This is a genomic window from Desulforhopalus vacuolatus, from assembly GCF_016918505.1.
Lineage (GTDB): Bacteria > Desulfobacterota > Desulfobulbia > Desulfobulbales > Desulfocapsaceae > Desulforhopalus > Desulforhopalus vacuolatus.
The window spans coordinates 173,015-403,700 of sequence record NZ_JAFFPZ010000001.1; the positions used below are offsets into that span (position 1 = coordinate 173,015).

Annotated in this window: 183 protein-coding genes, 4 tRNA genes and 1 riboswitch (2 of these 188 cut by a window edge); of the genes, 89 read left to right on the forward strand and 98 right to left on the reverse strand. The window is 50.3% G+C overall.

Annotated elements, in window-relative coordinates:
• Positions 1-2,321, forward strand: partial view of a DEAD/DEAH box helicase gene (locus JWG39_RS00690; RefSeq protein ID WP_240191910.1) — the 3' portion only. Its footprint begins 1,861 nt before the window's first position; only the last 2,321 of its 4,182 coding nucleotides appear in the window; the start codon falls outside the window, past its left edge; its stop codon occupies positions 2,319-2,321.
• 256 nt (positions 2,322-2,577) lie between these two features.
• Here JWG39_RS00690 and JWG39_RS00695 read toward each other — a convergent pair whose 3' ends face one another.
• The 3 genes from JWG39_RS00695 to JWG39_RS00705 form a co-directional block, all read right to left on the reverse strand.
• A complete protein-coding gene (locus JWG39_RS00695) occupies positions 2,578-3,465 on the reverse strand; it encodes a DMT family transporter (RefSeq protein ID WP_205217420.1) in 888 nt (295 codons plus the stop codon).
• Positions 3,466-3,497: 32 nt separating this feature from the next.
• Positions 3,498-5,093 (reverse strand): uroporphyrinogen-III C-methyltransferase, encoded by a 1,596-nt coding sequence (cobA, locus tag JWG39_RS00700; RefSeq protein ID WP_275888932.1) that lies wholly within the window; start codon positions 5,091-5,093, stop codon positions 3,498-3,500.
• A 271-nt stretch (positions 5,094-5,364) separates the two neighbouring features.
• A complete protein-coding gene (locus tag JWG39_RS00705) occupies positions 5,365-6,042 on the reverse strand; it encodes an adenylate kinase (RefSeq protein ID WP_205217421.1) in 678 nt (225 codons plus the stop codon).
• A gap of 278 nt (positions 6,043-6,320) precedes the next feature.
• On the opposite strand from JWG39_RS00705, the gene JWG39_RS00710 reads away from it, so the two are divergent.
• The 6 genes from JWG39_RS00710 (at position 6,321) to JWG39_RS00735 (ending at position 10,953) form a co-directional block, all read left to right on the forward strand.
• Positions 6,321-7,628 carry a homoserine dehydrogenase gene (locus JWG39_RS00710; RefSeq protein WP_205217422.1) on the forward strand — a complete coding sequence of 436 codons (1,308 nt, stop codon included), beginning with the start codon at positions 6,321-6,323 and terminating at the stop codon, positions 7,626-7,628.
• A gap of 1 nt (position 7,629) precedes the next feature.
• Entirely contained in the window at positions 7,630-8,859 is a 1,230-nt protein-coding gene (locus tag JWG39_RS00715) for a cofactor-independent phosphoglycerate mutase (RefSeq protein WP_205217423.1), read from the forward strand.
• 64 nt (positions 8,860-8,923) lie between these two features.
• The gene (locus JWG39_RS00720; protein ID WP_205217424.1) at positions 8,924-9,364 is read left to right on the forward strand and encodes an acyl-CoA thioesterase; all 441 of its coding nucleotides are present in this window, start codon (positions 8,924-8,926) and stop codon (positions 9,362-9,364) included.
• Positions 9,365-9,438: 74 nt separating this feature from the next.
• Positions 9,439-9,515, forward strand: a tRNA-Met gene (locus JWG39_RS00725).
• 894 nt (positions 9,516-10,409) lie between these two features.
• Positions 10,410-10,486: transfer RNA gene (locus JWG39_RS00730), tRNA-Met, on the forward strand.
• Positions 10,487-10,794: 308 nt separating this feature from the next.
• Positions 10,795-10,953 (forward strand): hypothetical protein, encoded by a 159-nt coding sequence (locus JWG39_RS00735; RefSeq protein WP_205217425.1) that lies wholly within the window; start codon positions 10,795-10,797, stop codon positions 10,951-10,953.
• Positions 10,954-11,969: 1,016 nt separating this feature from the next.
• Here JWG39_RS00735 and JWG39_RS00740 read toward each other — a convergent pair.
• The 3 genes from JWG39_RS00740 to JWG39_RS00750 all read right to left on the reverse strand — a co-directional run bounded on the left by JWG39_RS00740 (position 11,970) and on the right by JWG39_RS00750 (position 13,962).
• Positions 11,970-12,494 carry a TIR domain-containing protein gene (locus JWG39_RS00740; protein WP_205217426.1) on the reverse strand — a complete coding sequence of 175 codons (525 nt, stop codon included), beginning with the start codon at positions 12,492-12,494 and terminating at the stop codon, positions 11,970-11,972.
• Entirely contained in the window at positions 12,487-12,948 is a 462-nt protein-coding gene (locus tag JWG39_RS00745) for a DUF4231 domain-containing protein (protein WP_205217427.1), read from the reverse strand. Before JWG39_RS00745 ends, JWG39_RS00740 begins: the two co-directional genes overlap by 8 nt.
• Before the next feature lie 114 nt (positions 12,949-13,062).
• On the reverse strand, positions 13,063-13,962 hold the full coding sequence (locus JWG39_RS00750) for a toll/interleukin-1 receptor domain-containing protein (RefSeq protein WP_205217428.1): 900 nt from the start codon (positions 13,960-13,962) through the stop codon (positions 13,063-13,065).
• A 180-nt stretch (positions 13,963-14,142) separates the two neighbouring features.
• On the opposite strand from JWG39_RS00750, the gene JWG39_RS00755 reads away from it, so the two are divergent.
• Positions 14,143-14,379, forward strand: coding sequence for a hypothetical protein (locus JWG39_RS00755; RefSeq protein WP_205217429.1), 237 nt, complete (start codon positions 14,143-14,145; stop codon positions 14,377-14,379).
• Between the two features lie 658 nt (positions 14,380-15,037).
• Here the strand turns inward: JWG39_RS00755 and JWG39_RS00760 are convergent.
• The 4 genes from JWG39_RS00760 to JWG39_RS00775 all read right to left on the reverse strand — a co-directional run bounded on the left by JWG39_RS00760 (position 15,038) and on the right by JWG39_RS00775 (position 18,536).
• Complete coding sequence (locus JWG39_RS00760) at positions 15,038-15,349, reverse strand: hypothetical protein (RefSeq protein ID WP_205217430.1); 312 nt, start codon at positions 15,347-15,349, stop codon at positions 15,038-15,040.
• A gap of 307 nt (positions 15,350-15,656) precedes the next feature.
• A complete protein-coding gene (locus JWG39_RS00765) occupies positions 15,657-16,541 on the reverse strand; it encodes an HNH endonuclease (RefSeq protein ID WP_205217431.1) in 885 nt (294 codons plus the stop codon).
• On the reverse strand, positions 16,538-17,251 hold the full coding sequence (locus JWG39_RS00770; protein WP_205217432.1) for an OmpA family protein: 714 nt from the start codon (positions 17,249-17,251) through the stop codon (positions 16,538-16,540). Before JWG39_RS00770 ends, JWG39_RS00765 begins: the two co-directional genes overlap by 4 nt.
• The gene (locus tag JWG39_RS00775) at positions 17,244-18,536 is read right to left on the reverse strand and encodes a MotA/TolQ/ExbB proton channel family protein (RefSeq protein ID WP_205217433.1); all 1,293 of its coding nucleotides are present in this window, start codon (positions 18,534-18,536) and stop codon (positions 17,244-17,246) included. The genes JWG39_RS00770 and JWG39_RS00775 overlap by 8 nt, the downstream gene beginning before the upstream one ends.
• Before the next feature lie 404 nt (positions 18,537-18,940).
• Here JWG39_RS00775 and JWG39_RS16385 point away from each other — a divergent pair, with 404 nt between their 5' ends.
• Both JWG39_RS16385 and JWG39_RS16390 read left to right on the forward strand, forming a co-directional pair.
• A complete protein-coding gene (locus JWG39_RS16385) occupies positions 18,941-19,267 on the forward strand; it encodes a site-specific integrase (RefSeq protein ID WP_240191911.1) in 327 nt (108 codons plus the stop codon).
• Positions 19,268-19,349: 82 nt separating this feature from the next.
• Positions 19,350-19,454, forward strand: coding sequence for a hypothetical protein (locus JWG39_RS16390; RefSeq protein ID WP_240191912.1), 105 nt, complete (start codon positions 19,350-19,352; stop codon positions 19,452-19,454).
• A 4-nt stretch (positions 19,455-19,458) separates the two neighbouring features.
• On the opposite strand, the gene JWG39_RS00785 is transcribed toward JWG39_RS16390, so the two are convergent.
• The 5 genes from JWG39_RS00785 to JWG39_RS00805 form a co-directional block, all read right to left on the reverse strand.
• Positions 19,459-20,379: a replication initiation protein gene (locus JWG39_RS00785; protein ID WP_205217434.1), complete on the reverse strand. Its 921-nt coding sequence runs from the start codon at positions 20,377-20,379 to the stop codon at positions 19,459-19,461.
• Between the two features lie 1,428 nt (positions 20,380-21,807).
• Positions 21,808-22,182 (reverse strand): hypothetical protein, encoded by a 375-nt coding sequence (locus JWG39_RS00790; protein WP_205217435.1) that lies wholly within the window; start codon positions 22,180-22,182, stop codon positions 21,808-21,810.
• Between the two features lie 42 nt (positions 22,183-22,224).
• Positions 22,225-23,310 carry a hydrogenase formation protein HypD gene (gene hypD / locus JWG39_RS00795; RefSeq protein ID WP_338032161.1) on the reverse strand — a complete coding sequence of 362 codons (1,086 nt, stop codon included), beginning with the start codon at positions 23,308-23,310 and terminating at the stop codon, positions 22,225-22,227.
• Between the two features lie 85 nt (positions 23,311-23,395).
• The gene (gene galE / locus JWG39_RS00800) at positions 23,396-24,427 is read right to left on the reverse strand and encodes a UDP-glucose 4-epimerase GalE (protein WP_205217437.1); all 1,032 of its coding nucleotides are present in this window, start codon (positions 24,425-24,427) and stop codon (positions 23,396-23,398) included.
• Between the two features lie 96 nt (positions 24,428-24,523).
• Positions 24,524-26,479, reverse strand: a complete 1,956-nt coding sequence (locus JWG39_RS00805) for a helix-hairpin-helix domain-containing protein (RefSeq protein ID WP_205217438.1) — start codon at positions 26,477-26,479, stop codon at positions 24,524-24,526.
• Positions 26,480-26,597: 118 nt separating this feature from the next.
• On the opposite strand from JWG39_RS00805, the gene ltaE reads away from it, so the two are divergent.
• Positions 26,598-27,629 (forward strand): low-specificity L-threonine aldolase, encoded by a 1,032-nt coding sequence (gene ltaE, locus JWG39_RS00810; RefSeq protein ID WP_205217439.1) that lies wholly within the window; start codon positions 26,598-26,600, stop codon positions 27,627-27,629.
• Between the two features lie 55 nt (positions 27,630-27,684).
• On the opposite strand, the gene JWG39_RS00815 is transcribed toward ltaE, so the two are convergent.
• Positions 27,685-29,523: an ABC-F family ATP-binding cassette domain-containing protein gene (locus tag JWG39_RS00815; RefSeq protein WP_205217440.1), complete on the reverse strand. Its 1,839-nt coding sequence runs from the start codon at positions 29,521-29,523 to the stop codon at positions 27,685-27,687.
• Positions 29,524-30,095: 572 nt separating this feature from the next.
• Here JWG39_RS00815 and JWG39_RS00820 point away from each other — a divergent pair.
• The 3 genes from JWG39_RS00820 (at position 30,096) to JWG39_RS00830 (ending at position 31,859) form a co-directional block, all read left to right on the forward strand.
• A complete protein-coding gene (locus JWG39_RS00820; RefSeq protein WP_205217441.1) occupies positions 30,096-31,076 on the forward strand; it encodes a M23 family metallopeptidase in 981 nt (326 codons plus the stop codon).
• 263 nt (positions 31,077-31,339) lie between these two features.
• On the forward strand, positions 31,340-31,582 hold the full coding sequence (locus JWG39_RS00825; RefSeq protein WP_205217442.1) for a hypothetical protein: 243 nt from the start codon (positions 31,340-31,342) through the stop codon (positions 31,580-31,582).
• 31 nt (positions 31,583-31,613) lie between these two features.
• Positions 31,614-31,859: a hypothetical protein gene (locus tag JWG39_RS00830; RefSeq protein WP_205217443.1), complete on the forward strand. Its 246-nt coding sequence runs from the start codon at positions 31,614-31,616 to the stop codon at positions 31,857-31,859.
• Positions 31,860-32,155: 296 nt separating this feature from the next.
• On the opposite strand, the gene polA is transcribed toward JWG39_RS00830, so the two are convergent.
• From polA to JWG39_RS00850, 4 genes are all read right to left on the reverse strand, one after another.
• Entirely contained in the window at positions 32,156-34,810 is a 2,655-nt protein-coding gene (polA, locus tag JWG39_RS00835) for a DNA polymerase I (RefSeq protein ID WP_205217444.1), read from the reverse strand.
• An 87-nt stretch (positions 34,811-34,897) separates the two neighbouring features.
• On the reverse strand, positions 34,898-36,949 hold the full coding sequence (pbpC, locus tag JWG39_RS00840) for a penicillin-binding protein 1C (RefSeq protein ID WP_205217445.1): 2,052 nt from the start codon (positions 36,947-36,949) through the stop codon (positions 34,898-34,900).
• An 18-nt stretch (positions 36,950-36,967) separates the two neighbouring features.
• A complete protein-coding gene (locus JWG39_RS00845) occupies positions 36,968-42,184 on the reverse strand; it encodes an alpha-2-macroglobulin family protein (protein ID WP_205217446.1) in 5,217 nt (1,738 codons plus the stop codon).
• A 536-nt stretch (positions 42,185-42,720) separates the two neighbouring features.
• The gene (locus JWG39_RS00850) at positions 42,721-43,350 is read right to left on the reverse strand and encodes an HPF/RaiA family ribosome-associated protein (protein WP_240191913.1); all 630 of its coding nucleotides are present in this window, start codon (positions 43,348-43,350) and stop codon (positions 42,721-42,723) included.
• A gap of 198 nt (positions 43,351-43,548) precedes the next feature.
• Here JWG39_RS00850 and hemH point away from each other — a divergent pair, with 198 nt between their 5' ends.
• Positions 43,549-44,511: a ferrochelatase gene (hemH, locus tag JWG39_RS00855; protein WP_205217447.1), complete on the forward strand. Its 963-nt coding sequence runs from the start codon at positions 43,549-43,551 to the stop codon at positions 44,509-44,511.
• A gap of 23 nt (positions 44,512-44,534) precedes the next feature.
• On the opposite strand, the gene rodA is transcribed toward hemH, so the two are convergent.
• The 5 genes from rodA to JWG39_RS00880 form a co-directional block, all read right to left on the reverse strand.
• Positions 44,535-45,659, reverse strand: a complete 1,125-nt coding sequence (rodA, locus tag JWG39_RS00860; RefSeq protein ID WP_205217448.1) for a rod shape-determining protein RodA — start codon at positions 45,657-45,659, stop codon at positions 44,535-44,537.
• 8 nt (positions 45,660-45,667) lie between these two features.
• Positions 45,668-47,563: a penicillin-binding protein 2 gene (mrdA, locus tag JWG39_RS00865; RefSeq protein ID WP_205217449.1), complete on the reverse strand. Its 1,896-nt coding sequence runs from the start codon at positions 47,561-47,563 to the stop codon at positions 45,668-45,670.
• 63 nt (positions 47,564-47,626) lie between these two features.
• Positions 47,627-48,175: a hypothetical protein gene (locus tag JWG39_RS00870; RefSeq protein ID WP_205217450.1), complete on the reverse strand. Its 549-nt coding sequence runs from the start codon at positions 48,173-48,175 to the stop codon at positions 47,627-47,629.
• 8 nt (positions 48,176-48,183) lie between these two features.
• The gene (mreC, locus tag JWG39_RS00875; RefSeq protein ID WP_205217451.1) at positions 48,184-48,984 is read right to left on the reverse strand and encodes a rod shape-determining protein MreC; all 801 of its coding nucleotides are present in this window, start codon (positions 48,982-48,984) and stop codon (positions 48,184-48,186) included.
• A gap of 134 nt (positions 48,985-49,118) precedes the next feature.
• Positions 49,119-50,156 carry a rod shape-determining protein gene (locus tag JWG39_RS00880; RefSeq protein ID WP_205217452.1) on the reverse strand — a complete coding sequence of 346 codons (1,038 nt, stop codon included), beginning with the start codon at positions 50,154-50,156 and terminating at the stop codon, positions 49,119-49,121.
• A gap of 236 nt (positions 50,157-50,392) precedes the next feature.
• Here JWG39_RS00880 and JWG39_RS00885 point away from each other — a divergent pair.
• Positions 50,393-50,468: transfer RNA gene (locus tag JWG39_RS00885), tRNA-Ala, on the forward strand.
• 186 nt (positions 50,469-50,654) lie between these two features.
• Here JWG39_RS00885 and JWG39_RS00890 read toward each other — a convergent pair.
• On the reverse strand, positions 50,655-50,972 hold the full coding sequence (locus JWG39_RS00890; RefSeq protein ID WP_205217453.1) for a TusE/DsrC/DsvC family sulfur relay protein: 318 nt from the start codon (positions 50,970-50,972) through the stop codon (positions 50,655-50,657).
• 307 nt (positions 50,973-51,279) lie between these two features.
• Between JWG39_RS00890 and JWG39_RS00895 the strand changes: the two genes are divergently transcribed.
• Positions 51,280-53,178 carry a SurA N-terminal domain-containing protein gene (locus tag JWG39_RS00895; protein WP_205217454.1) on the forward strand — a complete coding sequence of 633 codons (1,899 nt, stop codon included), beginning with the start codon at positions 51,280-51,282 and terminating at the stop codon, positions 53,176-53,178.
• 355 nt (positions 53,179-53,533) lie between these two features.
• Here the strand turns inward: JWG39_RS00895 and JWG39_RS00900 are convergent, their stop codons facing one another.
• A complete protein-coding gene (locus JWG39_RS00900) occupies positions 53,534-54,442 on the reverse strand; it encodes an ABC transporter substrate-binding protein (protein WP_205217455.1) in 909 nt (302 codons plus the stop codon).
• Positions 54,443-54,662: 220 nt separating this feature from the next.
• Here JWG39_RS00900 and dtd point away from each other — a divergent pair, with 220 nt between their 5' ends.
• Together dtd and JWG39_RS00910 are read left to right on the forward strand one after the other, a co-directional pair.
• Positions 54,663-55,112 carry a D-aminoacyl-tRNA deacylase gene (gene dtd / locus JWG39_RS00905; RefSeq protein WP_205217456.1) on the forward strand — a complete coding sequence of 150 codons (450 nt, stop codon included), beginning with the start codon at positions 54,663-54,665 and terminating at the stop codon, positions 55,110-55,112.
• Positions 55,113-55,172: 60 nt separating this feature from the next.
• Positions 55,173-58,094: an insulinase family protein gene (locus JWG39_RS00910; RefSeq protein WP_205217457.1), complete on the forward strand. Its 2,922-nt coding sequence runs from the start codon at positions 55,173-55,175 to the stop codon at positions 58,092-58,094.
• 125 nt (positions 58,095-58,219) lie between these two features.
• Here the strand turns inward: JWG39_RS00910 and JWG39_RS00915 are convergent, their stop codons facing one another.
• The gene (locus tag JWG39_RS00915) at positions 58,220-59,227 is read right to left on the reverse strand and encodes a transporter substrate-binding domain-containing protein (protein WP_205217458.1); all 1,008 of its coding nucleotides are present in this window, start codon (positions 59,225-59,227) and stop codon (positions 58,220-58,222) included.
• Between the two features lie 151 nt (positions 59,228-59,378).
• Here JWG39_RS00915 and rsmB point away from each other — a divergent pair, with 151 nt between their 5' ends.
• From rsmB to JWG39_RS00935, 4 genes are all read left to right on the forward strand, one after another.
• Entirely contained in the window at positions 59,379-60,716 is a 1,338-nt protein-coding gene (rsmB, locus tag JWG39_RS00920; RefSeq protein WP_205217459.1) for a 16S rRNA (cytosine(967)-C(5))-methyltransferase RsmB, read from the forward strand.
• Positions 60,717-61,519: 803 nt separating this feature from the next.
• Positions 61,520-62,107: a DUF6657 family protein gene (locus JWG39_RS00925; protein ID WP_205217460.1), complete on the forward strand. Its 588-nt coding sequence runs from the start codon at positions 61,520-61,522 to the stop codon at positions 62,105-62,107.
• Between the two features lie 41 nt (positions 62,108-62,148).
• The gene (locus JWG39_RS00930; protein WP_205217461.1) at positions 62,149-63,243 is read left to right on the forward strand and encodes a M24 family metallopeptidase; all 1,095 of its coding nucleotides are present in this window, start codon (positions 62,149-62,151) and stop codon (positions 63,241-63,243) included.
• An 11-nt stretch (positions 63,244-63,254) separates the two neighbouring features.
• A complete protein-coding gene (locus JWG39_RS00935) occupies positions 63,255-63,593 on the forward strand; it encodes a hypothetical protein (RefSeq protein WP_205217462.1) in 339 nt (112 codons plus the stop codon).
• 21 nt (positions 63,594-63,614) lie between these two features.
• Here the strand turns inward: JWG39_RS00935 and JWG39_RS00940 are convergent, their stop codons facing one another.
• A complete protein-coding gene (locus JWG39_RS00940; protein WP_205217463.1) occupies positions 63,615-63,890 on the reverse strand; it encodes a hypothetical protein in 276 nt (91 codons plus the stop codon).
• A gap of 95 nt (positions 63,891-63,985) precedes the next feature.
• Positions 63,986-65,014 carry a DnaJ C-terminal domain-containing protein gene (locus JWG39_RS00945; RefSeq protein WP_205217464.1) on the reverse strand — a complete coding sequence of 343 codons (1,029 nt, stop codon included), beginning with the start codon at positions 65,012-65,014 and terminating at the stop codon, positions 63,986-63,988.
• A 454-nt stretch (positions 65,015-65,468) separates the two neighbouring features.
• Between JWG39_RS00945 and JWG39_RS00950 the strand changes: the two genes are divergently transcribed.
• The 3 genes from JWG39_RS00950 (at position 65,469) to JWG39_RS00960 (ending at position 68,241) form a co-directional block, all read left to right on the forward strand.
• Positions 65,469-66,374: a LysR substrate-binding domain-containing protein gene (locus JWG39_RS00950; RefSeq protein WP_205217465.1), complete on the forward strand. Its 906-nt coding sequence runs from the start codon at positions 65,469-65,471 to the stop codon at positions 66,372-66,374.
• Positions 66,375-66,510: 136 nt separating this feature from the next.
• On the forward strand, positions 66,511-67,188 hold the full coding sequence (locus JWG39_RS00955) for a metal-dependent hydrolase (RefSeq protein ID WP_205217466.1): 678 nt from the start codon (positions 66,511-66,513) through the stop codon (positions 67,186-67,188).
• Positions 67,189-67,197: 9 nt separating this feature from the next.
• On the forward strand, positions 67,198-68,241 hold the full coding sequence (locus JWG39_RS00960) for a DMT family transporter (protein ID WP_205217467.1): 1,044 nt from the start codon (positions 67,198-67,200) through the stop codon (positions 68,239-68,241).
• Between the two features lie 455 nt (positions 68,242-68,696).
• Here the strand turns inward: JWG39_RS00960 and lon are convergent, their stop codons facing one another.
• Both lon and eno read right to left on the reverse strand, forming a co-directional pair.
• Positions 68,697-71,051, reverse strand: a complete 2,355-nt coding sequence (gene lon, locus JWG39_RS00965) for an endopeptidase La (RefSeq protein ID WP_205217468.1) — start codon at positions 71,049-71,051, stop codon at positions 68,697-68,699.
• A 705-nt stretch (positions 71,052-71,756) separates the two neighbouring features.
• Positions 71,757-73,028, reverse strand: a complete 1,272-nt coding sequence (gene eno / locus JWG39_RS00970) for a phosphopyruvate hydratase (RefSeq protein ID WP_205217469.1) — start codon at positions 73,026-73,028, stop codon at positions 71,757-71,759.
• Between the two features lie 649 nt (positions 73,029-73,677).
• On the opposite strand from eno, the gene sufB reads away from it, so the two are divergent.
• From sufB to JWG39_RS01005, 7 genes are all read left to right on the forward strand, one after another.
• The gene (gene sufB, locus JWG39_RS00975; RefSeq protein ID WP_205217470.1) at positions 73,678-75,123 is read left to right on the forward strand and encodes a Fe-S cluster assembly protein SufB; all 1,446 of its coding nucleotides are present in this window, start codon (positions 73,678-73,680) and stop codon (positions 75,121-75,123) included.
• Positions 75,124-75,168: 45 nt separating this feature from the next.
• Positions 75,169-75,927 (forward strand): Fe-S cluster assembly ATPase SufC, encoded by a 759-nt coding sequence (sufC, locus tag JWG39_RS00980; RefSeq protein WP_369130552.1) that lies wholly within the window; start codon positions 75,169-75,171, stop codon positions 75,925-75,927.
• Complete coding sequence (gene sufD / locus JWG39_RS00985) at positions 75,924-77,267, forward strand: Fe-S cluster assembly protein SufD (RefSeq protein WP_205217472.1); 1,344 nt, start codon at positions 75,924-75,926, stop codon at positions 77,265-77,267. The genes sufC and sufD overlap by 4 nt, the downstream gene beginning before the upstream one ends.
• A 276-nt stretch (positions 77,268-77,543) precedes the next feature.
• Positions 77,544-78,764, forward strand: a complete 1,221-nt coding sequence (locus JWG39_RS00990; protein ID WP_205217473.1) for an aminotransferase class V-fold PLP-dependent enzyme — start codon at positions 77,544-77,546, stop codon at positions 78,762-78,764.
• A 57-nt stretch (positions 78,765-78,821) separates the two neighbouring features.
• On the forward strand, positions 78,822-79,256 hold the full coding sequence (locus JWG39_RS00995) for a SufE family protein (RefSeq protein WP_205217474.1): 435 nt from the start codon (positions 78,822-78,824) through the stop codon (positions 79,254-79,256).
• Between the two features lie 120 nt (positions 79,257-79,376).
• A complete protein-coding gene (locus tag JWG39_RS01000) occupies positions 79,377-79,721 on the forward strand; it encodes a hypothetical protein (protein WP_205217475.1) in 345 nt (114 codons plus the stop codon).
• Positions 79,722-79,849: 128 nt separating this feature from the next.
• Positions 79,850-82,447: a cation-translocating P-type ATPase gene (locus JWG39_RS01005; protein WP_205217476.1), complete on the forward strand. Its 2,598-nt coding sequence runs from the start codon at positions 79,850-79,852 to the stop codon at positions 82,445-82,447.
• A gap of 266 nt (positions 82,448-82,713) precedes the next feature.
• Here JWG39_RS01005 and JWG39_RS01010 read toward each other — a convergent pair.
• The 13 genes from JWG39_RS01010 to hemL form a co-directional block, all read right to left on the reverse strand.
• Positions 82,714-82,798 (reverse strand) — tRNA-Leu (locus JWG39_RS01010).
• Between the two features lie 13 nt (positions 82,799-82,811).
• The gene (gene secG, locus JWG39_RS01015; RefSeq protein ID WP_205217477.1) at positions 82,812-83,261 is read right to left on the reverse strand and encodes a preprotein translocase subunit SecG; all 450 of its coding nucleotides are present in this window, start codon (positions 83,259-83,261) and stop codon (positions 82,812-82,814) included.
• A 65-nt stretch (positions 83,262-83,326) separates the two neighbouring features.
• A complete protein-coding gene (gene tpiA / locus JWG39_RS01020; RefSeq protein WP_205217478.1) occupies positions 83,327-84,088 on the reverse strand; it encodes a triose-phosphate isomerase in 762 nt (253 codons plus the stop codon).
• A gap of 59 nt (positions 84,089-84,147) precedes the next feature.
• Complete coding sequence (locus JWG39_RS01025; RefSeq protein WP_205217479.1) at positions 84,148-85,323, reverse strand: phosphoglycerate kinase; 1,176 nt, start codon at positions 85,321-85,323, stop codon at positions 84,148-84,150.
• Between the two features lie 22 nt (positions 85,324-85,345).
• The gene (locus JWG39_RS01030; protein WP_205217480.1) at positions 85,346-85,792 is read right to left on the reverse strand and encodes a GNAT family N-acetyltransferase; all 447 of its coding nucleotides are present in this window, start codon (positions 85,790-85,792) and stop codon (positions 85,346-85,348) included.
• Positions 85,792-87,009, reverse strand: a complete 1,218-nt coding sequence (locus JWG39_RS01035) for a type I glyceraldehyde-3-phosphate dehydrogenase (protein WP_205217481.1) — start codon at positions 87,007-87,009, stop codon at positions 85,792-85,794. Before JWG39_RS01035 ends, JWG39_RS01030 begins: the two co-directional genes overlap by 1 nt.
• Before the next feature lie 208 nt (positions 87,010-87,217).
• The gene (rimO, locus tag JWG39_RS01040; protein ID WP_205217482.1) at positions 87,218-88,555 is read right to left on the reverse strand and encodes a 30S ribosomal protein S12 methylthiotransferase RimO; all 1,338 of its coding nucleotides are present in this window, start codon (positions 88,553-88,555) and stop codon (positions 87,218-87,220) included.
• Positions 88,555-89,274, reverse strand: a complete 720-nt coding sequence (locus tag JWG39_RS01045; protein WP_205217483.1) for a phosphorylase family protein — start codon at positions 89,272-89,274, stop codon at positions 88,555-88,557. The genes rimO and JWG39_RS01045 overlap by 1 nt, the downstream gene beginning before the upstream one ends.
• A 159-nt stretch (positions 89,275-89,433) precedes the next feature.
• A complete protein-coding gene (atpE, locus tag JWG39_RS01050) occupies positions 89,434-89,682 on the reverse strand; it encodes an ATP synthase F0 subunit C (RefSeq protein WP_205217484.1) in 249 nt (82 codons plus the stop codon).
• A 105-nt stretch (positions 89,683-89,787) separates the two neighbouring features.
• Positions 89,788-90,510 (reverse strand): F0F1 ATP synthase subunit A, encoded by a 723-nt coding sequence (atpB, locus tag JWG39_RS01055; protein WP_205217485.1) that lies wholly within the window; start codon positions 90,508-90,510, stop codon positions 89,788-89,790.
• Complete coding sequence (locus JWG39_RS01060) at positions 90,510-90,950, reverse strand: ATP synthase subunit I (protein ID WP_205217486.1); 441 nt, start codon at positions 90,948-90,950, stop codon at positions 90,510-90,512. Before JWG39_RS01060 ends, atpB begins: the two co-directional genes overlap by 1 nt.
• Positions 90,940-91,209: an AtpZ/AtpI family protein gene (locus tag JWG39_RS01065; protein ID WP_205217487.1), complete on the reverse strand. Its 270-nt coding sequence runs from the start codon at positions 91,207-91,209 to the stop codon at positions 90,940-90,942. Before JWG39_RS01065 ends, JWG39_RS01060 begins: the two co-directional genes overlap by 11 nt.
• A 98-nt stretch (positions 91,210-91,307) precedes the next feature.
• On the reverse strand, positions 91,308-92,600 hold the full coding sequence (hemL, locus tag JWG39_RS01070; protein WP_205217488.1) for a glutamate-1-semialdehyde 2,1-aminomutase: 1,293 nt from the start codon (positions 92,598-92,600) through the stop codon (positions 91,308-91,310).
• Positions 92,601-92,911: 311 nt separating this feature from the next.
• Between hemL and trxA the strand changes: the two genes are divergently transcribed.
• The 6 genes from trxA to JWG39_RS01100 all read left to right on the forward strand — a co-directional run bounded on the left by trxA (position 92,912) and on the right by JWG39_RS01100 (position 102,032).
• Entirely contained in the window at positions 92,912-93,238 is a 327-nt protein-coding gene (gene trxA, locus JWG39_RS01075; RefSeq protein ID WP_205217489.1) for a thioredoxin, read from the forward strand.
• A 243-nt stretch (positions 93,239-93,481) separates the two neighbouring features.
• The gene (gene trxB / locus JWG39_RS01080; protein ID WP_205217490.1) at positions 93,482-94,414 is read left to right on the forward strand and encodes a thioredoxin-disulfide reductase; all 933 of its coding nucleotides are present in this window, start codon (positions 93,482-93,484) and stop codon (positions 94,412-94,414) included.
• 5 nt (positions 94,415-94,419) lie between these two features.
• Positions 94,420-95,250, forward strand: a complete 831-nt coding sequence (locus tag JWG39_RS01085; RefSeq protein WP_205217491.1) for an outer membrane protein assembly factor BamD — start codon at positions 94,420-94,422, stop codon at positions 95,248-95,250.
• A gap of 244 nt (positions 95,251-95,494) precedes the next feature.
• On the forward strand, positions 95,495-98,062 hold the full coding sequence (secD, locus tag JWG39_RS01090) for a protein translocase subunit SecD (RefSeq protein ID WP_205217492.1): 2,568 nt from the start codon (positions 95,495-95,497) through the stop codon (positions 98,060-98,062).
• Positions 98,062-98,691 (forward strand): HAD family hydrolase, encoded by a 630-nt coding sequence (locus JWG39_RS01095; protein ID WP_205217493.1) that lies wholly within the window; start codon positions 98,062-98,064, stop codon positions 98,689-98,691. The genes secD and JWG39_RS01095 overlap by 1 nt, the downstream gene beginning before the upstream one ends.
• Positions 98,692-99,527: 836 nt before the next feature.
• Positions 99,528-102,032, forward strand: a complete 2,505-nt coding sequence (locus tag JWG39_RS01100; protein WP_205217494.1) for a ubiquitin-conjugating enzyme E2 — start codon at positions 99,528-99,530, stop codon at positions 102,030-102,032.
• A 656-nt stretch (positions 102,033-102,688) separates the two neighbouring features.
• On the opposite strand, the gene JWG39_RS01105 is transcribed toward JWG39_RS01100, so the two are convergent.
• The gene (locus JWG39_RS01105; protein ID WP_205217495.1) at positions 102,689-103,669 is read right to left on the reverse strand and encodes a KpsF/GutQ family sugar-phosphate isomerase; all 981 of its coding nucleotides are present in this window, start codon (positions 103,667-103,669) and stop codon (positions 102,689-102,691) included.
• A 383-nt stretch (positions 103,670-104,052) separates the two neighbouring features.
• On the opposite strand from JWG39_RS01105, the gene metK reads away from it, so the two are divergent.
• A complete protein-coding gene (gene metK, locus JWG39_RS01110) occupies positions 104,053-105,219 on the forward strand; it encodes a methionine adenosyltransferase (protein WP_369130554.1) in 1,167 nt (388 codons plus the stop codon).
• 101 nt (positions 105,220-105,320) lie between these two features.
• Here metK and JWG39_RS01115 read toward each other — a convergent pair whose 3' ends face one another.
• The 9 genes from JWG39_RS01115 to JWG39_RS01155 all read right to left on the reverse strand — a co-directional run bounded on the left by JWG39_RS01115 (position 105,321) and on the right by JWG39_RS01155 (position 114,891).
• Entirely contained in the window at positions 105,321-106,076 is a 756-nt protein-coding gene (locus tag JWG39_RS01115) for a biotin--[acetyl-CoA-carboxylase] ligase (protein WP_205217497.1), read from the reverse strand.
• A gap of 84 nt (positions 106,077-106,160) precedes the next feature.
• Positions 106,161-106,412 (reverse strand): dissimilatory sulfite reductase D family protein, encoded by a 252-nt coding sequence (locus JWG39_RS01120; RefSeq protein WP_205217498.1) that lies wholly within the window; start codon positions 106,410-106,412, stop codon positions 106,161-106,163.
• A gap of 76 nt (positions 106,413-106,488) precedes the next feature.
• Positions 106,489-107,616, reverse strand: a complete 1,128-nt coding sequence (dsrB, locus tag JWG39_RS01125) for a dissimilatory-type sulfite reductase subunit beta (protein WP_205217499.1) — start codon at positions 107,614-107,616, stop codon at positions 106,489-106,491.
• 73 nt (positions 107,617-107,689) lie between these two features.
• Entirely contained in the window at positions 107,690-108,970 is a 1,281-nt protein-coding gene (gene dsrA / locus JWG39_RS01130; RefSeq protein ID WP_205217500.1) for a dissimilatory-type sulfite reductase subunit alpha, read from the reverse strand.
• Positions 108,971-109,175: 205 nt separating this feature from the next.
• Positions 109,176-110,777 (reverse strand): glucose-6-phosphate isomerase, encoded by a 1,602-nt coding sequence (locus JWG39_RS01135; RefSeq protein ID WP_205217501.1) that lies wholly within the window; start codon positions 110,775-110,777, stop codon positions 109,176-109,178.
• Between the two features lie 116 nt (positions 110,778-110,893).
• Positions 110,894-111,574 carry a ribulose-phosphate 3-epimerase gene (rpe, locus tag JWG39_RS01140; RefSeq protein ID WP_205217502.1) on the reverse strand — a complete coding sequence of 227 codons (681 nt, stop codon included), beginning with the start codon at positions 111,572-111,574 and terminating at the stop codon, positions 110,894-110,896.
• A 57-nt stretch (positions 111,575-111,631) separates the two neighbouring features.
• Positions 111,632-112,738, reverse strand: coding sequence for a DNA-processing protein DprA (gene dprA / locus JWG39_RS01145; RefSeq protein WP_205217503.1), 1,107 nt, complete (start codon positions 112,736-112,738; stop codon positions 111,632-111,634).
• Between the two features lie 14 nt (positions 112,739-112,752).
• Positions 112,753-114,717: a DNA primase gene (gene dnaG, locus JWG39_RS01150; RefSeq protein WP_205217504.1), complete on the reverse strand. Its 1,965-nt coding sequence runs from the start codon at positions 114,715-114,717 to the stop codon at positions 112,753-112,755.
• Between the two features lie 9 nt (positions 114,718-114,726).
• Positions 114,727-114,891 carry a hypothetical protein gene (locus JWG39_RS01155; RefSeq protein ID WP_205217505.1) on the reverse strand — a complete coding sequence of 55 codons (165 nt, stop codon included), beginning with the start codon at positions 114,889-114,891 and terminating at the stop codon, positions 114,727-114,729.
• A gap of 96 nt (positions 114,892-114,987) precedes the next feature.
• Between JWG39_RS01155 and JWG39_RS01160 the strand changes: the two genes are divergently transcribed.
• Complete coding sequence (locus tag JWG39_RS01160; protein WP_205217506.1) at positions 114,988-116,685, forward strand: ABC1 kinase family protein; 1,698 nt, start codon at positions 114,988-114,990, stop codon at positions 116,683-116,685.
• Positions 116,686-116,770: 85 nt separating this feature from the next.
• On the opposite strand, the gene JWG39_RS01165 is transcribed toward JWG39_RS01160, so the two are convergent.
• From JWG39_RS01165 to JWG39_RS01195, 8 genes are all read right to left on the reverse strand, one after another.
• The gene (locus JWG39_RS01165; RefSeq protein WP_205217507.1) at positions 116,771-117,451 is read right to left on the reverse strand and encodes a triose-phosphate isomerase; all 681 of its coding nucleotides are present in this window, start codon (positions 117,449-117,451) and stop codon (positions 116,771-116,773) included.
• 74 nt (positions 117,452-117,525) lie between these two features.
• Positions 117,526-117,822: a DUF167 domain-containing protein gene (locus JWG39_RS01170; protein WP_205217508.1), complete on the reverse strand. Its 297-nt coding sequence runs from the start codon at positions 117,820-117,822 to the stop codon at positions 117,526-117,528.
• Positions 117,822-117,956, reverse strand: coding sequence for a hypothetical protein (locus tag JWG39_RS16660; protein ID WP_275888934.1), 135 nt, complete (start codon positions 117,954-117,956; stop codon positions 117,822-117,824). The genes JWG39_RS01170 and JWG39_RS16660 overlap by 1 nt, the downstream gene beginning before the upstream one ends.
• Positions 117,957-118,146: 190 nt before the next feature.
• The gene (locus JWG39_RS01175; protein WP_205217509.1) at positions 118,147-118,452 is read right to left on the reverse strand and encodes a YggT family protein; all 306 of its coding nucleotides are present in this window, start codon (positions 118,450-118,452) and stop codon (positions 118,147-118,149) included.
• Between the two features lie 16 nt (positions 118,453-118,468).
• On the reverse strand, positions 118,469-120,403 hold the full coding sequence (gene metG / locus JWG39_RS01180) for a methionine--tRNA ligase (protein ID WP_205217510.1): 1,935 nt from the start codon (positions 120,401-120,403) through the stop codon (positions 118,469-118,471).
• Positions 120,403-121,383 carry a PSP1 domain-containing protein gene (locus tag JWG39_RS01185; protein WP_205217511.1) on the reverse strand — a complete coding sequence of 327 codons (981 nt, stop codon included), beginning with the start codon at positions 121,381-121,383 and terminating at the stop codon, positions 120,403-120,405. Before JWG39_RS01185 ends, metG begins: the two co-directional genes overlap by 1 nt.
• 46 nt (positions 121,384-121,429) lie before the next feature.
• Positions 121,430-122,425, reverse strand: coding sequence for a DNA polymerase III subunit delta' (gene holB, locus JWG39_RS01190; RefSeq protein WP_205217512.1), 996 nt, complete (start codon positions 122,423-122,425; stop codon positions 121,430-121,432).
• Complete coding sequence (locus tag JWG39_RS01195; RefSeq protein ID WP_205217513.1) at positions 122,425-123,453, reverse strand: 3'-5' exoribonuclease YhaM family protein; 1,029 nt, start codon at positions 123,451-123,453, stop codon at positions 122,425-122,427. The genes holB and JWG39_RS01195 overlap by 1 nt, the downstream gene beginning before the upstream one ends.
• Positions 123,454-123,836: 383 nt before the next feature.
• Here JWG39_RS01195 and JWG39_RS01200 point away from each other — a divergent pair, with 383 nt between their 5' ends.
• Together JWG39_RS01200 and JWG39_RS01205 are read left to right on the forward strand one after the other, a co-directional pair.
• Positions 123,837-124,397, forward strand: a complete 561-nt coding sequence (locus JWG39_RS01200; RefSeq protein ID WP_205217514.1) for a glycine cleavage system transcriptional repressor — start codon at positions 123,837-123,839, stop codon at positions 124,395-124,397.
• A 29-nt stretch (positions 124,398-124,426) separates the two neighbouring features.
• A complete protein-coding gene (locus JWG39_RS01205; RefSeq protein WP_240191914.1) occupies positions 124,427-125,809 on the forward strand; it encodes a PFL family protein in 1,383 nt (460 codons plus the stop codon).
• 415 nt (positions 125,810-126,224) lie between these two features.
• Here JWG39_RS01205 and JWG39_RS01210 read toward each other — a convergent pair whose 3' ends face one another.
• From JWG39_RS01210 to htpG, 4 genes are all read right to left on the reverse strand, one after another.
• On the reverse strand, positions 126,225-126,842 hold the full coding sequence (locus JWG39_RS01210) for a DedA family protein (RefSeq protein WP_205217515.1): 618 nt from the start codon (positions 126,840-126,842) through the stop codon (positions 126,225-126,227).
• Between the two features lie 104 nt (positions 126,843-126,946).
• The gene (locus JWG39_RS01215; protein WP_240191915.1) at positions 126,947-127,591 is read right to left on the reverse strand and encodes a protein-L-isoaspartate(D-aspartate) O-methyltransferase; all 645 of its coding nucleotides are present in this window, start codon (positions 127,589-127,591) and stop codon (positions 126,947-126,949) included.
• 14 nt (positions 127,592-127,605) lie between these two features.
• Positions 127,606-127,989 carry a hypothetical protein gene (locus tag JWG39_RS01220; RefSeq protein WP_205217516.1) on the reverse strand — a complete coding sequence of 128 codons (384 nt, stop codon included), beginning with the start codon at positions 127,987-127,989 and terminating at the stop codon, positions 127,606-127,608.
• A gap of 160 nt (positions 127,990-128,149) precedes the next feature.
• Complete coding sequence (htpG, locus tag JWG39_RS01225; RefSeq protein ID WP_205217517.1) at positions 128,150-130,015, reverse strand: molecular chaperone HtpG; 1,866 nt, start codon at positions 130,013-130,015, stop codon at positions 128,150-128,152.
• Positions 130,016-130,509: 494 nt separating this feature from the next.
• On the opposite strand from htpG, the gene hemG reads away from it, so the two are divergent.
• Positions 130,510-131,895 carry a protoporphyrinogen oxidase gene (hemG, locus tag JWG39_RS01230; RefSeq protein ID WP_205217518.1) on the forward strand — a complete coding sequence of 462 codons (1,386 nt, stop codon included), beginning with the start codon at positions 130,510-130,512 and terminating at the stop codon, positions 131,893-131,895.
• Between the two features lie 139 nt (positions 131,896-132,034).
• On the opposite strand, the gene dnaA is transcribed toward hemG, so the two are convergent.
• Positions 132,035-133,363 (reverse strand): chromosomal replication initiator protein DnaA, encoded by a 1,329-nt coding sequence (gene dnaA, locus JWG39_RS01235; protein ID WP_205217519.1) that lies wholly within the window; start codon positions 133,361-133,363, stop codon positions 132,035-132,037.
• 1,052 nt (positions 133,364-134,415) lie between these two features.
• Positions 134,416-135,192: a ComF family protein gene (locus JWG39_RS01240; RefSeq protein ID WP_205217520.1), complete on the reverse strand. Its 777-nt coding sequence runs from the start codon at positions 135,190-135,192 to the stop codon at positions 134,416-134,418.
• 425 nt (positions 135,193-135,617) lie between these two features.
• Here JWG39_RS01240 and bamA point away from each other — a divergent pair, with 425 nt between their 5' ends.
• From bamA to JWG39_RS01265, 5 genes are all read left to right on the forward strand, one after another.
• Complete coding sequence (bamA, locus tag JWG39_RS01245) at positions 135,618-138,284, forward strand: outer membrane protein assembly factor BamA (protein ID WP_240191916.1); 2,667 nt, start codon at positions 135,618-135,620, stop codon at positions 138,282-138,284.
• A 67-nt stretch (positions 138,285-138,351) separates the two neighbouring features.
• On the forward strand, positions 138,352-141,885 hold the full coding sequence (gene mfd / locus JWG39_RS01250; protein ID WP_205217521.1) for a transcription-repair coupling factor: 3,534 nt from the start codon (positions 138,352-138,354) through the stop codon (positions 141,883-141,885).
• The gene (locus JWG39_RS01255; protein WP_205217522.1) at positions 141,882-142,577 is read left to right on the forward strand and encodes an HAD family hydrolase; all 696 of its coding nucleotides are present in this window, start codon (positions 141,882-141,884) and stop codon (positions 142,575-142,577) included. Before mfd ends, JWG39_RS01255 begins: the two co-directional genes overlap by 4 nt.
• 149 nt (positions 142,578-142,726) lie before the next feature.
• The gene (locus JWG39_RS01260; RefSeq protein ID WP_205217523.1) at positions 142,727-143,191 is read left to right on the forward strand and encodes an RT0821/Lpp0805 family surface protein; all 465 of its coding nucleotides are present in this window, start codon (positions 142,727-142,729) and stop codon (positions 143,189-143,191) included.
• Positions 143,173-144,159: a DMT family transporter gene (locus JWG39_RS01265; RefSeq protein ID WP_240191917.1), complete on the forward strand. Its 987-nt coding sequence runs from the start codon at positions 143,173-143,175 to the stop codon at positions 144,157-144,159. The genes JWG39_RS01260 and JWG39_RS01265 overlap by 19 nt, the downstream gene beginning before the upstream one ends.
• 33 nt (positions 144,160-144,192) lie before the next feature.
• On the opposite strand, the gene JWG39_RS01270 is transcribed toward JWG39_RS01265, so the two are convergent.
• Positions 144,193-144,639 carry an Lrp/AsnC family transcriptional regulator gene (locus JWG39_RS01270; protein WP_338032162.1) on the reverse strand — a complete coding sequence of 149 codons (447 nt, stop codon included), beginning with the start codon at positions 144,637-144,639 and terminating at the stop codon, positions 144,193-144,195.
• A gap of 785 nt (positions 144,640-145,424) precedes the next feature.
• Entirely contained in the window at positions 145,425-147,155 is a 1,731-nt protein-coding gene (locus JWG39_RS01275; RefSeq protein WP_205217525.1) for a potassium channel family protein, read from the reverse strand.
• A 152-nt stretch (positions 147,156-147,307) separates the two neighbouring features.
• On the opposite strand from JWG39_RS01275, the gene JWG39_RS01280 reads away from it, so the two are divergent.
• The 5 genes from JWG39_RS01280 (at position 147,308) to JWG39_RS01300 (ending at position 154,737) form a co-directional block, all read left to right on the forward strand.
• Positions 147,308-148,015 carry a hypothetical protein gene (locus JWG39_RS01280; RefSeq protein WP_205217526.1) on the forward strand — a complete coding sequence of 236 codons (708 nt, stop codon included), beginning with the start codon at positions 147,308-147,310 and terminating at the stop codon, positions 148,013-148,015.
• Positions 148,016-148,125: 110 nt separating this feature from the next.
• Positions 148,126-148,599 carry a GtrA family protein gene (locus JWG39_RS01285; protein WP_205217527.1) on the forward strand — a complete coding sequence of 158 codons (474 nt, stop codon included), beginning with the start codon at positions 148,126-148,128 and terminating at the stop codon, positions 148,597-148,599.
• A gap of 294 nt (positions 148,600-148,893) precedes the next feature.
• Positions 148,894-150,378, forward strand: a complete 1,485-nt coding sequence (locus JWG39_RS01290; protein WP_205217528.1) for an efflux transporter outer membrane subunit — start codon at positions 148,894-148,896, stop codon at positions 150,376-150,378.
• A 7-nt stretch (positions 150,379-150,385) separates the two neighbouring features.
• On the forward strand, positions 150,386-151,615 hold the full coding sequence (locus tag JWG39_RS01295) for an efflux RND transporter periplasmic adaptor subunit (RefSeq protein WP_205217529.1): 1,230 nt from the start codon (positions 150,386-150,388) through the stop codon (positions 151,613-151,615).
• The gene (locus tag JWG39_RS01300; RefSeq protein ID WP_338032163.1) at positions 151,612-154,737 is read left to right on the forward strand and encodes an efflux RND transporter permease subunit; all 3,126 of its coding nucleotides are present in this window, start codon (positions 151,612-151,614) and stop codon (positions 154,735-154,737) included. Before JWG39_RS01295 ends, JWG39_RS01300 begins: the two co-directional genes overlap by 4 nt.
• A 394-nt stretch (positions 154,738-155,131) precedes the next feature.
• Here JWG39_RS01300 and JWG39_RS01305 read toward each other — a convergent pair whose 3' ends face one another.
• Together JWG39_RS01305 and JWG39_RS01310 are read right to left on the reverse strand one after the other, a co-directional pair.
• Positions 155,132-156,442: a histone deacetylase family protein gene (locus JWG39_RS01305; protein ID WP_205217608.1), complete on the reverse strand. Its 1,311-nt coding sequence runs from the start codon at positions 156,440-156,442 to the stop codon at positions 155,132-155,134.
• Positions 156,443-156,512: 70 nt separating this feature from the next.
• On the reverse strand, positions 156,513-158,162 hold the full coding sequence (locus JWG39_RS01310) for a hydantoinase/oxoprolinase family protein (protein WP_205217530.1): 1,650 nt from the start codon (positions 158,160-158,162) through the stop codon (positions 156,513-156,515).
• Between the two features lie 177 nt (positions 158,163-158,339).
• On the opposite strand from JWG39_RS01310, the gene def reads away from it, so the two are divergent.
• From def to JWG39_RS16665, 13 genes are all read left to right on the forward strand, one after another.
• On the forward strand, positions 158,340-158,858 hold the full coding sequence (gene def, locus JWG39_RS01315; RefSeq protein WP_205217531.1) for a peptide deformylase: 519 nt from the start codon (positions 158,340-158,342) through the stop codon (positions 158,856-158,858).
• Positions 158,851-159,810, forward strand: coding sequence for a methionyl-tRNA formyltransferase (fmt, locus tag JWG39_RS01320; protein WP_205217532.1), 960 nt, complete (start codon positions 158,851-158,853; stop codon positions 159,808-159,810). The genes def and fmt overlap by 8 nt, the downstream gene beginning before the upstream one ends.
• The gene (locus JWG39_RS01325) at positions 159,807-160,274 is read left to right on the forward strand and encodes a phosphatidylglycerophosphatase A family protein (protein WP_205217533.1); all 468 of its coding nucleotides are present in this window, start codon (positions 159,807-159,809) and stop codon (positions 160,272-160,274) included. Before fmt ends, JWG39_RS01325 begins: the two co-directional genes overlap by 4 nt.
• 175 nt (positions 160,275-160,449) lie before the next feature.
• Positions 160,450-160,722 (forward strand): Lrp/AsnC family transcriptional regulator, encoded by a 273-nt coding sequence (locus JWG39_RS01330; protein ID WP_205217534.1) that lies wholly within the window; start codon positions 160,450-160,452, stop codon positions 160,720-160,722.
• Between the two features lie 75 nt (positions 160,723-160,797).
• A complete protein-coding gene (locus tag JWG39_RS01335; protein ID WP_205217535.1) occupies positions 160,798-161,064 on the forward strand; it encodes a hypothetical protein in 267 nt (88 codons plus the stop codon).
• A 616-nt stretch (positions 161,065-161,680) separates the two neighbouring features.
• On the forward strand, positions 161,681-163,882 hold the full coding sequence (locus tag JWG39_RS01340) for an ATP-binding protein (RefSeq protein WP_205217536.1): 2,202 nt from the start codon (positions 161,681-161,683) through the stop codon (positions 163,880-163,882).
• A gap of 692 nt (positions 163,883-164,574) precedes the next feature.
• Positions 164,575-167,580, forward strand: coding sequence for a chemotaxis protein CheB (locus JWG39_RS01345; protein ID WP_240191919.1), 3,006 nt, complete (start codon positions 164,575-164,577; stop codon positions 167,578-167,580).
• A gap of 14 nt (positions 167,581-167,594) precedes the next feature.
• Positions 167,595-169,106 (forward strand): ATP-binding response regulator, encoded by a 1,512-nt coding sequence (locus JWG39_RS01350; RefSeq protein ID WP_205217537.1) that lies wholly within the window; start codon positions 167,595-167,597, stop codon positions 169,104-169,106.
• 34 nt (positions 169,107-169,140) lie between these two features.
• Complete coding sequence (locus JWG39_RS01355) at positions 169,141-169,365, forward strand: hypothetical protein (RefSeq protein WP_338032164.1); 225 nt, start codon at positions 169,141-169,143, stop codon at positions 169,363-169,365.
• 419 nt (positions 169,366-169,784) lie between these two features.
• Positions 169,785-172,130 (forward strand): PAS domain-containing hybrid sensor histidine kinase/response regulator, encoded by a 2,346-nt coding sequence (locus tag JWG39_RS01360; RefSeq protein WP_205217538.1) that lies wholly within the window; start codon positions 169,785-169,787, stop codon positions 172,128-172,130.
• Between the two features lie 186 nt (positions 172,131-172,316).
• Positions 172,317-173,534, forward strand: a complete 1,218-nt coding sequence (locus JWG39_RS01365; RefSeq protein ID WP_205217539.1) for an MFS transporter — start codon at positions 172,317-172,319, stop codon at positions 173,532-173,534.
• 165 nt (positions 173,535-173,699) lie between these two features.
• Positions 173,700-175,058 (forward strand): DUF1254 domain-containing protein, encoded by a 1,359-nt coding sequence (locus tag JWG39_RS01370; protein WP_369130555.1) that lies wholly within the window; start codon positions 173,700-173,702, stop codon positions 175,056-175,058.
• Positions 175,059-175,249: 191 nt separating this feature from the next.
• Positions 175,250-175,372: a hypothetical protein gene (locus JWG39_RS16665; protein ID WP_275888935.1), complete on the forward strand. Its 123-nt coding sequence runs from the start codon at positions 175,250-175,252 to the stop codon at positions 175,370-175,372.
• Between the two features lie 400 nt (positions 175,373-175,772).
• On the opposite strand, the gene JWG39_RS01375 is transcribed toward JWG39_RS16665, so the two are convergent.
• The 7 genes from JWG39_RS01375 to JWG39_RS01405 all read right to left on the reverse strand — a co-directional run bounded on the left by JWG39_RS01375 (position 175,773) and on the right by JWG39_RS01405 (position 182,572).
• Positions 175,773-176,504: a DUF6515 family protein gene (locus JWG39_RS01375; protein WP_205217541.1), complete on the reverse strand. Its 732-nt coding sequence runs from the start codon at positions 176,502-176,504 to the stop codon at positions 175,773-175,775.
• A 119-nt stretch (positions 176,505-176,623) separates the two neighbouring features.
• Positions 176,624-176,899 carry a hypothetical protein gene (locus JWG39_RS01380; RefSeq protein WP_205217542.1) on the reverse strand — a complete coding sequence of 92 codons (276 nt, stop codon included), beginning with the start codon at positions 176,897-176,899 and terminating at the stop codon, positions 176,624-176,626.
• A gap of 391 nt (positions 176,900-177,290) precedes the next feature.
• Positions 177,291-177,443, reverse strand: a complete 153-nt coding sequence (locus JWG39_RS01385; protein WP_205217543.1) for a hypothetical protein — start codon at positions 177,441-177,443, stop codon at positions 177,291-177,293.
• A gap of 123 nt (positions 177,444-177,566) precedes the next feature.
• Complete coding sequence (locus JWG39_RS01390; protein WP_205217544.1) at positions 177,567-178,517, reverse strand: ABC transporter substrate-binding protein; 951 nt, start codon at positions 178,515-178,517, stop codon at positions 177,567-177,569.
• A 31-nt stretch (positions 178,518-178,548) separates the two neighbouring features.
• Positions 178,549-180,033, reverse strand: coding sequence for an aldehyde dehydrogenase family protein (locus JWG39_RS01395; protein ID WP_240191921.1), 1,485 nt, complete (start codon positions 180,031-180,033; stop codon positions 178,549-178,551).
• Complete coding sequence (betA, locus tag JWG39_RS01400; protein WP_205217546.1) at positions 180,026-181,687, reverse strand: choline dehydrogenase; 1,662 nt, start codon at positions 181,685-181,687, stop codon at positions 180,026-180,028. The genes JWG39_RS01395 and betA overlap by 8 nt, the downstream gene beginning before the upstream one ends.
• 111 nt (positions 181,688-181,798) lie before the next feature.
• Positions 181,799-182,572 (reverse strand): FadR/GntR family transcriptional regulator, encoded by a 774-nt coding sequence (locus tag JWG39_RS01405; RefSeq protein WP_205217547.1) that lies wholly within the window; start codon positions 182,570-182,572, stop codon positions 181,799-181,801.
• A 523-nt stretch (positions 182,573-183,095) separates the two neighbouring features.
• On the opposite strand from JWG39_RS01405, the gene JWG39_RS01410 reads away from it, so the two are divergent.
• The 12 genes from JWG39_RS01410 to JWG39_RS01465 all read left to right on the forward strand — a co-directional run bounded on the left by JWG39_RS01410 (position 183,096) and on the right by JWG39_RS01465 (position 200,062).
• A complete protein-coding gene (locus tag JWG39_RS01410; RefSeq protein WP_205217548.1) occupies positions 183,096-183,554 on the forward strand; it encodes a lysozyme inhibitor LprI family protein in 459 nt (152 codons plus the stop codon).
• Between the two features lie 403 nt (positions 183,555-183,957).
• Positions 183,958-185,178 (forward strand): chromate efflux transporter, encoded by a 1,221-nt coding sequence (chrA, locus tag JWG39_RS01415; RefSeq protein ID WP_205217549.1) that lies wholly within the window; start codon positions 183,958-183,960, stop codon positions 185,176-185,178.
• 84 nt (positions 185,179-185,262) lie between these two features.
• Entirely contained in the window at positions 185,263-185,574 is a 312-nt protein-coding gene (locus tag JWG39_RS01420; protein WP_205217550.1) for a cupin domain-containing protein, read from the forward strand.
• A 103-nt stretch (positions 185,575-185,677) separates the two neighbouring features.
• A complete protein-coding gene (locus tag JWG39_RS01425; protein ID WP_205217551.1) occupies positions 185,678-186,475 on the forward strand; it encodes a DODA-type extradiol aromatic ring-opening family dioxygenase in 798 nt (265 codons plus the stop codon).
• Between the two features lie 74 nt (positions 186,476-186,549).
• The gene (locus JWG39_RS01430) at positions 186,550-190,677 is read left to right on the forward strand and encodes a hypothetical protein (RefSeq protein ID WP_205217552.1); all 4,128 of its coding nucleotides are present in this window, start codon (positions 186,550-186,552) and stop codon (positions 190,675-190,677) included.
• Positions 190,678-190,818: 141 nt separating this feature from the next.
• Positions 190,819-190,922: riboswitch (TPP riboswitch) on the forward strand.
• A 76-nt stretch (positions 190,923-190,998) separates the two neighbouring features.
• Positions 190,999-191,307 (forward strand): MTH1187 family thiamine-binding protein, encoded by a 309-nt coding sequence (locus tag JWG39_RS01435; protein WP_205217553.1) that lies wholly within the window; start codon positions 190,999-191,001, stop codon positions 191,305-191,307.
• Positions 191,300-192,361, forward strand: coding sequence for an AIR synthase family protein (locus JWG39_RS01440; RefSeq protein ID WP_205217554.1), 1,062 nt, complete (start codon positions 191,300-191,302; stop codon positions 192,359-192,361). The genes JWG39_RS01435 and JWG39_RS01440 overlap by 8 nt, the downstream gene beginning before the upstream one ends.
• A gap of 496 nt (positions 192,362-192,857) precedes the next feature.
• Positions 192,858-194,081, forward strand: coding sequence for a glucose-1-phosphate adenylyltransferase (glgC, locus tag JWG39_RS01445; RefSeq protein ID WP_205217555.1), 1,224 nt, complete (start codon positions 192,858-192,860; stop codon positions 194,079-194,081).
• Between the two features lie 86 nt (positions 194,082-194,167).
• Entirely contained in the window at positions 194,168-194,926 is a 759-nt protein-coding gene (locus JWG39_RS01450) for a NifB/NifX family molybdenum-iron cluster-binding protein (protein WP_205217556.1), read from the forward strand.
• Positions 194,926-195,429, forward strand: a complete 504-nt coding sequence (locus JWG39_RS01455) for a hypothetical protein (RefSeq protein WP_205217557.1) — start codon at positions 194,926-194,928, stop codon at positions 195,427-195,429. Before JWG39_RS01450 ends, JWG39_RS01455 begins: the two co-directional genes overlap by 1 nt.
• Before the next feature lie 414 nt (positions 195,430-195,843).
• Entirely contained in the window at positions 195,844-196,806 is a 963-nt protein-coding gene (locus JWG39_RS01460) for a glucokinase (protein WP_205217558.1), read from the forward strand.
• Between the two features lie 424 nt (positions 196,807-197,230).
• Positions 197,231-200,062 (forward strand): cache domain-containing protein, encoded by a 2,832-nt coding sequence (locus JWG39_RS01465; RefSeq protein WP_205217559.1) that lies wholly within the window; start codon positions 197,231-197,233, stop codon positions 200,060-200,062.
• Positions 200,063-200,616: 554 nt separating this feature from the next.
• Here JWG39_RS01465 and cydB read toward each other — a convergent pair.
• From cydB to JWG39_RS01490, 5 genes are all read right to left on the reverse strand, one after another.
• Positions 200,617-201,765 carry a cytochrome d ubiquinol oxidase subunit II gene (gene cydB, locus JWG39_RS01470; RefSeq protein WP_205217560.1) on the reverse strand — a complete coding sequence of 383 codons (1,149 nt, stop codon included), beginning with the start codon at positions 201,763-201,765 and terminating at the stop codon, positions 200,617-200,619.
• Position 201,766: 1 nt separating this feature from the next.
• Positions 201,767-203,296 carry a cytochrome ubiquinol oxidase subunit I gene (locus JWG39_RS01475; RefSeq protein ID WP_240191922.1) on the reverse strand — a complete coding sequence of 510 codons (1,530 nt, stop codon included), beginning with the start codon at positions 203,294-203,296 and terminating at the stop codon, positions 201,767-201,769.
• A gap of 31 nt (positions 203,297-203,327) precedes the next feature.
• Positions 203,328-203,567, reverse strand: coding sequence for a DUF4492 domain-containing protein (locus JWG39_RS01480; RefSeq protein WP_205217561.1), 240 nt, complete (start codon positions 203,565-203,567; stop codon positions 203,328-203,330).
• Positions 203,568-203,889: 322 nt separating this feature from the next.
• Positions 203,890-204,753 carry a protease HtpX gene (gene htpX, locus JWG39_RS01485; RefSeq protein WP_205217562.1) on the reverse strand — a complete coding sequence of 288 codons (864 nt, stop codon included), beginning with the start codon at positions 204,751-204,753 and terminating at the stop codon, positions 203,890-203,892.
• Between the two features lie 58 nt (positions 204,754-204,811).
• Entirely contained in the window at positions 204,812-205,213 is a 402-nt protein-coding gene (locus JWG39_RS01490) for a GatB/YqeY domain-containing protein (protein ID WP_205217563.1), read from the reverse strand.
• A gap of 83 nt (positions 205,214-205,296) precedes the next feature.
• On the opposite strand from JWG39_RS01490, the gene JWG39_RS01495 reads away from it, so the two are divergent.
• Both JWG39_RS01495 and JWG39_RS01500 read left to right on the forward strand, forming a co-directional pair.
• Positions 205,297-205,689 carry a DnaJ family domain-containing protein gene (locus JWG39_RS01495; protein ID WP_205217564.1) on the forward strand — a complete coding sequence of 131 codons (393 nt, stop codon included), beginning with the start codon at positions 205,297-205,299 and terminating at the stop codon, positions 205,687-205,689.
• Positions 205,682-206,437 carry an SIR2 family NAD-dependent protein deacylase gene (locus tag JWG39_RS01500; RefSeq protein WP_205217565.1) on the forward strand — a complete coding sequence of 252 codons (756 nt, stop codon included), beginning with the start codon at positions 205,682-205,684 and terminating at the stop codon, positions 206,435-206,437. Before JWG39_RS01495 ends, JWG39_RS01500 begins: the two co-directional genes overlap by 8 nt.
• A 349-nt stretch (positions 206,438-206,786) precedes the next feature.
• Here JWG39_RS01500 and yedF read toward each other — a convergent pair whose 3' ends face one another.
• Both yedF and selD read right to left on the reverse strand, forming a co-directional pair.
• Positions 206,787-207,392: a sulfurtransferase-like selenium metabolism protein YedF gene (gene yedF / locus JWG39_RS01505; RefSeq protein WP_205217566.1), complete on the reverse strand. Its 606-nt coding sequence runs from the start codon at positions 207,390-207,392 to the stop codon at positions 206,787-206,789.
• A gap of 292 nt (positions 207,393-207,684) precedes the next feature.
• Positions 207,685-208,722 (reverse strand): selenide, water dikinase SelD, encoded by a 1,038-nt coding sequence (gene selD / locus JWG39_RS01510; protein ID WP_205217567.1) that lies wholly within the window; start codon positions 208,720-208,722, stop codon positions 207,685-207,687.
• Between the two features lie 396 nt (positions 208,723-209,118).
• Between selD and JWG39_RS01515 the strand changes: the two genes are divergently transcribed.
• A complete protein-coding gene (locus tag JWG39_RS01515) occupies positions 209,119-209,298 on the forward strand; it encodes a rubredoxin (protein ID WP_205217568.1) in 180 nt (59 codons plus the stop codon).
• Positions 209,299-209,791: 493 nt separating this feature from the next.
• Here the strand turns inward: JWG39_RS01515 and JWG39_RS01520 are convergent, their stop codons facing one another.
• Positions 209,792-210,016 (reverse strand): hypothetical protein, encoded by a 225-nt coding sequence (locus JWG39_RS01520; RefSeq protein WP_205217569.1) that lies wholly within the window; start codon positions 210,014-210,016, stop codon positions 209,792-209,794.
• Positions 210,017-210,401: 385 nt separating this feature from the next.
• Between JWG39_RS01520 and JWG39_RS16395 the strand changes: the two genes are divergently transcribed.
• Complete coding sequence (locus JWG39_RS16395) at positions 210,402-210,605, forward strand: SlyX family protein (RefSeq protein ID WP_205217570.1); 204 nt, start codon at positions 210,402-210,404, stop codon at positions 210,603-210,605.
• 27 nt (positions 210,606-210,632) lie between these two features.
• On the opposite strand, the gene JWG39_RS01530 is transcribed toward JWG39_RS16395, so the two are convergent.
• Entirely contained in the window at positions 210,633-212,936 is a 2,304-nt protein-coding gene (locus JWG39_RS01530) for an ATP-dependent helicase (RefSeq protein WP_205217571.1), read from the reverse strand.
• 122 nt (positions 212,937-213,058) lie between these two features.
• On the opposite strand from JWG39_RS01530, the gene JWG39_RS01535 reads away from it, so the two are divergent.
• Together JWG39_RS01535 and JWG39_RS01540 are read left to right on the forward strand one after the other, a co-directional pair.
• The gene (locus tag JWG39_RS01535; protein WP_205217572.1) at positions 213,059-213,556 is read left to right on the forward strand and encodes a hypothetical protein; all 498 of its coding nucleotides are present in this window, start codon (positions 213,059-213,061) and stop codon (positions 213,554-213,556) included.
• Complete coding sequence (locus JWG39_RS01540; protein WP_205217573.1) at positions 213,534-214,814, forward strand: hypothetical protein; 1,281 nt, start codon at positions 213,534-213,536, stop codon at positions 214,812-214,814. Before JWG39_RS01535 ends, JWG39_RS01540 begins: the two co-directional genes overlap by 23 nt.
• A 34-nt stretch (positions 214,815-214,848) precedes the next feature.
• Here JWG39_RS01540 and lpdA read toward each other — a convergent pair whose 3' ends face one another.
• Both lpdA and JWG39_RS01550 read right to left on the reverse strand, forming a co-directional pair.
• On the reverse strand, positions 214,849-216,252 hold the full coding sequence (gene lpdA / locus JWG39_RS01545; RefSeq protein WP_205217574.1) for a dihydrolipoyl dehydrogenase: 1,404 nt from the start codon (positions 216,250-216,252) through the stop codon (positions 214,849-214,851).
• A gap of 373 nt (positions 216,253-216,625) precedes the next feature.
• Entirely contained in the window at positions 216,626-217,147 is a 522-nt protein-coding gene (locus tag JWG39_RS01550) for a nitroreductase family protein (protein WP_205217575.1), read from the reverse strand.
• 246 nt (positions 217,148-217,393) lie between these two features.
• On the opposite strand from JWG39_RS01550, the gene rsgA reads away from it, so the two are divergent.
• The gene (gene rsgA, locus JWG39_RS01555; protein WP_205217576.1) at positions 217,394-218,302 is read left to right on the forward strand and encodes a ribosome small subunit-dependent GTPase A; all 909 of its coding nucleotides are present in this window, start codon (positions 217,394-217,396) and stop codon (positions 218,300-218,302) included.
• 146 nt (positions 218,303-218,448) lie between these two features.
• On the opposite strand, the gene gcvPB is transcribed toward rsgA, so the two are convergent.
• From gcvPB to JWG39_RS01575, 4 genes are all read right to left on the reverse strand, one after another.
• Entirely contained in the window at positions 218,449-219,924 is a 1,476-nt protein-coding gene (gene gcvPB / locus JWG39_RS01560) for an aminomethyl-transferring glycine dehydrogenase subunit GcvPB (RefSeq protein ID WP_205217577.1), read from the reverse strand.
• Entirely contained in the window at positions 219,921-221,255 is a 1,335-nt protein-coding gene (gene gcvPA, locus JWG39_RS01565) for an aminomethyl-transferring glycine dehydrogenase subunit GcvPA (RefSeq protein ID WP_205217578.1), read from the reverse strand. The genes gcvPB and gcvPA overlap by 4 nt, the downstream gene beginning before the upstream one ends.
• 131 nt (positions 221,256-221,386) lie before the next feature.
• Positions 221,387-221,827, reverse strand: coding sequence for a glycine cleavage system protein GcvH (gcvH, locus tag JWG39_RS01570; RefSeq protein WP_205217579.1), 441 nt, complete (start codon positions 221,825-221,827; stop codon positions 221,387-221,389).
• Positions 221,828-221,876: 49 nt separating this feature from the next.
• Complete coding sequence (locus JWG39_RS01575; RefSeq protein WP_205217580.1) at positions 221,877-223,154, reverse strand: aminomethyl transferase family protein; 1,278 nt, start codon at positions 223,152-223,154, stop codon at positions 221,877-221,879.
• A gap of 769 nt (positions 223,155-223,923) precedes the next feature.
• Here JWG39_RS01575 and ald point away from each other — a divergent pair.
• From ald to JWG39_RS01590, 3 genes are all read left to right on the forward strand, one after another.
• A complete protein-coding gene (gene ald, locus JWG39_RS01580) occupies positions 223,924-225,036 on the forward strand; it encodes an alanine dehydrogenase (RefSeq protein WP_205217581.1) in 1,113 nt (370 codons plus the stop codon).
• A gap of 372 nt (positions 225,037-225,408) precedes the next feature.
• Positions 225,409-226,782 carry an alanine/glycine:cation symporter family protein gene (locus JWG39_RS01585; protein WP_205217582.1) on the forward strand — a complete coding sequence of 458 codons (1,374 nt, stop codon included), beginning with the start codon at positions 225,409-225,411 and terminating at the stop codon, positions 226,780-226,782.
• Between the two features lie 14 nt (positions 226,783-226,796).
• Positions 226,797-226,961, forward strand: coding sequence for a hypothetical protein (locus tag JWG39_RS01590; protein WP_205217583.1), 165 nt, complete (start codon positions 226,797-226,799; stop codon positions 226,959-226,961).
• Positions 226,962-227,327: 366 nt separating this feature from the next.
• On the opposite strand, the gene JWG39_RS01595 is transcribed toward JWG39_RS01590, so the two are convergent.
• The 3 genes in view from JWG39_RS01595 to JWG39_RS01605 are tightly spaced (at most 6 nt apart) and all read right to left on the reverse strand, a layout consistent with a single transcriptional unit that may run on beyond the window.
• Positions 227,328-227,966 (reverse strand): response regulator, encoded by a 639-nt coding sequence (locus JWG39_RS01595; protein ID WP_205217584.1) that lies wholly within the window; start codon positions 227,964-227,966, stop codon positions 227,328-227,330.
• A gap of 6 nt (positions 227,967-227,972) precedes the next feature.
• Complete coding sequence (locus JWG39_RS01600; protein WP_205217585.1) at positions 227,973-230,543, reverse strand: response regulator; 2,571 nt, start codon at positions 230,541-230,543, stop codon at positions 227,973-227,975.
• A protein-coding gene (locus JWG39_RS01605; RefSeq protein ID WP_205217586.1) for an ABC transporter substrate-binding protein crosses the window boundary here: on the reverse strand, positions 230,540-230,686 show its 3' end. The gene runs 1,476 nt beyond the window's last position; only the last 147 of its 1,623 coding nucleotides appear in the window; its start codon lies off the right edge, out of view; it ends in the stop codon at positions 230,540-230,542. The genes JWG39_RS01600 and JWG39_RS01605 overlap by 4 nt, the downstream gene beginning before the upstream one ends.

Here is a 230,686-nt window from a genome sequence, read left to right on the forward strand (position 1 = left end):
TCAAAGTTATCCGCATAAATGAAAAACACCGTAAAATTGCACAGATAACTGGTACTGAAGGAATTACCGTACCCCAGGCGGCCAGTGAAGAGGTGCTCACTGCCATCGGCAACATTTCCTCCTTCATGACAGTCCACTCTGCCATCGCTGCCGACCGCAGCCGGCAGACCGGCGTCACCTTTGTGGATGCCGACCCCACCATCTATATCCACCTTGTGCCCTACGGCACCGGCTTTCGGCTGGAGATGTTCGTTAAACCCTTCGCCGACGGCGGCCATTATCTCAAACCCGGTCAGGGGGTGGAGAATATCATGGCGGAAGTGGGAGGTACACGCCTGCAGACCCGCCGCGACCTTGCCAGGGAAGAGCTGAACGCCCGTGAAGTTGAGGAAATGTGTCCAGTGCTCGACCTCGCGGTCGACATGGAACAGGAGAATGAGCGCGAGTGGCATCTTAACGATCCCGACGATTGTCTGCAGGCCCTGATGGAGTTGCAGTCGATCCGTGACAAGGTGATCATTGAGTGGCCGGAGGGCGAACGCCTCTCCATCAGCCAGCAGGTGGGAGCGGATAATCTCAACCTGAAGATCCGCACCAACCGACAGAACTGGTTTGCCATGAGCGGTGTAATTGAGGTAGATCAGGGGAGAGTAATCGAGCTGAAAGACCTGCTCAGCCGTATGAAACCCGGCGGCAGTCGCTTTGTGGAGATCGGTGACGGGCAGTTTGTCGCTCTCACCCAGGAGTTTCGCAAACGCCTCGAAGATCTCTCTCTTTTCTCCGAGAAGAGCGACAACAACGAGCTGATGATACATCCTCTCGCGGCACTCCAATTGGAAAAACTCACGGAACGCTCCCATACCGAAGTGGATGCAGGCTGGAAGGAACAGCTGCGGCGCATCGCCGATGCCCGTAACTTCGCCCCCGTGGTACCCTCCACGCTGCGTGCCGAACTGCGCCAATATCAACGCGAGGGTTTTGAATGGCTGGCGCGGCTGGCACACTGGGGCGTGGGCGGCTGCCTCGCCGATGACATGGGTCTCGGAAAAACCATACAGTCCCTCGCCGTGATTCTGGAAATGGCGTGCAAGGGACCCTCTCTTGTTATCGCGCCAACCTCCGTCTCCACCAACTGGCAGACCGAGGTCGAGCGCTTCGCCCCGACCATCAACATCGTCTCTCTCGGCCCCAAAGATCGTAAAAAGGACGTGGAAAACCTCACTAAATTCGATCTGCTCATCACCACCTACACACTGCTGCAGCAGGAGAGCGAACTCCTTTCCCAGGTGCAATGGCAGGCGGTTATTCTTGATGAGGCTCAGGCAATTAAAAACTCGGCCACCAAGCGCAGTCAGGCCGCAATGGGCCTGCAGGCAAAATTCAAACTGATTACCACCGGTACGCCGATTGAGAATCATCTCGGCGAGCTGTGGAATCTCTTTCACTTCATCAACCCCGGCCTGCTTGGTTCGCTGTCACACTTCAACGAGCACTTCGCCGTTCCCATTGAGCGCTACGGCGACCGCGAAGCACGGCTGCGGCTGAAAAGCCTCATCCGTCCCTTCATGCTGCGCCGCATCAAATCGGAGGTTCTGGAAGAACTGCCCTCCCGCACTGAGGTTACGCTGAATGTCGATATGTCACCGGAAGAGACCAACTTCTACGAAGCCCTGCGGCAGAACGCCATCGACATACTGGAGAGTAACCGCGAGAAGAAAGGCCGTCATCTGCAGATCCTCACCGAGATCATGCGCCTGCGTCAGGCCTGCTGCAACCCCCGCCTGATCGATGCGGACAGTTCTATTGAGAGCTCCAAACTGAAGGTTTTTGCCGAAGTTGTCGGGGAGTTGCTGGAGAGCAATCACAAGGCGCTCATCTTCAGTCAATTTATCGGCCACCTCAGTATCATCCGCAAGTATCTTGATGAGAAGAAGATCCACTATCAATATCTCGATGGGGCGACGCCCACGCGTCAGCGCAAGATTCGCGTCGATGCCTTCCAGGCGGGCGAGGGAGATCTTTTTCTCATCAGCCTCAAGGCAGGCGGACTGGGCCTCAATCTCACCGCTGCGGACTATGTCATCCACATGGACCCGTGGTGGAATCCAGCCATTGAGGACCAGGCGTCGGACCGCGCCTACCGTATCGGCCAGACCCGGCCGGTAACGATCTACCGCCTCGTCTGCCGCAACTCCATTGAAGAGAAAATCATCAAACTCCATCGAGAGAAACGTGATCTTGCAAGCAGTCTGCTTGAGGGAACGGATATGAGTGCGAAAATGAGCTCCGACGATCTGCTGGAACTTATCAAGGGAAGATAAAAAGGAAGGCTGCAGGAAACAAAATTCTTTGAAAAATGAGAGCGTGCCATCAAGGTCCAGGGACCAGCGGGAGCATTTGAAGGAAAACCTGCGGTTTTGAAATGAATCGCCTTTGTATAACGGGGCCGTCTACACAGAGGTCCCGCGACACAGGATTATTTTTTGTTTGATTTATGGGTACCTTGAAACTCGTTCAAAACCCCCGCTGGTCCTGCAGAAGAAAGTTTTCACCTGAAGCGAAGAAGATACCCGAAAATCAATGCTTCATGAATCTTTGCAGGACAAGCCCCGCGAGGACAAACCCCAGCCCCACGATGGTGGCTGGATAAATCTTTTCTCCCAGAACAACGGAAATCAGCACCAGCGAAAGCACCGGGGCCAGGAAGATGAGGTTGGCGATACGGGCGGTGCTCTGCGTCAGCCGCAAAGCCGTCAACCAGAACACAAAAGGAATTCCCATCTCGAAAAATCCCAGCCACACCCCGCCCGCAAAACCCTGCAGGGTAAACTTTGTCCACAGCCGTTCACCATGGGTGAGCCCCATATAGAGCGCCAGCACAGGCAGGGCGCAGAGAAAATTGGCAAAGAGCCCGGCCACCGCCTCCCTTTTATCGCGAGTGTTGAGAATCCAGTAAAGCGCCCAGATAACACTGGAGAGAAGAAGCAGGCAAACTCCGGAAAGGCTGTCAAACTGTAGACTCCACGGCCGTCCCTTCGTCCCGATTATCAACACTCCGAAATAGGAGACGGCAATGGCCAGCCATTCTCCCCGCGTTACCCGTTGCCCGAGCAGAGGAATGGAGAGCAGAGTAAGGGCAATGCCCCAGGTGTAGTTAATGGGCATGGCCTGCTGCGCTGGCAGCAGATCATACCCCATGAAGAGGAAAAGATAGAAGAGACAGGGATTGAGCAGACCACAGAAGAAAGAAAACAGCCACTCCCGGCGGGTAAAACGCAACAGGAGTGGCACTTTTTTCTGCACACAGAGGACAACAAAGAGAAAGGCAGTGGCCACCAGTGCCGAGTAGAAAACCAGCGACTGAGAATCCGTCCAGCGCAGACTCAGTTTGATCGCCGAAGCCACTGAAGACCAGAGGAAAATAGTGCCGAGTCCGTAGAGATATGCTTTCTTCTGGTTTTTCATGAAAATCGTGCCCTCCGGCGAGGCAGGGGAAATCAATCAGGGTCTATGCAGCTGTCAACAATCGCTTCAACCAGTCCGTCAATGGTGTGCTCTTTCGCCTCCACGTCAACGGGAAGCCCGTTATCGCGCAAGGTTTTTCCTGTCACCGGGCCGATGGCCGCCAGCTTCACCCCTTTAAGGAGTTGAAAAAGCTCCTCGCGTCCCTCTTCACCAAACATGGATATGAAGTTTTTAACCGTGGAAGAGCTGGTAAAGGTAAGGATATCAAGCTCACCGGCACGCAGTTTTTCGCGCACCATGTCCACGCAGTCGCCCTCCGGAAAGTTCTGATACACCGGCACGACACTCACCTGTGCCCCGGCACCGCGCAGGGTCTCCGGCAGAAGCTCATAACCGACCTTCGCCCGCGGGATAAGGATATTTCGTCCTTCCACCCCGAGATCAAGCAGGCTCTCCGCCAGGCCCTCTCCCGTAAAGGTGTTGGGAATAAGGTCAGCGTTGATACCATAATTGAAGAGCAGATCGGCAGTTGCCCTGCCGACACAGGCAATATCCGGCCCTTTCAAATCTCGGGCGTCCATTCCTTTTTTGTGCAGGCGGTCGAAAAAATATTTCACCCCGTTGATAGAGGTAAAAAGGATCCAGTGATACTCTTTGAGGCGCTCCAGCTCACCGTCAATCTCATCATAATTTTCCAGCGGCTGGATGTTAATAGTAGAACACTCAAAACACTCCGCCCCCTGCTCTTCAAGCCCGGCTACAAGAGTGCTGGCCTGCTGGCGGGTACGGGTGACAAGGATTCTGCGTCCGAAAAGCGGCCGTTTCTCATACCAGTCCAATTTCTCCCGCAGTGAAACAACCTCTCCCACCACGATCAGCGCTGGAGCCTTGATCCCGGCATCGACAACAATTCCAGCAATGGTGTCAAGTGTGCCGACCACTGAGCGCTGACGCGGAGTGGAAGCCCAGCGCACCACCGCCACCGGAGTCTTGGGAGAGCGTCCGTATTTCAACAGTTTCTCGACGATATTCGGCAGGTTTTTAATCCCCATATACACTACCAGTGTACCTGCTCCGGTGGAAAGTTTCTCCCAGTCGATATTGGATTCTGTCTTGGTGGGGTCTTCATGACCGGTAAGAAAGGCCACCGTTGCAGTATAACCACGGTGGGTGATGGGAATTCCGGCATAGGTGGCAGCAGCGGTGGCGGAGGTTACTCCGGGAATCACTTCAAAAGCCATCCCCTGATCGGCCATTACCTCAAGCTCTTCACCACCACGACCGAAGATAAAGGGATCACCGCCCTTCAGCCGCACAACCTTTTTCCCTTCCTTGACAAGTTTGACCAGGATGTCGTTGATTTCTTCCTGTGTGTGGTTGTGCCTCGCACCACCCTTCTTGCCGACGTAATACAGTTCGGCATCTACAGGAGCAAGCTGCAGCAGTTTGGGGTTGGCAAGATAGTCATAGACCACTGCGTCCGCCTTCTCCAGCAGGGATTTCCCCCGAACGGTGATGAGGCCCGGATCACCGGGTCCCGCCCCTACCAGATAAACTTTTCCGCTTTTCTTCATCGATTTGTCTTCGTTTGATTCGTTAATGCGGTAGACAATTTCACCATCCATCATCCACCGCCCCGCGCCGCCAAAAACGCTGTATGGCGACAAAAAAGAGAAAGGGCTCTCTTACAGTAAGAAAGCCCTTTCCATAGATAGTACTGAAGGGAACCTTGAATAATCAGTCTTTCGCCATCTTCTTCGTTACAGTAAAAAATTTATCCTCAGAGGTACGCGCCAGACTCCGATATCCAGGTTACAGGCGGTAAATTTCATCCTGTGCCTCGAAGGAACGAATGCAGGCTGTTTCAAGGTATCCTTCGATCTCGTCAGAGAAGATGTATTACAGCTCGGCCATAATATCAGCGGTCACTTCGTCGATCGACTTGGAACCTTCCACAGAGATTACCTTCACATCGGTGCCTTTGAAATAATTGACAGCTGCCATGGTACCGGTGTCGGTATCATAGTAGATATCATGGCGCTTGTTGATAGCGGCATCGTCCTGATCGTCGGGGCGTGTTTTCAGCTCTCCGCCGCAGACACGGCAGACCAGTTTACCGTCTTTCTCTACCGGTTTGATGGCGTCGAAAGCAATGTGATTGGGATGGTTGTTATCGTTTACACAGAGACGTCGTCCGGTGATCCGTATTTTGGCAACTTCGCGGTCAAGGACAATCTCAATAACATAATCGAGAGCCAGGCCTTCTTTCTGCAGAGTATCGGCCAGAGTGGCAGCCTGAGCGCGGGAGCGCGGGAAGCCGTCGAGTATCCAGCCGCTTTTGCAGTCATCTTTCTGCAGCCGTGCAACCATCATGGGAATGGTAATGTCATCGGGTACCAGATCGCCCTTGTCAATATATACCTTGGCTTTTTTACCCAGCTCCGTACCACCGCCGATGTGCTCACGGAAAATAGCGCCGGATTCAATGTGCGGGATATCGAATTTTTTATGCAGAATCGCACCCTGGGTCCCTTTACCGCTGCCATTTGGCCCGAAAATGAGAATGTTTTTGCCCATGAAGATCTCCTCTGTTTAAGTTATCATATATCGCACCACCGGCAGGAATCTCCCGGCCGTACGGGTTTCTCATCACGCTGATTATTACTATGCAGATAAAGCGTTTTCAATATAGACGAAAAACTGGTGCCGGGCCATAAAAATATCTTGTCCCAATTTTTGACATCTGTTTGGAAAGAGAGTAAATTCAGTGTTTTTCAGGCTTCTCGCAGAAGTGGATTTCATCCATTCTGTACTACAAGCCAGCCCTGCTCCTTAATTTTACCATTTCACAAACCATGAAAGACATTCGTATCGGGATTATCGGATTTGGAACCGTCGGCCAGGGACTCGGCCACGCCATACTGCAACAGCAGAAACGTCTCGCCAGTAAAACCGGCATCAATTATATACTGCGCATGATTGCCGACACTGCGGGCAAACCTCTGCCACCGGAGTTTGCCGACGTCACCCTGACCACCGATGCAAAGGAGGTCATCAACGCCCCTGATATAGATATCGTGGTCGAGCTTATCGGCGGCATGGAACCGGCCAGGAGTTTTCTGCTCGCCGCCATCGCCAGTGGTAAACATGTGGTCACCGCCAACAAAGCGCTGCTCTCGGTACACGGCGTGGAGATCTTCCAGGCAGCTGCAGAGAAGAACGTCGAGGCAGGCTTTGAAGCCAGCGTCGGCGGAGGAATCCCGGTAATCAAAGCTCTACGGGAGGGATTAATCGCCAACCGCATTAACCGTATCGAAGGTATTCTGAACGGCACCGCGAACTTCATTCTCTCCAAGATGACTGAAGAGGGCCTTCCCTTCGCCCAGGTGCTCAAAGAGGCACAGGAGCTCGGTTTTGCCGAGGCTGATCCCACGTACGACGTAGAAGGAATTGACACCGCCCACAAACTCGCCATCCTGATGAATATCGCCTACGGCCAGCGTGTTCAGCTTGACGACGTTACAGTAGAAGGCATCAGCAAAATTGAACCGATAGACATCAAATTTGCCCGAGATTTCGGCTACCGCATCAAGCTGCTCGCTATCACCCATAACCACGGCGACAGCGTTGAGGCCCGGGTCCATCCCACCATGGTGCCGGAGAACCACATGCTGGCCAATATCAGCGGGGCCTTCAATGGCGTTCTCATCAACGGTGACACCGTGGGTGACGTACTGCTTTACGGTCAGGGCGCAGGCATGATGCCCACCGGAAGTGCGGTAGCAGCCGACGTCGTCGATATCGGACGCAATATTGCCAACAACTGCGTAAACCGCGTCCCGCCTCTCGGCTGGCTGCCAGAGAACCTCACCGAACCTTCCATCACCCCCATGGAATCACTGATCTGCCCGTGGTATCTGCGGGTAACCGTCAATGATGAACCGGGTGTTCTCGCCACCATCACCGGCATTTTCGCTCAACAGAAAATTTCCATCCGTTCCATGAAACAGCACGACCGCGGCGAAAATGAGCCTGTCTATGTCGTCTTCCGCACTCATCCGGCCGAAGAATCGGCGGTGAAGCAGGCAATCGCTGAAATCAATACGCTGGAAGTCTGTGCCGGTCCCACCCGCAGCATCCGAATTCTACAGGCAGGAGATTAAGATGAAATACCTGATCCTCGTCGGTGACGGCATGGGGGACTACCCCTGCGAAGAACTGAACGGCGGGACTCCCCTCTCTGCAGCGAAGACTCCCTGTATAGATGACCTTTGCCGCAAGGGAAGTCTCTTCTTCAACCACACCGTCCCTGAGGGTTTCCCCCCCGGCAGCGATGTGGCCAACATGTCGTTGATGGGTTGCTCCCCTGCGAAATATTTCACCGGCCGGGCTCCACTTGAAGCTGCTGCGATGGGCATCAGCCTGCAACCGAATGAGTACGCCTTCCGCTGCAACACAGTGACCCTGGACTTTAACGGTGAGGAAGTAATCATGCGCGACTTTAGCGCTGATCACATCTCCAGCGAAGAGGCCCGTGAACTGATCGCCGGACTGGAGGAGAACTGCAGTACCGAACACTTCCATTTTAAACCGGGCGTCAGTTACCGCAATCTCGTACTCTTTTCCGGGAAACACCCGGGCTTTGCCACCACCCCGCCCCACGACCATATCGGCAAAGACATTGCCGAATACTGGAACGCATATCGAAAAAACGACGAGTGGCGGGAGCTGCTTGACAGCGTCAAAGCATATCTCTCCAACCACCCCGTCAACCGCAAACGGATTGCCGACGGGAAAAATCCCGCTAATATGATCTGGCTGTGGGGCGAAGGGAAAAAGCCCGGCATGCCGTCCCTCAGTAAACGTTTCAACATCACCGGCACCATGGTCTCAGCAGTGGATCTGCTCAAGGGACTCGGCATCCTCGGCGGTCTCAGCACTCCAGAGATTAAAGGAGCCACCGGCTATATCGATACGAACTACGCGGGCAAAGCTGCCGCAGCAATAGATGCCTTGAAAACCCAGGATTTCGTTTTTGTACACCTTGAAGCTCCCGATGAAGCGGGTCATGAGGGTTCGGCAAAGGTGAAAGTGCAGGCAATTGAGGATTTCGACAGCAGGATTGTTGAACCGATTCTGGCCGATCTGCGCCAGCGTGGCGAAGAGTTTCGCGTGGTTGTCACCATGGATCACTTCACACCAGTTGCCCTGCGGACTCACGTCTCCAACCCCGTACCGACCCTCCTCTATGACTCACGGGAGAAGGAACCAGGATGCGGTTTCACCTTCTCTGAAGCAGAGTGTACCCGAGCAAAAGAGACGACGGGAACCACCGACCTGATCAGCAGCGACGAACTGGTTGAACTTCTTTTTGAAAGGGCTCCTGAAGCCTGAATTCTCCAGCCATCCCTTCTCTCCGTATCAGCGGGGAGAAGGGAAAAGCTAAGACGCACACACCATGCCACAATCACAAACCTCCCCTCATACCCTTTCCATTCGCATCATCTACGCAGATACCGACGCCGCCGGTGTGGTCTATCACGCCAACTACCTGCGTTACTTTGAGAGCGGGCGCACCGAGTTCATGCGCGACCGAATCTGCTCGGGCGGTGAGTTCGCACAGTATGGCATCGTCCTCGTGGTCACCGAAAGCTGGATGCGCTATAAAGCCCCCGCCTTCTACGATGACCTCATCATTGTGGAAACTCTCCTCACATTCATCTCGCGGGTGAAATGCCGATTCAGTTACCGGGTCCTTCGTGATGAAGGGGAACGCAGGAAACTTCTGGTGAAGGGCTGCACTGACCTCGCCCCGGTCACTAAAGATGGCCGCCTCACGAGGATTCCCGCCGATTTGATCAACAGAATGACCCCCCTTCTCCAGGAAGAATCCTCCTGAAAGCAACCAAAACAAATAAAACAAACAAAACCTGTTGACAGGAATTCTTAAAGTTGTATATTATCACTTCTCAGCGCGGGGTGGAGCAGCATGGTAGCTCGTCGGGCTCATAACCCGAAGGTCGGAGGTTCAAATCCTTCCCCCGCAACCAGAACTATTCAAGGTCTTGCATCTTCATTGCTGCAAGGCCTTTTTTTATATTTCTTCGTTCTTCCTCCGCCCCATACTTCCTTTCCGTAAAAGATAAAATTCAGAGATTTATTTCCTATTTCCATTCATGGTTACAAACGACAAAAGGAACCACGAATGGACACGAATAAACACGAATTGAACACGCTGGGCCATGGATTACTGGAAAAACCATAAGAGAATACTCTTGTGGTTGAATTCGGTCTGTTGCCTGCTTTGAGGTAATTGATGTTTTCCGTGTCCTTCCGTGTTTTCCGTGGTAGCCAATTTTATTCATAATAATCCTGGTGCACTGTACGGCTTAACTTCGGCTACAAACGTTTTCGTTTAATGCGTTGTCCCTGTTCGTGAAAATTCGTGTCTATTCGTGGTTACAAACTGCAAAAGGAACTACGAATGTACACGGATAAATACGAATTATTATCCCATTTACATTTTGTATTAACCAGAGAATGCGAGTAAAGATAGAACAACAGCAATTCTCTGTTTAATTTTAAAATATTTTTTAAAGTTTTTTGCCTTTATTCGCATGTTTAGAGCTTTCCTTTGGCAAAAAGTTTTTCGCTGTTCCGTCTTTTGCTTTTCCCTGTCTCCCGTCTCCTTTCTCCTGTTTCCCGTCCCCCTGCCTTTACATTCGCCAATAGAAAGTGAAAATGGCATTAAGTAAGGTCATAACTTAATAGGAATGGTATTACTCATTTGTAATCGCCAAAAAAGATGCCTACGCAGTTGCGTTCTCTGGTCAATACAAAATGTAAATGGCATGACAGCATAATGTCTTTTCTGTAAATTTCGTTCTCTCCTGATTACTATAATTTGACAGGAACTCTTAAAGTTGTATAGTGTCATTTCTTAGCGCGGGGTGGAGCAGTCTGGTAGCTCGTCGGGCTCATAACCCGAAGGTCGGAGGTTCAAATCCTTCCCCCGCAACCAGAACTATTCAAGGTCTTACAGCTTCATTGCTGTAAGGCCTTTTTTTTATTTTTCCCCTCTTTTCCCGTCTCCTGCCTCCTGCTTCCCTTTTCCATCCTTCCCGTTTTAATTTCGAGAAACTCTTTGTTCTTATACCAATCACATTTTTTACTGACCAGAGAACCCGATTGCGTGGACATCTTTTTTGGCGATTACGAATGGATAAACAGGATGTAAAATTGATCGCAATGGTGATAACGATGGCATTACATCATCACTGGTGAAAAATCGGCACAACAGTGATTCCAGCAATGGTGTAGAGACAAGGCATGCCTTGTCTACACGGTAACGGTAAACGTAACGATAACGGTGCAACCGTAACCGAATACGGAACACAGATACCCCGCGAAACATACACGCCACATTGTCACCACGGGGTGATAACGGTGACCTTACACATCACTGGTGAAAAATCGGTACAACAGTGATTCCGGCAATGATGTAGAGACAAGGCATGCCTTGTCTACACGGTGACGGTAAACGTAACGATAACGGTGGAATGACTTGTAACGCATGGAATAAACTGGTAGCAATTCCCGGAATTATTAAGAGCAGATGCAACCGAGATTGGGCCTCCTTAAACGGAGGCATAATTTAATAGGAATGGTATAACGCAGGCCGGGTCTCTGCCGGGCAGGCAAAAAAAATGGGGACTCAAGAAATTTCCTGAGTCCCTGTCTTCCACAACTGCATGTCTGTGCTTTTCATTATATCATATTGAAATAAGGGTACCTTGCTAACTCGATGATCGTTAAGGCTCGCAAGGCTATACTTAAAAGATTTGTCAGTCCTTCAACCTGGTCATTTCTTTTGACAAAAACAGGGTCTAACAAGAGCGGAACTCCCTTGAGACGATGAAATCTTCTTTCGATTGTCTACTCGTCGCGCTATGTGAGCACGGCGTTTCCAAAGCTCAACTGGTCAGGAGATTCGTTTGTGACGTACGCTTTCCAACCCAATGTTTTCTCCAATTCACTGATTGCATCCTCCCATCTTTCCACGGATGTAATCTGGTATCAGACCTGTGTGACTTTTTCCTTTTTACGGTTCTCACTGCTGCGACCTCGTCCTCTATATCGAACGAGTACGTTTGCTTCACGCTCAGAATGATAGCGAAGCAATCCCTGGACTTTATATTGTGTCAATATGGCTTCAGCTTTTTCTTCCATCTCACTTCGCCCTTAGATTTATAATGATTTTTTGAAGCGAAAAGTATCCTGACACATAGGGCAACAAAAGGTAACGAGATGGTTGAATCAAATTGCTGAACGGCAGCCGAACATTTTTGTTCATTGGCGTATCTTGCATAAAAACAGCTGAATGATTGGAGCCGGATGAGTCGAGAGATTCACGTCCGGTTTTGAGAGAGCCTGAAGGGGAAGTTCCTTTGGGCTACTCACCTGGGAGGGGCGGTCAGTGATGGCTGTGACTATCCCGATAAGCTTTAATTGTTTCTTTTCATTAATGAACTCGAATTATTTATCAAATTTGCAGATTTTGAATTAGCTACTTCAATATAACTTTTGACCTGTTGTATATTTTGGGTAAACTCATTCCAATTAACCCAAACCGCATATCCAGAAACGATATTGTCATGTAGCCTATCTGGTACTGTATATTTTGAATCTGAATTTAACAGATTTGTAGGCAGATTCACCCCAATTAAGCCATGTTGTTTTTCAAGCGTATCTTTTATTTCCCAATCAACAAATTTCCTATATGGAGTTTCTGCTCCACACAAAACAATAGTACATGAACTACCTGTTATGTGATTCTCACTTATTCTGCGTATTACATAGTCAGTGTTAGTGCTATCAACAGCTCTATCAACTGAATTGTCTGAAATAACATCGTATGTATTAGAGAAAGCATTGACAAAGTTATTATAAAATTCTCGATCACCGTCATGGTGATAACTAACAAAAACTTTTCTTTTAATTGTGGGTCCTAACAGTAAGCCATTAGCCATTTTGATTACCTTTCTTTAGAATCAAATCCACTTTATCAATTACTGTTTTCGTGTACTGTGACCATGCACTATTTTCTTTTGATATTAAACTCTCAACTCTTTGTACAAACAGACTGAATGGTTCAGACTCATTATATGGCTCAGAGTTTGTTAAGAATAAATACTTCTCATGCTTAAGAGACTCACAGGTTGTTCGATACTCTGTCCAATTTTCTTGAAATTGATTTAAACCAATAAATGATGAAATTAGTGCTATCAATGCGCCTAAAGAACCGATAACTAAAGTTACTGGAAATGGTTCTTTTGCAAAACCTGCTATCAGTGGTATAGCTGCCGCGGAAAAAATTTCTATTCCTCTTAGCCATTTGAAGCAATTTTGCGCTTTTTGGCTTTTCAAATCATACCAATCAATTTGGTTGTCTACTCTCGATGATATGTATTCTTCTTCATTCATCTACAATGTCCTTTGCATGCTTAACGTGAAGTTCTGCGAGAGCCGCGCTGTTTGCGGCTTCCGCAGAAACGTTTTGTTGTGTAATTTTTAAATCAATATCCTACTTCAGTAGCTTTACATTGGAGTTGCTACTATTTCCATAAGTTTTTTAGTTTCATCAGCATTGGGTTTCCTTGAAGTGGCTCTCAAATAATCCCTGATATTTTTCAGATAGCCACTAACATTTACAAGCTGATCCTTGCCATTATCTTCACCCAATTTCCTGCATCTTATTTCAACATGATACTCTGCCCCGCAAGACTCATCACGAATTGTACCGACCGTTGATTTTGGTAAAGAATCATCTATAACTATTTTAATATCTTTCCCCTCACCAAAATCGAACAAGGCTTCAGATATTATCATTCTTCCCAGCCAATCTAATCCAGTATCTGTAAATTGTTTTTGCCTTGAGGTAAGAACCTCATTACAAATCACATCGACCTCAACTAAAATTGTCATCCTCAACGCACTGACAGAATTAACAATGGTAAATCTAAGGGTGAAAAAACCATTAATATCACCCCAATCTACAGCCCAATCAGTAAAATCGTCTTCGTCCGTAAAGCGACTCTGATTGGGATTACTTACTTTTCCAATTGCATTCATTATCGCTGATAAGCCCAAATCAAAGTCAGACCGAAGATCAGCATACATTTTATCTCGTAAAAATAATGGGATTTCGCAATCTTCTAACAATACAGGTAGCACAACAACCCTTTTTTCTTCTAATTCTCGAATAAGACCAGAACTCAATTCTTTTTTACACCATTCTGATCCAACAGATGCTTTAGATAATACTACTAGAAGTGCGTCAGATTGAGTTATAGCGTCTTGAATCTTTTGAATTATAGAATCTCCAACTGATAGCTCCCATGTGTCAACCCAGACTTGGGCATTTCTTTTTACCATGTTAGCAGCAAGTAAATTGACTTTTGCTGCATCTTTATGAGAGTAGCTAATGAATATTGTCATAAGTGATCTTCTTGGAAATTTTTCATTTAGTCATACACAACATCGAAGCTGACCGGGCGGCCGCCAATCAGCGATCCATTTGATTCCCACCGAATCGGCCGCTCCGGTCCAGCGTTTAGTTGTGTGCCGGGCACGGCACACGTTCTTAAGGGTGAGTTCATCATAGTAACTCGGACTATAATGAGCAAGTCCCTGACCCAGCCTGATGGAGGCGAGCCAGAGCGAAGCGGAGACCACGACACGAAGTGGAGAGAGACCGAAGGGAACGGTAACGGTGTAGCGTTATGGCAACGGTTATCCGGTAACGGTGGCTTGAAGGAAACAACCCGGCTACGGCAGGGTAACGCAAATGTACGGGGCGACGTACAGAAATCGAGTCAGGCGAATCTGATTGGGACCATGGCGCAGATAGCGTAGACTTCGACACAGTCTTAAGTCCTCTATCCATCTTTAAGGATCAGGTGCGTGGTCGGCACAGTATGGAAAGACATGTATTCACCCCCGGAGATCCGTTGTGTCTCATTGATGTGATGAGTGAGCAAACCGCAAGGTGCGCTTATCGTACAACGGAAGTCAGCAGAGGGCATAGTAGGCCAGTAAACGAGCTCGGTGAATAGAAAAAACCGGGAGGTGGCAGACTGGATGAAGGCCCGAACGGTGGCCCCAGCCGAATGGTGGGGATAAATGAAAAGAGAGATGGAGGTACGTACTTATGATCATAGCGCAGCAGTCAGCTGAAATGGGCATAGCGTCGTATTTAACCGATCCCTCGAAACAGTGGAAGAATCCGCGAACCCGTGTCCGGGAGCTGAAGAAACGGGGTATTTATCATAAGTCAGCGGTCAGTACGGGAAATACCCGTAAAGGATCTTGGCGAATGAGCAGAGTCAAGTGGGTAATAATCGCATTACCGAATGCCTATTTCCGAAGAACTCTTGGTCTTTTTCTCCCAAGTATACAACTGCTGTCTTGATCAGCCGAACCGCCTTCTTAGTACGCGATCCGGATACTTGGCGGTGTGGGAGGACGGTCAGTGATGGCCGTTCCTATCCCGATAGGCGATTTACGACCTTCCCTAATCCGCCACGCTCCACGGATTCAATGGATTTTTTCCGCCACCTGCGCCGTATGAGTTTCCACCTCCAGCGCCATAGCTTCTACCTCCGCCAGCTCCATAACTCCTACCCCCGCCAGCACCGTAACTTCTACCACCGCCTGCACCATAGGATTTTGATCCGCCAGCCCCATAAGGATTTGTTTCTACTCCACCATAGGAGGAACCAGGTTGTGGTTTCTCATAGACCTTCCATCCATGCTGATAACCTTCAGCATTGGCATTTATACTTATCAATGCCGATACAGCAATAACTAAAGCTATTTTTTTCATAATACTTTCTCCACATCCATTTTAAAAATAAGTAATACCATTCCTATGAAGTTATGCCCTTTTTTTACATCCTGTTTATCCTTTCGTCATCGCCAAAAAAGATTTCCACGCAGTCGTGTTCTCTGATCAATACAAAATGTAAATGGTATAAGGCGCTCTGGATGTATTGAACGTCCAACTCCACTATTAACCCGCCCCCAAGACTTCAACCGATGAAGGTTGAACGAAGACGGGATTATCAATAACTAAACACAGATTTTTCAAAGCCCGGCATGCTTGGGGGCGATGTTTGATCTGTTGGACAATTTCATGCGACAGATAATATTCCTTGCTCTATTCTTAGTTTAGTAATGGTATTGATTTGATTTTTAAATTGTGAATTTCTAAGCATATGACTATGCCTAGGTTGTTTTGAATGACAATCTACGCAAAGAACTTGTAAATTAAACCTTTCATTATTTGCAGGATTTCCATCTTTATGGTGCAAATGAAGAATACCAGGGGTATTACTACAGTCAACATTGCAAATTTGGCATACAAAATTATTTGCTTTTCTATATTTTAATGATATTTCTTTTTGATTAGGTGAATATGTTTGAGTTTTTCGAACTTCTTCAACTCTTTTAATTGTTTTAGGGATAAAGGTGTTATTTTTTTTGAAATATTCCTTTAGCGAAAATGGAGATTTGTAGATGCCTTTTTGTTTTAATATTTGTATGCAATTTTGACATAATTGCATTTTTACAACACCTTTTTTAACTGAATATGTTGTAAGGTCATGAACTTCAAATAAGCCATCACTTCTTTGGGTTGTAAGGAAACGATGTTCTCTCCCAATATCTCTCATTGACTGCATTGTTCCACAATTACATAGGTGAAATCTATAGTCACTTGTGTTGTTATAAAAATTAACTTTTGCTTTTTGATCTCTAATGTAAGCGCAAACTTTTCTGCCTTTATATTCTAATAAACCCTCTGCTGTACCAGCAAACTCAAACTTTCTGGCTGGAATAGCAATACTTTTTAAATCATCATCAATTTTGATTTCAGCAGGGTCAGGATATGTATGTATAATTTTTTCTATTCTTTCATGTGTAAAAGAGACTTTAGGAAGTAATGGTATTTTACTAACTCCCATCGCAACTAATAATTGATTTATTTCAGTGCATTTTTGGTAGTCGGGTAATTTCACATCTTCTCCATATGTTCTATAATCTCAACGACTTTCTTTTCTGCATTTGTTTTAGTTCTAAATTCCACTCTTCTTGATTTTAGTCTATCTTCTAAACCTTCACTTGTAAAAATAGGGCGACTTGATGAAAGGCCATTAGCTGTTAAATATTTTTTTGACCACATTAAAACTTCTGGTTCTTGAATTAGACCCATGCAATATTGAAGTACTGAACGAGTTCTATTTTGAGATAATTTCATATTATTAAAATAAGCTTCCATTTCAAGAGAACTATCATTCCATTCTGATGAGGTATGTCCTTCAATTCTTATTTCTTCAATGTTCGCGTTGTATTTTTCTGATGAGATAATACGAATATACCGAGGAAAGAAATCATTTAAAATTGTTTCAAACTTGATTGAAAGCTGAGAGCTTCCTATTGCAAATAAGACTTCTGGTTCTTCAAACCTGATAGATAGTGTCTCTTTTTCAATAACAGCCTTCCAACTTGGTAGATCCTCTTTAAATTCCTCCCAAAGCTCAAGATAGAGGTCTATTTGTAGTTCCTGATACGCAACGGCAACTTTTTTTACATTAAGTTGGTTTTGTTGAACATTGTGCATATAGCTAATGGCTATAAATAAAAAAATTATCATTAGAACGGACATCAAATCTGATATTGATACCCACTCATTTTCAGAATCTTTTTGAAAATCATAGCCCTTAAACATCAATTTTCTCTGCTAACTTGACAATTTCTTTGAGTCTTATTGTTAGTGGTTGGTAGTCTTCTACGAACTTGGCAGATAATGACGCCAAGCTCCCTGCAAGAGAATTCAATGCTTTTGAAAGTTCTTCCTCTAGTCCTTTATCTATACTTTCTATTGAATCTTGAATCGATTCAGTATGTTTCTCACTTGCTGTTTTAATGTCAGCCATTGCTTTATTAATAAATTCAGTAACAAGCTCACTATTAGATTCAAATTTGTCTGTTATTTTAATAACAGTTCCCTCAAGTTTTGCGGAGAGATTGTCCATTTGTTTGGTTATAGCAGGTATAACAGCTTTTGCTTCTTCGCCAATGTCTTTAATTGATGAAATTCCAAATTTTAATGTTTCATTTTGATATTTTAGGTTTTCAATATGTTCTGATATATCATCTGTTGAGACTGCGAGGGTGCTAATTGAAGCATCTATACTTTCAAGACTATTGTCTATTAATGAGATTTTTTCTGATGATTTACCCAGTATCTCAACTGTTTGGCTCATGTGACCCAAGAGTGTGTTGGTTTTATTTTCAGCTTCGTCAATATATGTTTTGTAATTTTCTTGCCATTCCGTAAGCTGAATCATTGCAGTGCTTAATTCTTTGAAAGATTCACTTACAAGTTCATTGAGCAATACATTAAATTGGGAAATTACATCTTCAAGCGCTTTCACAATTGCATCCGTGCTTGACTCTGCAATTTTGTCAGCGAATTCTTTCAGAGATATATTTATATCTTTACGAGAATCTATTATTTCTTGCCTGATAAGTTTAAGTTGAGATATTAGAGAGTATTCTTCGTCAGAACGAAAACATGACACAATGGATTTTTCGATTTCTTTTGATGATTTTTCAAGATTATTAATTCCTGAGACAATTAGTTTTAGTAATTCTATAGGATTATCTTGTTGAACTTCACTTTGAGAATCTCCTTTAACACTTTTCGCTTCAAATGTGAATTTAAGAATTATTGAAACAACCATGCCTGCTATTGATGTTGTAAATGCTGTTTTTAACCCTTCTAATAACTTTGGAATACTATCACTTATATTTGCAACATCAAATTCTCTTAACCCTAGATATATACCAACAAATGTGCCTAAAATACCTAAAGAAATAGCAGCTCCAGGTAGAAATTTAACAATTTTATTGTCATTATTTTTAGCTAAGCGAAAATATAAACCAAATACTAAAATTAATGAAATAAGGCTTAGGACTAAATATGTTATTATTGCTGTAATATTTATCAAATTGATTGCCTAATTATTTTATTTATCATGTCCAACGGGGCTTTCAATAAGCTTCTAGGAAGCTGTCGTATTTAGACCATTTTTACCATATTGACGTTATTTACAAATAATCAATACTCGCAATATCAACGACATGCGTGTGCTCGATTTTCTAAAAATGCCTCAACATAAGAAGGAAAACTTATTATCCGACAGACTCCTAGAATTGTGATTAAAATGATTTTTATTTTAATTGCAACCGAAGGCTGCTTGATTGCGTGGTTAAGTGGAAAAAGTCCATAATATCACCCTCTATATGCCTTTTTTTCCACTACATTTTGTATTAAAGATGAAAAACGGAAAATCATGTCCAATTATTGCTTTTATCTTTCATTTTTTCCATACAATCTGAGTGTATCACTGTCATGATGGAAAACAAGTCAAAATTCACTCCAAACCCTCAGCTTAAACTGATGGATCAAGTGCGTGAAACCTTGAGATACTCTCATTACGCACGCTCAACAGAAAAAACATATTGCCAGTGGCTTTTACGATATAGCTATTTTTATGGAAAAAAACGCCACCCCAAAGATATGGGAGAACGAGAAATTGAGAGATTTTTGTCCCATTTGGCTTCTGCTCAGCATGTCGCTGCATCTACCCAGAGGCAAAACTTAAATGCATTGGTTTTTCTCCATCGTGACGTTCTACAGGCCCCTTTAGATCAGTCCATTGCCCCAAGTTCGCGCTAAACGTAAGCGTCATTCCCCTACTGTATTAACTAAAGAAGAAATACAGAGGATTTTTGCCCAACTGAAGGGAACCCATCTCTTAATGGCCAGGTTAATTTATGGGTCAGGTATACGCATCATGGAGTGCATTCGCCTTCGAAGACAAGACATCGATTTTGGGCAGCCCTGCTTTCGGTTTAAGGTATAATCGCTTATGTGTCCCCCTGAACGGTATCAATAAGTTCTATTTTTCCATTTTTCAGCATGACGGTCAGAGTGCCGATTGGAATTGATCGTCCCTTATATTCAAGGACACTGGGGCCAACCTCGAAATGTTCACCTGCAATCGATACAATATCGCCCGGCCGGATAAAATTTCGTTTAGGCGGGTTCTGCTGTTGCCCATGAGATTGGAGACTCTTAAACGTGGGTTGCCAGCGTTTATTTTTTGAAATTTTCACAGATAGAGAAGTAACCTTTCGGCCTGTTTTTAAGGCTTTATAAGAAAAATTTATATCAGTGTATTTGGCTAAATTCTTCTTGGCTTTTTCTAAAATGAATCGTCGGAAGTCACTGAAATTTTTATACCCAACTCCATTTGTTGGAATATCCAACGACCACTTCAGCTTTTCAAGATCGAGCTCAACAGGCTGTTTCATAAACGTCCTTGATCGCAGTATTTCATACATTCTAACGGAGTGAGTACTTGGCAATGATAAGACGCATTGCAGATTATAAAGCGTGAAGTGTCCCCGGCTCAAAAGTTCAAGGAGTTGTTCCCTCATACCTGGGGAAAGGATGAAATCAACACACTGTTCGTTCCGTAGAATTTCGTATTCAGCTACAAAGCCAAACCCATGGATGCTATTTTCCCTGTCCAGGCGAATACGCTTAATCCGTAAAGATTCGCAAACGGCTTCGATTTTTTTACAAGTATCGGTGAAGCCCTTTGTGGCGGTCATGATCTCTGACCACTTTATTCGGTACTTTTGATTTAAGTCGTCAGTAAATCCAATTTTTGAGAGGATGGTTAGCAAAATCCGTTGCTCTTGCAGGCCGTGCTTGTACTGACCGTCGATCAAGGCATTGCTTTTTCTAACCTTCTCTAGTGTTTTTTCAATGATTTGTTCCATAAAAGAGTAAATACCATTTAAGATATCTCATGTCAATCTCTCTCATTTCGTCGAAGATTTCTCTCATTTCGTCGAAGATTCCTCTCATTTCGTCGAAGATTCCTCTCATTTCGTCAAAGATTCCTCCCATCTCGTCGAAGATTCCTCTCATTTCGTCAAAGATTTCTCTCATCTCGTCGAAGATTTCTCTCAATAGATTTTTAAACCCTTATAGACAAAGGGTTTGCGAACTTTTTCCGAAGATTTCTCTCATTTCGCCGAAGATTTCTCTCATTTCGTCGAAGATCTCTCTCATTTCGCCGAAGATCTCTCTCAATAGATTTTTCAAACCCTTACAGGCAAAGGGTTTGCCGTCCGTCTAAGTAGTTAAGTAGTTAAGTATTAAAAAAAACGCGCGCGCGTGTACGCGTTGGTTATTGTGATTTCAAGGCACCTGAGCAGTTTTAAGGATGAAGAATAGGAATTTATTTAAAAGCTTCTGAGAAGGAAAAGCGTTTTAAACGCCCTGTATTTGATATTTAAACTCTGCCAGTCCCCTTATCATCAATCCCTCCTCAAAAACTGCTCAGGCATCAAAATTGGCCCATTCTCGGCCAATTTTGATGCTCCCAGTTGAAGCGTTGCAAGAATTCGCAGGAAACAGGCAATAATACCATTCCTATTAAGTTGTGATCTTACTCAATGCCATTTTCACTTTCTATTGGCGAATGTAAAGGCAGGGGAATGGAAAACAGGAGAAAGGAGACGGGAGACAGGGAAAAGCAAAAGACGAAACAGCGAAAAACTTTTTGCCAACGAATAATACCATTTACATTTTATATTGACCATATAACGCGACCATCACCATTGGTGAAAAATCGGCACGGCGATGGTTTCCCGCAATGTTGTTCTGTAGACAAGGCATGCCTTGTCTCTACATCATTGCTGGAATCACTGTTGTGGCGATTTTTCACCAATGATGTGTAATGCCACCGTTATCATCCCGTGGTGACAATATGGCGTGTATATTTCGCGGGTATCGGTGTTCCGTATTCGGTTACGGTTGCACCGTTATTGTTACGTTTACCGGTACCGTGTAGACAAGGCATGCCTTGTCTCTACAACACCATTGCTGGAATCACTGTTGTGCCGATTTTTCACCAATGATGATGTAATGCCACCGTTATCACCATTGCGATCAATTTTACATCCTGTTTATCCATTCGTGATCACCCAACAAAATGTCCACGCAGCCGCATTCTTTGGTCAATACAAAATGTGATTTTTATCAGGTTACGGGATGGCGTCTGCATAACGCAGGCCGGGGCTCTGCCGGGCAGGCAAAAAAAGAGGGACTCAAGAAATTTCCTGAGTCCCCGTCTTTCACAACTGCATGTCCGTACTTTTCCTTATATCATATTGAAATAAGGGGTCTTTTTCTCCGCTGCTTTATCTAACTTTTGTATTCGTCGGCATCAGCGGGTTGCAGTTGTGCAGCCGAACCTCACCCTGCCAGATGCCTCCCGGAGTGCGCTCCTGGAAGATGCAGGTGTTTGATTCCGCATCATAATTTTCCACCCAGAGGTTGTTCCCCTTCCATGTCATCCCAATATTATACATCCCTTCAGGCACAGTGACTTCCATCACCCCGCCGTAATTACGTGCAAGAATATTTTCAAATTTAAAAAAGTAGGCTGCCCAGCCCGCCATGAGGATAATTATAGCCACACTGACAGCACTTTTCCAGTGGTCCATGCGGGCCAGAAGAGCAAAGAGAAGAAGGGCAGCAATAATGATAGTAAACCAGTAAATGTAGGTAACCATGGGAAAGCCTCCATGAAGTTGAAGGGGAGAAAAGCTGCAGTCTCAGGGGGACTGCAGCTCGTATTTGAAATAAGAGTGACAGATCCCCTCATCAGAAATCATACACGGTCCCACCGGACTCTCAGGGGTACAGCCCATGCCGAAAAAAGGGCAGTCGGTCGGAATACTGCGCCCGGAGATGATCTCATTACACCGACATTTGCTGTTTTCGTGCCCCTCGGTAAAGTGAACGTTGAAACGGCGGGTGGCATCGAAAAGGGCCAGCTCATCGCGGATAACAAAGCCGCTGCGGGCGATGGTGCCGAGCCCGCGCCAGTCTGTTTCGACGGCACAGAAAACCTCGGAGACAATGCACAGGGCAGCGTTCGTTTCCCGGGGGGACCAGGAGAAGGCTGAGTCATCACTTACCTCTGCCGTTCCCGCTTTCACCTGACGCACGAGGAAAAGAAGACCCTCAAGTACATCCTCAAGGGTAAATCCAGCGATACAGCAGGGAAGATTGTATTTTCTGGCGAGATTACTGTAGGCGTCGGTATCGGAAACAACGTTGTTGTTATCAGAGCAGAGCAATCCTTCGATATGCAGCGTCTCGTTTTCCATGAGACGGCCGATGGTGGGAGGCAGCAGGCGAATGGAGGGAATGACACAGAAATTTTCCAGCCCGCTCTCGGCGGCGTAGAGAATCGTTTCGGCGACATTAGGGGCAGTGGCCTCAAATCCGGCAGCCACATAGACCACTGTGCTGTCCGGCTCATGCCGGGCAATATCCAGCGCTTCCTGCGGGGTGTTGATCAGCTCCACACGTGCGCCTTTTTCACAGATGGAGGCCAGAGACTCTTTACTGCCCCGAACCTGAAGCAAATCTTCACAAACCGCCGTTATCACACCAGGCTGGCTGGCCACCTTGACAAAGGCGTCGATGTGGCCGGCTGGCATGACACAGACACTGCATCCCGGGCCTGCTACCAGCTCAAGACTGGCGGGGAGTTTTGCGCGCACATAGTTTTTCAGCAGGGTGCGGTTCTGGTTACCACACGCTAACATCAGGCGAATCGGCCTGTCAACGAGAGCATAAATTTCTTTCAGCAGTTCTTCAGATCTATCCAAAACAGGTTCCATTTTTCGCATTGATGGGAGAGTTTTCGCTTCTCAGAGAGAAAAATTGAAGATCCTCTCATCTGATTCGGGTACAAGAAAACGTTCTGTCAGTCATTCAATCCTGTTTGCCATATCCTTCCGGATTCTGCTGCTGCCAGCGCCAGGAGTCTTCACACATATCTCTGAGGTTATACTGCGCCTGCCAACCCAGCTCTCGGGCAGCTTTGCCCGGATCGGCGTAGCAGGACGCGATATCGCCTGCCCGTCTTGGAGCAATTTTATAAGAGATCTCCCTGCCACAGGCCTCACTGAAGGTCTTCACCATATCGAGCACAGAGTAGCCCTTCCCGGTCCCGAGGTTGCAAACATAACATCCTGGATTGTCGGTAAATTTCTTGAGCGCAGCGACATGACCGAGGGCGAGATCCACCACATGGATAAAGTCGCGTACGCCACTGCCGTCCGGGGTGTCATAGTCGTCCCCAAAAACCGAGAGTTGTTTCAATCGGCCAATGGCCACCTGAGTGATATACGGCATGAGATTATTCGGAATGCCATTGGGATCCTCACCGATGCGACCGCTTTTGTGTGCTCCGACCGGGTTGAAGTAACGCAGCAGCAACACGTTCCATTCTGGTCGGGCAAACTGCATGTCCGTGAGGATCTGCTCAATCATCAACTTGGTCCAGCCATAGGGATTCGTGCAGGCGGAGGTGGAACACTCTTCGCTGATCGGCAGACTGGCGGGTTCACCGTAAACCGTCGCCGAGGAGCTGAAGATGAGATTGCGCACACCATACTGCTCCATTACCTCCACGAGGTTGATGGTCCCTGTGATATTGTTATGGTAGTAGAGCAGCGGTTTCTCCACCGATTCCCCCACCGCCTTTTTACCCGCAAAATGAATAACAGCATCAAAGGGAGTATCGATATTCTGCTCAAAGACATCTTCCAGCCCCGTTCGGTCGAGGATATCTACTTTGTGGAAATTGACCCTGCCACCACCGAGTTCTTCCACCCGGCGAATCGCTTCGAGGCTTGAGTTGGAAAGATTGTCGAGAATTGTAACTCTGTCACTGCGAGAAAGCAGTTCAACGCAGGTGTGACTGCCGATATATCCGGCACCGCCGGTAACTAATACGTGCATGATGTGCTCCTGCAGGGGTTTACTGCTGTTGCAGATAAAATTTTTATCATAACATAACTTTATTTGATTTCCATGAAAAATGGCGACTTCTGTCTGTCAGCCGATCATGGCAAGATACTCCGCTTCGCTGATGATCTGCACACCAAGATGCTTTTTTGCTCTGCTGAGTTTTGCAGAGCCCACCTTTTCACCGCAGACGAGGAAATCAGTACTGCCGCTCACACTGCTGCCCACCCTGGCACCAAGGGCCTTCGCCTGCTTCTTCATATCGTCACGTTTGCCATGCGCCATGCTGCCGGTGAAGACGAAGGTCTTTCCAGCGATGGGACTGGCCCCGCCCTGCTCTGCTTCATTTTCCGCTGGCAGCGGCGTGGGAATGAGGGTGAAGCCGAGGGCACGCAGCTGGTCGAACTCCCTGCGGATTGAGGACAGCCCGTCCACCAGTTCCCCGCCGATCTTCTCTGAGAAGCCCTTGATTCCCTTGATCTGCTCAATCTTCAGGGAAAAGATCTTTTCCAGCGGGTAGACGGCAAACAGTTTTTCACAGTTACCCGCGCCCATGCGGCGGACACCGAAGGCAGCGAGAAAACGCCAGTCTTCTATCGGCTCGCGCAGGCTGCGCTGCAGCTGAGCAACGATGTTCTCCGCCTGTTTTGGCCCGAAGCCGAATTTTTGCAAATCCCCCTCACTGAGGGCATATATTTCACCGAGGGTACGCACCCCGCCGTTATAGATCTTGTGCAGAGCGGAGGGACCGAACCCGTCGATATTGCCGAGGGTTTTGAAAAAATGCTCCATGCTGTTGACGATCTGCGCCGGGCAGTGAAGCTGGTTGGGACACACCAGCCAGTCTCCTTCCCAGATCAGTTTCCCGTTGCAGCTCGGACAGTTCTGCGGAATCTGTACCTCGCCCGGTTCAAGTATTTCTTCGATTTTGGGAATGACTTCACCGCTGCGGGAAAGACGAATGAGGGCACCGGGGCCAATCTTCAGATCACGTACCATAGCGTAGTGGTGAGCAGTGGCACGGCGGATGAACGCGCCGCACAGCCGGGTTGGCGGAAACTCCGCCACCGGGTTGACGCGGCCGGAACGGGAAGTCTGCGGCACCACGGCGATGAGCCGCACCTCTACGGTTTCGGTATTCTGTTTCCAGGCAATCTGCCAGCGGTGGTGGTGGCGGGTATCTCCCATGCGTCTCTTGATTTCTTCGTCCACAATCTCCAGCACCACGCCGTCGGTAGTATACTCCAGCAGATGCCAGATACGCTCGACAATGGCGGTGAAGTCGGCAGAGAGTTCAGCCCAGGGACCGAGCCAGTCCGGCAGAAGGGAGAAGGGATAAAAGACAGCCTTGCCCTCGCGCAGAGTCTCCTCCACAAGAGGATCCAGCTCCTTTTCTTTAATCAGGGCAGCCTGCACATTGCGGGAGTTTTCAAAGGTGCCGGCCAGCTTCATGGTAAACCATTTTTGGTCGACAACAATCTCCCCCGGCCCAAGGCCGCGTAGACCGCCTTCGGCCACCTGCAGGCCACGCTCCATGGCGCGGGTTATATCGGTACCGCGGCGACCGTCTCCCCGGGTGTAGAGGCGGGTACCATCATCCCAGGCAGCAAACCCGTCCAGCTTGGGGGTAACACGGAACTGCAGCTCGGAGAAATTTTTCCGACTCTCGTGCGCCGCTTTTTCTATGCGATTTATCCAGCGCTGAATGGTGGAAAAATTGTAGGCCTTATCGGTGGACAACATCCGCTCGGGCAATTCCACTGTTTTGGCGGCGGCCTCCGGCTCCACTGCGCCGAGAAAAGGGTGGTCAGGATGACGGCGACGCAGTTCGTTGAGAAAGCTGAAGTCGTATTTACCATCGGAGATGACCGGTTCACCGCTGCGGTAGAGGAAGTTGGCGAGTTGCAGGAAATCAAGCAGCTCACTGTCGGAAAGCTCCTTCGGCTGGCGCTCTCCTTCGACGATGGCAAAAAAGGTGGCGGAAGTGAGATCCCCCGCATACATATCAACGATTTCCTGCTGTTCAGGGCTGAGTAAGAGGGGCATATTTTTTTCTGTAAGGGGAAAATTTTGAAATTTTTTGTTTCTTTTCTGAAGTGGTCAGACTACTTTTTTCGACTCGATAACTCAAGATACCAATACGCAAATTCTCAGGAAAACAGGTATGAATTCACAGGATAAAATAATTGATCTGCGCAGTGACACCGTGACAAAACCGGGCGAGGCCATGCGCCGCGTAATGGCCACTGCACCAGTAGGTGATGATGTGTATGGCGACGATCCCACCGTCAACCGACTGGAGGCAATGACCGCAGAGCTGCTCGGTTTTGAAGCGTCGGCCTTTGCCACGAGTGGCACCCAGGCCAACCTCATCGGCATCCTCGCGCACTGTCAGCGCGGAGACGAATATATTGTTGGACAAACGGCACATACCTTCGCGCACGAAGCAGGCGGCGCGGCGGTGTTCGGCTCGGTGCAACCGCAGCCCATTGAATTTGAGCTGGACAGCACCCTCGATCTGAACAAGGTGGCTGCTAAAATCAAACCGGACGATTTCCACTTCGCCCGCACGCGGCTTTTCTGTCTCGAAAACACACACAACGGTCAGGCACTGCCCCGCCCCTATCTCACCGATGCGGGCAATTTTGCGCGGGCACACGGCTTGAAATTCCATCTTGACGGCGCCCGTCTGATAAATGCAGCGGTGGCACAGGGAGTAGAGGCCGCCGAGTTAACGCGGCCCTTCGACTCCTCCACGCTCTGCCTCTCCAAGGGGCTGGGCGCGCCGGTGGGCTCTCTGCTCTGCGGTGACCGGGAGTTCATCCATGAGGCAAAAAAATGGCGCAAGATGGCTGGCGGAGGAATGCGCCAGGCGGGGATTCTCGCTGCAGCGGGAATCTACGCCCTCGAAAACAACATTGACCGACTGGCAGAGGACCACGCTCTCGCCGAAAAGCTGGCCGGGCACCTGAAAAAATTCGCAGCGAAGAATTTTCAGGTGGGTGAAGCGCAGACCAACATGGTCTTTGTGCAGATGGATGGACAGCGTTCACTGGAACTGGCAGACTTTCTCGGTAAACATGGCGTGCTGGTCAATCCTGGTGCGGAGTTTCGTCTCGTTACCCACCTTGATGTTACGGCAGCGGACATTGACTACTTCGTACAGCTTCTTGAGGAATTTTTCCAGGCTGATTAAAAAATTTCTGATCTGTGAAGAGTGCGGCCTGCAGACCGCCCTCTTTATTACAGCATCACTCTTCGAGTTTTCCTTCCAGCTCTTCCCAGCGACCGTAGAGACGATCTATCTCACTCTTCGCCTCTTCCACCTCCTGCCAGCAGGTGTCGATCCGGAGTGCATTGCCCGCCACCTCGGGGGAGGACATTTTCGACTCCAACTCCTGTACCCGCACCTCGGCCTCGGCAATTTTCTCTTCCAGTCCGTCATATTCCCGCTGATCAAGGTAGGAAAGCTTCACCTTTTTCGGGGCGGATTCAGCCTGTGCGGCAGGTTTCTTCTCTGACCGTTTCTCCAGTGCCTTCTCTTCCTGCTCAAAGTTTTGCATCTCCACCAGCCACTGTTCGTAGTCGGCATAAAAGCGCACGCAACCGCGGCCGTCAAAACCGAGTACCCGGTCGCAGACACTGTCCAGCAGATAACGGTCATGGGTAACGAGAACGAGAGCGCCGGGGAACTCATTCAGACTGTTTTCGAGTACGTCGAGGGAAGGAATATCGAGGTCATTGGTCGGCTCATCCAACAGTAGAATATCTGCGGGGCGCAGCATCAGTCCGGCAATAAGAATCCGCGCCTGTTCCCCCCCGGAGAGCTGCCCCACAGGCGTTTCAAGTTGTTCCGGACGGAAGAGAAAACGCTTTGCCCAGCTCACCACGTGCAGAGATCGACCGTTGAAAACCACCGAGTCGCCGTCAGGGGCGAGAGCGCGGCGCAGACTCTCCTCCGGATTGAGGCCTTCCCGCCGCTGGTCGAAATGGACGATCTGCACCTTGTCGGCAATGCGGAGGGTGCCACTGTCGGCGGTAACTTCGCCGCCTTCCTCCCCACCGGCGAGAATCTTCATCAGGGTTGATTTCCCGCAGCCATTACGGCCAAGCAGGCCGAGACGGCTGCCCGGGGCGAGCACAAGGTTCAACCCGGAGAAAAGCTGCCGTCCGTCCCAGCCCTTGCCAACGCCGGTAAGCTCCATCAGTTTTTTCGTCTTGCGGCCGGTAGCGGTAAAGTCGATCTTCACATTACCGAGGGCGCGGTTGCGTGCCTTAACGCTGGCGAGATCATCCTGCAGGGTATAGGCATCATCGATGCGGGATTTCGCCTTGGTCGCCCGCGCTTTCGGCCCGCGCCGCAGCCACTCATTCTCCCGCCGCGACTTATTTGCCAGACGGGTTTCCTCGGCCATCTGACCGCTGAGAAAATCCTTCTGAATATCAAGAAAATCGGAGTAGTTACCGTCCACCTGCAGGCTTCCTTCAGGATACACTGCAGAGATTTCAATGATGCGGCCAGCACAGTTTTCGAGGAAACGCCGATCATGGCTGACGACGAGAAAGGCCTGGTCGCGCTGGAGTCCAGCGAGCATTTTTTCCAGCCAGAGGATACCTTCAATGTCAAGATGGTTGGTCGGCTCATCCATTATCAGAACATCGGGATTGTTGAGCATGGAACGGCAGATCGACAGTCGCTTGCGCCAGCCGCCGGAGAGTTCTCCTGCCTTCGCCTCGGTATCCGGGAAGTCGGCGCGGCTGAGCAGCGAGTGGATACGGGTAAATTTCTCCGTCTCTTCGAGCGGTTCATCGCTGAGAGCGGCGTAAAGATTTTCCACCACCGAAGCCTCGTCGTCAAAGTTATCACTCTGGGCGAGATAGCTGAGGCGGCAGAATTTTGCGGTAAGAATTTCGCCGCTGTCATAATCCTCATGCCCGCTGAGGATACGCAGGAGGGTCGATTTCCCGCTGCCGTTGGGACCAATGACGCCGATACGGTCCCCCGAATTGACGGTGAGAGAGAGGGATATAAAAAGTTTCTGTGCGCCGTATGATTTGGCGAGATTCTTACAGGTAACGAGATTTGTCATAATAAAAATGTTAGGAGAAGTCGTAACTATTTCAGAGGGTTGTTCTACAGAGACAGCACAAGAATACATATTTTCTGCAGAATTTTAGTTTAATATAACATACTTTCAGCCGATGCATATCGGGCGGTTTTTCAAGGGAAATGGCTTGAAAAATTTTCTGTCCACTGGTACTTATAGCAGGTTACATTATAATGATAGCTGCCTTTTTCACGATTTCGATTAATTCTTCAGGGTTTATATAGTCTTAAATCTAATAGTAAATTATTATCTACTATAGAAAATTATACGTTTCTATAAATCCTTAAAGATCTTCGATAAAACCGAAGTTTAAAAGATTCTCCACGTATGTACTCGATAGACTCTACCGAGCTACAATATCCATGGCTGCTGTAGTACAACAGTTTACACGAATTACAGGGATTGCAGATTCCTTTTGCTTTCAATTTTCATTATGCATGTTTTATGTATAAATACAACCGTTTAAGATAGTATTCTTTGAGTAAAAGTATCCTTATAGCGTTCTATTATATACTACATTTTACTATATTACAAATAAATCTATACAATACTACATGGCAGACGATCAATTCCATATTATTTCCGATATAAAACAGGATGCGAAGAATCCTCCCCCGTTCAATAGAAAAAAGCTCAGGCTTTTTGCCATCTATTCTTCAAGCCTGGTACTTGTTCTCCTTACGGTCTCTGTTCTCGCTATCTATTCTATCACTACCATCAATAAAAAAACTGCCAGCCTTGATACGTCCACTGCAGAAATTGACGCAGCCCGCTCCTCTGAAACAGCCCCTGACGATTTTGTCGCTGCTCAAAAAGCTGATCGGGAGATCCTCCGTCTGCGCCAGAAAATTGCTGCCTTCGAAAATGCAAAAAATCCGGTTGACAGCGAACTGCTGAAAGAAAAAGAGGCGATTGTACAAAACACTATTGATGAACTCGCCGAGCGCAATGCCATGCTGGACGAACTCTTTCAATCGATGGGAATTCTTACTCCGCGTCACAAAAAGGTTTTCAATGATAAAGACACTGACAGTGGTGGCCCTTTCATTGAGCTGCCCGGCGGTGACGTAAATGCGGAAGACCTTCTTGACCGGGTGGATGCCAACCTGAAAAGGATTAATTTCATCCCTGTGGGCAGACCGGTCACCGGGGTGGTCACCTCCCGCTTCGGTGCCCGTCGTGACCCCATCAACGGTCGCCGCTCTTTCCATGGAGGAATGGATTTTCGCGGCTGTCGCGGGGAGCCCATCCATGCTACTGCCGACGGTGTTGTCCTCCGCGCCTTTCGCAACGGTGGCTACGGCAAATATATCGAACTGGATCACGGCAACGGCTTTCGCACCGCCTACGGCCATATGAGCCGCATTAAGGTACACTCCGGACAACAGGTCAAAAAGGGAGACGTTATCGGTCTCGTCGGCAACACCGGCCGATCTACCGGACCGCATCTTCACTATGAAGTCAAGCGCAGCGGCAAACCGGTGAATCCGAAAAGATTTCTTTCAGTTTCGACACTCATACAATCAAAGAGATAACCTCATAAGGGTACCTTGAATAACCAGTCTTTCGTCCATCTTCTTCGTTACAGTCAAAAAAATATCTTCGGAGGTACGTGCTGGACTCCGATATCAAAGTTATACCGGTGATGAACGGTAAGCCGGTATAAGTACCTGCGGTAAATTTCCTCCTGTACCTCGAATATGAACGAAATACAAGGTTCTTCAAGGAACCCGTAACAAGATTTGCAAAAGCAGACAACAACGAACCCTGCAACTCAAACTATCAGAAGCAGGAAAACGTGGCCAGTGAATCAATTCCATCTCTCATGAACAAGACGATGAGTATCACCGGTTATATCACTGTCGCCTCTTTCAACTGCTGCGGTAGATGGAAGGCACTATCATCGCCGGTTCGCTCAGCGCACGCAGGGGGTTGTACGTCTCCGTTGAACCGAACCACTATTCAGGGCGAGATTCACGTCTTCGCTAAAGGGTTTGAACTGATTGCAGAACCGCAGCAGTTTCTCCCGATGATGATATAAAACTGGCTCCGGAGGAGCAAATAGAGCAGGAATGAAACAGAAAGCAAAGCCCTCACTGGTAAATCTTATTCAGTGTCCCAAATGTGGAAATAGCGAAAAGTTTTTTGAAGTTGTCGACAATATTGTGGAAACAACCTGGTATACACAAAACAAAGATGGAAGCTTTATCCTTGAAGAGAGTAATTTTCGGCACCTCGGGCCCCCCCGACTCTTCTGCGCAGTGTGCGAGGAAGATCTCACCGCCTGGCATCAGCGTTTCTCAGAAATGATTTTCTGAACATGCGATCTTTCTGACATGAAAAAAGCTGTTCCTCATGGGAGCAGCTTTTTGTCGTTATCATTCAACTCTCTTCGTAAAATTAAACAGGGCTTTACTGTTGTTATATCTTTATTCTTCGCGTTCTTCGTGTCCTTCGCGGTAAAAATTGCTTTTCCGCTGTTTGCTTTTCCCTTTCTCCTGCCTCCTTTCTCCCTTTTTGTCTTTGTCTTTTTTCGCCTGTTTATCCATTCGTAATCGCCAAAAAAGATGTCTACGCAGTTGCGTTCTCTGGTCAATACAAAATGTAAATGGTATTATTTGTTGAGATTTTTTCCCTCCTCGAAGTTGACCACCAGGGGCACATCGAGCTTCAGCGCCTCCTCCATGGCCAGTTTAAAAATCGGCTTTGCCCGCGCAACCTCCTCCTTCGGAAGCTCAAAAACCAGCTCATCGTGAATTTGCAGCAGCATCCGTGCACTCAGCGTGTTCTCTTTGATACCTCTGTCACAGCCAATCATCGCCAGTTTAATAATATCCGCCGCCGTGCCCTGGATTGGAGTGTTGATCGCCATCCGCTCAGCGAACTCCCGCTGATTACGATTCTTCGCCTGCAGGTCCGGCAGCGCCCGTCTGCGCCCGAGGCGAGTCGTGACATAACCATCCTTCGCTGCCTGTTCCACCACCTCGTGCATAAAATGCTGCACACCGCTATAGAGGGCAAAGTAGCGGTCGATAAAACGCTGGGCATCGCGACGGGGAATGTCGAGCTGGGCAGAAAGCCCAAAGGCACTCATGCCGTACACAATACCGAAATTAATCGACTTTGCCACTCTCCGCATCTCCGAGTTAACCAGCAGGCTGTTCACACCAAAGATCTCGGCAGCCGTACGACTGTGGATATCTTCCCCGTCACGAAAGGCCTTGAGCAGCGCCTCGTCCTGCGAATAGTCCGCCAGTACCCGCAGGTCGATCTGCGAATAGTCCGCTGAAAGAAAGACATTTCCCTTCTCCGCCACGAGGGCCTGTCGGATGCGGCCGCCTTCTTCCGAGCGGATGGGGATGTTCTGCAGGTTGGGATCGGTAGAGGAAAGTCTGCCGGTAGCGGTGACCGCCTGGTTGAAACTGGTGTGTATTCGACCATCCTCCTCCTGCTGGGCCGCCAGCCCCTCCACATAAGTGGAGAGCAATTTGGCAAAACTGCGGTATTCGAGGATTTTCTCCGGCAGAGGGTGACTCTTCGCCAGTTTGGCCAGCACCTTCACATCGGTGGAGTAGCCGGTCCTGGTCTTGCGCCCGTGGGGTAATCCCAGTTCATCGAAAAGAAGTGTCCCGAGCTGCTTCGGTGAGCCAATGTTAAACTCGTGACCGGCAATGGCATAGACCTGGGTCTCAAGCTCCACCAGCCGTGCAGAGAACTCCTTCTTCAGTTCGTCGAGCACGCTGGTATCGAGGGCTATTCCGGCAATCTCCATGCCTGCGAGAACAGGCAGCACCGGCATCTCCACCGTCCAGAAGATCTTCTCCAGCTTCTTCTCTGCGAGCCGGGGAACCAGCCACTGCCAGAGAGTCAGCGTGCCGTAGACATCCTCGCAGCTGTAGTTCCCCGCTGCCTCTACCGGGACATAGGCGAAACACCCCTCCCGCTTGTCTTTGCCGGTCACCTCATCAAAGGAGGTCATCCTGATGCCGAAGTTCACGCAGAGATCGTCGAGCTTCAAGGACCGTCCCGCCTCACAGAGATGAGCAGCGACAAGGGTATCGGCCAGTTTGCCGCCAGGGGTGAGACCGGCAGTCTTCAGCACGGTGTAGTCATACTTGAGGTTGTGCGCCACCTTCAGCGTCTCACCTTCGAACCACGGGCGCAGGAAATCGAGCACCACCTGCTCTTGAAGCTGTCCGGGCTGGAGGGAACCGTCATCGTTGATATGACCAACCGGAATATAGTATGCCGCCTCCAGGGAAGTGCAGAGAGATATTCCCACCAGTTTTGCGCGGCGGGCGTTAAGAGAGGTGGTCTCGGTATCGAAGACAATCTGCTCAGCAGCATCAAGTTCTTTGCGCAGGGCTTCGAGTTCCGCCATTCCGTGGATAAGATGAAACTTCTCTGTGCCCAGCTTCTCGGAGCGGTCAACCCCGTTGAGCAGTGAGTTAAACTCCAGCTCGGTATAGATCTCAGCGAGTTCGGCGGCATTCTCCCCGCCGATCTTGCAGGCCGTCGCCTGTTCATCCAGCTCCACATCAAATTTCAGCGTAATGAGTTGCCGGGAGAGGAACGCCTGCTCTCGGTTGTCGATGATCTTCTCCTTCATCTTCGACTTCTTCATCTCTGTCACATGTTCATACAGCCCTTCGAAAGAACCGTATTCGCGGATCAGCTTCACAGCCGTTTTCGGGCCCACACCGGGGACACCGGGAATGTTGTCGGCACTGTCACCCACCAGTGAGAAGTAGTCGAGCAGCTGGTCGATCTTCACCCCATACTTCTCCTCAACTTCGGGCACTCCCAGTTCCGCGTCTTTCATCGGGTCGAACATGGTGACGCCGTTGCCAACCAGCTGCAGCAGATCCTTGTCACCGGAGACGATCACCACCTTGTGCCCCTCACGGGCAAACCGGCGGGAGAGAGTGGCAATAATGTCATCCGCCTCCACGCCCTGCTGTTCAATGAGGGTGAGCCCGGAGGCTGGAACAAAGCGTTTGATCCACGGCAGCTGCTCCCGCAGGTCTTCAGGCATCGGCGGGCGGTTGGCCTTGTAGGCGTCATATATCTCGTGGCGAAAGGTCGGTCCTTTGGCGTCAAAGGCAATGCCCAGCCGCTCTGGAGTACGCTCCCTCTGCAGACGATGCACCATGTTGACAAAACCGAGCACGGCGTTGGTGGCCAGCCCTTTGCTGTTGGTGAGCGGGGCTATGGCATGGAAGGCGCGATAAATGTAAGCGGAGCCGTCGACGAGATAGATTTCAGACATGGAGACCTCTTTTTCAAGTTATGGGACCTTATGGATAAGCCTGCCACTATAGCCGTTTCAAAGAGATTTTGCCGGAGTGATTACAGCTTACTGCGTTTCGATTTTGAAGCGGACTGCCACTTGATCTCCCTCGCTGTCGATCACCACCGCCTCGCTCCAGCCGATGCCATCACTGTTGCAGCGCACGCTGGATCGACCTGGTGTGACCGGCAGCGGACGGCCATTACAGAGCCAGTGCAGCGGTGGTGTGCCGCCCTGTGCCTTGAGGGTAATCTTCTGCCCGGGCAGCAGCGGCAGCACACTGCCGTCCGGCGGAAAGAGAATCTTCAGCGGAACGGTACTGCGGGAGGTACTGATTCCCGGCCGATCAAAGCGCTTCAGAGCGGCAGGAAGCTGGACGTGGCGCACCTGCAGTGCACCCGGGGGAGCGGGGAGAGCAGCCCGTGGTGAGTGTGGCGGCAGGGAGGCGAAGACATTGAAGAGCAGTGGAACAGCGAGGCTGCTGCCCGTGCCACTGCGGCCAAAACTGCCGTCCGGCCGCCCCACCCACACGCCAGCAGTATAGTACCGGTTGTACCCCACCGCCCAGGCGTCACGAAAGCCGTAGGATGTACCAGTTTTGAAGCGCACATCGCGGCTGCCCTGTTGCCCGGGAGGAAAGGGCATATCTTTCAGAATATCGTCCACATACCAGGCTGCAAGGGGCGAGAGAAGCCGGGGATTTTCGCCAGAGGGCTTTTCCGGAATGACATCTTCCAGCCAGCGCAGGGGGCGAATGCGGCCGCCGTCGGCAAGGTCAGCATAGAGTGTCACCAGCTCTTCAAGGGTGGCTCCGCCTCCGCCGAGAGCAAGAGGCAGATTGGCCTCGCCCTGGAAACGCAGGAGGACACCCGCCTTTGCCAGCCGGGCAACAAAGCGCAGCGGTCCAATGCGCCGCAGTACTGCCACCGCCGGAACGTTGAGAGAACGCTGCAGGGCCTCGCGTACGCTGATCTCACCGTGAAAGCGGCCGTCAAAATTACGTGGCCGGTAGAGACCGAAGCGGCAGGGGCTGTCATCAATCCAGCTCTCCGGATGGAGCAGACCCCGCTCAAAGGCAATACCGTAGATAAAGGGCTTGAGGGTGGATCCGGGGGAGCGCACCGCGCGGGTAAGGTCAAGCTGACTGTCGGTAAAAAAATTACCGGAGCCGAGATAACCGATCACCCTGCGGCTGTCATTCTCCACCACCAGTACAGCGAACGTTAACCCTGGTTCCAGCTCGTGCGAGACACGGAAGGCAAGGGAGTGGAGATGACGCTCGGTAGGACCATCGAGGGTAGTACGCACAAAACGTTGTTGTGGGAAGGCCGTATGCAGACGAAGAGCGAGCTGCGGAGCGAGAAAGGGCATGGGAAAACGCCTGGTCGGGACCGGCACGGCAGCCGCCACGGCGCTCTCCTCGGCACTCAGTAAGCCAACCTCGTTCAGTCGCTGCAGGATGCGATCCCTCGCCTCCTTCGCCCGCTCGGGAAAGCGGTCCGGACGACGGCTTTCCGGCGACTGCGGCAGGGCAATGAGCAACGCGGCCTCCGAGGGGGTAAGATATTGAGGGCTTTTGTTGAAATAGAGACGGGTCGCAGCTTCAATGCCTTCGATATTGCCGCCGTAGGGGGCGAGACTGAGATAAAGGGTGAGAATTTCTTCCCTGCCCAGCTGTTGCTCAAGGCGCAGGGCCTCCACCATCTCCACCACTTTACTGGCGACGGTGCGCGGCCGGGGATGAAGCAGACGGACGGTCTGCATGGTTATGGTGGAGGCCCCGGAGATGACCCGTCCATTTGTGACAAGCTGGCCGACGGCACGCAACAGAGCCATGCCGTCCACCCCGGGATGGCGGTAAAAACGGCTGTCCTCACAGGCAAGCAGAAAGTGGAGAAAACGGGGGTCGAGATGTTGTAAATCTGTCTTCAACCGCCAGCGGCCATCGGCCGTGGTGAAGATCCGCAGTGACTCTCCGTCGCTGGACACCACCTGCGCTGACCACTCCGGTTCCTCCAACTGCGGATTGGGAGAAAAGATAAAGACTGCCGTCCCCGCAGCGCAGGCAAGCACACAAAAAAGAAGGAGGCGCAGGATTTTCCCGCACCTCCATTTCATTCTTTCCACCATCAACATTTACCGGCTGATGGTGAGATGTCCGCTGGTCCCGCGACCGCGTTTTTCCGGATCATACATCATTTCCGCCTCCAGGGCGGGCATGGTGTATGATCCCGGTGTAACGACCCGCAGCAGGTGTGCCGTACGGAAGGACGAGGATGGATTGTTCCGCGTCTCCCAGGCGGTGATAAAACGGTCATCCATACCGTCACTGTAAAGCACCGGCCGGTTCAACTGTTCTCCGAATACGGGAAGATCCTCATCTCCCGGCTCAATCAGCCGGTCGTACTCGAGACCGGCGGGCAGCAGACTGATCAGCAGGGCCTGGCCGGGAATCTGCACATGCTCCTGCACCTCCAGCACGACAACCACCATCTCTCCCTGCTTCATGCTGCGGGGATCCAGGGCTGTCCCGTCGGGATGATACCAGTGACGGCTGACACGGAGACCGCTGTCACTGGCGGCCAGCGGTTTCATCAGCGTGCCCTGCCTGCTGAAGGTAAGCCAGACATCACCTTTCCCCATGTTTTTAATTGTGAGGGGGGCCTTCATTTCAGTAGCGGTACGGGTCAGACGCAGAGTCTTTCCGGCCTGCAGCTGTTTATCCACCCTGATGAGGAACTCCCTCTGTTCACGCAGGGTCGTTACCGCCATCACCATGGCGGCCTGCTCCTGAGTGGACAACCAGTGGCGGCTCTGCCGGGCCTGAGTAAGTTGAGCCCAGAGCTCTCCGGTGGGAATCTGTCCGCCGCTGAATTCCCCGATCAGGCAGATAACACCGGAGAGATCTCGCAGGTAGCTGCCGTAAAAGTCATCAATACTGTCATTTACCGCAAAAGACCGGACAGAAAGCGGGCTCGTTATTTTCTCTACCGCTTCCGTAAAAGCCAGGGAACTGCGATTCAGCTCCCCGACGAGATTGAGTGCCGCGCCAAGCTGCGCGAGGTGGTAACCGCTTAATTTCGTATGGAGGTTATCGTAGAGATAACGCAGGTTCTCGATCTGTCCCCGACCGTTCTCCGCCAGCACCAGATGAGCAGAGGTAAAAAAGCCGGCGTTCTCTTTCGAGAGGCTGTTCTGGACCTCAGACTCAAGCCAGGAAAGCCCGCGGTTGAAGAAGAAATCCGGCACGGTATATCCCTTCGCCCGGGCGCGGGTAAGAAAGTCCATGACGTAGCAGGAGAGCCAGTATTCGGAAGAGCCGTAGTTGTTCCACAGGGCAAAACTGCCGTCGAAACGCTGCATTTCAAGAATCTTGTCGATGGCGTGGGCAACACGGGAGTGCAGGTCGGTATATTCACCACCGGAGAAGGCCTCCAGCTCCTTGAGATACAGCAGCGGCAGGGCTCGGCTGGTGAGCTGTTCAAGACAGCCGTAGGGGTAGCGGTCGAGCTGATCAAGCAGACCCTTTACATCAATGGCGGTCTGGCTGTTGATATCCACGGCAAGAGAGGCTCCTTCCGGATAGAACGTGTTGAGACTGTCCATCGGTACGGTAAAGACCCTGCCTGGCGCGAGCCGCAGATATTTGCGGTTGAGTACCGGCAGCTCTGCACCGCGTACGAAGATCGGGCGGCGGCTGCTCACCGCGTAATTGCCCGGACCCCGCACACTGCATTCCACTTCTCCCCTGCCGAGAGCGACAGCGGTAAGGCCCAGAAGCACGGTGCGCCGCTCACCCTTTTTCAGGATAAAACTTTCTTCGCCTGCGTCGTCGAGACGCACAGCACCTTCAGCACGGCCAGTTACCTGATACGTCCCCTCTTTCCCGGTAACATTCTGCACCAGCACGGTGACAAAGGAATGGTCGTCGCGGGCAAGGAACCGGGGCAGCGAGGCGGAAAGCACCACGGGGTCGTTGACCTGTATCTCCGCAGCAGCGGCACCGAGTTTCTCCGCCGACCAGCCCACCACCATCAGGCGCAGGCGGCCGTTGTAATCAGGCAGGTTGAGCGGTATTACTGCACGACCGTCCGCCCCCACTTCCACAATACCGGAGAAGAGGGAAACAACCCTGATATTGGATTCGGGAGCTCCGCGGCGGCCTGTGTCACTCCCCGCGCCCTGATGGAGCTTCGCTTCGCGGCCTCCGCTGGCGGAGATAAGCTGTCCATAGAAATCTCGAATGTCAACGGCAAGACGGCGGCGGCCGAAGAACCATGCGCGTGGATCAGGCGATGTGAAATTCGTCAGCTGCAGCACGCCCTCATCAACGGCAGCGAGGGTGAGAAAAACCTTTCCGGTTGCCCCCCGCACATCCACCGGCACCTCAAGTACCCGACGCGGTCGAACTGACTGCGGAGCGTGGATGGTCATGTCAAGGGTGCGGTCAGCGGTATCAACACCAAGCCAGACAACCCCCACCGCACGGGCTGCCCCTTTTTCAGCGGTACTGCCGGGACGATAAACCGTCACAATGGCCCAGGTCCCCGCACCCCACTCCTTTTCTACGGGAATGGAGATGCTGCGCTGCAGGGTCTCCATCTTAAAGTTACGTACCGAGCGAACCTCTTCCCCGGCAAGCACCAGACTGGCCTCACCTTTCCACGGAGAGCTGATCTGCAATTCAGCACTTGTGCCGGGAAGAAAAGTATCTTTGTCAAGACTCAGCTCGACACGGTCCGGCCCGCGGCCGTTGCCTTCAACTTCATGTCCGGCATAAAAACGGTAGTTTGTCAGCAGGTTATACTTTTCATCAAAGAGTTCCAGACGATGCCAGCCCTCCCCGACATGGTTTTGCAGCTGAACCTGCCCCACAGTATCAGGCTGAAGCTCTCCGCCATCGAGTTCCACGTCGTCTACCAGCTCTTCCCACTGCCAGTAACCATTGTTGCGGTACCACTGCCAGTCATGGTCTTCCCGGACAAGACGCCAGACACAACCTTTTTTTTGCAGCGGGAGACCTTTGGCGTCGAGCAGCTGCACGGTAAAGGCCGTCTGAGAATCCTTCTGCACATTTCCCGTAGTTTCCGGGCGAATACCGGCATACATCGGTGCGACAAGAACCGGTACCGTGCCGCAGGCGGAGATGCTCCGCCCGTCCACATCGGTGACTGAGGCCGTAATTTCACCCTGCAGCGGCTGACTGGTGGTGATATCCGTCTTCACAGGGATGAGCAGCCCTCCCTTGTCGTCGGTGATCATATCTTCGAAAGAGAAACGGGCAGGTTTGAAACTGTCGCCAAAGAAAAATTCCTTATACTCTCCAAAGGGATAATGCGCGACACCGAGACGCATCTCCGCGTTCACCACCAGTCCGCTCCCGGGGGCTCCGAAAAGATAATCCGCCTGCAGTTTCACCTCACCGGGGACACCATCAAGAAGAGGTGACTGAATGGCGAGTTTCACCTCGAGACGGGGTGGAACAAAGGATTTAACTTCGAAAGAGGTTGAGGCAAGGGGAATGCTTTTTTCATCCGCGTAGAGTCGCACCTTCCACGTACCGCTGCGGGCTCCTGTGGAGAGTTTCAGCGGCTGCACCCAGGCACCGGAGGCATCGGGCCGAACGACTTTTTCCACCAGTGTATTATCATCCGGACCAGAGAGTTTCAGGGTAAGTGGCAGAGAGGATTCCAGCGCCCTGCCCTGACGGTCGCGCAACAGGGTAACGCTGTGGACAGTCTCTCCCGGACGATAAATTCCACGGTCAGTATAACTCCAGCCGTCGATCGGCCCGGAGGGCAGGCGGCCGGAGACGCCACGGTCACTGAGATCAAAGGCGGGGGTACTGAGCTGTAAAAAGGAGAAGCCATGGCTGCCACCGGTTCCGGCGGTCATCAGTGAGGGTTGGTCTCCCCCTTTACCGCGCAGCAGTCCGGGAGCGAAGCGGGCAATTCCGAAGACGTCGGTCAAAACGGTGGCAAGTGGTGCGTTATTCCGGCTGTAGAGCGTAATTTTCTCTCCCGCGAGAGGTCTGGACGAGGCGAGACTGCGTGCGGAAACGGTAAGACCGCCTTCGCCGGTATAACTGGTCAGACCGATATCACTGACCACCAGCCACTGTGTACTCCGCAGACTGCTGTCATAACGGTTATCCTTCCCTTCCCGGGAGGCAATCATGATGTAGACTCCCGGGACATCGGTAATTCCCGGAGGCAGACGTACCGCATTGAGTTCCACTTTGTTGGTATTGCCAGCGAGATCCACCGTTCCTTTCCAGATAAGGCTGCCGGAATTGTCCCTCAATCTGTCTTCCCACCAGCTCTGCAGATTATCGCCAAAGTGTTTATTGAGAAATTCTCCCTGCAGACTGCGTTCATGAATACGATAAATGGAAAGCTCGGCGGAGTCCACATTCACCGAATAGAGCGCCGCAGAACCTTTTGTTCCCGGAGCCTCCGGCAAGACATAGTTTTTTCGGTTAAACCAGAGTTGCGGGGTGCGGTCAGTCACCTTTATGTCAGCCTTCTGCAGGTTTTTTACCACGTGTCCCCTCGTCTTCATTCCGGGGAGCACGTCCACCCGGTAACTGGTGCCCCAGGAGGCCCCGCGCAGGCAGAGGGTGGCCCCGGAGACACTGAATACCGTCTTCCACGAGGGTGAAGTCCGAACATATTGTTCATAATCAACCACACTCGGCGGCAGCAGGGTATCGCTGAAGGTCATGCAGAGGGCGGGAGTACGGCCCTTCACGTCCGCCTCGGCAGAGGTGATCGCCACCTGTTCCGAACGCTTCTTTATATCGAGGGCCGTGCTGCTTAAATCACTCAATCTCTTCTGCAGGTCACTGCTCCCTGGACACGCCTGTGCCGCAGCCAGCCCCTGATCCAGCGAGGTGAGAAGAGCTGGAATCCACTTTTCATTCTGCATGGCCCGGGAACCAAGGGCTGTTCCCATCAGCACAAGGTTTTCCGTCTGCTGTCGACAGGTGACACTGTTCATGTCGGAGAGGGAGGCGAGCATGGCAAACTCTGAGGCCTCCCGGTGGGAAGCATCTTCCTCAGCAAGACGGGCAAGGGCATTCCAGCAGTGAAATCCGGGCTTTGCAAGCCCGGCGGCCACCTTATGATAGAGATTGCTCGCGAAGCGGTATTTCTTCTCATGCATGAAAAGATCAGCAGTGAAGAGAAGTCTCGCCGCTGTTTCAGCACTGACAGCCTGGGCAGGCTGGAAGATCTTTGCTCCCCGCTGGATTGCATCATCCTGCAGCTGCGTAAGATCAGAGGCCCCGGCAAAGGATGTGCTGAGGAGAAGGAGAAGAGAAATGAGGAGGGATTGAAAGAGTGCTGGTTTCATGATTTTCTCACCTTGGGAGGAGGGAGGGGAAACAGTGTACAGGGAGACGTTCCACGTTCAAAATCTTCAGGATAACAGTATTATAAATTTTTATATATTTTACACAAAAAAAGGAGACGGGGAAAACAAAAGACGGAAAGGACGGGAAAAAGGAGACGGGAGACAGGAGACAGGAAACAGGGAAAGCCAAAAAACAAAGACTGGACGGCCAACGAAACACACGAAACACACGAGAGTTTCTTTATATAAAAAGCCCTTTTTCGCTGTTCCGTCTTTCACAAGGATACTTTGAAACAATCTCCTCCCACAACAAACGTCATCAAGTTTTGTTGCCCTGCTTTTTCCTGTCTCCCGTCTCCTGCCTCCTTTCTCCCTTTTTATCTTTTTCCATAACTTTTTGAGAAGGTACAAAAAAGGCCCCGGAGGATATCCGGGGCCTGTATATAAACTTTTAGGGTACCTTGAATAATCGCCCATCTCCTGAGCCTCGAATATGAACAAAATACAAACTGTTTCAAGATACCCTTATAATAAAATCATTCGGCAAGGCGTACCCAGGAAGCCTGAGGTCCCTTATCTCCTGTGGATTCGCCGAAGAGAACGCTGTCGCCTTTGCGAAGGGTATCCATTGCAACATTTTTCAGTGCATTTTTATGAAAGTAAATTTCCCGGTCATCCGGAGTAACAATAAAACCGTAAGACTCAACGGGAGAAAGCTTCTTAATCATCCCTGTACTGTCACCACCCGCTTCCGCAGACTGCTTCTTCACGGTCCGTTTCTTGCGCTGCATCTCCTTGAGATTGAGAGTAAGGACATCAAACGATTCCGTCAAAGCCGCGCGAACATTCTCCGCACTCCGGGTTACAACCACGGTATCTCCAGGAACGCCAGCCACAAGTTTTACCTTGAAATCATTTTCAACATGACCAGTGGCCTCAATGGTGACACGAAGGTGAAGAACGTCGGGATAGTGACGAAGGAGTTTCTCCTTCTCATTTTCAATTCTGTCCTGCCAGCCCTGGCGCATCTCAACATTACGAGCTTCAACTTTTAGTTCCATAATTTCTCCATCTCTAAATTCGACGGTGACACCGCCTTTCCTGCGCTGAATGGCGCATTCTTCAGCAGAGAAATGAAACGGCTGGAATCGTTGTGCCGTTTCCATCTTCTGCTCATACCTATCATTATAGGAGATAGTCAGGCAGAGGCAAGCCTGATCAATGTTTTGTGCTTCGAAATAGACAGAGAAGTCTGTTTTTATTAGCTTTTTATGGTAAAGCTCGCTTTTCACACGGAGTCGCGATATAATTTATTGGTTTTTATTTTTGCCCCTCTTTTTACATCCTTTTACCATCCCGACACTATGACAAAATCCAGAGGCGTGATCCTGCTCAACATGGGCGGACCGAACAGCCTGAAGGCCGTTCGACCCTTTCTCTACAACCTCTTTTCCGACCGGGAGATCATCCCGCTCGGCCCTCCCTTTCTGCAGAAATTCATCGCCTGGATGATTGCCCGCAAACGGGCGCCGATTTCACAGGAGACGTATCGTAAAATTGGCGGCGCCTCTCCCCTGGAAAGGATCACGCGTGCCCAGGCAAAGGCTCTGGAGAAAAATCTCTGTCAGGAAGGGGAAGACTGGCATGTCAGCATTGCCATGCGCTACTGGCCCCCTTATGCCGATGAGGCTCTGGACGAAATGCTGGCAAACAAGGTGGAGGATATTACCGCCGTCAGCCTCTATCCGCACTATACAAAGGCAACTACCGGTTCCTCACTTAACCATCTCCGGGCTGCGATGACGCGGCGGAAAATTAACATCCCGCTGCGGGTGGTGGAGAGCTGGCCGGAAGAACCCGGCTATATTTACACGCTTGCGGAGGGAATCAAAAAGACACTGGTTGAGATGAAGGAGAAGACCAGCGAAGAAATTACTGTGGTCTACAGTGCCCACAGTTTGCCTGTCTCCTTTATTCAGGAGGGTGACCCGTATGTGGAACATCTGAAGCAAACTATTGCGGAGGTAGAGAAACAAACGGAAGTGACGGGAATACTTTGCTTTCAGTCCCGCAGCGGCCCGGTGGAGTGGCTGGCCCCCTCCACCCCGGAGACTGTCAACCGCCTGGCGGCAGAGGGCTGCAAAGCGATGGTGATGGTACCGATCAGCTTCGTTTCAGACCATGTGGAAACACTCTACGAAATTGACATGCTCTACCGCAGTCAGGCAGAGGACCTCGGTATGGTCTTTGCGTCCACCCCGTCACTCAACACCGACGCGCGTTTTATTGATGCACTGGCATCACTGGTAAAAAAAGCCCCCCTGTAATCTTCCTGGCGGGGACTCCGGACTCAGTGATTTTTACCCGTCATCGGGTTAAAACGGCGCATGCGCACGTTCATCAGAATAGCCAGTCCCATCATGGTGGTAATCAGGGAGGAGCCACCGTAAGAGACCAGCGGCAAGGGGATCCCCACCACCGGCAGGAAACCCATGATCATAAAGAGGTTGATAACCGCCTGCCAGAAAATCAGCGTTACCACTCCGAAGGCGAGCAGAGTACCGAAGCGGTCTTTCGACGTCATCCCCACATAGAGTCCCCAGAACAACATCCCAAAATAAATCAGCAGGAAGATGAGACAGCCGATAAAACCCCACTCTTCCGCCAATATGGAGCAGGCAAAGTCAGTATGGCGCTCGGGAAGGAAGTGCAGATGCCCCTGCGTCCCCTTGAGATAGCCGTTACCGGTCAGGCCACCGCTGCCCACTGCAATTTTGGACTGCAGGATCTGGTACCCCTGATTGGCAAGATCGTGTTCGGGATTGAGAAAAGTCTCCACCCGTTTCTTCTGATAGGGTTTGAGCAGATGGAACCATGCGAAAATTCCCGCGCCGGAACCCAGGCTGAGAAGGATGACATAGGCCGACCATCGCAACTTCACAAACATGGTCATGGAGGCGAAGATAATAATCAGCATCAGAGAGGTGCCGAGGTCCGGCTGGATGAGGATGAGAATGAAGGGAACCATCATCAGCCCCAGCGGTGGCAGGATATCGAGAAAAGAATACCCCCCGCTTACCTCTTTTCGCGCGTAGTAGCTCGCGAGGGTAATCACTATCATCAGCTTGGCTGGCTCTGAGGGTTGAAAATTAAAGAGCCCGAGGTTGATCCAGCGCTGCGCCCCCCCCGCAGTGGCACCAATGGCATCGGCGATCAGCAGGAAAGCAATAATAAAGAAGTAGAACGGGTAGTTGAGAACATGCAGCAGTTTGTAGTCAAAACTGATGATGACAAAAAAGAGGAGAAAACAGCCAGCCATGATAATACTCTGTTTCATCCACGGAGCAAGGCTATAGCCCGGTGAGGGCATGGAGGCGCTGTAAAGATTAAACAGTGCCATGCCGCAGACCAACACGATGAGCAACATCAGGATTACATCAAAATGTTCCAGCAGTCTTCTGTCTATTCGGTACATGATGCCTCTTATTCTTGATCGGAGAGCGTGCCTTCTTTCAGGCGTTTGGCAAAATAATGTTTGAGTACGGCCCGGGCTACCGGGCCGGCTCCGGAACCACCGTGGAGGCCATGCTCCACCAGTACCGTAACCGAAATTTCCGGGTTGTCGGCGGGCGCATAGCAGGTAAACCAGCCGTGGTCACGATATTTGTAGGGAATCTCATCATCCCGCAAACCGCGGTACTGCGCTATTTTTACCACCTGAGCAGTTCCCGTTTTTCCGGCGAACCGCATACCGTTGATACTTAACCCACGGGCTGTTCCCCGCTTGCCCTGAATAACCTCCTCCATTCCTTGACGAATCAAACGGAAAAAGTGACGAAAGCCTTTGATCTCAGACTTCAGTTCCGGCTTGAACTGCTCAACCACCTTCCCCTCTGGGTCAATAACCTTCTCCACCAGCTGCGGACGGTAGAGCTTCCCCCCGTTGGCGATGGTGGCGGTCATGTTGGCGATCTGCAATGGCGTCACCAGATTGAACCCCTGACCAATGGCCACGGAGAGGGTTTCACCCTCCTGCCATTTTCGTTTTTTCACTTTTTGTTTCCACTCTTTGGTCGGTACAAGGCCAGACTTCTCATACTCCATTTCAATACCGGTCTGCTGGCCAAGACCAAGTTTTTTGGCATATTTAGCGAGACTGTCCACCCCAACCCTCTGTCCAACCTGATAGAAAAAAACATCGCAGGACTGTCCCAGCGCCTGACACAGGTTAACCATGCCATGGCCGCTGTGTTTCCAACAGCGATAGGTACGATTCCCAAACCGGTAATACCCGGGGCAGAAGAGGGATGTGTTTTCATTGACAGCCCCCCGGGCAAGACCTGTAAGCGCGGTAACCATTTTGTAAACGGAACCAGGGGGATACATCCCCTGTACAACCTTGTTCATCAGCGGTTTATGCTCATTATCCATGAGCGCCTTCCATTTCTTGTGAGAGATCCCGCCGACAAAGTCTGCAATATGGATAGTCGGTGTGGAAACCGCTGCCAGCACACGACCGGTATTGACTTCAAGTACAACTACGGCACCGGATTTCTCCCCGGCAAGCATATAATTTTCGGCGATCTGCTGCAGATCAACATCAATGGTCAGCTGCAGATCCCGTCCCGGCATCGGCTCAAGTCCGTCAAACATCTGCTGCTCAAAGCCACGTGCGTTGACCTCCGTGTAACGCCTGCCCTTTTCACCACGCAGATCTGCCTCACGCAGCCGTTCAAGACCGCTCTTGCCAATCAGATCACCGCCGCTGTAAATGGAGCGATCCGCGTTCTCCAGTTGCTTTTTGGAGATAGAACCGAGATAGCCGATGATATTGGCGGCAAGGTCGCCGTAGGGATAGACTCGCACCGGCTGTACCTCAATACGCACGCCGGAGAACTCACGGTTATTGTATTCCAGATAGGCAAGAGTCTGCCAGTCGACATCCTCTTTCAGAGTGACTGGCAGATAAAGGGGAGTATCACTGGCATCACGCACCCGGCCCCAGAGTTCTTCCTCAGTCATCCCGAGAACAGGGCCGATTTTCTTCAGAGTACCGTCAATATCCCGTGAATCTTCCCGAACAAGTACGACATTGAAAGATGGACGGTTGGTGACAATCTCCCTCCCCTTGCGATCGAGGATATGTCCGCGCGGAGGAGCCACCGTGCTGATACGGATACGGTTGTTGTAGGCACGCCGTTTATACTCATCCCCTTTGGTAACCTGCAGGAAGTATAAACGCAGAAGAATGACAACCAGAAAGAAAACTATAATTACCCCGACCCCGATAAGACGCTTCTGCAGGATATTGAGAGAGGCGTCATCATGTTCTTCGAACTGACCCCGCTTTACTGCAGGAAGTTTAAGTGAAAATTTCATGGAGAGTAAGAGAAAAAGTTATACGGAGGGGAATAAGCAGACAGAACAGAAAAAAAGAAAATCCTACATTCGGCGCATCGGTCGGCGTGGGCGCCGGGTGGAACGCGACGCCCGTGCTCTCATACTGTGTTTCTGCACATAAACATAAATATTATTATAGAAAGCAAAAAACGGTATTGCAATAATCATCAGCAGGACACTCTCCTCAAGGGTTCGGGTGAGTTCCCAGTCGGGAATCATCAGCCATCCGGTGAAAATGTCAAGCAGATGTAAAATAAAACGTGCTGCCAGCCAGGCAACCCCGAGCAAAGGAATCTGGAAGGTGGCTTCTTTTACCTGATTGCCTGAGGCAACAAGCTTGAGAATAGTGAAAACAAGCAGGCAGATCAGTGGATAAAAGCCGAGGCTCACCCCTGTCTCTACATCCATAATCCAGCTCAGGATGAACACCAGAGAAAGACCCGGAAGCCAGGCAAAACGATAGGAGATGAAGACCAGCAGGATAAAGAGGAAATCAGGCCGGCCAAACCATGACGGCAAATTCTGCATCACCGCCGTCTGAAAAACAATATTGATAATACCGAGAAGGGCAAAAACAATAATATTCCACATGCCTCTGTCTATTTCATGGGGGCGCGGTTCATCTCATCGATGATTTTTTTGCGGTTCGTACGATCGATGAAAACATATTCGAGTTTTTGGAAATCCACCTCGGGGGTTACCTCAATTTCCTGAAACATGCCGCGTTCCCGGTTATGAATTTCAGCAACTGTTCCCACAACCATCCCGGTGGGAAAGAGCCCGCCAATACCGGCGGTGACCACATAGTCACCGACAGCGACGTCGGCATTTTTCAGTACATAGTTGAGAACATATCCTCTGGAACCGGCACCGCGCAGAATACCCCGGGTACGGTTTTTCTGGATGATGGCGTCAATGGCAGAGGTGGGGGCATTGGCGAGAAGAACCTTGGAGTAATCATCACCCACCTGGATGATCTGGCCAACAACACCCTCGGGAACAAAGACCGTCATCCCCTCTTCAATGTCATCGTTACGACCACGGTCAACGATAATGGTTTTGTACCAGAAAGAGGGTTCCTTGCCCACGACCCGGGCGGAAAGAGGATCAATGCTCAACCCTTTCTTGAAGTTGAGCAGGGCTTCAAAGGTACGGGCTTCAAGATAGGATTCGCGGTATTTCTGCAGCTCGGTAAGATAGGTGTCACCCCGTTTCAGCAGGCGTTTGTTTTCCTCCTGCAGACTCCAGTTGGTGATGTAATTATTCTTGAATTCGGCGAATTTGTCAACCACATGCACCACACCACTCTGCATGCAGCCGATAAAATCAAGGGTCAGCCGATGAGTCGCACCAAACCTGCCGCCGAGCATCGAGCTCAGCAACAGAAGTGCAACTGTCAACAGAACTCCGAAGAGCAACCAGACCCGGACGCTGACAAGAAGGGAGCGTTTCTGTGTCCGGGAGCTTCGTTTTGGATTACGTTTCACTGCAGATTACATTCCGGATTCGGGTTGAAAAAACCGCCGAAAACCCATTAATCAATGGCGATTTCACGAAGAATATCGAAGTTGTCCAGGGCGTAGCCGCAACCTGTAACCACTGATGAGAGGGGATCATCAGCAATGATAATCGGCATACCGGTCTCTTCGGCAAGACGTTTATCGAAATTTTTCAGCAACGCGCCGCCACCCGTAAGGACGATACCATTATCGACGATGTCGGCGGCCAGTTCCGGCGGGGTTACTTCCAGTGCAACTCGGACAGCTTCAACAATCACATCCACCTGTTCGCTGATAGCAGCCTGGATCTCACCAGAGGAAATCTGCAGAGTCATAGGTATACCTGTCCCGAGGTTGCGTCCCTTGATGTCCATGGTTTCAAAAGGCTCTTCCGGCATGACGTTACCGATGGTTATCTTGATCAACTCGGAGGTACGCTCACCAATGGCCAGATTATGCTGGCGTTTGACATACTGCAGAAGAGCCTCATCCATTTTGTCACCGGCCACCCGCACTGATTTGGCATAGACAATACCTTTCAGGGAAATGATTGCCACCTCAGTAGTGCCACCACCGATATCAATAATCATTGATGCTGTCGGTTCAGTAATCGGCAACCCCGCGCCGATGGCCGCAGCCATAGGTTCTTCGATAAGATAAACTTCACGGGCTCCAGCAGATATGGCGGACTCTTTTACCGCCCGTTTTTCCACCTGGGTAATACCTGAAGGAACAGAGATGATAATACGGGGATGGACGAAAGTACGGCGGTTGTGTGCTTTTTTGATGAAGTAACGAAGCATGGCCTCAGTGACATCAAAGTCGGCAATAACACCATCCCGCATGGGACGAATGGCCTGAATGTTGCCGGGGGTTTTTCCAAGCATCATCTTTGCTTCCTGTCCGACGGCCAGGACTTTGCTCATTCGCCCATCCTGACGGATAGCCACCACAGAGGGTTCACGAAGCACAATTCCCTTTCCCTTGACATAAACAACGGTATTCGCAGTTCCCAGGTCAATAGCGAGGTCGTTGGAAAACCAGCCAAACAATGATTGTAATGGTGAAAACATGAAAAGAGATCCTCTTTAGAGCACTCTGATGTTAGAAAGGGGCCATCACGGGTAAATTTTCACACAGTATTTCTCCACGGGCAATATCCGCATATGTGAAACGAAAAATAATACCAGTTCAATCCGAGATTAGCAAGATAGTATCCCCGGGCCTTTCCAGAAACTGTTTTTTTGTTGACACGATCCGGAAAGGCTGGTAATGATATCTTCTCTTTTGAACGAATAATTGTTTGGAAGGGGCTGTAGCTCAGCTGGGAGAGCGCTTGACTGGCAGTCAAGAGGTCGTCGGTTCGATCCCGATCAGCTCCACCATTTATATAAAGACGTTACGGAAATATTCCGTAACGTCTTTTTTTTTGTACTGCACCTTTCTGTCAGCTTCGTCCTTTTTCTCTCCGGAAGTGATACTCTCGGGGAGAGAGCAGGGGCAAAAAAAAATGGGGGTTGAACCTTTCGGTTCAACCCCCATCGCATTACTGCATAATCGCGTCTGAAAAATTAGACACAACCAGTAGGTTTAGGCAGACCAGCCATTTTACATGCTCCCTTGCCAGGTCCAGAGGGGAACAGTTCATAGATACGTTTGAGCGGGAATCCGGTGGTTTTGGAAAGAATACGTACCATCGGTGCAATACCGTTTTTCTTGTAGTATTCCTGAAGAGCATCGATCACTTTTTTGTGTTCGTCAGTCAACTCGGGAATTCCCTCTACACTCTGAACATATTGAACCCAGTCCTGATTAAAATCATCACCTTTGAGCAGGAATCCATCTTCATCAACTTCAAAGCTGCTTGCGTTGTGTTCAATTGTCGGCATTGTAACCTCCTAGATTTTTTTGGTTAACTGCATCCGGCTACGTCCAAAACAGTATTGGAAAGAAACCATAGCACATTCGGCTCACCAATAAATGGCAAATCATTTACTAATGAAGATTTGTACTCCCCCTGATCTATTTTTTCAACAAATATTTAAACTTCCCATAACCTTCCCTCCCCCTCCGCCGTAAATTCCTGTTTTCCCTTGCGAAGGAAGCACATACAGAGTAAATCGAACGGGTTATCATGTGAAAGCAGGGGAGAAGATCCCCCCCCAACTCTTCAACATTTCAGAAGTGGAACGCGCCATGCTGCAGGCTATTCGAAACAAAAAGAACTCTACTGTTATTCAAATTATAGTTGGGATTATTGTCCTCGTTTTCGTCTTCTGGGGATTCGGTGCCGATCTTCTCTCCGGTAACCGAACACCGCTCACGATTAATGGTCAGGGTATTTCTATAATAGAATATAATAAGGCGTACAACAAGGCTGCCGATCTCCTCAGTCAAAAATTTTCGGGTAATATGCCCAAAAATTTTGCAGAACAAGTCAATCTCAAGGGACAGGTGGCCAATCAGCTTATCCGCGATACTCTGCTTCGTCAGGGTGCACAGCAGATGGGAATTGTCGTAAGCAACGAGGAACTCCGCAAAGCCGTTGAATCTCAGCCAGCTTTCCTCGTGGGTGGAGTGTTTGACATGAAACGATATAAGAAGGTTCTTGCCGCCAACCGGATGACTCCCACCGTTTTTGAGAAAAAAATGCGCGTTGACCATTTGTCACTTCTGGTGGTAAACGCCATTCAGAATTTTGCCACCATCAACAGCCAGTGGGAACTCCAGAACCTCTACAGCCAGTACAATGAGAAGATTGCCGTACAGTTCGTCTCTTTTACCCCTGCGGATTTCATCGACAAAGTAACCGTCAGTGAGAAGCAGCTTGCTGCCTGGTATAAGAAGAATCAGGACAACTACAAATCCGCTCCCGAATCCAGATTTCGTTACGCAACCTTCCTCTACAGCGATGTCGCGGATCAGGTCAATATCGATGATGGGCAGGCAAAGAAATACTACGAGGATTACACAAAAGAGTTCACCGTACCTGAGACGCGCTCCATCGCCACCATTCAGTTTTCTTTTAACGGCAGTGAAAGTGAAGCCCAGCTGGCAGAGAAGCTGAAAAAGGCTGAAGAAGTGCGTTCCATGGCGGCCGAAGAAGGAGCGAATTTCGCAGCCCTCGCAAAACAGTATTCCGACAATCCCTCTGCGGAACAAGGCGGCAGGCTCGGTTCGGTGAGCAGGGGACAGATTCCCTTCCTTGACAGCACCGTCTTTGGATTACAGCAGAATGAAGTGAGCCCGGTGGTGAAAACGCCTTCCTCCTATAACATCTTTGTGGTTCATGATATCAAACCGGGCAGAGTGCTGCCCTTCGCTGACGTGAAGGAGCAGATCATCTCCCGGCTCCAGCAGAAAGAAGCACAGTCCCTCGCCTTCCAGCTTGCCAACGAGACCTACGAAGGAATCCTGGCCACCGGCAGCCTGGACAGGTATGCGGATAAAAATTCCTCGGCCAATTTTAAAAAGAGCGAATTTATCACCCGCGACACCGCACCTGCTGACATCACTGAGGATCCGGCCTTTCTGCAAAAGAGTTTTGATCTCGGCAGGGGGGAACTCAGTTCTCTGGTAAAGGGTGATACTGGCTATGCCATCTTTTATGTGGAAGATGTGAAGGCTCCGGAAATTCCCGCCCTTACCACTGTCCGCAACCTTGTGGAAGAGGACTGGCGGAAGGAAAAAGCTGAAGAACTTGCCAAAACAGCTGCCGAAGAGCTGCTCACTGCAGGCCGCAAAGAGGGCCTTGACAAAGCGGCACAGGCAAAAGGTCTCAAGATTGAAGAGTCAGGCCTGATGGGGCGCGATCCGAAGCACAACGACAACATCTTCCCCGCTGCTCTTTTGTCAGACTGTTTCACGCTCTCCCTTTCCGAACCACTGCCGTCCGCCCCGGTGAGAGACATTGCGACTGGTAAATGGTACGATTTCCAGCTCACCCGGCGGGACCGGCCCGCCATGCCGGAAGACGCACCGGAGATCGAGCTGTATAAATCGAGCCTGCTCAGTGTCAAACAGCAGCGCATTTTCGACGCGTGGTTGAATAATATGTGGCAGACTGCCGACATCAGACAGAACAGCGAACTCTAGAAAAAAGCGCTTCACAGCAGAGTACTTGAATACCCGGTATACAATAAGAAGAGGCCGTCCGGAATTCCCGGACGGCCTCTTCCTGCTTCGGCGTTTTACCGGTGGAATCCACCCTGCCCCGCACGGCGGAGCTGGAGACGTTTTTTACTGACCACAGAACGCGACTGCGTGGACATCTTTTTTTAAGATTTTTTACCTTTATTCGTATATTTAGAGCTTTCCTTTGGCAAAAAGTTTTTCGCTGTTCCGTCTTTTGCTTTTCCCTGTCTCCTGTCTCCTGTCTCCTGTCTCCTGTCTCCCGTCTCCCTTTTTCCATCCCTGTCTTTGAATCCGCCAATACAAAATGTAAACGGTATTACTTCACAGGTTCCGCATCGGGAGTAAAAAGCCGAATACCCGCCAGGGTGAAATTACTGATGAGTTCCTGTCCCTTTGGAGAAGAGATCCATTGCACAAATTCCATGGCAAGAGCATTGTGCACTCCAGGGAATTTGCTTGAATTGACCGGCACGAGCCCCCAGGAACGCTCAAGAAGCGCATCTCCCTCACAGAGTACTTCAAGGTCAAGCGGTGGCTCCTGACCGTAGCGAAATCTCACATACGTATCACGATCGGATAGAGTGCAGGCCTGTTTTTCTTCCGCAAAGGAGAGCGTTTCAGCCATCCCCCGGCCGACAGTGCGATACCATGCCTCGGCATCTTCAGGTGCCACATAGTCAACCTTTTTCAGTTTCCCTTTCTCAATAAACTGAGTCTTACGCTCAACCAGTTTCACGCTGGACTCCTTCCACAGCATCTGCTCCCTTATATGGGTTCCACTGTTATCCCCGCAGGAGGCAAAGGTGGAATGTTTTTCAGCAATCTTCGCCAGCGCCTCAGTGACACTCTGTATTCCCTTGATTCCTGCCGGATCATTCTTCGGACCGACGATGATATAGTCGCTGTGCATGACCGGATAACGCATGGTTCCAAAATTCTCCAGAACCAGTCTTTTCTCCCCGGTCTTATCCTGGGAAAAGATGATATCTGTCCTGCCGTCTCTGCAGTCCTGCAGTACCGCCGCGTCATCTTTGACAGACAACTTTACTACAATTCCGCTGTCCGCCTTGAATTTCGGCAGCAGTTCATCAAAGAGCCCCGAGGCCTCGACGTCAGTGGTGGTTGTCATTTTGAGGACCTTTTCCTTTACTGCTCCGCCCGCAAAAACGGAACCGGCGGTGAAAACGGCCATCGCGGCCAGCACAGCTGCTCCCTGCTTCCACATGATGCTTCCTCCAATATTTTTTTCGGGGTGTGAAAAAAAAGAGGGAACCCCGAAATTCCCATACCATACATATTTTCTCTGAAGAGAGGAATCATTGGAATTTTCTTCTGATTCAGGTAAAGGGTCTTATGGAAGGGAGAGAATTCATTCAAACACCTTCCATAAGGTATTATAACAAAGCAACTGCTTATTATCCCTAACAAAATATCAGGAAAATTTTATGAAAGCAGTCATTCAACGGGTCGAACGGGCAGCGGTTCGTATCAACGACAGAGAGGTGGGAGCTATTGGCAGGGGAATCCTCCTGCTGCTCGGAATTCACGGCACAGACGGAGAGCGGGAACTGCAATGGCTTACGGAGAAGTCTTTGAATTTACGTATTTTTGAGGATGAGAAGAAAAAAATGAATCTCTCCCTTAAAGACATTGCAGGGGAAATGCTTATAGTCTCCCAATTCACGCTTTACGGCGACTGCCGTAAAGGGCGGCGGCCGGGGTTTTCCGCGGCCGCGATGCCTTCCCATGCAGAACCGCTTTATGAAAGATTTATTGAGGAGATCAGGCATGCAGGAATCTCCACAGCCTGTGGCGTATTTGGCGCCAATATGAAGGTTGAGCTGATCAATGACGGCCCGGTCACCCTTCTTCTTGACACCGGGCACCTTGAATAATCGATTTTTTGTTATCTCTTATTCTTCCAACCATCCCATATCCCACTTACAGGAGCAATTATGACCGTTTCCACCGCCGTCGGCAGCAGCTGCGCGGGTTTCACCCTGAAAGAATTTCGCCACATTGATGAGATTGATTCCGATGTTTATCTCTTCACCCACGACCTCCTCGGCTGTCCGCTGCTGGCGATTAAAAACGACGACAATAACAAGACCTTCACCACCGCCTTCAACACTATCCCTACCGACTCCACCGGTGTCGCTCATATCCTTGAACACTCCGTTTTGATGGGCAGCGAAAAATATCCCGTGAAAGATGTCTTCGGTGAAATTAACAAGGGCAGCACCACCACTTTTCTCAACGCCATGACCGGGAGTGACGTCACCTTCTACCCCTTCGCCACCCGCAATCTGAAAGAGTATTTCAATATCATGGATGTCTACTGTGACGTCGTCTTCCATCCACTCCTCGCTCCCACCACCTTTGAGCAGGAGGGATGGCACTACCACGCGGAGAAAGGACAGCCTCTGCAATTTCAGGGTGTAGTCTATAATGAAATGAAGGGTGCCTTCTCCGACCCCATCCGCCACCTTTTCTTTAATATATACAAGAATCTCATGCCCGGCTCCACCTGGGCCCACGAATCCGGTGGTGATCCTCGCTGTATTCCAGATCTTACCTACGAGGATTTTGTCGCCTTCCACAAGCGCCACTATCACCCCTCCAACAGCATCTTTTTCCTTTATGGAAACGCCCCCCTTGAAGAAGAACTTACTTTCCTGCAGGACCGTTTCCTTTCTCATTTTAAAGAGAAGCAGGAACCTGCAAAAATAGAAGAGGGAACGCTGATCAACAAACCCGTCACCGTGGAAGCCGGTTATGCCGTCGACGGTACTGATCTCTCCAGTAAAACCTTCCTCGCCGTGGGAACCAGTGTCGGCTCTATTCTCGACCGTACAGAAAACATGGCCTTCCAGGTAATCGCCAATATTCTGTACAATTCCGATGCCTCACCATTGAAAAATGCCATTATTGAAAGCGGTGTCTGCAAAGACTTCGGTGGTCTTTTTCTCGCCACCGACTGCATCCATACCCTGATGGTTACCTACCTCGTCGGCAGTGAAGCAGAGCATCGGGAAACGTTCATCAAGCTCTACGATGAGACCCTGCGCAGGATTACTGAAGAGAAACTCGACCGCGAGCTGGTGACTGCCGAGCTGAACAAATTTGAATTCGGCTTCCGTGAGGAAGCTTCCAACGCCCAACGCGGCCTGGGACTGATCAACAAGGCGCTCAACGGCCTTAAATACGGCGGCGAACCTCTGGATTTTCTTGAAAGCGAAAACATCCTTGCCGAATTGCGGCGCAAGGCACTTGAAGAGGGATATTTTGAAGAGCTTATCCGTCGCCACCTGCTTGACAACCCCGCTACGGTAACCGTTGTCCTCAAGCCGGATCCGAAAAAACTGCAGGAGGACAATACCACCGAACAAGACTGGCTGGAGAAGAGCAACAAAGAGGCCGATACAGCCGAGAAGGAGCGACGTCTCGCCCGCACCGCCGAACTCACCGCTCTGCAGCTTGAACCCAACAGCGCCGAGACTCTTGCCCTGCTGCCCGCTCTCAGTCTGGCTGACATGCCTCAAAAGGTGAAGTACCACAGCGTTCTGCCCACCGAAATGTTTGGTCAGGAGGTACTGGTCAGCCAGCTGCCGACCAACCACATCAGTTATATTAACGCCGGTTTCAACACCTCAGCCTTGAACGCGGAGCAGTTGAAATATCTCAACCTCTTCGCCACCATCGCCTGCGAGATCGGTACGGAACGACTCGGCTTTCAGAAGTTTGCCAAAGAACTGGCAACCACCACCGGAGCCTTTGACCACAGCTTTTCCTGCTACGGAAAGAGAGGTGAAAAAGAGATGCTGCCAGTGCTCTGGTTCCATCTCAAGGCCCTGCCCCTCTACCTTGAACCGGCGGTAACACTGATGGCAGAAGTCTTCTCCTCGCTCTCCCTTGCCGACCGCGCCCGCATCCGTGACATTGTCAGCCGGGAGTTCACCTGGACGGAGCACTCGGTGCAGAGCGAGGGCTACAGTATTGCCACTTCGCGTATTTTCTCTCACCTCTCCCCCGCCGGACGCTGTAATGAACTTGTCAACGGAGCAAGCTCTTACTTTTCACTGAAGGAGCTGGCGAAAAACTACGGTGAACACGAGGAGCACTTTCTCCACATCCTCGGGGAAACTGCCCGCCTGCTCTTTAACCGCGATAATCTTCTCCTTTCGGTCACCGGGGAAGAGGAAGAAGTGGCCCGCTTTGCCGACATCGGCAAAAACCTCACCACAGCCCTCGGCAACCTGCCCATGGGTTCCCCTGTAGAACTGCCCGGCCTGCGGCTGCCCACCCACGAGGCCTTTATCACTGCTGCAGAGGTCGTCTTTGCCGGTCTGGGCGGCAATCTGCTGGAGAACGGCGAAGGCTACAATGGCAGTTTCGAGGTGCTGAAAACCTGGCTCAACCGCGACTATCTGTGGAACACCGTACGCCAGATGGGCGGAGCCTACGGCTGTTTCAGCCAGTTCTCCTTCATCACCGGCAACATCTGTTTGATCAGTTATCGCGACCCGCAGGTAAGAAAAACCTATGACGCCTACGCCGCCATCCCGCAGGCTGTTGCCGATCTGGATCTGTCCAGCGAGGGACTGCGCCAGCTCATCACCGGGACCTGCGGCACACTCGATCCACACCAGAGCCCCGCTGCAAAAGGGGCCACAGCCCGCAACGAATATCTCAGCGGGATCACTCCGGAGTTCAAATCCCGGCGGCTTAGTGAGGCACTCGATACAAACGTGGCGCAGATGCGTGCCTTCGCCCCGGCCTTTGAGGAACTGATGAGCTTTCCCCACCGCGCCATTATAGGCAACCGTAAAAAAATTGAGGAAGACGACGGACTCTTCGACAGCTTCGTTGAACTGTAAAGACTCTCTTCCTGCAGGCAGAGGCCGGTACCGGCCTCTGCCCTTTCCCCACAGGGAAAACAAAAAAAAGAGGGACAGCGTGTCATGCGCTGTCCCTCTTTTTTTTATCCTTTCTCTCCGGAACCTTATTCGACTGGTGGCGCATAGATCAGCCCGCCGTCTTTCCACAGTCTGTTCCTGCCGCGCTCCAGTTTCAGTGAAGATCCTTCCCCGAGACTGCGCTCAAAGCTCTCCCCGTAGTTGCCCACCTGGCGAACAATCCGAACCGTCCAGCCAGCGGTCAGCCCGCCGCTTTTCATACCGTCTCCGTCAATACCGAAGAAACGACGAATTTCCGGCCGCGCACTGCGCATCATCTGTTCAGCATTTTTCGAGTTGAGACCAAGATCTTCGGCGTCAATCATGGCAAAAAGCGACCAGCGAACTATATCAAACCACACATCGTCTCCCTGACGTACTACAGGCCCGAAAGCCACCCGGCCAAGGGAATCCGGCAGGATCACCGCCCGTTCACCATGTTCGCGCTCAAGAACCAGAGCCTCCAGTTGAGAAAAAGGCCGGGAGATGAGATTACAGCGACCATCAAGAAAACCCTCCACCGCTGCCTCCTCCGTATCAAAGGAGACATCATGCCAGGGGATGTTCTGCTGCTCCAGCAGAGTATGCACCCGTTGACCGTGTTTTCCCTCCGGCAGACAGAGCATAACATTCTTCAGATCCCCCAGTTCCACTTCATCCTCTCTGAAATCCGCTGCCAGCCCCTGCTCATCATAGTAGGATATGCCGGTAAAATCGACCGCCAGCGCCGTGTCTCTCGTGAAATTCCACGACTCGCCATGCCCGGCAAAGAGATCAATACGATCGGAGAGCAGCGCGGTCATCGCGCTGTTCTCCCCAAGAGGGAGAAATTTCACTTTCCCGGCATCACCAAGCACGGCAGCCGCCACTGCCCGGCAGATATCCACATCCAGTCCGACCCACGTCCCGGAGTCATCCACCCGGGAAAAACCGGGACTGTCGGCGCTCACTCCGCAGCGCAGGATATCTCGCTCATGCACGTCCTCAAGAGTCCAGGCACCGGCGGTGGAAGAGATGAGAATGAAACAGGTGAAAAAAAGGGTAAAATATTTCATGGAGGTATCCCTGCAGAATTTTTAAGGAGCGATTCAGGAGAATAGCAGGCCGCGCCGGAGCTGTCCACGGAAAGACAGATTGCCGCTTGCAAATCCCCGCAGATCTGTTATTTCTCCACTTCAAATTCCCTTTCATTCACAGGAGCCATGCATGGCCGAAAAATCCCCCCGTTTCATCGCCGCAGAAATTCTCACTCAGCTCTTCGCCTCCCGCCAGTCAGTAAAGGCCATCTTTGACCGGCTCACCGCCCACGCCCGTCTCACCACACGGGACCGCGGCCTGTGCCGGGAGCTGGTATACGGTGTTCTGCGCCATCGCCAGAACCTCGACCGCGCACTCTCCCTGCTCTCCTCCACTCCGCTGAAGAAGATTGATCCCTTTCTGCACACGGTCCTCACCGTGGGGCTCTACCAACTTCTCTTTCTCGACCGCATCCCCGAATCGGCAGCGGTGAACGAGGCGGTGAACAGCTGCCGGGCAAAGCGCAAACCACCGGTGCCAAAACGACTGCAGGGTTTTGTCAACGGAGTACTGCGCTCCGCCGTGCGCCGTCAGGAAGAGCTGCAGGAGAAGATGCTGACAGACGACAGCGGGCAAATCATCCTCAACCATCCGCAATGGCTCACTGACCGCTGGCGCAAACGCCTCGGTGAAGAAAAAACCAGAGAGATATGCACCGTCGACAACGCCCTGCCGCTGCTTACCCTGCGCATCAACAGCAGTAAGATTGACCGCGACAGCTACGCCGCTCAGCTCACCGGAGAGGGTATCACCAACCGTCCCGGCCAATTTTCACCAGACGCCCTCCTGATCCCCAACGGCGCGGTAGTGGAAGAGCTTCCCGGCTATACAGACGGCCTCTTCCAGGTGCAGGACCAGGCAGCGCAGCTTGCCAGCCACCTTCTTGCTCCCTTTACGGCTACCACCTGCCTTGATGCCTGTGCCGGGCTGGGCGGCAAGACCGGCCACCTCCTTCAGCTTTTTCCTGAGAGCACTGTCCACGCCGTAGAACCGGAACCCTTCCGAGCGGAAAAACTGCAGGCCCTCGCCAGCCCGCGCCTCACGTTGTACACCGCCGATTTGCTCACCCTTGACCCACACTCCCTGCCCCCCTGCGAACGCCTTCTGGTCGATGCGCCATGCAGCGGTCTCGGCGTTCTCGGCCGTCAGCCGGACATTCGCTGGAACCGTCGTCCGGAGGAATTTGTCGCCTGGCAGGAGCAGCAGCTCGCCCTCCTCAGCCGCGCAGCGCTCTTTGCTGCCGACAACGCCGTGCTGGTCTATGCCACCTGCTCCACCGAAGCAGAGGAAAATGAGGAAGTGGTGAATTTGTTTCTTGCCGGTCATCCCGAATTTCATCTCACCGACGCAGCCTCCATTCTGCCGCAGAGCGCCAGGGAACTCACCCGCGGCAACTTCTTCGCCCCGCTGCCACAGGAAGAAATTGACGGCTTCTTCGCCGCCCGACTCACCAGGGGTATCGTTTGAGGCTGCTTTTCTTTCCAGGAGAGAAGGTGTAATATCATTTACACTTTGTATTGACCAGAGAACGCGACTGCGTAGACATCTTTTTTGGCGATGACAAATGAGTAATAATTCGTGTTTATCCGTGTCCATTCGTGATTCCTTTTGCATTTTGTAACCACGAATGGACACGAATTTTCACGAACAGGGACAACGCATTAAACGAAAACGTTTGTATCCGAAGTTAAGCCGTACAGTGCACCAGGAGTATTAATCAACTTTGGGAGTCATCCGAAAGTCGGGGTTGAGCGTTTTACGCTCTCATATTCCGTGCTTTCCGTGTCTTCCGTGGTTTACCTGGAGCATGAGAACAGACCCTGCTCCTTATGGGCCGATAAGCAGAAACAATACATTGCCAGAGGTCTCATGCAGTTTGCTACCACGGAAAACATCAATTACCTCAAAGCAAATAACAGACCGAATTCAACCACAAGGGCATTCTCTTATGGTTTTTTCAGTAATAATTCGTGTTTATTCGTGTCCATTCGTGGTTCCTTTTGTCGTTTGTAACCATGAATGGATAAACAGGAGACAAAAACGGGGTATAACTTTTATATCGGAGTCTGGCGCTTACCTCCGAGGATAATTTTTTGACTGGAACAAAGAATATTGACGAGTATTCAATGTTCCCGTAACCTGTTGACAACCTTGAAAATCCACAAAGATGTATTACGTTTGATCTGTTCTTTTTCCAATTTTACTTATGGGAACTTTGATATGAACGAAATACAAGATTATTCAAGGCACCCTTATTAAGGAGCAAAAAAATGGCAGTTATAAAAAGCACAATGGAGATGGTTCTCGAGCGTGCCTCACGCCTTGCAACCGATGCGTCCGCAGTCCCCGACAACGAAGAGTCGATGAAAATCGGCATGCATCTCGCAGCCGAATTCATGGCTGGCCGGAGTGAAACTCCGCTCGCCGGAATGGAAGATCATCCCTCGGAAAAGCAGAAGGACATCCGCCGGGGAGCGGTGCAGGTTCTCCTGCGCAACGTCGTCCTGCCACGGGACGAACAGCTGCGTGAAACCGCAGAACGGGCACTGCAGGCACTGCAGCTCCTCGACGGCAACGAAAAAGCAACAATAACCATCCAGGAACTGAACCAGATTCTTGGCCAATACAACACGCATCTGGAGCAGTCGCAGCAGCAGCTTGATGACGCCATCAGGGCTCAGCTCCAGCAGCAGGCAGTGGCGCGTGGCATGAAGATTAATGATGAAGATATCAATCCGGCCATGCACCCGAAATACGCTGAAGAACTGCACAAGCTGCAGATGGAACTCAACGGTCAATACAACGACGCAATGGATGAGCGTAAACAAACCATAGGCAGCTGCTTCGGCCTCAACTGATCTTTTTTTTAACTCCCCGAACGCAACACCGAGGGTACGCAATGAATTACAACAAACGAATCGAAAAAATTCAGGCCAGCCTGCGGGGGAAAAAACTCGGCGGGCTGCTTGTTGCTCAACCTGAAAACCGTCGTTATCTCAGCGGATTTCGCGGTGGAGATAACGGCATCCAGGAGACTTCAGGTATACTGATCATCCCTTCCAAAGGGAAACCACATCTGATTACCGATTCCCGCTTTGAGCTGGCAGCACAGCAGGAAAGTCCGGATTTTAAGGTGCATGTGTACCGCAAAAGACTCCCCGAGTTTCTCAAAGAACTGCTCGGAGAGCTCGACATTACCAAACTCGGCTTCGAAAGCGGCTACACCCTGTACTCCTTCGCAAAAAAACTCGAAGAGACCCTGAAGAATGTCAAACTTTTTCCGCTCACCGATACCATAGAAAATATGCGTATTATCAAGGATGAAGAGGAAATTGAACTGCTCCGTAAATCGGTCCTGCTCAACGAAAAAGTCTTTGAGCAGGTGTATGGTTCCATGCTTGAATGCAAAACCGAAGTGGATGTGGCCATCGCTGTTGAAACCACCATGCGCCGCATGGGGGCGGAGAGCCCGAGCTTCAGCACCATCGTCGCCTCCGGCGAGCGCGGCGCCCTGCCCCACGCCATTCCCTCCACACAGAAGCTGCAGAGCGGCAAGTCTCTGACCATCGACATGGGTCTTATCCTCAACGGTTACTGCTCAGATATGACCCGAACCTTCTGCTGCGGCAAGCCCGACGAGACCTATATGCAAATCCACCGCATCGTACGCAAGGCACAGCTTGCCGGCATGGAAGCAATTCGCGCCGGAGTAACAGGCGCAAGCGTGGACAAAACGGCACGCAAGGTAATTGAGGATGCTGGCTACGGCAAATATTTCGGCCACGGACTGGGCCACGGGGTTGGTCTCGCCGTCCATGAAGAGCCAAGGCTCTCCCGGCTGAACAACAAGAAGCTGAAAGCGGGAATGATTGTTACAGTGGAACCAGGTATTTACATCCCGGAATGGGGCGGAATCCGCATTGAAGACATGGTGGTTGTGCGTGAGGACGGCTGTGAACGCCTCAACACCAACGACACCTGGCTTAACGTCTAAGGGGAGAAAGCATGCGACAGTTTGTAATCGACGAACTCAGCCCCATGGAGCTGGAAAATATTGACTCCTGGCTGAAGCGCAACATGCAGCCGGGTCCGATGATCGGTCTGTACTGGCTGCTTCTCGAAGAGGAACACCTTGATAAAGCTCAGCTTGGTGAGGAGCATAAAGAACACGGCCCGTGGTACATGGCTGTGGAAGTAACAAGAAAAGATGTCCGTTTTGAATTACTCGTTCGCAGCAAGACCAACCTGCATTGTACCTGTATCGCCCAGGCCTCTCCGAAACAGCGGCAGGTGATGCTGAATCTGATCGACCGCCTCGTCGAAGAAGAGATGATCCAGGCATAGACAAAGTGACTCTGCCCGGCATCACTCCTCTTTTCCAGGGTTCTTCTCATCTGGTGACAGGTGCGCCCGCTCCACCATGGTTTCAAGGCGCACCAGCCGCCGGTCAACCTCACGCAATTCGCGTACCGTCTCTGAAAGCACCCTGCCGCTGCTTTCACAGCCGCTGACGGAATTACGGGTACACCGCTGGCGAACAAGTTCGCTCATACTGACCCCCTCCTGCTCCGCTTCCTCCATGAGGAACGCCTTGAAATCCGGCGGGGCAAGGATGGTTATTCGCTCTGTGTGTGTTGCCATTCTTCCCTCTCTCAAAATTGTAGAATATTCTGCAAAAAAGGCGAAGGAATCACGCCTCTTCCGTAAATCTCTCTGCCCCTTTTTCGTGCTCCCGATTACACCGTGACGCCTGCTCGCTGGAATGTTTTCTCGCGGGGATTAAACGTAGAGATCTGCTGCAACTCCTCAAGCAGTTCTTTTTCCCGTGTACTGAGCGATTCCGGTACTGCAATTTCAAGACGCACCAGCAGATCGCCCGCACCACTCCTCCGTTTTTTCAGGCCTTTGCCCCGCAGCCGCAAAACCCGACCGTTCTGTGATCCAGGGGGAATCGTCAGCTGCACACTGCCGCTGAGCATCTGTACCGGCACCTTCGCCCCAAGGGCTGCCTCCGTAAAGGAGATCGGCACGGTAGTTTTCAGATCATGCCCCTGCACACTGAAGGTGGGATCCGGCGAAACCACCAGACGAATCCGCAGCTCATCCTGCAGGGCACCTTTTCCACCGAGACGTATCACGGAACCGTTTGTCATGCCCAGAGGAATTTGCACCTTCAGCTGCTTTGTTACCGGTCGCATGGTGTTGCCGGACTGCTCATAACTCTGCACTGAGATCTGTCGCTCGCCACCCTCCTGTAACTCACGCAGAGTTACAGGTAAATCATGTACCTGCGGTTCCGTCTCAGCCTGCTGGCGTCTGCCGCCACTGAAGCTGCCATAGCTGCCATAATTTTTTTCCTGCCCGCCACCGCCCCCCTGCTGACCGAAGAGACCACGCAGGATATCGTTCAGATCCTCCGGATCCACTTCCTGCCCGCCGTGAGTATATGTGCTTCCGGGTCCCCGTGTGTAGGAGGTCCTGCCTCTTCCACCCTGGCTGTAACGCTCAAAATCGTCGTATGAAACACCCTGTTTGTGTGCCGCCACCGCCTCTTCCCACTTCTCACCGAAACGGTCATAGAGTTTCCGTTTTTCCTTATCCTTCAACACTTCCCAGGCCGTACCGACTGTTTTGAAACGGCTCTCCGCGTCGGCCGATTTATTCACATCAGGGTGCAGTTCCCGCACCATATTTCGATAGGCTTTTTTCAGATCGGCCTCACTGGCGTCTTTCCCGACCCCGAGAATGTCATAGTAATTCCCCATAATCCTCTCCTCTTCGCAATTTCTCTGTCTCCCACGCCCATCATTCCGGCAGGAAGTCTCTTTTTCATTACAACAAATATTGTAATGACTTATATTACTTTTACAATAATATTTAATAGAGTAATTTTTTTCGTTGAAAGAGCACCTGCTCGATATGGCAACTGTCCGCACAAGGTTCCCCGATAAAGCCACCGCTCTGACTCCGATGAACACGTGAACAGCAATCATTTTTTGCTGGACCCTGCGAAAAACAGCTCTTTTTTTTGACAACTCAATAGAGAGGAAGAAACTCCGCCCCATAATTTAATTTTCCTCTTAATATGGTATGGTAGTGAGAGAGAACTGATAGAGAAAAGGGTACCTTCTTCCCTGCACTTCAGGCCGGGGAGAATATCAATGAAGTAAAATTTAAACTTTTCAGCATTTTCTTCAATTTAACAACTACAGGAACAGCATGGATATAACCCTGCGCCAGGTGGAACTCTTCCTTGGCCTCGCCCGCACCAGCCGAATTCAAAGCGTGGCAAAGGAGTTTTCCCTCACCCAGTCGGCTGTCTCCACGGCAATCAAACGCTTTGAGGAAGCAATCGACGCTCCGCTCTTTGACCGTGCCCACAAGAAAATATCCCTCAACAGCAACGGCAAGGGGCTCGCCGAGGAGCTGATTCCGCTGATGCAACGTTTTCAAGACGTCTCCACCATGTTCAAACGGAATCTCATCGCCGGTTCCCTTGAAATCGGAGCCAGCCAGACCATTGCCGACTACATCCTGCCTGAGGTTCTCTATACCTTTCAGGCGCATCATTATGACACCCATCTCTCCATCTGGACGGGGAACTCGATGGAGGTTGTACATGCAGTAGAGATGGGTGAGGTGGCGGTAGGATTTATTGAGGGGGAGGTCCCGAGCCGGATTCTGCAGAGTGAAAAGATCGGCGAAGAGGAACTGGTTGTCGTCACCTCCGATGTTGATATAGCGGCGGAGCGCTCGTGGGCCATGGAGGAACTGCTTGAGCTGCGCTGGATTCTGCGTGAGGTAGGTTCCGGAACCCGCCACACCTTCTTTGATCAGCTTGGAGAACAGGCGCAAAAGCTCAACGTCTTTATGGAGCTGGATCACATCGAGTCGATTAAAAACGTACTGCGCAATCCCGGAACCCTGAGTTGTCTCTCCCAGCACTGCATCGCCCACGAACTGGCACGGGGCACTCTCTTTCCCGTACAGATTACGGGCACCCACTTCATGCGGAATCTCTACAGGGTAATCCATCCGCGGCAGTCGCAGACAATATTGATGGATGCGGTTTTCAAAGAGGTGAATAAATCACTCTCCGCAGTACAGCACTTGATAAAGGGATAATCCCGTACACTTTGCCCATGCTCCAAAGATAAATTAAGGGTATTATGGTGACGTGCAGGCACAGGGCGACTGCTCCGCGCTGCTGTTGCTTCCTGCACTTCTACAAACCGCTTCATTCACAATAAGAGAGACGCCCATGAAACTGAGATATTTTTCCCACTCCGCCTTCCAGATTACCAGCGAATCGGGAACCCGCATTCTCATTGATCCCTTCCTTGACGACAATCCCACCTCTCCAGTGAAATCAAAAGAGGTCTTCGCTGATTATATCGTTCTGACCCACGCCCACAGCGACCACCTCGGCGATACTTTCAAAATTGCCCGACGCTGCAACTCACTGGTCATCGCCGTTAACGAACTGGCTCTCTACTGCGCGGGAAAAGGGTGCAATGTCCACAGCATGCATATCGGCGGCGGTTATGAGTTTGAATTCGGCCGTCTGCAATTCACCATCGCCCACCACGGCTCCTCTACCCCGGAAGGCAATTATGCCGGAGAACCGGCGGGTGTTGTACTCACCGTGGATGACAAAACCATCTACCACGCCGGAGATACCGGTCTTTTTTATGATATGAAACTGATCGGTGAAATGCACCATCCCTATGTCATGATGCTGCCCATTGGCGACAATTTCACCATGGGCATCACCGATGCCGTCAAAGCCGCCGAACTGGTCAGCCCTGGTTTTGCCATCCCCATTCATTATAACACCTTCGATGTTATCAAGGCTGACCCCAACGAGTTCTGTACTGCGGCGGCAGAGGCCGGTATCAATGCACGTGCTCTCGCCTACGGCGAAGAGATCTCTCTCTGATTCGCATTGATGGATCCGCGAACTCTGCTCCGCCGTCTCAATCCGACGGTTCCGGCCCTGCCGCCCGTGCGCAAGGCACAGGAACCGCCGCCCGGCAACGGCACTCTACCCCTGCGTGCAGCCCTCTACTGCAGCCTTCTCTGCTTCCTTTTTGGCGGCAACCCGACGGCCATCAAGATCGGCTCGCAAAGTTTTGGCCCGCTCACCATGCTCGGCAGCCGCTTCCTGCTCGCCAGCATTACTCTCCTCCTCTGGGGCCTCTTCACCGGTCGCGCGGTGGGACTGCGCCGGGATCAGATTCGCATGCTGCTCCCCCTGCCGATGATCTATATCGTACAGCTCGGACTTTTCTATGTCGGCCAGAGTAAGACACTGGCCTCCCACGGGGCACTGATTTCCAACATGATGCCACTGATGGTCATGGTTCTCGCCTGCTTCTTCCTCGGCGACCGCATCACCCTGCGCAAGGTGATTGGCGTCCTGCTTGGCATCACTGCTGTTGTTCTGCTCTTTTTTGATAAAAAGGCCGCCAGTGACGGGGCCAGTCTGCTCGGGGACACCCTCGTTGTCGGTGCTGTCACCTTCTGGGCGATGAACGCCATTTACATAAAAAAAATCATCCGCCATTTCAACATCTTAACCATCACTCTCTACCCGATGCTCATCTGTGTCCCCTTCTATTTTTTTGGAGGATGGCTCTTCGACGACGTGATGCTCCGCCCCGTCACCGTCCCCGCACTGCTCGCCCTCGCCTTTCAAGCCTTCGTCACCGCGTCCTACGGCTTTATCGCATGGAATGGTTTGATCAACCAGTATGGAGCAACGGCGCTCAACGCCTTCGTTTTTCTCATCCCGATCTCCGGCGTTCTTCTCGGGGTAGTTCTGCTCGGAGAGCCGCTGACGATAAACATCGTCGCCGCCATTCTGCTGGTAGTTGTCGGCCTGGGGCTTATCAACCGCGCGGAGAAACCACCAGTGGGAAGGATGGAAAAAAGGAGGCAGGAGACGGGAGACAGGAGAAAGGGAAAAGGCGGAAAGACAAAGACCAGGTAGCCAGCGAAACACGCTAAACTGATGGGTACCTTAAAACAACCTCATCCCACAACGGATGTCATCAGGTTTTGTTACTCTGCTTTTTCCTTTCTCCTTTCTCCCTTCTCCCTTCCGTTACCGGTACTTCAGAACAGCAAAGGCCGGACACCGCCTGTGCGATATCCGACCTTTGTATACCTGCCTGAAATTGAACAGCTGTTATACCATTTACATTTTGTATTGACCAGAGAGCGCGACTGCGTGGACATCTTTTTTTGTGATTACGAATGAATAAACAGGATGTAAAAAGAGCATAACTTAATAGTATTCGTTGGCAAAAAGTTTTTCGCTGTTCCGTCTTTTGCTTTTCCCTGTCTCCCGTCTCCTTTCTCCTGTCTCCCATCCCCCTGCCTTTGAATTCGCCAATAGAAAGTGAAAATGGCATTTAGTACGGTCACAACTTAATAGGAATGGTATTATTCAGCAGTAAGTCCAGTCTTCGTTCCACCGCCAAACTGCGGGCGAAAATCGGGCAGCTCAATGCCGAGGGATTCACGGATTACGTCTTCAATGGTTTCCACATAGCAGAAATCCATCTCATGCTGCACCTCTTCCGCAATCTCGGTCACATCCTCGCGGTTTTCCCCGGAGAGGATAATACGTCGGATTCCCGCCCGGTGCGCCGCCAGAATTTTTTCTTTAATACCACCCACCGGCAGCACGGTGCCGCGCAGAGTAATCTCGCCGGTCATCGCCGTTTTGGTATCCACCACCGCACCGGTAATCAGCGAGGCGAGGGAGGTAAAGAGGGTAATCCCCGCCGACGGTCCGTCCTTGGGCGTACTCCCTGCAGGAACATGGATATGGATGTCGTTGCCAGCGAAATCAAAGTGGCTGACATGGTTGGCCAGCCGCGAGCGGATCAGACTGAGCGAGATTCGCGCCGATTCCTTCATCACATCCCCGAGCTGCCCGGTGAGCAGCAATTCACCCTTGCCCGGCATACTGGTGGATTCAATGAAGAGAATCTCGCCCCCCACCGGAGTCCAGGCGAGACCGGTAACAATTCCCGGAGCCTCGCGTCCCAGTTTCTCTTCAAGATGTACCTTGCGTCGACCGAGAATCTTCTGCAGATTCTCTGCCCCTACCTGCACCGGCAAATCGGTACCGCTGACAATCTGTGCGGAGGAAACCCGGGCGATCTTCGCCAGCTGTTTCTGCAAACCTCGAACGCCGGCTTCTCTCGTGTACTGCTCAATGACGGTTGCCAGGGCCTCTTCGCTTACCTGCAGCTGGCTGTCATTCAGTCCGTGCTCTCTGAGCACCTTCGGCAGCAGGTGGTTGTGAGCAATAACCAGTTTCTCGCTCTCGGTGTACCCGGAGATGGAGATCACCTCCATTCGGTCCAACAGCGGTCTGGGGATATTGCTGATGGTGTTGGCCGTGGCAATAAAAAACACCTCCGAGAGATCAAACGGCAGATCGAGAAAATGATCGGTAAAATTGTCATTCTGCTCTGGATCAAAGACCTCCAGCAGGGCGCTGGCCGGGTCTCCCCACGAGCCGAGCAATTTATCCACCTCATCCAGGACAAACACCGCATCCTTTTCTCCCGCCTTCTTCATCGCCGCAATAATTCGTCCCGGCAGTGCGCCGACATAAGTTCGGCGATGGCCGCGAATCTCCGCTTCATCCCGCACCCCCCCAAGACTGATCCGCTGATACTTGCGGCCAAGCGCCCTGGCAATACTGCGACCGAGGCTCGTTTTCCCGGTACCCGGAGGGCCTTCGAGGAGCAAAACAGTTCCGCGTTTGTGATGAGTGAGTTTCATTACCGCGAGGTGCTGAATTATGCGTTCCTTCACCTCCTTGAGACCCTCATGATCGGCAGCGAGAATCTCCCGAGCCCGTTCCAGATCAATCTCCCCTTCACTGCGTTTGTTCCACGGCAGGGCAAGAATGAGGTCGAGGTAATTGCGAATGGTGCCCTCTTCATGGCCGCCATTGTTCACCTCGAGTTTCCCCACCTCTTCCAGTGCAGCCTCGCGTACTTCATCGGGCAGATCAGCAACCTCAAGCTGTTCGCGATAATTCTTTTTTCGGTGGCCGCCCTCTTCCCCTTCATCCAGTTCCTTTTGAATCTCCCGCAGCTGCTCGCGAAGCATAGTCTTGCGATATTTATCATTGGTGGACTCGTTGAAACGGCGGGCCATCTCAATCTGCAGTTTCACCGACTCCTTATGACGCAGCAGATGGTCGAGAAATTTAATCCCGCGATCGTGCAGGGAGCGAATTTCCAGCATCTCCTGCTTTTCCCGGTACGTCACATTCATATAGGGCAAAGAGAAACCGATGAAGCTGTTGACACTTTCCTGAGCTTCAAGCTTCTTAATAATTTTTGCTGAACCACGGAAGGTCTCGGCAAACTCCCGGCCGGTCGACTGAAGATACGTCAGCATCTCCTGCTGTTCCTTCTCATCAAGGTCTTCTACGTCGGGATCAAGGGCATAATCGGCACGCAGAAAGCCAGCCACCCGTTCAATATTGTGCAGCGTCACCCGCTGCTGCACGTGGATACGGGCGACCATCTTCTCGCCCTCCTGCAGAGCATCCACCATGAGCAGGACACCGGTTTTGTAGAGATTATCTGTAGTTGCTTTTCCGCCATCTTCTCGGGCCCAGCCAGTCGCAAGAATCAGATCATTTCCAGTTTGCATCCAGCTTTGCACCATTTTGCCAACGGGCTGACCAAGAGAAATTTCAACCTTCGCTTCTGGCAGGAGAATGGTGTCTTCCAGTGGTAAAAGAGGTAAATTAGTATTGTGTTCCATGTCTTTCTCCTTTCGATGTTGTGCTATAAAAGACTTTTTGTCTCGAATAAAAGAAGGTAAGCAGCAGCAGATGACTGTCAATATATTCAAAGAATCAAATTCTCCACAGAAGTGCATGGGAAAAGAAGGAATCCACAACTTCAGGTAAACGGACTGCGCTGGCAGGAACGCGGACCCTGCAGTTTCACGCTGCACGGCGGGGTAAAAGGGAACCTTGAAACAGCCTGCATTCGTTTATATGCAAGGCACAGGAGGGGATTTGCAGCAGGTATAATACCATTTACATTTTGTATTAACCAGAGAACGAGTAAAGATAGAACAACAGCAATTCTCTGTTTAATTTTAAAATCTTTTTTAAAGTTTTTTGCCTTTATTCGCATGTTTAGAGCTTTTATTCGTTGGCAAAAAGTTTTTCGCTGTTCCGTCTTTTGCTTTTCCCTGTCTCCCGTCTCCTTTCTCCTGTCTCCTGTCTCCCATCCCCCTGCCTTTGAATTCGCCAATAGAAAGTGAAAATGGCATTAAGTAAGGTCACAACTTAATAGGAATAGTATAACGTTGATATCGGAGCCTGGCGCTTCCCTCCGAGGATAATTTTTTGGCTGTAACGAAGAAGATGGCCGATTATTCGATGTTCTCTTGAGACAAAAACGGCCGGGGCACCTGGATTTCAGGGTGCCCCGGCCGTTTTTTCAGCAGGAAAAGTAATTACCAGTAATATTGTGCTCCTTCCCCGAGTTCCTGCTCAATCTCCATCAGACGATTGTACTTGGCGATTCGTTCACTGCGTGAGGCAGAACCGGTCTTGAGCTGACCACCGTCCATGGCTACAGCGAAATCGGCAATGAAGGTATCCTCAGTTTCGCCCGAGCGGTGAGAGATCATGTAGCGCCAGCCAGCGTCACGACAGAGACGGACAGCGTCAATGGATTCAGAGACCGTACCTATCTGGTTCAGTTTAATCAGCACTGAATTGGCCGCTTTTTCTTTGATACCGCGTTTAATATATTTGGTGTTGGTGACGAAGAGGTCGTCGCCAATCACGTCAATCTTGTCTCCGAGTCTGGCTGTAAAATCGGTGAATCCAGCCCAGTCATTTTCTGCAAGCGGGTCTTCCCAGCTGACGATGGGATATTTTTTCACCCACTTCTCACCGAGGGCGACGAGACCAGCGGAATCCATCTTCCCTGCGCCGGATTTCTTCAGGTCATACTTACTTGTAAGGTCGGTGGAAAAAGAGCTTGCGGCACTGTCAAGGGAGAAGGCAATGTCTTCCCCGGGAGTGTAGCCAGCGGCTTCAATGGCATCCATGATAAGATCCATGGCCGCGTCATTGCTTGGCAGGTTGGGGGCGAAGCCTCCCTCGTCACCGACACTGGTGGCAAGTCCTTTCTCTTTGAGGATTTTTTTCAGATGATGGAATGTTTCGGAGATATAACGCAGACCTTCTCGGAAGTTGGGGGCGCCTACCGGTACGGCCATGAACTCCTGAATGTCGACGCTGTTATCGGCATGGGCTCCACCATTGAGAATATTCATTGATGGCACCGGCAACCGCCGGGCGTTGGATCCACCCAGATAGCGATAGAGAGGAATGCCGAAGCTCTGAGCGGAGGCGCGTGCCACAGCCATGGAGACGCCGAGAATGGCGTTGGCTCCAAGGTTTCCCTTGTTTTCCGTGCCGTCCAGTTCACGCAGATGGGCGTCGAGTCGCCACTGATCAGAGGCATCTATCCCCTTGATTGCCGGAGCAATGTTTTTGTTGACATTGTCCACAGCCTTCAGTACACCCAGACCGAGGTAGCGGGACTTGTCTCCGTCACGCAGTTCCACGGCCTCATTTTCTCCGGTGGAAGCCCCTGAAGGGACAGAGGAGACAGCGCGGGTGCCGTCAGCCAGTTCTACAAAAACCCGTACGGTCGGATTACCGCGAGAGTCGAGGATTTCCATTGCCCGAACATCACTGATCTCAGTATTCATATTACTTTCCTTGTGTGAATTGAGGGCTCCTGAAGAGTATTCAGAGAGCCTGTAAATATATTTTCCCTGCCGAAGATTCTGCAGGCCTTCTTCATATATGATTGATAAGTATACCTTGAATAACCAGTCTTTCGCATAGTTACAGTAAAAAATTTATCCCTGGAGGGAAGCGCCAGGCTCCGATATTCGTTATGGCTGTAATACCTTTCCTCCTGTGCCTCGAATATGAAGGAATACAGGCTGTTTCAAGGTACCCATAAGAGTAAAAAGTTTCCAAGGCAAATGAAAAAAACAGAGGGGTGAGAAAATTTTTTCTGACTCAGAAGCAGTTGACGGACTGTTATGATATTGTGCTTTTTTCATTTATAAAACTTTTCATCTATAAAACAATAGCATATTTCAATTCCTTCCGCTGTTCTGCTCTGTTTCCTTTATCACTTTGCGGTTCCAACTGACATAACGCTTGCTTTTCTTCCTGTCCAGGATGAACAGTTCAACCACTTCACTCACACGCTGCACAGTCATATCCATCTTGAAAAGAAGAAAAACTTGAGCAGGAAAGACCTTGATTAATTGGATTTCCTCCTCACTTTATCTCTTTGCGCAAAAATCTTTATCAGCAAGGTCCTTCAATTGAACAGGAATAAACATGACACAGAAAAAAAACGAAGTGCTCCATGAAGTTACTTCAAGCGATTACAAATATGGCTTTGTCACTGATATTGAGACTGAATTTGCCCCTAAAGGAATCTCTGAAGAGGTAGTTCGCTATATCTCCGCGAAGAAAGAAGAACCGGAGTGGCTGCTGGAATTTCGTCTCAAGGCCCTGGCAAAATGGCAGACGATGACCATGCCGAACTGGGCGCATCTCGACATTCCGCCCATCGATTTTAACGATCTTTACTACTACGCCGCACCGAAAAAAAAGAAACATGCAGGCAGCGACGAGGTGGACCCCGAGCTGATTGACACCTTCAACAGGCTGGGAATCTCGCTCAATGAGAAGAAGAAACTCTCCGGCGTGGCGGTAGATGCGGTTATTGACTCCGTCTCGGTGAAGACCACCTTCAGCGATTCCCTCGCGGAACTGGGGATTGTCTTCATGTCGTTCTCCGAGGCGGTGAAAAAGCATCCTGAACTGGTGCGAAGATTCGTCGGTCAGGCAGTGCCGAGCGGTGATAATTTTTTTTCGACCCTCAATGACGCGGTCTTTTCCGACGGCAGCTTCTGCTATATCCCGAAAGGGGTACGGTGTCCGATGGATCTCTCTACCTACTTCCGCATTAACGCCGAAGGCAGTGGCCAGTTTGAGCGGACCCTGATCGTTGCCGATGAGGGCAGTTATGTCAGCTATCTCGAAGGCTGTACCGCTCCCCAGCGGGATGAGAAACAGCTCCACGCCGCAGTGGTGGAAATTATCCTTATGAAGGATGCCGAGGTGAAATACTCCACCGTGCAGAACTGGTACCCTGGTGACAAAGAGGGACGCGGCGGAATCTACAACTTTGTTACCAAGCGCGGTCTCTGCCGCGGTGACCACAGCAAGCTCTCCTGGACCCAGGTGGAAACCGGATCGGCTATCACCTGGAAGTATCCCGGCTGTGTGCTGGGAGGGGATAACTCCGTGGGGGAATTCTACTCGGTGGCGGTGACCAACAACTGCCAGCAGGCTGATACCGGCAGCAAGATGATCCACCTCGGGAAAAATACAAAGAGTACAATTATTTCCAAGGGAATCTCAGCGGGGAAAAGCCAGAACAGTTACCGGGGGCTGGTGCGTATCGGACCACGGGCCACCGGCAGCCGTAATTTTTCACAGTGTGACTCTCTGCTGCTCAGCGATACCTGTGGTGCACATACCTTTCCCTATATTGATACCGCTAATTCCTCGAGTGTGGTGGAGCATGAGGCAACGACTTCAAAGATTTCTGAAGAACAGCTCTTTTACTGTCAGCAGCGGGGGATTAACTCCGAAACGGCGGTGGGGTTGATAGTCAACGGCTATGCTGGCGCGGTATTGAAGAAGCTGCCGCTGGAATTCGCTGCTGAGGCACAGAAACTGCTGAATGTGAGCCTTGAAGGTTCCGTCGGTTAAAACACTCCGTATTCAAGATATCTCAAATAAAGGAACAATAAGATGCTGCTCGAAATAAAAAATCTCTGCGCGGGGATTAACGGAAAAGAGATTCTCAAAGGCGTTAATCTGCAGATAAACAAAGGTGAAGTCCACGCCATTATGGGCCCCAACGGTACCGGAAAATCCACACTTGCGTCTATCATTGCCGGTCGTCCGGGATACGATATCACCAACGGTGATATCCTGCTCAATGGCAAAAGCCTGCTCGGCATGCCGCCGGAACAGCGGGCACAGGAGGGTATTTTCCTCGGTTTTCAATATCCGGTGGAGATTCCCGGTGTGAGCATGTCAAGTTTCCTTCGGGCCGCCATCAACGAGACCCGCCGTTACCGGGGCCAGCTGCCGCTTGGTGCCGTCGCCTTTGCCCGCAGGATGAAGGAGAAGGAGGAGATGGTGGAGATTAAGGCCAAAATGAAAAACCGCTCGGTGAACGAAGGTTTCTCCGGTGGCGAAAAGAAGAAGAATGAGATCTTCCAGCTCGCCATGCTTGAGCCTGAAGTGGCCATTCTTGATGAGACCGACTCCGGACTTGATATTGATGCCCTTCGTATTGTCGCTGGTGGTGTCAACAAGTGTAAAACCGCAGAAAACGCCACCGTGGTTATTACCCATTATCAGCGTCTGCTGGAATATATTGTGCCCAATTATGTCCACATCCTCTATGGCGGTCGCGTGGTGAAAACCGGCGGCAGGGAACTCTCTCTTGAGCTTGAAGAGAAGGGGTATGACTGGATCAAGGCTCAGGTGGAGGGAGAAGAATGAGTGCGGAAAACTTTCTTGCTTCGCTGGAACGCTGGTTTCAGCCTGGCGGTGAGCTCCCCGAAGTCGGTGAACTGCGGCGTGCAGCGCTGGAGCGGGCCCTTGCCCTTGGTGTGCCGACGACGAAAATGGAACGCTGGCGGCAGAGTGGTGTGGAAAAGGTTTTTGAGCATAACTACAACCTGCCAAAGCGGGACCGGCTGCCCATGACACCTGGCCGCTGTCAGATTAATGGCAGGGCGACCACAGCCATGCACTTCTCTGCGGGCAGAATTGAGTCTGCTCAACCTTTACAGCGATTGCAGGACGGCGTAATTGCTGGCAGTCTGCGGGCCGCCCTGAAGGAAGAACCAGAACTGGTGCAGCGGCTTCTGGCCGAGCGCGGACTGGAGAAAATGGGATTTTTCAACGCTGTCAATATGGCGTTTTTTACGGACGGATTCTTCCTTTATGTACCGAAAAACGTCGTACTTGCAAAGCCGATCCAGGTCATTCACGTCCTTGGTGAATATCGTGATGCACTGGAAAATCTGCGCAACTTTGTTGTACTTGAGGAGGGTGCGGAAGCGACGTTGCTCTTCTGTGATCACAGCTCGGGCCGGGAGTACGGGCTTGCCAACAGTGTCAATCAGTTTCAGATCGGGCCCAATGCCGGGTTTAAACTCTACCGGGTGCAAAACCTCAGTGATGAGGCTGCCTGTTTCCACCAGGACTTTTTTACCCAGCAGGAAAACTCTCGCCTTTTCTCTCACACTATTGGTTTTAACGGTGGCCTGTTGCGGGGCGAGGCTCATGTGGATCTGCAGGGGAAAGGGGCGGATTGCGAATTTGTCGGACTCTCCCTTGCCAGTCGCGGACAGCGAATGGAGAACTTCGTTAAAGTGGAGCATCAGGTACCGCAATGCACCAGCCGCGAGGTTTTTAAATATATCGTCGATGACTACGCCCGGGGCCTTTTCAACGGTCATGTACTGGTGCATCCTGATGCCCAGAAGACCGAGGCGTATCAGCACAACAGCAACATCGTGCTTACCGACAAGGCGAAGATGTCCTCCAGACCTTTTCTTGAGATCTACGCCGACGATGTGAAGTGCAGCCACGGATCCTCCGTCGGTCAGCTCGACGAGGAGGCGCTCTTCTACATGCGTCAGCGGGGTATCAGCGAGGAGAACGCCCGCCTGTTATTGCTCTATGCTTTCGCAGCTGATGTGATCAATCAGATCGACATTGAGCCTCTGCGCCGGCAGCTTGACGATATGGTCAAGAAACGGCTGCGTGGCGAACTGCCGTCCTGTGAGGATTGTGTGCTCTCCTGTTCGCAGCCGGAGTTCGAAGTACTGTAATACCATTTACATTTTGTATTGGTGGATTCAAAGACAGAGGGACGGGAAAAAGAGAGACAGGAGACGGGAGACAGGAAAAAGCAAAAGATCTCCGTAGAGACGACCAATTGAGGCGTCTCCAGCACAACAGACGTTTTTACAGCCTGTTTATCCATTCGTAATCGTCAAAAAAGATGTCCACGCAGTCGCGTTCTCTGGTAAGTAAAAAATGTGATTGGTATCAGATTCCCGCGCCCCTGTTCTGCAGGGGCACGGTATTATAGAGGAAGTAAAAAAATGAATGACAAGCTGCAGAAAATACGACAACAATTTCCCATCCTGAACTGCAGGGTGAATGACAAACCGCTGGTCTATCTTGACAACGCAGCCACCACCCAGAAGCCACTGTCTGTAATCGACCGCATGACCCGCTATTATATGGAGGAAAACAGTAACGTCCATCGTGGTTTGCATCATCTCTCACAGCTGGGGACGGCTGCCTTCGAGGAGTCCCGACGGGCCTTTCAGAAATTTCTCAACAGTGAGCTGGCTGAGGAGGTGATCTTTACCAAAGGAACCACCGAGAGCATCAATCTGCTCGCCTTCTCCTTTGGTGAGGCCTTCGTTCATGAGGGCGATGAGATTATTATCAGCGTAATGGAGCACCACGCCAACATCGTTCCCTGGCAGCAGCTCTGTGCTCGCACCGGCGCGGTATTGAAGGTGGTACCGGTCAACGATGCAGGTGAGCTGGAGATGGAGGAGTATAAAAAACTGCTCGGGCCAAAAGTAAAACTGGTCTCCATTGCTCATGTATCCAACACGCTCGGTACAGTGAATCCAGTGGCAGAGATTATCCGTCTCGGGCATGAAGCCGGGGCCAGGGTGCATCTCGACGGAGCCCAGGCTGCAGCCCATGTACAGGTGGACGTACGGGCGCTTGATGTTGATTTCTACAGTCTCTCGGTACACAAAATGTATGGGCCAATGGGGGTGGGAATTCTCTACGGCAAGGCGGCTCTGCTCAATGCCATGCCGCCCTGGCAGACGGGCGGTGAGATGATTGACAAGGTAACCTTTGAAAAGACCACCTTCGGTGATCTCCCCTATAAATTTGAGACCGGTACGCCGGATGTGGCCGGGGTGCTCGCCTCGGTTCCAGCGCTGGAGTTCCTGCAGGAAGTTGGCTGGGATTTTATTGCTGAGCGGGAACATGCACTGGTAAAATATGCTACAGAAAAACTGGCGCAGATTGGCGGGGTGAGTCTCGTCGGTACGGCGAAGGAGAAAGGGGGAGTGGTTTCTTTCAATATTGATGGCGTCCATTCGTCCGATGCTGCCACCATCTTCGACCACTTCGGCGTTGCCGTGCGCAGCGGACATCACTGTGCCCAGCCGATTATGGCCCGCTATGGCATTATCGGCACTTTACGCGCCTCTTTTGCGGTGTATAATACCGAGGAAGAGATTGATGTGCTGGTGAAGGCAATTGAAAAGACGGTGCAGATGTTCGGGTAAACAGCCTCGCAGGCTCTGCCGGAGCAGGAACGCTGTAGAAAACGAAAAAGGACCCCCATGACAGAGATAAAATCCTGCGCGGAAACTGAAGCCGAAATAGAAGATGAATTCTCCCTCTTTGACGATTGGATGGATAAATACAGTTATATTATAGACCTCAGCAAAGAACTTCCGCCCCTTGATGAAAAATATCGCAACGATCAGTTTCTCATCAAGGGGTGCCAGAGCCAGGTGTGGCTCGGTGCGGAATATCGTGACGGCAGGGTCTACTTTCAGGCGGACAGTGATGCCATCATTACCAAAGGCCTTATCTATCTGCTCATCCGTCTGCTCTCCGACCGTACCCCGCAGGAGATTATCGAGGCGCAGCTTGAAAGCCTCAAACGCATTGGCATCAGCGACAATCTGTCACCCAGTCGCAGTAACGGGTTTGCCAACATGCTCAAGCAGATGAAAATGTATGCGCTGGTCTTTCAGACAAAGGAAGGCTGAAAAGAAGAAAAGAGTACCATGAAACAGCCTGCATTCGTTCATACTCGAGGCACAGGAAGAAATTTATCACAGAGAGAACTTTAATATCGGAGTCTGGCGCCTGTCTCCGAGGATATTTTTTTGACTGTAACGAAGATGGGCGATTCTTCGATGTTTCCGAAAGAGGCTGTCCCGACGGGACAGCCTCTTTTTTTATCTCTTCCCCGGAACTACGGATTTATACCATTTACATTTTGTATTGATTCATCACCATTGATGGAAAATCGGCACGGCGGTGGTTTCCCGCGATGTTGTTCTGTAGACAAGGCATGCCTTGTCTCTACGGTGGCGGCCATCAGCGAAATGGCAAGCATTACCGATAACCCGCTGCCATATCATTACCATGGGGTGATAACGGTGACACTACACATCCCTGTCTCCCGTCTCCCGTCTCCTTTCTCCTGTTTCCCAGCCACCTGCCTTTGAATCCACCAATACAAAGTGGAAAAGGTGTTACACTGCTCTGTGCAGGTTTCTACTCACCTCTCTACTCTCTACATATCACACCGGGGAGAACCCGATGTCTGCAGTACATTTACACTCTGAGGACAGCGATGAAACAGTATCTGAAGGATGTACAAGAAGTTCTGACTGATCTGGAAACAAGTGAAGACGGGCTCACATCCGGGGAGGCAGCCCGGCGGTTGACCCTGAAGGGAAAAAACAGACTTCTGGAGGACAGGAAAAAGTCGCTGGCGCGCCGAATTTTCGATCAAATCCGCGATCCCATGATTCTCGTACTTCTTGGTGCCGCTGCGGTAAGCATGGCCACGGCTGTCTGGGCGGAAGAATCCTTCGCGGACGTGATTATCATTTTGTTCGTCGTGGTACTCAATGCCGTACTGGGCGTCGTGCAGGAAAACAAGGCGGAACGAGCCATCGAAGCGCTCAAAGCCATGTCTGCAGACAGCATCTCCACGCTGCGTGACGGAGAGGTCATGGACATCGCCAGTGAGGATCTCGTGGTGGGGGATGTTATCATCCTGACTGCAGGCGATGCTGTTCCCGCAGATGGCCGTCTTATCGAATGCTCAAGCCTGAAGGCAGAGGAAGCCCCTTTAACCGGTGAGTCCGTTCCGGTAGAAAAGATAAGCGCCGTCACTTCGCTTCCAGAGGGAGCGGAACCCTCAGACGATATTCCTCTGGGTGACCGTTCCAACATGGTCTACACGGGCTGTGCCATTGTACATGGTCACGGCAGGGCCGTGGTCACCGCCACCGCCATGGATACCGAAATGGGTAAAATTGCCCATCAGATCCACACTGCGGCCGACAGCCGTACACCACTTCAGGTGAAACTCGCCCAGCTGAGCCGCGTCCTTACCTGGGGGGTTCTGGGCATCTGCATCTTCATCTTCGCCTTCAGCCTGATTCGGAGCGAAGAGGTCACCACTGCCCTGGTGCTGGAGACCTTCATGCTGGCGGTCTCTCTCGCAGTCGCCGCCATTCCGGAAGGCCTCGTAGCCGTAGTAACCATCGTCCTGTCCATTGGTGTTACCAGGATGTCCAAACGTAACGCTGTCGTCCGGAAGATGACGGCGGTAGAGACACTGGGCTGCACACAGGTCATCTGCTCAGATAAAACAGGGACGCTCACACAGAACAAAATGACGGTAGTTGACAGCCATTGCGACAACGCATATTCACTGGCACAGGCCCTCGCCCTCTGCAACGATGCAACCATTGCCGCAGACGGACAGATCACGGGAGAACCCACCGAAGCCGCCCTGCTGGAATTCGCCCGCAAAGAAGGGGTGGAGAAAAACATCCTCTCTTCCGAGATGCCCCGCCTGGCAGATATTCCTTTCGACAGCAAACGCAAGATGATGACCACCTTTAACGCGGCCCCGGACGACTCCGTCATGCAGTTCACCAAGGGCGCTCCTGATATGATCCTGCAGTGCTGTTCACAGATGCTGAAGGACGGACAGGTTGTCCCTCTGGGCGATAAGGAACTGCAGGAACTGCAGGATATCAACACCCGTCTGACGTCAGGGGCTCTGCGCGTGCTGGCGGCTGCCAGAAAGGAACTGCCAGCTCTGCCCGAAGATCTTACAGCCTCAAACAGGGAACGGGAGCTGGTATTCGTCGGGCTGGCAGGTATGATTGATCCCATCAGACCCGAGGCAGTCATCGCGATAGAAAAGTGTAAAGAGGCAGGGATCCGTCCCGTCATGATCACCGGGGATCATGAGAACACTGCGACTGCCATCGCCAGGAACCTCGGTATAATCGAACGCCCCGAACAGGTTCTCCCGGCCAAGGAACTGGAGAAACTTTCCGACGAACAGCTGGCCGACTCCATTGAGAAATATGCGGTGTACACCCGTGTACAGCCACAGCACAAGGTCCGCATCGTCCAGGCATGGAAAAGCAGAGGAGCCATCACAGCCATGACCGGCGACGGAGTTAACGATGCACCGGCCCTCAAGAACGCCGATATCGGCGTGGCCATGGGAATCACGGGTACGGATGTGACGAGAAATATTGCTGACATCGTGCTGGCGGACGACAACTTCGCAACGATAGTCGCCGCAGTGGAGGAGGGGCGTCGCATCTACGATAACATCAGGCGTACCATCCAGTATCTGCTGAGTTCAAATCTGTCCGAGGTCCTGCTGATATTTGTGGCTACGCTGGCGGGGTTCGTTATTTTAAATCCGGTGCAGCTGTTGTGGATCAACCTTGTCACGGACATGCTGCCAGCGCTGGCACTGGGAATGGAGTTCGCGGCTCCAGACATCATGCGCAGACCGCCAAGGAAATCGACCGACGGCATCTTCGCCGAAGGCCTGGGTTTTGCCTGCATCTACCAGGGCATTATCATCACCCTGCTCAGCGCCATATCCTGCGCCGCAGGAGGCACCACCATGACCTTCGTAACACTCTCAATGTGCCAGGCCTTTCAGGCGTTCAACATGCGTTCACTCAACGGGTCCATTTTCAGACTTCATACCCATAACAGGTATCTGTACCTCGCATTCGCCGCCGCGCTGGTGCTCACCATCATCCCCGTATACGTTCCCTTCTTCTCAGCGGCATTTGGTCTCACAGCACTTTCTCCCGGTGAGTACTGCGGTGCCGTAGCCCTGGGATTTGCAATTATCCCCATACTTGAAGGGGTAAAGTACTTCCACTTCAGGGAACCTTGAAGAACCTTGCCTTCGTATTCCTTCGCGTTCTTCGCGATAAAAATTGTCTTTTGCCCTTTTCGTATTATTCGAGCCTTTATTCGTTGGCAAAAAAATCTGTTGTACCGCCTTTTGCTTTTCCCTTTCTCCTGCCTCCTGCCTCCTTTTTTCCGTCCTTCCCGCTTTTTGCTTTTCCCCTGCAGAATCTGGATGCGACAAAAAAAAAAGCCGCAACCCTTACGGGATGCGGCTTCTGAGGCTTTTTTGATACTTTTTTAAAAAAAATTTGGTGCCGAAGGCCGGAGTCGAACCGGCATGGGTCTCCCCACACGCCCCTCAAGCGTGCGCGTCTACCAATTCCACCACTCCGGCACACAAATAAAAATTATTCATTTTTTGCTGCTGCGTCACTTTTCTTCTCTGCAACAGGTTCCGCTTTTACAGGCTCGGTCTTTTCAACCTTACTTTCAACAGCAGGTGCAGCTTCCTGAATTGCATCTGAGCTTTTTACTGCATTTGAGGCAGGTTCCGCAACCTTTTTTTCTACAACAGGTGCAGAATCTTTCATTTTTTCAGTTGTCACTCCGCTCATAACAGTAGCATGACTGTCTTGAGAAGAAATATACGCAAGAGACAGAGAAGTCACCATAAATGTAATCGCTGCAGCTGTCGTAATCTTATTCAATAATGGCATCGGTCCCTCTGTTCCAAAAAGGGACTGGCTGGAGCCACCAAAAGTAGCACCGATATCGGCTCCTTTACCCTGTTGCAGGAGGACAATAACAACAAGAAAGAAACAAACGAGAATGTGAACGATAAGAAGCAGAGTATCCATACGGTTACTTTATCGGTTGCTGAAATAAAATCTGGCAGCTTTACGGGAAAGCAGCCAGAAAGAAATTACTGAAAATTAATGATACTGCCGAAGGAATCCGCCTTCAAAGCGGCGCCACCAACCAGCGCACCGTCGATATCCGGCTGAGCCATAAGCTCATTGACATTCGCAGGCTTAACCGAGCCACCATACAATATACGCGTCGTATCGGCAACATCTTTTTCGTATATTCTGTCCAGAAGCCCGCGAAGGAAAGCGTGCACTTCCTGCGCCTGCTCCTTGCTCGCGGTCTTCCCCGTTCCGATTGCCCAGACCGGCTCATAGGCAATAACAATCTTTTCCATCTGTCCGGTGTCAACGCCGTCAAGCCCCTTGCGCACCTGCTCTTCAAGAACGGTGAACGTCCTGTCAGCCTCCCGTTCCTCCAGTGTTTCACCAATACAAAGAATGATCATCAGGCCACCGGCGAGACCGCCTTTGACCCGTTTATTGATCATCTCATTGCTCTCGCCAAAAATATGCCGCCGCTCAGAGTGGCCAACAATGGCAGCCGAGCCCCCGGCGTCTTTCACCATATTCGGAGCGATCTCTCCGGTAAAAGCACCGTTCTCTTCCCAGCAGACATTCTGTGACGCAGTAAGAATTCCCTTTCCTTCCAGAGCATGGGAAACTTCACTGAGAATGGTGAAGGGGGGAGCCAGCAGCACTTCACGGTCATCATATCCCTTATTACACTGTGCGGCCACATCTGCAGCAAGACGGCAGCCTTCCACTGCGTTCATGTTCATTTTCCAGTTGCCTGCCATCAGGGCTTTTCTTTTCGTCATGGTCTCTCCTTGTTTGTTTGCACAGGATATGATTCCAGCCAGAAAATATCTTTATCCGCTCAACTGAGCGCAGTGACACCGGGCAGCACTTTTCCTTCCATCATATAGAGGAAAGCACCACCACCGGTAGACATATAGGATATATTCTGTTCCTCGCCAGCTTTTTTAACCGCTGCGTTAGAATCTCCCCCGCCGACAATGGAAAGGGCATGGGAAGAGGCGATATCCTGGCACACAGCCATGGTTCCCCGGGCAAAACTGTCCATTTCGAAGGCCCCCATTGGTCCGTTCCAGATAATGGTCCGGGCATCAGCGAGTGCTTCGCGGAAGAGAATACTGCTTGCCGGGCCGATATCAAGAGCCATCCAGCCCTCCGGGATGTCACGAAAGGTGACATTTATATGTACGGCATCATTCTCAAATTTATCAGCAACAACAAAATCCACCGGGAAGTAAAGTTTCACTCCTCGGGCGGCGGCATCTTCAACAAATTTTTTGGCAGTCTCAAGCAGGTCATCCTCCACCTTCGATGCCCCGACATTGATCCCCATACTCTTCAGGAAGGTGTTGGCCATGGCCCCGCCGACAATCATCTTGTTCACTTTGTCGAGCATATTGGTCAGTGCACCGAGCTTGGAGCTGACTTTAGCGCCACCAACAACCGCCACCAGGGGACGTACCGGTTCCCCCATTGACTTGCGGAAATAGTCTATCTCTTTTTGCAGCAGGAGACCGGCAGCCTTCTCACTCATCAGTTGCGGCACTCCAACCACAGAGGCGTGGGCACGGTGTGAGACAGCGAAGGCGTCGTTAACATACACCTCGGCAAGACTGGCAAGCTGTCTGGAGAACTCTGGGTCGTTCTCCGTCTCGCCACTGTAGAACCGGAGATTTTCAAGGAGGACAATCTCTTTGTCTGCCGCCGCATGTATTGCTTTCTCGGCCGCTTCCCCGATACAGTCTTCCGCGAGGATAACTTTCATGCCGGTAAGGGTCTGCAGGTGAGCAGCAATCGGAGCAAGACTGAACTCCATGTTACGTTCCCCGTCCGGTCGTCCGCAGTGGGAACAGATAATCAACTTTGCCCCCTTCTCAATCAGCAATGTGATGGTTGGCAACACCATCCTCATGCGAATATCATCGGTAATGTTTTTTTCTGCATCCATGGGCACGTTGAAATCAGCCCGTAACAGCACCTTTTTACCTTTCACTTCTACATCGTGAATGGTCTTCATTTTCATTCTCCTCTAAAAGATATCACATATCATTTTGTTCGAAATCCCTGCACAGTACAAGGGCATCGTCAATTGGATCATAAAAATAGGAGGCTCTTTTACCTCTCTTCAGGAAACCATTTTTCTGATAAAATTTCAAGGCGGGGATATTGCGGGAACGGACTTCGAGGTAGAGTGTGGTGCACTGCCGGACAACAAGTTTTTCGAGGAGATCTGCCAAGAGCAGATCCGCATAACCAAGTCGACGGCAACTCGCGGCCACCGCAATTTTCAGCAGTTCAGCTTCAGGCAGGATAAAAGTGGCAGAAAGCCAGGCGATCACTCTGCCATGCACCTCCCCCGCCAGAAGAATCGCCCTCGGATTTTCCAGTTCCCCCTGAACAAGGGGAAGCGACCAGGGCGAGGGATTCTCCGCCTCAAGGGCAACAACCTGCGGCAGGTCGTCGCCCGTCAAGGAGCGGATGTTCATCAAAACATTTCTTCACTGACATGTTTGGTGAGGTCAGCAAGCATATTGGTGTAACTGCCGAGTTCGTTGTCATACCAGCCGTAGATAACGGTCTGGGTCATCGGCACATTGAGTATAGGCTCTGCGCCCCTGCTGAGAACGGCCCCGGGAACCTTGCGCAAATCCACCTTGATAGCGGCGGTGCGGGTATGGGTTTCCGTGCCTTCAATCGTTGCGGCTGCGGAAGGAGTCCCGACAATATCGGAGGAGACGTTCTGTTCCTCAGTAAAAACGAGATAGTCGGTATTTTCCGCATATTTTTTATAGATGCCGTTGATGTCAGCCCGTTTGAGAGGGGCCTCACTGTTGTCCTGGATATTGAGCACCAGAATGATCAATGAACCACTGGAGGTTGGCACCCGGACAGATTCCGCCATGAAACCAATTCCGCTCATCTCCGGGATAACAAGACCGAGGGCACTGGCTGCACCGGTAGTGGTAAGAATAATGTTATTCATGATAGAGCGGTTTTTACGCATATCTACAGCTCCTGCGGCGGGCAAACGGTCAAGTACCTGCTGGGAGCCGGTGGCAGCATGAACAGTAACCATTGAGGCACTGAGGATCTTCTCAGAGCCCAGACTCTCCAGCAACGGTTTCATCATGTAGGAGAGGCAGGTCGTCGTGCAGGAGGCTGCGGAAATAAGGGAGTGTTTTGCCGGATCAAACGTCTCTTCGTTAATACCCATCACGGCAGTGATGGCATCATCCGGCATCTCCAGCCCTTTGGATTTAATCTTGAAGGGAGCAGAAAGGATTACCTTCTCGGCACCAGCCTGAATATGTCCACGCATGGCACCCCTGGGATCACTGGCATCGGTGGTGGGATCTTTAAAGGCTCCAGTGGAGTCTACCACCAGTTTAATACCATTTTCCGCCCATTTGATATCGGCCGGGTTGCGGGCTTCCCGCAAAATGGTCACCGGCACGCCATCAATTATCATGGAACCCGTTTCTTCATTAAGCTCACTGATAACGCGTGGGCATTTGTAACCATGAAGGTAGGAGCCAAGGCGGCCATAGGTCGAATCACGCTCAATGGAGGAGACGAGATCTTCCAGCGAATTACCGACCTGACGACCGATGTTTACAACAATTCCATCGAAATTTTTTTTGGCAATCTGGTTCCACAGGGTGAGTTTTCCAATTCTTCCAAGACCATTAATACCTAATTTCATGACACATGCTCCTACTTGTTATAAGGCGCCCCGGGAAAGTGTCCTGTCCAGTGCATCACCGGAAGGCAGGGACATTTTCGCAGGACCATGAAAAAATGAAGACGGAACTGCCACAGGCTTCCGAACATTTTTATAAGGGTACAGGGCACGTTTCAAATTTCAAGAAAAATTGCACTGCTTATAAAATATAATGATTTCTCTGGAGGTATTATTCTCCGGTGGAAAGAATCCCTCCGACGAGATCATAGTCATGGGATTCTTCAATGCGCACCTGAACAATCTCGCCGGGTGTGGCTGAGCCGTCATTGATATATACACGGCCATCAACCTCTGGTGCCTGAAAACGGGTTCGTCCTTCCAGAAGGAGATCTGTCTCTTTGGAAAATCCGCTTACCAGTACCGGTTCCACCCTGCCAATATATCTGCGCTGATTCTCCTCAGAGATCCTGCTCTGCACCGCAAGCAGATGCTGCTGCCGGCGGATGCGTTCCTCCTCGGGAACCTGATCGGCAAAATGTTCGGCAGGAATTCCTTCTTCATTGCAATACGGGAAAACACCAACGTGATCAAGGCGATGCCGTTGCACGAAATCTTCCAACTGAAGAAAATCGGCTTCTGTTTCTCCTGGAAAACCGACAAGGAAAGTAGTGCGAATGGCAATATCCGGGATACGCGTATGCAAACGACTGATAAGATGCTCGATATCATCCGCCGTGTGGTGACGGTTCATCCGCTTCAGAACATTGTCGCTGACATGTTGAAAGGGGACATCAAGATAGGGAACAATGCGTTTTTCTCCCGCCAGCAGATCAAGCAGGGCATCACTCACGCCACTGGGATAAAGATAAAGCAGGCGCAGCCACGGGAGAGTTGTGCGGGCGAGAAGCTTCTCCATCAGGCCCACAATATTTTCCCCGACAAGGTCATTGCCGTAGGCAGTGGTATCCTGAGCAATGATATTGAGTTCGCGGACACCCTGCTCCTCAAGATGCATGGCTTCGACAGCGATATCCTCGCTTGTCCGGCTTCGCAGGCGGCCCCGGATGGACGGAATTTTACAGTAGGCACAATGATTGTTGCACCCTTCCGTTATCTTCAGCCAGGCCATCCCCACAGTCGTCAACTGACGTGGCGAGCGGCTGGACATCAGGGAGCGGTTATGTAGAATCACTTTTGGTATCTTCTCTCCGGTAAAGAGGGCATTTAAGTGAAATGCAATCTTCTCCGGTTCTTCAGTTCCAAGAAAAAGGTCCACCTCAGGTATTTCTGTCTCAAGGTCATTTTTATAGCGTTGAGTCAGACATCCCGTGACCACCAGCTTTTTCTGTGGATCCTCTTCCTTCAGAGAAACCATACCGAGAATTTCATCAATGGCCTCTTCTACTGCCGGTTGAATGAAACCGCAGGTATTTACAAGAAGTACCGTCGCATCCGCAGGGTCGGCAACAAATGTCCAGCCATCCTGCTGCAGCACACCAAGCATCACTTCTGAATCGACAAGGTTTTTTGCACAACCGAGACTTACGAGATGAAAACTCTTTTCCATTACTTCTCCTGAAATACATTGCTGCTGCAGAGCAGCTGCAGCACCTGCCGGGAATTTTCCCGAAAAGCTGTTGTCCCCTGCCCCGGCTGCCATTTCTCATTCGTGGTAAGATCAGAGACGGTAAGCGCCGCAGAAAATTCCACGCCCCGAAAGGCTGCAGCAGAACACAGGGCAGAAAATTCCATGTCGACTGCCGCTACGCCAGACTCCCGATGAAGGGCAAGAAGAGAATCTCTCTCCTCACGATAAACACCATCAGTGGACCAGACACAACCCCGCTGAACCGACAGTCCGGCATTCTGCAGGAACGAGGCCAGTCGCAGAGAGAAATCCAGGGAAGGGAGGGACTCATTCGTGCAGCCATAATACTGCGAGGTACCTTCCCCGACTATGGCACGTTCTGGAACAATCACATCTCCCACAGCCAGTGACGCGTCCACCGCCCCGCACCAGCCGCAAAGGATAACCTCTTTTGCTCCAAGGGCAATTAATTTTTCCAGGGCCATCACTGCTGCCGGCGCTCCAACGGCAGGCCCGGCAAAAAAAAGACGGCGGGACTCATCGACACAGAGACCACTGTTGAAGATCTTCTGTCGCCGAGCTCCGGCACCAATCTCCCGATCCAGAATGAACTTCGCCTCCGCAGGGTTTACCAGCAGCACGCCACGCGAAGGAATTTCCTTCTCTCCTCTGCCTCGTCTCGGTTCGATAACCGCCATGACATCTCTCCAGAAAGCACGGGCAGAAAGCAACGTTGCGCTCTGGATATGCTTTCATCCATTATCCTGCACCGTCACCATTACACACCCATAAACGAAAAAAGGGACTGCAGATATTTCTGCAGTCCCTTTACACAACACAATACCGATTCTCAAAAATCAACCCATGAGCGGATTTGCATAGAGGAGAATCAGAGAAACAACCAGACCATAAATAGCAATAGACTCAGCAAGAGCCATACCGAGAATCATGAAGACCATCAATTTCGGTTGTACTTCCGGATTGCGGGCAAGACCCTGACATGCGGCGTTTCCGATATTACCAATACCAATACCTGCTCCCAGACCGGCAAGACCGATGGAAAGAGCAGCACCAATGCAGATGAGAGCGATTTGAAGTTCAGACATTGTAAATCTCCTTGAAAAGTTTGGGTTTTTGGCCTTCTTCCTTATAAAACTGTATAACTGCAAAAAGCAGAACGCCCCGGACTTTCCGGGGCGGAAAAAACATTGTTAATGAGCCTGTTCTGCCGCCTGACTGAAATACACCACGGTGAGCAACACAAAGACCATTGCCTGTACGACGGAAACCAGCACACCGAGAAGCAGAATCGGCAGAGGAGCAAAAAAACCGCCAGCCAGAAGGAAAAGAATGCTGAGCAGGGTCTCTTTCGCCATAATATTTCCGAAAAGACGAACAGAGAGTGAAATAATTCGAGCCAGGTTACTGATAACTTCAATGGGCAACATCAGTGGAATCAGTAACGGGATGGGCCCTGCGAACTGTTTGAGATAACCGATTCCATGCTTTTTGAAACCAATAGCATGGTGGGTTATCCAGACAATAAGCGTCAACGCAAGGGTCGTATTAAGTGAAGCCGTGGGAGACATGAATCCGGGGATCAAGCCGATGAGGTTGGCCACAGTGATAAAGAGTGCAAACGTGGCAATCATCGGGAAATAGCGATCGGCAAGTTCACGGCCCATGTTTTCCGCGAAGAAATCGTCCATGCTGCCGACAACCACTTCCCAAAAATTCTGTCCCCTGCCCGGGATCAGTTCCAGGTCACCAATGGTAACTTTGATAACAAAGAAAAGAAACGCCATTACGAACCAGGTATAGGTCATGTAAGGCGCGCAGATCTGTTCGATGAAATTGCTGCCTACTGCTCCGTGGGGAACAGGCAGGCCCAACTTTTGCAAAACTACCGAGATAAACAGTATCGGATGCTCCATCAGTCTCTCCTCCCTTGATTCTTCTGAATCAGGTAGCGGACCACCACAGCAATGGAGAGTGCCATGAAGGTCACAAAAACAGTTGATAAACCACTTATAAGTCCTAAGATGTTGACCAGTCGCCATTTGATAAGGACAAACAGGGCAACACCTGTAAATATAAATCGAAGCAGAAAGGCAAACTGAAAGCCGCGTTTTTTACGCATGGCCAGTTCTTTCTGCTGCTCTGCAGAAGAATCTCCAGAGACGGCAACAACCTCCGTCGCCACCTGTTCCACAGCCCTGCCCGAAACCCACAGATTTACGAGCACCAGCACCCCGCCAGCCAGAACCGACCAGCCAAGAAAGAGTGAACCTGCAAGGGCTGCACCAGTAGAACCGACAAGCAGGACAATAAGAGCGGCGTAACGAATCATGGAAAAATTAAACTCACCTTTCATGACGATCCTGCTCTTCCCGCGCCTGTCGCTTTTCGTCGGCCTGTGCCACACGGATAACATCAAGCAGAGTCTTGTAGCCAGCGGCAATACCGAAGGCAAGCCCTATAAAAGTGAACCACGGGGCTGTTTTGCCATCAAAAACCTTCTGGTCAAGCAGTACGCCACCCGCAAATCCGATGACAATTGAGGTTGCAAAAGTAAACCCGACATGACCATAATTGGCCAGCAGATGGACCATTTCTTTTTTTACCCCTGACATCCTGCAACGCCTCACATTACGCATTTTTCAGAGGCGGAAAAAGCAATTTTATAAAATAATTTTCGCCTCTCTGGTTCAACTGTATAACCTGTTCCGGCTCAAATTTCACCCATTTTTTTGAATGACGATTCAGTCGCTTTAAGAACAAAATCAAGCTGCTCCTCCGTATGCGCTCCCGAGATAAAAGCAACCTCAAATTGAGAGGGCGCAAGATAAACCCCACTCGCCAGCATATTGCGATAATGCTGCGCATAGCGTTCAGTATTCGCTGTCATTGCTGAGGTAAAATCTGTAACAGGGGTATCCGTGAAGAAAACAGTCATCAGACTGCCGACACGATTGATGACAGTCGGAATGCCGGTCTTTACTGAAATTTCTGCAAGGCCATTGGCATAATGTTCAGCCTTCGCCTCAAGCTCATCATAAAATCCCGGTCTCTGCAGCAGCTTCAACGCCGCAATACCTGCAGCCATCGCCAGCGGATTTCCGGAGAGGGTTCCAGCCTGATACACCGGACCGTCAGGAGCTACACAATTCATAATGTCCGCCCTGCCACCATACGCCCCCACCGGCAGACCACCACCAATAATCTTTCCAAGGGTGGTCATATCAGGGGTAATGCCAAAATATTTCTGTGCTCCGCCGTAACTGAGGCGAAAACCGGTGATGACCTCGTCGAAAATCAGTACGATGTTCAGCTCCTTCGTCAACGAGCGCAGAATTTGCAGAAATCCTTCAGTCGGGGGGACACAACCCATATTCCCGGCAACCGGTTCGACAATCACACAGGCAATGTCGGCTGCGTGATCACGCAGGGTCTTTTCCAGTATTTTTTTGTCGTTATAGGGAATGGAAATGGTATTTTTAACGACATCATCCGGGACACCGGGACTCCCCGGAATACCGAGAGTAATAACTCCCGAACCGGCCTTGACGAGAAAGGTGTCGGAGTGGCCGTGGTAGCACCCGTCAAACTTGACCACAATGTCGCGACCGGTATAGCCGCGGGCAAGGCGGACGGCAGACATGGTCGCTTCGGTACCCGAATTGACAAAACGAACCTTTTCGACAGAAGGAACCGCTTCTACCACCATCTCCGCGAGATCTACTTCCAGTGGAGTGGGAGCGCCGAAACTGGTGCCGAGTTCAGCTGCATCCTTTACCGCTTTTACGATATCCGGATGGGCATGCCCGGCTATCATCGGTCCCCACGAACCAACAAAATCAATATAGCTCGAGCCGTCCGCATCCCATAGCGTTGTTCCCTGAGCACGGGAGATAAAGAGAGGATCACACCCGACAGAACGGGACGCCCGCACCGGAGAGTTTACTCCGCCTGGAATCACTTTTTTCGCCGCTTCAAACAGCGCCTTTGACTTGTCAATTTTCATTCCCAACTCCCTGCAACACCTCTGTATTGCCTTGATTTCATATACTTTGAGCGTCATCCCTGCAGAAAAAAAAAATTGCTCCTACGCAATTATAGCGAACTATTTCAAAAAGTGGCACTATATCACGGCAAGGGTCAACCCGCAATTGTTCCAGAGTTCTGTTCTGCTGCCAGCCCGCCAGGCAAACGGGAAAGCAATTACAGCAAGAGTTCTTCCCTTGATTTTTATCCGCATGATACACAATTTGTAAATGTGTTTTGTTTGAGTTTTGTTTAACTAAAAGACAAACCCAGTAACGGAGGAGTTACACAATGGCAAGCGACAAAGTAGTCCATCTTACGGATGCGGAATTTCAAAAAGCAATTCAACAAGATATACCTGTTCTCGTTGATTTCTGGGCCCCGTGGTGTGGTCCCTGCAAGGCAATCGGACCAATCATCGAAGAACTTGCCGATGAATATGATGGGAAGATTACCATTGCCAAGATGAATGTTGACGAAAATCCAGAGACTCCCGGGAAATTCGGGATTCGCGCCATTCCAACCATGATTCTTTTCAAAAGCGGTGAAAAAGTGGACCAGATTACAGGTTCCGTCGCGAAACCACAGCTCGTTGATCTGCTGGCAAAAGCCAGCTAAATTCAATTAACTGCCGGGTACCTTGAAGCATCGCCCATTTTCTTCGTTACAGTCAAAAAATTTATCCTCGGAGGTAAACGCCAGACTCCGATATCGAATTTATGCCTGCGGTAAATTTTCTGCTGAGCCTCGAAAATGAACGAATGCAGGCTGTTTCAAGGTACCCTGTTGACAACTGCCTTCCGCTGCGAATTCACTTTCAATGTGGTCAGGGCAGTTTTTTTTATATGAACAGGAGCTGCAATGAAAGAACATTATAACCTCATTATTCTCGGCGGTGGCCCGGCGGGGCTCACAGCCGGACTGTATGCCGCCCGTGCACGGATTGACCACGTCCTCATTGAAAAAGGCGCCCCTGGCGGGCAGATTATGCAGACTGACTGGATTGACAATTATCCAGGTTTCCCCGACGGGCTCAGCGGCTTTGACCTCTCTGAAAAAATGCTCGCTCATGCGAAACGCTTTGATCTCAACATTGAAACTGCATTTGTCTCCGGTATGGATCTCTCCAATGAGAAAGAAAAAGTGCTGTTTCTCGACGGCGACCGCAAGGTTACCTGCAAGACATTGATCATCTGCACCGGCGCACGTCCAAACATGATTAATGTCCCCGGTGAAAAAGAATTTCAGGCACGCGGCGTTTCCTACTGTGGCACCTGCGATGCCCCCTTCTACCGCAATATGAAAGTGGCTGTGGTCGGCGGAGGGAATACAGCTGTCGAAGAAGCGGTGTACCTGACCAAATTTGCCAGTAAAGTCTATATTATTCATCGACGTGACGAGTTGCGTGCCACCAAAATTGTACAGGAACATGCCTTTGCCAATGACAAGATTGAATTCGTCTGGAATTCGCAGGTCTCTTCGATTGAAGGGGATGATAACGGCGTTACCGGAGTCAATCTGAAAAACAAGAATGGTGAAGAATCTCTCCTCAAAGTGGAGGGTGTTTTTGTTCTTGTTGGCGTCTCCCCCAACCATGAAGGAATTTCTGATGTTATCGAAAGTGACAAGTGGGGCTTTTTGCAAGTGGATACGGAGACCCGCACCAATATTCCCGGAGTCATGGCGGCCGGGGACATCTGCAGCAAAAGAGTTCGTCAGGTGATCAATGCTGCCGGTGAAGGTGCTGTGGCCATGCTCTCTGCAGAGGCCTGGCTCAATTCCATAAAAGGGTGAAAATAATGTCCATGCGCACCACGCTCTTTCGCTGCTCCATCCTTTTTCTGTTGCTCGTTGTCGGAGGCTGTTCTCTCTTTGGCAGCGACGTCAAATACACAAAAATTGATGAAGACGGAAATGTTGTTGAAGAGGTTAATCCTTTCGAGGAAATGCCGGTCAAAAACCTGCTGCAGAAAGGGATGGATGACTACAACGTGGGGAAATATTTTACAGCAGTAAGCGCTTTTGAAGAAATTCTTGATCGTTACCCCTTTAGTCGGGAGGCTGTACTTGCCGAACTCAAGGCTGCTGACTGCTACTATTTCATGGACAAGTACGCGCAGGCTCTTTCTCTCTACGAGACCTTTGAGAACAACCACCCTACTAATGAATCCATTCCCTACATAATGTATCAGAAGGGAATGTGCAGTTACCGCCAGATCGACAGGGTTGACCGTGATCCGACCGGTGCAGAGAAGGCCGTAGCCAGCTTTCGCCAGCTCATCAAAGCCTTTCCGAATTCTACGTATACCCCTGCAGCAAAAGAGAAGATGACAATCGCCCGGGAGTTCCTCGCCGGTCATGAGTTTTTTGTAGTGAAATTTTATCTCCGCACAGAGCAATATAAACAGGCTGAGGCCCGGTTGCGTTACCTCATTGCAACCTACCCCGAGATAAAGATTGTGACCGATGATGCAAAACCCCTGCTGGCAAGACTGGAGAAGGGAGAAAAACCCGATCGAGGCTTTTTTTCTTTTCTGCCCGGCATGTTTGACAAGGAAGATTCCCTCTCCCAAAAAAGCCAGGATGACGTTCCCGTCATCAGCGAATTCAAAGAGAGTGATGACTTGTGAATGAAATCGTGGGGGAGATCACACAATACAGGAAGTGGCGGATGTCGTTTTCTCGTCGAAACAGTTCCTGACACACAACAGATTTTTCAACCTCTCTTTTCCCCCGTTCACTGAGTGAATGGGGAATTTTTTTGTTCCTGCCGGATTAAGGCCCCCTTGCAAGTTCCTGTTCTTTATGTATAATCGGTGGGTTTAACAAAGCGTAGTTACTCTATTTTATCGCGGATCTCAGCATGGAAAAAAAATGAACAGATCTCTTAAACTCAGACTCGCCGGCCTTTTCACTGTTTTGTTAATCGCAGTGATAACCATAATCCCCTCCGTTTTTCAAGATAAGACCCCGGACTGGTGGAGTAAATACCTTTCTCCGGGTTCCCTGCGCCTCGGACTTGATCTGCAGGGCGGAATGCACATCATTCTCAAAGTTGATCTTGACAAGGCTGAAAAAACAACTCTCGCCTTTGCCGCCAACGACTTGAAAGAGACCCTTGCTGCTGACGGTATCAGCGCAGTACAAACGAAATCCGGTCAGGCGAAAACGGTGGTGTTCACCCTGCCTAACAGTGGTGCAATCGACAAGGTCCAAAAGGTTCTGGATAACGATTTTACGGATATCGACAGCAAACTTGAGGTAAAAGAGGGAAGTTTTCCCCGCATAACGTTACAACTCAACCCCGCTGCGGTTAAAGCACTGAAAAAGACTGCTGTAGAGCAGTCTCTGGAAATTCTGCGGAACCGTATTGACGAGTTTGGTGTTGCCGAGCCTGTTATCGTACGCCAGGGCGAGGACGAGATCGTCATCCAGCTGCCGGGAGTCAAAGATCCGAAACGGGCACGCGCCCTCATCGGCAAAACGGCTCAGCTGGAGTTCAAGCTGGTTGCCGACAGCACGGGAATCAATCTGCCAGAGGTCGTCCACCAGGCCGAGGATTCGGGAGAATGGAAAGTCGGGGAGCCCATTGCAAAACTCAACCGTGCAATTCATGCCCTGCTGCCTGATAACACAAATCTTTATTTTGAGAGCGACACCGATAACGACACCGGTCTTTCGGTGCAGATTCCCATACTCCTCGAAAATCGGGTGCTGATGACTGGTGACATGGTGAAAGACGCCAATGTCCGTATCGGCGGAAACTTCAACGAGCCCCTCGTCAGCCTTGACTTCACCAGCCACGGCGGAAAGGTCTTTGCTCAGGTCACCTCTGACAATGTTCATCGCCGCCTCGCCATCGTACTTGACAACGTGGTGCGCTCCGCTCCCAATATCCAGGAAAAAATCCTTGGTGGTTCTGCTCAGATCACGGGCCAGTTTACCCACGAGGAGGCCTCCGACCTTGCTATCGTTCTGCGGGTCGGTGCGCTGCCGGCACCGGTCAAAATCATTCAGGACGTGACTGTCGGTGCCAGCCTCGGGGCGGACTCCATCAGACAGGGACTGACTTCGGGTATCTTCGGAACAGCCATTGTCCTCGTGTTCATGCTTATTTATTATCGCCTTTCCGGGGTCATTGCCAATATTGCTCTCTTTATCAATCTCCTTCTGCTTTTCGCCGGGCTGGCTGTGCTCAATGCCACGCTGACCCTGCCCGGGATTGCTGGTATCATCCTCACCGTGGGAATGGCTGTAGACGCCAATGTGCTTATCTTTGAACGAATGCGCGAAGAGTACAGCATCGGGAAATCAGTGCGATCCTCTATTGATGGCGGCTTCAACAAAGCCCTTTCCACCATTGTCGATTCACAAGTCACCACCTTGATTACCGCACTCGCCCTCTTTCTCTTTGGGACCGGGCCGATCAAGGGATTTGCCGTTACCCTCAGCCTCGGGATTATCTTTAACCTTTTTGCGGCACTCTTCTGCAGCAGGCTGATGTTTGACACCGTCAACGCCATCCGCCCCTTCAAGAAACTCAACTTTTTTTCGCTGGTCAGAAATATTAAAATTGACTATATGCGATTGACTAAATTCACCTACGTTGCCTCCGCCATCCTGGTCGCTCTGGGCCTGTTTTCCCTTGTGGAGATAGGGCTCGGCAAAGCCAATCTCGGGGTAGATTTTACCGGCGGTTCCATGTTGCAGTACAAGGCCTCCAGCGACTTCACCATGAAGGAAGTACGAAATGCACTTTCCAGCAATGGCATGGGGGATATTAATATTCAGGAGGTAGAAAATGAACACCGCCTGATCGTCAAAATCAAGAAAGAAGAAGCAGAGGTAAGTACAGTAGATGAGCAGATAACCCAGATCCTGCAGGACAATCTGCAAGAGAGAGGTTTTGTCCTGGAGAGTCAGTCCAAAATTGGATCTTCGGTCAGCTCAGTACTGCGCAACAAGGCCATTGAGGCGATCATCATCTCGCTGGCCGGTGTCATCATCTACCTTGCCTTCCGTTTTGATCTTCGTTTTGGTCTGGCAGGCGCTGCGGCCACTTTTCACGATGTCCTTGTCGTACTCGGTATCTGCTGGATTTTTAATGTGGAGATCACCCTGCTCATCGTCACAGCGCTGCTGACTCTTGCAGGCTACTCGCTCAACGACTCTGTTGTTGTCTTCGACCGTATTCGTGAAAACATGAATAAAGAGGGCCATGGCAGCTTTAAAGACATTATCAACACCAGTATAAATGAGACCCTCAGCCGGACAATTGTGACGTCGCTGACCACAGCAATAGTGCTCACTTGTCTCTACTTCCTTGGCGGTCAGGTAATTCATGGTTTTGCCTTTGCACTTCTGATCGGTATTTTTGTGGGGACCTACTCCTCCATATTTATCGCCAGTCCGCTGCTGATCCTTAAAAAGAAAACATCCTGATGCTCAAATTAATCGTCTTCGACTGCGATGGAGTAATGTTTGACTCAAAAAAGTCAACTGTGCATTACTATAACGACCTGCTTGACCTCTTCGGCCATCCTCCCATGGACCCGGAAGAAGAGGTTTACAGCCATATGGCGACGGTGGATGGTGCCCTTACACATATTTTTCGCAATTATCCGCAGAAGAAAACAGAGATAAAGCATGCGGCCCGTGGTAAACTGAGCTATTCAGACTACCTGCACTATCTGTCGCTGGAGCCGGACCTGTATGAATTTCTCGAACTGGCGCAGAAAAAATACAAACTGGCCATTTCGACCAACCGCAGTGACACTATGCCGTCCCTGCTTGAGAAATATGATCTCGGTCACTATTTCAGCAAAGTGATGACGGCGTTGAACACAAAACCGAAACCCGCACCTGATGGACTGCTGGAAATCTTACAGGATTTGAAGTGTTTACCGGAAGAAGCGGTATTTATTGGCGATGCTGAGACGGATCGTCTGCAGGCAAAAGCGTGCAGTGTCAATTTAGTTGCCTTCAGAAACCCTGCGTTGAAGGCAGAGTGGCACGTTTCCTCTTTCATGGAATTGCTGCAGCTTCCACCTTTTCAGCAGGCGACCTTATAAGAAATTTTCTTGCGCATAAGGGTACCTTGAAACAGTCTGCATTCGTTCATATTCGAGGCTCCTGAGGAATTTACCGCAGGTCTATGAGTACCTTAGAAATTATTTTCGTATTTTTTTGAAAAGAATTTCGTGAAGGTACTTATACCGGCTTACCGTTCATCACCGGTATAACTTTGAATATCGGCGTCTGGCATTTACCTCCGAAGATATATTTGCGACTGTAGCAAAGAAGATGGGCGCGTATTCAAGGTACCCATAATATAAAAAAGAGAAAAACTTCACTCCCTGTCAACCTGTCACTCTTTACTTCCCCACCCGTTTGCCAACAGCCTCCCCCCTTCCCTGCATAATTTTTCCCGGAGCCAACAGCTCATGTTTTTTCATCTGATATACCAGGACCAGGCAGAGAAGAGAATTGATCCGCCTGCGCTGACAGCACACGTGTTAAGACAACAGCACAAAAACATTTTCAGGATAAAATCAATCCCTGCCAATTGCTCCCTTTTTTTTATTTATGAGATTTTGTATTGTTTAGAAAAGAAGGAAAAAAAATTTATATCGGACGCTGTCTTTTTTCGGGAAAGTACAGCTTTTTCTGATTTCAGGCGTTTAATAGACGCCATAAAGCCTACCTTGAAACAGCGTGTATTTCGTTCATATTCGAGACACCGGAAGAAATTTACCACAGGTACTTATACCGGCTACCGTTCATCATCGGTATAACTTTGATATTGGAGTCTGGCGCGTACCTCCGAGAATAATTTTTTTACTGTAACGAAGAAGACAGACGAAAGACTGATTATTCAAGATACCCATAACTCAGCATTTAATTATACATGCCTATCACAACCAGTCAGCTCGGAGAAATTTACACTCAGATACGAGGGGAATTCCGCTCCAATTCCCTCATATCAGTATCCCCTCTGCAGGGAGATCCTCCGGATAAATATCAGGTGACCTACCATATTGCAGGTAAAAGCCGCAATACGGCGGGAGATGTTATCGAAACCCGTGAACAGGTGATTGAGATAATTATTCCTTTCGGTTTTCCCCATTTTCCGCCTAACTGTCGACCGGTCAGTGACATTTTTCACCCGGATTTCGACCCGGAAGCAATCCACATTAGTGATTTCTGGAATCAGAAGAGCACTCTGTCGGAGCTTATTGTCAGGATTGGCAGGATGATCAACGGTGAAAGCTTCTCCACCGTCGATGCATTCAACGCCGAGGCTGCTGAATGGTATGAAAATAATCGCAGTCAGCTCCCCATTGCATCTCTCGACTGGTCTGGCAGAGAAGCAGGTACGCCTGTTATAACGGGACTGGACAATCAGCCCGTCAAGGATGTTCCCATACTCAAACTTGATGATGACGAACTGACGCTCGATCTCTCTGAAACAGATCTTGATATGGAGATTAATGCCCTTTCCAAAAAGAAAGAGAGCGCCCCCTCGGCTGTTCTCTCTTTTGGCAGTAAAGCTGACAGCAGTGACGATCGTTACACCTTTCTGCTGAAAATGAAAAAAAGGAAAGAATTCATTCACCTCAAACATGAACTCGAAGGACAGGCTGAATTTTCCGAAAACCTGAAGGCCCTTCAGGTAGAGGCTGTTCGCAAAGTAAGTGATGCTGAAGAACGCTATGCGCGTGCAAAAGCAGCAGAAGAGAAAGAGGATATTACAACAGCCCTCGAACTCTACAGCAGTGTGGCTGATTCGGTCGCTGATTTTCCTGCTATTCAGAGCGACGTCAGCCGGCTCAGCAAAATGCAGACAATTGAGGGCAAAATCGGCAGGGATCCGGAAAACGGCCAGAAGAAGATGACCGGGGCTGAGAAAAAACGGCCAAAAAAGGTAAGTTCAGTCGAGAAAACCAGACCGGTTGAACACAAACCCTCTCATGAGCCCCCCACCCGCAGGTTGTTCCTGCCCTGGCTCCTCGGCGGCCTTCTCCTCGCAATCACAGTGTCCATACCTCTCGGGCTCAATTTTTATTCCGGCATGCAGCTTGACAGGGCGGCGGACCTCTATGCCAACTGCACCTCTTCCCTTGAAACTGCGAAATATCAACAGGCAAAACAACTCTGCCTCAAGGGTCTGGAAGCAGCTGAAAATATCATTTACTTCCAGAAGGACCGGGCCGCCATCCTCACCTCCAACCTGAATAAGATTCTTCTCAGTGAACAGCTCAAGGTGGGACTCAGCGGGAAAAAACTGGTCAATGGCAAGGAGTTTAATCCACGAGATGCCAAAACAATTCTTGCCTATGAGACCAGGAAAGATTTCGCGGATCAGCTTTATCTGGAGAAAAATTTTCAGGAGGCTGTCATCAACTATCATGACGCACTGAAATTGGTCGAAAAGATTGACTATTTGAAAGATGAAGACAGGCAGGACCTGGAAAACCGCGTGGTTTCCTCACAGCTTCAATACAGTCTGCAGATCGCCAGTATTCAACAGGGACAGGAAAACTGGGTTTCCATGCTGCAAACGATGCAGAGAGCACAGAAACAACTTGATTCTCTGCCTGAGAAGGAAAAAGAACCGTTTAAAAATGCCATCATGACCGGCCTGCTGAACGCCCGGATCAGCCTGTTAAACAACAAGGCTGAGCGGGAACTTCAGAAAGAAGAATGGGACGCAGCACTGAAGATCTATAACGAGGTCCTCGGAATGATTCAGGATTTTCCACAGGCGGAAAATAAATATAAGGACCAGGTTCAGATCAACCTTGCCCGTACGAATCTCTACAAAACAATTGCAAGGGGCAATCAAGCCTTCGATGAAGGACGCTGGGATGATACCATGGCTGCCTATGGCGAAGCAGATGCCATTCTCAGTGAAAAGCTTACAGGACTTGATGCCGAGGTTTTTCGCAAAAGCAAAGAACGTCTTGGTAAAATCCTTCTCCAGACCTCTCTCATCCGCGGTGAAAATTCTGCCCGGGAGCTGCTGAAGAATGCAGAACTGAGCAACGCCCGCAGTACGTATCGCAACCTGCTCAAGCTCATTCAGGATAACAGCATGGGCAGGGATGCACAGTTTGTACAAGCTGCCAGGGAGATCAGGAAAAAAATTGCGGAGCTTGATCACCAGATCTACATCAATGGTAAAATCAGTTTCCTGAAGGACAGCTACCAGAGTTTATTCACAAAGGACTATCCCAACATCGACCCGAAACTGCTTACTGCTCCGCAGGTGGAAGTGTTGGAAGAGACAGACACCAAAATAAATTTCCGCATGCAATGTACAGAGAGAAAACCCGGAATACTGCCACTCACCCTTGTTCTAAAATATCAACTTGACAAAAAAACAGGCAGGTGGCAACGCACTAGACAATGAACGGGCTCAGATAAAAAATCATGGCCGAACAGAAACCTCTTCTGTTCGGCCATGATTTTTTTATGCCTGCTGCAATTACATCATTCCTGGTAAGTTATACCATTCCTATTAAGTTGTAACCCGTTTTGCATCCTGTTTATCCATTCGTGGTTACAAACGACAAAAGGAACCACGAATGGACACGAATAAACACGAATTATTACTGAAAAAACCATAAGAGAATGCCCTTGTGGTTGCTTTGAGGTAATTGATGTTTTCCGTGTCCTTCCGTGTTTTCCGTGGTAGCAAACTACATGAGTATTGTGGCAATGTATTGTTTCTGCTTATCGATACATCTGGAGCAGGGTCTGTTCTCATGCTCTTGGTAAACCACGGAAGACACGGAATATTAGAGTGTAAAACGCTTAACCCCGACTTTCGAATGACTCCCAAAGTTGATTCATAATTCTGGTGCACTGTACGGCTTAACTTCGGATACAAACGTTTTCGTTTAATGTGTTGTCCCTGTTCGTGAAAATTCGTGTCTATTCGTGGTTACAAACTACAAAAGCAACCACGAATGGACACGGATAAACACGAATTATTACTCATTCGCAATCGCCAAAAAAGATGCCTGCGCAGTAGTGTTATCGGGTCAATACAAAATGTAAATAGTATTACACCAGGAAACGGAACTCTCCTTTTCCAAGCAGATTGTGAAGATGAATGAGCCCTGTCAATCTCTTCTCTGAATCAACGATAGGCAAAGCTGTAATCTCATAACGCTGCATAATAGAAAGAGCGTCTGCTGCAAGATGCTCATCATCAATACAGACAGGGTTTTCCGTCATTAATTCGCGTGCCTTGAGTTGAGTGAGATCTTGACTCTCGGTTCCATTAACCCATGCCCGGCGAATGTCTCCATCCGTAACAATCCCCAGAACCTCCCGTTTCTCCGAAAGAATCAGGACAACCCCGAGATTTTTTTCATTGAGGGCAAGCATGGCATCCATGGCAGAGGCATCAGGTCCGACGATGGGGACATCGATTCCTGTATTCATAACCTCTGTTACCCGCACCTTGAGCCGCTGACCAAGGCTCCCCCCGGGATGATTGAGACGAAAATCTTCTGCCTGAAAGTGGCGCCGATTGATAAGTATCATTGCAACAGCATCACCGAGGGCCAGAGTTGCAGTTGTGCTGGTGGTAGGTGCAAGCCTGAGGGGACATGCCTCCTCAGGAATATGAATATTGAGGACAATATCTGCCAGGCGTGCAAGAGTTGATTTCAGCCCGCCGGTCATGGCAATAATAGTATTACCACGCTCACGAATCGCCACCAGCAGTGTCAGCAATTCGACTGTTTCACCGGAATAGGAAATGGCCAGAACGACATCCCCCCCGACCACTGTGCCAAGGTCACCATGCATTGCTTCTACCGGATGAAGAAAGGTGGAACACGTTCCGGTACTGTTGAAAGTTGCGGAGATCTTCTGCCCGATAATTCCAGATTTACCGATACCGCAAATCACCACCTTCCCGTTTGTACCCAGTATCGTATCGACAGCTTCAAGGAATTCTCCGCCAAGATTACGGCGAACCTCCTCAAGCCCGGCTTCTTCAATTCTGAGAACCTCTTTGGCAGCTTCAATCGTCATTTTTTCCTGTTCTTTGTCTGAATTTCGTTGTTTTGTGTATAAATCGACGGTGCCCACGCATTTTCTGCATGAGTCACTTCGGCGGGTTCCGGTTGCTGATACCATTTACACTTTGTATTAACCAGAGAACGCGACTGCGTAGACATCTTTTTTGACGATGACGAATGAGTAATAATACGTGTTTATCCGTGTCCATTCGTGGTTCCTTTTGTCGTTTGTAACCATGAATGGATAAACAGGAGACAAAACGGGGTATAACTTAATAGGAATGGTATTAAAGGCAAGAACCTGACTGGTTCCCTTGAAATATCGTAAAAATAGACTATTCTTTGAACCGCATTTATTATTCCAGTAATGTTATACGAAACTACCTGAGGAGATATATTATGTCCAGCCATCTTTTTACTTCTGAGTCCGTGTCCGAGGGGCATCCCGATAAAGTTGCTGATCAAATTTCAGACGCTGTTCTTGATGCTATCCTTGAACAGGATAAAAACGCCCGGGTTGCCTGTGAAACCCTCGTTACCACGGGTATGGCCCTTATTGCAGGAGAGATAACTACGACCGCCTGGATTGATATGCCAGAAGTGGTCCGTCAGACTATCAGAGAAATCGGCTATCATTCTTCTGACATGGGCTTTGACTGGCAGTCCTGTGCTGTCATGACCACGATTGACAAGCAGTCTGGAGACATTGCGCAGGGGGTTGATGAAGGCGCCGGGATTGACCTTGATCAGGGTGCCGGGGACCAGGGACTGATGTTCGGTTATGCAGTAAATGAGACTCCTGTCCTTATGCCTCTGACCATCGACCTTGCCCACCGCCTGACCCGCCGTCAGGCCGAAGTTCGCAAATCTGCCGTTCTCCCCTGGCTGCGCCCGGACGCCAAGAGTCAGGTAACTGTTGAGTATGAAGGCACCGAGGCAAAGCGAATTGACACCATCGTTCTTTCCACCCAGCACGATGAATCAATCTCCTGGAAAGATCTCAAGGAGGCGGTGATGGAAGAGATTATCAAACCGATTTTGCCAGCAAATATGCTCGACAGCAACACCAAATATTTCATCAATCCTACCGGACGTTTTGTCATTGGCGGTCCCGTTGGAGACTGCGGTCTCACTGGCCGCAAGATCATAGTGGATACCTACGGTGGACGTGGCTCTCATGGTGGCGGTGCCTTCTCCGGCAAGGATCCGTCCAAGGTCGACCGCTCCAGCGCCTACTATGGCCGTTATGTTGCAAAAAACCTCGTTGCAGCAGGTATTGCCGATGAACTTGAGGTTCAGGTTGCCTATGCAATTGGTATCAGCCAGCCGGTCTCTGTCAATGTAAACAGCTTTGGAACCGGAAAAATCAGCGACGAGAAGATCATCAAACTGATCAGAGAGCATTTTGACCTGCGTCCGAAGGCAATCGTGAAACAACTCGACCTTCTTCGCCCCATCTACCGCCAGACAGCAGCTTACGGTCACTTTGGCCGTGAATTACCGGACTTTACCTGGGAGAAAACGGATAAGGTTGATCTCCTCAAAGACGCTGCAAATCTCTGAGTTCTCCAACCACATCAGTACAGCAGCAGGGTACCTTGAAACAGCCTGCATTTGTTCATATTCAAGGTACCCGGTAAACGTTACCCCACTGGATATCCTTTTCAGCGGGGTTTTTCTTTCCCTGCGAGACTCACATCTCCGGAGAGAATTTCGTGCAGTGTACCCCGGTCATCGCGCAGAAAAAGCACCCCTTCATCGTCCGGCCCCAGAGCCACACCTCTTACCACAGAGCCATCGGCACTGACACACTCCATCCGTTTTCCCTTGAGATAATCAAGCTGTCGCCATTCATTAAGAATCTGTGGGAATTCCCCCTGCTCGAAGCGCAGAAGATGTTCCAATAACACCGTCCTCAGTGCTACTGCAAGTTTCTCAGGATCTGACTGTCTTCCGCTCTCGATAAAGAGAGAAGTAGCCTTCTCTCGTAACTCTTCAGGGAAATCCTCCCGTTGCTGCCTGATGTTCAACCCGACACCAAGGATAACAAAGGGTTCTTCTGCAAGAGGAGAAGCCTCAGCCAAAATGCCAGCTATCTTGCGCCCGTCTATAAAGAGATCGTTAGGCCATTTCAACGCCACTCGTTTTTCTTTTCCCAGCAGGCCCTGCAGCAGTTTCGCTGCTGCTACTCCGGCAACCAGGGTAATCTTTGAAAATTCTTCTACAGGAACGTGCGGTCGCAGGACATAGGAGACATACAGGCCGTCTCCCCGCCTGCTGCTCCAGACCTTTCCAAGCCGTCCGCGCCCGGCTGTCTGCTCCAGTGCCCACACGGCACTTCCATGCACAGCTCCAGCTTCTGCAGCTCTACAGGCCTCGATATTGGTTGATTCAGTCGTTGTTAGAAAGAGCAGATCCATCTTTCATTCCTCAAAACAAGAAAAAAGGCACAAAGGGCAAATGCCCTTTGTGCCAGTAAACACTCAAAACCAGAGGAAGAAAAATCAATCTTCCCCGCCCTCTGCCTTGGCATCCTCGTCCTGAATACGGGAAGGAATACCATACATGGTTGTTGATCCGGAAGACCAGAACATAAGACGTCCTTCACGAACCATCTCGTTTGCGACGTTTTTAATCACCCGAGGCTTGCTGTCAGGATCACAAACATAAAAATCCTTGATATACAACTGCGGCTTGGGAGATTTGGTAGCTTTCTCCTCAATGGCGTTTTTCAATGCGTCTTTTTCCAATGCCATGGTGCAGCTCCTAAGTAGAGGTTGAAAGCATTAATGAATGCCGGGGAGAAATTTTTCCCCGGCAAGGCCATGCTTCTTATTTAATAGCGTTGGTGTACTTGAACTGCGTGGAAGTCCGCCATGTATCATATGCAAGGCGATAATCATCAATGCTCTTATCCGTAAACGGAATTTCACATTTTTCGAAGAATTTCTCCCAGCCGATCCGCTCAGCCCAATCGCCAACACGCTCATATTTCTTCGCGTCTGCAGCGTAGGTTTCCACAATCTTCTTGACGGCACCAACAACCTCCGGCCAGCGGGGAGGAGTGTTCGGCAACCATGGAATAACCATTTTGGAGAAACTCGGCATAGTCCGGGCGTTGGAAATCTTACCACCAACAAGAATGGCAATACCGTCACCATCAGGATCAGCCAGAGGCATGGCCGGACACATGGTGTAACAGTTACCACAGAACATGCAGCGACTGTTATTTACCTTGACAGTTTTAATCTCTTTTCCATCCACTTCTGTCTTGGCAGGTTTAATTGCTCCGGTAGGACAGGCAGCGATAGCAAGCGGGATTTCACAAACACCGGTAATACGGGAGTGGTCAATCATCGGTGGTTTACGGTGAATTCCGAGAATAGCGATATCTGAAGCATGAACAGCACCACACATATTCAGACAGCATGCAAGGGCAATACGTACCTGTGCAGGAAGTGACATGGTGACAAAGTATTCGAAGAGCTCATCCATAACAGCTTTAACAACACCCGAAGCATCGGTAGCCGGAGTATGGCAGTGAACCCATCCCTGGGTATGAACGATGTTGGTAACACCGGCACCTGTCCCACCAACGGGATAGCTGTTGCCATAGCTTGCCAGAGTATCAAGCAGAGGTTGAACTTTATCTTTTGAGTCAACCATGAACTCAATATTGTTACGGGTAGTGAAACGAAGGTATCCGTCGCAATGCTTGTCTGCGATGTCACAAACTTCACGAATATATTCGATAGAGATGAGACGGGCACAACCAACACGTACAGTGTAGACTTCGTCACCGGTTTCAGATTTATGCATAAGAACACCCGGCTGGGTAATTTCATGCCACAGCCATTTGCCCTTGTTCGCCTTAATGACGGGCGGATGGAACTCCTCATAGTACCGGGGACCGATATCAGATATACGGCCTTCCATCGGTTTCTCAGGATTATAACCCATTGTTAATCTCCTATATTTTTTGACAGTCCTTAAACGGGACCTGTTAATCAGAAATCAGTTCAACAAACCGACGTTACGCTGCATGTTTTTTACGGAATTCAACAACATCGCGTTCCCAGCCACCGGGAACTTCTTCTTCTTTCCAGAAGACATACGGGTTGGAGCGGGGTTCTTTAATGTGTTGCGGCAGGGGCTCAAGGCCCATGATCCGCAGAAATTCAGGCAGACCGAAACGCTGCATACACTCACCACAACGTTCACGGTTTTTACCTTCCACCATCCACCAGTCCCAAATCTTCTCGATAAAGTCAATGAGCTCTTCGTAGTCATTTTCTTTTTCGATCTTCATAAAGGGAACGATCATGGTGGCAAATTGTGCACCGTCAAGGATCGGGGCTTTTGCGCCGACACAGATAGTGGCACCTTTGTCTTTCCCGGGGCGAAGGGCACGAGGCATAACGTTGATGCAGTGCATGCAGCGGGTACATTCGCTGTTATCGATTTTCAGTTCGCCATCTTCCATCCACATACATTCAGTGGGGCAGAGATCTATGACTTCTTTCTGAATATCAAATTTACCCCAGTCACGACCGGAGTGAGCACCACCGTTTCCAGGATAGTTTCCAGCAATATATTCTTTCACGGCAGCCTGGTCGATTTGAATATCATCGCGCCAGGTACCGATAACCGCCACATCTGAACGGGCAATAGCGGAAACACAGTCGTTCGGACAACCGGAAAATTTAAATTTAAATTTATACGGGAATGCAGGACGATGGAGCTCATCCTGATAATGCATGGTGAGGTTATAACATACTTCTTCAGTATCGTAGCAGGACCATTCACAGCGGGATTGTCCCAGGCAGTTGGCCGGGGTCCGAAGATTGGAACCGGAACCACCAAGGTCCTGATTCATCTCATGGGTCATATCCCAAAACATCGGCTCAAGTTCTTCAGTACGGCAACCAAGAAGAATAATATCGCCTGTTGAACCATGCATATTGGTCATACCAGAACCATGTTTCTCCCACAAATCAGAAAGCTGACGCAGAAACTTGGTGGTATAGTATTTGGAAGAGGGTTGATTCACCCTCATGGTATGGAAATGTTCAACGCCGGGGAACCTTTTCGGAAGATCGACATAACGACCGACAACACCACCACCGTATCCGAAAACCCCTACGATTCCACCATGTTTCCAGTGAGTAATTCTTTCCTCGTAAGACAGCTCCAGAACACCAAGGATGTCCCAGCATTCAGGCTTGGTTTCAGCCTGTCTTTTAATGTCGGATACAAAGCTCGGCCACGGGCCAGACTCCAGTTGATCCAACAAGGGTGTCTCATGCTTTGCCATGATTTCCTCCTTTGAGTTACAAGTTTAAAAACTTCCACCCTCTTCGGGATGGCAAGTCCTCCTTAACATATCCATCCACTAAAATACTACTATCAGCTGAATGTTCATTCAGTAAATGAGCATATCTTTACAACCCCTCTTTGTCAACAAAAAATCGGGAGGCCGGTAACACGGCAAATACATGTTCATATCCCCGAAAAATCTTTTAATCTTCACCCTGTAACACAGCCTTGAGAAAACGGCTTTCGATACCGTCTCCAGGGGGATTTCCCGCCTCCATCTGCTTGAGAAATCCGCCCGCAAGCACTTTGCCGAGCTGCACACCTTCCTGGTCGAAGGAGTTGATATTCCAGCAGAAGCCCTGGAGGACAATTTTTGCCTCATAGAGAGCAAGCAGTGCACCGAGACTCCGGGGATCCAGCCGTTGCCCCATGATAATTGTTGAAGGCCGGTTCCCGGCAAAGACTCGGTTCGGGTTGTCTGACGTCTGACCAATGGCGAAGGCAACAGACTGTGCATAGAGGTTGGCCAGCAGTTTCTGCTGAGAGGTCGTTCCCTGCACTTTAAGATCATGACCGTACTGTGATTTTTGGAATCCGATGAACTCCACCGGAACAATCTCTGTTCCCTGATGAAGCAGTTGATAGAAGGCATGCTGACCGTTCGTGCCAGGCTCTCCCCAGATAATTGGCCCGGTTTTGGCGGTAACCTTTTTGCCGTCACGGGTGATCGACTTGCCATTGCTCTCCATATCACACTGCTGCAAATGCGCTGGAAAACGGTGCAGTCCCTGCGAATAGGGCAGTACCGCCACCGTCGGATACCCGAGGAAGTTGTGATTCCACACTCCCAGCAGCGCCAGCAGCAGAGCCGGATTTTTCTGCAGAGAAGCCCCCTCGGCAAGGCGATCCATCTCGTCTGCACCTTCCAGCATGCTCATAAAGCCTTCGAAACCGAGGAAGAACCCGAGACTCACCGCTCCCACCATTGAGGTGGCACTGTAACGACCGCCGATATAATCGAACATGTAGAAGGAGCGCAGATAACTCTCCGGATTGTCCAGCGGACTTTTCTCACCGGTAACGGCAACACAGTGTTTCTTCGGATCAAGACCGGCGTCCCGCAGAGCAGTCTGCACCACTGTTTCGTTGGTGAGGGTCTCAAGAGTACCACCACTTTTGGAGACAGTGACCACCAGGCATTCTTCAAGATTTACCTGGCCGAGCCGACGGGCCGCGTCATCGGGATCAACATTGGAGATAAAATGAACGGAACGCCCTTCAATGCCGTATGGCAGCAGCGCCTCGTAAAGCGCCCGCGGGCCGAGATCGGATCCACCTATTCCCAGATGAATAACCGTGGTAAAGCATTTACCGGTGCTGCCGGTCAGTGTCCCGTCGGTCACTTCACCGAGAAAGCGCTTCAATTTTTCCAGCTCAGCTTTCGACTGAGCCGCAGCGGCCGGTTCACAGGGTGGCTGATGAAAATGATCTCGGGAAGAGGTGTGCAGGACCTGGCGGTTCTCACTCTCAACATCCTCTATCGTATTCATCACCGCACCACGGCGCATCGCCTTGAACTGCTCGACAATCTTCAGTTCATCGGCCATCGTCTGCAATCCGTTCAGCACCTCTTCATCAACACGCTGGGTGGCGTAATGCAGATTGAGTATCGGGGTCCGGCATACATATTTCTCCAGCCTGTTTCCGGCAGTAAGAACGTTCTTCGCCGTCAGATCAGGAGGAGCACCTGCGAGTTGCCGCAATTTGTTGTAAACACTTGTCTCCTGAAAATTATGGTATATCATATTTCTCTCCTTTTCATTTATTTGACAAATTTAACAAATTCCTTCGAAAAGAACAGCCTGCAGACGTGCTTGAGGGAACATTGAATAACCAGTCTTTCGCTACAAATCCTTCCAGTTTACCTTTGAACGGCTCCTTTCTCTCCGTTCACTTTCATCTGCGCAATGGTTGCCGCATAGTCGTCACTGCCATACACCGCCGATCCTGCGACAAAAAGCGTAGCGCCGGCAGCGGCAACTTTTTCAATGGATGCCGGACTGATACCGCCGTCCACTTCAATTACAATCTCTTTGTTCAGCGCCTTGATGCGCTGGCTCAGTTCACGAATCTTCCTCAGTGTAGAGGGGATGAAACTCTGTCCGCCAAATCCGGGATTCACCGACATCAGCATCACCACATCCACCTCTTCAAGAATATAATCAAGCGAACTCAACGACGTTGCCGGGTTGAGCACGACACCCGCCCGGCATCCCAGCTCATGAATTCGTGCCACCGTACGCTGAAGATGGGTGCACGCTTCGACATGCACCGAGATAATATCTGCCCCCGCAGAGGCAAAATCCTCCAGGTATTTATCCGCTTCAATAATCATCAGGTGGACATCAAGGGGTTGCTTTGCCACCTTTTTTGCCGCCTTCACAATCAGCGGACCGATTGTAATATTGGGAACAAAACACCCATCCATAACATCAATATGAATGAGATCGGCACCACCCTGCTCAACCGCGCGGATCTCCTCACCGAGACGGGAGAAGTCGGCTGAAAGGATAGAAGGGGCTATCTGAATTTTTCCACTCATGGGAACTCCATTTAATATCTGAAAAAGGATACAGGGAAAGTGCCGGGAGAATCTCCCTCACCCAACCCTGCGCACCTGGTCACCCGGCAGGTTTTCCACCAGACCGTCAAGTTCCAGCATCAACAGCAGTTCGCTCACCCGACCCGGGGAGAAACCGCTGCGCTCTATAATATCATCTTTTGCAGCGGCATAGTTCTCAATGCACTGCAGCAGCTGCGCAGCCTCTGGTTCAAGAGATGCTTCTGCCTGATTCTCCGCTGAGACAACAGAGGCCGACGCATGTTCACCCCGGGAGAGACCAGCCTCTTGCAGGATATCAGTCACGTCCATCACCAGCGAAGCCCCGTCGCGGAGCAGCAGATGACAGCCTTCACTCTTCTCTGAATCAATCTGCCCCGGCACGGCAAAGACCTCGCGGCCAAAGTCGAGCCCCATCTGTGCCGTAATCAGCGAACCCGATTTCCGTGCAGCCTCCGCCACCACCACGCCGCGACTCATCCCGGCAATAATGCGGTTGCGGGCGGGAAAACGCCACGCGTCCGGACGCGTGCCAAGGGGATATTCACTGATCAACAATCCATTGTATCCGATCTCCCGATAGAGTGCTTCATTCTGACGGGGATAGACGACATCAAGGCCGAAGCCAAGTATTGCCGCTGTCGCTCCCCCCACTGCCAGAGCACCCCGATGGGCCTCGGTATCAATGCCAAGGGCGAGTCCTGACACCACCATTGCCCCCGCCGCAGCAAGTTCCCGCGCGAGGTTGAAAGCAGTATGACGCCCGTAACTTGAGGCCGCCCGCGAGCCGACTACCGCCACAGCAGGACGCAAAAGCAGAGCCGGGTCGCCAACGATGTACAGCACCGGGGGTGGATCCACAATCTCTTTGAGAAGTGAGGGATAGAACGAATCGTCCCAACTCACGACGCGACCACCGAAAGCCTTCAGCCGCTCCAGCTCCGGGGAAGCCAGATCCTCATTCGCAGTCCGGTTGAGCAGACCGCTGAGATGGCGTTTCTGCACCCCGTTCACAGCCTGAAGCCGGGAAGCCTTCGCTTTCAGCACTGCCTGTGGCGAACCGAGTGCGCGCACCAGTCGCCAGAGGGTTGTAATGCCAAGCCCCGGGGTCAGACTGAGATTAAGCCACGCAATTTTCTCCTCCATCACATATTCTCCTGTCACCCGCCACGGGCTTTTCCCCGGTGGAGGGCCGCAGCAACCTGTACCTGCTTCATCATCAGGCGATCCACCTCTTCCATATCACCCATTTTCTCCGCCAGTATAATCTGTTCCTGTAATGTCCCGAGGATCTCCCCGCTCTCCCGTACTCCAAGAGTATCCAAAATCTGCTGAAACTCAAGTTCCCGGGGATCTCCCGTATCATCCAGGCTCCTGTCTGCGGGCTGGGGCGGGTAGAGCATTGTCCATGAAACAAAGGTACGCTCCTCTCCCTCCACGAGAACATTGAGCAGTTCCTCCGGCCCGGCAAATTCATTTTTCTCCAGCAACTGCCCAATGGTGAGAAAGAGGCTCTCTCCCGGGGTGTCAGTAAGAAATTTTCGCACCCCCGCATCAACCAGGCTCCTGTAATGATCCAGGTTACACACCATCCAGGCGGCAATCTGCCGCTGCGGAAAAGTCATTCCGCAATGCGGTGCCCCGGAAAACTTCTGTTGCCCGAATGCAGGTACGACCACGGCGGAAGAACTCTCTTCCTCTGCCCATTCGTGCGGAAAAGAAGCCTCCATTTCCTCCGGCTCCTGCATTTCTGTAATCCCCTGCAACTCTTCCTTCGCCTGCTCTTCGGCCTCGGCCTGTTCGACCTCCTCTTCCAGTACGGCCAGCGTCCCCTTTTCCATATCGAGGAGCTTTTCGAAATGGCTGATGAAGAGATCCCGCTTCAGCCTGTCCCCGGCCGCTGCCAGCAGAGGCTTGAGTTCCTGAATAATCTTCAATTTCCCGTCATAGGAAAGCCCATACTCTTCACGAAGACGTCCGACCGTGAACTCCGGCAGTTCCTGAGCCTCTTCAAGCAGTGCCCGCAAATCCTGTACACCGAACTCCCGGACAAAACTGTCCGGATCGTGACCGTCGGGCAGTATCGCAACCCGCCCGCTCACCCCCTCCTGGAGAAAGAGCGGGGTCGCCCGCACCGCCGCCTTGCGTCCAGCGGCATCACCGTCAAAGAGCATCACCACGTTACTGGTAAATTTTTTCAGCAGTCGCAGCTGCTCACGGGTAAGTGCGGTGCCGAGGGGAGCAACCACATTCTCACAGCCTGCAGCAAAAAGGCTGATCATGTCAAAGTTCCCCTCAACCAGTACCGCACGGTCGCTGCGGCGAATCGCATCTTTCGTCTGGTAGAGTCCGAGCAACAGCCTGCTTTTACTATAGACCGGGCTCTCAGGCGAATTGAGATATTTCGGCTGACCCTTGCCGAGAATCCGCCCGCCGAAGCCGCAGATCTGACCGGAAATATTAAAGATGGGAAAAACGATGCGGTCGCGGAAACGATCGTAAAGACCACCTTTACTCTTCTCCACCATAAGCCCGGCTTCCACCGCTGCTGCCTGCTCCTCCCTCGTCAATGTTTTCCCAAGGAAGTTCCACCCTTCGGCATCTGGTGGTGGAGCAAATCCCAGCTTAAATTTTTTGGCCACGGCCATCGTCACACCGCGTTTGTTGAGGTAGGCATGCGCTGTCCGCGCCACCCGACCGGAGTAGAGATATTTCTCATAACACTCCGCCGCCTTCTCACTCACTCGATAAAGGCGCCTGCGCTGTTCCTGCAGTTCCATCTCTTTCTTTGTCTGCCTTTTTTCAGGAATCGAAACACCGAATTTATCCCCCAGAATACGCAGTGCCCCGGGAAAATCAACATTTTGATATTTCATTACAAAGCTGATTACATCACCCGATTCCCCGCAGCCAAAGCAGTGAAAAAACTGCTGCGCGGGAGTCACTGAAAAGGAGGGTGTTTTTTCTCCATGAAAGGGACAGAGACCAAGCCAGCGGGAGCCGCTTTTCTTAAGATCAACATACTCCCCGATCACCTGCACAATGTCGGCAGCCTCCTTCACCCGGGTAACGACATCAACGCTGTCCGCCCTTGCCGCCCCCTCATTTTTCCTTTTCAAGAGCAATACAACACCTCAATTTTCCTTTTTTTTACCGCCGAAACAGGCAGCCAGCACAGGCAGGACGATGGCTGTCCCGTTCCCCCCGCTTTTTGCAGTGTTACCCGATTTCCACAACAGTGCAAGGAGCAGATGACCTCGGTATTGCTCAAATGAATCCGCTTTGGTAAGTTTGAACATATATACAGGGAAAAGCCCTCAAAGACGTCTCTTTCCAGCCGACTGTTCCGACAGTCTGTGCACGACACATCACAACACGCCATCCTCCCGGTTACCATGAGAATACCATCCATCAGGCGCACCATCACCAACACCCGCAGACTCGCAGAAATTGCGGGGGTGCTCTCCCGGTTCGGTTTCCAGCAGCTCCTTCAGGAAGCCGGGATCTATCGCATGCTCGGGAAATCAAAAGAGGAAATACACAGCGATAAATCCGGAACACATTCGCAGTTGCCGAATGCCGTACGGGTACGAAAAGTGCTGGAGGAACTCGGCCCCTCCTTCATTAAACTCGGTCAGATTCTCTCCACCCGCCCCGATCTTATTCCACCGGAATGGGCAAATGAGCTGAAAAAGCTGCAGACTGACTGTCCCCGCGTTCCCTGGTCAGAGATCAGCAGCACCCTGCACAACGAGTTTCCCGGCGGGCTCAACCTGCTTTTTGCCAGTATTGACGAAGTTCCTCTCGCCGCTGCCTCCATCGCTCAGGTTCATGCTGCCAGACTGCTTGACGGGACTGACGTGGTACTCAAGGTACTCCGACCCGGCGTCCGCCAGATCCTTGAAGAGGATATGAGCCTCGTCGGAATATTCGCCAAAGTGGTAGAGCAGTATTTCTCCAACCTTGGCTACAGTCCAACGGCGGTGGTCAAGGAATTTTCACGGGAAATTCTCAAGGAAATTGATCTCGTGATTGAGGGGCAGTCCGCCGACCGTATGCGTCACGATTTTGAGGACGATCCCAACGTCAGTTTTCCAAAGATTTACTGGGAAACCACCACCCGCAATGTGCTGACCATGGGACGGGTGCACGGACAGGTTCTGAGCTCCATCGACCCGGCCACATTAAGTCTGGTCACACGGCGCAAGATCGTCTCGATTGGCACAGATGCTGTCTTCAAACAGTGTCTGCGATTCGGTTTTTTTCACGCTGATCCGCACCCCGGAAATATTTTTCTCCTCGAAAACGGCGGCATCTGCCTGATTGACTGCGGCATGGTGGGCCAGATCGACAAGGGGACCACTGACCAGCTCATCAACCTTGTCAACGGGGTCATTCGCGGCGATGAGAATCAGCTCTGCCGAGTTGTTCTCGCACTGACCAATGCCGATCCTGAGGTCCTCGACAGTCGTGAGTTCCGCCTTGATCTGCGTCACTTCATCTCTCACTTTCAAAGTTGCAACCTGAAGCAGCTTGATATAACCAGTCTGCTCTCCAGCTTTTTCTCCATACTGCAGAACTACCATATTCAATGCCCTGGCGACCTGATGCTGCTCACCAAGGCGCTTACTACCATTGAGGGCGTGGGAGAATGGCTTGACCCCAGCTTTGATATCCTTTCCCATGTGGAACCGCTGATCCGTGAAGTTATAATGGACCGTTACTCTTTTCAGGCAATCCGTAAACGGGTACTGGACCTGCTGCAGCACAGTTTTGAGTTGATGGAGATGCTGCCGAATGATCTGCAGCGTTTTCTGGAACAGGCGAGGCACAGCCGCTTCACGCTCAATCTTGAGCTGAAACGTATTGAGGACCTCTCCGAGCGGGTGATGTCAGCCAGTCGGCTGATGGGCATGGCAATGATTATTGCCGCGTTGTTTGTGGGATCGTCGATTCTCGTTCTTGCGGATCGAATCTCGAAAACTCCGGCGAGCTTCATCAGCCACCTTGGAATAATTGGCCTGGTGCTGGCAACACTGTTCACCGGAGGCTTTGTTATCTCTTTCCTGCTGCCAAAGAAGAAGGAAAAGTAAGGGAACCCTGAACACGTGGAAGTTCAAATCGAAACGACGATGCTGGCAGGCAGGGGATTCTCCCCGGCCCTCTTTCCAGGTACCTTTACGCGGCAGCCGCACAGACAGCAGCAAAATTTGCAGGATCAAGACTGGCTTTGCCGACAAACAGTCCGTCAACACCTTCCACCGCAAGCAGCGCCGCAGCGTTTTTCCCGGTAACTGCCCCACCGTAAAGGATGATCGCACCAGGGACAGCACGCTTCATACGGGTTACCATCCCGGTGATTTTCTCTGCCGATTCAGGGATCCCGGAGACAGCCGGATCAGTCGGGGTATACGCAAGCATTACTCTGCCGTTGAGATCAGCCAGCGACGAGAGTCGGGAAACCTCGGCGACATCCGCAACACAGACAAGGGGAACAATCCCCGCGTCCACAGCCTCAGCAGCCTTGTTCAGGGCATCCTGCACATTCTCCTGAAAATATCTGCGCCGTTCATTATGACCAACGATGGCATATTGTACTACTCCCTTGAGCAGGTCTGCAGCCACGGCACCAGTATAACTTCCTCGGGGGAACGGGGATAGATCCTGAGCTGCAAAGAAAAAATGCTCCAGCCTGAGATGCTTTGCCTCAGCGGCAAGGCTTTCGATGCTGACCATCGGTGGCGCAATAACCACGGAGAGATCTTTTCCCGGGTGCCAGATTCCGGCAAACTGCTCAAGCCAGCGAAGTCCTTCAGCAGTCGTCTTGTTACTCTTCCAGTTACCTGTGATATATTTCATGGTGTTTTACCTCCAGGGGAAGCCCCCTTATGAGAACTCAGAAAAAAATCAAAAAGACGCCGCAGGCTGTTCCTTCAGTCTGAATCTGTCAGCATCCGCCGAACTCTCTTTTCATCCACGCCGCCAACCTCAACAGTCTTGCGACGTGAGGTCATACCGGAGACAACCATCGCATCCCTGATCCGGATGCCAAGGCACCGAACAATAAATTGCACCACTGCTTTGTTGGCCTTACCATCCACCGGCGGTGCTGCGACAGCAAGTTTCAGCCGCTCGCCGTAGAGCCCGACCACTCGGCTCTTCTTTGCTCCGGGTTGAATGTGCAGGTCAAGGAGCAAATTGCCATCATGCTTCTGCCTCAGCCAGGGCATCAGACCACCAGATCTTTAGAATTTATTCCGGCCACATCATTCCCGTGGCCATTTCTGTCGGAGACTTTTTCATCAAAGACGCCGAGGCTGACGAGATATTTTTCAAGAAGAATCTGCACTTCATTGCGAACCATGCCCCTCACCTCTCAAGCTCCCTGGTCAAAACCCCAAACTGGGAGCTATAATATGCACCTTTTAGCATGTTTGAGTCACACCTTCAGCTCACAGGCCTGTCCGTTGAACTCAAGAGTACCAATCTGCTCTTTGAGTTCCTGATTCCGGAGGGAATGAAGAGCATTTCTAATGAGTGTTTTCACCGTCTCTCTACGGCAGATACGCCGGTGTTCCACTCAACTGCATCAGGGTCGGGACAAGAAATCTCTGCAGAAAAATGATAGCGAGAATAAGTACAAATGGGGACAGATCAATGCCCTGCATAAGCGGGAGATAGCGGCGAATCCTTGCCAGCGCTGGCTCTGTGGTCCGGTAGAGGAACTGTACCGCCGCATTGCGTGGATCAGGATTAACCCAGGAGATCACAGCCCGCCCGATAACAATCCACATATAGAGCTGCAATACAAGGTTGATTATTGTAGCAATTGCCGAAAAAAAGTTTTGAAAAAGAGTCATTTTATCCCTTTAAGATTTAAGCAACCCCGCTTCCCGGGGTAATTTTCCCATCCACAGAGGAGAGCAGCAGTCGATCGCCGCCGTCCCCCTTCTCTTTTGCGGCAAGCACCATTCCTTCGCTCATCACCCCCATCAATTTGGCGGGCTTGAGGTTGGCAACAATGATAACCTCTTTCCCAGGCAAATCCTCCACCCGATAGTGTTCTGCAATCCCTGCAATAATAGTGCGCTCTTCCGGTGCCCTCACCTGCAGACGCAGGAGACGGTCGGAACCCTCGATCGGTTCGGCGCTGATAATCTCCGCCACGCGCAGATCAATCTTTTTAAAATCCTCGAAGGTGACAAAAGCGTCGTCGGCCCTGTCAGCCTGCTGTTTTTTTTCTTTTCCCCCTTTCTTTTTCTTCCCGGCCGGCTGCTCTTGCTTTTCCGCTGCAAGACGGGGAAAGAGATTTGGCAGCTCAACGAGGACGGTCCCTGCGACAAGGCCTCCCCAGTTTCCGGCAGAATCAAGAGATGCAAGGTCGCCCTCCTGCACGTTGAGGGCTGCACCCATCTTCGCGGCAGCACCGGGCATTACCGGCTGCAGCACGAGGGTAAGCAGACGCAGGCTCTCAAGGATACTGTAGAGGACAGTATCCAGGCGGGTCGCGCTGGCCTCATCCTTCGCCAGCGTCCAGGGTTCACAGGCAACGATATATTTATTGGCAAGGGCGACAAAGGCCCAGACATCAGCAAGTGCTCTATGGAAACGGAAGCCATTCATCTCCCGACGATATTTTCCCAGCATTATCGCGGCCGCGTCGGCAAGACCCGCTTCCAGTTCCCCCGGCTCACCAGGTTGTGGCACCACCCCATTACGGTACTTTTTCACCATCGCCAGCGCCCGGCTGAAAAGATTGCCGAGGTCATTGGCGAGGTCAGAATTATAGCGGGTAGTGATCAGCTCCGCATTGAAGGAAGAGTCCAGCCCAAAGCTCATATCCCGCAGAATAAAGTAACGCAGGGTATCCACACCGTATTCTGCGGCAAGTTCCCTCGGGCGGACCACATTGCCCAGGCTCTTGCTCATTTTGGTATCATCCACGTTCCAGAAGCCGTGGACGTGCAGTTTTTTATAAAGCGGCAGCCCCATGGAGAGGATCATCGTCGGCCAGTAGATGGCATGGGGTTTAAGGATATCCTTGGCGATCAGATGTTCCGCCACCGACCAGTACTCATCGAAATGTTCCCCGTCAGGATAACCTATGCCGGTCAGATAGTTTATCAGGGCGTCAAACCAGACGTAGGTCACGAATTTTTCATCAAACGGCAGCTCAATTCCCCAGGTGAGACGACTCTTCGGACGGGAGATACAGAGATCTTCCAGCGGTTCAGAGAGAAAAGAGAGGACCTCGTTGCGGTAGCGTTCCGGGGTAATGAAATCGGGGTGCGTCTTGATGTGGTCAATGAGCTGCTGCTGATATTTCGACATGCGGAAGAAATAGTTCTCCTCGGCGATCTCCACCGGAGGAACTTTATGGTCGGGGCAGCAGCCGTTCACCAGCTCCTTCTCAGTCAGGTAACGTTCACAGCCCCGGCAGTAGAGTCCGGTATATTTGCTGAAGTAAATGTCACCGCGCTCGTGCACCTCGGAAAGAATCCGCTGCACAGTGGCAATATGGTCAGGATCAGTGGTGCGAATACAGCGATCGGGTTTGACATCAAGAACAGGCCAGGTCTCCCGGAACATTGCGCTGATGCGATCCACATACTCTTTCGGAGTCGCGCCCTCTTTTTCCGCTGCTTCTACAATCTTTTCCCCGTGTTCATCAGTTCCCGTCTGGAAACGTACAGGGGCATCGCAGAGCCGGCGGAAGCGGCTGTAGGTATCGGCAACAATAGTAGTATAGGCGTGACCCAGATGAGGCTGCGCGTTAACATAGTATATGGGGGTTGTGATATAGGTCGTCATTACTTTTTCTTCTTTCCTTCAGCGCCGGTTTCCCGTGCGCCCTGTTTACCGCGTTTTTGTTTTTCTCCACCAGGGGTATGAGTATGGCCCTGGCGTTTTGTGTCACCGTCACGGCTCTCCGCTTTTCCCTTCACAGGGACAGCCTCTTCCCACTGTTCCCGACTGAGAGAAACCTCTTCACCAGAGGAGTTTTCCGCCAGCACTGAGCCGCACAGAACATTCTGCCGGCGGACAAGGAACTGTTCCCTGCCAAGAAGTATTCGCCGGCCGGGGCGGGGCATCTTCCGCCGCTCCTTTTTGTAACTGTTGTATTCATGGGTAAGACAGCAGAAGAGACGGTTACAGACCCCGGAAATCTTATTGGGATTCAGGGGCAGATCCTGTTCCTTGGCCATCTTGATAGAGACAGACGAAAAGTTCTTCAGATGGCCGCTGCAGCAGAATTCCCGGCCGCAGATACCAACACCTCCCAACATCCGTGTCTCATGCCGGACCCCAACCTGACGCATCTCGATTCGGGTGCGATACTCCTGTACAAGATCTTTCACCAGCCCGCGGAAATCGACCCTGTTCTCGGCGGTAAAATAGAAGATCATCTTGCCGCCGCCGTAGAACTTCTCAACCCTCACCAGTTTCATCACCAGGTGGTGTTTCTGCACCAGTCGCAGGCAGACAGCACAGGCCTTCTCTTCACTTAACAGAAGATTCCTGTAGTCGTGAATCTCATCCTCGCCAGCGATGGCAACAATCTCCATTTCAGTCTTTATCGGACCGTGCTCACAAAAAGAGATGGGAGCAAGTTTCATAACCGTTGCCGGCTCAAGACCGTGGTCGGTCTGCATCATTACCACCGTACCTGCCGGCAGTTCAGAAAGACGGCTGGAAACAGTTGTCCAGGGACTTTCCGGACGCTGCTGCACACGGAAAAACATTGATGTCCTGTCGTTTTTTTCGTTTTCTTTTATTATGTCAACGGTCATTTCATCATCTTTTTATGTTCTACAGGCCTGATCGCACCCGCATCGCTCAGGCCTGCAGATTAAAGAGCAGAATTTCACAGACCAGCGCACGATTACAATTTCGGGAAAGCTGCTGTTCGGCCCGCTCAAGTGCCCGCATTTTAGCAGACAACCTTTCGGAGTTCCACCTTTTATCCGTTTCCCCTTCCCTCACCGGGTGGTAGAGAGAAAGGGAATCCCTGTCGTCAAGCAGCAGATCTCGCAGCCACCTGCGCAACAGCGCAAAGAGTTCATCCAGTTCACTTTTCAACTCAGCCATTCTCGCTGCAAAATCGAGTACATCAAGGAGATGGAGGTCACCCCGTTTTTCCGGGTCGGACAAAAACTCCACCAGCTCTGTCCACAGTGGTACAATTCCAAATGTGCGCAGGGTGAGAGCCCTGCCGGGACTGCCCCCGGCAAGCCGCGACAGCAACTCCGCTTCAGCCCGCTCCAGCTCATGCTTCTCCTGCAGGATATCCACCGTTTCCTCAAAACTCAGCGGAGCAAAGGAGATAGTCTGACAGCGGGAAACAAGCGTTGCCGGTACATCTCTTGAAGAGTCGGCAGTGAGTACCAGCAGATTGCCGGGACGCGGTTCTTCCAGCGTTTTTAACAGGGCGTTGGCCGCCTGGGTGGTCATGACATGAACATCCTCCATTACCACCACCCGCACCTTCGCCTCGAAAGGCGGGTACTCAAGAGAGGTAATCATCTCCCGCACCTGGTCCACCTTAATTCCCGCCCCCCGGGGCTGGATCAGCATAAAGTCGGGATGGTTCCCACTGGCGTATTTACGGCAGGAAATGCACTCCCCGCAGGCCTCAAGGAGATCTTTACGCCCTTCTGCCTGACAATTCAGGGCAGCGGCAAGCCCACGGGCAAAAAGGGTCTTCCCCACTCCCTCCGGTCCACGGAAGAGACAGCCATGGGGTAACCGGCCACTGGTCACACTGCGACGGAGCAATCTCTTCGCCCGCTCCTGCCCTTTGAGACGGCTGTAGCGAATCGCCTCATTTTTCATCAGAAGAGCTCATTATCAAAGAGAGAAGGTTGATTGCGGCGCGGCTGATTTTCCTCCTCCCCGGGTTGTTTCTCGTAACCGCTGAGGTAAAGATAGCGCTCCAGCAACCGCTGATATTCGGTAATCGTCCAGACACCACTGTCGAGTTTGACCCGCAGATTCTCAATCATGTTCATCCGAGCGTCAAGCTCGTCAGCCATGCTGAGCAGAAAGGCCTCCGGAGTCATCGGCACTACCGGCGAACCATATTCATTACGCCCGTGATGACTGAGGATAAGATGCTGCAGCTGATTGAGAGTCTCCTGCGGGAAATTCTTCAATTTTGCCACTGCCTCTCCAATCATCTCAATACCGATGGTGATATGTCCTTTGAGTCTTCCTTCAGCGGTGTAGAGCACCACCGCACCCTCAAAACCCATTTCCCGCATCTTGCCAATATCGTGCAGCAGCGCCCCGCTGATGACCAGGTCACGGTTGATACCGGGATAGTGTCTGGTGAGCATCTCCACCACTTTTGCCACAGAAAGACTGTGTTCCAGCAGACCGCCGACGCAGGCGTGGTGTACTCCTTTGGCGGCAGGGGCAATCTTAAAGGCATCGTACATGGGGCCAGGGCCGAAAAACTGTTTGAGAAGTTCACTCAGCGACTCATCCTCCACACTGACCAGCAGTTTTTGCAGGTCCCGCGCCAGCTCGCGCCGACAGGCACGGGTGGTGGGAAGGAAGGCAGAGAGCTCCACCTCAGAGGGGGAAACAACGGTAAACTGTTTCAGATCAAAGCGCAGGCTTCCCTGCCAGGAACCGATCTGCCCGGCACAGCGCAGAGCCGTTCCCGGACGGCAGGTTTCGGCTGCCCCATCGGCATTTTCCCACACCGGAGCGAAGATCTCCCCGGTTTTATCCATCAACTCAAGGCGGAGCCACGACTTGCCGGCGCGGGTGGTGCTGAGCTGCGCTGCCTTGACCATAAAGAGGTCATCCACCTGCTCTCCCTCGTTGAGAGATTCAATATATTTCCGCTTTTCCATCACCACTCTTTTCGCTCCGTCATTATTACACAATTACCGCATATTTAAACGAGATAGTATACCAATTATTACAGTTCACTACAAAATAAATACCCGTTCTTCGTAAAACCGGGTCATGGCGAACGCGTTTTTGCTGCTTGCTCATTTTCCTGTGGAATGTCATAATAAAGGATTATCAGTTTTAAATCCATTCTTCTGAGGATATTCGGGAGGGCGTTTTGAATATGGAGATATTTCAATCACATTCGAGGCTCAGCAGAAAAATATCTCACATCCATGTTGCTAATATTATGAGTACTCTGCTCTCCCTGTGGATATAAATTTTCACCTGTAACGAAGACGTTGGAAAAAAGATCAATTATTTAAGGTTCATGGAGAAGACAATGCAAAAAAAAATGGTTATTTCGGTAATGTCAAAGGATCGCCCCGGCATTATCGCTGACGTCACCGGCGCCCTGCTTGAACTCGGGGGTGATGTAGCCGACCTCAATCAAACCGTTCTCTGCGGTTATCTCACCATGATTCTCGGTGTCACCTTTCCCTCCGATATTACCCGGGAGGATATTTTTGCATCCATCTCCCACGTGAAGAGCAGAGAAAAATTTGAGCTCTCGGTAAAAGAGTTGCCGGAAACGGAAAATTTCAATGATATCCCGCAAGCCGAAGAGAGTTATATCCTCTCCCTGCAGGGGCCCAACTGCAAAGGTATCGTCCACGCCGTCAGTTCCATTTGCGGGCGCAACAACGTAAACATCATCGATCTCGGCACCAGCCTGCAGCAGGACCGCTACACTATGGCCGTACAGTGCAGCATCAAAGACGCGACCTGCACGCTTGAAGAGTTGCGCAAGGAGTTTGAAGAGTACGGCCGCGATGCAGAACAGACAATCATGATGCAGCATTACGACCTCTTCCGCGCCACCAACGAAGTCACCCTGCACTAAAGGTACACTAAAAAATAGAAGGAGAAATAATGCTGCGTTCAGATCAGATTCTGTCCACCGTTGAGATGATCCAGAAGGAAAATCTTGATGTGCGTACCGTCACCATGGGAATTAACCTGCTCGACTGTCACGCCGAGACAGTGGCAAAAACCTGTGCCAATATTGAAGAGAAGATTCACACTTTTGCAGGAAACTTCGTTCCCACCTGCAACGAGATGGGAGAAAAATACGGTATCCCGGTGGTCAACAAACGGCTCTCGGTTACCCCCATCGCCTTTGTCGGCGCGGGCTTTGAACGGGACGGATTTGTTGAGATTGCCAAAGCGCTGGACCGTGCCGCCACTTCTGTCAATGTTGATATTCTCGGAGGTTTCTCCGCTCAGGTTGAGAAAGGAATGACCCAGACCGACCACGAATTTATCGCCTCCATCCCCGATGCCCTGGCGCAAACGGAAAAGATTTGCGCTTCCATCAACATCGCCACAACCAAGAAAGGCATCAATATGGATGCCCTTGCCATGATGGGACACACCATCAAGGCGATTGCAGAGAAGACTGCAGACAACAACGGCTTTGGTGCTGCAAAGTTTGTCGTCTTCTGCAACCAGCCCGGGGACAATCCTTTTATGGCCGGTGCCATTCATGGACTGGAGGAGTCAGAGGCAGTGCTCAATGTGGGAGTTTCCGGCCCCGGCGTCATCGCCCGTGCTCTTGACCGGTTAATTGCCGACCACCCGGAGCCAGGTGCACTGCAGTTTGACGAACTGGCGGAGGAGATCAAACAGACGACCTTCCGTGTCACCCGCTGCGGAGAATTGATAGGGCGGGCAGTATCGATGTCCCTCGGTATCGAATTCGGCGTGGTCGATCTCAGCCTTGCCCCTACCCCGGCCATCGGCGACAGCGTCGGAGAAATCTTCAAGATCCTTGGCATGGATGCCATCGGTGCCCCGGGCTCCACTGCAATTCTTGCCATGTTGAATGACGCAGTAAAAAAAGGCGGCATTTTCGCCAGCAAAACGGTGGGCGGTCTCAGCGGTGCCTTTATTCCAGTAATGGAAGACTCCCTGCTCGCCGAAGCTGTAGGCGAAGGCTCCCTCTGTCTTGAAAAGCTGGAGGCAATGACCTGTGTCTGCTCCGTAGGGCTGGATATGGTGCCCATTGCCGGATCTGTGGACGCCGATACCATCTCCGCAATTATCGCCGACGAAATGGCTATCGGGGTCATCAACGCCAAAACCACCGCCGCACGACTGATTCCGGTACCAGGCAAAGAGGTTGGCGACTCGGTGAGCTTTGGCGGCCTCTTCGGTGCCGCCCCGATTATGCCAATCCGCAATATCGGCAAATCAAGCCGTTTCATTGCCTGGGGTGGACGAATGCCGGCACCGATACACAGCTTCAAGAACTGAGAGAAGAAACATTCTTCATTCCGTTCGACAAAAAAAGGACGACTTCCTCCAGGGAAGTCGTCCTTTTTTTGTCAACCCGACACCTTAAAAGAGGGTCTTATACCCATTCTTATTAAATTGTGACCGTACTAAATGCCATTTTCACTTTCTATTGGCGAATTTAAAGGCAGGGGGATGGGAGACAGGAGAAAGGAGACGGGAGACAGGGAAAAGCAAAAGACGGAACAGCGAAAAACTTTTTGTCTTTTTAGAGCTTCTTTAAGAAGTTACGCTTTTATAAAAAATGCCCTCTTTCGAATAATTAGACCATTTCTATTAAGTTATGCTCGTTTTACATCCTGTTCATCCATTCGTAATCGCCAAAAAAGATGTCCACGCAGTCGCGTTCTCTGGTCAATACAAAATGTAAATGGTATTATTCTACAAGTCCGGCCCGCTTATGTGCCTGCCAGCGATGCCAGTAGAGGAACGCGAGAAGAGTGCAGAACAGCACGATGATCGCAGCGATCCAGTGCAAATTCTGCGCGATCAGCACTTCATTTTTTCCACACCACCAGCCAAGTCCGGCCAGCACCAGCACCCAGATTCCGGCACCAAGGGCAGTTGCCAGGGCAAAGACCATGATATTCATGCGGGCAATCCCCGCCGGCAGAGATATATATTGACGAATTCCCGGCAGCAGACGGCCGATAAAGGTGCTGATGTGGCCATGACGGATAAAAAAGCGATCCGCTTTCTCCATCGCTTCGCTACTGATGAAAAGATATTTTCCATAACGTTCAAAGAAGGGACGTCCGAAGACCATTGCCAGCCAGTAGTTGAAAAGTGCCCCAATGAGACTGCCGCCGATACCACAGAGAATAACCATCCCGATGTTCATTTCACCACGACTGGCAAGGTAGGCTGCGGGGGGAATTACCACTTCGCTCGGAAAAGGGAAGAAAGAAGATTCCAAAGCCATCAGCACAATGATGCCAGGATAGCCCCAGGCACCGATGGTACCGACCAGCCATTGAACCAGATCATGAAACATAATACTCTCCAGTGACACGGCACCTTACAGCCGTAAGATAAAAACAGAAAAAGCGACTCATCTGACCCGCCTCTCTGAAAATTTTTATTCGCTTTTCACACTGCTCAGCCGCACCAGCCGTGGGCACCGACCAGATCGACAAACCGCACACTGGTAAGTGACCTCACCTGCACTTCACCATTTACCTTCTCCACCAGCTGTAACTCCTGTTCCTCTTGATCTCCTACCGGAATCACCATCCGTCCGCCTTCAGCGAGCTGGTCAATCAACGGTTGCGGCACCACCGGGCCACCGGCGGTAACAATAATGGCGTCAAAAGGCGCATACTCTGGCCAGCCGAGGGTTCCGTCAGCCATCTTCGTGCGGATATTAAAATAACGTAACTGAGTAAAGAGCTGCCGTGCCTGATTGAGCAGTAAGCTGAAACGCTCGACGCTGTACACCTGGCGGCAGATCCGTGACAGCACCGCAGCCTGATAGCCGGAACCGGTGCCGATCTCCAGCACAGAGTCCTCCGCCCTCAATGCCAGTGCCTGGGTCATGATTGCAACCACACTGGGCTGGGAAATTGTCTGCCCTGCACCGATAGGCAGCGGAAAATCGCCATAGGCTCGAGAGCACATGGGCTCGCCGACAAAAAGGTGACGAGGCACTTCCTGCATCGCACTCAACACCCGCGCATCAACAATTCCCCTCGGGACAAGCTGCTCCTCAATCATGCGCGAACGCGCATAGTCATAGAGATCCATCCTGCTGTTCACCTTTATTTACTCGTTTTCAGGGAATTCTCTTCCCAGCTCATCTCATCAGGATCACTGGAAGTATATTGCACACTGCTGACAACCTTGTTGGTAAAGGTGATGATGGCTACGTCCTCCTGAGGGCTGCCAAAATGGCTCCCCACCCATGGGAGTTTTTCAGCCGCTGTTTTTTCGGCCTGCCGATAGATCCAGCGCTCCCGACCGTCACCCGGCTCCTCAACCTTGTCCGGATCGCCGAGATAAATCAAAACATCCTCTTCGGAGGAGACCCCCTTCTTCACCATGCCGATATCAGAGGTCAGATGGCGCACGGGAGTATTATAACAGCTGCTCAACGCTGCGGCGGCAAAACAAAACAGCAGATACATCAGGATTTTTTTCAACACGTTTCCCCCATTAGATATGGTTCTGCGCCACAAAGTAAACTGTGAGCCGTAGAATTGCAACTGTTTCTACCGCTCTCACGCGGTGTTACACCATAAAAAAGCCCCGCCACCATTGAAATGGAGACGGGGCAGAAACACGGATGAACTCAAGCTCAACTTTTTATTTTACAACCCGGCTGAGCAATTTGTAGTTACGCTCCACCATCTTCAGCGGATCAATCTGCAGTCCAGCCTGGATCATGGCGTTATCGCAAATCTGCCAGGTAATCTGCCGGGCAAACTCATCATCACTGCCCTGCAGTTCGGCGAGTTTTTTGATCAGTGGATTATCGGCATTGATTTCCATTTTTTTCTTACTCGCCTCCGTCCCCGGCAGGCCGTGCTCCCGACGACCGGCAGCCATGATACGTTCCATGGAAGAGGTCATGTAACTGTCGGGATTTACAATCATCGCCGGTGCATCCACCAGCCGTGTAGAGATGGTCACCTCGGAGACAGCATCTTTCAGCAACTCCTGCATCCATGTCAGCAGGCCGTCGAGCTCTTTGTTCTCAGGTTTCTCTGCCTCATCCTTCTTCTCGTCTTCTTTTTTATCAAGGGAAAGGTCGGCCCGCTCAGCAGAAACGAGTTTTTTACTGTCAAACTCACCGAGATGATTAAGCGCAAAGTCGTCGATAGGCTCAAGGGTGTAGATAATTTCAATATCCTTCTTCCTGAACAGTTCCACGTACGGTCCAGCCTCAATTGCAGCCCGGCTCGGTCCGTTGATAAAATAGATTTCCTCCTGATCGGGTTGCATCCGGTTTACGTAATCAGTCAGCGATACCATCTTGCCAGCTTCGGATTTGGAGGACTCAAAACGCAGCAGCTTACCCAGCTCCTTCTGATATTCAAAGTCAGAAGTAGCGCCCTCTTTAATGAAAATCCCGAAGACATCCCAGAACTTCTCATATTTCTCCGGCTCTTTTGCAGCCAGTTCATCAAGAGACTTGAGGAAGCGCCTGGTAATAACCCTGCGCAGTTTGGCTACAAGGGCGTTATCCTGGAGAGCCTGGCGGGAGATATTAAGCGGCAGATCTTCACTGTCCACAATCCCTTTGAGGAAACGCAGCCACTCCGGCAGGATGTTTTTACTGTGCTGATCAATGAGAATACGCTGACAATAGAGGTTAACACCCGGCTCCATCTTGCCGAAACCCATACTCTCGAAATTCTCTTGCGGGACGAAGAGCAGCGCGTTGATCGCCAGCGGGGCGTCAGCAGAAAAATGCAGGCGTGTGAGCGGATCATTGCCGGCATTAGCGATAAACTTGTAGAATTTATTATACTCTTCATCGGTGATCTCGCTGTGACTTTTAGTCCACAGAGCCTGAACGGTGTTCACCACCTCTCCATCGAGCTTCACTGGATAAGGAACAAAGGAGGAGTATTGTTTGATTACCGATTCAATCTTCCACTTCTGGGAATAATCTTTAGCCTCCTCCTTGAGATCAATGATAATCTTCGTCCCGCGATGCAGCCCTTCCACCTCCGTGAGAGTATAGGAACCGGCACCCTCGGAAACCCACTCATTACCGGTGCTTTCATCCCAGCTGCGGGAAAGCACCCGCACTTTTTTCCCGGCCATAAAGACAGAATAGAAGCCGACACCAAACTGTCCGATCAGGCTGACGTCTTTTTTCGCCGCCTCCATAAGTTCTTCCAGATAGGCGTTGGATCCGGAATGAGCAATGGTGCCAAGGTTACTCTCAAGCTCCTCGTGGGTCATACCGATCCCGGTATCGGAAATGGTCAGGGTATTGGCCTTGTCGTCCACTTCAACGGTAATTTCAAGGGGCAGGTCGGCATCAAAGGGATCAGTGACGGTAAGGGCGGTGTGACGGAACTTCTCAAGGGCATCGGCAGCATTGGAAATCAGCTCACGGACAAAAACATCCTTCTCGGTGTAGAGTGAGTTTATGACGATATCAAGCAGCTTGCGCGTTTCCGATTGGAATTCAAAGGTCTGAGTTTTGTTTTCTGTCATGATTTTTACTCCTTTTCTTCAATAAATCAGGGGAAAGGGAAGCCTTCCCGGCATCCCCGCATAGGTGTCAATTTCGACCGGAAATGTTAATCATACAACACTTTGTGTCAAGATATTGGTAACTTCTCAAAAACTCGTGGCAAACAAAAAATATTTAAGAACAAAGAGTTCATCAAAATTAAAATGGAAAGAGCGGAAAAAGGGAGACAGAAGATCTCCCGCTGTACAGGAAGAAAATTATGGATATAATTGCGGCTGGTAATATTTACATGAGGGTACCTTGAAACAACCTGCATTCGTTTACATTCAAGGCACAGGAGGGAATGTACCCGTCTGTAACTTTGACATCGGAGCCTGGCCTTCCCTCCGAGGATATTTAAAAAAAACTGTAACCAGGAAGACGGGCAATTATTCGATGTTCCCGTGAACCTCACCGCCGACGGTGCCGGACACATCAGCTCTGACGCCATAACTCTGAAAACGGAGATTCTTTGATGAACGATCTGCAGACCCTGATTGTCGGGGGTGGCCTCTCCGGCCTCACCCTCGCCCATACCCTCCGCACCCGCGAGCCGCAGCATCGTCTGCTGGTGCTGGAGAAGGAGGCTCAGACCGGCGGAGTGATCCACAGCTTCACTGAAGATGGGGTAATTGCCGAGCCCGGCCCCCACGGTTTTCTTGACAACTGTGCCGAATCACGCCAGCTGCTTAAGGAGACTGGTCTTGAGGATGAATGCCTGCGTGCCTCTTTGAAGGATTTTGTCCGTTACGTGTATCACAATGGCACCTTGAAGTGCATTCCCCAGAACCCGCTGAAAATCCTGCGGGCACCGCTCATCTCACCGTGGGCAAAACTGCGGGTCGCCGGTGAGTTTTTTACCAGAGCCCTGCCCGGAGAACCTTCAGTGGCGGAGTGGGCCGAGCACCATTTTGGCCCGGCCCTGCTTCCTTACCTTGATGCAGCCCTCACCGGTACCTGGGCGGGAGATATTGAGCGACTCTCTATCGACAGTGTAATGCCGGGAGTGCGTGCTCTGGAAAAAAAGCACGGTTCAATACTTCGCGGCCTGCTGACAAAGATGAAAGCGGCAAAGAAGGCAGGTGGGGAAAAACGCGGGCTGCCAGCCATGACCAGCTTTCCGCAGGGGATGGGACATCTCGTGACACGGCTCGCCGATGAGCTGAAAGCAGGTGAAAATCTCCTCTGCAATTGTCCGATTACCGCCATCTCCGGACAGGAGGGACGCTGGCTGGTGCAATGCGACGGAAGAAGTTTCTCCGCCGACAACCTCATCCTCGCCCTGCCGGTCAACGCGGCGCTACACCTGCTCGCCCCCCTGGATACGCCCCCAATACCATCAATTCCAGAGGCAGATCTCTTCAATATTGCCATGACTTTCCCCGCTGAGACCCCTGTCCCTCCCGGATTTGGCTTCCTCATCCCGGAGCAGGAGGGAAAATTCATCCTCGGTTGCCTCTTCTCCTCTAATATGTTTCCCGGCCGTGCCCCGCAGGGCATGCAGCTTGTAGAAGTTCTGGTCGGGGGACGCCGTCATCCCGGGCGGGTACAGCTGCCGCCGGAGGAACTGCAGGCGAAGGCCATTGCCGACCTGCAGGAAATTCTCGGTTTCACCACTCCGCCCACCTGGGTGAAGATAATGCAGGGTGGACGTATTCCTCAGCTTGAAGAGGGCAGCCCCGCCCTCCTTCGCTGGCAGAGAGATCTTCCACGTCGTCACCCCGGGCTGCATACCTGCGGTTTCGGCTGGGGCGGAATCGGCATCAACGATATGATAAAAGAGAGTGTGCGTGTAGCGGAGACGATTCTCGCCGGAAGTAACGGGAAAAGTACAGTTGAGGTAAAACCGATCTATTTTTGAGATAAGGGTACCCATCCCAGAATCCAAAGTGTTCGTATGAAACGGACAGGGCTTTGCAGAAAACAACCAAAAGAGGCCTGTGGAAAAATTCCACAGGCCTCTTTTCATTTCACAGGTTACCTCACAAAATATGCCTCGCTCACATCTGTGTCACCTTGTCACTGAGCATCTGGACCTGGGCGTTGACAGCGGTGTCACGGCGAACGCGATCGGTCACCACTTTAATGGAGTGCATTACCGTGGAGTGGTCCCGGTTGAAGCAGCGGCCGATATTAACCAGCGACTCCTCAGTGTGCTTGCGGGCAAGATACATGGCAACCTGCCGCGGAACACAGACATTTCTCTTGCGTGACTTCGACTGCAGAGCCTCAACACTCACCTTGAACTGACTGCTCACCAGTTCGCTGATCATCGGTGCAGTAAGCACCGACTCTGTGTAACCGACAACCTGCGCGACCACCGAGCGCACCATCTCAACATTCACCCCTCCGCGACTCATCCGCGTCATCATCTTCAAACTGCGCAGGGCAGACTCAATGCGTCGCACGTCACCGCGAATATGTGTGCCGAGATAATCAACAGAATCGGCATCAAGGATAAGATTCTCCAGCCCGGCCTTCTTCTCAATTATGGCACAGCGGGTGGAAGTATCCGGAGCCTTCATCGGAGTGACAATTCCAGAGGTCATCCGCGAACAGAATTCACTGTCGATATCCTTCAAATCCCTCGGGGCGGCGTTGGAAGTAAAGACAACCCGTTTGCCCGATTTAATCAGACTGTCGAGGACGTCGTTGAGCTCCTCCTGAGTCTTGTTTTTTCCCGTAAGTGTATGGATATCCTCGACCAGAAGAATATCACAGTTATCCATATACTTGGCCTTAAAATCGTCCATGGTCCGGTTATGAATTCCGCGCACCATCTCTGCAGCAAACTGTTTGGCCGTGAGATAATGCAGGCGGGTCAACGGCGACTCCATCCAGATTTTATGAGCCACAGCGTGAGTGAGATGACTCTTGCCGAGACCGGTAGCACTGTGGAGATAGAGACAGATACCGGCGAGACTGTCGCCATCAGTCATGGACTCACATGCCGACTCTGCCATCATATTGCTTTCCCCGACCATGAACTGATCGAAAGTATATTTTGGGTTAAGGGAACGCAGCCGGCTGTTATTTTCCGGTACCAGGGGCAGTCGTTTCTGATACGGGGAAGTACTTTTCTTCGGAGCGGCACGATGAACCGCCTCACGCAACACCAGTTCACCATTTTTTACACCGGCTTCTGCCAGCAGGGATTTCACAACAGCTGCAAAGTGACGCTCAACATAGGCACTGATAAATTTATCAGGACTCTCCAGCACAAGGCGACGACCATCAAATGATGTAAAACTGAGCGGTTCCAGCCAAAGCTGGTAAATACTTTCCGAGACTCGACTGCGCAGGCCCTGCTGGATTTTTTTCCAAACCATCTAAATTCCTTCCTCTCTTCTTAATCCCAAATTACAGAAACACCACTTGCCTCTGCTCTGCACCTTTTTTCTGTCCGGCAGGATATGATCGGACCGCGAGCAAATTCGGTAGAAACGGGTACATGACAGAAAAAACACCGCCCCCATCCTGCGAACACAATCCTCCGGAAACAGAGCAGACTACTTCTGCAAAATATGCAGCGTCTCTGCAAATATACTATAGTTTCCCCAAACAGGAACCAGATCCCTGCACCGAAGTACAAAAATTTCAGCTTTCCCTGTCAGAAACCTGTCCCCGAAATTTTCCCCTGGGGAGGAACTGCCTCTACAGTACTGGCTCTCATTTCAACTGCATCTTTTTTACGAAACTTCACGGATGGTATCCAGCTCTTCTCCCCGATGACCCAGAAGGGAAAACTGCAACAGGGTACCTTTAAACAGCCTGCATTCGTTCCTCTTCGAGGCACAGGAGAAAATGTACCCGCCTGTAACTTTGATATCGGAGTCTGGCGTGTATTTCCGAGGATAAATTTTTACTGTAACAAAGAAGATGGGCAATTATTCAAGGGACCCAACAGTCTTGAGCCCCTGCGACTCCACCCTGACGGGTGTTGACTCTGTGGAGAACAACTGCAGAGTAGACTGCCATGCGCAACATACCTGCGAGTAAACCTCACCTGATGGTTTCCGTCAAAGATGGTTTCCCCCCTTTTACCCCACTTCTGCCAGGCCGGGAAGTCGCTGCTAAAAACATCGTATATTCATAATTTTACGACAATGAGATGTGCTTATCTCCTGATTTTACGAAAGAAACCGGTCGCCCCCCCCACACATCGTGTTAATTCACCCAGTTACAGAGTTTTCCACAAAATTATCCACAAAATTCGTACAGCCTTAAATTCCATATATCTCAAAATTAATGTTTTTATCTTTATATTACACAATATTACTCAAATATGTTTACGGAAACAGCGTGAATACAAGAAGATGAGTTCCTGCATATTTTCATACGTTTTTCCTGCAGACTCATCGTTACAATGCAAGCTGAAATTTCATCTTTTTTCCAGTGGTGTCCGGCCAAGAGTCAGGGAAAAAACCTCACAAGCACCCGATTTAACTAATGTTTTACTGCATTCCTCAAGGGTGGCTCCTGTGGTATAGATATCATCAACAAGACAAACCCGTTTATTTAGAAGAAGTTCTGGTTGACGAATACAGAACATATTCCGCAAGTTTTTGGCACGTTTCCGGCGATCCAGCGTACTCTGAGGAGGGGTGTTTTTTGTTCTTTCAAGAAGTTTTACGACAATTTTATCATTATCATACCCGAAAAAGCCTTGAGCCAGCAACAAAGACTGGTTATAACCCCTCTTCTGCAGGCGTTTTTTATGCAGTGGCACAGGAACAATAAAGTCACATTCAGCAAATCCCTCCGGCACCCTCTCTCCGGCAAGTTCCAGTATAACCTTAAGCACCTCCAGTCTGCGTTGAAACTTGAATTTGAGAATAATCCGGCGCAAGGTCTCATTATACACGAAGAGAGAACGACAGAGGGTAAAGGACGGCCGAGTATGCAGACAGTTCCCGCAGAGATTTCCCGCCCCGGTTCCCTGTGGCATTTCCCTGCCGCAGATTCGACAAAGAGGTTTCCGCAGAGGGAGGATCCTTTCGAGACAGGAATCGCAAAGGTCCACCGCCTGCCCGCCACGCTCCAGCAGAGGCCGACCACAGACGACACATCGCCGGGGCAGCAGGATCTCTGCGGCTCCAGCGACAAGCGCCGCTCCCCTCCGGTTTGCTCCGTACAACATGCGCTGCAGTCTGTTCACTCTCTCTCCCCTTTATCGTTAAAATTCACGGATATAAATTTTTCAACAAATCAGCCTGAGCCGATTGCAATTCCGCGCAAACATGGCATAATAAGGTATTTTCAGGTGTCCTGGATCTATCCGGTGTGAGAAATAAGTCATGCAGAAAGACTTTTTTCCATGATCTTTCGCAGAGATATTTCTCCTCAGCAATCACACTCCGGGTTTCTGTACTTTCTTCCGACAGCTCTCTTTATATCAGTCTCGTTTTTCATCGGCAATATATCGGGATGTTGACGGTTTTTCTTTAAGGAACCGCACTCCGGTCCCCTTGATTTTACATGGGCGTCCAGCATCATTCTCGCTTCTGCAACCTTTCAGTACTCTGCAGAAGCAGCCGGTTGAGAGAAAATGATACGACCTCCCGCAAGCAGAGGAACTCACCAATGATACGATCCGGAAAGGCCAGAAGCCTTACCTTCTTCCCTGTTGTCCTGTTCTGCCTCGCCCTGTTGTTTCCGGCGCAGGCGGCCTTCGCCGCGAAAACCATCTTCCTGCCACCAGTAGTGAAGAGCTTCGGGGACAGCAGCCGTTATATTTCCCTTATCGACAGCAATATTCGCAGGGGACTTGCCGGCACCGACATTTCCTACCCAACCCGCCAGGAAGCTGCCGCCCTCGCAGACTACACCGGGACATGGCCGCCCCCCATGCAGCAACTGAAGGAAATTGCTGATGCTGCCCATGCCGAAAATATTATTGTCGCGACTACCACCGCTGCCGGTCGGGAATTCAGCCTTGATGTTAAATATTTTGACCTTCTGGCCCCTGAAAATCCAGTTTTCTTCTACCAGACTGCAGCCAACGATGCCGACCTGCCCCGGGCAGTCAAGGCGCTGGTGGACTCCATTCAGCAATATAATAAACGCGAATTTACCATCGCCTCCATCGCCCCGCAGGGTAACAAGCGCATTGATTCTGGTGCCATCCTGCGCAAAGTCAGCACCAGAAAAGGTGACAGCTATAACCAGACCGCTCTTCGCAACGACCTGATAGAGATCTTCAACATGGGTTACTTCGACGACGTGCAGATCGACGTAGAAGACACTGCCCGCGGGAAAAAAGTCATTTTTCTGGTGACGGAAAAGCCGGTCATCACCTCAGTCACCTTCAGTGGTATTGCAGAGGTGAAAGAGGAGGATGTCAAAGGTGCTGCAAACTTTCGTGAGCACCTCATCCTCAATCCGGCTCAGATTGACGCCTCTAAAAAGGCTATCCTTCAGCTCTACAAAACCAAAGGATTCTATAACAGTACTGTCACAACCAGCGTGAAGAAAGACGACAAAAACGGAGTTTCCGTTGAATTTATTATTCACGAAGGTGAAAAGATTTATATCAAGGATATCAAGGTAGAAGGCAACACAGCCTTCAGCGACAGTGAAATCCTCGATCAGATACAGACCGGCAAACGCTGGTTCATGTCCTGGCTTACCGACTCCGGTCTGCTTGACCAGACGCAGATCAGGCAGGACACCACACGCATTGCCACCTTTTACGCCGATAACGGTTATCTTGATGCCCGGGTCGGGGAGCCGGTGATCAAACAGGAAAAAGAGTGGCTTTATATTATTTTCAACATAGAAGAAGGTTCCCGCTACAGGGTGGGCACCGTCAGCCTGATCGGAGACGATCTCGGTGACCGTCGCGCCCTTCTTGACCTGCTCACCGTTCGCAACGAGAAATATGTCAGCCGCAAAACGGTGCGGGACGATATTCTCAAACTCACCGATTTCTTTGCCGAGAGAGGATATGCCTTCGCCAGTATCAGACCCCGCTTTACCAGGGCTGAAGGCAACCGCATGGATATTACTTTTGATATAGACAAAGGGAATCTCGTCTATATCGACCGTATCCTTATTCGCGGAAATACCCGCACCCACGACAACGTTATCCGCCGCGAACTGCACATTGAGGAGGGCGGTATCTTTAATGCCAAAGCCCTGCGCCAAAGCAGCAAGGCGCTGCAGCGTCTGCAGTTCTTTGAAGAGGCAAACATCACCCCGGAACCGTCCATAGATCCCGACCGCATGACCATAGTTATCAATGTTAAAGAAAAATCCACCGGTGCGTTCTCCATCGGCGCGGGCTACAGCTCCGCAGATAATCTTCTTTTCATGGGACAGATCTCCGAAAACAATTTCCTTGGCCGCGGCGACTCCGTATCGCTCTCAGCCACCGTCGGCGGTTCGAGTTCCCGCTTCAATCTCGGCTACACCAACCCTCACCTCAAGGACTCCGACCTGAGCTGGGGAGTAGATCTATTTAAAACGTATCGGGAATATGATGACTACACCCGCGAATCAACTGGCGGCGGTCTGCGGGCAGGTTACCCGCTGTGGGAAAAATGGCGCATCTATGGCAACTACAGTCTGACCAATACGGACCTCTCTGATCTCAGCGATGACGCTTCCTATATCATCACCAACTCGGTGGATATTCACCTGACGTCAGCATTCAAGCTCTCTCTGGTGCGTGACAACCGTAATCAGAGATTCAACACCACTGACGGTTCACGCAACTCCCTCAGTGTTGAATACGCCGGTGGCCCGCTGGGTGGCGACGCACAGTTCACCAAGGTTGAGGCCTCCTCCAGCTGGTACTTCCCGATGTGGAAGAAAACAGCCTTCCATGTTAAAGGTACTGCTGGCCAGGTCTTTGAAAATGAGACCGATAAACTCCCGGTGTATGAACGCTTCTATCTCGGAGGTTTAAACTCCGTCCGCGGCTTCGAATATGCCACGATCTCTCCGGTTGACCCCGATACTGATGAGGATATCGGTGGCGACAAGATGTGGTACTCCAACGTTGAGTTTATCTTCCCGCTGCTCTCTACGGCAGGTCTGAACGGTCTGGTTTTCTTTGACTCCGGACAGGTATATGACGACGGTGAGAATTTCTTCTCTGAAACCGATAATATCAAGAAGGCCGTCGGTGCCGGTGTCAACTGGCTCTCGCCCATGGGACCCCTGCAGATCGTCTGGGGCTACAATCTTGATCCCTCTGACGACGAAGAAGATTCTGTCTTCGACTTCTCCATCGGCGGATCCTTTTAAACATTTAAAAATTCTTTTTTTTTCAAAGCCGCTTATGTCCTCCGGGCATAAGCGGCCATTTTTATTTATGAAACGTACACTTACCCCGAAGATTCCCGCACAGGGCGACCTTCTCTCCGTCACTGGTCTGCGTGGTGCCGCTCCAGCGGCCCTTGCTGCCTCTCTTGCGGCGAAAACGTCTCTCTGCTGCATACTGCCCGATGAAAACATGGTGCAGAGCTTCGCCAGCGATCTGGAGCTCTTCACCAGGCTGCCGGTACTCCTCTATCCTGACCAGGAGACACCGCCCTACACCCCGCTCTCTCCCGACCAGGCTGGCACAGCCACGCGCCTCTCCACACTCTATCGGCTGCGCAGTGGAGAGCCTTTCATCTTCATTGCTTCCATTTCCTCCCTGCAGCGTCGCATTTTGCCACCAGCCCTTCTGGCGGATTGTGCCGAATATCTTGAAGCAGGAGAGGATTTTGACCAGCAGGAACTGGCTGGCCGCCTTATCCGAATGGGTTATGAGAAGGTAGTTCTGGTGCAGTCGGCAGGGGATTTTTCCCTGCGCGGTGGTATCATTGACATCTTCCCTCCTCCCTTTCTCACCGGCAACGACATCCTTTGCGACGCCCCGCTGCGCATCGACTTCTTTGGCGACACCATTGAATCTCTGCGTCTTTTCGATCCGATCAGCCAGCGTTCTACCGATGAGATACGCGATGCCACCCTGCTGCCGGTCAGCGACATTCTTCTCTCTCCCGAACGCCCCGAACAACGGCGTCTCTCGCGGCTCTATGCCGAAAAAGGCGAAGCGCTGGACTGGGAGAGTGGCGAAACCCACCGACTCATGGAGAACAGCAACGAAGGGATTCGTTTCCCCGGCATGGAGTTTTTTCTTCCCTTCTACTGCGAAACCGAGCCCGCCACAGTATTTGATGCCCTGCCGGCAAACTGCCTGCTCACTCTCATTGACCCCGGCGGCATCCGTGAAGCAATGGGACTGGCCGAAGAGCGGGCACTGGCCAACTTCCAGACTGCCCATCTCGCCCGCACTCCAGCCCTGCCGCCGGAACTGCTCTTCCTTTCACCCAAAGAGCTGACAACAGCGCTGGCCAGGTTCTGCCGTATCGACATCAACGACTTTCCCAAAGAGGGGGAGCAATTTGCTGTCAACACCAGCGGACACCAGCTCCTCAAGCAGGAGATTCAGCTTAAACGATCCAAAATCGGCATGCTCGCCCCCCTCTCCGACCAGATCCATGAGTGGCGCCGCCGGGGAGAACGGGTCGTGATCTGCTGCCGCTCCAGCCGCCATACGAAAAACATTGCGGAGATGCTGGAGAAGCACAGCCATAAACTCAATCCGGTGGCGGAACCCCTCGACCTCAGTGCCCTCGCTGAAAGTGATCCCGAGCTGCTGTACCTCTGCGACCATCCGCTTTCCAGCGGCTTTTCCCTGACCGACAGCGGCCTGCACATCCTCTCCGAGAATGAGATCTTCGGCGAAATGCGCATTGGCAGTAGAAAGAAACAACAGAACAAGGGCGAACCGGTCCGCTTCACCGAGCTCAACGAGGGTGATATCGTTGTCCATCGGGAGCATGGCCTCGGTATATACCACGGCCTCTCTACCATGGAGTTTCAGGACGTTACCTCCGATTTTATGCTGATTGAATACCGCGACGGCGATCGTCTCTACCTGCCGGTAGATCGACTCAACCTTATCTCCCGCTACCAGGGCATCGCCAACCGCGAACCCCGCCTCGACAAGCTTGGAAGTCAGGCGTGGAGCACCACCACCAGCAGAATCAAGGAGGAGGTGTGGAAGGTGGCGCAGGAGCTGCTCAACATCTATGCGAAACGCGAAATTAAGGAAGGGAGACAGTTTGCACCGCCAGGTGCCCTCTACCACGAACTTGAGGAAAGCTTTCCCTGGGATGAGACCCCCGGCCAGGCAGCGGCCATTCATGATGTCCTTGACGATCTCACCAGTCCCCGCCCCATGGACCGTCTCGTCTGCGGCGACGTGGGATACGGCAAGACCGAGGTGGCTATCCGCGCTGCCTTCAAGGTGGTGGAAGAGGGCTGTCAGGCGGCAATTCTCGTGCCGACCACGGTGCTCGCAGAGCAGCACATCCAGACCTTCACCGAGCGGCTCAAGGGATTTCCGGTCACCATCGCCTGCCTCAACCGCTTCCGTACCGGCAGCGAGCAGCGGCAGATCCTCAAAGACCTGGCAGCGGGAAAAATCGACATTATCATCGGCACCCACCGCCTGCTCTCCAAAGACATCATATTTCATGATCTCGGCCTGCTGGTGATCGATGAGGAGCATCGTTTCGGTGTTACCCACAAGGAAAAGCTGAAGAAAATGCGGGCGGAAGTGGATATTCTCACCCTCACCGCCACCCCTATTCCCCGCACCCTGCAGATGAGTCTGCTCTCCATTCGCGACCTCTCCGTTATCTCCACCCCGCCAGCCCACCGCCGCCCGGTGAAGACCTTTGTCGCCCCCTTTGATGAACTCGTCATCAAGGAAGCAATAACGAAGGAACTGCGCCGCAATGGCCAGGTCTTTTTTGTCCATAACCGGGTAAAATCCATCCACAAGACCGCCGCCCTCATCCAGAAACTGGTGCCGGAGGCACGCATTGCCGTCGGCCATGGACAGATGGAAGGCTCCGAGCTGGAGAAGATCATGGTCTCTTTCGTCTCCGGAAAGGTCAACGTGCTGGTAGCCACCACGATCATCGAATCAGGCCTCGACATCCCCGCCGCCAACACCATCATCATCAACCGTGCGGACATGCTCGGTCTCGCGGAGATTTACCAGCTCCGCGGACGGGTAGGCCGGGCCAGCGAACAGAGCTTCGCCTACCTGCTGGTGCCGTCACTGGACGACCTCACCCACGACGCCAAAGAGCGTCTGCGTGCCCTGATGGACACCAGCGAGCTCGGCGGTGGCTTCAAACTGGCGATGAGTGACCTGCAAATCCGCGGGGGCGGCAACATTCTCGGTATCTCCCAGAGCGGCAATATTGCCGCCATCGGCTATGACCTCTATCTCGACCTGCTGCAGAAAACTGTCACCGACCTGAAAACACAGCAGGCGAAGGGCGATACCGGCCGGGAGGAGATTGACCCCGAGGTTAAACTGCTGATTTCCGCCCACATCCCGAAAAGTTACATCCCGGATATAAGTCAGCGCTATATCACCTACCGCCGCATCGCCTCCCTTGTCGGCGCGGAGGAAGAACGACGTGATGAACTCGAGGCCGAGCTGCGTGACCGCTACGGCACTCTCCCCACCGAGACCTCCACCCTGCTGCATATTATCTCGGTAAAGCGGGAGCTGGCCCGGCTGCGGATCGCGAAGCTGGAGCAGGGACCAGACAGCCTGATCTTCACCTTCCTCGACGATACCCCCCTTACCCCGGAGATGCTGCTCGCCTTCCTCGCCGCCCATCCGAAGACGAAGAAACGCACGGCAGCCAAATTCACTCCGGACGGACGTCTCGTACACTCCTGCCTGCGGGGGAAATCCGAGGCAGAAGTCTTTGCCGCAGTCACTGAGAGCCTGCGTGAGTTTCATAAACTGCTCAAGGAGACAAAATGAAAATACATTTTCCCTGGGAGGAGATCGACCACATCTTCCTCGACATGGACGGCGTACTGCTCGATAAATATTTTGATGACTATTTCTGGGGGGAGTTTGTACCGGCGCAGTGGCAGCAGAAAAACGGTGGGACACTGGAGCAGGCGCGTGCCAAACTCCTCGCCACCTACAAAAAGGTGGAGAATACCCTTGCCTGGTGTAACCTTGATTACTGGTCCGAACAGCTGCAACTGGACATCCCCGCGTTGAAATGCGAGGCCCGGGAATTTATCAATCTGCGGCCGAAGGCCCTTAACTTTCTCAACGCCATGCGCGAAATGGACAAGCCCGTCTCCCTCGTTACCAACGCCCACCCCAAAACCCTGGCGGTAAAGATGGATAAAATTGACCTGCGCCCCTGGTTTGACCATATCATCTCCGCCGAAGAGGTGGGCTGGGCCAAGGAACAGCCGCCATTCTGGAAGGTACTGCAGGGCATTCTCCCCCACCGGCCGGAGCGGACCTTCTTTGCCGATGACACCGAAAAGGTTTTGCATGCGGCGAAAGGGGCAGGCATCGGCCATCTCCTTCATATTGCCGGAGCCAGCTCCCGTCTGTCCCCCCGTTTCTCTCCGCTTTTCCCAAGTGTAACCGCCCTTGGAGAGGTAATTGAAGTTGTTGATCTTCCATTGAAAGCAACATCCGCTGGATAAACTGCAGCGCACTCGGTATATCACTTCCGACTATTCTCTTGAAAAAAGAGCAGGGAGTCTATATCGTAGATTGTTTAAGACTCTAAAAAAGATATGAAGAGTTGCTCTCTTATAAAAGGGAGCGACCCATAATTACAAAGGAGGACATCATGAAAAAATTTGCCGCTCTTGTTACCGCAGCAGCCCTGACCCTCAGCCTCTCAGGCTGTGCTGATCAGGGAATTACCAAAGGAACCGCAGGTGCCGGTATCGGCGCAGCAAGTGGAGCTCTGCTCGGCCAGGCCATCGGCCATAATACTCAGGCAACCCTGCTCGGTGCGGCCATCGGTACTGTCCTCGGCTATATCGTCGGGAATGAGATGGACAAGGCTGACCGCATCCGCCTCAACGAGGTGTATAACAGCAGCCCCTCCGGCAGTGCCGTTGCCTGGGAGAACCCGGACACGGGCAACAGTTACTCAGTAGTCCCGCAACCTGCCTACTACCCTGATCATAATCAAGCCTCTCCCTGCCGCAAGGCAGAGATTCTGGCTACTATTGATGGCAAGGTACAGAAGACCTTTACCACCGCCTGCCGCAACCCGCAGACCGGAGAATGGATCCTGCAGAACTGAGGTTTTTACATTTCAGCTTCATCAACCTGTCCATCCCCCGCCGCCTCGTGCGCCGGGGGATTTTTTTGGGAACATTCATGACTCCTGCGCCCGTCACTGGCATTGCCGGTATTACCCTGATCGTCACGATGATCCTCTGGTCGAGCTCCTTCATCGCCCTGAAATTTTCCTTCCAGTATTTTGATCCCATGGTCGTCATCTTCGGCCGCATGGCAATTGCCAGCTGCTGTTTTGCCGTACTTTATGCCGGACGAAGAGATCTCTTCCATCTGAAATTTTTCCGCCGTGAAGATCTGAAACTGCTGCTCATCATGGCAATCGCCGAGCCCTGCTTCTACTTTCTCTGTGAGGGCCACGCCGTAAACTTTACCACAGCCTCTCAGGCGGGAGTCATCACCGCCATCCTGCCCGTACTGGTAATGATAGCCGCTGCCTGCTTCCTGGGTGAACGGATGTCGCGCACCGTCTGGTGCGGCGCCCTGCTTGCGCTGGCTGGAGTCATCGCTCTGACACTGTCCGGCAGCGCCAGCGAGAACGCGACCAACCCCATCCTCGGCAACTTCCTTGAGTTTGTCGCCATGCTCTGTGCCACCGTATACACCATCTCAATGAAGAAACTCGTCAGCCGCTACTCACCACTTTTCCTCACAGCAGTACAGGCTATAACGGGCTGCATCTTCTTCTTTCCTCTGCTCTTCCTTCCAGGGACAGAGCTGCCGCATGATTTTAACAATGCCGGAACTCTCGCCGTAATCTATCTGGGGGCAGTTATCACCATCGGGGCCTATGGCCTCTATAACTTTTCGTTGAAATATGTGACAGCCAGCCGGGCGGCGGCCTGTGTAAATCTCATCCCGATTTTCTCTGTCCTGCTGGGATGGCTGCTGCTGGGCGAACGCCTTAACGGCACACAGATAATGGCCGGAGGAATGATTCTTCTCGGGGTCTTTTTCACCCAGAAGAGATGAAAAAGGATAAAACACAGTGCAGAAGAGAACTCTTCAGGTAATGATTAAAGGCACCTTGAGGTTGAAACTTTTATAGACGACGAACGTCTCCACTGAGCGGATACCCTCAAGCTTTGACATTTCCTCAGTGTAGAAATAGACCAGCGGAAAGTCTTTGGAGAGCAGAACTGTGATGATGAGATCGAAGCGGCCGGTAACCACACAGGCAGAGATCACGCCACGCAGCGTGCTGAACTGCTCAGCCTTCTTCACCAGATTCATATCAGTGAGACACACTCCAACGATGGATACCGATTGACTCGGCAGACTCTCCGGATTAACGAGGGCAGTGATATCAAGAATACCCTCATCTTTGAGTTTTTTTACCCGCGCCCGTACCGTTCCTTCGGCAAGGCCAAGGATATCGGCAATCTTTTTAAAAGGCTTGCGGCCATCCTTGAGATGATTGATTATCGCCAGATTGATGTCATCAAAATCCACGTTTCTTCTCCTTGTTTCCGTCCTGGAACCATTTTTATACCATGTACATTTCGTATTAACCAGATAACGCAACTGCGTGGAAATCTTTTTTTGGCGATTACGAATGGATAAACAGGCTGTAAAACGAGCATAACGTAATAGGAATGGTATAATCATGCGAAAAAGGGCATTTTTTATAAAGTTTTTCGCTGTTCTGTCTTTTGCTTTTTCCTGTCTCCCGTCTCCTTTCTCCTGTTTCCCGTCCCCCTGCTTTTACATTCGCCAATAGAAAATGAAAATGGCATTGAGTGAGGTCACAACTTAATCGGAATGGTATTATTGCCCCCCACGGCACATTGGGAATTGATATTCCCTGCTCCGCACTCCCTTCTCTTCCTGCAAAATATCGACGAAAAGGACATCTGCCAGGGCTGTCGACATTCTTTTTCAGCAACATCCTGTAATCTGGCAGATTCTACACTATCTTTCCGGACCTTCAAAGAGGTATAGACGTTCTCTTCCCTGCAGGTGTCATACCAATCACATTTTTTACTGACCAGAGAACGCAACTGCATGGACATCTTTTTGGGCGATGAGGAAAGGATAAACAGGATATAAAATTGATCTCATTGTAGAAACGTCTGTTGTGCTGGAGACACCCAAATTGGTCGTCTCTACAAAGACCTTTTGCTTTTTCCTGTCTCCTGTCTCCCTTTTCCCGTCCCACTACCTTTGAATCCGCCAATACAAAATGTAAATGGTATCATTCTGCGTACAACCGCTGCCTCCTCCTGTCGGATCCCCCCTCAATTCTGAGGGAAAAAATCAGAAAACCGCTCCTCCGCCTCGCTGCTGCCAATCATCACAAGGGATTCACCGCCCTCCAGCCGCGTCTCCGCCCCAAGCCCGGCAACCAGCCCTTTGCCGGTCTGCAGAGCGATAACACTGCAACCGGTCACCTCGCGGATTCGCCCCTCGGCAAGGGTCTGCCCAAGGAGCCTGCGCGGTACTGGCAGAGTAAAGATGTTGAGCCCCTCAGTAAACATGGAAATTTCATCGGTACTGAGGATGTTCATAATGGAGTTCGCTCCCATTGAGGCATAGGAGAGCACAAGATCCGCACCCGCCGTGTGCAGCTTTGACACACTGCGCTGCAGGGTAGTACGGCTGATAATCTGGACATCCGCCCGCAGCTGCCGGCAGTAGAAGCAGAGATACATGTTCATGGCGTCGTCGCGGGTGGTGACGATCACCGTCCGTGCCTCCATAATTCCAGCCTTCTCCAGTACCTCAATATCAGCAGCATCCCCGGAAACGACATGATCGCTGACAATCTTTTCCAACTCCCTTGTATCGGGATCTTTTTCCACAATACTAAAACGCAGTGAGTGCTGGTGCAGGGTCTCGGCCACTGCCCGGCCGACCCGTCCTCCGCCGAGGATAAGCACCGGCGCATTGTTTAACTCCCCCGCAGAAGGAGACACATGCTGTGCCTCAAAGGCATCCATCTGGGTCAGACTGCCGGCCAGCAGCAGAATACTGCGCTTGCTGACCACGACATCCATCTGCGGTGCGAGAAATTTTCCCCGCTCCCATAAACCAATAACCTGCACCCGCTCCTCCGGACGATGCACTCTGCGCTCCTCGTCGAGAATAACGCCGAGACTCCGGCCAGCGAGGGTAGTCTGGCTGGCAGAGATCTCTCCCAGCACCAGTTCGTCTATTTGACTGACGATATTGATCGGCCGGCCGAGACCGACCGTACGCTCGGCGAGACGGCGCCCGAGGATCTGGTGGAAGAGAAAAACATGTACCTTTACAGGAAAATTAAGAATATCGAGTGAATTTTCCTCCGTGGCGCTGAGCACCATCGGCACATCCTGAGTCACCTCGCGCACGGTAAACGCTGCGGAAGTATTGGTGAGGTCATCACCAGTGGCCACCACCAGTGCCGCCTGCTGCACCTGCAGCCGGTTCCAGGTCTCGGGATCATCGAGTTCTCCGAGTACTACTTGATAGCCGAGATCATTCAGCTCCGCCGCCCGCTGCCAGTCACGTTCAAGAATTGCATACTTCACATGTCGGTGATTGAGATTGTCAATCAACCTCTCGGTAATCGGCCCGAATTCAGTAAGGAGGACATGGTCCCGGGTCTCCTTCGGCAGCTCCCGCGATACGCGGCTTCTCTCCTGAGCCTCCAGCCAGGGCGCATAAAAAAACTGAATGAAAGTGAAGGGCAGAATCACCAGCAGCAGCACAATTCCGGAGAGCAGCACCACAATGGTAAAAATATGTCCGGTATCGGAGAAGAAAGTTATATCTCCAAAACCGAGGGTGGACATTACTGTCAGCGTCCAGTAGAGACCGGTCACCCAGCTGAAATTGCGCCCTTCAAGAACCATGATGTAATGAAAAAGCATCGAATAGAACAGAATAATCAAGAGGACAAAGAGCAGGAAGCGAACCAGCGCAGCGACATTCTTCTGCGTCTTTCTGTTCTGGAAAAAATAGAGGAGCTGAGCAGGAAGGAATTTCATTGCGGTCGGGAACGGGATTCAGGTAAAGTTAAGCAGCGATGATGTACTTTTCCGGGTAAAATACCCGGGAAAGCGCATTATCACGAATCCGCAGACAAAAGTCAACGCAGAGACCGACACTTCTCCTCTCCGTAAATTACACAGGATACCCCATGACGACCAGCAACAAGCACGATGACGAAGAACCGAATGAAACAGCATTTGTCCTCTCCATCCTCCGCGAATCCTTTCCGGGACGCAGTGACAAGCAGCTCATCCCCATTGGCATGGTATATGCCGGAACCCGCTGGGGACGGGATTTCCGTTTCTGCGAAGTGCCGAAGACAGACAGCAGCCCGCTCACCGTCTGCAACAACGAGGAAGATGCCGAACTCTATTTTTCCTGGCTCGCCGACCATCTCTACACCCTTGAGGGCCAGCCAAACGAGGCACAGGAACTTCTCTGCAAGCTGGTGAAGGGGATGACTCCGCAGGATGCCGCCCTGATGCTCGGCATGCACGCGGCACTGTATCAGCTGGAGATTGAAACGATGGAGGTCCAGCTCGAGAAAAATTGTACATTTGAAAAGTATCTCAAGGAAGAGAAAACGCTGATGACCGATGAAGAACTCGAAGATCTCGACGAGGAAAAGCAGCGTGATTTGTACCAGCAGGTTGCTGAGGAAACCGTGGAATGGCTTGACCTCGCTCCCGGTATCGGCCACGTGGATGTTCCCTGGCGCATGCCCCTCTCTGTGGCTTTGAAAAAGGCTGGAGAGGATCAGCAGGAAAGAATTAACCTGCTCAATGTTTTCTACGGTAGTTTCTTCCAGTATATCGAAGGAATCGGGGGGAAGGCTGACACGGTGGATGCCGAGTAGGTCTTTTTTGCCGGAAGAAAGAGCCGGGGTTGCATTTCTGCGTCGACCTGCTCCGCAGAGATGCTCTTTCTGGATATACTGTTTGTTTAATTTAATGAGATTTCTGACCCATGCCCTTTTTAGACAACCCTGCGGTTATCCAGTTCATCAAATATGCTCTTACCGGCGGTCTGGCGACCGCCGTTCATATCGTCATTTTTCATCTGGTCTGCTGGAAGATTTTTCCGGCCCTGCAGGCTGAAGACCTGGCCGTTAAATATCTTCATCTCAATCCCGCCGGGGTGGACAATAAAACCCGTTCCCGGAACTCCATGCTGGGGAATTTCACAGCCTTCCTCATCTCCAACATGGTAGCCTACATCACCAACGTATTATGGGTTTTTCAGGGCGGACGACACACCTTCTTCGTTGAGCTCCTGCTTTTCTACGCCGTCTCCGGAATTTCCATCTTCCTCGGCACCATCCTCATGGGCTGGCTCATCCGCCGCTTCAACGTTCTCACAACCTGGGCCTTTGCCTGTAACATTTTCACCTCCGTGATGATCAACTACGCCCTGCGCAAATTTTTTATCTTCGCCGGATAGCCTTCCCGCACCACCTCTTCATCACCTGTCCGGGGAGAGTGAGATATCATAGAGTTAACAGATGCGGGAAGATGCCAGGGCCCGTATCCACAAAGTATGCAGTTTTTTCGAAGCAAAGGGGAACAGCTCTTGCTGACAAAAGATAAATACGCGTATAATCATCTGTTGTAATGGTACTTTTTACGCCTCCTCCTTCACTTATGGGTCCCTTGAATAATCTTGTATTTCGTTCATATTCAAGGCACAGGAGAAAATTTACCGGAGCTATATGTTTGATATTGCGAGGATAAATTTTTGACTGTAACGAAGAAGATGGGCGAAAGACTGATTATTCAAGGTTCCCTTATGGCAATGTTGACATACAACCGTTTTCCACGCTTCTTCTCCCTGCTTTTTGCCCTGCTCTGCAGCAGCCTGCTCAGCGGCTGTTTCCGTGCGCAGTCCCGCCCGGCAACACCCTTTGAGATACCGCAGAATTTCAGCTCCAGCGGGGCAGAAGAAGCCTCAGCACGCTGGTGGGAAAGTTTCGGTGACAAGGAACTCAATTCCCTTGTGGAACGTGCTCTGCACGATAATTTTTCTCTGCGTGCCGCCGGAGAACGGGTTAGTGAACTGGAGGCCCTCGCCCGTATCGCAGGAGCCCCCCTCATCCCCTCCCTGGACGGCACCGGCAGTGCCTCCTCTGAGCGCAGTTTCAAATCCGACACAACCAGTGACACCTTCAGCCTCGGAGTAACCTCCTCCTGGGAAATCGACCTGTGGGGTCGACTGCGTGCAAACCACCGGGCCGCCGGGGCCTCTCTTGCCGCAGGGGAAGAGGATTTCAACAATGCAGCTCTCTCCATTGCCGCCGAGGTGGCAGATACCTGGTTTGCCCGGCGGGAGAATGCGGGACAGCAGAGTCTGCTCAGCCAGCAGCAGAATACCAACAGAAAAAGTTTGAAGATTATCGACATAAAGGTCATCACCGGCCAGACCGGCATCGCCGATCTGCTCCAGCAGCAGCAGCTGGTGGAGTCCAACACCACCAGCCTTGAGGTCCTCGGCGCCAGCGCCAGCATTCTTGACCACCGCATCGCCATCCTCCTCGGCAAACCACCCGCCCCTTTGAAAATGGTGGTCGGGAATCTGCCGGAGCTGCCGCCGCTGCCCGCTGCCGGCCTTCCCCTTGAGCTGGTTCAGCGCCGCCCGGATATCCGCGCCGCGTTTCACTCCCTGGAGTCAGCTGATGCTTATGCTGCCGCAGCAGTGGCCAACCGTTTTCCACAGCTCTCAGTCTCGGGTTCGCTGGTCACCGGCGGGACCAGTACCCACCAGCTCTTCAATACCTGGCTCGGGACCCTCGGGGCCAGCCTCACTGCTCCGATTTTTGACGGTGGCAGCCGCCGGGCCGAAGTCGATCGCCGCGTCGCCGCAGCAAAACAGAAATTTTACACCTGGGGGCAAACCGTCCTCGAAGCCCTTAACGAAGTGGAAAACGCTCTCAACAATGAAAAAGCACTGCTCAAGCAGCTCTTCAGCCTTGAAAAGCAGCTGAAACTCGCCAGTGACAGCGTTGAACAGATCAACCGCCGTTATCGTCAAGGTACCCTCGGTTATCAACGGGTACTCTCCACCACCCTCACCGTACAGAATCTGCAGCGCGACATATTGAGTATTAAATACCAGCTCCTCTCCAACCGCATCGCCCTCTACCGCGCACTCAGTGGCGGTCTGCCGGGAGAACTGCTGCCGCCGGAGAGCAAAGAAGCAGCCCCCGTCATCACGTCATTCTTCTGAGAAGACCATGAGCAAACACCCCGAAAGAACACACAGACAGAAAATACTCCTGCAGGCAGGGCTGACGCTCGCCATCATCCTCATCGCCGCCCTGATCACTACATGGCTGATAAAGACCCCGCCGAAAGCAAAGACACAACGACATACCACCGTGACGCCGCAAGTGGAAGTGGTAACGGCAAAAACGGGCGAGGGTGAGCTTCGCCTGCACGCCATGGGAACAGTGATCGCCGATCAGTCCATCACCCTCACCCCCCGGGTCTCCGGACAGGTGCAGAAGGTCAATTCGCACTTCACCCCCGGCGGTTTTTTCAAGAAGGACGAGGTTATATTGACCATTGACCCTGAAGATTACCGTCTCACCCTGATCCGTCTGCGCGGGACAGTGGCCGAGGCCCGCGCTGCTCTCGACCTTGAGATGGGCAATCAGCGTGTGGCAGAGAAGGAGTATGAACTGCTCGACCGCGAGGTGAACAGCAGAGAGAAGGATCTGATACTGCGCAAACCTCAGCTTGATGCCGCCCGCGCCGCTCTCACCGCTACCAGGGCAGAGCTGAAAATGGCGCAACGCGACCTTGCCGACACAAAGGTTCGTGCCCCCTTCAACGCCGTGGTGATTTCCAAAGCAGTGGACAGGGGCAGCCGAATTGCGATCGGTACCACCCTCGCCACCCTGGCAGGGACCGATGCCTTTCTGCTGCGCATCACCGTACCGGAGAAGCAGCTCAAATGGATCAGCGATACACCCGGCAGCGCATCTCCGGTGCTGATTTCAAGCGGCGCAGATACCCACAGCGGAGTTGTCACCCATATCGCTTCTTCCCTTGAAGAAACCAGCCGCATGGCCGTCGTCTATGCACAGGTTGAAGATCCGCTTTGCCTCCGCGCAAAGAATCGTCAGAAACAGCCTCTGCGCCTTGGCAGTTTCGTACAGGTTGAGATTGCCGGCCCCGTCCTCCACGACATGGTGGTCCTCAATCGGACCATGCTCCACGAAAACAACACCGTGCGCATACTCGGTGAAAACAAGCAGATGATCATCCGCACGGTCACCATTGCCGCACGCGAGGGGGACACGCTTTATATCAGTGAAGGCCTCAAGCCGGGTGACCAGCTGATCACCTCCTCATTTTCTTCTCCCCGTGCAGAAATCGCTCCCACCGCAGACGTTCAGCCCGCAGGGCAAACACCTGAACAGAGCAGCCAGCCTGCTCCCGGCCCGGAGAAAAATCTGTGAGCACGCAAAGTTCTCCCCGAAAATTTCAGCGCCTCAAGAAAGGTGCCGTGGCGTGGATGATCAACAACCCTGTCACTCCCAACCTGGTAATGATTATCTTCATTATCGGCGGTTTCTTGATGAGCAGCCAAATCAAGCGGGAGGTCTTCCCCTCCTTCGAGCTTGATACCGTCAGCATCAGCGTCAGCTACCCCGGCTCCAGCCCGGAAGAGGTGGAACAGGGCATCATCCTCGCCATTGAGGAAGGGCTGAGCGGGATTGAGGAGATTGACGAAATCCATGCCACAGCCTCAGAAGGAAATGCCACGGTAGTGGCCGAACTGCATGACGGCGTAGATACAGAAAAGGTCTTTCAGGATATCCAGGCTGAAGTGGATCGCATTACCACGTTCCCTGAAGACTCTGAAAAGCCGGTCGTTACCCTCATCGTCACCAAACGCCAGGTACTGCGCCTCAATCTCTACGGTGATGTGGACTACGGACTGCTGCGCAGTACCGCCGACAGGGTAAAAGACAGCCTGTTGCAGTACGACAACATCTCCCAGGTGGAAATCGACAATCCCCGCGACTATGAAATTGAGGTGGAAGTGCCGGAATCGACCCTGCGCCGCTACAACCTGAGCCATGAGGAGATCGCCGCCAGGATCCGGGCTGCCTCAGTGGAACTTCCCGGCGGCAGGATCGAAACTTCCGGCGGCCAGATTCTCCTCCGCCTCAAAGACCGCAGCGACCTCGCTGAAGAGTTCGCCACCATCCCGATTATTACCGGCAGCAGCGGTGCCAGCGTCCTTCTCGGCGATATTGCCACCGTCAGAGAGGGCTTTGAGGACGTTACCCGCTCCAGCAGCTACGACGGGATGCCCGCCCTGCAGCTCCTTGTCTATCGTGTGGGAAAGGAGACCCCGATCGGCGTCTCCGACGATACCGTTGCAGCGATGCAGACGATCAGCAAAATTCTGCCGCCGGGGATTCACTGGGCGGTCAGCAATGACAGATCAACCATCTATCGCGATCGCCTTCAGATGCTCCTGAAAAATGCCTTCGTCGGTCTCGCCCTCGTACTGATCTTACTTGGATTCTTCCTCGAGTTTAAACTGGCCTTCTGGGTCACCATGGGGATCCCCACCGCCTTTCTCGGAACCCTTCTTTTTCTGCCGATGTTTGACGTCTCCATCAACATGATCTCCATGTTCGCCTTCATCATCGCACTGGGGATTGTGGTGGATGACGCCATTATTGCAGGGGAGAATATCTACGAATACCGCCAGCGCGGTCTCACCCGGGTAGAGGCAGCAGTACTCGGTGCGCGGGACGTGGCCATCCCCATAACCTATTCCATCCTCACCAATATCGTCGCCTTCATGCCAATGCTCTTTGTGCCGGGGGTGTCAGGCAAGGTCTGGCGGGTAATTCCCATTGTCGTCATCTCCACTTTTGCGATCAGCTGGTTTGAATCACTTTTCATTCTGCCCTCCCACCTTGCTCATTCAAAAAAAAGCGGCAGCGGGTGGCTGCCTTCGATTATGTTCCGGTTGCAGCAAAGGTCCAACCGCATCATGCAGTTTGTTATACATCGGCTCTATATCCCCGCTCTGGGAGTTACCATTAATCTGCGCTATCTTTTTGTCGCACTGATGGTGGGTATCCTGCTGGTCACTACGGGCTATGTTAAGAGTGGCCGGATGCGAATGATCCTCATGCCAAGGGTGGAAGGAGATATCTCAGAAGTCACTGCCACCCTGCCCTGGGGCAGCCCGCAGTTGAAACTGATGGCGGTGCAGAAGACACTGCTCGAAGGACTTGAAGAGGTTGTGGCACAACACGGCGGCAAAAAACTGCTCGCAGCCACCACCGGACGAATCAACGAAAATGAGGTCCGCCTGCGGGCCATCCTTACTCCCTCTGACGAGCGCCCGATCAGCACCGGCGAACTCACTCACCTGTGGCGTGAGCAGGTTGGTACAATCAGCGGACTGAACGCCCTCCTCTTCGAAGCAGATCGTGGCGGGCCCGGCGGCGGATCCTCGCTTACCATAGAATTGAGCCACCGCGACATCGCCCTGTTGGATAAAGCCAGCGAAGAACTCGCCGACCGCCTTGCGGATTTCCCGGGGGTGAAAGATATCGACAAGGGTTTTGCGGAAGGCAAGATGCAGTACACCTACCAGGTGAATGAATGGGGACACAGCCTCAACCTCACCTCCACTGAAGTGGGGCGGCAGATCCGCAGCGCATGGCAGGGAGCAATCGCCCTGCGCCAGCAGCGTAACAACAACGAAGTAACGGTGCGGGTTCGCCTGCCTGAACAGGAACGCCGCCAGGAGAGCAGTATTGAAAACATGCACATCAAGACCCTCGGTGGTACCTGGGTCAGCCTCGGGGATATTACCGATCTCAGCAAGGCACCCGGCTATACCACGATCACCCGGCGAAACAGCCACCGCACGGTAACGGTCGAAGCCAATGTTGTTCCTATCGGCGACACCCAGATTGTTGCCGCCACCCTCACAGAAGAAGATCTCCCGCAGCTCGTCAAAAAATACCCCGGCCTCACCTGGAGCTTTCAGGGACGCCAGGCTGATCGCAAGGAAGGTACCGGGGCACTTGGCCTCGGCTTCCTTTATGCCCTCGGCGGCATATATCTGCTGCTCGCCATCCCCTTCCGCAGTTATACTCAGCCGGGCATCGTCATGATGGCAATTCCCTTCGGTATTATTGGTGCGGTCTATGGACATCTGCTGATGGGCTACAATTTGAGCCTGATGTCGATGATGGGCATGGTGGCACTCTCCGGCGTAGTGGTTAACGATTCCCTCGTCCTCGTAGATTATACCAATAAGAAACGGATTGAGGGAAAAACGGCACGGGATGCGGTGCTCCTCGCTGGCAATCGCCGTTTCCGACCGGTACTGCTCACCACCCTCACCACCTTCGGCGGACTTGCCCCGATGATCTTTGAGACATCAAGGCAGGCGAGGTTCATGATCCCCATGGCCATTTCGCTGGGATTCGGCATCCTTTTCGCCACCATTATCACCCTCGCCCTTGTCCCCGCCCTCTACCTGATACTTGATGACCTGCACTCTCTTTTCAGGCAGAAAGAAGAGCGGGAATCCGATTAAAAAGGGAGAAAGGAGACGGGAGACGGGAGACGGGAAAAAGCAGGGCAACATAACCGGATGATGTTCATTGTGGGATGAGAATGTTTCAAGGTGTTCCTGCAAAAGACGGAACAGCGAAAAAAGACATTTTATATTAGAGAAAATTTAGCGTGTTTCGCTGGCTATCCAGTCTTTTGCTTTTCCCTGTCTCCTTTCTCCCGTCTCCTGCCTCCCTTTTTCCATCCTTCCCGCTTTAAATTGTAAAATCTTTGTTCTCAAATTCTTTCCGCTTTTCTTCGTGTTCCTTCGCGTTCTTCGCGGTAAAAAATTGTCTTTCCGTCTTTTGCATACAAAAAAAGCCCCGCATCGCACAAGACGATACGGGGCTTCATTTTCAGAAAAAACAAACCTGATGTCAGGCAGTCTCGTAGATATCGGCCACCCGGTCCTGCAGCACAACCTGCTCCCGGGACCCCTTTGCCTTTGCCGCACGGGTGAAAGCATCCCTCGCCGCCTGCTGACATCTACTGCAGGCATTGAAAGGCACGGTGAAACCATGCAGCAGCTCTCCTGCCCCGCTGGCTTCAACCTCGGTGTATCCGGGGCAATCCGGGCAGAGTTTATAGTGTCTCACCTGGTCGACACCAAAACCGGTGGTGTCGTAGTAGATCGACTTCCGCTCCACCGCTTCCTCTCCACGGCAGACACTGGTGTCCCATTTCTTACGCGCTGCAAAGATCTCCAGCGCGTTCTGGCAGATTCCCTCAATCTGCCCATTCATCAATGCTGACTGTACAAAACGCTGCGGATCGTAGTCCGGCTCACGCACATTGCCGGTATCCAGTCCGGCCATGGCAAGGATAATACCAAGGTTGGTGTAGGGCAGCGCCCCCTCAATGGAATACCCGCCCTCCAGCACACAGATATCCGGATTAATCGCCTTGTTCAAACGGGCATACCCCTGGGCGGTAAAATTCATATTGGTGAGGGGATCAGAGTAGTGGTTGTCCTGTCCAGCGGAGTTCAGTACCAGCTCTGGTTTGAAGGCGTCCAGCAAAGGCAGCACCACCCGGTCCGTCACCATGCTGAACCCCTCCTCACCGGTACCTGGTGGAAGGGGCAGGTTGATGGTGTACCCCTGAGCGGCAGGTCCGCCCGCCTCATTTTGAAAACCGGTGCCCGGATAGAGAGTACGACCGTCCTGGTGAAGGGAGATGAAGAGCAGATCGGGGTCGTTGTAGAAGATATCCTGAGTACCGTCGCCGTGGTGACAGTCGGTATCCACAATGGCGATACGACGCACACCGTAGTGGCGGCGGAGATATTCCACCATGACCGCCTCAATATTGGCAACACAGAAACCACGGTCCCCGAAGACGGTCTGCATGGCGTGATGGCCCGGCGGGCGGACAATTGCAAAGGCCCGCTCGACCTCTTTCTCCATCACTGCTTTCGCCGCCCGGACAGCCCCTCCGGCAGAGATCAGATGAGACTCGGTAAGCAGAGCTTTTGAAGAAGGCGCACAGAGGTGAACACGATCAATATCGGCGTATGCCGCCAGCTCCGGGTTGAAAAATTCAATTCCGTCCACATCCTCCAGTCCCTCTTCAACGATCTGGTCACGGGTGTAAAGCAGACGTTCCTCACGCTCAGGGTGATCCGGGGTGATACACCAGTCAAAGGCAGGGAACAGAATAAGGCCGGTTTTGCGTACGGCCTGAGGCATATATCTTGTCATAATTTCTCCTTGATTCTCTCATGGAAGCCCTGCTGGAAAGATGCAGGGCAAGACGGGCTCACACGTTTGCCAAACCCGGCTGAACCTGCGCCTTGAGAGCAATAACCTTCCCGGTGGCGGAGAAGCCGCGTACCGTGTTCATCTCCTCCCGCTCAACAAATTCCACCGGTGGAAGTTCCCCTTCAAGACCAGCCTGAGCCGCAAGATGGCGAATCGCCGCAGCAAGGCGTTCCTCGGCGTCTTTCATGTCGAAACTGCGCCCAATCTTCTCGTGCAGCCCGATCTCCGGTATGGAGAGCGTACCGTCACTGCTGTTGGCATAGAGAGAGGCAGAGAGTGTCGGCCGGGTTCGCGCAGCACCAATGGCATTGGCCACCTCGTAATTCAACGGCACCTCGCAGGGCAGGTCGAAAGCCGCCGCCAGTTCGCCGCGCAGGGCCTCGGCGGGGCCGCCCACGGCAATGATCTCCGCCGGTTCCAGTCGCTGCCGGTCAAGCAGCGCAGAGACGGTATAGACCGGACGGGCAAAGACCTCTTCCACCATCTGATCAACGGCCAGTTTGATATTATGGCCAAAGGTCAGAAGAACCTCTCTGGCCGTCTCTTCCGGCGGATTATTGGGAAGAAGAAGATGCAGTGCCTCAGTGGCGCGTTCTCGATTCCCTTCCATGCGATTAAGCACCACCATGGCATCAGAGGGAGTCGCTCCTGTGATTTTACCTTCACTGAAGGCGGCAGGAACACCGTGGCGCTGCGGACCGATCACATATCCGTCCGCTGTCCGCTTCACCTCACTGTCACCTCCCAGACCGACACTGCGGGTGTTGAGTGCGCGAATAAGTGTCGGCCGTCCCATGATTGTTACCCCATAGGGCTCCATCAGCGGGACACCATCAGCAAAAAGACCAATGTCGGTGGTCGTACCGCCAATATCCAAGACCACGAAATCTTTTTCTCGCGGAGTAAGTGCCAGTGCCCCCATCACACTTGCCGAGGGACCGGAGAGGACTGACTCGCAGGGAACCGCCTCTGCCCGTTCGAGGGGAATAGTGCCTCCGTCAGCTTTGAGCACAGAGAGAGGTGCGGTGATACCGAGCCGTTTCACACCCGCATGAATTGCCTCGGAAAACTGTTGGAAACGGGTCTTGAGTCCGGCATTGATCCAGGTTGTATAGACCCGCCGGGGAAAATTGGGAAGCCCGGAAAGGTTGTGGCCACAGGTGACATGGGGAAAAGATGCTGCCTTGCGGGCGAGTTCCTGCTCCACCTGCGGGTTACGGTGAGAAAATTTGGTCACCACGCCGATCGACTGCAGCCCTTTTGCCGAAAAATCGGCCAGAGCAGCATCCACCACTGCGACCGGGGGTGATTGAATTAAACCGCCACGATGATCTATGGCTCCATCAAGAAAGACCAGATTCTCACCGCAGTCGAGAAACTCCGGATTTAATCCCGGTCCGGCCTGCACCAGCATCCCCACCTCGTCCATCTCACCATTGACAATGGCGTTGGTGCAGAGGGTGGAGCTGAGATGTACCTGATCAACTTCGCCCGCGCTGTCACCGAGAAGTTTTTCCAGCAGGGCAATAATAACCCCGCTCAAGTTGTCGTGATCAACAGGGATTTTCGCCTTGGCAAGCAGGCGCTCCCCTTCCAGTAAAACACCATCAGCGTTAGTGCCGCCGACGTCAATTCCCACTGTTTTCATAATACCCCTCCTTCTGTTAACAAGAATATACAGTGTACTACTTCATCCCTGGCAGTTCATCGGATAAATTAGAAAATCCGGGGCATATACTTGCCCGTTTGGCCATCAGGAAGTAATGTAAAGTGTTTACATTTGTTATCAGGCAGTTGCCGAATAAAGCAAAAGGAAAATACTCTCATGACAAAATTGAAAATTTACGAATACCCGGATCATGTCCTCAGGGAAGAAACCCGTACGATTACGGAATTTGATGACGGGCTGAAAAAACTTGTCGAAGACATGGCTGAGACCATGTGGGATGCCCCGGGTGTAGGGCTTGCCGCCCCGCAGGTTGGAAAATCTCTCAAAGTGATCGTGGTGGATTTCAGTCGTCAGAGCGGGAAAGAAGAAGATTGCATGCCGTTGATCAACCCGGAGATCATTGAATTCGAGGGCAGCCAGGTTGACGAAGAGGGCTGTCTCTCTGTGCCTGAACTCTTTGCCAACGTGACACGGGCCCAAAAGGTTACCGTCCGCTATCAGGATCTTGAAGGCAAGGTTCTTGAGCTCTCCACTGAAGACCGCTTTGCCGTGGTGCTGCAGCATGAAATTGACCACATTAACGGAATTCTTTTTCTTGATCACCTCAGCCGTCTCAAGCGCAATCTTTACAAGAAGAAAGTGAAAAAACGGGTGAGGGTGGAACAACATGACTGAGACTTTGCGCATTATCTTCATGGGCACCCCGCAATTTGCTGAAGTTTCCCTGCAGGCCCTGCTCGACGGTCCTGACGAGGTAGTAGCGGTTGTCACCCAGCCTGACCGTGCGAAGGGACGTGGGAAAAAAATGCAGCAGCCTCCGGTGAAGGTCCTCGCGAAGGCCAGCGATATCCCGGTGCTCCAGCCAACGGCAGACATTCGCAGTGAGGAATTCCAAAACGGGATTGCCTCCTACCAGCCCGATCTTATCGTCGTTGCCGCCTATGGTCGCATGCTGCCCAAAAATCTGCTCGACCTGCCGCCACTGGGATGCATCAACGTCCATGGTTCCCTGCTGCCAAAATATCGCGGTGCTGCGCCCATTCAGCAGTCAATCATAAACAATGACAGCGAAGTGGGCGTAACCATCCTGCAGATGGACGAAAAGATGGACACCGGCGATATTCTCTGCCGTTCCAGAATTCTTCCCGATCCCGGGGAGACTTCCGGGTCTCTGTTCCTCAAGCTCGCCGCCCTTGGCAGCAGCACACTGCTGCGTGCCATCTGCGGGCTCAAAGAGGGGACTCTTATCCCCACCCCTCAGGACAATTCCATCGCGACCTATACACCAATGCTGAAAAAGGAAGACGGCCTGATCGACTGGCGTATGGATGCGGTGAAGCTGGAATCTCTCATCCGAGGACTGGATCCGTGGCCGACCGGTTACTGTTTTTTCAATGGGAAAAGACTGCGCCTGTTCAAGCCTGAGGTTGTGTATCTTGACCCCGTGGTTGAGGCGGGAACTGTCATCCAGGCTGATGAGACGGGACTTGTTATCGCCTGCGGCACCAATGCGCTAAAGATCAGTGAGATTCAACCGGAAGGGAAAAAACGGATGAAAACAACCGACTGGCTGCGCGGGGCCAACCTGGCCGCAGGCACCAGCCTGCAGCCGGAGGAGTCTGCGTGACCCGGCTTATCGTTGCTGTCGCCACCGGCCTCTACAGCGGTCTGCTGCCAAAGGCCCCGGGGACATGGGGTTCACTCTTTGCCTTTTTGCCGTGGTATTTCATGCGCGGCCTTGAGATGCCGGTCTATCTCTCCATCACCGCTGCCGTCTTTGTCATCGGAACCCTTGCCGCCGGCTCAGCAGAGAAGATTTTTGACCGCCCGGATCCCGGCTGTATTGTTATTGACGAGATTGTTGGCGTTTTCATCACCATGGCAGCAGTCCCCGCCCCGGATAACCCGCTCTGCTGGCTGCTCGGGTTTGCTCTTTTCCGCTTTTTTGACGTGCTGAAACCCTTTCCTGTAAACTGGCTGGACCGCAATCTGCACGGCGGTCTCGGTATCATGCTTGATGATGTCATGGCGGGAATTTACGCCTTGATATGTCTACAAATTCTCTGGCGTGCCGGAGAGTTTTTCTTTTAAGGGAATTTTGCATAATTTTGTATCTCGTTCATATTCGAGGCACAGGAGAAAGTTCTCCGCAGAGATACCTTTGATATCCAGTACGATTGTCGTGATAGAGAGCAGAAATTTTTGGGTAAACCTGTTAATTTTACGTTGTGAAAAATTATCTACGTATCTAATGGAGAAATAAAACATGGTCACATCCATAATTTTAATGAAGATTCAAAGAAACAAGGTCAATGAAGTAGCTGAAAAATTAGCTGGCATTGAAGGGTTTTCTGAAGTGTTTTCTGTAACAGGAAATTACGACCTGGTTGCTATTGCGAGAGTGAAAGATAATGACTCTCTTTCTGATTTAATAACGAAGGCCATCCTAAATATAGAGGGTATTGAGAAAACAGATACCATGCTCGCATTCAAGGCCTATTCCAGACATGACCTTGAGGCTATGTTTGATCTTAATTAGAGCGTAAACAGGGGACGGATCACGATCTGAATTGATCGGGACATCACAGCCGAGATTAAATCGCGGTCTGTTCCTGTGCTTTTCTTGAGATGCCGCTCTCTCTCCATCGCCGCCGTCTTTGTCATCGGGTCCCCTGCCCGGTTCAGCAGAGAAGATTTTTTGACAGCCCCGATCCCGGCGGTATTGTTATTTGACGAAATTATTGGCGCTTTCCTCACCAGGGCCGCAGCCTCGCCCCGCCCCCTCTGCCTCTGCAGACTGTTCGGGTTTGCTTTTTCCCGCCTTTTTGACGTACTGCAACCGCGCCAGTCTTCACAGTGGTCTCGGCATCATGCCTGCTGATCTTAGAGTGGAGATTCAAGGTTCCCTTATACCTTGATATGTCTGCAGATCCTCCAGCCTTCCGGAGGATTTTTCCTTGAAGTAATCCTCTCCCTCCATCCCTCTCCGCCCGCTCTGTTGTAGAACTATCCTGGTCTGCCGCCCCAAATCAAGTGACGCGTTGACTAAATATTTGTAACTTGACGGTTATCCTGTTAAATAAATATCCAGTAAGATTGTTGTAATATAGAGCTGAAATCGGGGGTAACTTCCTGATTTTTACGTCGTGAATAATCTCTGCTTTCCGAAGCTGCAAGGCTGAATTCAAGTAATAAGTGCAACACCTCTGGTATCGTTGAAAACAGCTCTATTGAAGAATAATGCAAGTATTGTTGAGTTTTCATATTAAGGTTTATTTCCAATAGAGATGAATCTTACATCAAATACTGAAAATTTTATTTATGCAAGATGTGGCCTGGACTGGTGAGGGAGATGCTCTGCAAATTATCGGATTTGACTCCGGACAGAAAAAATACCACCATCGAACACGAAGAATTCAGATTGAATTCACAGATCATTTTAGAAAATGGCAAAAGTGCTTTATATTTAATACAACACGTGACTATGGAAAAGATAAATGCCCTCATTAAATACACTTAATAGATCGTGGTTCATTCTCGCTATTATTGCGTACATCGTCGCTTTATTTCTTTATGGTTTCTGGGATAATGATTATCAAAAAAAAGAAATTTTAAAGGATGTTGATACAACGCTTTATAACACCGCTATTTCTCTTAAATACATGCTGCCGGATGATTTTCATGATAGAGCAATTGATGCACAGTCTATCTCGATTGACGAAGACAAATATCTTGCGAATAAACTGACAAGCCTGGTTAGGGAGACAGGTATTAAATATGTTTATACAATTATCAAAAAAGAGGATAAACTCTTTTTTGTTACGAGTGATCTCATAGAAAACCCCAAAGATGAAAGAGGAACATTTTATTATTATGAGTATGAGGGAGCTGATGAAAATTTCAGTAATGCCTTTGAAAAGAAAACGCCAATGTATAAGACTGTTAGTGATCAATGGGGAACAGTGAGAACTGTAATGGTTCCAGAAAAATCACCAGGTGGAATTAATTATTTGGCTTGTGCAGATTATGACATTAGTTATGTAAAAAGTTTGCTCAATAAAAATTTATTAAAATCCATTGCAACAATGCTCTTCTTTTTATTACTGACAATACCTATAATAAAAGTCTATACAAATTCATATAAAAAATTTTTAGCAGATACAAAGAAGAATGAAAAAAAATATCGTCAAATCTTTAACAATATTCAAGATGTGTATTTTGAATCTGGTCTTGATGGAACAATTTTAGAAGTCAGCCCTTCAATTGAAAGATACTCTCAATATAAAAGGGAAGAACTTATTGGGAAATCAGTTTATGATGTTTATACAAATTCTGCTGATAATCATAAACTTATTGAGTCTATTATAAACAAAGGAACTCTCAAAGATTACGAAATTAATTTTACGGATAAGGACGGTACCCGGCATCTTTGTTCCATGAATATTGAAATTGTTAAAGATTATAAAGGAACACCAACAAAAGTAGTTGGAATTTTTCGAGACATTTCAGATCACAAGAAAGCAGAAGATGAAAAAATAAAAATGCAAATACTTGCAGAAAAACATAAAAAACTTGTATTGGTTGGACAGGTTGCTGGAAAAATGGCCCATGATTTTAATAATATTTTGGGCATTATTATGGGTAATACCGAGCTTACCTTATTGGATTGTCAGAAACCCGAAACAAGAGAAACACTTGAATTAATAGTTGAACAAACAATAAGGGGTAAAAATTTAACAAAAAACCTGGTTGCATTTGCCAAAGACCAGGAGCCTAAACAGGAATTTTTCAGAATCAGTGAAAAAATTGATCTTGTTCTTCGCCTGTTAAGAAAGGATCTCGAAGGAATTGAACTGATAAAGGAAGATAAAACAGGTGTGCCGGAACTGTTTGCTGACTCGGGGATGATCGAGCATGCACTTGTAAATCTGATACAAAACTCAATCCATGCCTTAAGTCTGGTTAAGTTTCCCAGAATCATCGTGAGAACATACAGCCTTGATAATAAAATTTGTTTTGAAATTGAGGATAATGGATGTGGAATTTCAAAAGAAAACCTGGAAAATATTTATGAACCTTCTTTCACTTTAAAAGGAAGCAGGGATGTAACAGGTTCCTATAAAGCAGGGATAAAGGGAACTGGCTATGGAATGTCGAATGTGAAAAAATATGTTGAGCAGCACAAAGGCTCTATCTCAATTGAGTCAGAAGCAGGTGCAGGGACTACGTTTACAATCTGTTTACCTGTCATTAAAAAGGAATTAACCACTCAAGAAAAAGAAGAACTAAAAAAAGAAATAATACAATTTGAAAAACATATTCTTCTCGTTGAAGATGAAGCAGCTATCTCGGGTGTTCAATACAGAATATTGACAAGTGAACCTTGTCATCACAAGGTCGATATTGCACACAACGGCCAGATGGCAAAAGAGCTCTTTGGAAGAAATATTTATGATTTTGTAAGTTTGGATTATGTTCTTCCGGGAGGAATCAACGGCATGGATGTTTATCATCATATCCGAAAAACAAATCAAACCGTTCCCGTGATGTTTATTTCCGGAAATATCGAATTTTTGGAATCCATAAAAGAATTGAAACAAAAAGATGCATATATTTATCATCTGTCAAAGCCTTGCCAGAATAAAGATTACGTGAATCGCATTAATGAACTGCTGGAAAAGACGTTATCTGAACAATGAGATTAATTTCATATCCTGTTTATCCCTTCATGGTTACAAACGACAAAAGGAACCACGAATGGACACGAATAAACACGAATTATTACTGAAAAAACCATAAGAGAATGCCTTTGTGGTTGAATTCTGTCTGTTATTTGCTTTGAGGTAATTGATGTTTTCTGTGGGAGCAAACTGCATGAGAACTATGGCAATGTATTGTTTCTGCTTATCGGCCCATAAGGAGCAGAGTCTGTTCTAATGCTCCTGGTAAACCACGGAAGACACGGAAAGCACAGAATATGAGAGCGTAAAACGCTCAACCCCGACTTTTGGATGACTACCAAAGTTGATTAATAATCCAGGTACACTGTACGGCTTAACTCCGGATACAAACGTTTTCGTTTAATGCGTTGTCCCTGTTCGTGAAAATTCGTGTCCATTCGTGGTTACAAAATGCAAAAGGAATCACGAATGGATACGGATAAACACGAATTATTACTCATTAGTCATCGCCAAAAAAGATGCCTACGCAGTCGCGTTCTCTGGTCAATAAAAAATATAATTGGTATTATACGCTATTACAGGAATATGCTCGGAAGCTGCCGGGTGCAGTGAGCAAACCCACCCGAGGGCAACTTCTGGTCGTCACCTGGGTGATGTTGAGCTTTTATGAAACTCATAAACTTTAGTTTTACAGGTCGATAGAGCAAAAAATGGTACGTAAAAAAGAGGAAAAAATAAAGGCGACAGATGCATCAAAGACTTCAAAAACGGCCATCATGAAGCCCGCTGTTGTTGATGAAGCCCCTGTCAATTTTCCCATTGTCGGTATCGGGGCTTCGGCCGGGGGGCTGGCCGCTTTTGAATCATTTTTTTCTGGTATGCCCGCCCACACCGATCCCGGCATGGCCTTTGTCCTCGTTCAACACCTGGCTCCGGACCACAAAAGTATTTTGACCGAGCTTATCCAGAGATATACCCGGATGCAGGTTTTTGAAGTCGAGGATGGCATGAGTGTGCAGCCCAACTGCGCCTACATCATTCCGCCGGGCCGAGATATGGCCTTTTTGAACGGTACCCTCCAGTTGCTGGAGCCGTCCGCCCCCCGGGGGCATCGTCTGCCGATCGATTTTTTCTTTCGCTCCCTGGCCCGGGACCAGAAAGAGCGGGCCATCGGCATCGTATTATCGGGCACCGGCAGTGACGGCACCCTTGGCATACGGGCCATCAAAGGCGAGGGCGGCATGGTCATGGCCCAGGATCTCACCTCCACTGAGTATGACGGTATGCCACGCAGCGCCCTCGACACCGGACTCGTCGATTACGAGCTGCTGCCAGCTGAAATGCCTGCCCGGCTCATGGCCTATGTGTCCCACACCATGGACAGAGCCTCTCTTCCCCCTGCCGCACCAACGCCCAAAAACGAAAATGCCCTGAAGAAAATTTTTATCCTGCTGAACGCCCAGACCGGCCACAATTTTTCCCAGTATAAATTGAGTACCATCCGCCGCCGCATCGAGCGGCGTATGACGGTCCACCAGTTAAAGACCATGGACGCGTATGTTCAATATCTGCAACAGAACACGGCCGAGGGGAAGGCGCTCTTCCGGGACATGCTCATTGGTGTAACCCAATTCTTCCGGGACGCTGAAGCCTTCAAGGTGCTTGAAGACCAGGTCATCCCGAAACTCTTTGCCGGCAAGCGCACGACTGCCGTTATCCGGGTCTGGTCACCGGGATGTTCCACGGGTGAAGAAGCCTATTCCCTTGCCATTCTCCTGGCTGAACGACAGGAAGCCATGAAACAGAGTTTTAAAGTACAGGTTTTTGCCACAGACATCGACGATCAGGCCATTGCCACGGCCAGGGCCGGTCTGTATCCGGCCAGCATTGCCACAGACATATCAAAGGAGAGACTGAGGCGTTTTTTTACGGCCGAATCCAACGGTACCGCCTACCGAATCCACAAAGGCATCCGTGACATGCTGATCTTCTCTGAGCAGAGCCTCACCAAAGACCCGCCCTTTTCCAAACTTGATCTGATCAGTTGCCGCAATCTTTTGATTTATCTTGGCCAGGACCTGCAGAAAAAACTCTTTTCCCTGTTCTACTATGCGCTGGTTCCAGGCGGGTTTCTGTTTCTGGGTACGTCAGAGACTGTGGGGGAATGCAGCGATCTGTTTTCTGTGCTGGACCGAAAAGCCAAACTGTATCAACGCAAAGAAAATTTCGACGGCACGCAAGGTCCTGCCAGATGTCGATTCCTTCCGCCCGTAACAGCGGTGAATATAGCTTTGCCAGAGACCGTCACTGCTATAAAATCCTCATTCCGCACTCTGGTCGAAACGGCGCTCCTGCAGCAGATGACGCTTGCTGCGGCGCTTGTCAATACCCGGGGCGACATCCTTTACCTGCACGGCCGTACCGGCCTTTATCTGGAATTGCCCCCGGGCGAGATCAGTGTCAACAATATCCTCACACTGGCACGGGAAGGGTTGCGCCCAGAGTTGACTACAGCACTGCATAAAAGTATTCGGACAGGTGAAGTTGTGCACTGTCCCGGTCTTCGTGTCAAAACCAATGACGGCTTTACCCCGGTCAACCTGACTCTTCACCCGATAGCGACAGAGTCATCATTTGAGCTGCCCCTGTACCTGGTCATCCTCGAAAAAGAGCCCGTGGTTGATCTTCCCCCGACCCCCCAGGATGTTCTGAAATCCCAGACACAAGCTGCGGCGTCCGACACTGACATTCGCATCAAAGCGCTCAAGAAGGAATTGCAAACCAAAGAAAATTACCTCCTGGCCACGAACGAAGAACTTGAGACCACCAATGAAGAGCTCAACTCCTCCAACGAGGAAATGCAATCCGTGAACGAAGAGTTGCAGTCCACCAATGAAGAACTCGAAACCTCCAAAGAGGAATTGCAGTCCGTGAACGAGGAACTGGCCACTGTCAACAATGAACTGCAAACCAAGGTGGTAGAGCTGTCCCGAATCAACAACGACTTGAACAACCTGTTGGCTGGTACAGGCATTGCCAGTGTTTTTGTAGATTGTCATTTGCGCATCCTGCGCTTCACTCCCATGGCCACCCATATTATCAATCTGATTCAGAGCGATGTAGGGCGTCCCCTGGGTCACATCGTTTCCAACCTGGTCAATTATGACGGTCTGATGGACGACTTACAGGCTGTGCTGGACACCCTGATACATAGAGAGATCGAGGTACAGATCACGGATGGCAGTTGGTACTCCATGCGCATCCAGCCCTACCGCACGCTTGATAATGTCATTGAGGGTGCAGTCGTCACCTTTTTAGACATTACAGAGATGAAGAAGACCCGGGATGCTCTGCAAAAGACAAATGAGATGCTCCGTCTGGCCATGGTGGTGCGCGATGCCCACGATGCCATCACTGTCCAGGATCTGCAAGGCCGCATTCTGGCCTGGAACCCGGGGGCGGTGCGGATGTATGGCTGGAGCGAGGCTGAGGCGCTGTTGATGAATGCCCGGGACCGGATTCCAAAGAGACTGCAAAAAGAAGCTCTGGACGAGGTTTATCAGCTCAGCCAGGCACACATTCTGGAGCCGCATCTTACCCGGCGGATTGCCAAAGATGGTTCTGTCGTAGAGGTCTCGATCATCTCCACCGCCCTGATTGATGAAGCCGGGCAGATGTATGCCATCGCAACAACGGAACGAGCCACAGCAAAATAAAAAAAGGAGGTATCATGAAGGAAAAGACTCAAGATTCTGCCCCTTTGCCAGGCTCATTATTGGCAGGGCAAATGCTGCGCAGAGAAGCGGAAAAGTGCGTCCTGGAAGAAGCCCCCCTGGAAAAGATTGATACCATGTCCAAGGCCGAGATAAAGCAGCTGTTCCATGAGCTGCGGGTGCATCAGATCGAGCTGGAAATGCAGAACGAAGAATTGCGCATTGCACAGCAAGCACTCGACGTCTCCAATGCTCGTTACCTGGATCTCTACGATTTTGCACCGATTGGATATATTACACTCAACGAGCAGGGAATTATCCTGGAAGCCAACCTCAGTGCCGCCACCCTGCTGGGCAAGGCCCGAAGCGAATTGCTCATGCGATCGCTCTCCGGGTTCATCCTTAAAGAAGACCAGGATATCTACTATCTGCACCGCAAATTGCTTTTTGAGTCCGGGGAACCCCAGGAGTGCGAGCTGCGAATGGTGAATAAGGCTGGTCAATTTTTCTGGGCACATCTGACTTCCATAGATGCGCAGTATAACGGCGAGTCTGTTTTTCGCATCGTGATAAGCAATGTAACAGAACGGAAGAGATCTGAGGCAGAAAATAAGAAACTCCAGGCCCAGTTGACCCAGGCGGATAAAATGGAATCCGTGGGCCGCCTGGCCGGTGGCGTGGCCCATGATTTTAATAATATGCTCACCGTGATTCTCGGTTATACTGAGGCAGCCATGGAGGAGATTGATCCATCCGAACCGCTTTATAGTAATCTTCAAGAAATTCGCAATTCCGCTCAACATTCGGCTGACCTGACAAAACAACTGCTGACCTTTGCAAGAAAACAGATCATCGAGCCCAAAATTCTTGATTTGAACAAGATCACCAGGCGAATGTTGATCATGTTGCAGAGACTCATCGGCGAGGATATCGAGATTGTCTGGAAATCTTCTGAGAATCTGTGGCCCATAGAGATTGACCCGTCTCAAATTGATCAGATCCTGGCGAATCTATGCGTGAACGCCCGGGACGCCATCAGCAATGTGGGTAAAATTATCATTGAAACCGACATGAAGACCTTTGCCCCGGCATACTGTGCTGAACATAAAGACGTTATCCCCGGTGATTTTGTCCTTTTGATGGTCAGTGACAACGGTTGCGGTATGGACAGGGAAACTCTGAACAACCTGTTCGAGCCCTTTTTCACCACAAAGGAAATGGGTAAGGGCACGGGGCTTGGTCTTGCGACGATATACGGCATTGTCAAAGAAAACAAAGGGTTCATCAATGTTTACAGTGAGCCGGGTCAGGGCACCACCTTCAAAATTTATCTGCCCCGCTGCATGTCTGCCGAGGAGACATCAGAAAACAATCTTTTGAGAGAACCTGTTCCAGGGGGAGATGAAACCATCCTGCTGGTGGAGGATGAACCGGCAATTTTGAAATTGACCCAGATGATTCTCGAAGGGCTGGGCTACTCCGTCATTATCGCGACACTTCCGGGGGGAAGCCATCCGGCTCGCCCATGAGAATGCAGGGGAAATTCACCTGCTCTTGACCGACGTGATCATGCCCGAGATGAATGGCCGGGATCTGGCCGGACAACTCTCGGTGTTTTATCCGGATATCAAGCTTTTGTTTATGTCCGGCTATACAGCAGATATAATCATTCATAAGGGGATGCTGAATGAAAGAGCCTCATTTATACAAAAGCCTTTTTCAAGATCCGATCTGGCTGTCAAGTTACGGGGCATGCTGGACAACACCAATGATGTGAATGTGGATTGATTCAAAATGAAGAAGGGACATGGGGGCCCATCTTAAGGGTTTCGTATTGACAATGCGAAATGTGTTGAAAACTTCTGGAACTTCCCTGAAATAATAAGTTTCTATGGTAGCTAGAGGTAAATATCTATGTTAGGAGTCATAATACTCTATGGATCTCAACAAAACTCAGCTAAATGATTATTTTTTCGTGAACGTACAGCATGTTATTAACCCGATGGGCATTGAAATTTAAACTCACAAGATTTAAGGAGTCTTTAGTGACCTTTTATCGGGAAGTTAGCATTCACAGGAATTGATCTAATCATAAAAACATAAAAGGGGAAATTATTTTGAAAAGGAACCGAATTTTTTTCATAGTGATTTTGTTTTTTACGTTGTTATATCTCCTTTTTATTTTTTCTTTGGATAAATATAACAGGTTGAATGAGCAGCAGAATGTTGATAACCATGCAAGTGTTATCTCTTACTCATTATGGTCGTTCGATCCTGACCTGGCCAAAGATTATCTGCAGCTGGCCTGCAAAGTTAATAAATATAGAAAACTCGATGTTTTATTTCCTTCCAATAAAGAATTTATATCTATCGAACATGACTTGGATAATCCTGTTGATGTCTTTTTGGAATCACTCTCACTCTTCAGGGTTAGACCTTTTAAATCCAAAATATTCCATAAAGGGCAGGTTATCGGAGAGGTCTCAGTTGAATGGTACAACACCGCCATTTACATTTATTTTTATGTGTTCATAATTATTATACTATTGTTAATAATATTCTGGTTTTTTCTTACAGAAAGAAAAAATAAAAATGAATTAGAAGACCGAATTGAAGAACGAACAATTGACTTAAAAAAAGAGATTAAGGAACGCAAGCAGGCTGAAGAGACGAGACGCAGAATTCTTGAAGCATCCATCGGTGGTATATATATCTACGATCTTGATTTGGGTCGAAATATCTATATAAATCCACAGTACACAGCCTTGACCGGATACACACTTAAAGATATTACGTCAATGGGCAGTGATGGGTTTTCAAGTTTGTTTCATCTTGAGGATCAACCTAAAGTGTCTGAACATATACGATCCGTAGTGGAAGATCTCTCTGATGGCGATAACCTGAACATTGATTACCGTTTTAAACACGCAAAAGGCGGATGGAAATGGTTTAGGTCCTGCGATACTGTCTATGAACGCGATGAAAAAGGCAGGACGCGAAAGATGATTGGAACTTTTATTGACACCACCGACCACATGAAATCAGAATTACACTTAAAAGAGAGCGAAGAAAGATTTCGATCATTAGTTGTATCCTCCCCACAATTTATATTTTTGATTCAAGAGGGAAAATTTATCTACGCAAACCCTGCAGGGGTAAAGGCGATAGGTTATGAAAAAGATAAAGATATTATTGGTTTAGACTTTATTCAAATAATTGCTCCCGAGTTTCATGAAATTATTACCGCCCGATTGAAAAACATTGAAAATAAAAAATCAAATTCTCAGATAGAGCTCAGAATAATCGATCGAAAAGGAAAAACTTTATGGATTTTAGGCGCCTCTGTATTTGTTGATTTTGAAAATAAAAGGACGGCTATCTTTGTGGGGCAGGACATTACGGAGAAGAAAAAACTGGAAAGCAAATTAATTCAGGCACAAAAAATGGAATCTATCGGGCAATTAGCGGGTGGAATTGCCCATGATTTCAACAATATATTATCTCCGATCATGGGATTCACCCAAATGATCATGGATGAGCTTCCTCAAACCCATAAAGCACAGGAGAATCTTAAAGACATCCTGGATGGCGCCAAACGGGCAAGGGATTTAGTCAAACGTATACTCTTGTTTGCCAGACAAAAAGAACAGGTTCTCATGCCAATTATCATAAAACCATTGATTGAAGACACTTTGAAATTATTACGCGCCTCTATTCCAGCCAACATTACTATTCAGCAGGAATTGTATGATGGTGAAGATTATGTTTTATGCGATCCAACTGAAATCCATGAGATTACCATGAATCTTTGTACCAATGCGTATCAGGCCATAAAAGATAAAAACGGTACAATAAAAGTGATTCTAAACAAAATCGATCCTGATCCTGATCTCAGCCTGCCATCAGGAGACTACATCTGTTTGAGTGTCATTGATGATGGTGTGGGTATCCCGCCTGATAAAATTGAAAGAATATTCGAACCCTATTTTACAACCAAGGAAATAGGCAAAGGAACAGGTTTAGGGTTATCCGTTGTCCATGGAATTGTGAAAAATTATAAAGGAGACATCCATGTAACAAGCCAGCAAAACAAAGGGACAATCTTTCGTATTTTCTTACCTATAACATTTCAAGAAACCAACGATATGCAAAAACAAAAAAAAGACCCTAAATCACTGGGTGGTAACGAAAGAATATTATTTGTGGATGATGAACCGGCAATTGTGAAATTGAGTGTTAAGGTTCTTGAAAATAAAGGGTACAAAGTTACAGGCATACAGGTCCCCTCAGATGCCTTGTCTCTTTTTAATTCCACCCCAAAAGAATTCGATCTCGTCATAACGGATATGGCTATGCCAAAAATGACGGGGAACACGTTAGCACAAAAGATATTAGAAATAAGACCTGATATCCCTATTATAATTTGTTCAGGATACAGTGAAAAGTTAGATTCCTTGACAGCAAAAAGTCTTAACATTAAAGCATTCCTTGAAAAGCCTGTTCTTATAGAAGCTCTGGCGGCAAAAGTCAGGGAAGTTTTAGATCAAAGATAAAGAGAAGATATTAACGAAACAATACGGTGAGACCATTTACATTTTGTATTAGTGTATTCAAAATGTAAATGGTCTCATGCGTTTATCTGTCAAGCTCGTGCAGCTGCTGCCCCTTCGCTCAACCGGACGGACCCTTTGCGGCATGCAGCCAGCTCAAACGTTATACAGTACAGAGGTTACACCACATTGACGATTCAACAATATGACAGCGAAGATCACTCTTCTCCCAAAATACCACCGTTAAAACCGGGCAATTTGCTGGTTTATGTCATGGCTGTCGCCTGTGGGATGGCTGTGGCTAATCTCTATTACGCGCAACCGCTGCTGCACACGCTGGCGCAGAGATTTGGCACCTCCGAAGGCACAACCGGTCTCATTGTCACGATGACGCAGTTGGGTTATGTCATAGGCCTCGCGCTGATCGTCCCCCTGGGTGACCTGCTCGAACGACGACAGCTGATCACAGTCGTCTCTGCGGGAACAGCAATTGCGCTGGCGGGAGCCGCCATCTCGCCCGGGATTGGTTCGTTCCTGTTTGCATGTCTCGCAATCGGCCTTACGGCGGTAGTTGCACAAGTGCTGGTCCCTTTTGCCGCAGCTCTCGCCGCAGATGAGCAGCGCGGTGCCGTCATAGGTCGAGTCATGGCAGGCCTGCTGCTGGGTATTCTGCTGGCTCGTACGGTTTCGGGATTCATTGCTGACGCCTGTGGCTGGCGCGCGGTGTTCTGGCTGGCAACTGTCATTATGATAGTTCAATCTGCCGTGTTGTGGCGGATGTTGCCGCAGAGTCGAGGCGGAACTCGCCTGTCCTATCCGGCGCTGATTGGCTCAGTGTTTCTTTTGTTCCGTGAGGAGCCACTGCTCAGACGGCGCATTGTCTACGGGACCTGCGGTTTTGCTGCGTTCAGCGTATTCTGGACTTCAATCGCCTTTCTCCTCGCTCGACCACCATACGGCTACAGCGACTCAATCATCGGCCTGTTTGGCCTGGTCGGAGCGGCCGGCGCCCTGAGCGCAAGCTTTGCAGGCCAGATTCATGACCGTGGCGACACACGGCCTGCCACCGGGATATTGCTGGCGCTGGTAGTTATCGCGTTCGTGATCATGGGTGTCTACAGTACACACCTTTCCGCCATCATCGTCGGCGTCGTGCTGCTTGATATTGGTCAGCAGGGCTCGCACATCCTCAACCAGAGCGTCATTTACACGCTCAACAACGAGGCGCGAAGCCGACTCACGACAGCGTACATGACCTGTTTTTTCTTCGGCGGTGTCATCGGGTCCGCGTCATCGGGATATGTGTTCGAGTTTGGCGGATGGTCAGGAGTCTCGTGGCTGGGCGGCATGTTTGGCGGCATCGCGTTTTTATACTGGCTGACAGAACTCAGAAACTGCCGTGTGTGAAAAATTATCTCCGTATCTCATGGAGAAATAAAACAGGTCATTTCCGGAGCCACCAGCTCAACTACTACTTCCACCCCATTAGAGAAAAAGGGATACAGAGTAATGAAAACCGCAACACGTAAGACACTCACCTGGGCGCTTACACTCGTCTTGTGCTCGGCGTTTATGGCAGTCCACGTACAAGCCGCCAGTAAGATCTCTGCGCAGGAGGCACGGCAAATAGCTGAAGACGTCTATATCTTCGGCTACCCATTGATCACTATGGATATGACCCGAGGTGTGATGACCAATGTCAGCGAACCGAAAGGTACGCGAGCGCCCATGGGGCATCTCCTTCGAGTGCGTGAATATCCGGCGGCAACCTTCAGGAAGGTTACCTCACCGAATGCAGATACCCTGTACACCACCGCCTGGATTGACGTAGGTAAAGAACCCTGGGTCTTGAACCTGCCCGATGCGAACGACCGCTATTCTCTGTTCCCAATACTCGATGGCTGGACCAATGTGCTCCAGGCACCTGGGAAGCGCACCACCGGCACTGGCCCGCAGACATACGCCATAACCGGCCCCGGCTGGCAGGGCACGCTGCCGGAGGGCGTGAAAAAATACACGTCACCCACCAGCATGGTTTGGCTGCTGGGGCGCATTTACTGCACCGGCACACCGGAAGACTATGCTGCAGTACACAAGATGCAGGATGCCATTTCCATCGTACCGTTGAGTTCTTACGGCAAGTCCTACACGCCCCCGGCAGGCAAAGTGGACCCGGGCATCAACATGAAAATGTCAGTGCGTGACCAGGTGAATGCCCTGAGCAGTGCCGACTATTTCAACAGGCTGGCCATGCTCATGAAGAACAACCCCCCAGCCAGGGAAGATGCCCCGATGCTGGAGAAGATGGCTCGGCTTGGTATCGTTCCCGGGCAAACATTCGACCAGGATACACTTGATCCCGCAGTAATAAAGGCCTTGCGTGATGTCCCGAAGAGTGCCTTTGGAAAAATAATGGCCCACCTTAAATCAGCAGGGAGAATAGATAATGGCTGGACTTTTACCACAGATACCGGGCTCTACGGTACTCAATATCTGCAGCGGGCATTAATCACTGCTATTGGCCTTGGTGCCAACCGTCCACAAGATGCGGTTTACCCGACTACAAAAACTGACAAAGAAGGCAAGCCTTATACGGGGGCAAATAAGTATGTAATGCATTTCAACAAGGGTGAGATGCCGCCGGTTAACGGCTTCTGGTCGTTAACAATGTATAACGCCGAGTACTTCTTCGTTGCCAACCCGCTGAATCGCTACACGTTGAGTGCGCGTAACCACCTCAAGGAAAATGCCGATGGCTCGGTAGATCTCTACCTGCAAAACGAGAATCCTGGTCCCGAAAAGGAATCCAACTGGCTCCCGGCACCGGCCGGGAAATTCATTCCCATGCTTCGCCTGTACTGGCCGAAGGAAACCTCACCGTCCATTATCGACGGAACATGGAAGATTCCGGCCGTGCACAAGGTGAAGTGAATGCGATGTCCTGGGAAGTGCTAGGAACGTTTGACTCTTTTCAGCAGTTACTGCCACCAGCCCGCACATTCCATGAAGAAGCTGTCAACCTGGTATAATAATATTCCCATTAAGTTCTGCCCCAATTAAGGAGGCCAAATCCCGGCTACAGATACTCTTAATAATTCCGGGAATTGCTATCAGGTTATTCCATGCGTCACAAGTCATTCCACCGTTATCGTTACGTTTATTGTCACCGTGTAGACAAGGCATGCCTTGTCTCTACATCATCGCCGGAATCACTGTTGTGCCGATTTTTCACCAATGATGTGTAATGCCAGCGTTATCACCCCGTGGTGAAAATGTGGCATGTATGTTTCGCGGGTTATTGGTATTTTTCGCGGGTTATTGGTATTCCGTATTCGGTTACGGTTGCACCGTTATTGTTACGTTTACCGGTACCGTGTAGACAAGGCATGCCTTGTCTCTACATCATCGCCGAAATCACTGTTGTGCCGATTTTTCACCAATGATGATGTAATGTCACCGTTATCACCATTGCGATCAATTTTACATCCTTTTTATCCATTCGTAATAACCAAAAAAGATGCCCACGCAGTCACGTTATCTGGTCAATACAAAATGTAAATGGTATTATAACCAGGCAATTTTCATGAAATCAACAGGCGCAGTAATGTGAACGGCACTCACTTTCAACGGTTATCGGCAGGCACCTTATCCTTTCGGATCTTCTTTAAAGTGGATGATTCTTGTGTACTGACGTTTGATCCAGCCATGGCGGCCATCCTCAAGGATCACGGAATACCAATCGCCGTCAACAGCATCAACTTCTGCAATTTCACCCTGGTAAAGGATCGTCAGTGTATTGTATCTGAACCCCGGTCCGATGCGAAGGTTGAGGGCACTGGTATTAATCTCCACCTCGTCACCGACATCCGCAATAAGGCGATAACGGGCTGGCCGGTTGATTACCACATACTCGGCGCCCCTCTCCTCGTAAAACACATCATCACAGGAATAACATCGACGGTCACCGTAATAGAAGGGGGAACATCCATCCGGCAGTATCTGCACCCTGCCTCCGAGTGGCGGCGGTACCACAACATATCCCTGGCTGCCTGGCTGAAAATAAACACCTGCGGCATAGAAAAACGGCACGCCGCCAAGAAAGAACCTGAAGTGATTCGTCGGCAGGGCCCGATATATCGATCCATGTCGGGGCCGATGGTTATTTTGCCAGGGAGAACGACCATACTCACGGCCCCAGTACTTCCATTCCCTTTTTTGGGAGTAGTCTTGTCTTTTGTGTGGACGATTTTGGACCTGCGGAGACATTCTGGGCAGATGTCCCCGGGAAGGAACGTCTCTTTTTTTGTATGATTCGCTCTTTTGAATTGCTTTACGCAGTGTCATGCCCACTGAGCCACCGCCCTCTGTGGTTCTCATCTGAGAGTCATGCGAAGAATGTCTCTTTTGGGAAGGAACGTTTCCTTTTTTTTGTGATGTTTCCTGGTGAACAGCTTTACGCAGTATCATGCCCACTGAGCCGCCACCCTCTGTATTTCTCATCTGAGAGTCATGCGGATTTCCATTTCTATTTCCATTTCCATTTCCATTTCCAGCATGATCATCCCTCGCCCAGGTACTGAAAGACAGAGCAAAGACCAGCGTGGTTGATACTGCCAGACTAAATATTTGACGATGGTTGAAAAGTGTAAACCTTGCCATAACATTTCTCCTTTTTGCAGCATGAGTTGGGGGTACATGGACGATGGTCCACGGGGTCGGCCCATACCAACTCTTTGTTTTGTTGTTGTAATATACAACATTACAATACTCATTCCTTGCCCTTAGAGAATCTTTTCAACTTTGAAAAAGGCTCTACGCCCAGATAATACCTTTTTTCTCCTTAAAGCCCTCTTCCACTCCAAAAAAACCTTCTCAAGAATTATTTTTGGCTGCTATACTATTCCTATTAAGTTGTGACCGTACTAAATGCCATTTTCACTTTCTATTGGCGAATTCAAAGGCAGGGGAATGGGAGACAGGAGAAAGGAGACGGGAGACAGGGAAAAGCAAAAGACGGAACAGCAAAAAACTTTTTGCCAAAGGAAAGCTCTAATCATGCGAATAAAGGCAAAAAACTTTAAAAAAGATTTTAAAATTAAACAGAGAATTGCTGTTGTTCTATCTTTACTCGCATCCTCTGGTTAATACAAAATGTAAATAGAATTACACATCATTGGTGAAAAATCGGCACAACAGTGATTTCAGCAATGGTGTTGTAGAGACAAGGCATGCCTTGTCTACACGGTGACGGTAAACGTAACGATAACGGTGAAATGACACAACAAGTCCATAGAAATCATAGATACGTGATGCCACAAAAGCAAAAAGGCCCCGGATTTCTCCGGGGCCTTTCCTTTTATCAGCAGTTGGTGAAGAGGATCTTGTCGTTTTTATAACACCATGAAGTCCCACCCTGCTTTACCATTCGAAAAACTGCAATTATTTTTTCTGCAGGTATGCCTCAAAGACAGGAAGAGCAGGTTGGCTGCCGTCAGCGGTGGTAACCCCTTCAAGCCAGCCCTGGTAGACTTCCGGGTGCTTTTTCAGATAGGCCATACCGGCTTCTGCGTGGCTGAGCTCTTTGTTTTCCTGCAGCATGAGTGAAATTTCATTAATCATTGCGATTGGAAAGGTGAAATTCTTAAGAAAATGACCAACATTCGGCATATCTTTGTCGAATCCCTTGCGGATATTGGTGTAGACAGTGGCGGTACCGTCATTTTCACCGAAGGTTTCCGCAGTAGAACCGGTGAGATATTTCATATCAATGATCTGATTCATATAGTGAGGCGACCAGCCGAGAAACACCACCCACTGACCTTCTTTACTCAGCGTTTTGACCTCTGAGAGCATAATGGGCTCACTGGTGGCAATAAGCTTGAAATCACCTAAGCCAAATTTGTCTGCATCTATCATTGACTGAATAATCAGATTACCGTCATTGCCGGATTCAATCCCGTAGATCTTATAATCCAGTTTGTCGGCATATCTGGCAATATCACGAAAGTCTTTCAATCCGCCATCGACGGCATAGGAAGGAGCAGCCAGGGTGTATTTCGCTCCAGGCATGTTGGCAACATACTTGACAACTGTACCCTTTTTAAAAAACTTGTCGGCAATAGTTGCCATGGAAGGCATCCAGTTACCGAGAAAGATATCAATATCGCCCGTATTCAATGCTTGATAGATAATCGGGACAGGCAGGGTTTTACTACTGGCTTTATAACCAAGGCTGTTGAGGATATTCTTACCCAATTCCGTCTTTACCGTGACACCGGTCCAGCTGACATTACCAAAGCGCACCTCTTGTGCACCATAAGCTGTACCGGTAAACAGGAGTGCTACTGCCAATAAAGCGAGCGCGATACTGCGTCTTCTTTTCAATTGCATACGTTCTCCTTGTTGAATTTTATCAAAAAAATCATAAGCCAAACCATCCAGAGGGTTCAGGATTGTGGTTTTGGAAAATATGTTTGATTTCGGTATACTCTTCAAGACCCTGACGCCCCAGTTCACGCCCCAGTCCAGACTGTTTGTAACCACCCCATGGGGCCTGAGTAAAATAGACGTTAAAGTCGTTGATCCATACAGTGCCAAATTGCAGCTGCCTGGCAACCCTTTGGATACGCCCGGGATCGCTGGTCCAGAAACCTGCGGCAAGCCCGTAAATCGTTCCGTTTGCAAGCCGTACGGCCTCATCTTCCCCGGTGAATTTTTCCACAGTGATGACAGGTCCGAACACCTCTTCCTGAACGATACGCATATCGTGATGACAACCGGTAAAAAGTGTCGGCAGAAAGAAAAAGCCATCCTGCAGATCCGCTGCCTCGGGACGCCTGCCGCCCAGTTCAAGATGTGCTCCATCGGCTTCGGCAACACGCATATAGTTTTCAACTTTGGCCAGATGTTGTGCTGAAATCAAGGGGCCCATCTGAGTGCCATCCACCAGACCATCACCCAGACGGATTTTTGCCATTCTGCTCTTGAGTTTTTCAACAAAACGATCATGAATACTCGCTTCAAGCATCAGCCGGGAACCAGCGGAACAGATCTGGCCGGCGTGAAAAAACACACCGTCCAGGGCACGATCAAGAGCAACGTCCAAATCGCCGCAGTCAGCAAAAATGATATTGGGGTTTTTGCCGCCCAGCTCCAACGCGATTTTCTTGACATTGGTGCTGGCAGCACGCATGATCGATTTGCCGGTTTCTATACCTCCGGTAAAGGAGATCAAATCCACCATGGTATTTTCGGCGAGCTCGGCACCAACACTTGCACCCGGCCCCAGTACGACATTAATGACCCCTGCAGGGAAATCCATTTCGGCAGCAATTTCTGCGATTTTCAGCGTGGTCAGCGGCGTAATCTCACTGGGTTTCATCACTACAGTACAGCCAGCCGCGAGAGCCGGAGCCATTTTCCATGCTGCCTGCAGCAGCGGATAATTCCATGGCGATATCTGCCCGCAAACGCCAACCGGCTCACGGACTGCCCGGCTGTCGCTGTTGGGTATGGGAGAATTGATAATCTCCCCGCCATCCTTGTCGGCAAGTCCTGCATAGTAGCGAAAGATGCCGGCAATATCGGCCATGTCCCAACGGCTTTCTGCCATTGTCTTACCGGTATCAAGACTTTCAAGCCGAGCCAGAACCTCACTCTCTGCTTCGATACGGTCACCAAGCGTATAGAGCAGACGCCCCCGTTCGACAGCAGGAAGGTCCGACCATATTTTGCTGTCAAAAGCCTGCCTGGCAGCGAGGACAGCAATCTGTGCATCTTCTCGATCACCTTCAGCAACCTCGGCAATAACCTTGCCGTTGAAGGGATTGATAATGTCGCGGGTTTTTCCAGATACAGCGGAATGCCAGCGGCCACCGATATACATGTTCTGTACAGTATTATCCATTTTGAGCAGCCTCCCTGTCATATATATAATAGTCTGCGTCTGAAGGAGCTTCAGGAGTATTGCCAAGAATGAGATCTGCGGCCTTCTCTGCCACCATCATAACCGGGGCATAGATGTTGCCATTGGTGATGGAGGGAAAAACCGATGCATCAACGACTCGCAGGTTTTCTACCCCATGCACTTTCAGCTCGGAATCGACCACAGCCATATCATCATACCCCATTTTACAGGTACAGGAGGGATGGTAGGCGCTTTCGCCTTCATGGGCTACAAAGTCGAGAATTTCTTCATCGCTCTGCACCTTCGCCCCCGGTGAAAGTTCCTCTCCACGCAGGTCATCAAAGGCTGTCTGCCCGATTATTTCACGGGAACACTTGATGGCTTCCACCCATTCCTGGCGTTCCTGGTCCGTGGAGAGATAATTAAAAAAGATTTTCGGATATTTTGCAGAATCCGCTGAAGTTATCTTAACGTGCCCGCGCACATCAGTATTCATTGGCCCTACATGAAGCTGGAAGCCATGGCCCTTTACAGGGGCCGAGCCATCATAACGGATGGCAATCGGCAGGAAATGAAACTGTAGATTCGGGTACTTGACTCTGTCATTCCCGCGGATAAAACCACCTGCCTCAAAATGATTGGTGGCCGCTGCACCCTTGCGATGGACCAGCCAGTCATAGCCGATCTTCGGCTGGTTATACCATTTCAGTGCAGGATACATGCTGACCGGTTTCGTGCAGGTATACTGGACATACAATTCCAGATGATCCTGCAGATTCTCCCCCACGCCGGGCAGATCATGAACAACGTTGACGCCGATACTTTTCAGTTCACTGGCGTTGCCAATGCCTGACAACTGAAGCAGTGAGGGCGAGTTGATCGCTCCGCCGCACAAGATGATTTCTCCGGCATAAACCTTATGTGTCTTGCTGCCTTTGCTGTATTCAACGCCAACAGCCTTCTTCCCCTCAAAAAGAATCCGTTTAACCATGGCCCTGCACTGCACCTTGAGGTTCGCACGGTTCATCACCGGGTGAACATAGGCCCTGGCAGCATTCTGCCGCCGTGACCGATAGATGTTTTGGTCAAATTTACCGAAACCTTCCTGTTGATACCCGTTGACATCCTGAGTCAGCGGATGACCGGCCTGCTCCGTCGCCTTGAAAAAGGCCTTGAACAAGGGGTTGTCGCACTTCGCGGTTTCCAGGCAGAGTTGACCGTTTGAACCATGGTATTCGTCTGCGCCGTGGAGACGATTTTCAGCTTTTCTGAAATACGGCAGGCAGTGCGCGTAATCCCAATTCTCCAGACCTTTATTCGTCGCCCATTTTTGATAATCCATGGCATTTCCACGGATGTAAATCATGCCGTTTATACTGCTTGAACCTCCCATGACCTTGCCACGGGGCTGAGCGATACGGCGATTATGCATCTGCGGTTCAGGTTCTGATTCATAGAGCCAGTTGTAGGTTTTGTCGGTGAGCAGATACGTCAGGGCAGCGGGCATATGAATGCGAAAATCAAAGCGATAATCCGGTTTACCGGCTTCCAGAACCAGCACCTGATGATCAGGGTTGGTACTCAGTCGATTGGCCATAACACTTCCTGCTGATCCGCCGCCTACTATGATATAATCGTACTTGATCTCTTTCATTTCTCTTCACTCCATTGTTTCTAAAATTATTCTTTAAGACTTTACAATCCCCGGGGAAGGGAGAATGCGAAGAATTGTAAATTTTCAGGACCTTTATGGTCTTGGGATTTTTTAAGACACTTGAGCAGTATCAGGCCCATCAGCGGAAACATTTTTTGATTCAGCTTTTTGATTTTCAACACACCTGTGCAGCAGGCCATAATGCGCAGATATCGAATTAAGCGCTTTCATGGGATCATTCTCAGCGATACGGCAGGCCGTGGCATGCCAGTTCTCTACCGTCTTTCGGCAATATACGGGATCATCATACAGGGCATAGTCATGGGAGCTGAAACCCTGTTGAATCGCTGTCATAACCCATTCAAAAATTGGATTCCTGCTCATCTTTGCCAGGGCGATATTCAGTATTTGATCCTGTCTTGCCAGGCTGTCCCTGTCCGGGGTCTCTCCTTCGAGGATTTCCAGAAGTTTTTCAGTCTCCGCTATGAGTGCCTGTTTTTCGGCTGCACTCGCCCGGGCAATAGCCAGAACAACAATAACCCGGTCTATACTCTCGCGGAATTCAACGATATGACCAGGAGCGACACGCTGCTGTTTAAGGAAAAGAGCGAGTGATTCGCCGACATTCGTCATCTCGATATTCTTTACATAGGCCCCGCCTTTTGCTCCTTTGCGGATCTCAACCAGCCCTTTTTGCTTCAAGGCGCGGATAGCCTCCCGAATTACGCCGCGCCCACATTGAAACTGGGTCTGCAGTTCTCTTTCACTGGGAAGACGCTCACCGGGCAGGATCTTCTCCCCGAGAATGGCCGCTTCAAGCTGCATGGCAATGTCTTCACCCGCTCTGCCAATTTGTGCTGGAGCAAAAATGGATTGTGTACTCATGTATGATTCTCCTGTAAGGGTGTTACTCGATATGCGGGAAAAGCAAGAGAATGGTACTACCAAACAAAAGAAAAAGCAAGCCAATTACAATAAGACGCTCCTAACCACAATCTTTTATTACACAATTACAACAATATAAACCTCTCTTCGTACAAGGAGGCAGAGACAACCCGCGCTTAATGGTCGGGCCAAACTGGTTGAATTATGAAAAAAGAGGGGTCAGGTCTACGGTTGAGATATGGGAATATCGAATAATCGCCCATATTTTTTGTTCGTCAGGATATTTTTTATGCACAGCACGATCATCACAAGCCCATTGCTGCTGGCATGGACGGAAGAAAGCATTTAAGATGCAACGAAGTCTTGCCAAAAGTGCCAGATTCACCCTTAACTGCCCGGGGAGATATCCAGGGGACATGTTATTCAAAAATATTAACAGGAAGCATAACGACTCATTTCACTGAATTTCACCAACACACGGAAACAATAAACTCCAGACTGCACTTTTAAATATATGAAATATATGAAATACATAATTACTCTTCTCCTTATTTTCTTTTGTAATATCGCAGAAGCAACTGACAAGAATGCCTGGCCTGACACCAGTGCCATGTATGCAGGATTAAGCCAGAAAGAGATATTAGACAAAAAGAACAGTAAAATAGAAGCCCTGACTCTGAAAATATCAGAGGAATTAGAGAAAAACATGCCAGACAACGGAAGAGTTCTGGCTGATTTGTTTACAGATAACCAGACGAAATGGCATGACTACGTCGACTCAACGTGTATGCTCATAGGTCAGGCAACTGGTGCGGGTGGATCATGGCCTTCTTATTATGCCCTGAAGTGTACAACCAACATGGCAGATCAGCGGATCTTCAACCTGGTCAACTCCCTGCAATGTATAAAAAGACATACAAGAAATAAAAATTATTATGACATTCCACTCTGTTTATATCAAAGTTACTCTATTGAGTATTAAACAAGGAATAACACCATTCCTATTAAGTTATGACCGTACTAAATGCCATTTTCATTTTCTATTGGTGAATGTAAAGGCAGGGGGATGGGAGACAGGAGAAAGGAGACGGGAGACAGGGAAAAGCAAAAGACGGAACAGCGAAAAACTTTTTACCAAAGGAAAGCTCTAAACATGCGAATAAAGGCAACAAAACTTTAAAAAAGATTTTAAAATTAAACAGAGAATTGCTGTTGTTCTATTGTTACTCTTTGCGTTCTCTGGTTAATACAAAATGTAAATGGTATAAGAATCAAAAAAAACAGCTTGTATAACCAGGCGATTACCCATTCTGTTACGCTTCACTCCGACTCGCTGAAGATCGCCGCTTACCTGCCCGTCAGCCATCACAAGGTACCGTTATCGCATGATTAAAAGTCAGAAATATTCCGTAAGCCAGGGACGTATACTGGAGGTGTTCCTGGCTTTTCTGAAGCTGGGATGTACATCATTCGGCGGACCAATTGCACATTTAGGATACTTTAGAGCTGAATTCGTCGAACGGCGCCACTGGCTCAACGACAGCCAGTTCGGGCATCTCCTGGCGATCTGCCAGTTTCTGCCTGGTCCTGCCAGCAGTCAGCTGGGATTCAGCATCGGTTTACTGCGTGCAGGGTGGCTCGGCGGACTTGCTGCTTTTTTGGCTTTTACGCTGCCTTCGGCCATTTTGCTTGTCGGGTTTGCGGCAGCCTTACCTCTTCTCTCCGGCCCCGTTGGGCAGGCCACTGTCCATGGCCTGAAGATAGTGGCCTGTGCCGTCGTTGCCGATGCACTTCTGGGGATGTCCAAAAAACTCTGCCCCGATACACCGAGGCAAACCATTGCCATCCTTTCTGCTGCCGCTTTGCTCATATTCAACTCAGCCATGGTTCAGCTGGCCCTTGTCGCGCTGGCTGCAATAGTCGGCGTCTTTCTCCTTCGTGGCAACATTACATCCAATGAAAAAAGCGATCTTCCAGTCCCTTTTGGGATGCGTACCGGAGGTATTCTTATTGCACTCTTCCTCGGATTGCTGGTTGTACTGCCAATGCTGGCCACTCTGGCTACTTCGGAATCTGGATTGCTGCCTGTCGCTGAAGCATTCTATCGAGCCGGTGCACTGGTTTTTGGCGGAGGTCATGTTGTGCTGCCATTGCTTCAGAATTCGGTTGTCTCCTCAGGCTGGGTTTCATCCAATGATTTTTTGGCAGGTTACGGTGCGTCACAGGCCATTCCAGGACCAATGTTTACCTTTTCCGCATATCTTGGCTCTGTAATTTCACCAGCCAGTAACTCCTGGCTCACAGCAGCAACGGCCCTGTGTTTTATGTTTCTCCCGGGGTTCCTGCTGGTCGCCGGGGTTCTCCCCTTCTGGCAGGCGCTATTCCACAACGCTGCAGCGGGTAACGCCATTGCCGGGATTAATGCAGCAGTTGTGGGTTTATTAGGCGCAGCTCTGTATGATCCTATATTCACAACAGGAATATCCAGTCCCATTGACCTGGCAATCGCACTTGTTGCCTTTGGACTGCTGGTCGTGTGGCGGGTTTCTCCGCTGGTCATAGTATTGTGGTGCGTTGCCGGAAGCGTTTTACCAATTCTGGTGTAAATTGGGGCAATGAACGATTGACGTCCCTCTTCAATTCAAACATTGTTTGTTTTTTATCCTTTGCATCCTCTACACAGAGAACACGTGAAAAATATATTCGAAGATATCCCTGATGATGTATCCGCTGAGGTTTTTGAAAATTTAGTCGAGAACCAAAACGTTACAATTGAACGGATAATATCAGAAGGTCACAGCTCACCAGATTCAGGATGGTATGACCAGGAAAAGAATGAATGGGTCTTAGTTTTACAAGGTGAAGCAATCATTTCTCTCTACAATGAATCTTCCGTACACCTGAAAGAAGGTGATTATTTAAATATTAAAGCTCATCAAAAACACAAAGTAGCATGGACAGCACCAGATATAAAAACCATTTGGCTGGCGGTTCATTATTAAACAAATATCTTAAACAAACCTGACTGGCGAATTCGTTTTTATATACTCTCTATGAACAGAATTACGCCTGTATCGACAAACAGAGAGTCGAAAGGAGACAACAATGAACCACAGTCCTAAAGCCCTGTTTATCTCTCATGGCGGTGGTCCGATGCCACTGATGGAAGACACCGGGCACAGTGAGCTGGTCACCTGTTTGAAGGAGCTGGCTGCAAATCTCCGCCGTCCTGATGCCATTATTGTCGTCAGTGCACACTGGGAGGAAGAAGTTGTCACGATCACTGCCAGCGAAACGCCCTCATTGATATATGACTACTCCGGTTTTCCAAAAGAGTCTTATGAGATTGAATATCCATGTAAAGGTGATCCTGTATTGGCTCTTGAGCTGTATCACGTACTGACCCAGGCCGGGATACAGGCAAAACTGGATCAGGAACGAGGTTTTGACCATGGAGTTTTCATTCCTCTTAAAATCATGTATCCCGAAGCAGACATCCCCTGTGTTCAGCTCTCTCTTCTGGCGTCTCTGGACCCTTCCAGCCATAGAGCAATCGGGAAGGCTTTGCGCGGCTTACGCCGGGAGAATGTCTTGCTGATCGGTTCAGGTTTCTCGTTTCACAATTTTAAGGCCTTTTTTGCTCCTGTGACCACTGAAATACGGGAATTGAACCATGCCTTTGAACAGTGGCTGCACGACTCCTGCTGCAATCCGGAGTATTCTGAAGAAGAAAGGGCCAGAAGGTTGAACCATTGGTTTGAAGCGCCAGGAGCCCGGTTTTGCCACCCTCGGGAAGAACACCTGCTGCCACTTCATGTTTGCTGTGGAGCAGCCCTCTCGCCATGCTCAGAGTCGCGGAACCTCAACATCATGAACAAAGAGTCGAGCATGTATGTGTGGTGAACCAAGGTAAGGGTACCTTGAATAAAGAATATGGGCGATTATTCGATATTCCCTGGAGTTTACATTGAAAATGTGTGACAAACTTTCATCAGAAAGACACTAAAATTTGCTCGCATACAGGAAAATGGTGGGATGATATGACTTTCCAAAGAAAATTATATTACGAATTATTACTGGTTGTTATCGGTTTGATACTGGCCTCACCCGTTGCCGCAAAAAGAGATGTTCCAGAGTCATTGAAAGAATGGGTTCCATGGGTACTGCATAACCAGGAAGAGCAACTTTGCACGTCATCCTATACAGGAAAACAGAAATTTTGTGTCTGGCCAGGCACTTTACAGCTGGACGTCAACTCGTCTGGAGGGAATTTTAAGCAACGCTGGAACATGGAAAAGAAGGGCTGGATTGTTTTACCTGGAAAAGAAAAACATTGGCCACAGGCTGTGTTGATAAACGAGAAATCTGCTTTGGTTGTGAACAAGAATGGTTTCCCTGCTCTTTTTGTAGAGTCCCCGGGAGAATATACTGTTGAAGGGAAATTTACCTGGGACTCTCTGCCAGAGTCTCTGACTCTCCCTCCAGGAACAGGCCTTGTATCTCCGCTTACAGTGAACGGAAAAGAGCAGGTAGCTGATATCACAAGTAATACTCTGTGGCTTTCCAAAAAAATAAATGCGGATCAACAAGAACGAGATGTGGTGCAAACCCAGGTCTATCGACACATAACAGACAGCATCCCGATGCTGATAACAACTCAGATCGATGTTCAGGTATCAGGAAAGCCCCGTGAATTAATTATCGACTGGACACCACCAGAGGATCAAATTCCAGTTGAACTGCGATGCTCTCTGCCCGTTAAGCTGGGTCCCGATCATAAAATTTATATGCAGGCAAGGGCAGGAAATTACAAGATAATATATACGTCGAGAGTAAAAGGGCCAGTCGATACCCTGCCGTTTAATGTGTCATCACAGGGACCAGACCACGAGTATTGGAGTTTTGCCTCAAGAAACAATCTTCGGATGGTCAAAATATCTGGTGTCCCGGCTGTAGATCCAGGCCAGACATCGATTCCCCGGGAGTGGCGTTCTTTACCTGCCTATCTGGTTAAAAAGGGCGAATCAATGCTTTTTGAAACGATTAAACGAGGTGATACAGAGCCTGCTCCAAATAATTTCAACCTCTCCCGTAAATTTTGGCTCGATGCAAGTGGCAAAGGGATAACGGTAGAAGATACTCTTTCAGGAGTTGTACATAAAAGCCCTCGTCTGGAGATGCAAAATCCTGCAAAACTGGGACGCATGAGAATTCATAACCGCGACCAGCTTATTACAAAAATGGAAAAGAGTGACAGGGCAGGTGTCGAGGTCAGGCAGGGCAATATAAAAGCACAGGCGGTAAGCAGAATAGAAGGGACACGAGTATTTCCTGCTGGAGGCTGGGGGCAAACCATTGAAAACCTGTCGGCGGAGCTGATACTGCAGCCGGGATGGAAACTGTTTTACGCACAAGGTGTTGATTCTGCGCACAGCTGGGTTTCAAGGTGGACGCTGCTTGACTGTTTTATTGTCCTGATCATTGTCATTGCATCTTTTAAAATTCTTGGCCCTGCAGCGGCAATAGTTGCCTTGATTGCACTCGTTCTTTCATATCACGATTTGAATGCTCCTGTGTATCTCTGGCTCGCCCTGTTGAGCTGTATTGCGATCATAAAAAATGCTCCTCATTTTAAATATATAAAAGTTGTAAAAAAGGGAAAAGTAATTTTACTTCTTGGCCTGGTTATAGTGATTCTTCCGTACTCTGTGAAACAGCTGAGAGAAGGATTTTATCCTCAACTTGAAAGATCTTACTCCAGCCAGAGTAATCAATATAGAGCACCGGCTGTGCAAAGAAATAAAGCAGAAGCGAAGAGAACTCTTGCTGGATCTTTTACGGACTCTGCACCAGAGACATTACAGATGTCAAGAATACAGATGTCAAGAATATCAGAAAAAAAACCAAAAATCCTGCAACAACAATTTGATACACAGTCTAAGGTTCAGGCAGGTCCCGGGGTACCAAACCGAATATGGAACGTTATACGACTGAGATGGAATGGGCCGGTAGATGCTTCACTGAACGTAAAACTGTATCTCATCTCACCTTTTATAAACATGCTTCTTATCCTCTTAAAAATAGCAGCAATATATCTTCTTGCATTTTTGATGTTTCGTAAGGGCAGGGACAAAGAGATTGTATTTCATTTGGCTGATATCAGTCCAGACGGCAAGGTCATCGGCTCCATACTCCTGTTTTTTTCGCTGTTTGCAGTTGTTCCAGGTGCGTCCTGCTCCCAGTACCCGACACAGGAACTTCTGGAAACACTTCAGGAAAGGCTGACTGAACCTGCTGAATGTTTTCCTTTTTGTGCAGATTTTAACTCCATGGATATTAATCTGAAAGATACAACCATTTCAGTAAAGATATCTGCAAACAGTTATGAGGATGCTGCTGTCCCTCTTCCCACAGGAAAGGGTATATTCTGGAAAAATATCACCCTGGACACAGAAGATAAATCAGCTCTTGCTGAAGGGAAAAATTTATGGCTGTTGCTGCCAAAGGGACAGAATACTATCCTTTTAACGGGTCAGATTACTACATCTGATTTCCAATTTAACCTGCCCTTGAAACCCCATGTTGTTCATTTTACAGGTGACGATGGATGGTCAATTGAAGGCCTGGATGTCAATAAAGTTCCTGAGGGTCAGTTACAATTCATAAAACAGGAAAAACAGGATACACAAAACTTTGGGGAGTCGACACTTCCTCCGCTGATTAAAATAGAGCGAACACTGCAGCTTGGTGTTGAATGGTATCTGGAGTCAACAGTCACGCGTCTTTCCCCGACAGGCACGTCTGTATATCTAAAAATCCCTCTTGTAACGGGTGAATCTGTAACGGATGGAGCCTATAAGGTCAGCGAGAACAACATTGAAATAAATATGGGTCCGAAGGTGAAAACCATGCAATGGAGTTCTGTGTTGAAGAAGCAGGATGCACTGACTCTGGTTGCAGCAGACACGACGAAATGGACGGAAATATGGAGACTGAACGCCAGTCCAATCTGGCATATAGAGTCAACAGGATCGCCAGTGATTCAGCAGCATTCAACCACGGGGGCATGGCAGCCAGAATGGCATCCGTGGGCAAATGAGAAGATTACCCTCAACATATCAAGACCACCAGGGATTGAGGGTGAGACAAAAACAATAGAATCCAGTAAATTGAAAGTTGTTCCAGGTCTTCGCTCCACATTAATGGAATTGTCTTTTACGGTGCGTTCCACACGTGGGGATCAACAAACAATAATCCTGCCCGAAAATATCATTTTACAGTCTTTAAAGATTAATAACCGACAACAACCTGTCAAAAATGATAATACGGTAGTCGTTCCACTTGTACCAGGATCTCAGAAAATTGAAATCAAGATGAACTCACCGGTCGGAATCAGTACCTTCTTTAAGGTGCCGAAAATTAATATCGGTCTGGACAGTGTGAACAATGATATTGAGATAAAAACAGGTGCACGCTGGGTGTGGTTTGTTCGTGGGCCACAACAGGGGCCGACGATACTTTTCTACAGTGAACTGCTCATCATATTACTGGTTGCAACAGCATTGGGAATCTCAAAGTTAACGCCACTTTCTGTTTTCAAGTGGATTATCCTGGGCCTCGGTCTGAGTCAGAGCGGGTTGATTCCCTGCGGAATAATTGTTGTATGGTTTACAGCTTTGCAGTACCGCAAGCTCAAAGGGGGATCATTGTCGGGTGGTACTTTCAATTTCCTGCAGATCGTTCTGATTCTGTTAACTGTATTTTCGTCTGGAGCAATTATCTATGCTGTACAACATGGTTTGCTCGGACATCCTGATATGCAGATTGCAGGGAATGGTTCTAACAGTTACTTTTTACGCTGGTATCAGGATCATATTGCAGCAGTTTTACCGCAACCGGTTGTTGTCTCAATTCCTATAATGGCCTATAGAATACTCATGCTGATCTGGGCATTATGGCTTGCCTTCAATCTCCTGGCATGGGTTAAGTGGGGATGGGAATGTTTGACAACAGAAAAGATGTGGGTTGATTCTGTATTCAAACGCAAAAACGCTGTATTCAAACGCAAAAAGAAAGTTCGAGTTGATACAAATAAATTGGTCTAAAAAATCATCACGATGCAGCGTGGTATTACCAATGTACGATTCGGGAGTTAACTGGACAAGAGAGGTCTCTGAGAGTTTCCCGGCAGTTCCAGGGAAGCCAACCGAAGATTTGACTCTTTTGCGCGGTATTATTAACTACAAATGTAACGGATGGGGTGGTCATTTCAATTCCGAAATGATCTGAGATTATACCCGATGAACCTGATGCAGATAATGCTGCCGAAGGGAAACGTTCATCGCGCACTTTTCTTGCAAATATAATTTATAGTGCTCCCCTCCCAATAATGCACTTTTAATGCATACTTATTACAGGAGGTTTCTATGCTGGCCAGCTTTGCGGTTCTCCCCTTTGGTGCGGGAGAAGAATTAAAGGAACTCGTTGCCGAAGCTCTTTCGGTAGTCGAAGAATCAGGACTTGATTATAAACTTGGAGCAATGCAAACAACACTCGAAGGTGATCCTGATGAAGTCATGAGCGTTATTATGCAATGCCATAAACGTGTTTTAGCGTTGGTGCCACGAGTACTCACAAACATTACTCTCGATGATCGAAAAGGTGCAACACATCGTCTTATCGGAAAAGTTACTGATGTAGAGAGCGTCCTTGGACGGGAGCTGAAGCATGAGTAAGGAGAACGTACCTGCTGAAGATAATGCCCCCAGTATTGGGAAAATGAGTCCTGACAGGATGGAAAGACTTGTTGCCGGCTGCTTTGGAGCTCCCAGTTCAAAAGTTATCATAGGTCCTGGACAAGGGCTGGATGCTGGCATTATCAGTCTTGATGATGGTCGAATTATGGCTGTTGCCGAAGATCCAATTTTCCCTGCTGCAGGACTTTCACTGGAAATGTTTGGCCAGTTTACTGTTCATATTGGAGCCAGTGATGTTGCTGTAACCGGTGTAAAACCCGAGTTTATGACCTACTCTCTGTTGCTGCCTCCAAAATTTCCAGAAAAAGACACCAGAACAATTATCAGCTCAATATCTGAAACAGCAACGAAACTCGGGATTACAATCGTCGGAGGACACACCGGATGGTATGGTGCTGTCACGATACCCACCGTTGGTGGCATTACAGTCTGGGGCTATGCTCAAAAAGATAAATGGATTTCTCCCGGGGGAGCACAAGATGGTGATATCCTTTTAATGACAAAAGGCCCGGCAATTGAAGCGGCTGCCCTGCTCGCCGTATTGAACAAAGACTACCTGGCCCGCTCAATGAAAGCAGATTTGCTTGAGAGAGTTTTACGGAGAACAGACGAAATTACCGTTGTATCAGATGCATCTGTCGCATTTAAAGCAGGTGGTGTTCATTCAATGCATGATGCAACCGAAGGCGGAGTGCTTTGCGGGTTGTGGGAAATATCCTCATCTGCACGGACACCTCTTTTTGCCGATTTTGACAAGATAACTGTCCCTGAAGACATTGCCCAATGTGCTTCACTCTTAGGCTTTGATCCATGGCAATCTATAAGTGAGGGAACGCTGCTTGCATCAGTAGCCCCGGAACACGTTGCATCTGTGACAAAAGCACTGGAAGATTCAGGCTCAGCATGCTTCAAACTTGGCCATTTTGACAAAAGTCTTTCATCAAGCATGCTCACCCGCAATGGAGTTACGACAAAACTGCCCTCTCCAGGTCCTGATCAATTCTGGGATCTTTTTGCAAATCCGCATCAGTAAAAAAACACGTTGAAAAGCTGTTATACCATTCCGATTAAGTTGTGACCTCACTAAATGCCATTTTTACTTTCTATTGGCGAATTTAAAAGGTAGGAGACAGGGAAAAGAAAAAGACGGAACAGCGAAAAACTTTTTGCCAACGAATAAAAGCTCTAATCATGCGAATAAAGGCAAAAAAAATTAAAAAAGATTTTAAAATTAAACAGAGAATTGCTGTTGTTCTATCTTTACTCGTTCTCTGGTTAATACAAAATGTAAATGGTATAATACTCCTGGTGCACTGTATGGCTTAACTTCGGATACAAACGTTTTCGTTTAATGCGTTGTCCCTGTTCGTGAAAATTCGTGTCCATTCGTGGTTACAAAATGTAAATGGTACTACAAGACACGGCCAGGATGTGGTGCCTGCTGACTGCCATTGGTGCAGCCGGCAAGGCGGTCTTTCAGGAAAGCGAGATTGACAGTAATTTTATAATCAATTGGTAAAGAGGTCACCATGCAAGATCAAACATTAACTTTTATTTTAGCTGGAGGAGCAGGTTCCCGGTTATATCCTTTGACCGCAAGCCGCTCCAAGCCATCAGTTCCTTTTGGCGGAAAGTACCGGATTATTGATTTTACTCTGACCAATTGTCTGCACTCAGGATTGCGTCGAATCTTAGTTTTGACACAGTATAAATCCCACTCCCTGAATAAGCATCTTCGAGATGGATGGTCTATTTACAATCCAGAACTGGGGGAATATATAACGCCTGTTCCTGCCCAGATGAACAGTGGAGAACAGTGGTATCAAGGGACAGCCGATGCTATTTTTCAGAATCTGAATCTACTGGAGCGCAGCAATGCCGAATACACCTTAATTCTTGCCGGAGATCATATCTATCGGATGGACTATGCAGCAATGCTCAGCTCACATCAAGAACAAGGGGCAGATGTCACTATAGCCTGTATGGAAGTTCCTGTGGAGCAGGCAAAGTCATTTGGGGTGGTTGTTATCAATGAGGATCTTAAAATAATTGCGTTTGAGGAAAAGCCAGATCAACCGACACCTCATCCTGAAAACCCCGAAAAAGCACTTGTCTCCATGGGCTTATATGTGTTTTCAACAAAGCTGTTGAGCCAGACATTGGCACAAGATCAGCAAAATGACGCTTCCAATCACGATTTTGGCAAAGATATTTTGCCACTGATGGTGCAACAGCACAACGTCCAGGCCTACAAGTTTGGAGGAGCACGCGGCAGGGTAACTCCAGATTACTACTGGCGCGATGTGGGCACACTGGATGCCTACTATCAGGCAAATATGGATCTGCTGAATCCTGTTCCTCCGTTAAATCTTTATCAGCGAAACTGGCCTATTCGGACCTATCAGCCACAGGCACCGCCTGCGAGAACTATTATTGGGAGCTCTGGCGATGAAAGCATCTGCGTTAATTCAATATTGGCCGGTGGTGTTGTAATTTCCGGCGGAAATGTTCGCCATTCCATATTGTCCCACGATGTTTTTATTGATGACAGCGCTATCATAGAAAAATCAATTTTATTTGGTGATGTTCGTGTTGGCGCCGGAGCAAAATTAAGAAACTGTATTATTGATCAGAATGTAAACATTCCCCCTGGGGAGCAGATTGGGTATGATCTGGATAAAGACCGAAATCGATTTACAGTTTCTGAACAGGGAATCGTCATCGTACCAAGGGGCTTTGTTTTTGTCTCCTGAAGAGAAAAATTTGAACTCATTTATGCACCAGAACGAAATATGAATTTTTTCCAGGTCCCCATAACAAAAAGAAGAAAGGCAGAAGTATGAAAATTGGTTTCCCGGCTGACAGCAACACTCTCGATGCTCTGATCACAGAGAAAATGAGCAATGCCACCTGGCTCCTTGTGGTTGACACTGACGATATGAGTTTTGAGGCAGTGCCAGCTCCACAGATGTCCGCCAGATCAGGTGCCGGCGTCCAGGGCCTCACCCTTCTGCTTGAAATGGATGCCGAGGTGCTGATGATCGGCTATATCGCTCCCCATATTGCCCAACCCCTTGAGAAAAGCGGCATTAAGGTAATCACCGGCGTCAGCGGCCATGTAGAAGATAAGGTGAATCAATATGCAGAATTAAAGAAGTCCAGGGTTTCCACACCGCAAAAAGGAGTTGCCCGTGGTGCCTTTAAAAAAACCATGAAGCAGTTCTCCTCCATGCTTCCAGTATTGCTGGGGGTTATCATGATCATGGGACTTCTTCAGGCCTTTTTATCCAAAGATCTGATATTGAAGATTTTCTCTAAAAATTCATTGATGGACACCATTATCGGAACATTCACCGGGAGCATTTTTGCCGGCAACCCGGTGAACTCTTATGTCATAGGCCAGTCATTGCTGGAACTGGGCGCAGGATGGGCCGGTGTTTGTGCCCTGATGTTTTCATGGGTGAGCATCGGGCTGGTTCAGATGCCTGCAGAGGCCCAGGCCATGGGTTTCCGGTTTGCCATGGTACGTAACGGCGCTGCTTTTATCATCACCATTGCGGCATCACTGCTGACAGTTTTTTTTGCAGGAGTATGGTAATGCATTTTCCAAAACAGTTGAAATCCTGGATATTCCCGGCCTGTGCTGCTGCCGCCTGTATTGTTGTGTGGATAATGGTACCTGAGAAAATTGTTCCGGTTCTCAGAATCATAAAAACCATTACCCTGCAGATGGCCATTCCCCTTTTGATTTCCCTTTTTATGATGTTTTTATTGAACATGTATATCTCTACCGCCTCTATAACCCGCTTGATGGGCAAAAAAGGGGGACTCTCAGGAATACTCTTTTCATCCATTGCCGGTATTGTTTCCATGGGACCTGTTTTTGCCTGGTTCCCCTTTCTTAAGGCATTGAAAGAAAAAGGCATGGCCGATGTATATCTGGCCAATTTTTTATCCTGCAGAGCGGTAAAGCCTGTGCTTTTTCCGGTATTAATCACCTATTTCGGCTGGCGCTTTTCACTGGTATTTATAACAATGAGCCTGGCCATCGCCTGGGGAACAGCCTTTATTTTTTTCCTGTCAGGGAAAAGACTGGAATAAAAGAGTAAGGAAAAAGGTTTGATACCATTTACATTTTGTATTGGCGGATTCAAAGACAGGGACGGGAAACGGGAGACAGGAGACGGGAGACGGGAGACGGGAGGCAGGAAAAAGCAAAAGGTCTTTGTAGAGACGAGCAATTGAGGCATCTCCAGCACAACGGACGTTTCTACAATGAGATCAATTTTACATCCTGTTTATCCATTCGTAATCGCCAAAAAAGATGTCCACGCAGTCGCGTTTTCTGGTCAGTAAAAAATGTGATTGGTTTGAATGGGTAAAACATTTTTTTTCACCGCGAAGAACGCGAAGGAAGGCAAAGACCGGGTAGCCAGCGAAAAACGTGAAACACACTGAAATGTCTCTATATAAAATGCCCTTTTCGTATGTAAGCGTACAAACAGGAGTGCAATAATGACGAAAAAAATTCTTGCAGCAGATATTGGCGGTACAAACAGTCGGTTTGCCCATTTTGAAATAAACCAGCACAACACCCTCACTCTGGTAAACACAGAATGGCTGCCCACTGCCGGGGCAGAATCGTTTTCGCAACTCCTTGATCAACTCCAAAACAGCAATTTTACCTTAAAACCCGACCAGGCGGATATTGCAGTTATTGGTGCAGCCGGGCCGGTAGAACATGAGAGATACTGTGCCCCGCCCTATATTCCATGGGCTATAGATTTAGATGCAGATTTAGGTACGAACGCCTTTCGCCAGTCCATTTTGATCAACGATTTTGTTGCCCAGGCCTATGCTTGTCGATCTCCAGTGGGTAAAGCGGCACGCAGAATTCTTGACGGTCGGATAGATGCCAGACAGACAGTCGGTGTCCTGGGTGCCGGTACGGCACTTGGCAAGGCTTTTTTAATTCCGATAACACGCGTTGATTTTCTGGCCGTGCCCTCCGAGGGTGGACATGCAACCTTTCCTTTCATTTCCCAGAGAGAGTTCTCTTTTCAGGAATTTTACAGAGAAAAAAGTGGCCTGCAGCACATTACCGGGAACCTTGTGGTTTCTGGCAGGGGGTTACGCTACATACACTGGTTTTTAACCGGCGAGGAGCTTGAGCCAAAAGAGGTGAGTGCGGGATTTACAGCAGAATCAGAGACCCTGGCCTGGGCAGCGAAATTCTATGGTCGTATCTGTCGCAACTTTGCTCTTGAAGCAATGACCCGCGGTGGCGTGTACATTGCGGGAGGTGTCGCCGCTAAAAATCCCGAACTTCTCACCCATGAAAATTTTCGAGCCGAGTTTTTGGATTCCCCGACCATGGGCAGGCTGCTGGCAGAAATTCCAGTGTTTCTTCTTGAAAATCAGGACAGCGGTCTTTGGGGGGCTGCTTTTCATGGACAGCAGATTTTACGGAAAAAATAAAGTGTACCTTTCATTTTAAAAGAAGAGTTTGTACCTGCTTTCCAAAACGGTTTGTAAGGAACAGCATAACAATGAATCAAGAGAAAAAACGTCTTGAAGCGCAGCGTCTTGGTACTGAAAACTGGCGGCTGTGGGGCCCCTTTCGGATGACTCCCAAAATTGATTAATAACCCTGGTGCACTGTACGGCTTAACTTCGGATACAAACGTTTTCGTTTAATGCGTTGTCCCTGTTCGTGAAAATTCGTGTATATTCGTGGTTACAAACTGCAAAAGGAATCACGAATAGACACGGATAAACACGAATTATTACTCATTCGTAATCGCCAAAAAAAATATCCCCAATGTCAAGAGTCGGTCTTGATGCAGAAAGCGCGGTAAAGCATAATTTGGAGCTGGTACTGAAGAAGAAAAACAGAGGAAGAATGATGAGAAAAAAAAGAAGTTTTTACAAGCTCATTCAATTATGGGGAATCATTTCTTTGACAGCACTTTCCATTGCTATTGTTGGTATTGACCTTGTTACCATCTATCACGATTTCAACATCCGTATAGATAACATGCGGACGGATTATATTGAGCAGCAAAAGCAGACGAGCAAGCGTGAAGTTGAACGTATTATTGATATGATTAACGATGAAAGAAAACAAAGTGAGTCCCTGGCAAGGGATAAAATAAAATTGAGGGTTTATCAGGCGCATACTATTGCTCAAAATATTTATCAGAGAAACAAAACGACTCAAAGCGATGCTGAAATTCAGCAAATTATCATAGAGGCATTAAGACCCCTCCGATTTGAACACGGAAACGGTTATTATTTTGCCAACAGCCTGGATAGTTTTCTCTTTGCCGATAAACCGGAAAATAAAGGCGTAAACCTGCTGAAGATACAAGATAAATACGTCCGAGATGTCATTAAAGATACGATTGAAACAGCAGTGCAATCCGGCGAAGGTTTTTATGAATACAACGGGGCAAAACCGCACTCAACCGGGAGTACCTTTAAAAAAATCTTTTTCATCAAAAAATTTGAACCTTATGACTTCTTTATCGGAATCGGTTTGTCTGTGGAAGATATAGAAGAGCCGATAAAAGCGGACTGGATGGAACGAATTAACCATATACGTTATGGCAAAAACAAGGTCGGGTACCTGTTCGCTGGCAGCTGGCATGGAAAATCCCTTGCGCATGGCGCACAGCCTGATCTTATTGGCACAGATTTGTGGGAGTGGGAAGACAGCAGAGGGAATAAAACATCACAGATGACTATCGCCGCCTCTAAAAAGAAAGACGGAGACTATACCACCTTTTGGTGGCGAAAACCCGACACAGGAGAAGAGCAGCCGAAAATTACTTACGCAAAGGCAGTACCTGGTTGGGAATTATTTATTGCTTCAGGTTTTTATACAGACGATATAGAACAAAACATAACAGCTTTACGGGCGGCATTAAACGCGCATACAAAAACAAAGATTCTCATCCTTGTTATAATCGTTGCCATAGCATTTTCGCTGTTTTTCATTTTATTCAACGTATTGACAAATCGATTAAAAAGAGATCTTAATATGTTTGTCTCCTTTTTTAATCAAGCGGCTTTCTCGAATAAAAAGATCGATAGGGAAGCTATTTATTGTATGGAATTTGATCAAATGGCCGAATCCGCCAACAAGATGATAGCTGACCGCAAAAAGACAGAGGAGGCGTTGACCGAGAGCGAACAACTCTTCCGCTCCACCTTTGAAGACCTGCAGCTGGGCGTTCTGGTAAGCGCCATCGATTCCAGCATTGTGCTGAGTAATCCAGCAGCCTGCCGTATTCTCGGGCCCGGCGTAGAGCAGATTGCCGGCAAGGCCATAACCAATCCGCTTTGTAATTTCGTTCGGGTCGACGGGTCTGTTCTCCCCTCGGAAGAACTTCCGATGGCCCGCGTGACAGCAACCGGTAAGAGTATCTCTGATCAAATCATTGGCATTATGAAGCCCGGTTACACGGAACCCACCTGGATCAACGCCAACGCGGTTCCGATCTTTTCGGAGGAAAACCAGCTGCTTCGGGTCATCGGGAATTTTATGGATATTACCGAGCGTCTGAACCTCCAGGCCCAGCTTATACAGGCACAGAAGATGGAATCAGTGGGTCGTCTGGCCGGTGGTGTAGCACACGACTTCAACAATATGCTCAGCATCATCATTGGTTATGGGGAAATGGCTTTGGAAAAGGTGGACGGGAAGAACAGCCTGCATGGTGACATTACAGAGATTCTCATGGCCGCAAAGCGTTCAACAAACATTACCCGTCAGCTGCTCGCTTTTGCCAGGCAGCAGCCCATTGCTCCAAAAGTGATTGACCCTAATGAAATAATTGAAAATATGCTCAAAATGCTCCGGCGGTTGATCGGCGAAGATATAAATCTTGACTGGCTGCCTGAAGCAAAAGTGTGGCCAATCAAAATTGACCCCTCTCAAATCGATCAAATTCTGGCAAACCTTTGCCTTAACGCCCGAGACGCTGTCGCCGACGTGGGCAAGGTGACCATCGAAACAAAAAATGTCACCTTTGATGAGGAATATTGCGCAAATCACACAAATTTTGTTCCCGGTGAATATATAATGCTCGCTGTAAGCGATGACGGCAGTGGAATAGAGCCGGAAATACAGAACAAGATTTTTGAACCGTTTTTCACGACCAAAAGCATGGGCAAGGGTACCGGGCTGGGACTGGCTACCGTTTATGGTATTGTTAAACAGAACAACGGGTTCATCAACATATACAGTGAACCTGACAAAGGAACAACGATAAAGGTCTACTTGTCACGGCATACAGGTCAGACTGTCGAAATACATCGTGAAGCTGAAGCAGCTTTAGAAATCCCCTTAAGCCACGGCGAGACGATATTGCTGGTTGAGGACAATGAGCCTCTTCTGGACCTCAGCAAAAAAATGATGGAAGATCTGGGCTATACGGTATTAGCTACAACCGCTTCCAACAATGCTGTCAGCCTTGCACAAGAATACGATGGCGAGATTAACCTTCTGTTGACGGATGTGGTAATGCCAGAAATGAACGGACTTGAGTTATCCAAACAACTGCAAAGCCTTTACCCTGATATGAAAATTCTTTTTATGTCCGGTTACGCTGCTAATATCATAACCAACCGAGGCGTTTTAGAAGCAGGTTCTTTTTTCATACCAAAACCGTTTTCTAAAAAATATCTGGCACTCAAGGTAAGAGAGGCGCTGGACAGTCCAAAGACCTGATACCATTTACATTTTGTGTTGACCAGAGAACACGACTGCGTGAACATCTTTTGTGGCGATGACGAATGGATAAACAGGCGAAAAAAGACAAAGACAAAAAGGGAGAAGGGAGGCAGGAGACAGGAAAAAACAGGGCAACAAAACCTGATAATGTTCGTTGTCGGATGAAACTGTTTTAAGGTGCTCTTGTGAAAGACAGTACAGTGAAAAGATTTTTTGCCAACGAAAAATACTCTAAACATACGAAAAAGGACATTTTATATAGAGAAGCTTTCGTGTATTTCGCTGGCCATCCAGTCTTTGTCTTACCGTCTTTTGCTTTTTCCTGTCTCCCGTCTCCTTTCTCCTGTTTCCTGTTTCCCGTCCTCCTGCCTTTAAATCCACCAGTAGAAAGTGAAAATGGCATTAAGTAAGGTCACAACTTAATAGGAATAGTATTACTCATCATCAAGCAGGTTCCCACTGGCAAGAACCTTTCTGCACAGGGTGTTGGACAGAACAATTACCAGCAGCCATACAATCAGCATGAATGCATTCATCATAGCTCATCTCCTTTAGTAGACATGTTCGTTTTCAATCTCGTCAACGCTAATTTTAATGGAGTCCATTTTTCTCCAGACCACAATAATATAGGCCAGTACGACCGGGATGAGCAGCGCCACATAACCCATTACGGTGAGAGTGTAGTGCGTTGACGACGCATTATGAATCGTCAAACTCGACTGCAGATCACTAAACGACGGGTAGAAAGCGGTGTCGTTAAGACCCGCAGTAAACAGCAGGGCAAGAGCCACAAGGAAGGTGCCGAGACCACCAAACCAGATACCGGTGCGCCCGATACCGAAACCTGTACGGGTAACACCTATAATGCACAGCAGCAAACCGAACACCAGCATGCCGAGAACCTTGGGCATGGCAAGAATATTACTGAGATATTTATACGCAACCATGCTCACAACACCGTCTGCATCAACACCATAACCATCCATTATCAGCAGACCACCAAGGATATAGAGCAGAAAGGGCAGAGAGATCAGGAAGCTGACAAGGCACTGTTTGCGAGTTCGCTCTTCAAGTTCCCGATTCCGGGTGAAATCGATATTATTGATCAGATACATTGCTCCGAGAGTCCGCGCATTGAAGACAAGGAAAACACCAAAGCAGATATTGAAGACAGTACCGGCGCGAAGAGAAAGCGCCGCATCAAGACCGCGCAGCGGGCTGCCCCAGATGACCTGGTTGTATTCATTAAGGCTGAAGTTGGAACCGGTGAAAAATGTACCGAGAGCCACCCCAATGAGTAAAATACCGACGGAACCATTGATAAACAACAGTAATTCATAAAATCGGGAACCAAAGACGTTATATGGTTTCTTACGAAACTCGTAGCTGACCGCCTGCAGAATGAAGGTGAAAAGAATCAGCATCCAGACCCAGTACGCTCCACCGAAAGAGGTAGCGTAGAACTTCGGAAAGGCAGCAAAGAGTGCGCCGCCGAAGAGCACGAGGGTGGTAAAGGTAAGCTCCCATTTTCGTCCGAGAGAGTTGATGACAAGGGATTTTTCCTGATCCGTTTTGGCGATCTTCCAGAGCAGCGTCTGACCGCCCTGTACAAAATTCATGAACAGGAAAAGTGCCCCGACTATAGAGCAGATAACCCACCAGATTACCTGCAACACTGAAGTATCCAGACTTCCAATCATTTTATTCGGCCTCCGGTCCCAGGTTGATTTGTTTGATCATAATGCCGACTTCGGCAATAGCGAGAGCAGTGAAGAGCACAAGAAAGACAAAGAAAGTCACCTGAACATGGCCTGCGCCTATTTTTGTGGCCGCCACATCGGTAAGCAGCCTCCCCTGCATAACCCATGGCTGACGCCCCACCTCGGCAACAACCCAGCCAAACTCAGAGGCGAGAGACATGAGCGGGAAGCAGAGAAGCCCGAGCAGCTGCAGCCATACCTGACGATCCATGCTGCCCCGCCTGCTGAAAAACAGAAAGAGATACATCACGAAAATAATAAAGGATCCAACATATACCATGTAGTGGAAAGAGTAGAAGGCGGTGGACACCGACGGAACCGCATCGACAGGATCTTTCAAATATCCCCAGCCCATGTAGTCAGAGTTGGCGTCAAAACGCGTCAGGGCTTCAGCTTTGGCTGTATCATCACCAGCTTTTGCCGCCGCCTTCAGATCCTTCAGGGCAGCCACGGCACGTTTGCCTTTTTCCATTTTCTCGACAGCACCCATCACGTTATGTTCAGGATTCCCGTACACGAGATCATTAATACCGGGGACAAAGCCATTAAAGGTTCTGGTGGCTAAAAAAGAGAGACCTTTGGGGATGGAGATCTCATAATTAAACTCCGGCCCCTCTACACCCGGCTTCTTCTCCGGATTGAGAATACCAAAGGCAACAATGGACTGCCCTTCATGCCCATCATACAGACCTTCAACGGCAGCGAGTTTCATCGGCTGATGAATGGCAACATCATAGCCGGACTCGTCACCGGTGACTGCAGTGGCAATGGCAGCAATAAAACCGAAGGTGGCTGCAACCGCAATGGAACGCTTCGCCATCCTGATATGTTTCTTGCGCAGCAGATACCAGCAGGAGATCGTAATGACAAAGCAGGAGCCCACGACAAAACTGGAGGTCGTGGTATGGGTAAACTTGGAGATGGCCACGGGATTGAAAATCACCGAAAAGAAATTCTCCATCTCAAAACGGACGGTCTCCGGATTGAAATGCATGCCCACCGGATTCTGCATCCAGCCGTTGGCCACAAGGATCCACAGTGCGGAAAGACTGGAGCCAATGGCAACCATCCAGGTGGCAAAGAGGTGAAAACCTTTCGACACTCGATTCCAGCCGAAAAACATCACTGCAAAAAAGGTTGCCTCAAGAAAAAATGCAGCAATCCCTTCGATGGCCAGCGGTGCGCCAAAGATATCGCCCATCATCCATGAGTAGGTGGACCAGTTGGTACCAAACTCAAATTCCAGGATAATCCCGGTGGCAACGCCGATGGCGAAGTTAATACCGAAAAGAGTCATCCAGAAGCGGGTAAGCCGCTTCCACTCTTCGCTGCCTGTTTTTACATAGATTGATTCGAAAAACGCACACAGGAAAGAAAGCCCCAGGGTAATCGGGACAAACAACCAGTGATACAATGCCGTCAGGGCAAACTGCGCTTGCGCCCAGTTCACCGTGGCCAGATCAAATTCCATCAGATCCTCCGTAGTTGTACTTCAAAAAATATTACTCTTGCGCCGTACCCGTTATCTGTTCGGCAACGTAGTCGGCCCTCTGCTGGTCTGTAGAAAAATTTGTCCCGAGAAAATCTGGGAAAAAAAAGAGCCTCAAGACCGCAAACATAATGAAAAGTTTCAACCCGATGATCAGCCACAGGGTTTTACCAACCTTCATGCGTCTGAAACCATCTCTGTAGAAACAAAATATCCGCAGCGGCAATCGAAAAAGGAATGGCAATTGAGACATTTTTCTTTTTCCTCTTATTCGGAAGGTACCCGGAAATCATATTCACCTGCGCCCCCGCCAACCCCTCTTCATTCGTGGTAAAAACTCATGTAAAGATACCCGCTGTAATTTACAGGCGTCAATAATAATAATTATTATTTCCACAGATTTCCGTTCACCTTCCTGTCATTTTTCGATTTTTTTTTAGTCCGCTTTTCCGGCAGCAGTAAAAGATTTCCCGGGATACAAGGAGAAAACGAGACAAATCAGGGGGCGCAATGCAAAAAAGGCCCGCTGTTTCCAACGGGCCTGAACATCCTGTCATATCCTACAGTTCTAACTTTTACTGCTGCTTTTCCAGCGCGGCAATCCGATCTTCCAGCGGCGGATGGCTCAGGAAAAGATTGGAGAAACCGCCTGTCTTCGGGCGAATACCGAAAGCTGCCATCTGATCCGGCAGGTGACTCGGTTCATGGCTTGACTCCAAACGACGCAGGGCCGCCACCATCTTTCCCGGTCCGGTGAGGAAGGCAGCCCCGCGGTCTGCCTCAAACTCACGCCGGCGGGAAAACCACATGACAATAATCGTGGCGAAAAGGCCAAAAACCAGCTGCAGTATCGTAGCAACAGCCATATAACCGAAAAAGCCCAGTCCTTCTCCCTCGTCATCACTCAGAGCATTGCTGATAATATTGGCGATAATACGGGAAAAGAATATTACGAAGGTGTTGAGCACGCCCTGAATCAGCGACAGGGTTACCATGTCACCACAGGCAACGTGGGTGATCTCGTGACCGAGAACAGCCTCAATCTCATCCTTGTTCATGCCCCGCAGCAGACCGGTCGAAACTGCTACCAGCGCCGAATTTTTATTCATTCCGGTGGCAAAGGCATTCATGTCCGGAGAGTCATAGACAGCCACCTCAGGCATGCCAATCCCCGCTTTCTGTGCCAGCCGGTTGACAGTATCGACCAGCCACCTTTCCGTCTGGTTTGAGGGCGCCTCAATAACCTGCGCACCCACTGAGCGCTTTGCCATCCACTTGGACAGTGCCAGTGAGATGAAAGAACCGCCAATGCCGAAGATTGCGGACATCACCAGCAGTCCCGAAGTCGTTCCCTGGTCAAGTCCGAACAGGCTCATGACAATACCGACCAGCACAAGAATCGCGAGGTTGGTGCCGAGATACAGAACAATTCTCATCATTGATGTGTCTCCTTTTTTAAATTACACCCTTAAGTGCATCTGCAGAACAACCGGTACCCTAAAGACTTCCCAGTACTTTTTTCACTGTGTTCCCATCCACCCGGGCCCCAAAATGCTGCATAATCGGCTTCATCGCCTGCATCTTGTTCCCGAAATCCGCCAGGTTGACATGAGCGTCAATCCACGCCTTGATATCTTGTTCACTGGCCTGCTGCGGCAGATAACTTTCCATAATGGTGATGTAGGGGGAAGAGGCGTCCTTCTCTCCTTTCGCCTCAAGCAGCTCCTTCTCCGATTTGATCAGTTTTTTCACGATGGCAATGACCTGCTCATCGCTCAATTCCTTCTCGCGCTGACGGGCAAATTCCCCGATGAGGATACGAACAGCACTGACTTTTTCAGTCTCTCTGGCCTTCATGGCATTTTTCAGATCAACTTTTAAATCTTCCTGTAATGACATTCCTACTCCTTTTTTCTATAGATTTTTGTAGTTTGTGGATACAATCGAAAGACATAATAATACTCTTTTAGTGGAAAAAAAACATGGACTGCCTCGCATTTCTTGCCGAACAAAAAATCAATGAAGCCCTGCGCAAAGGGACTCTTACCCCGGAACGACTCAAGGGAAAGCCACTGGAACTTGAAGATGACAGTTTCGTCCCCGCTGAGTTGAAGATGGCGTATAAAATTCTTAAGAACTCTGGCTACCTGCCACCAGAGGTAACGGAACGTCGGGAGGTCGAACGACTTGAAGACCTCATCGAACAGAGCGAAGACGAACACGAACGCCTCAGACAGATGAAGAAGCTGCAAATTCTGATGATGAAGGTCGATGCCCGACGCGGGTTCCGTTCGAAGATCACGGAGCAGGAGGGATATTACAGACAGGTGGTAGAACATATAACAACACACAACGGAGGGGAAAAAAATGATTGAGATCACCGGCCCGGGAACCAACCTTGAAGAAGCAGTAAAACAGTTCCGCGCTGCCCGTTTTCCGCTCGCCTTCACCGGCGCGGGGATCTCCGTGCCAAGCGGTATTCCCGATTTTCGCAGTGAGAAAGGGTTGTGGACGAAATACAATCCGGAAATGTATGCCACACTGGACGCCTTCCTTGAAGATCCCAAAAAGGTGTGGGACATCTATCGTGACAGGGGCAGAATGCTTCTCGACAAGAAGCCGAACAAGGCACACCTCGCCCTCGCTGAAATGGAAAAAGCAGGACTGCTTAAAGCGGTTATAACGCAAAATATAGACCGCCTGCATCAGCTTGCCGGAAGCTCTATGATTCTGGAGATACACGGGAATTTTGGCCGTCTGCAGTGCCTTGAATGTGGCAACAAAATGCCGGTCAGTGAAAAACTGCTTGAAACCAGACCGTTTCCCGTCTGCGAACTCTGCGGATCGCCGCTGAAACCGGACATCGTTCTTTTTGGTGAGGGAGTTCGGCAGATGGAGGCAATTCAGACGCTGATAGTATCCTGCGACCTGCTGCTGGTAATCGGTACCTCCGCCAATGTCTATCCTGCTGCGGCACTGCCGACACAGGTAAGAGAGAATGGCGGACTGCTTTATGAGTTTAATCTTGAACCTGTGTTGCAGAACGCCGACTACTGCTTCTCCGGATCAGCGGTAAAGAGTCTGCCTCTGCTGATGCAGGGCCTGAAAAACAGCGTACTTTGAAAACAGACGGGAAAAGGGAGACAGGAGACGGGAGACCCTGTTTATCCATTCGTAATCACAAAAAAAGATGTCCACGCAGTCTCGCTCTTTGGTCAATACAAAATGTAAATGGTATAATATGGCGTGTATTGTTTCGCTGGCCATCCGGTCTTTCGCTTTCCGTTTTTTGCTTTTCCCTTTCTCCTGCCTCCTGCCTCCCCTTTTCCATCCTTTCCGTTTTAAATTTTAAAAATCTTTATTCAAGGTGCCCTTAAATGTTTTTGCCTTCCTTCGCGTTTCTTAGCGTTCTTCGCGGTAAAAAATGCCTTACCGCCTTTTGCTTTTTCCCGTTTCCTGCCTCCCGGTACCCTCAACTGAAAGTAACCACCTTATCGGCATTTTCCGTCGCGAGAACGATATCGAGCATGTTGGTCAATCCGCCGACGCCCTTATCTGCTGTCAGGCCGAGAAATTCCATGCAGGTCCCGCAGGAGAGTATAATGGTACCCGCCTTTTCATACTCTTTAATCTCTTCAAGCACCGGAGAATCTTTACAGGTCAGTCGGACCCCGCCATTGACAAAGATGAGCTGCCAGAGACTCGGCCCCATCTCATTGAGCGTCTTGACATAGCTCACCATCAGTTTACGGCCCAGTTCATCGTCGCCGGTGCCCATCCTGTCACTCATGATCAAAACCAGCACCTTCGCTTCTCCCTCTATTACCTTTGCGGCTGCAGGTTTCACGGCCGACAGAGGCTCCTCCCCTTCCAGTGTTCCCAGAACCCGGAAGAGATCGCCTTCGGCGGTATCACTCACTGCATAGCCCCGACTGCCAAGGAAGCGGGAAACATTTTCCACGGCAGCCGCATTATCCACTATAACCTCAAGAGAGCCGGGTGCCTCTTTTTCAACAACTTCTCTCGCCTTTAATACCGGCGCGGGACATGTCAGCCCGCGTGCATCAACAGATGCCATAATTCACTCCAAAATTTAATTGTTTATACCATTTACATTTTGTATTAACCAGAGAACGCAAAGAGTAAAGATAGAACAACATCAATTTTGCCTTTATTCGCACGTTTAGAGCTTTCCTTTGGCAAAAAGTTTTTCGCTGTTCCGTCTTTTGCTTTTTCCCGTCTCCCGTCTCCTTTCTCCCTTTTCCCGTCCCCCTGCCTTTACATTCGCCAATAGAAAGTGAAAATGGCATTGAGTAAGGTCACAACTTAAGAGGAATAGTATTACTCATCGAAACCGCTGCAGCGGGATCTCAACATAACGTTATTCCCGCGTTATTACTGCATACAGTACCGATCACGGCAGAATCCTCCAGCCCGGCGTCATGCAGCCGCGCCACAACTTCGGCTGCATCTCCCACACGGCAGCCAAAGAGCAGACCTCCCGAGGTCTGCGGGTCAAAGAGAATGTCACGCAGTATTGGGTCAAAACCCTCCAGCCCCTTCACCATCCACTGGCGAAATTCACGGTTACGGTGTGCTCCCACGGGAACCAGCCCCATGGCAGCATAATTATATGTGCCAGCGAGTATCGGCACAGCAGCGGTGTCCAGCTCTACCCGACATGTTCCTTCCACCATCTCTCCAAGATGGCCAAGCAGACCAAAGCCGGTGACATCGGTACAGGCAGAGACGTCAAAGGCACGTACTACCTCAGCCGCAGCAGCGTTGAGAGTCGCCATGGTTTCCGTCACCATCTTCACCTCCGCCTCGCTGGCCAGTCCACCCTTGATGGCGGTGTTGAGAATTCCGGTACCAATCCCCTTGGTAAGAATCAGCCTGTCTCCTTCACGCAGTCCCTGGTTTTTCCATATCTTTTGTGGATGGACATAGCCCGTTACCGAGAGACCGTACTTCGGCTCTTCATCCTCCACACTGTGCCCGCCAAGAAGTACCGCCCCGGCCTCACGTACCTTCTCCGCCCCACCGGCAAGCATCGCCTTCAGCGGCTCCAGGCCCATGGTTTCAACGGGCCAGGCGACGATATTCATTGCCGTTTTCGGTACACCCCCCATCGCATAAACGTCCGACAGTGCATTGGCCGCAGCCACTCTGCCAAAATCGTAAGGATCATCAACAATGGGCGTAAAAAAATCCACCGTCTGAATCAGGGCGAGCTCGTCCGACACGCGATAGATCCCTGCATCATCCGCCGTTCCCTTACCAACCAGCACGTTCTCATCCGTTGGGAAATCAAGTCCGTGCAATGCTTTCTCCAGGTCCCCTGGAGTTATTTTGGACGCTCAACCTCCGCCGATTGTACAGGCGGTGAGACGAATCTGCTCAGCCATGTTTTCTCCTGATCCTGAAATTTAAATTATGGGTACCCTGGGTTCACGTTATCGAGAAATCAATGTAATACCTGGCGAACCTGCTTTCCAATTGGAAAATTCTATCTCACTTCTTACGAAAAAAGGCAATACCAATAAGGAAGACTCCAGCTCTTATTTTCAGAAAGGAAAACAGAGAACCATCTTTGAAAACAACACCAGAGGCACGCTCTGCACAAAGAATTTGAGCTAACAGGATATCTTGAAAAAAGGAGGAAAAAAGAGCAGAAGATTGAAAGGATACATTCAGGTGGTAAAGCACCACAGACCGTACTTGTCGTTTTACAGCCGATACAGTAGGCTGAAAACAGGGGCGATATCGCCAAAACACGGAACCTTATCACAAAGGAAACGACAATGGCAGAACCAAAAGATATGTATCAATGCCAGACAAGCAACTGCGGCTACATCTACAATCCCGACAAAGGGGATCGCAAAGGGAAAATCCCCAAAGGGGTTACATTTGAGGATCTGCCCGATGACTGGAAATGCCCTATATGCGGAGCCAGTAAAAAGGCATTTAAAGCCCTTGGATGAGCTGGGACCGGGACGGATAATGAAAAATTATCCGTCCTCTTTTTGTTCACTCACCACATTATGCATCCTCTCCCTCCAGACAATTCTGCCCTGCCTTCTTTTATCTGTACGCTCCGTTTTATACCATTCACATTTTTTACTGACCAGAGAACACGATTGCGTGGAAATCTTTTTTGGCGATTACGAAAGGATAAACAGGATGTAAAATTGATCGCAATGGTGATAACGGTGGCATTACATCATCATTGGTGAAAAATTGGTACAACAGTGATTCCAGCGATGATGTAGAGACAAGGCATGCCGAGAGAAAATCAAACCGGGAAAGAAATCCCGGTGAAGACACAAGGAAAAAAGATGCAGAGCAAAGCCATGAAGAACCCGGTAAGAACAGCCCCGGGCAAGAGATGTACGCCAAAAGGCTGCAGAAGAGAGAAGAGCAGGCACATGGGGTCAAACAATGCAGAGCCGGAAAACCGACTCTGCACCACACGGGTCAATTCCAGACAACCGCTTTTTCAAGCCAGCGGCACTGCTCATTGCTGTACTTTTCCCGATGTTCGTCAAAGGTTGCAAACGGTCCGTCTTTCTGCCTGTTCAGGGCACAGACAAACTCGCTGCCGTCTTTTACTTTTACGAGGATAAACACTTCGTACGATCCAGTCATAATCAGCGCCTCCCTGTTCTTCAGGGTACCTTTAATAACCAGTCTTTCGCCCATCTTCTTCGTTACAGTAAAAAATTTATCCTCGGAGGTAAGCGATAGACTCCGATATCAATCATATACCTGCGGTAAATTTCCTCCTGCGCCTCGAATATAAACGAAATACAAGATTATTAAAGGCACCCTTTATTCGATCTGAAACTTGAATGACGGCGACAAAAGATCGCCATCGTGATATAAAATCAGCCCGAACAACACCTGCACAAACCGAACGCTTTACTTACAGCGTCCTTATGCATACTATTACTAATTGTTTCTTTAAAAGTCAAAGATGATTTTTCCCATGTATTTATGGGGGAAGCATTCAGAAGACATTCAAATTATAATAAGATTATAAATAATAAATAACAGTATCTTTGAATAATTACTCACGAGGCAAAAAGTGAAAGAAAATGATCATGAACAGCGTCTGCAGAGTATTGAGGAGAAAATCTCCTGGCAGGAAGAGACTCTTGAACAGTTGAGCGAGGTACTGCTGGATCACCAGCGGCAAATTGACAAACTAATAGAGGAACAGGAGAAACTTCTCAGCCTGACAGAGGTTGGCGGAGAGAAAGTTGCAAATGAGAAACCTCCGCATTACTAAGAAAGCAGCCACAATACTCCCGCCGCATCACTCCATCACGTCAAGCTTTGCATATTTTACCAGCAGCAGGACCTCCCCCTCTTCGGGAAATTTTGCGGTGATCCGCCCCGAAGAGCGGTCATGAATGGCCACAATTACCCCCGTTCCCCAGGAGGGATGAAAAACCTCCAGTCCCTCCTGCAACTCATTTATGGCAAGTGCCCGACGGGGACGCAGGGACGCTTTGTCCTCAGGTTCCAATCTGCGCTCTTCCAGCTGGACACCCTCTTCAGCATGCACTGCGGCAAGGTAGCGGTGGACAATGGTGAGATCCTCCCCGCGAATCGTCCCCCCTGCAGCTTCACCCGCATCCATCCGCCGACCCAGTTCCATCGAAACACCCGCGTTTTCTTCGTAAAGAAAACGGCTCGCCCGCACCTCATTTGCCGGGCGCTTGATACTTCCTCTTGCCATTGCCTTCTTCAGTTGCGCATCCGGGGGAGAGATGCAGACCAGTTTTTCAATCGCCCGGGTAATGGCCACATAGAAGAGCCGCCGCTCATCCTCCATGTTCTCCTCGCCGCTCTCTCCTTTAAAGAAAGGGAAACAGCCCTCCTCCAGCCCCGGCAGGATAACCAGGGGCCATTCAAGTCCCTTGGCGCGATGGATTGAGGTAAGCAACAGGCTCTCCCCCCTCTCTGCACTGCCCCGACAACGAAATTCCTCAATCCGGTCAAGCAGCCCATTGACTGACAAGTCGTCACTGCGGGCAAAATCAATCAACGCTTCACAAGTCTTCACCCGATTTTCCGCAGTCACCGTCCGTGCGGAGATACTGCTATAAAAAGCGTAAAGGTCCAGTTTATCCACCAGCCTGCGAAGCAGGGGCGCGGCGGGAGATTCCCCGTCCTGTTGCAGCAGCCAGCGCCAGACAATGACAATATCCTCAATACGATGAAGAATAAAGGGTGGCAGCTTTCTACGCACCCCACCGGCAAGACGGGCGGCAGCCTCCCCGGGCGAACTCTGCAACAGCGGCAGCATGCTGTTCAGGACGCCCTCCAGCTCCTCTTTTTTTATCCCCGGATGGGGCTGGTTGAGCATGGCACGCAGGGTCGCCTCCAGACTCTCTGGAGCAAGATCGGTAAAACGCGAGGCGGCAAGACGCAGATAACCGAGCAGGGCGACAATCTCCTCGCAGCCGAAGAGATCCGCCCCGCCCTCCAGCCTGTAGGGGATACCCTCGCTGAGTAGAGCCAGCTCCACCGGTACACTCTGCGCATAGAGACGCACCAGCACGGCAGCCTCGACAAGACGGCGTCCCTGCTTTTGCCATTCACGCAGTACGGTGGTTACCGGATGAGAACCCGACTGCTCTTCAAGGGAAAGAATCTCAGTGGGACCGTTGCTCTTATGAGAGATGCAAAGCTTTTCATCACGACGCAGATTGTTGGCGATGAGATGGTTGGCGGCCAGCGACAGGGCGTGACCGTAGCGAAAGGTAAAGGACAGGTTGTAGTCACGGGGGGAAGGAAAATCCAGGGCGAAATTTTTGATGATGTACTCGGGTCGTGCCCCGCGCCACTCATAGATACACTGGTCCACATCGCCCACTACCATCACCTCGGCCCGGCTGCCGGTGATAATCTTCAGAAGCTGCTGCTGGCTCTCATTGATGTCCTGATACTCATCAACAATGATATGTGCCACCCGATTCTCCACCCAGCTCACCAGTTTACCATCGGCGGAGAGAGCCTGGAGCGGTTCATAGATAAGATCGGAGTAAAAACGCAGGCCTGCCCGCTGGCGCTGTTCCTCAAACAGTTCAAAGGCCTCGATAAAAAAGGATAAATTCGGACCAGGATGCAGAGACTGCAATACCGCTGCCGGCCCCTCCACCGCCCCCTTGACGAGGTCAATAAAGGCAAGGAATTCCTCTACCTGCTCCTTCGGCAGATACGTTCCTTCTCCCTCAACCCGGCGAAAGGCCTCCCCTGCGGCTGCCCGTGCGAGACGTTCAAGGAGAAAATCCTTTGTCTCCAGTCGATACTGCGGCAGCACCCCCCTGCGAACAAAGGAGCTGACCAGCCGGAAACCAAGAGAGTGAAAAGTGCGAATCTCGGGCAGGGCGGAGAAACGGGTCAGCCGTGCCCGCATCGACTGCTCAAAGGCTTCACGGGCGGAACGGTTAAACATCAGCACAAGGATATCATCAGCTGGCACCCCCTGCTCAAGCAGAGCGCCGACACGGGCAATCATCGTAGTGGTTTTGCCGGAACCGGCTACGGCCGAAACCCGGGCATGGCCACCCCGGTGCGCGATAATCTGCTGTTGTTCTCTGGTAAATTTCATAGCTGGATTCATGGCAAATGGCGGAAGATCCGTTTCAAGTTTTCCACAATACACCACCAGAAACCTCTGACAAGCAGTAGATTTCTCTTGCAAAAACGGGGTAATTATCGCAATTTTGCCCTATGCAAAAATTTCTGGCTTCTCATCGGTGGTTGAGCAGGCTCTGGTTTTCCGTCCTCTGCCTTTGTGCCTGCGCTCTCTCTGCACTGCTGATGCTCTACTTCATTGGCCAGCCGCAAGAGATTGCTCTCTCCCAGCTGCCCCCGGCTTCGCAGGAGAACCCGCCACCCTTCGTTCTGGAGCGCGTAGAAAAAGGAAGCTTCGCCCTCGCCATCACCGGCTGGATACGTAAACCGAAGCAGAAACTTTCCGACTCTCACAACATGGACCGCATCGAAGTGCTGCTGCACAATACCAGCCGCACCTGGTGCCTGCCCACCTTCATGGAGCAACGAAAAGAATTGCCTCTTCGACACAGGACCAGGTATTTCAACAGCGGCTTCCGCAGTGGAGCCCTGAACTGTCTCATTACACCAGGCAGGTACTCCATTCTCCTGCGCATCCGCCACGATGGCAAAGTCCAGATCACCGATACTCATGAAACTCTTACTCTCCCGTGAAAGTCTCACTCCGTTAAGCCTTACCTTCGCGGCGATATTCTTCGTCTGGGCTGGCTGGTTCAATTATCATCTTGACCTTTCCTTCGGCGACTCCGTTAACTATTTCTGTAAATATACCGCCACCCTGCAGTTCCTCCTGGAACGCTATAACACCTGGTCATCCCGCTTTTTCATTGAGGCCCTGCTCACCTCGCTGGCCAGACACGACACCCTTTTTCTCGTGCTCAACACCCTCGTCATGGCGATCACCCCATTACTCCTGCTGACTCTTTTTACCACAAAGCAGATCCGTAATCACGCCTGGGTAGTCTTCGCCCTGATCAGTTTTTATCCCATTGGTGACATGGGTACCGCCGGCTGGCGCGCAACCATGATTAACTATTACTGGCCGCTGGCAGCGGGGCTTTTCGCCCTGCGACTGTGCACCACCCCCTGCGGTCTGCGCTGGATTCCTCTCTGCATCGCCCTGATTTTCGCATGCAATCACGAGCAGCTCTGTTTCATCCTCTGCACCGTATTCACTGTCAACGCCGCAGTAAAACTGCATCGCAGACAGGACGCCCGGCCTGTTGAATGGCTCGCAGCACTGATTCCGCTGCTGCTCTGCCTGCTCAGCATGTCGGTAATCCTCGTCTCACCAGGCAACGCCCATCGGCAGCTCATCAGCACCATAGAATTCTACCCCGGCTTTCTCGACCTGCCGCTCTTCTACCGTGCCTTCCTCGGCTTTGAATCCACCTGCAGTCACTATTTTTATGCCCCGCAGCAAGTCTTCCTGCTCTTCGCCGTTATCTTTCTGATCTGTGCCCTGACCCGCTGGAAAGAGAACCACCGGGATATTCTTTTTCCACTGCTGGCCCTGCTCATCCAACCCCTCTCCCAGCTGCTTCCTGGTCACACCTCCCCAGAGGATCTCATCACGCCAGACACTCTTACCTCACTGCGCCTCTGGGGACATTTTTTCTTCTCCATTGTTCTCTGTCTTGGCATCACGCGGACACTCTTTCGCTCCTTCCGTGAGCAAACGCAGGGACTCGCTGCGGCGGGAATCTTTGCCCTTGGCATGGTCACCCGCTTCATGCTGGGACTGTCGCCAAGCATCTTCGCATCGTCCACCCGCACCTTTATTTTCACCGATTTCACCTTTATTCTCCTCTCCCTGATGCTGATCAGCGAGCACAATCTGCTGGAAAACAAATGGGCGGAACGAATGAGCTGGCTCTTCTGTGCCGCGTATATGACAACCCGCTTCCACTGAAAACGGGAGAAACAAGAGGTTCTTCAAGGTCCCCTTATCTTTTTTTCGGCGGCAGCACATCGGTGGCTGAGCCGTCAACAATCTCCGCAGCAAAGGCAAAAGTCTCCGCGAGAGTGGGATGGGCGTGAACGGTGACACTGATATCCCGCGCCGTTGCCCCCTTCTCCAGGGCCAGGACCGCCTCATGGATCAGCTCTCCGGCACCTGTACCGCAGATCGCCGCACCGACGATACGCCCCTCTTCATCAAAGAGTACCTTGGTCACTCCGGCTGAAGCACCCATACTCAATGCCCGACCGCTGGCCCCCCAGGGGAATTTACCACGGGCAACGCGAATGCCCCGCTCCTTCGCCTCCTTCTCAGTCAGTCCCATCCACGCAACCTCCGGCGAAGTGTAGGCCACCGAAGGAATGGTGCCCGGTTTGAAAACGACATTGTGACCGGCAATGTTCTCCGCCGCCACCTTGCCCTCATGGGTTGCCTTGTGCGCCAGCATGGGATTGCCGACCACATCCCCGATGGCGTACACCCCGGCGACACTGGTCTCCATCTTTGCATTGACGATGATAAACCCTCGCTCATCGATGGCAACACCGACCTTCTCAAAACCCATCCCGGCGGAAGAGGGACAGCGGCCGACGGCCACCAGGACGGCGTCAAACTCTGCCTGTTCCGGGGCTTTTTTGCCCTCAAGTTCAACGACAATACCCCCTGCAGCGACCTCCATCTTCTTCATCTTCGTGGCGGTGTAGATGGCGTAACGCTTCTTCAGCTTCATCGCCAGCGGGTTGACCATATCCTTGTCCGCCGGCGGGATAATCTGCCCCTGCATTTCCACGATGGTGATCTCTGAACCGAGGGCATAGTAAACCTGCGCCATCTCCAGCCCGATAATACCACCGCCGATAATCAGCAGGCGCTTCGGCACCTCCCGAAGTTCCAGCGCATCAGTGGAATCCCAAATGCGTTTATCCTCTGGCAGCCCGGGGATACGGAAGGGGACCGAGCCGGTGGCGATAATTAAATTTTTCCACGCCACCTCCTCCTCTCCGTCGACGGTGGTTATCCGCAGGCATCCCGCTCCCGCAACTTCACCTCTACCTGCAAGACGGGTGATACCCCGTTTCTTGCAGAGGGTGGCAAGACCGTCCGTAAGCTGCTTCACCACCTGTTCTTTTTTTGCCAGCAACACCGTGATATCAAGCTCTGGAGGGGGATAATGCACGCCCCACTCAACCGCCTCCGCAGCCTCCTCCATCACTGCGGCCGCATGCAGCAGGGTTTTTGAGGGGATGCACCCCACATTAAGACAGGTCCCGCCAAGTCGTTCTCCACAGTCCACAAGGCAGACTGAAAGCCCCAGATCAGCCGCCCGAAATGCCGCAGTATACCCTCCTGGACCGCCGCCAAGGACAACCGCATCATAGATTTCACTCATCCTGTTCTCCTGTAAAAAAAAATAGACGTTTTGAAGTTTTCAATCACTAACTTCTCAAAAAGTTATGGAAAAAGACAAAGAATTTCACCGCGAAGGACACAAAGAACGCGAAGAGTAAAAATACAACAACAGCAATTCTCTGTTTCATTTAAAAAATCTTTGTCCTTAAATCTTTTTCGCCTTTATTCGTATGTTTAGAGCTTTTATTCGTTGGCAAAAAGTTTTTCGCTTTTTGCCTTCCTTCGCGTTCTTCGCGGTAAAAAATTGTCTTACCGCTTTTTCCTTTTCCCGTTTTAATTTCGATGAACTCTTTGTTCTGAAATTGTTCTGAAATGTTTTTTCCACGTATTTTTAAGAAGTTACTTCAATCAGGTTAAAACTTTTCCTGATGCACAGCACTCCACAGCAATTTCTCACGCGGCTGACCGACCTTCTCCTCCGCAGGCCAGCCGAAGGAAAGCAGGCAAAGCACCTCCAGCTCTGCGGGAATCCCCAGCTCATGACGTACATACTCCGCTGCATCCATCTGCTCATCATGCTCCCGACCTCGAATCTGCACCCAGCAAGAGGCCAGGCCAAGATCTGTTGCCAGATACTGGGCACTGATGGCAGCTGCGGAACAGTCTTCAATCCAGGTATCGGTTTGTTTCGCATCACCGAGCACAGCTACCGCCAGTGCCGCACCTTTAAGCATGGCTGCACCGTGGGGTTTTGCCTGCGCCAGTTGTTTCAGCACTTCCCGATCCTGAATAAGAATAAACTGCCAGCTCCGTTTGCTCTTGCCGGAAGGGGCACGAAGCAGTGCCTCGGCCAGAAGTTCAATCTGCTCCCTGTTCAGGGGTTTTTCTTCGTATTTCCGGATAGAACGTCTTTTACGCATTAACTCGATAAACATGTTCGCCTCCTTGAAAATGGTGGAAAGAGATTTTTTTCTGGTATAATGTCCGAGGAACTAAAAAATGCAGTCTGCCAGGAAATTTTGACCTCCTTAAAAGAGGATCACGCTCAAAAGGGTACCCAAAAGATATTCTGCAGCCCTGCACCGTTTCATTCACTGTGGAGCGGATTCACAAGACCTTCCATGCCCTCTACGGCGCCGTACTGCTCTTCTTCGGCGTCTATCTTCTGATAAAGGCTTAAAATGAAAAGACAAGGAGTTATAACCTCTCACTACGGCGTTGCCGTGGATGTCCGCTTTGCAAACGGTGAGGTAAAGATGGTACGGGTGAAGCGCAACTCCGGTCATGTGGTGGGCGATGCCGTAGAGGTAGAGGACGAGATTCTCTCCCGCCTGCCGCGCCGCACCGAGATTCGCCGCATGGATGCCCGCAACAGCCTGCACACGGTGGGAGCCAACCTCGACCTGCTCTGCATCGTCGCCACCTGCGAGCCTTTGCCTCCGCCAGGCTTTATCGCCCGGGCTATCGTTGCAGCCCGCAGCGCAGAGCTGACGCCGGTACTCCTCCTCAACAAGTCCGACCTGTCATGTTTTGCCGAATACGCGGCACTCTGCAGGAAGAACTACTCTGGTTCTCTGCCCATCTTTGAACTCTGCGCAGAACGCCACGACGGGCTTGAGACCTTCGCCGCCTACCTTAATGCCAACCATCGCGGCATCTTTGTCGGTCCCACCGGAGTGGGTAAAAGTTCCATCCTCAACGGCCTCGTGCCCGATATTGATCTGGCAACCGGTGAGATCAGCGAGAGCCGCAAGCGCGGCCGTCACACCACCACCGTCAGCACCCTGCACACCCTGCCCGGCGGCGGTGAGCTGATTGATTCCCCCGGCTTCAACGACTTTGGCCTCGTGGACATCGGGGTAGACGCCCTCGCTCTCTTCTTCCCCGGCTTTGAAACTGCACTGGAGACACCCTGCCGCTTCCGCGACTGCCGCCACCGTGAAGAGCCAGGATGCTCCATCCACGAAGCACGCGCCGCAGGCACCGTGGGCGAGGAGCGCTATTCCATGTACCTGCAGCTTCTCGCTGAGGTGGAAGGCGCAGAGGCCAACTCTCACTGGCGTGAACGCCGTAAACGACGCAAGAAATAAGTGTACCCATAAGGGTCCCGTCCGGCCAACAGGCCAATTATCCTCATTTTTACCCAATCAAAGAATGTCGTGCACGTAAAAAAACGGCAGCCCCGTGTTAACGGTGCTGCCGCTTCTCTGTTTCTTCTCTGTTGAACTACAGCCGTTTACTGCCCGCCGGTCAGGCACGGGTTACGCGCGGCATACGTTTCATCAAGACGTCGGACCTTATAGCGCTGTGGAGAGTTGTGCAACAAATCCGGATCAGTTTTTGCCTCCTCGGCGATTGCTCTCATCACCTCAATAAACTCGTCGAGATCCTCAAGGCACTCCGTCTCCGTCGGCTCAATCATAATTGCACCATGGACGATGAGCGGAAAGTAGATCGTCGGCGGGTGGTAGCCGCAATCCATCAGCCTTTTGGCAATATCAAGCGTGGAAACTTTATATTCTTCCTGCAGCTTGTCTGAGAAAACCACTTCGTGCATGCAGACAGCATCCTGGGGCAGAAAGTAATACCCACGCAGTTTCTCTTTGATATAGTTGGCGTTGAGCACTGCAAGTTCACTTGCCCGGCGCAAATATTCTTCCCCCATACTGAGAACATAGGAGTACGCCTTGATCAGTACCCCGAAGTTCCCGTGAAAGGAATGCACCCGACCAAGGGAATCGGGCAGGTCGGTCTTGCGGTGATACATTTTGCCGTCAAAGGTAATATGCGGGGAGGGAAGAAACTTCTCCAGTTCTTTCACAACACAGACCGGACCAGCCCCCGGGCCGCCACCGCCGTGGGGGGTGGAGAGGGTTTTGTGGACGTTCCAGTGCATCACATCCACTCCACATTTCTTCATATTAATGATGCCCATCATGGCGTTCATGTTGGCACCGTCGCCATACACGAGACCGCCCTTCTCATGCACGATATCGGCAATCTCCCGGATGTTTGATTCAAACAGGCCGAGGGTGTTGGGGTTGGTAATCATAATTCCGGCGGTGTCATCGTCCATCAGCTCCCGCACCTCATCCGCATTGAGCCGGCCCTTTTCATTCACCGCAATTTTCACCGGTTTGAAACCGCAAAGGGCGGCAGAGGCGGGATTCGTTCCGTGAGCGGTGTCCGGCATGAGGATTTTACTCCTTTTTTTGCCTTTGCTCTTGTGGTACGCGGCAAAGAGAAACATGCCGGTAAGCTCGCCCTGCGCTCCAGCGGCAGGCTGAAGGGTCGCAGCATCAAGGCCGGAGATGACACAGAGGGCCTGCTGCATTTCGTAGATCAATCGCAGAGTTCCCTGGCAGAGTTCATCCGGCAGCATCGGGTGCGCCTCGGTAAATGCAGGCATGGCAGCGATCTGTTCGTTGATCTTCGGATTATACTTCATAGTGCAGGAACCGAGTGGATACATGCCCGTGTCTACCCCGAAGTTCCACAGGGAGAGATGAGTGTAATGCCGCACCACATCGACTTCGGAAAGATCAGGGAAGTTGGGACCTTCACCGAGCAGGCTGTCGTCAATCTGTGCCTGCGGCACGTCGCTTTCCGGGATACTCATACCACAACGCCCCTTTGCTCCGCGCTCCCAGAGCAGAGGTTCCTCGATGATAAGTCCACTTCTGCCGGGTCCAATCTGATTTCCAGGAATCATGCTTTTACCTCCTCAATAACACTGTCAAGCACCTTCCGGCTGGCAGTCTCTGTAGCACAGAAGAGCCACTTCCCGGAACCATTCTCATAAAATTGACCGAGATTCAAGCCAGCCACGATTTTCTTTGCCAGCAACCGCTGCTGTACCGCAGCAAAGTCACAGTCAAACTCCATGACGAACTCGTTATAGGTCGGTCCGCTGTACGTCAGGCGACCGCCGGCGGCAAGCAGCCCGGCTTTGAGATACTCCGCCTTGTCGTAGTTCTGTCTCGCCAGGGTACGCAATCCCGTCCCGCCCGTTGAAGCCATATACATGGCGGCGATGAGGGTCATAATTCCCTGATTGGAGCAGATGTTGGAGGTCGCCTTCTCGCGACGGATATGCTGCTCGCGGGTGGCGAGGGTGAGAACGTAGCCGGTCTTACCATCCACATCCTGCGTTTTTCCCACCAGCCGTCCAGGGAGATTCCGGACATAGGCCTGTTTGCAGCCAAACATGCCGAGGCCGGGACCGCCAAACTCCCGGGGCATGCCGAAACTCTGTCCGTCTCCACAGACGATATCGACATCACAGGAACCGGGACGCTTCAACAAACCGTACGCCATCGCCTCAGTGAAGGCGACGATAGAGAGTGCCTTTTTATCGTGGGCTGCCGCAGAAACAGCGGGCAGGTCCTCTACCACTCCGAAAAAATTTGGGCTCTGTACCGCAACAGCGGCCAGTCCCTCAATATCAGCCGCTGCGGAGAGGTCAGTACGTCCATCGGCCAGCACCGGCAGCTCAATCACCTCAAAATCGGTGGGGGCAAAGTAGGTACGAACCACCTCGCGATAATGCGGATGAACAGCACTGGAAATGGCGACTTTTGTCTCCTTCTTCTTGATCCGCAGGCTCATCAGCAGTGCCTCGGCAAGACCAGAAGCGCCGTCGTACATGGAGGCATTGGCTACTTCAACACCGAGCAGACGGGCGGTAAGTGTCTGATATTCAAAAAGCCCCTGCAAGGTCCCCTGAGCCATTTCCGACTGGTAGGGAGTGTAGGCTGTGAGGAACTCGGAGCGTCCCATCAGAGTCGGAATGGAACAGGGAATATAATGATGGTAGCGACCGGCACCGATCAGTACATGGTGCGACGACCCGACGGCCATCTGCGCCTGAATCTCATTCATATACTCAATAAGTTCCCACTCGCTTTTCGGCGCGGGCAGATCCAGGGGGGCGTCGTGGCGGCTGGAGGTCGGAACGGCAGCAAAGAGTTCATCAAAATCCTTCAGACCAATTGCCTGAAACATCCGGCTGATGTCATCTTCGGTATGGGGAAGGTAGCGCATGTCTTATTCTCTCTGGTGGAGATTATGATAAGGAAAGACCTCACCTGTTCCCACCGCATCAGAGAATGCGGGGGGAAAGGAGACCCGTCGAAGCGGTGAACTGAAAGGTACCTGCTGAATGCAATCAAGCCTTACTCAAACTCAGAATCAGGCTCAGAATCAGGTTCAGAATCAAACTCGGACTCCACGAGTTTCAGGTAGGCTGTTTTATCCATCAGATTATCAAACTCTGACACGTCAGCGGGTTTTACCTTGACGATCCAGGCTTCGTAGGGATCCTTGTTGACCATCTCCGGTTCATCTTCCAGGGCTTCGTTGATGGCGAGGATTTCACCACTCACCGGCAGATAGATCTCAGAAACAGCTTTCACAGACTCAAGAGTCCCGAACTCCTCTCCCTCCTCAAAGCTGTCTCCTTCGGCAGGCATCTCGACAAACACAATGTCTCCAAGCTGATCCTGGGCATAATCGGTAATGCCAACGAAGACATTGCCCTCCTCAATTTTTGCCCATTCGTGTTCTCTGGTGTATTTCACGTCATCCGGAAAATTCAGTTCATTGAGCTCTTTCATTTTTATATCCTCCTGTGCTGGATTCTCGATATTCCGCGCTGTGCGGTCTTCAAACCATTTTTTTAAGTGCCCGGCGGGCGGTACGGTCAGGTCTGATATCCTGCCGAATTTCAACCTTTATTTTGCGCTTGCCGTCGGTGAGCCAGACACATTCTCCCGGGTTGAGCGCTTTTGTCAACTTCACGAAGCCGCAGGAGAGTCCTCTGGGAACAAAGTCTGCCGGACGCCCATCCTTTTCGGACGTGGCAAGGCTGACAAGTGTTCCATCGTCGAGACGACCGACAGCCATGTCGGTAGCGCAGGTGAGAATAATGCCGAGGCGATTCCCTTCGCTGTCGCAGACAAAGGACTTCTCGCTGATAACCATCTTGCGCGGGTCAAACCCGGCAAAAGCGAGGGTATATTCTTCCGCAATATACGCTTCCAGTGCTTCACTGCCAATAAATTTTGCGCTGAAATGTCCCCCTGCATCTCTTTCCGGCAGGGCAAACAGCCAGGGATTTTCGGCAAACGGCCAGGGGCCGATGTCCTGGTGGGAGAGCGGCAGGACAGCCCCGGCCCGCAGAGAATCACGGGCTGCCAGGCCGCAGGCGAGAATGCCCCTGTCAGCACCAGTTTCAAGGAGCATCTGCCAGACATTCAGAGTTTTCTCCGCTTCAAGAAAAATCTCAAAACCAAACTCCCCGGTGTACCCCGTGCGGGAAAGCAGAAGAGCCGTTCCGTCTTTCAAGCGCACAGGTTCAACACCTTCCACCTCATCGGTAAACCAGCCTTTAAATGAAAAATAAGGCATATCAGTGAGAACTTTCGCCGGATTTTCCAGAATTTTCGCGAGGATTTTTGCTGATTCAGGTCCCTGGATATCAATTTTGCCAAGCGTGTCGGTCAGGTCACAGACTGCAGCGGTCAGGACCTTCTCACTGTGTTCTTCGAGCTGCTTCGTAATCACCCCGCCCATACCACTGTTGACAACCACAAAATAGAGGTGATCGAGAACCTCGTACACCAGCCCGTCGTCGATCACACAGCCGTTATTGTTGAGAAAAACGCCGTAAACAGCCCGCCCGGCAACAAGCGGATTCTTTTTCGGACCGAGACAGTGCTCAAGATCCTTGGAAAAACAGTGCTGCAAAAGAGTTCGCGCTCCAGGTCCGGTGACGGTAATCCCCACCATGTGACTGGTGTCAAACAGACCGGCATTTTTGATCACCGCGAGGTGCTCCTGTTTTGCTCCGGCAGGATACCAGAGCGGCATTTCATACTCTCCGAAAGGCGCCATATTCGCGCCCTGTTCCACATGCCATCCATGCAGGGGTGTTGTCTTCATCCTTTTCTCCTCAAGAACATGGCAGTCGCAGCAGGCTGCGAAACTGAACCGGTTTGCACACAGAGAACAGCTCAAAAATCCAGCATTTCAGTATATTACTCTATTTATAAAGTGCCAGAAGAAGTCTCCACCTTCTGGAAACCCATCGCAGAATTACCGTTGGTAGATGTCTCTGTCAATATATATTTTAGTATTTTACGGAATCATCATTTTAACACTCAATTTTCTTTACATTGCGCAATTTTTCTTTCTTAAAAAAAATGCACAGATCTGCTCAGAGAAGAGTGGTTCCGCAGCCTGCCCTTTATTCAAAATGCTGATACGATCAACCAGGATATCTGATAAACGTGAATCGTAATTTTTTTTATCATTCTTTGTTGTATTCATATAATTTTTTATGATAATTTCTGTTTACGTCTATTTTTTACATAAAAGTTGTGGATTTCGTATTTATAACAATCGTTTTTTTACTATCCCACAGATCACTCCTTCGAGGTGACAAAAAAAATGAATACATTTTCCCTGTCGACATGGTTCAAGGAGAGTGTAATCCATCCGAATTTTACAAAAATGTTCCCCCGCAGCAGCTCCCGTGAAATCGTTTTATTTGACCTTGATGCAGGTATCGTTTACGTTCCGGCAGAGAGATTAACCTGTTAACCGGTGCAGACAAAAACTGCACAAATACAGCGGGATTCCTGAAAAAATGACTCAAATACGCAGCCAGTCAAGACTCCCGTTCGACATTACTCATGAAGGAGATCAGACAATGAAAGTAGGCATACTTAAAGAAATCAAAATTCTGGAAAATCGGGTCGCCATGGTACCCAACGGTGTCACCAGCATGGTCGCCCACGGCCAGGATGTCTATATTGAAGCCGCCGCCGGTGTCGGCGCCGGTTATTCCGATGAAGATTACATCGCTGCTGGAGGAAAAATTCTTTCCACCGCTGCCGAGGTATACAAAACCTGTGACATGGTAATGCATGTCAAAGAGCCGCAACCCTCCGAGTATGGCATGATCCGTGAGGGACAGATTGTCTTCACATACCTGCATCTCGCAGCTGATAAACCGCAGACCGATGCCCTCATTAAGGCCAAATCTGTCAATATCGCCTACGAAACCATTGAGAAGACAGACGGCTCCCTGCCACTGCTCGTACCGATGTCTGAAGTTGCCGGTCGCATGGCAGCACAGCAGGGTGCAAAATATCTTGAAATGCCCCAGGGTGGCATGGGCATACTGCTCGGCGGCGTAACCGGTGTTGCCCCGGCAACAGTCGTTGTCATTGGTGGCGGCGTTGTCGGCGCAAATGCCGCAAAAGTAGCCTGCGGTCTTGGCGCAGAAGTATTCATCTTCGATATGAACCTGAAACGGCTCTCCTATCTGGAAGATGTGATGCCCGCCAACTGCCATCCCCTCATGTCCAATGCCGGAATTCTCGCAGAGTATGTGGCAAAGGCAGACGTTGTGATCGGCGCAGTACTGGTACCCGGTGCCAAAGCTCCGAAACTGGTCACAAAAGAGATGATCAAAACCATGAAGCAGGGTTCAGTCGTTGTCGACGTGGCCATTGACCAGGGCGGCTGCTTTGAGACCTCCCACGCCACCAGCCACTCTGACCCGGTATTCACTGTTGACGGAGTTGTTCATTACTGTGTTGCCAATATGCCGGGTGCTGTTGCCCGAACGTCAACCCTCGCGCTGACCAACGCGACCCTGCCTTACGCCCTTGAGATTGCCAGTAAGGGCTGGAAGAAAGCAATGCAGGAGAACAATGAGATCAAACTCGGTGCCAATGTCATCGACGGGAAGATCTGCTTCAAGGGAGTTTCCGACGCCTTTGATATGGAATATGTACCAGTTGAGACGTTCCTGTAAAAAACCGTAATTGTACTTTTTACCGGGAAGGGACGGCACCCGCGCAGTCCCTTCCCGGTTCTTTTTTATCCCAGCCTTCCGGCCGCATTATATTTCTATAAACGTCCTGCAAAAAAAAGTTAAATTTCCATAACAAAAATGGAATTTTTCAGAGTGACGTTCCATCCTTTTCATGCTATAGTTTTTCTGAATTGTCAGGTTTCTACATTCGGGAGGACTCTTTTTTCAAGTTCTCTTCCTGCTGCTTTTCCGCAATCCTGATCGTACAGAACAGCTTGTCTCAAAAAAAGATAACTGCTCCTGCACTTGAACAATAGTCTTGATGATAAACCCAAGGTCACCTTTACCACCATCTGAAAAACTGGAGGATTTATGGAAACATTTTCAAACATGATCAGTACCATTGACGGCTGGGTCTGGGGTCCTCCCCTGCTCATCCTTCTTGTCGGTACGGGGCTATGGCTCACTATATGCCTGCGCGGCATTCAGTTCACCAAACTCTGGAGAGCCCTCTATCTTGCCTTCATCAAACGGAAAGAAGAAGGCGATGAAGAAGGGGACATTACTCACTTTCAGGCTCTGATGACTGCTCTTTCGGCCACCGTCGGAACGGGAAATATTGCGGGGGTGGCAACAGCTATTGCCATTGGCGGTCCAGGAGCTCTGGTGTGGATGTGGCTCACCGGTGTTGTCGGCATGGCCACCAAATATGCAGAAGCTGTGCTCGCAGTGAAATTCCGTGTTACGGATGAGAATGGAGAGATGGCCGGCGGACCAATGTATTATATTTCCCGCGGCCTCAACATGCCCTGGCTGGGAACTCTTTTTGCCGTTTTTGCTGCCTGCGCAGCCTTTGGTATCGGAAATATGACGCAGTCAAATTCGATTGCCGACGCAGTGGAAGCCACCTTTAATATTCCTGTATGGATTACCGGTATTACACTCATGGGTCTCTCCGCCGTTGTTATTCTCGGCGGAATTAAAAGTATTGCACGGGTTACTTCAATACTGGTTCCGATCATGATCGTTTTTTACGTACTCGCTTCCCTCTATATTATTGGGATGCATTACGCGGAAGTCCCGGCAGCGCTGATGTTCATCATCAAAGATGCCTTTACTCCGACGGCGGCCACTGGCGGCTTTGCCGGTGCCTCAATAATGATGGCTGTTCGTTTTGGTGTAGCTCGAGGCGTTTTCTCCAACGAATCCGGTCTCGGTTCCGCTCCTATCGCAGCAGCGGCAGCTCAAACCAAACACCCCGTCACTCAGGCGCTGGTCTCCATGACCCAGACCTTCATTGACACCCTCGTCGTCTGTACCATGACCGGCCTGATTATTGTTCTCACCGGATCATGGAAACTGGTGAAAGACGTTCAGATTATTGACGGCGTAGAAAAAGTAATCGGCTATTCTGGTGCCGAACTTACGACAAAAGCCTTCTCACTCGGTATGCCGGGTGGTGATTTTGTTGTCACCATTGGTCTCATTCTCTTCGCCTATTCCACCATTCTTGGATGGAGCTATTATGGCGAAAAAGCAATGGAGTATCTCTTTGGCACAAAATTGTTGATTCCCTACCGCATTCTCTTTGTCGCTTTAATCTTCGTAGGAGCTATTGCGAAGCTGGAACTGGTATGGAATATCTCGGATATCCTCAACGGACTAATGGCCCTGCCTAACCTGATCGGCCTGCTGTTCTTGACACCAGTTATTATCTCAGAGACGAAAAATTACTTCAATAAGTAGTTTCTCCGTTTCAAATGTGTACACAACAGAGCCCGCAGCCGTTCATCGGCTGCGGGCTCTGTTGTGTGCAGGGGGACGGGAGACAGGAGACAGGAGACGGGAGACGGGATGTAAAATTGATCGCAATGGTGATAACGGTGGCATTCATCATCATTAGTGAAAAATCGGTACAACAGTGATTCCAGCAATGGTGTTGTAGAGACAAGGTATGCCTTGTCTACACGGTGACGGTAAACCTAACGATAATGGTGGAATAACTTGTAACGCATGGAATAAACTGGTAGCTCGTCAGAGTTATTTGGGAATAGGCCTTCAGGATTCTTTCCGCTGCTGGCAACAAGGACTGGTACCTGTGCATGGTAACCTCCGGTTAAGTTGTCGTGACATAACCATACCGGCAGCTCACTCTTTTTCATATCACAGTGTCGCACTTATTGTACTCATCCAGCAACTCGCTTTGCAGTAATGGGGGATCATGGGATAGTCTTAAATCTGATACTCCAGTGTCCGATGAGAAGTGATCACGCAAACAGAATACCCCGACTTTACTTTTCGTAAAGTTTAAAGTCAGGATAAAGCTCTTGGGCGCAATCGGGGCAGATCCCGTGGCTGAATTGAGCTTCAGAGTGAGCAGAGATATAAGCTTCAATCTGTTTCCAATATCCTTCATCATCGCGAATCTTCTTGCAGTGGCTGCATATAGGTATAATTCCTCTGAGGGTTTTGATTTCATCCAATGCGCCTTGAAGTGCCTCGTTTGTTTGCTGAAGGCGGGTGTTCTTATCTTTAAGCTCCTTCGTGAGATTTCTCAGCGTCAGGTGTGTTTTGACCCGGGCCAGCACTTCTTCCACCTGAAAGGGTTTGTTGATATAGTCCACTCCCCCCACTGAAAACCCTTTCACCTTGTCTTCCAGCTCACCCAATGCACTGATGAAAATTACTGGAACGTCTCTCAGGTGCATGTCTGCTTTCAGCGCATCACATACTTCATAGCCGTCCATTCCGGGCATGATAATATCCAGCAGGATGAGATCGGGGATTTCTTTTCTGGCCGCTTCGAGGGCAATCTGCCCGTTCAGGGCCGGGCGGACCTTGTATCCCTTACTCCCCAGGGCCTCTACCAGAATTCTAAGATTCTCTTTGGTGTCATCAACCACCAGGATATTTCCACCGTGTATATTCATGATATTTTACTCCTCATTATCACCATTCATCAGGGACAGAATTGATTCATATTCAAACTCATGTGCCCATTCCTGCAACTTCACCGCAAGACGGTGGGATTGCTCTGCTATTTGTACGATGGACAGATCAATGGTCCCCATATCCGCACGTAATAATGCATCTTTCAGTTTTACCTGTAATGGTACAGGAATCGTGGAGAACAGAGCCTGCCAGTCTTCCGGGTCTTTGGTGGCCCTTTCCTGTTCAGACCCGCGAATATCTTCATAGACCCAACGAACACCGAGGTGTCTTTCCAGAGCCTCATAGATATCCGCCTCCCTGAAGGGCTTGGAGATATACTCATCGCATCCGGCTGCCAGGATGGCAACCTGTTCTCTTTTCAGGGTGATGGCACTGATGGCAATAACCTTTGTTGACCGGTCTCCATCTTCAGATTTAATGGTTTTTGTGGCCTCATATCCGTCCATTACCGGCATCCGCATATCCATGAAGATAAGATGAGGATGCCATTCCCTATAAAGATCAACGGCCCGCTGGCCATCTTCCGCATCCTGAAGGTCAAATTCAAAAATCTCCAGGAGCCTGATAAGGAGGAGTCTACTCATAGGATTATCATCCACCACCATAATCCGGTAACGGGGCTGCCCCGGTTCCATAGAAACGACTTTTCGAAGGGGCGCGATGCCTTCTACTGTCTCGGACCGGGCAGTTTTGACGCAAATATCAAATTTAAATAATACCCCCCTGCCGAGCTCACTTTCCACGGTGATGTGACCGCCCATAAGTTCAATAAACCTTCGACTGATGGTCAACCCGAGCCCGGTCCCTTCCTTTGCCAGACGACCGCTCTCTGTCTGTTCAAAGGCATCGAAAATTTTCGATAATTCCCATTGGGCCACTCCTGTTCCGGTGTCTTCCACTTCAAATTTAAGTTGCAGAGATGAGCCCTCCTCCCTAAGGGAACCACCATTGTTTTCCTCCACGGCCACGCGCATGGTGATGGCACCCTTTTTTGTAAACTTAAACGCGTTATTCAACAGGTTGATGAGCACCTGCCGAAGTTTTACCGGATCGCTTCGAATAAACCGGGGGGCCTTGTCGTCCCGTTCAAGAACGAGGTTCAGTTGTTTGTGCGCGGCCCGAATTCTAAACATATCTCCAATCTCATCCAGCAGACCGTAGAGATCAAAATCGGATTCATTAAGGGTCAACCTTCCCGCTTCGATGGTGGAAAGATCCAGAATCTGATTAATAAGGGTGAGAAGGTGTTTGCCACTCCGACCAATGGTATCCAGATACTCCATGTCGTGGGAGGAAAGGGCCTTACTGTGGGTCAGGAGCTGGGAAAATCCCAGAATGGCATTGAGCGGGGTGCGGAGTTCGTGGCTCATATTGGCCAGAAACACGCTCTTAGCCTGGTTTGCCCGTTCCGCAGTCAGCCTGGCATCCTGCAAGGTGGTTTCATACTCCTGGCGTTTTTTTATAAAATAGGAAACAGACTGTGCCATGCTTGAAATTTCATCATTCCCCTCGATGGAAATGGGAATGAGATTTCCCTGAACATGGGCTTTCATATTCTGCTCAAGGGCCAAAATGCGACCGATGACCGAACGGCGGATAAACAAAAATATAAAAATGGCACTGACGATAATAACAACCGGAATCAGCAGGAAAAGTTTGCCAACCCATTCTATTTCATTCGTAACTTTTTGACTTTGCTGTTGGATTCCCACTGAAACATTTGAAAATATCTGTTCCGTCTTTTTTATCAGTTCATCGGACAGAAATGAAATTTGAACCAGCTTGTCCTGAATCAATATTTTTTGTTTTAAACTTTTTGCAGTGAGGGCCAACAGGCCTTTCTCTCCCAACCCATAGCGTTTCAAGGTGTTCATGTAATGCGCAAATGGCGATTTTTCGAAATGCTCACCCTTCACCAGGTCATCAATCTTCTTTTTCATATCAACGATCTGGCCTTCATATTCAAACAGTCGCTGACGGTCTGAAACATTGGTCACATCCCGCAACAGACTAAATACCTCCAAGAACAATTCTCGAATATGACGGGTCGATTCTGTTTGCTGTTCATCCTTTCCCATAACCAGCGATTTCCATATATTTCTCATATAAATTGAAATTTGAAGGATGCGCTGGCCGGTTTGAATATCTTTTTCTATCAGTTGCTCAAGCGCCTGCAAGTCCTCAAAAATTTGTTGAGATTTTCTTGACAGGCCAGGCATATCGGCATTTGCAGTGCTTAATTCTGAGATAAGGCCCTGGATTTTTTCGTGCTCCTCCGCAATGCCCCGAGCAAGTGATTTAAGAAGAAGCTCGTTTTGGGTAAGAACAAGGGTCGATCCTCCGGAAATCAGTCCCTGCACTTCCCAGGTCAGTTTTGAGGTGGTAATCAGCAGGGGGAGTTGATCCTTTGAAATGGTTTTAAACAGGAGAGCCGATTTGTCAAAATAGAGTTTGGCTACACCGCTTGCAACAAATGCCACCAGGATAATCAACACCAACCCCGAGGATACTTTAAAGGAGATACCCGAGGTAATATTTTTCCCGAATAATTTCATTTTGTCCCTTGTTTCCAATAGACCGTATCCATGGGCGTCATCACCCCCCAGATACTTTGATTGGTACCCCCCAAATTTTTGTCATGGGCCAAGGCAAAAAAGGGCTTGTAAATCGGGTACACCGGAAGCTCATCGACTATGAT

Bases quoted from the DNA above. Each gene is read 5' to 3' on its own strand.
- lpdA (WP_205217574.1), bottom strand. From the start codon at position 216,252: ATGAGTGAAATCTATGATGCGGTTGTCCTTGGCGGCGGTCCAGGAGGG.
- JWG39_RS00790 (WP_205217435.1), bottom strand. From the start codon at position 22,182: ATGGTTACCTACATTTACTGGTTTACTATCATTATTGCTGCCCTTCTT.
- holB (WP_205217512.1), bottom strand. From the start codon at position 122,425: ATGAAAAATGAGGCGATTCGCTACAGCCGTCTCAAAGGGCAGGAGCGG.
- ltaE (WP_205217439.1), top strand. From the start codon at position 26,598: ATGAATTCACAGGATAAAATAATTGATCTGCGCAGTGACACCGTGACA.
- JWG39_RS01390 (WP_205217544.1), bottom strand. From the start codon at position 178,517: ATGCAATTGAAAAGAAGACGCAGTATCGCGCTCGCTTTATTGGCAGTA.
- JWG39_RS00705 (WP_205217421.1), bottom strand. From the start codon at position 6,042: ATGGGCAAAAACATTCTCATTTTCGGGCCAAATGGCAGCGGTAAAGGG.
- JWG39_RS01210 (WP_205217515.1), bottom strand. From the start codon at position 126,842: ATGTTTCATGATCTGGTTCAATGGCTGGTCGGTACCATCGGTGCCTGG.
- JWG39_RS16660 (WP_275888934.1), bottom strand. From the start codon at position 117,956: ATGGTTCGCAATGAAGTGCAGATTCTTCTTGAAAAATATCTCGTCAGC.
- JWG39_RS01460 (WP_205217558.1), top strand. From the start codon at position 195,844: ATGACGAAAAAAATTCTTGCAGCAGATATTGGCGGTACAAACAGTCGG.
- hemH (WP_205217447.1), top strand. From the start codon at position 43,549: ATGACAAAATCCAGAGGCGTGATCCTGCTCAACATGGGCGGACCGAAC.
- JWG39_RS01345 (WP_240191919.1), top strand. From the start codon at position 164,575: ATGGTACGTAAAAAAGAGGAAAAAATAAAGGCGACAGATGCATCAAAG.
- rsgA (WP_205217576.1), top strand. From the start codon at position 217,394: ATGAAAAGACAAGGAGTTATAACCTCTCACTACGGCGTTGCCGTGGAT.
- JWG39_RS01590 (WP_205217583.1), top strand. From the start codon at position 226,797: ATGTGTACACAACAGAGCCCGCAGCCGTTCATCGGCTGCGGGCTCTGT.
- JWG39_RS01100 (WP_205217494.1), top strand. From the start codon at position 99,528: ATGCCTATCACAACCAGTCAGCTCGGAGAAATTTACACTCAGATACGA.
- JWG39_RS01065 (WP_205217487.1), bottom strand. From the start codon at position 91,209: ATGTCAGGGGTAAAAAAAGAAATGGTCCATCTGCTGGCCAATTATGGT.
- eno (WP_205217469.1), bottom strand. From the start codon at position 73,028: ATGAATACTGAGATCAGTGATGTTCGGGCAATGGAAATCCTCGACTCT.
- gcvPA (WP_205217578.1), bottom strand. From the start codon at position 221,255: ATGCGCTACCTTCCCCATACCGAAGATGACATCAGCCGGATGTTTCAG.
- JWG39_RS00785 (WP_205217434.1), bottom strand. From the start codon at position 20,379: ATGGAACAAATCATTGAAAAAACACTAGAGAAGGTTAGAAAAAGCAAT.
- fmt (WP_205217532.1), top strand. From the start codon at position 158,851: ATGACTGAGACTTTGCGCATTATCTTCATGGGCACCCCGCAATTTGCT.
- hemL (WP_205217488.1), bottom strand. From the start codon at position 92,600: ATGAAAATTGACAAGTCAAAGGCGCTGTTTGAAGCGGCGAAAAAAGTG.
- JWG39_RS01395 (WP_240191921.1), bottom strand. From the start codon at position 180,033: ATGGATAATACTGTACAGAACATGTATATCGGTGGCCGCTGGCATTCC.
- JWG39_RS01495 (WP_205217564.1), top strand. From the start codon at position 205,297: ATGGACTGCCTCGCATTTCTTGCCGAACAAAAAATCAATGAAGCCCTG.
- mfd (WP_205217521.1), top strand. From the start codon at position 138,352: ATGAAACGTACACTTACCCCGAAGATTCCCGCACAGGGCGACCTTCTC.
- JWG39_RS01135 (WP_205217501.1), bottom strand. From the start codon at position 110,777: ATGATATACCATAATTTTCAGGAGACAAGTGTTTACAACAAATTGCGG.
- htpX (WP_205217562.1), bottom strand. From the start codon at position 204,753: ATGATGAGAATTGTTCTGTATCTCGGCACCAACCTCGCGATTCTTGTG.
- JWG39_RS01500 (WP_205217565.1), top strand. From the start codon at position 205,682: ATGATTGAGATCACCGGCCCGGGAACCAACCTTGAAGAAGCAGTAAAA.
- JWG39_RS01045 (WP_205217483.1), bottom strand. From the start codon at position 89,274: ATGGCGGTTATCGAACCGAGACGAGGCAGAGGAGAGAAGGAAATTCCT.
- JWG39_RS01425 (WP_205217551.1), top strand. From the start codon at position 185,678: ATGAACCACAGTCCTAAAGCCCTGTTTATCTCTCATGGCGGTGGTCCG.
- pbpC (WP_205217445.1), bottom strand. From the start codon at position 36,949: ATGAAATGGAGGTGCGGGAAAATCCTGCGCCTCCTTCTTTTTTGTGTG.
- dtd (WP_205217456.1), top strand. From the start codon at position 54,663: ATGAAAGCAGTCATTCAACGGGTCGAACGGGCAGCGGTTCGTATCAAC.
- JWG39_RS01370 (WP_369130555.1), top strand. From the start codon at position 173,700: ATGGCAGTCCACGTACAAGCCGCCAGTAAGATCTCTGCGCAGGAGGCA.
- JWG39_RS00715 (WP_205217423.1), top strand. From the start codon at position 7,630: ATGAAATACCTGATCCTCGTCGGTGACGGCATGGGGGACTACCCCTGC.
- JWG39_RS01160 (WP_205217506.1), top strand. From the start codon at position 114,988: ATGAGAATACCATCCATCAGGCGCACCATCACCAACACCCGCAGACTC.
- JWG39_RS01480 (WP_205217561.1), bottom strand. From the start codon at position 203,567: ATGTCTCAATTGCCATTCCTTTTTCGATTGCCGCTGCGGATATTTTGT.
- polA (WP_205217444.1), bottom strand. From the start codon at position 34,810: ATGTCTGAAATCTATCTCGTCGACGGCTCCGCTTACATTTATCGCGCC.
- def (WP_205217531.1), top strand. From the start codon at position 158,340: ATGACAAAATTGAAAATTTACGAATACCCGGATCATGTCCTCAGGGAA.
- JWG39_RS01105 (WP_205217495.1), bottom strand. From the start codon at position 103,669: ATGACGATTGAAGCTGCCAAAGAGGTTCTCAGAATTGAAGAAGCCGGG.
- JWG39_RS01265 (WP_240191917.1), top strand. From the start codon at position 143,173: ATGGATCCTGCAGAACTGAGGTTTTTACATTTCAGCTTCATCAACCTG.
- atpE (WP_205217484.1), bottom strand. From the start codon at position 89,682: ATGTCTGAACTTCAAATCGCTCTCATCTGCATTGGTGCTGCTCTTTCC.
- JWG39_RS01535 (WP_205217572.1), top strand. From the start codon at position 213,059: ATGCAAAAATTTCTGGCTTCTCATCGGTGGTTGAGCAGGCTCTGGTTT.
- JWG39_RS01475 (WP_240191922.1), bottom strand. From the start codon at position 203,296: ATGGAATTTGATCTGGCCACGGTGAACTGGGCGCAAGCGCAGTTTGCC.
- JWG39_RS00710 (WP_205217422.1), top strand. From the start codon at position 6,321: ATGAAAGACATTCGTATCGGGATTATCGGATTTGGAACCGTCGGCCAG.
- JWG39_RS01205 (WP_240191914.1), top strand. From the start codon at position 124,427: ATGCTGCGTTCAGATCAGATTCTGTCCACCGTTGAGATGATCCAGAAG.
- JWG39_RS00740 (WP_205217426.1), bottom strand. From the start codon at position 12,494: ATGGCTAATGGCTTACTGTTAGGACCCACAATTAAAAGAAAAGTTTTT.
- JWG39_RS01375 (WP_205217541.1), bottom strand. From the start codon at position 176,504: ATGAGAACCACAGAGGGCGGTGGCTCAGTGGGCATGACACTGCGTAAA.
- JWG39_RS01035 (WP_205217481.1), bottom strand. From the start codon at position 87,009: ATGAAATTAGGTATTAATGGTCTTGGAAGAATTGGAAAACTCACCCTG.
- JWG39_RS01215 (WP_240191915.1), bottom strand. From the start codon at position 127,591: ATGGATCTCTATGACTATGCGCGTTCGCGCATGATTGAGGAGCAGCTT.
- JWG39_RS00990 (WP_205217473.1), top strand. From the start codon at position 77,544: ATGAATGACAAGCTGCAGAAAATACGACAACAATTTCCCATCCTGAAC.
- metG (WP_205217510.1), bottom strand. From the start codon at position 120,403: ATGACGACCTATATCACAACCCCCATATACTATGTTAACGCGCAGCCT.
- tpiA (WP_205217478.1), bottom strand. From the start codon at position 84,088: ATGACGAAAAGAAAAGCCCTGATGGCAGGCAACTGGAAAATGAACATG.
- JWG39_RS00870 (WP_205217450.1), bottom strand. From the start codon at position 48,175: ATGTGGAATATTATTGTTTTTGCCCTTCTCGGTATTATCAATATTGTT.
- JWG39_RS01185 (WP_205217511.1), bottom strand. From the start codon at position 121,383: ATGACCGTTGACATAATAAAAGAAAACGAAAAAAACGACAGGACATCA.
- JWG39_RS00805 (WP_205217438.1), bottom strand. From the start codon at position 26,479: ATGCCCCTCTTACTCAGCCCTGAACAGCAGGAAATCGTTGATATGTAT.
- JWG39_RS01095 (WP_205217493.1), top strand. From the start codon at position 98,062: ATGCTCAAATTAATCGTCTTCGACTGCGATGGAGTAATGTTTGACTCA.
- JWG39_RS01540 (WP_205217573.1), top strand. From the start codon at position 213,534: ATGAAACTCTTACTCTCCCGTGAAAGTCTCACTCCGTTAAGCCTTACC.
- JWG39_RS00830 (WP_205217443.1), top strand. From the start codon at position 31,614: ATGAAACAGAAAGCAAAGCCCTCACTGGTAAATCTTATTCAGTGTCCC.
- JWG39_RS00910 (WP_205217457.1), top strand. From the start codon at position 55,173: ATGACCGTTTCCACCGCCGTCGGCAGCAGCTGCGCGGGTTTCACCCTG.
- gcvPB (WP_205217577.1), bottom strand. From the start codon at position 219,924: ATGATTCCTGGAAATCAGATTGGACCCGGCAGAAGTGGACTTATCATC.
- JWG39_RS01465 (WP_205217559.1), top strand. From the start codon at position 197,231: ATGATGAGAAAAAAAAGAAGTTTTTACAAGCTCATTCAATTATGGGGA.
- JWG39_RS00930 (WP_205217461.1), top strand. From the start codon at position 62,149: ATGAATTACAACAAACGAATCGAAAAAATTCAGGCCAGCCTGCGGGGG.
- JWG39_RS01575 (WP_205217580.1), bottom strand. From the start codon at position 223,154: ATGAAGACAACACCCCTGCATGGATGGCATGTGGAACAGGGCGCGAAT.
- JWG39_RS01085 (WP_205217491.1), top strand. From the start codon at position 94,420: ATGTCCATGCGCACCACGCTCTTTCGCTGCTCCATCCTTTTTCTGTTG.
- JWG39_RS01515 (WP_205217568.1), top strand. From the start codon at position 209,119: ATGGCAGAACCAAAAGATATGTATCAATGCCAGACAAGCAACTGCGGC.
- trxB (WP_205217490.1), top strand. From the start codon at position 93,482: ATGAAAGAACATTATAACCTCATTATTCTCGGCGGTGGCCCGGCGGGG.
- cobA (WP_275888932.1), bottom strand. From the start codon at position 5,093: ATGATGGATGGTGAAATTGTCTACCGCATTAACGAATCAAACGAAGAC.
- JWG39_RS16385 (WP_240191911.1), top strand. From the start codon at position 18,941: ATGATGGAAAACAAGTCAAAATTCACTCCAAACCCTCAGCTTAAACTG.
- atpB (WP_205217485.1), bottom strand. From the start codon at position 90,510: ATGGAGCATCCGATACTGTTTATCTCGGTAGTTTTGCAAAAGTTGGGC.
- betA (WP_205217546.1), bottom strand. From the start codon at position 181,687: ATGAAAGAGATCAAGTACGATTATATCATAGTAGGCGGCGGATCAGCA.
- JWG39_RS01195 (WP_205217513.1), bottom strand. From the start codon at position 123,453: ATGGAAAAGCGGAAATATATTGAATCTCTCAACGAGGGAGAGCAGGTG.
- JWG39_RS01175 (WP_205217509.1), bottom strand. From the start codon at position 118,452: ATGACTCTTTTTCAAAACTTTTTTTCGGCAATTGCTACAATAATCAAC.
- JWG39_RS00820 (WP_205217441.1), top strand. From the start codon at position 30,096: ATGGCAGACGATCAATTCCATATTATTTCCGATATAAAACAGGATGCG.
- JWG39_RS00745 (WP_205217427.1), bottom strand. From the start codon at position 12,948: ATGAATGAAGAAGAATACATATCATCGAGAGTAGACAACCAAATTGAT.
- bamA (WP_240191916.1), top strand. From the start codon at position 135,618: ATGATACGATCCGGAAAGGCCAGAAGCCTTACCTTCTTCCCTGTTGTC.
- htpG (WP_205217517.1), bottom strand. From the start codon at position 130,015: ATGACAGAAAACAAAACTCAGACCTTTGAATTCCAATCGGAAACGCGC.
- sufB (WP_205217470.1), top strand. From the start codon at position 73,678: ATGACACAGAAAAAAAACGAAGTGCTCCATGAAGTTACTTCAAGCGAT.
- JWG39_RS00950 (WP_205217465.1), top strand. From the start codon at position 65,469: ATGGATATAACCCTGCGCCAGGTGGAACTCTTCCTTGGCCTCGCCCGC.
- dsrA (WP_205217500.1), bottom strand. From the start codon at position 108,970: ATGGCAAAGCATGAGACACCCTTGTTGGATCAACTGGAGTCTGGCCCG.
- JWG39_RS01600 (WP_205217585.1), bottom strand. From the start codon at position 230,543: ATGAAATTATTCGGGAAAAATATTACCTCGGGTATCTCCTTTAAAGTA.
- ald (WP_205217581.1), top strand. From the start codon at position 223,924: ATGAAAGTAGGCATACTTAAAGAAATCAAAATTCTGGAAAATCGGGTC.
- mrdA (WP_205217449.1), bottom strand. From the start codon at position 47,563: ATGAAATTTTCACTTAAACTTCCTGCAGTAAAGCGGGGTCAGTTCGAA.
- trxA (WP_205217489.1), top strand. From the start codon at position 92,912: ATGGCAAGCGACAAAGTAGTCCATCTTACGGATGCGGAATTTCAAAAA.
- JWG39_RS01340 (WP_205217536.1), top strand. From the start codon at position 161,681: ATGCCCTCATTAAATACACTTAATAGATCGTGGTTCATTCTCGCTATT.
- secD (WP_205217492.1), top strand. From the start codon at position 95,495: ATGAACAGATCTCTTAAACTCAGACTCGCCGGCCTTTTCACTGTTTTG.
- JWG39_RS01530 (WP_205217571.1), bottom strand. From the start codon at position 212,936: ATGAAATTTACCAGAGAACAACAGCAGATTATCGCGCACCGGGGTGGC.
- sufD (WP_205217472.1), top strand. From the start codon at position 75,924: ATGAGTGCGGAAAACTTTCTTGCTTCGCTGGAACGCTGGTTTCAGCCT.
- JWG39_RS01435 (WP_205217553.1), top strand. From the start codon at position 190,999: ATGCTGGCCAGCTTTGCGGTTCTCCCCTTTGGTGCGGGAGAAGAATTA.
- JWG39_RS00955 (WP_205217466.1), top strand. From the start codon at position 66,511: ATGAAACTGAGATATTTTTCCCACTCCGCCTTCCAGATTACCAGCGAA.
- JWG39_RS01550 (WP_205217575.1), bottom strand. From the start codon at position 217,147: ATGTTTATCGAGTTAATGCGTAAAAGACGTTCTATCCGGAAATACGAA.
- JWG39_RS01595 (WP_205217584.1), bottom strand. From the start codon at position 227,966: ATGAATATACACGGTGGAAATATCCTGGTGGTTGATGACACCAAAGAG.
- yedF (WP_205217566.1), bottom strand. From the start codon at position 207,392: ATGGCATCTGTTGATGCACGCGGGCTGACATGTCCCGCGCCGGTATTA.
- gcvH (WP_205217579.1), bottom strand. From the start codon at position 221,827: ATGAAAGAGCTCAATGAACTGAATTTTCCGGATGACGTGAAATACACC.
- rsmB (WP_205217459.1), top strand. From the start codon at position 59,379: ATGGCCGAAAAATCCCCCCGTTTCATCGCCGCAGAAATTCTCACTCAG.
- rpe (WP_205217502.1), bottom strand. From the start codon at position 111,574: ATGAGTGGAAAAATTCAGATAGCCCCTTCTATCCTTTCAGCCGACTTC.
- JWG39_RS01120 (WP_205217498.1), bottom strand. From the start codon at position 106,412: ATGGCATTGGAAAAAGACGCATTGAAAAACGCCATTGAGGAGAAAGCT.
- JWG39_RS01330 (WP_205217534.1), top strand. From the start codon at position 160,450: ATGGTCACATCCATAATTTTAATGAAGATTCAAAGAAACAAGGTCAAT.
- JWG39_RS00695 (WP_205217420.1), bottom strand. From the start codon at position 3,465: ATGAAAAACCAGAAGAAAGCATATCTCTACGGACTCGGCACTATTTTC.
- JWG39_RS00935 (WP_205217462.1), top strand. From the start codon at position 63,255: ATGCGACAGTTTGTAATCGACGAACTCAGCCCCATGGAGCTGGAAAAT.
- JWG39_RS01410 (WP_205217548.1), top strand. From the start codon at position 183,096: ATGAAATACATAATTACTCTTCTCCTTATTTTCTTTTGTAATATCGCA.
- rimO (WP_205217482.1), bottom strand. From the start codon at position 88,555: ATGGAAAAGAGTTTTCATCTCGTAAGTCTCGGTTGTGCAAAAAACCTT.
- JWG39_RS00845 (WP_205217446.1), bottom strand. From the start codon at position 42,184: ATGAAACCAGCACTCTTTCAATCCCTCCTCATTTCTCTTCTCCTTCTC.
- JWG39_RS00945 (WP_205217464.1), bottom strand. From the start codon at position 65,014: ATGGGGAATTACTATGACATTCTCGGGGTCGGGAAAGACGCCAGTGAG.
- JWG39_RS00960 (WP_205217467.1), top strand. From the start codon at position 67,198: ATGGATCCGCGAACTCTGCTCCGCCGTCTCAATCCGACGGTTCCGGCC.
- rodA (WP_205217448.1), bottom strand. From the start codon at position 45,659: ATGTACCGAATAGACAGAAGACTGCTGGAACATTTTGATGTAATCCTG.
- JWG39_RS01520 (WP_205217569.1), bottom strand. From the start codon at position 210,016: ATGGGCGAAAGACTGGTTATTAAAGGTACCCTGAAGAACAGGGAGGCG.
- secG (WP_205217477.1), bottom strand. From the start codon at position 83,261: ATGGATACTCTGCTTCTTATCGTTCACATTCTCGTTTGTTTCTTTCTT.
- JWG39_RS01255 (WP_205217522.1), top strand. From the start codon at position 141,882: ATGAAAATACATTTTCCCTGGGAGGAGATCGACCACATCTTCCTCGAC.
- JWG39_RS00880 (WP_205217452.1), bottom strand. From the start codon at position 50,156: ATGTTTTCACCATTACAATCATTGTTTGGCTGGTTTTCCAACGACCTC.
- JWG39_RS01025 (WP_205217479.1), bottom strand. From the start codon at position 85,323: ATGAAGACCATTCACGATGTAGAAGTGAAAGGTAAAAAGGTGCTGTTA.
- JWG39_RS00735 (WP_205217425.1), top strand. From the start codon at position 10,795: ATGCCTTGTCTACACGGTAACGGTAAACGTAACGATAACGGTGCAACC.
- JWG39_RS00940 (WP_205217463.1), bottom strand. From the start codon at position 63,890: ATGGCAACACACACAGAGCGAATAACCATCCTTGCCCCGCCGGATTTC.
- JWG39_RS00895 (WP_205217454.1), top strand. From the start codon at position 51,280: ATGCTGCAGGCTATTCGAAACAAAAAGAACTCTACTGTTATTCAAATT.
- JWG39_RS01285 (WP_205217527.1), top strand. From the start codon at position 148,126: ATGCCCTTTTTAGACAACCCTGCGGTTATCCAGTTCATCAAATATGCT.
- JWG39_RS00760 (WP_205217430.1), bottom strand. From the start codon at position 15,349: ATGAAAAAAATAGCTTTAGTTATTGCTGTATCGGCATTGATAAGTATA.
- JWG39_RS01155 (WP_205217505.1), bottom strand. From the start codon at position 114,891: ATGTTCAAACTTACCAAAGCGGATTCATTTGAGCAATACCGAGGTCAT.
- JWG39_RS00720 (WP_205217424.1), top strand. From the start codon at position 8,924: ATGCCACAATCACAAACCTCCCCTCATACCCTTTCCATTCGCATCATC.
- JWG39_RS01260 (WP_205217523.1), top strand. From the start codon at position 142,727: ATGAAAAAATTTGCCGCTCTTGTTACCGCAGCAGCCCTGACCCTCAGC.
- JWG39_RS00925 (WP_205217460.1), top strand. From the start codon at position 61,520: ATGGCAGTTATAAAAAGCACAATGGAGATGGTTCTCGAGCGTGCCTCA.
- galE (WP_205217437.1), bottom strand. From the start codon at position 24,427: ATGCACGTATTAGTTACCGGCGGTGCCGGATATATCGGCAGTCACACC.
- JWG39_RS01170 (WP_205217508.1), bottom strand. From the start codon at position 117,822: ATGCCCTGGCTGAGGCAGAAGCATGATGGCAATTTGCTCCTTGACCTG.
- lon (WP_205217468.1), bottom strand. From the start codon at position 71,051: ATGGAACACAATACTAATTTACCTCTTTTACCACTGGAAGACACCATT.
- JWG39_RS16390 (WP_240191912.1), top strand. From the start codon at position 19,350: ATGGCCAGGTTAATTTATGGGTCAGGTATACGCATCATGGAGTGCATT.
- hemG (WP_205217518.1), top strand. From the start codon at position 130,510: ATGAACGATCTGCAGACCCTGATTGTCGGGGGTGGCCTCTCCGGCCTC.
- glgC (WP_205217555.1), top strand. From the start codon at position 192,858: ATGCAAGATCAAACATTAACTTTTATTTTAGCTGGAGGAGCAGGTTCC.
- JWG39_RS01405 (WP_205217547.1), bottom strand. From the start codon at position 182,572: ATGAGTACACAATCCATTTTTGCTCCAGCACAAATTGGCAGAGCGGGT.
- JWG39_RS00770 (WP_205217432.1), bottom strand. From the start codon at position 17,251: ATGTTTAAGGGCTATGATTTTCAAAAAGATTCTGAAAATGAGTGGGTA.
- JWG39_RS01490 (WP_205217563.1), bottom strand. From the start codon at position 205,213: ATGTCATTACAGGAAGATTTAAAAGTTGATCTGAAAAATGCCATGAAG.
- JWG39_RS00750 (WP_205217428.1), bottom strand. From the start codon at position 13,962: ATGACAATATTCATTAGCTACTCTCATAAAGATGCAGCAAAAGTCAAT.
- JWG39_RS01280 (WP_205217526.1), top strand. From the start codon at position 147,308: ATGACGACCAGCAACAAGCACGATGACGAAGAACCGAATGAAACAGCA.
- dprA (WP_205217503.1), bottom strand. From the start codon at position 112,738: ATGGAGGAGAAAATTGCGTGGCTTAATCTCAGTCTGACCCCGGGGCTT.
- JWG39_RS01165 (WP_205217507.1), bottom strand. From the start codon at position 117,451: ATGAAATATATCACAGGTAACTGGAAGAGTAACAAGACGACTGCTGAA.
- hypD (WP_338032161.1), bottom strand. From the start codon at position 23,310: ATGCGAAAAATGGAACCTGTTTTGGATAGATCTGAAGAACTGCTGAAA.
- JWG39_RS01450 (WP_205217556.1), top strand. From the start codon at position 194,168: ATGAAAATTGGTTTCCCGGCTGACAGCAACACTCTCGATGCTCTGATC.
- JWG39_RS00915 (WP_205217458.1), bottom strand. From the start codon at position 59,227: ATGAAATATTTTACCCTTTTTTTCACCTGTTTCATTCTCATCTCTTCC.
- dsrB (WP_205217499.1), bottom strand. From the start codon at position 107,616: ATGGGTTATAATCCTGAGAAACCGATGGAAGGCCGTATATCTGATATC.
- JWG39_RS00890 (WP_205217453.1), bottom strand. From the start codon at position 50,972: ATGCCGACAATTGAACACAACGCAAGCAGCTTTGAAGTTGATGAAGAT.
- cydB (WP_205217560.1), bottom strand. From the start codon at position 201,765: ATGATTGGAAGTCTGGATACTTCAGTGTTGCAGGTAATCTGGTGGGTT.
- JWG39_RS01295 (WP_205217529.1), top strand. From the start codon at position 150,386: ATGAGCAAACACCCCGAAAGAACACACAGACAGAAAATACTCCTGCAG.
- JWG39_RS01585 (WP_205217582.1), top strand. From the start codon at position 225,409: ATGGAAACATTTTCAAACATGATCAGTACCATTGACGGCTGGGTCTGG.
- JWG39_RS01380 (WP_205217542.1), bottom strand. From the start codon at position 176,899: ATGAGTATTGTAATGTTGTATATTACAACAACAAAACAAAGAGTTGGT.
- JWG39_RS01305 (WP_205217608.1), bottom strand. From the start codon at position 156,442: ATGCCTCAGGCCGTACGCAAAACCGGCCTTATTCTGTTCCCTGCCTTT.
- JWG39_RS01060 (WP_205217486.1), bottom strand. From the start codon at position 90,950: ATGAAAGGTGAGTTTAATTTTTCCATGATTCGTTACGCCGCTCTTATT.
- JWG39_RS01115 (WP_205217497.1), bottom strand. From the start codon at position 106,076: ATGGATCTGCTCTTTCTAACAACGACTGAATCAACCAATATCGAGGCC.
- JWG39_RS16665 (WP_275888935.1), top strand. From the start codon at position 175,250: ATGCGTCACAAGTCATTCCACCGTTATCGTTACGTTTATTGTCACCGT.
- JWG39_RS00815 (WP_205217440.1), bottom strand. From the start codon at position 29,523: ATGACAAATCTCGTTACCTGTAAGAATCTCGCCAAATCATACGGCGCA.
- JWG39_RS01275 (WP_205217525.1), bottom strand. From the start codon at position 147,155: ATGAAATTCCTTCCTGCTCAGCTCCTCTATTTTTTCCAGAACAGAAAG.
- JWG39_RS01310 (WP_205217530.1), bottom strand. From the start codon at position 158,162: ATGAAAACAGTGGGAATTGACGTCGGCGGCACTAACGCTGATGGTGTT.
- dnaA (WP_205217519.1), bottom strand. From the start codon at position 133,363: ATGGTTTGGAAAAAAATCCAGCAGGGCCTGCGCAGTCGAGTCTCGGAA.
- JWG39_RS00755 (WP_205217429.1), top strand. From the start codon at position 14,143: ATGAGCAAGTCCCTGACCCAGCCTGATGGAGGCGAGCCAGAGCGAAGC.
- JWG39_RS01200 (WP_205217514.1), top strand. From the start codon at position 123,837: ATGCAAAAAAAAATGGTTATTTCGGTAATGTCAAAGGATCGCCCCGGC.
- JWG39_RS01005 (WP_205217476.1), top strand. From the start codon at position 79,850: ATGAAACAGTATCTGAAGGATGTACAAGAAGTTCTGACTGATCTGGAA.
- JWG39_RS01440 (WP_205217554.1), top strand. From the start codon at position 191,300: ATGAGTAAGGAGAACGTACCTGCTGAAGATAATGCCCCCAGTATTGGG.
- JWG39_RS00850 (WP_240191913.1), bottom strand. From the start codon at position 43,350: ATGGAAACGGCACAACGATTCCAGCCGTTTCATTTCTCTGCTGAAGAA.
- JWG39_RS01030 (WP_205217480.1), bottom strand. From the start codon at position 85,792: ATGAACATCCGCTCCTTGACGGGCGACGACCTGCCGCAGGTTGTTGCC.
- JWG39_RS00995 (WP_205217474.1), top strand. From the start codon at position 78,822: ATGACAGAGATAAAATCCTGCGCGGAAACTGAAGCCGAAATAGAAGAT.
- JWG39_RS01350 (WP_205217537.1), top strand. From the start codon at position 167,595: ATGAAGGAAAAGACTCAAGATTCTGCCCCTTTGCCAGGCTCATTATTG.
- JWG39_RS00900 (WP_205217455.1), bottom strand. From the start codon at position 54,442: ATGTGGAAGCAGGGAGCAGCTGTGCTGGCCGCGATGGCCGTTTTCACC.
- chrA (WP_205217549.1), top strand. From the start codon at position 183,958: ATGATTAAAAGTCAGAAATATTCCGTAAGCCAGGGACGTATACTGGAG.
- JWG39_RS01455 (WP_205217557.1), top strand. From the start codon at position 194,926: ATGCATTTTCCAAAACAGTTGAAATCCTGGATATTCCCGGCCTGTGCT.